The organism is Psychroflexus planctonicus, assembly GCF_014640195.1.
Classification (GTDB): Bacteria; Bacteroidota; Bacteroidia; order Flavobacteriales; family Flavobacteriaceae; genus Psychroflexus; species Psychroflexus planctonicus.
Genome location: NZ_BMGM01000002.1, coordinates 57,672 through 288,357, shown reverse-complemented (window position 1 = coordinate 288,357; position 230,686 = coordinate 57,672). Strand labels below are relative to the sequence as shown.

The following is a 230,686-nucleotide window of genomic DNA, read 5'->3' as shown; positions in this document are numbered from 1 at the left end:
TAGTAACTTGGCAACTAAAAAGAACTAACTATAATCTGGGTTTAATAAGTTTTCCCTGGTTATAATTTCTTTTAAGGTTGCGCGTTTTAAAATTTCAACCGATTTGTTTCGCACTTCAAAAAATACATCTCTTATGCCGCAAATAGACTCGTTATTGCATTCTTCGCAAGATTCATAGTAATTGTGTGTAACACACGGAATAAAAGCAATTGGTCCATCAAATAAACGCATGACGTCTGCCAAATTTATTTCTTCAGCACTTTTGAGCATGTAGTAGCCACCACCTTTTCCACGCTTGCTGGCTAAAATTCCACTTTTCTTTAAATCTAATAAAATAGCCTCTAAAAACTTTTGAGGTATATTTTGTTTTTCAGCTATTTCAGAAATTAAAGTCGGCACTTTATCTTTTTGTTTAGCTAAATACACCAAAGCATTAATGGCATATTTCGTCTTTTTAGATAACATAAATTCAAAATGTTTAGAATGCTGTAAAATTAATTTTAATTTACAGTAATTCCTTAAAAATACAGAATTCTTCTTTATAATTGTTGAAAAGTTTGTTGCTAATGAAAAATCTTCGACATCTACTCTGCGCTATTCCTTTCCTTTTTGCTTCATTTGTTCATGCTCAACATGAAATTAGTGGTAAAATAATAGATGCTCTAACAAATGAAGCCCTAGCTTTTGCAAACATCACTTTCAATTCCAATAGCAAACGTGGAGTTATTACAGACATCGATGGTCATTTTTATTACCAAAGCAAAGACAGCATAACCCAATTAAACATTACCTATCTCGGTTACAAAAACAAACAAATTAAGCCTAGAAAATATCAAAACTTAATTATCAAATTAGAACCTTCTGAAGAAAGTTTGGATGAAGTAATTATCACAGATGGAGAAAACCCCGCATTGCGCATCATCAGAAAAGTAATGGCTAATCGTGAACAAAATAATCCATTAAAAAAAGGTGGTTTTGAATACATTACCTACAACCGAAGTGTTTTTGATCGGGAAGGAAGACAACAAAAAGCAGATTCACTTCGTACCGCTTTTTTAAATCAAATTGAAAAAGGTGAATTAGACCCAGAAAGCGATTCGCTTAGTGGTTATGATAAGGCTTTAATTCGAGAAGGAAATTTCAACATAATGTTATTTGAATCGGTAACAGAACGCAAGTTTTTACCACCAGATTTAAGCGAAGAAAATGTAATCGGTACGCGCGTATCAGGTTTTAAAAATCCATATTTTGCAATGCTAGCAACAGAATTGCAGCCTTTTGGGTTTTATGAAGACAATATAGATATGTTGGATATGCATTTTTTAAATCCAATAGCCAACGGGAGTTTAAAACGATACGATTACGTATTAGAAGATCAAATTTACAGAGAAAACGATACTATTTTCAACATTTCTTTTCAACCCAAAAAAAATGCAAATATAGATGGGCTAAAAGGTTTTATGTACATCAATTCTAAAGCTTATGCCATCCAAAATATTGTAGCTGAACCCGCTGATGAAATGATGATTCATTTAAAAATTCAACAGAAATATCAGTTTTTAGAAGATCAACATTGGTTTCCTGAACAACTTAATTTTGAAATCATGTTAAATGAAGGCATCTTCATCAACGGAAAAACCTATATAAAAGACATTCAATTTAAAGATGATTTGAGTAAACGCGATTTCAGCGAAGTAGAACTTAAATACGAAGAAGATGCTCCGCAAAAAGATGAAGTATTTTGGAACAAATACCGTATTGATAGCTTAAGCCAACAAGATAAAATAACCTACAAAGTAGTTGATAGCATTGGCGAAAGCATGAAATTAGACAAAATGCTAGACGTAGCTACAAAGTTAGGCGATGGCTACATTCCTTGGGGAAAAGTCAATATTCCTATAAATCGTTTTTTTGGATATAATCGTTATGAAGGTTTTAGACTAGGCGCAGGCTTAGAAACCAACGAAAAGCTATTTAAAAAAGTGAGTTTTGGTGGATATACCGCCTATGGATTTCGCGATAAAAACTGGAAGTTGGGTGGGAAAATTCGGTATGACATTAACCGAAGTCAAGACATGTTTCTACAATTCAATTACCAAAATGATGTTCGTGAAATCGGTAGTTCTTCGATGAGCAGAAACAACGGATTTTCATTAAATGGAGATTTACGAGCCTTTATAGCTTCCAGAATGGATTTTGTTGAACGTTTTCAAGTTGAATTTGGTCGTAGGGACTTTAAGTATTTAAAATGGAGTGCAAAACTACGCACCGAAAGAGTTCGTCCACAATACAATTACTTCTTTTTAGAGAATCAAAATTTAATTACCAATTACCGAAATACAGAAGCTGTTTTACATTTGCGTTATGCACACCGCGAACGCATTGTAGAAACTCCTTTAAAACGAGTAAGTTTAGGTACAAATTATCCCGTTTTCAATTTGCGATATGCCCGCGGATTCGATTCATTTTTAGACGGAAATTACCAATACAACAAACTTGAAGTGAGTATGCATCAAAGTTTTTTCAGTAGAAATATAGGAAAAACACGCTATAAACTTCAAGGTGGTTACCTAGACGGGAATCTTCCTTTAGGCTTGTTATTTACTGGCGAAGGAAGTAATGATGAAGATATTCCAATTGTGATGTATGATACTTTTCAAACCATGTTGCCGTATGAATTTTTATCAGATCAATATCTTCATTTATTTCTTACCCACGACATTGGCAGTTTATTGTTTAAATCTGAAAACTTTAAGCCTGGTTTAATTTTTCATCACAATATGGGTTGGGGAAATTTAGCAAACAACTTTTCGCATGCTTGGACATTTCAAACCAAAGAAAATTTGTTTGTAGAATCTGGTCTGGAAGTCACCAAAATCATTCAACTTAATTATGTAGATACAGCTTATTTAAACTTTGGTATTGGCGGATTTTACCGCTATGGAAACTACAGTTTCGATAAAAATAGCGACAATTTTGTACTCAAAATAAACACTACTTTTAGTTTTAATTAATTCAATATAAAGTTTTAATAGAAGCCAAGAACCCGCTTTACACTTCAAGTCCTCCCAATGCAAGCATATTTTCTAAGTCAAACACAAGAGCTTCCTGCCGGTCGCTTTGGTTTGTCAAGAAAATTTAAGCTTTCATTAGTCCGGGCTTTTCGTTACAATCGGGGCTAACAAAAAGTTGATAGTTAGAAATATATTCTTAGGGTAAAATTGCTTCAACTTGGTAGCCGAGTTTTCTCAATAAGAGAATTACTCCCTTCTCACCTATTAAATGCATCGCGCCAAAACCAAAGAAACTTGGTTTTTCGTGCATCATTTTTTCAATTATCGCAATCCACTTTACATTTCTGTTATCCAGTAATTCTTGCACGTAATTATTAAAGATGCTTTCACTTTCTAAGGATAATTCACCTAAATTTTCTAATTGTTCTGCTTCATATACATCAAGCAATTCAAAAAATTCATCTTGATCAGATTGCATATTGTCTTTTGCTGTCTTCAATAATTCTTGCACTTGTTCATCTACAGGAATTTGATCAAGTACACTCATTTGATCATCAATACTTTCTAAACCAAAAATAGGCTTGTCTTCCGCTTGTGCTTTTTCAAAGAGTAGATCATCATAAGCTTTTGGTGTTTCACAAGGAAGCGCATTTTGCAACAAAATCATGGAAATAAAAATAGGCTTTATTTGTCTCAGTATAGCAAAATTCATTGTTGGGATGTGTTCATTCAAAAAGTCTCTGAGCAGTATGGTTTCATCTTCATTTAAAAAATCTGTCATGCTTTTTCCATCAGTAATGTACATGTGTTTTACCATGGCGAGTTCCAAGCTTGGATCAGACAAATCAATTTCTAGTGCAAGTTGTTCGGTTTGGTTAAAGGCTTCTATTATTCTTGGTTTTATGCTGGTGTTACATGTTGCATGTAAAGTACCAAATAAGTAAGAGTCTGATGTTAATCCATTTCCTGAAACTTTCCATAATAAGCTATTTTCAAGATCTTGAGCTTGTACACTTAAAAAGCAACATACCAAAACCAGTAAAAATGAAATTTTTATACGCATCTTTCTTTATTGTTTTTAAGTCGGTGTTTATAAATCTAAAGTTTGGAGTTGCTTGTAATTTTTATATAATTTTCGAGTCAAAAATCCATAAACCAGACGGTAGAATAACCAAATAAGACCAATAAAAATTAGCATAATGCCAAACATAATGGCCATGAAAATCCAGATATTTACATTCTGAAATTCTTCCATATTTTGAATTACCAAGAAATTCATTAGCATGAAAGTTATTGCAAAATAAATAATATTGAACCACACATAACATTTTACCGTTTTGCGGGTAATTAAAATCTTTTTCATTAAACGCTTTGCATTATCGGTAATTCTAATTTGCTGATAGTTGTAAAAAAATATAGCAATAAAGCCTAAAATAACAGCATAATTAATAATCATGATGGTGTTGTAAAGCACATCTATGTCCATGTCAACTATTATATCGTTGTATCCTTGCACGCTGGTAAACACTTCTAGACCAATCCAGAATACAAATTCTAAAATACTGACTATAAAAATCCATTTTACTATAGAAGAAGACTTCTTCTTAAGCATTGCATAAATTTCTTTAGCTTCAAACTTAGGAAGATGCTCTTCCTGTTTTTTCCAATCTTTTTTTAAAATATCTAATCCATCCATTTAATCAATACTTAGTAATTCTTTGAGTTTCTTTTTCACTCGGTTCATTTTCACTCTTGCATTTACTTCAGAAATACCCAAAGTTGTTGAAATTTCAGTATAATTTTTATCTTCTAAGTACAAAAACACCAAGGCTTTATCTATATCATTTAACTCCTTAATTGCTTGGTACATGAGTTTTAAATTTTGCTCTGTAGTATCATCGTATTCTTCTGCTTTAATTTTAAAAGCATACTGATCCCAATCTTGCGTTTGTACTTTTTTCTTTTGTTTTCTATATAAAGTAATAGCCGTATTTAAGGCAACTCGATACATCCAAGTGCTAAACTTAGCATCTCCTCTAAATTTTGGATAAGCCTTCCACAATTGTATGGTAATTTCCTGAAACAAATCTTTGTGAGCTGCTTCACCAGTAGCATAAATCCTGCATATTTTATGCACAATATTCTGGTTGGTCTCCAGCTTTTTAACAAATTCTTTTTCAAGTTTTTTGTTCACACTAATTTGGTTTCAATTGATTAGACGTACTTTGTATTATTGTGTTACACTTTAGATTTAAGTTCATGACAAATATTCAATAATTATCAACATTATTGGTATTCTTTTAAAAAAAACTAGGTCTTAGATAATATTTTATGAATTCTTAAAAAGTACAACTTACTATCCAATATTTAGCTAAATAATAGGGAGTAGATTTCAAAAAAATTATCTTTACGCAAATTAAAAAGAAAATTGACTTCAAATATGAAAAAACACAATTTTAGCGCAGGACCGTGTATTTTGCCACAAGAAGTATTTCAAAAGGCATCTCAAGCGGTTTTAAATTTAGACGATTCGGGTTTATCTATCCTAGAAATTTCACACCGAAGCAAAGCTTTTGTAGAAATCATGGAAAAAGCCCAAGATTTAGCTTTAGAACACTTAAAATTACCAAAAGAAGAATATCAAATTTTGTTTTTACAGGGTGGAGCCAGCATGCAATTCATCATGTCTGCCTTTAATTTAATGCAAACTAAAGCAGCTTATTTAGATACAGGTTCTTGGTCTGCTAAAGCCATTAAAGAAGCAAAATTACTTGGTGAAGTAAATGTTTTAGCTTCATCTAAAGATAAAAATTACAATTACATTCCTAAAAATTTCCAAGTTCCTACCGATGTCGATTATTTTCATTGCACCAGTAACAACACCATTTTTGGAACCCAAATAAAAGATTTTCCAAAAGCAAATGTACCTGTAGTTTGCGATATGAGTAGCGATATTTTTTCACGGGAAATAGATTTCTCTTATTTTGATGTAATTTACGCAGGAGCACAAAAAAACATGGGTCCAGCGGGAGCCACTTTAGTAGCCGTAAAAAAATCATGTTTAGGGAAAGTTGATCGAAAAATTCCTTCGATGTTAGATTATCAAGTTCATTGTGGCAAAGACAGTATGTTTAACACACCACCTGTTTTTCCAGTTTACGTTTCCATGCTTACCTTAGAATGGTTAAAAGAGCAAGGCGGTGTAAAAGCTATTGAAGCTAAAAACAAAATGAAAGCAGATGCCATGTATCTTGAAATTGATAGAAATCCGCTTTTTACAGGTTTTGCTGAAAAAGAAGATCGATCAGACATGAATGCTACTTTTAATTTGAAAGATGAAGCCTTAAAATCGAAATTTGAATCCCTTTTAGTTGAAGCTGGAGTAAATGGATTAAACGGACATAGAAGTGTTGGTGGTTATCGCGCATCTATGTACAATGCACTTCCCTTTGAAAGTGTACAAGTAGTCATTGAAGCCATGCAAGAATTAGAAAAAAACGCATAAAATATATACAAATGAAAATATTAGCTAACGACGGAGTTTCTCAAAGCGGAGTTGATTTATTAGAAAAAAATGGTCACGAAGTAATTCTGACTACAGTTGCGCAAGAACAACTTGAAAACTATATCAATACAAATGCAATTGATGCTATTTTGGTACGCAGTGCCACCAAAGTAAGAAAAGACTTAATTGAAGCTTGCCCAAGTTTAAAACTCATTGGTCGCGGTGGAGTTGGTTTAGACAATATTGATGTAGATTTTGCTAAAACCAAAGGCGTAAAAGTGATCAACACGCCTGCTGCTTCATCAGAAAGTGTAGCAGAATTGGTCATTGCCCATTTGTTAAGTGGTGCAAGACAACTCAACAAATCCAATAGAGAAATGCCACTAGAAGGCGACTCTAAGTTTAAAGAACTAAAAAAAGCTTACGCAAAAGGTATTGAATTATCTGGCAAAACCCTAGGAATTGTTGGAATTGGCAGAATTGGTCAAGCTTTGGCTAAAAAAGCAATTGGTTTAGGAATGAACGTAGTTGTTTACGATCAATTTATTGAAGCGGTAGATGTACAACTTAACTTTTTTGATGGGCAAAGCCTTAGTTTTAATTTAAAAAGCATTAGCTTAGATGCATTATTAGCACAATCAGATTTTATTAGTTTTCATGTGCCAGCACAAAAAGACTACATATTAGGAGCTAAAGAAATTGAAAAAATGAAAGATACAGCAGCTATTGTAAATACAGCTCGTGGTGGCGTTGTAGACGAAAAAGCATTATTAGAAGCATTGGAAAATAAAAAATTGAGTTTTGCTGCTTTAGATGTTTTTGAAGACGAACCTACTCCACCCGTAAAATTGCTTATGAATCCTTCACTTTCGCTGAGCCCACATATCGGTGGTGCTACCTTGGAAGCGCAAGACCGAATTGGAACAGAATTAGCAGAACAAATTATTGAATTTTCAAAAAAATAATATGAAACCACTATTTAGCTTTTTCTGCCTTTGTTTTCTTGTTGTATTTAGTAGTAACGGACAAATACAACAAGGAGAAGCTTCTTTTTATAAAGATGTTTTTGAAGGCAGAAAAACGGCAAGTGGAGAATTATTTCAGCAAGCTTTACCCACAGCTGCGCATCGTTCTTTAGCATTTGGCACAAAGCTTAAAATAACCAATAAAACCAACGGAAAAACTGCAGAAGTTACTGTAAACGACCGTGGACCTTACATTCGGAATCGGATTATTGATGTTTCAAAATCGGTTGCAGAACAGCTTGGCTTTGTGGAAGATGGCACCACTCAAGTTGAAATTGAAGTCTTAGAATTTCCTTCGGAAACAGATGAAACTTATTTAGGTGAAGTTAATTCAACTCCAAAAAACGAGACAAAAGAAAAGTTAGAAGAAGAATTATTAACTGCAGATATTGAACAAAAATTAATTGCACAAATACAAAAACAAGCTACTCAGGAGCAATTTTTTAATTTAAAAGCAGAACGGGTAAAGCCAAGTTTCTATGCTGTGCAGTTAGCCAGTTTCTCAGAAGCATCAAACGCACTTAGTTTAGGAAAAGAACTAGAAAAAAGCTACAAAGAACAAGTTACCTTGCGATACAAACTTCTTGATAAAAAAGCCTTGTACACCTTGATATTAGGAAAACTGGAGAACCGTAATCAAGCAGAAAAATTACTTAGCGAAGTAAAAGACCGTTATCCAGACGCATTTATTGCTAATCTAAAAATTTAGGACTATGAAACTTAAGCATTTTATATACTTCGTATTTGCAATAGTTTCACTTAGTTTTTTGGTCAATTGTGGTAATCAAAAAAAGGTGGCTTCAACTGAAAAAAGTGCACAAGAAGTAGATACCATTGTAATAGAAAATGATAGTTTAGAGTACAAATTAATTGTTTTAGAAGTTGGCTTTTACTCTTGGCTTCAAACCCAAAAACCACGTGGTTATCACTCTCAGCGGTATATGGAACTTAAAAATAGAAATTACGTTAATGAGTACAATTTGAGAGCTAGAAATGCGGAATACTACGATCCAGAGCTTTATCCATTTCAAATTAAATACTCATCAGATATTGATTATGGCTATGAAGTAAATTACCTGCTATTTCATTACTTTTTGTTTTTCGAAGAAAAATACAACCAAAAATTACAGTAAGTATTGTAATTTTGCAGCATGAAAAAATTGAAGGAACACTGGGGAATTGATTCCAATTTCCAAATTATTATCATTTTAATTGTTTTTAGCATTACTGGATCAGCATCATTATTTGTTGGAAAACCCATATTGGCTTTTTTTGAACTAGCCCGAGAAAATTTTCAAGACAATTTCTGGGGTGGATTTTTGTATTACAGTTTACGTATTTTAATCATTTTCCCTATTTATCAAGTATTACTGGTGCTTATCGGTTTAATTTTTGGACAATTTAAGTTCTTTTGGAATTTCGAAAAAAAGATGCTTTCCAGACTTGGCTTAGGTTTTTTATTTTCCGATAAATCTTAAAATGAACATAAAAAACAACGAAAAAATAAATTTCATCAGATTTAAACTAGCTTTGCAAAAATTATCGAGTTGAAATTGATTAAAATTTTATCTTTCTTTTGCGCATTCCTTGCCCTACTGAACACAGTTGATGTTCACGCGCTTGGTCATTTGCTAGATGGAGATAATCACAATCAAATTGAAAACTGTGATACCTGTGAAGAATTTGTTTTTTCAACTTACAATGAAGTTTCCACAACACCAGAAACTATAATTACAAACTCTTTTATCGACTTCAATTTTATTGAAAAACCGCTTTTATTTTCAAGTAGAAGTATCTTCATCAACCAAGAAAAACACCTTGGTAAATTTCACAACAAACCTCCCCCATTTACAATTTAACAAACGTCCTTTTATTTAGTAAGACAAAAGTTAATTTGTAATTATCATGAAATACATTTTTTTAGTGAGCCTTTTCTGGCTTTCTATACTTCATATCAACGCGCAGGAATGCACTTTAAGTTTATCAGGTAAGGTAATCGACATACACGATAATTCACCTTTAACCTTTGCTATTGTTGAGATTAAAGAAACGGGGCAATTTGCTGAAGCAGATAGTAATGGTGAATATCAGATCAGTAAAATATGTCCTGGGAATTACACCATAAAAGTTTCGCATGTTTCTTGTGAAAAACTTGTAGAAGAAATTCAAATGAATTCATCTCAAGAAATAGATTTTAAATTAGAGCATCACATCGATGAGTTAAGCGAAGTATTGTTAACTGGAAGAATTTACCAAAACACCAACAATACAAGCATCAGCAAAGAACTAGACAAAGCAAGAATAGATCGATACAGCAATTTGAGCTTTGGTGAAGCACTTGCAGAAATCAATGGGGTTTCTTCTTTAAACACGGGCGCAAGTATAAACAAACCTATTATTCAAGGAATGCATAGTTCGCGTATCATTATGATTAACAATAACGTGCGTATGTTTGACCAACAATGGGGTGTTGATCATGCTCCAAATATAGATGTAAATTCGGCTGCCAATATAGAAGTTATAAAAGGTGCATCCGCTCTTCGTTATGGTGGCGATGCCGTTGGCGGAATTATTGTTAGTACTCCACAAAAAGCACCATTAAAAGACACGCTTTTCGGTAAAAGCATTGCTAACTTTAATAGCAATGGCCTTGGTGGTGGCATTACTGCATCTTTGTTAAAAGCCAACAAAAATGGTTGGTATATAAAAACACAAGCTAGTGCAAAACGGCGTGGAGATTTAGAAGCACCCAACTACAATTTATCCAACACAGGTGTACAAGAGAATAACTTTTCCATTGGTTTTGGACTTAATAAAATAGAGTCTGGATTTAATGTATACTACAGCCTTTTTTCAACAGAAATTGGAATTCTAAGAGCTTCACACATTGGAAACGTTCGCGATTTAGTCAATTCAATCAATAACTCTACTCCAAGTTTTATTGAAGATTTCAGTTATCAGATTAATTCGCCTAAACAAGAAGTTAAGCATCAACTGGCTAAGTTCGATTATTTCAAAAAAATAGATAATCTTGGTAAATTAGAATTTCAATATGCGTTTCAATTTAACCAAAGGCAAGAGTTTGATGTTCGTCGCGGCTCAAATAGAAACAAAGCAGCTTTAGATTTAGAACTTGCTACACATCATTTTTTATCGCAATTAAAAATAGATAAATTTAAAAATTTCAATTTGAATGTAGGAATTGAAAGTACTTACCAAGATCATTTTGCAAACCCAGAAACAGGAGTAAGAAGATTAATTCCAGATTACGAAATGTTTGCATTGGGTAGTTTTATAACCGCAAACCATCAATTGAATGAACAGATTTTACTGGATGCAGGATTACGCTACGATTATACTTATGTAGATGCTTTGAAATTTTACCGTACCAGCCGTTGGGAAGAACGCAACTATCAAAACGATTTTTCAGATATAATTATTGAAGATTTTGGAACGCAGCTACTTACCAATCCAAAATTCCATTACCATAATTTTTCAAGCAGTTTAGGACTTCAATACCAAGTTAACAAGGCTTCAAAACTAATAGGCAATTTAAGTTTAGCAACTCGGAATCCTAATCCGTCTGAATTGTTTAGCGACGGATTACACCACAGCATTGCCAGCATAGAACTTGGCGATTTAAGACTTCAGCAAGAACAATCTTATAAATTGAATGTTTCGTATGAACAAGAAATCCAAAATTTTAGTTTTGAAATCAATCCGTATTTCAATTTAATTGAAAATTTCATGACGCTAGAACCCAACGAAATTGAAACTACAATTCGGGGTGCATTTCCTGTTTTTGCTTACAGACAGACTCGAGCAAGATTTATGGGTGTAGATGTAGAAGCAACTTATCAATTTAATTCCAATTCAACACTTGTGGGTCAATTGGCGTATGTACAAGCAGATGATTTAAGTTTAAATCGTCCAATTATTGATATGCCGCCATTCAATACAAGATTACAATTGAACCAGCAGATTGAAAGTTGGAATCAGTTAAACCTTCAATTTACGCATGAATTTGTTGCAAAACAAAATCGATTTCCCAACTTAGATTTCACTACACCCGTATTGGATCCTGAAATAGGAGAATTAGTGGCTACTGAAGTTGGAATCAGTGCGCCGCCATCAGCTTACCAGCTATTTCATTTTGGAGCAGAAATGCCATTTCAATTTAAACATTTAGATCTGCGGGTAGCTTTTAACGTGCATAACATATTCAATACTTCCTACCGAAACTATTTAAATCGTCAGCGGTATTATGCAGACGAGATAGGAAGAAATTTTCAATTACAAATTCAATTTAATTTTTAACCCAAATATTAACCTTAATTATTTAACTATGAAATCATTAAAAATTGTAAGTCTGTTTAGTTTGTTAGCTGTATTTTCATCTTGTTCAGATGATGATGACAACATTCAAATTATCAATGAAGAAGAAGTAATTACAACCTTAACTGTTACTTTGGTAGACCAAAACACCAACGAAGTAAAAACTTTGCAATATCGTGACTTAGATGGCGATGGACCCGAAAGTCCAATTGTAACTGCAGATAATTTAGATGCCAATACCACCTATCAAGGCAGTATTGAATTTTTAAATGAATTAGAAGATCCTGCTGAAGATATTACAGAAGAAGTTGTTGAAGAAGGTGAAGAACATCAAGTCTTTTTTGTTAATTCTACTGCTCTAGAAACCAACTTTGACTATTTAGATGCAGATGCAAACAACAATCCTATTGGTGTTGAGTTTAGCCTAACTACCGGAAATGCAAGCAATGGAAATTTATCTATTATCTTGATTCATGACGGAGATAAATTTGCAGAAGGAGCTGCAGATGGTGAAATTAATAATGTAGGTGGTGAAACCGACATTGAAGCAAATTTTGACGTAGTTATTGAATAAAATTTGTTTTTGTCTATTAAAAAAGCGGTTGCTGTAAAGCACCGCTTTTTTTATTGACTTATCTCAAATAAGTAAGCATGTCTTTATAGTTACACCGACCTAGTTTTATATTATATTATCTTAATGAATTTAAGAGAACACATTTATCCGTGTTAAATCTATACTAAAGCAAACCAATCAGGTAGGAAAGATCGAGATGAATTTGTCTTATAGGCAAACAAAAACATTTTAACCTATGAGAAATTTAAGTAAATTATTGATGTTATGCTTTTTGAGTTTTGGAATATTTTCCTGCTCAAGTGATGATGACAACCCAAGCCAAATTCCCGATCCACAAACTCCTAATTTAGTAGAAGCAGCAGAAGCTGGTGGTTTAACTACTTTACTAGATGCAGTTGGTGCTGTGGAAGGTTTAGACCAACAACTTTTGGATGCTGAAGCCATTACCGTATTTGCTCCAACAAACCAAGCTTTTACCAATGCAATGAATGCTTATGAAGTTGAAACACTATCAGAATTAGTTGAAGCCATCGGTGGAGTTGGAAATTTAGAAACCGTATTAGGCTTTCATGTAGTTCCAGCCGTTGCTTTTTCAAGCGATTTAGAAGCAGGAACTCAGACTTTCCTTACATTGGCCGATCAAGAAATTTCGGTAACAGTAGCCAACGATATAGTTAGCATTGAAGATGCTTTAGGTAATATTTCAACGGTTGTTGAAGCTGATATTGAAATTGAAAATGGTGTAGTACACGTAATTGATGAAGTTTTACTCCCTATTTTACCTGATGCGCCACTACCTAATTTAGTAGAAGCTGCTCAAGCTGCTGAATTAAATGTATTATTAGATGCAGTTGGTGCCATTGAAGGTTTAGACCAACAATTATTAGATGCAGAAGCAATTACTGTATTTGCTCCAACAGATGAAGCCTTCGGAGATTTATTAAATGAATTTAATGTAGAAACCTTAGATGAGTTAATAGCCGAAATAGGTTTAGAAAATTTAGAAACCGTACTTGGATTTCACGTTGTACCTGCTGTAGCCTTTGCTGAAGACTTACCAGAAGGAGAAAACACATTTACAACTTTAGCCGATCAGGACATAACGGTAACACGTTCAGGTGATGCAGTTAGTGTAACCGATGTAGAAGGAAACACATACCAAGTTACTACACCAAACGTAGCTATAGAAAATGGAGTTGTACACGTTATTGATGGTGTTGTTTTACCAGAACTAGCTTCAAATGCACCAGATTTAGTAACTGCAGCAAATGATGCTGGACTAACTACATTATTAGCTGCAATTGATGCAGTAGACGGATTAGAGCAACAACTGTTAGATGCAGAAGCCATAACAGTTTTTGCTCCAACCAATGATGCTTTTCAAGCTGCCTTAGATGCTTTTCAAGTAGAAACATTAGAAGAATTGGTAGCTGAAATTGGTGGTGTAGATAATTTAGCAACTGTGTTAGGTTTCCACGTTATTCCAGCTGTAGCTTTTGCGGAAGACATACCAGAAGGAGAAAACACTTTTCCAACATTAGCTGAACAGGATATTACCGTAACACGAAATGGCAACGAAGTAACTGTAACCGATACTACAGGAGCAACTTATGCTGTTGTAACAGCTGATGTAGAAATTGAAAATGGAGTTGTTCATGTAATTGATGATGGTGTTTTACTTCCTGCTTTAGAAACTCAAGATTCAGTAGCCATGACAGTTGAAAATGATGGAGCTTCTGCCTATTTTGTTTCGGCTATTGAAGGCGATGAAAATGTAACAACACTAAACGAAAATAATAGCACTTGGAATTTAAGTGAAGGCACGCGTTATTTATTAAATGTAACTGGTGCATCTACTCACCCACTTGCACTGCGTAATTCAGCTGGAGACTTGTTAATAACTCAAAATGGAGCTAGTGCAATTTTTCAGGATGATGCAGATGTAGATGTACAAATCGATGGAAACATCATTAGTTTTACTTTAACACCAGACTTAGCGAATGCAGTAGATAATTATGTTTGTAATGTACACGGAAGCATGTCTGGAAGCATCACAGTGAATTAATACCCTAATGAGTTGTTTTGATGTGATGTTGGAAAAAGCTGTGCATTTGCACAGCTTTTTCTTTTTTAAACAAGTACATACAAACATTTACTTACATACATTTTGTAAATTTGCAGCATGTTAAATCAAGATACTATTGTTGCCTTAGCCACGCCATCTGGAAGCGGTGCTATTGGAATTATTCGTGTGAGTGGAAAAGATGCTATTGAAATCTGCGCTCCCCTATTTCAATCTAAAAAAGGACTTTCTCTGCTTCAACAAAAAAGCCATACCTTACAGTTGGGAAATATGGTAGATGAAAACCGAATTTTAGATGAAGTCCTAGTAAGTGTTTTCCGCGGAAGCAAATCCTATACAGGCGAACCTACGGTTGAAATCTCCTGCCACGGAAGCAGTTTTATTCAAAAAGAAATTATTCAATTATTAATGAATAAGGGTTGCCGAGCAGCTAACGCAGGCGAATTTACTTTGCGCGCATTTTTAAACGGAAAAATGGATTTGAGCCAAGCCGAAGCTGTAGCCGACTTAATTGCAAGCGACAATGCAGCCAGCCATCAATTGGCGATGCAACAAATGCGTGGCGGTTTCACCAATGAACTCATGGCACTTCGAAAAGAACTTTTGGATTTTGCTTCACTTATAGAATTGGAATTGGATTTTGCTGAAGAAGACGTTGAGTTTGCTAATAAAGATGAATTTCAGCGTTTGATAACCAAAATTCAAAAAGTGCTGAGCCGTTTAATCGATTCTTTTGCGGTGGGCAACGTCTTAAAAAACGGAATTCCGGTCGCCATTATCGGTGAACCCAATGTGGGTAAATCTACTTTGCTCAACGCTTTATTGAACGAAGACCGTGCTATTGTAAGCGATATTGCAGGAACTACCCGCGATACTATTGAAGATGAAATTAGCATTGGCGGCATCGGTTTTCGATTTATTGATACCGCAGGAATTCGAGAAACTACCGACCAAATTGAAGGTTTAGGCATCAAAAAAACCTTCGAAAAAATTGAACAAGCCCAAGTGGTTATTCAATTACTGAATTCGCCCGACTTATTCGAAAACAAACAAGGCTTAAACAAAAAACGAGTTCTGTTGATACAGGAAGAAGTTCAAAAATTACAAGAAAAATTTCCTGAGCGTCCGTTTATTTTATTGGCCAATAAAGTAGACCAACTCACCGAAAATCAACAAGAACAGCTTAAACGGGCTTTACCACACCTACAATTTATTTCTGCCAAGGATAAAACCGGCATAGAAGCGTTACAAAATCAACTTCTAGAATTTGTAGACACTGGTGCTTTGCGCAATAACGATAGCATAGTAACCAATTCTCGCCACTACTCTGCTCTATTGCTGGCCTTAGAAGAAATCAATAAAGTGCAAGATGGTTTAAACATGGGCTTAAGTTCAGATTTATTGGCCATAGACATCCGTCAAGCTTTATATCATTTTGGTGAGATTACTGGTCAAGTAACTAACGATGAGTTGCTTGGGAACATATTTGCTAATTTCTGTATCGGGAAATAGAAATAGTCGAAGTTAGATATTGGATATTAGAAGCCTGAGCTTTGAGCTTTGAGCTTTGAGCTTTGAGCTTTGAACTTCCCTAAATAGCGTTGACCGTTTTGGTTAGTATTCTAGGTGAACTTGTATTTCTTATTTTGCATGTCATATATTCCACTTCGAATTAAGAGAAGCCTACATTCACCAGATTATTTAGATGGCATTTAAGCAAGTTGAGAAATGCTAAATATTAAAAGCCTTTGACATTAGATTAATTTCTTGATTTGAAATGCCGATATGCTTGGCTACTGCTTTCCAATGGCTAACAGCTTCTATTACTTCGTGAAGAATTAAGTTCATGTCTTTTTCGCCTAAACGAAAGTACTCACCTACATTTTTAGCTAATTCGTAATCTAAAGCATTATTATCCATATCGATATTCAAAGCCAATCCATCTTTATCAATAGAAGGATTTATATCGTAAGCAGGCGATAATTCCCAAGCATTATCTTTAATTATAAAACCGTGATTTCGCAAATGATCGTCTGTATTAGAAACAGCAATATTAAAAACAATTCGTCTCCAGAGTTGCGCTAAATTGGCTTCTACATTTTTGCAATGTGTTTGTATAAATTCAGCTATATCTAAATAGGATGCAGGATTTTCTTTAATGGTACTTTCATTATTCCCTGTCATGGTCATTGCAGATACAAAGTGAATTCGCTCTTTTTGCTCTCGGTCAAATCGTTTGGTGAAAAATGTATGGTAATTTCCCATCACCTTTTCAATCTTAGACTTAGCCATTTCTACTCCAGCATTTGTGGCTAATTTATAAGCTAAAAATTCCCATGCTGCTTTATCAATGGTATCATTTTTAGCTGGAAACTTTGCAATCCAAAGGTTCTCTTCATTATCCAATATATTGGCTTTTGGTCGTGCTCCGCCAAGTGAAGATCCAGGTGCCATTAAAATAGTTAACCATTGCTTTACTAGATTATTATCCGTATCGTTTTCAAAATGTTGAGCTGCTGATTGAAGTTCTCGTACAGAAGACCAAGGTGGTGTTGGTGACAGGTCGTTATCGTCTAGAAATGCTCCATCACGTTCTAGTTTGTAACGTAATGCTCCCATCCTACTCTCATCAAAAACGCCTAGTAAATAATCAACTTCATATAGTGTTTTTGCTTTTTCATTATTTTCAGATGCTTTTTGAGCTGCTCTTCTTTTCATTAGTGTCCTGCCCCATGTATCAGGCATACTATCTAAAAACATTCCAAAATTCGCTTTATTATCAGGAAACTGTGGACCCGAATAAAACTGAATATCAGGATCTAATAAAATCTGATAATCAGATTTCAACCATTCTTTGTTATACTCAAATTTAAAAGCCTTTTTTCCTTTTGCTTGCAATGCAGAAAGTATTCCTACTAATATAGGTTCGCTCATAGGTTTCCAATGAGCAAAAACGTATATGTCTAGTTTGTTTTTATTCAATGCATGCTATTTTTAAAATTCTTGATTATATAAACAATTGATTAATAATTTAAAGCAGTTCCATATCTTGTAGTTTTCTTCCAAATTCGTCATCAGCTGCTAATTTTAAAAAATCATCTTGTAAACCCATAACACGTAAAACATTAAAGTAAGAACCCATTGCTACTTTAGGGTTGCCTTTTTCAATTTGATATAGTGTTGTTCTATTTAATCCTGCACGCTCTGAAACTTGAATTGTGGTCAATTTACGTCGTTTACGAGCTAATTTAATCTGCTCACCAACACGTCCCAACATTTCCTTATGCTTTGGAAAGACAACACTCTTCTTAGACTTCATTTGTTTATTATTTTATACGAATATAAGCTTTATGTTGATATTATACAACATTTATATTATATTGTTGGTTATTTTTATAGCATCTTTATACATAGCCTTATATTCAATTTCTGACCAAATTATTTTTAAAGAATACGTATACGCGTCCTACTTATTACATTACAATTCTTTTAAGCTAACTGTCTAATCAGCTATATAAAACTTAATAGGAAACTTGCAATAGCTTGTACCTATTTGTTTCTCAATATCCTGAGATACTATGTATACTGGTATTTTATATTTCTGTATTAAATAAATGAAAGCGTAAATCTATGATATGCGTTGTAGAATTTATCTCGATGTTTCAGGGTTATATTCAATCTTATAACTACACTTCATTTTAACCTGTCACCCCGCACTTGATGCGGAGTCTCAAAACTAAAGTTCACCTTTTCCTGTCACTCCGCACTTGATGCGGGGTAGATTAACTATGGAAAACTTAACCGTAGAACTAACGACCAACAGATTCCGCATCGCGGCTATCGCCTTGTGCGGAATGACAGGTTTGTGGGATGATTTGTTTGTATTCCGCATCGCGGCTATCGCCTTGTGCGGAATGACAGTTAGTGGGATGTTTTGTTTATACCAATGCTTTTAACGAATGCCGCATTAAAAATTGGATATACAGAATAAAATAGTTTTTTAGTATTATATTCATTAGTTGGGCAACATTAGGAAAAACGAGTAATTTTTTGGATATTTATAATTTAAATTTAAATAGAATGGCAACAGTAGATAATATACGAAACGGATTGATAGACAAAATACTATCCATCAGAAATAAAGATTTTTTAGTCGCTCTTGACAAATTAATCACATCAAGTTCTTCAGAATCTGACATCATTAATTTGACTAAAGAGCAAAAAATCATGTTGGAAATGAGTGAGCATGATATTAAAAATGGAAAACTGATTTCTCAAGAAGCTATGGACAAAAGAAATTTGGAATGGCTAAACGCAATGTAATTTGGACTCGAACAGCCGACATTCAATTCGTGGGAATTTTAGAATATTGGTTGAATAGAAACAAGTCAAATACCTACTCAAAAAAACTTGTGAAATTAGTTTCGGAAAGAACTAAACAAATAGCCGAACAACCATTAATTTTCAAGGCTACTGATTTCAAAGACACCAGAGTTGCTTCATTAGGAAATTTCAGCATTTACTATAAATATGATGACAAAGAAATTATAATCACAGCTTTTTGGGATAACAGACAAAACTCTAAAAAACTGTTAACAATATTGGAAAACAAAAAATAACGTTGCCCAACAGTGTATAACAAAAATGGCGAGATTTGTGATTGAAACGAAAATTTTGGTATTTTTAGAGACTTAAAGTTTAACATACCTTTGCCGCAGGTAGGACGAAAACCCGTCCCGATAGACTTCCGGATCGGGAGCGCATTTTAAGTCGCCACTTATGTTATGCGCGATATCTTGTATGTAATGTAAAAAGTCACAAATGAAAAATATAAACTTTACAAAAATTTTGTTTTTTATATTAATACTTTCGACAGATTTTTTGATTGCTCAAGAAACTTCAAACTTCAATAACTTAATCTTGACACGAGTTGGACACCTTAATAAAGATAAAGTACTTGATTCTATTGTTGTCAAACAAGATACAGTTAATAAATTTAGACCTTACAGACTCGAAATCTATCTGAGTAAAAAAAAAGTCGGTAAGATTTTATGGGTATCAACGGACAAAGCAATTAGTCCAGAATATTTTCAGGATAAAAATGCTTTGCAAAAAGAAAAAAGTTTTTCAGACATTGAAATTAGAAATCATGTTTTAACCATAAAACATGATTACGAAAATGAACATAGGGAACATACATTTCAACTTCGGGGAAATAAGTTCAAGCTGATTGAATACTATTCTATTAAAACGAATAATGATGGAAAAATTTATTTTGAAACCATTAATTTTGATAAACTTATAAGAAAAACTAAAGCTGTCAGTAAGTTTGACCATCATGTATTTGATGAAAATGAATACAAATTAAGAATGAATCCCAGATACTTAGAAGATTTGAATTCGGTATCTGAAATACATCAATAAATACTACATACACCCACAGATTTATCCACGCTTCTAAAACGCTATTTTATAATTTCATACTCAACAGTTTATTTTGGCTTTATGGTAACTTGCGCCAGCACCAAGCATGTATGTTATTTTATTTCGTTTTTTCATAATTCAAAATTTATAAACTCCTCCTCACTCATCCCAAAGCCTTCATCCACCACCAACACTTCTTCATAACTCAAACCATACAACTTGTACACCAACACATCTATCTCCGCTTCTAAGGCGCTGGTATCAGCTTTTGGTTTGGTCTTTTTTTGGGAAAGAAAATGAAAAAAACCTAGAGCGCAATATCAAGGTTTGATAAACTTTTTTAAAGTGCAACACTAAAACTCAATATTTAGCTATGGATTTTTATAAATATAAAATTTTTTGTGTGTGAAATCAATTTTAGGATGAAATGTACCGATAATCATAAATGGATTATGCGAAACGTAGTGATGCAGTTGTGATGTTCCTAAGAACAAATACAAATCCTTAGTTAAAGCAAAATCATCAAAATATTTTTTCCTTACATCAGTAACTGCTTTAGCCTCGTTACCTTCATATTTTCTAAACACTGCTGAAAAGATGTGGTAAAATTAGAAACCGAAGTGCGATTGGGTTTTACTTTTCGGTAAGCTGGATTAAGCGCTTGCTGCGGTTTGAGTTGAAGCATAGGATTAGTTAATATTATGGATGCACTAAAGTAAGAAAAAAATTAGATGTAATTTGATTTTTAATCTGATCCTGTCACCCCGCACTTGATGCAGGGTCTCAAAACTAAATTACACCTTTTCCTGTCACCCCGCACTTGATGCGGGGTCGCTTTACTATGGAAAACTTAAGCGTTGAACTAACGACCAACAGATTCCGCATCTCACTCAGGCTCGTGCGGAATGACAGTTAGTGGGATGTTTTGTTTTTATTCCGCATCATGGATATCGCCTTGTGCGGAATGACAGGTTTGTTGGATGTTTTTTTATACAAATACAAGCTTGTTGTTGATATAATACAACGTTTGCTATGAATAACCTAGTTGTTCTTATACCTATTTTATAACCAATTAAATTATTTTTCCAATTGAATGAAACGCTGTTCTATCAATTCCAAATAGGCTGTTTTCATTTCTTTTGATAAGAAAGATTGATGTATCCATTCTTCCGCTTTAGATTTGTTTTTAGTCAATCGCTTAAAAGCAGATTTGATTTGCTTGGATGTCAAGGCTAGTTTTTCGCCTAATTGTTCAAAATGTACTCGTTTCAACTTTTTTTTCTTTCCTGATAAGCTTAAGGCCAATTCTTCTGAATCTTCTGGAAAAACAATAGCTACATTCAGCAGATCGTAAGCAGGAGATAAAGTCCAACCTATTGGGCTTTCTATCATGGAGAAGTTTTTTAGATGCATATCATTATTGCCCGTAATTAAAGAAAAAAGCGTTAAATCGAAAAAGTAGGTTTTATCTAATAAGGTATTGCTGGCGTATTCATCAATTGCTTTTCCTACTCTTTCCATTGAACTCCTGTATTTATCAAATGCTTCGGTAATTTGAAACATGTCCAACATGTGGATTTTTTTGCCCGATTCGCTGCGGTCAATTCGTTTGGTAATGTAGGATAACTCTCCTGATTTCAATCGTATCAAAGAAGATGGGACGACCCGAATTCCAAATGCTTCCGCTATGCGCATGGTCACATGTTCATTTTCAGGCATTTCAGGAAATTGATTTGATGGTGGTTTAAAAATATAGTTTCCACCTAGAGCTCCAACTACGGTTAAGCGAGCATCTTTATTTTCTTTAGTCTGCTGAATTAAAGACATGGAAAGTTTAGGTTGTACACCTGGTACTGCAACACTTCGTTCTACTATATTTTTGGCCAGCTCATTCATTTGTTCCAGTCCATATTCAATTTTTGGTGGTTTTGGCATACCAAAAAATTCTTTAGCGCATTTTTCATGATAATCATTACCGCTCTGCAAAGGCTTATAGCAATACAAACATTTAGTTTTCATTTTGATTATTTAATGGTTCTACATGAACTGCGCCAATACAATTTTGACAACATGCTAACAACAAACCCATGCGGTCGTTTTTGTTGATTTTCCAATTTTTAGAAGCAATATCTAGCAACCAACCTTCAGGAATTAAACCTTCAAAAAAAGGAAATAGTCGTTTATCAATAAACGGCTTATTTGATACTGGCATGGTAAAGGTGATAAAATCATTTGGATGATGTTCAACGTAATTATCATCATACTGAAATATATATTCACCTTCGTCAGTTTCTGTTATTAGACCAGCTAAGCGATTTTTATAAAAAACTTTTCCTTGTCTCATTCTTTAGATTCTTTTAAACTTACAGGAGCTAATTCATGACCAAACATGCGCAGAACAAGATTTACTTTATCCATATTTAGATTGGTTTTTCCTTGTTCAATTTTTCGAATAACGGTTAATGCAACTCCTGTGCGTTCAGCAAATTCTTCTTGCGTAAGATTTACTTCTTTTCTACGCTGTTTGACAAACTCTGCTAATTGTTTCATTATATGCTATAGAATATAAAATTAGTCAAATATACAATATTATATGCAAATAAGTATAATTTTACATAAATAGACTAAAATATATGTATTTACATATAAATTAAAAAAAGGTAATTTTAATTTGATTTGTTTTAAAAAAATCTTTGATTTTTCCTTTAATTTTAACTTTTCACACGAACTTGTTGCGGGGTCTTATAAATAAATTACACCTAGTCCTGTCACCCCGCACCTGATGTGGGGTCTCAAAACTAAACTTCACCTTTTCTTGTCACCCCCGCACTTTGATGCGGGGTCGCTTAACTATGGAAAACTTAACCGTTGAACTAACTACCGACAGATTCCGCATCGCGGCTATCGCCTTGTGCGGAATGACAGGTTTATGGAATATTTTGTTTTATTCTGCATCGCGGCTATCGCCTTGTGAGAAATTACAGGTTTTTAAGGTGTTTTTCTTTTTAGTTAATTGCTGAAAAAAAATGGATGGGATGTCTCTCTGCCTTCGACATGACAGCAGCGTATTCTGGATTTTAAGAGCAATTTGCTAAATCAATCAATAGCCTTTAAAATTAAAATTCAGCATTTTTTTTACATAGGAATACATTTCTGGAAACTGATTTTTCAGTTCTTGAGGAGTTTCAAAAAAAGACTCTATCAGTACAGCAATAAACTCAAAATTGTTTGTAAATGCATAATTTCTTAGGTATTTTGATGATACTAGATTTTGTCTGTAAGTGGGATTGTTTTGCAACAACTGTTTTATCTTTTTGTAATAACGCTCAAAAAGTATTGCACTTATAGAATCGTTATTTGGTTTTAAAAAATCAAAATGCATGGCATGCACCATTTCATGAATACCAAGATTGAAATTATCATTATCAATATTATAACCTTCTAAAAAATCTTTCCAAGAAAGAACCACAGCTTTATAAGCAGGATTAAATTCGCCTTTGTGATATGCCTTATTAATTTTAGATTTAAAAACATCTAGATAAATTATAAAACGCTCTAGAGATTTTATGGTGTAATTCCTGTAGCCAAAAGTTAACATAATTGCTGTTGCAGCGATTAAGACTTTTTGTTGGTCACTAACATATAAACCTGATCTACCTTTAAATTTATGCAGCTTAATGAATCTGGATACTCGGTGATCGAAATATATTTTTTGCTTTAGATTAAGTTTCTGGTAAAAGCTAAATTGCGTGTTAAGTATATAAACCTGATCTTTTGAAAGTTTAAGCTTCCTAAAGTAAAAATGCCGGTAAAAGGGTTTTGGTGAAATATATTTTACCCATACGAACTCAACAAAGAAAAATAGTTGGTAAAAAACAATTACTAAAATCATCAAGACTAAAACTGCTGTCAACACTTGAATAAAAAAAGAATCCGTTTTTTCTTCAGTTAAGATATAGATGAATTTCATTGATGAGTAGAAAAGTATAAAGTTTGCTTTTAAAATTTTGGTCAATATAACCTATATTTTATGAAAAATACAAAGCAATTATTTAGCAACATTTCATAAAACAAAAAACAGATCAAGCGACTCGCTCTGGCTTGTATGTAATCTGATTATAGGTTATTTTCTTTCCAGCAAAGATGAGAGATGTGTTTTTAAATGTAAGTGAATCCTTGGTGGTTTATTGATATATTCTTATAAAATGATTATCAGATTAAGATTTGTATTTAAAAGTTATTTGAATGAAATACTACCGTAAGCTGTTCTAAAACAGAATATGAGTTGAAACAAACTACTTATTTATTTTTAATAATACAGAGTGAATAAACAATTTGAAAAGAGTATAGGTTAAAAATGAAACTTATATAAATTTATTTTATGTTTTTCATGAAAAGTATTAATATAAATTAAAGTAATAATTATCTAATATTTGCGGCCTAAAATTGGCTATATGAATTTACAGTTGTTAATTGACAATCTAACCAATCCTGCCCTACTATTTTTCTGTCTTGGTATATTTGCTTCCTTAATAAAAAGTGATTTATCTATACCTGAAAATTCATCTAAATTTATATCGCTTTACCTTATGTTTTCAATTGGTTTTAAAGGTGGCCAAGAGTTAGCACATAGTACTATTGGCAGCGAAATAATCTGGGCATTTACTTTAGGCTTATTGAGTTCATTAATTATACCTATTTATACTTTTTGGATAGCCAAAAAAAGTTTTGGAAAACATAATGCTGCAGCACTTGCTGCCGCTTATGGTTCTATTAGTGCAGTTACTTTTTTAACAAGCGTTTCTTTTTTAGATTTACAAGAAATTGAATATGATGGTTTTATGGTTGCTGTTATGGCCTCTATGGAAGCACCTGCAATTGTAATGGGGGTTTTGTTGTTAAGTGTATTTGGAAAATCAAAAAATAAACAAAGTAAAGTAAAGATTGGATCAATAATGAGACATTCATTAAGCAATGGGAGTGTAATATTATTGGTTGGTAGCTTGTGTATTGGTATGATTGCAAGCGATGAACAAGCCGCTGGAATAGCACCTTTTACTACCGATATTTTTAAGGGATTTTTAGCTGTTTTTTTATTAGATATGGGTTTATCTAGCGGAAAACATTTAAAAACATTCAAAAACAACGGTTGGTCTGCATTGGCTTTTGCAACTATCATTCCAATCATAAACGGATGTGTTACTGCCTGTATATCAGTTTATTTTTTAGAAAGTATAGGAAATTGTCTATTAATTTCAATATTAGTAGCAAGTGCATCATATATTGCTGTACCTGCAGCAATGCGATTATCAATACCAAAAGCAAATCCCGGATTATATCTACCAATGGCTCTTGCTATTACGTTTCCTTTCAATATTACACTAGGGATTCCCATATATTTAGCTATTATCAATTTTTTAAACTAAAGACTTAATTTAAAAAAACAAAAAATGACTATTCCTATTTTAATAAAAGATGCAAAAATTATTAATGAGCGTGAAATAAAACAAGCAGACATATTAATAGAAAATGGAAAGTTTGTTGAAATAGGTCAAATTAAAGCCAAATCTCATTATAATATTATCAATGCTAAAGGAAAATTAGCATTGCCCGGTGTTATTGATGCACAAGTTCATTTTAGAGATCCAGGATTTACATATAAAGCAGATATTTACACCGAAAGTAAAGCAGCAGTAACTGGTGGAGTTACATCCTTTATAGACATGCCTAATACATATCCAAATGTGTTAAGTATATCCATTTTAAATGAAAAATATAAGATAGCTGCTCATAAATCATTGGCTAATTTTGGGTTTTTCCTAGGAATAAATACCGAGAATTTAGATGAAGTATTACAAATGGATACTTCTCATTTATTGGCTATTTCAGACGATGGGTTGTATTTTACTAAAAAAGGAAATTTACTAGCGGACCGTCCAGACATTCTTGAAAAAATATTTGAGGAAAAGAAAGATTGTATTGTGGCAATACATGCTGAAAAAGAAGCAATTGTTGAAGAAAATGAAAGGAAATTTAACACCAAATATGGTGAGCATGTTCCCGTGGAACTTCATCCTAAGATAAGAAGTGTAAAAGCCTGCTATAGTGCTAGCAAACAAGCCATTGACCTAGCCAAAAAACACCAAGCTAGATTACATATATTGCATTTAACAACCGGTAAAGAAACCGAATTATTCAGTAATCAAATAGCCTTGAAAGACAAAAAAATAACAACAGAAGTATGCGTACAAAATCTATGGTTTTCTGATAAGGATTATAAACAATTAGGAACCAGAATAAAATGGAATCCCGCCATAAAAACTGAAGAAGACAGACAAAGTCTTTTGAAAGCTTTGATAAATGACAAAATTGATATAATTACAACCGATCATGCTCCCCATACTTTAGAAGAAAAGGAAAAAACATATTTTAAATCAATGTCGGGGGCACCTATGGTCCAGCATGGTTTAAACATCATGCTTGAATTGTATAAAAAAAATCAAATTAGTCTTGAAAAAATAGTAGAAAAAATGTGCCATAACCCTGCTATATTATATAAAATAGACAAGCGTGGTTTTATTAAAAAGGGATTTTTTGCTGACTTGGTTTTAGTAGACCCAACTAAACATTGGACAGTACATACCAACAACCTAAAATACAAATGTGGATGGTCTCCGTTAGAAGGCACTGAATTTACTACTCAACTAACCCATACTATTGTTAATGGCAATATAGTCTATCAAAATGGTAGTTACTATGAAGGAATAAAAGGTAAAGCACTAATTAAGGCATAAATTAAAGCTAAATGATTACAAAAAATTTAAATGAAGCTATTCGCGTATTAAATAATAATCAACTAATTGCAATTCCTACAGAGACTGTTTATGGTTTAGCAGGTAACGCATTACGTGAAAAAGTGGTAGAGAAAATATTCACTTTAAAAAATAGGCCTTTCTACAATCCTTTAATTGTACATATTTCTTCTAAAGATGAGTTAACCAATATAGCTAAAAACATACCGAACAAAGCTAACATACTTGCTGAAAAATTTTGGCCAGGCCCATTAACCCTAGTATTACCCAAATTAGATATTGTTCCTAATAAAGTAACCGCAAATAAAAATACAGTTGCTGTTCGTGTGCCCAATCATTCACTTAGTTTACAATTGCTAAAAGAAATTGATTTTCCTTTAGCTGCTCCAAGCGCTAATCCTTTTGCTAGTATTAGCCCAACTACACCTCAACATGTAGAAAACTATTTTAAAGACAAGCTAAGACTTATTTTAGATGGCGGCATTTGTAAACGCGGAATTGAATCTACCATAATTGGTTTTGATGATGATGAACCTGTACTTTACCGGCTTGGTTCTTTATCCATAGAGCAAATAGAATTAGCCGTAGGCAAAATTAAAAAGTTAACAAAAATAGATGAAAATAAACCACAAGCTCCGGGCATGCTTTCTAAACATTACGCACCTAAAACTCCTTTTTACCTAATTGAAAATATAGATTTAAATTCATTTTTAGCTTGTGATAAAAATTCTAAGCTTGGTATCTTACGTTTTCAAGATTTCGATAAGCGTTTTCCAACTCAATTTCAAGAAATTCTGTCTACCACTGCCAACTTAAATGAAGCTGCTAAAAATTTATATGCGGCCATGCATCGATTAGATGCACAACAATTAGATTTAATTCTTGCCGAAAAACTTCCAGAAGTTGGAATTGGATTAACCTTAAATGATAAATTACGTAGAGCTGCCCAAGATTAATTTAAATGGCTAACCAAAAATAAATAACATTATTTAAAGATTAAGAATGTTTAAAGGAAGAAAGTTAGTTATCGCAACAATGCATGGAAAAGAAAAAGTAATTGCGCCCATAATTGAAAAATCAATTGGTGTACATTGCTTTGTTAATAAAACATTAAATACCGATGTCTTTGGCACTTTTACTGGTGAAATTGACAGAAAACATGATCCACTTTCAACAGCAAGAAAAAAATGTTTACATGCTATGGCATTAAGTGAATGCCAATTAGGTATTGCTAGCGAAGGTTCATTTGGCAATCATCCAGAACTGTTTTTTGCTAAAGCTAATGAAGAATTTTTAATTTTTATAGACCTTAAAAATCAAATTGAAATAGTTACTAAGATTTTAAGCACCAAAACTAATTTTAATGGTAAATATGTAAATTCTGAAAATGAGCTTTGGACTTTTGCAAAACAAATTGGTTTTCCAGAACATGGACTTATTCTTCGAAGCGAAGAAAATTCTAAAGAATGTTACAAAGGTATCACGAAAAGGGAACAACTAAATAACTACTTTCGAAAGTTGGCTAAAGAAAAGCCTTCGGTTTATGCCGAAACTGATATGAGAGCTTTTTACAACCCAACTCGAATGAAGCGTATTAAAGAAGCAAGCATTCAATTGATAAAAAAAATACAAACTACATGCCCAAAATGTAATTGTCCTGGCTTTGATGTTTCCAAAATTAAATCAGGTTTACGCTGTAAGCAATGTGGCTTACCTACAAAATCTACATTAAGCCATATTATGGTTTGTAAAAAATGTGGATTCGAAAAGGAAAATATATTTCCCTTTCAAAAGAAGAACGAAGACCCTATGTATTGCGATTTTTGCAATCCTTAAACATATTATAAAGACAAACCCCCTTTAAAAAGTTTACAATTAAAAATTGCTGTTAAGCTAGAAAAAGTAAAGATCTATTCTTCAGTTGATAAACTATTCTTCACTCAGTTTAATCAAGTAATTTCAATTCATGATTTTACAAAAGGAAGTTATTTTCAGAAGTAATAACTGATAAAGGAATTGTTACCAACAATCTTTGTTTTTAACTAGTAAGAATCTTTGTTACTAGTTAAATTTAAAAATTCTATCTATTCTGGTAAGTTTTGTAAAAATATCATTAACAGAAGCTCTGATTTTGTAGTTTGGATTAAATTGTTTAAAAACAATAATTCCTTTGGTATCGATGATAAAAGTAGCAGGAACAGGGAGTTTTGATTCTTTGTGGCATTGGTTTCACAAATTGATGCATTGAGATTTTGTTAATCACTTCAATAAAGAAATACATTCTTCTTTTTTAACACCGGGAAGTATTTGGATAGCGTACCAAGATTTCTGCGCAATTTCTGCACTATTTATGTGTATTTGTTTTCCAAATCGGGCTGCATCGTTAATACTTGCTCCATACACAACTTGACCGATTCCCGTCCAAACAATGGCACTCATGCACATTGGGCAAGGTTCTACGGTAGTGTAAAGGATTAAACTTTTAGGTTCATCGAAATTTAATGTTTTCAATTTTAAAATTGCATTCAATTCTGCATGAGCCGTTGGTCCGTTATGTTTTGTAGTGTTATAGGCTGAAATGTAATCTTCATTTTTATTTACAATTACAGCCCCAAAAGGTGTTTTGCCCAACTTAGCCTGTTCTATTGCTTTTTGCATCCAAAACTCATGCTTTTTCAAAATCATTTTCTTTTATCTTGTTTACTATTCGATAAGCAGATGCTACAGCCGAATCCATATATCCTGGGAATTTTTCTGAAGTTTCGGTTCCTCCAAAAAATAATTTACCATTATAATAAGCTTTTTTCAATAAAGCATCTCCGTTGTTCAAATGTGCTTGCGGGACTAAAGGTAAGTTGCCCACTAAAGTAGGTGCGTTCCAAATTTTATCTTCGTAAGAAACAAAGGAATTGATGTTTTTACCAAAAAATTGGTTCAAATAATAGATGACTTCCTTTTTACGTTGGTCTTTACTGAGTTGGGAAGCATTGGGATGTAAAAAGCCTGTAAAACCAAATTTGTTTTCTTCTATATCGGTATGGTCATACATTTCGGTTACTATTCCAACATGGCTAAATAACATTCCTGAATGCTTATTTTCTCTCCAAAAAGCTTCATTAAACTCCAATACAAATTTTATGGAGCCAGCCATCCAAGTTTGTACATCAGGAAGTAAATTCAAAAGTGAATCTGGCAAACTAGGTACAAAATTTAAACTGGAATAAATCAACTGTGGCGGCATGCAAATAACTGCATAGTCTGCTTCAAAAACCATGTTTTCACTGGATGTTATGTGTAGTTGATTTCCCTTTTCTTCCATCTTTTCTGCTTTACAGTTTAAATGAATTGAATTAGGGTCTAATTGTTTGTATATAGCTTCAATTAAACGCTCCGTTCCACCTGCAATTCGATAAGTTACCGGTTCGTTTGGATGTACTTCAAACTCTTGGGGCTTTTGATTAATTTCTGTATGAAAAAATGAAGTTCCTTTACGATACTGCTTGAATTTTTCAATTCCTAATTCATTTAGTAATCTGTTAAGGTGAAGATGCTCTTTAGCAAACCATGTGGCACCCAATTCCATAGGCGTATTCAATTTTCCGTTGATGGTTTGTATTCTACCACCTACTCGATTTGAAGCTTCAAGTATTTGAAATGAAATTTGTTGTTTCTTCAGAAAATAGCCTAAACTCAATCCGCTTAAACCAGCGCCTACAATTAAAACAGAAGTATTTGTATTCATCTATTAATCAGTTTAATGCGTAGGTAATTTAACTATGTTATTTAAGAACATCCGCAATTATCTTGTCCACAAATCTTTTTCGATTTCTTTTTGAAGAAGAATTTTTTCAACAGAAAACCCAAAGCAATTATAAAAATGAACCAAACTACTATTTCTTGAAAATACATGAACATTATTTTAATAATTGATAAGCGATTAATGATACAATATAAGCAAACGAAGTCATAAAAACAAGTTGAAAAGTTGGCCATTTCCACGAATTGGTTTCTCGTTTTACCACCGCTAAGGTACTCATGCATTGCATAGCGAAAGCATAAAACAAAAGCAAACTAATTCCACTTGCTAAGTTAAAAAGCTTCCCACCAATTACAGGATTTACTTCTTTACTCATGCGTTGTTTAATGGTTTCTTCATTTTCGCTTCCTACGCTGTAAATGGTGGCTAAAGTTCCTACAAAAACTTCTCTTGCAGCAAAAGAAGTAATCACTGCAATACCAATTTTCCAATCGTATCCCAAGGGTTGCACAACCGGCTCAATTGCTTTTCCCATATAACCAATGTAGGAATGCCTTAGTTTGTAGGACGCAACTTTGGTTTCCATTTCTTCTTCATCTAAAACCAAATTTTCTTGTTCTACTTGTTGTTGAACTATTTTTTCTGCTTCGTTAAAATTAGCATTGGGTCCATAACTGGCCAACACCCATAAAATAATTGAAATGGCCAAAATAATCTTTCCAGCTCCAAACACAAACGACTTGGTTTTATCGACCACAGTAATGAGTACATTTTTAGGAATAGGTAGTTTATAATCGGGCATTTCAATTACAAAGTAGGTTTTTTTAGCATTTTTCATAACCAAATGAAGCAACCAAGCGGAGAAAATAGCCACTCCAAATCCTAAGAAATACAGTCCAAAAAGCACCAATCCTTGATAATTAAAAACCCCAAGAAAATACGCGTCAGGAATTACAAGTGCAATGATGATTAAATACACCGGAAGTCTTGCAGAACAAGTGGTAAATGGAATAACCAAAATGGTAATTAATCGTTCTTTCCAATTTTCGATATTCCTTGAAGCCATTACAGCTGGAATGGCACAGGCAGTTCCCGAAACCAATGGTACGATACTTTTGCCGCTTAGCCCAAATTTTTTCATGATGCGGTCGGTTAAAAACACCACACGACTCATGTAACCACTTTCTTCTAAAATACTGATAAACAAAAAAAGTAAAGCAATCTGCGGAACAAAAATGACAATTCCACCAATTCCTGGTATAACTCCTTCGGTTATGAGTCGGGTTAACTTTCCGTCGGGTAGTTGCGCTTTTGTAAATTCACTTAAGTTAGCAAAACCGAGATCAATTAAGTCCATTGGGTAAGAAGCCCAGCTGTAAATTCCTTGAAAAATCAATAATAAAATCAAGGCGAAAATAAGATAACCCCAAAACTTATGAATTAAAATACGGTCTATATTAGCTCTCAGTCCAGTTGCTGCATTAATGTCTTTTGTTAAGCTAGTTTTTAAGGCTTTATTGATAAACAAATAACGCGCAATTACTTCTTTTTGCTGCAAGCGTTTTAACTCAGAAATGGGTTTAGGGGTAAATCCGTTGGTTGGATTTTTTATGGTATTTCTTTCTAAATCTCCAAAGTTAACGTCGTTGTTAATTATCAACCAAAGTTTATACACATTTTGGTTTGGATATGCTTTTTTAAGACTTTCGAAATATTCCGAATCGATTTGAGAAACTTCGCAACAGGATTCAGTTGGTATTTGCTTGTAGTTTTCAATCAGGCTTTTTAAGTAATCAAAGCCTTCATTTTTTCTAGCACTTACTAAAGCTATTTTTGTTTTTAATTGTTTTTCTAGTTGCTTGGTGTCAATACTTATTCCTTTTTTTTCCATTCTATCCGCCATGTTGATGGCCAAGATAGTTGGTAAACCCAAATCTTTAATTTGTGTAAAAAGCAATAAATTTCGCTTTAAATTTTCAATATCACTAACCACTACCACCACATCTGGGTAATTTTTGTCGTTTTTGTTCAGTAATATTTGAACTGCTACATTTTCGTCTAAGGAAGAAGCATTTAAGCTGTAAGTGCCAGGTAAATCTAAAATATGGGCTTTAAGTAATCGAGAGATTTTAGAAACTCCTTCTTTTTTTTCAACAGTAATTCCAGGATAATTGCCTACTTTTTGATTTAAACCCGTTAACGAATTAAATACGGAAGTTTTACCCGTATTGGGATTTCCAACAAGAGCTACATTAATTTGTCTCATATTCTTTTTCTAAAATATCAACTCCAATTTCTCTTGCAGTTTCTAAACGAATGGCTAAAAAAGTATCGTTTATGTTGAGGTACAACGGATCTTTAATTTTATTAATTTTAATCACTTCTACTTCGCTTCCGGGTAAACAACCCATTTCTAGAAGTTTTAAGGGAATTAATTGCGAAGATGTATCGGTTATAATAGCCTTTTCTCCACTTTTTAAATCAGCTATGCTCATCGTTTTATTTAGATTAAATTTAAGTAGTGCAAACCTAATAAAATCCTGTTTAGCTTGGTATTTTTTAAGTTTATTTTCAATAAAAAAGCTGGAAAAATATAGCGATTAATGATTTAAGTCTGTTTTTGAAAGGATGTAAGTTTATCTAGATTTTTCAAAATTAGAAGCAAATATTTAAATTATACCTTAGATAGCAAATAAAATTCAAACCCAACTCCTACCACTCCAACAACACCCGTTGTGCTGAAAAACCAGGACCAAAACTCAGCATAATTCCTTTCTCGCCTTTCTTGGGGTTTTGCTTCAGAATGCGCTCTAATACAAACAATACTGTGGCACTACTCATGTTTCCAAACAATTGTAAAACCGCTTTGGTATCATTTATATTTTTCCCTAAATCTGAAAATAAAGCTTCGACGGTTTGAATAATTTTTTTACCACCTGGATGAAATATAAGATGATTTATTTCTTCAATTTTGGTGTTGTGTTTTGCTAAAAAAGGATGAATTATTTCGGGAAAATGAGCGGCAATGGTGTTTGGAACTTCTACATCTAAAATCATTTTTAAACCAGAATTGGTCAAATCGAAACCCATCATGTGTGTAGCATCAAAAAAATGATACATTCCTTCTCCGATAATACTTGGTCCTTTGTCAGTTTCTTTAGATGATAACAAAACACAAGCTGCTCCATCGCCAAAAATAGCTGCACTTACCATATTGGCCATGCTCATATCGTTTAACTGAAAAGTAGCTGTCGGCGCTTCAAAAGCAATAACCGCAGCACGTTTATCGGGATTGGCTGCTAAAAATTGTTTGGCATAAATAATTCCTGAAATTCCAGCTGCGCAACCCATTTCGGTTACAGGCAAACGAATTACATCTTGGCGTAAACCTAAGGCATTGATTAAATACGCATCTAAAGAAGGAATCATAATTCCGGTGCAACTAACCGTAATAATGTAATCTAAACTATCTGCTTCCCAATTGGCATCTTTTAATGCTTTTTGTAGCACTTTTTTGCCCAAGGATTTAGCTTCGCGTTCGTAGATTTTGTTTTTATCTTCAAAAGATGTGGCTGTAAAAACTTCTTCAGGATTCATGATAGAATAGCGCTGGTCTACTCCTGCCCCTTCAAAAATTTTCACAACTTTCCTTCTAAAACGTTCATCTTCATTAGCTAACCAAGTTTCTACAAACGGAATAACTTCTGCTGTAGTTTTAGAATATTCGGGCAATTGACTCACCGCACTTGTAATTTTCACACTCATTTGTTTTGTATTATCCATTGATACCGAAAGGCCCAAAACCATTTTATTTGATGATTTTGAACATTCATTTTTTCAGCATAATTATTAAAATCTGTTTTTTTGAATCCGCGTAAAATAGAAATCAATCCATCGTGTTTGGCAATTTTACTTCTAATGAAAAACAATCCATACAATTTAAATAAATAATAGGCTGTTTTACTGCGTTGTAAGTCGTTAATTACCATTCCTATTTTAGCTTGCTGTTGTAGCCTTTTCATTAATTGAAGAAGCTCTTTGTCCTTAAAATGATGCATGGTTAAAGTGGAAATAAACACATCTACTTGTATTTTTTCGAATGCCGTTGAAAATACATTCATGCACTCAAAATTTAAATTCTCTATTTCTTTTGAAGCTTTTTGAGCAATCCTAATGCATTCTGGATTGGCGTCTATTCCTATAAATTGAAATTGCTGTGGTTGGTTTTTTGCCCATTTAGCTAATTTTCTCAAGCTTGCTCCGCTTCCACAACCTACATCTACAATGGTATACTCTTCTTGTGGATGTTGGCGAATAAATTGTTGAATTCCATCAATCGTTACGCGGTTGCCACCTAAAGCTACATTAATTTGATCGATGTTTTTCAAAACCTTTTCCAATTCTTTTCCATCAAAATCAAATTCATCCATAATTTCAGGAAGCAAACTTCTATGTCTGGTAGAAACTAACTGCATTCTATTGGTTTTCCATGGGTTTTCTGAATCATTTTCTCTACTAAAAAAGGCATTTTACTACCGATAGCCATACCAAAATTGGTTAATTTTTGATGCATAAATAACTTTTGAAAATAGTTGCCAAACTTCATTCTGCTCTCAAAATTCATTTTCCACTTTTGGGTATAGTTTTCAAATAAAATAGGCTTGGATTGATGCTTTTGGAAAGCCAAAACTTCTTCAGAAGCTAACTTTGCAGAATGAATAGCCATCGCCATTCCGTTACCACATAAAGGATGAATTAATCCCGCAGTATCGCCGAGCATCAACATGTCATTTTCAACCCTTTCTTTCTTTTCAAATGAAACTTGAGCAATAGCCAAATGCTTGTCAAATGCCAATTCGGCTTCATTAAAAAAACGATTCAAGTGTTTGTTTTTTCGCAGCACATTTTCATTAAAATCTTCTATATTTTTATATTGTTTAAAGCTTTTGTATTTAGCAAGATAACAAACATTTACATAATTGGTTTCCGTTAAGGACAAACCGCAATAGCCGCCATCAAAATTATGTAATTCTACTTTATTAACAGGGAAGTTTGGATGTTTGTAATGTGCTTTTATACCAACCCAATGCGCTGGTTTATTAATGAAATTTCGGTTAAAATGTTGATCTAAGTTAGAGCGTTTTCCGAAGCATCCTAAAACTAACTTGGCTGTAAAGGAATCATTTCGAGTAGAAACGCTGTACATTTCTTCCATTACTACAACATCTTTCACTTTTTCAAAAATGAAATCTACTTTTAATTCCTTTGCTTTTTGATAAAGTAATTCATCGAATGCATACCTAGAAATTCCAAAACCGCCTAAGGGCAAATCTTGATTGATTTCTTTTCCTGTTGAAGTAGTAATAAGCAATTGATTGATTTGTGGAAGTGGAAGTTGATTTAAATTTACGCCTAAGGAATTTAAATACGGAATAACTTCGTTGGAAACATATTCGCCACAGACTTTGTGCTTCGGGTAAGCATGACGCTCAAACACCAAAACAGAAAGTCCATTTTTTGCTAAATGAATAGCTGCAGTTAAACCAGCTAAGCCTCCACCGATTACAATTACGTCTCTTTGTTTCACAGTTGAAAAATAAGACAAAAAAATCCCGATGCAGCACATCGGGATTGAATAAGTAAATCTTTAACAAATATTAGTTAGCTTGTTCTTTCGCTTCTTCTTTTAATTCTTCATTAGCAACAATAGCCAACTCTACTCTTCGGTTTTTAGCTCTTCCTTCAGCTGTTTCATTGGTGTGTTTTGGTTGTTCTTCACCAAACCATTTAGTAATTAATCGGCTACTATCAATTCCGTTTTTCATCAAAAAATCGGTAACCGACATCGATCTTCTTTTAGATAAATCCATATTGTAGGTTTCATTTCCTGTGCTGTCGGTATGTCCTTCTACTACAATGTTGGTTTTAGGATATTGCTTTAAGATTTCAGCTAATTTTGATAATGAAGATTTAGAATCTGCATTGATTTGAGCTTGGTTGGTTGCAAAATACACGCCTGAATTTTCATCAAAGGTAACAGCGATTCCTTCTCCAACTCGAACCACTTCAGCGCCTGGAATTTCTTCTTGTATTTGTTTAGCTTGTTCATCCATTCTATTTCCGATATATGCACCTGATGCACCACCAACTACAGCACCAACAATAGCACCTAAAGCAGAATTCCCGCCATCTCCAATATTATTGCCTAATATTCCACCAATAACTGCTCCACCAGCAACACCTATAGCTGTCCCTCGTTCCGTATTATTTGTATTTTTCATGGCATCGCAAGCAATTAAGCTTATGCTCAACATGCTTATCAATAAAACATTAACCAGTTTAGATTTTTTCATTTTATGCTGTTTTAATTTTTAATAAAGTTTAATCTAACCACCATGGGCTTCGATTGAAATTGTACATTTAAATCCCAAACCATTTTGCGTTCGGATATTTCTTTGATTTGTAAACGCGAGCCTTTGTTTTCTTTACTGGCTTTTTCATTTTCAGCCATTTTTAAAACCACATTGTAAAGGTAATTTGGTTTTGTACTTTCTTCAACAGACCAAACTAGATTTTGCTGCTCTGTTGTACAAGATTGATCGTATAGATCTACTGTGCCACGATTGTTGTTGGCAACAAATTTCCAAACGGAAGATTCAAAACAACTTGCATCTGCGGTTTGAAATAGCGTAACATCAAAAAAACCAGAAGAATCTGGATACGTAATTTCAGTTAAGGTCCATTCTCCATTAAAAGACTTTTCTGTTTCTTTAACAAGTTTGGAAGCACCACAACTTAATAATGTTATGCTTATAAAAAGGAGTAGTATATTTTTCATTGTATAAAAGTAATTTATGAATTAGGTTACACCAAAAATACAGATTTTAACAGAAAGAAGTTCACAATAGTTTAATAACTTAATGATAATTATTCTTTTGATTTTTATCATTGTTTATGCCTTTTAAAGGCTTTATATTTGAAAAAAATATAGGTTAAAATGAAAATTAATAAATATATAGATCATACGCTTTTAAAAGCAGGTGCAACAATAGAAGAAATAAAAAAGCTTTGTGATGAAGCTATACAATACAAGTTTGCGAGTGTTTGTATTCCTTCCTATTACGTAAAAGATGCTTACGAAATACTTAGAAAAACCGATGTGAAAGTTTGTACCGTAGTCGGATTTCCTTTGGGGAATTCTTCAACAGAAACCAAAGTACGTGAAGCACAAATTGCTATTGAAGAAGGTGCAAAGGAAATTGATATGGTAATTAATCAAGCAGCCATCAAATCGAATAGATGGGACGATGTGCAAAGCGACATTAGCCAAGTAAAAGTAGCTACTGGAAATTATATTTTAAAAGTGATTTTAGAAACCTGTAATCTTACCGATGAAGAAATAGCAAGAGCTTGTCAAGAAGCAGATAAAGCTGGAGTTGATTTTGTAAAAACATCTACTGGTTTTGCTTCTGGTGGAGCCACAACAGAAGCTGTTCAAATTATGAAAGACAACATTAGCAAAAATGTAAAAATTAAAGCTTCAGGTGGAATTCGTGATTTACAAAGTGTAAAACAATATATAGAACTTGGTGTGAGTAGAATTGGTGCATCGTCTGGTGTGGCTATTATGGAAGGAACAAAAACAGATTCAACCTATTAAAAATTAAGCTTATGAGTATTCACATCAACGCTAAAAAAGGCGACATAGCTGAAACTGTTTTACTTCCTGGCGATCCGCTTCGCGCGAAATGGATAGCCGAAACCTTTCTTGAAAATCCAGTTTGTTTTAACGAAGTTCGTGGGATGTTAGGTTTTACAGGGACGTATAATGGAAATCGCGTTTCGGTAATGGGAAGCGGAATGGGAATTCCGTCCATCAATATTTACGCACACGAATTAATAACCGAATTTGGCGTGAAAAATTTAATTCGTGTTGGCAGCGCTGGTTCCATGCAAATTGATATTAAAATTCGTGATGTTGTTGTGGCCATGTCGGCTTCTACCAATAGCGGATTAAACAAAACTCGTTTTCTAAGTGGTGATTTTGCTCCGACTGCTAGTTTTCAATTGTTCAATAAAGCTATTGAAATTGCAAAAGAAAAAAATATTGATGTAAAAGCGGGAAATATTCTATCTTCTGATACATTTTATACAGACGATCCAGAAGAATGGAAACATTGGGCTAAATTTGGTGTACTTTGTGTAGAAATGGAAGCCGCTGGTTTGTATACTACATGTGCTAAATACAATGTAAATGCACTTTGTTTACTTACCATTTCAGATAGTTTAGTAACCGGTGAAGTTACTACCTCTAAAGAAAGAGAAACCACATTTAGCGAAATGATTAAAATTGGCTTAGGTTTAGCTTAAACAAAATTATTTTGAACTTAGATGTATACTTTATTTAAATTTTAAATCGAAGAGTTTTTATATCCAAAAGACTTAATGCAAAACAGTGAAGATTTTCAACATCGAATTTGGCAACAGTACATCGGATTTTTGTCTACGCCAGATTTGCTGTTGGATAGGGTTTTAATTCCATATCCTAATCTTGATCTAGGAAAGCCTATAAATTCATCCGAATTATCTTTATCTGAAGTTAATTTAGTAGAATTAAACAAGCAAAATTACTTAGGAAAACGCGTTGAATTATTTTTCAAAGAGTGGCTAGAAAATATAATTGAAGCTGAACTACTCGCCTTTAGTTTACAAGTAATCGAAGATAAACTTACCCTTGGTGAATTCGATTTTTTATGGAAAAATAATAATCAATATTTCCATACAGAATTGGTTTACAAACAATATATTTTTGATCGGGATTTATCTAAAAAAGAAGTTGAGTGCTGGGTTGGACCTAATAAAAAAGACTTTTTACATTTTAAATTGAAAAAGCTTAACGAGAATCAGTTTCCTTTACTTTACAAAGCTTCAACTGAAAATATTTTGCAAGAAAAACTGGGTTTAGAAGCTGAAAATTTTCAACAAAATTTGTGTTTTAAGGCACAGTTATTTGTTCACTTTCAAGAAAATCAATTTCATTTTAAAGGAATATATCCAAAAGCCATTGTAGGAAAATGGTATTATTTTGAAGAGTTTAATCAGCAAGCTTTTAATCCGTTTCAATTTAGCATTATTGAAAAACAAGATTGGCCTATTCTGCCGCAGCTTACATCAAAAATGGACTGGTTTTCTTTTGAAGAAATCATTCAAAAAGCAGAAGAATTTATCAATGAAAAACGATCGGTGAAATTATGGATGAAAACACCTGAACAAGTTTTTCAATTATTTGTGATTTGGTAGTTTCCTTAAAACTTCATCAACAATTGAAAGTATAATTTGAATTTTATTCACGTGCTTTTCTTATTCAATGCCACGAATGCACGAATTCAGTTTACATTCTCTTCAACAAACATTCGTGAATTAGTGACAAAAATAAACGGTAATAAATAAACTATGGATGAAAACACCAGAACAAGTTTTTCAATTATTTGTGATTTGGTAGTTTCCTTAAAACTTCATCAACAATTGAAAGTATAATTTGAATTTTATTCACGTGCTTTTCTTATTCAATGCCACGAATGCACGAATTCAGTTTACATTCTCTTCAACAAACATTCGTGAATTAGTGACAAAAATAAACGGTAATAAATAAACTATGGATGAAAACACCAGAACAAGTTTTTCAATTATTTGTGATTTGGTAACTTCCTTAAAACTTCATCAACAATTCAAAGCATAATTTGAATTTTATTCACGTGCTTTTCTTATTCAATGCCACGAATGCACGAATTCAGTTTACATTCTCTTCAACAAACATTCGTGAATTAGTGGCAAAAATAAACGGTAATAAATAAACTAAAGATTATTAGTTAGTTATGATGCATTTGAAACATACTCCAAAACGGCTTCATCAAAAGCTTGCGCATGATTGAGAATTTTCATTTCAATAGGAATGTAAAATAATTTATGATTGGGTAGTTGAGTTTTTAATCGCGTGAAATCTTTTTCCGTTGTTAAAATCAATTCTTCTTGATGTAAAGCTTTAATTTCTTCGGCCGTAAAATTATGGTGATCTTTAAATGCCAAGTGTTTTTCAGGTGGATTTACAGTTTTTAAAAACTTCAATAAGGGTTTTGGATTGGCAATACCCGTAACTAAAGTATAACTTTTTAGTTCGGATAGTTTTTTCTTTTTTTCAGTTGAAATAAGGTTTTCTTTATAAGCGATATAAGCAAAAAACAATTTTTGATGCTTTTGAAGCTTCAATTTTTTTTGAATTCGCTCTTGCTCTTCAACAGAAAGGTCTTCGGGACATTTGGTTATAATAATGATATCTGCTCGTTGAGCACCCGAAACAGGTTCGCGTAAATTTCCAGCTGGTAAAACAAAATCGTTGATGTACAAATCGCCATAAACGCTCAGTAAAATATGAAAACCTGCTTTTACTTTTCGATGTTGAAAAGCATCATCCAGCAAGATTACATCGGTATCTTTATTATTCAATAAATGTTGAATTCCGCGTACGCGTTTTTCATCAACGGCAACTTCAACTTCAGGATATTTATTTTTAAATTGTAGTGGCTCATCACCTACTTCAAGTGCTAAATTATTTTTTTCAACTTTTAGAAAACCTGTTGTTTTTCTTCCATATCCACGACTTAAGGTAGCTATTTTGTAATTTTCACCGAGCAGACGAATTAAATATTCAATAGCGGGAGACTTGCCTGTGCCGCCTAAACTCAAATTCCCTACACAAATAATAGGAAATTGAAACGAAGTTGAAGGCAACCAATTTTGGTCGTATGCAAAATTTCGTAAACGAAGAATCAGTGCATACAACACAGAAAAAGGAAGCAGTATTTTTCTGAGTATTTTCATCTGTACGAAAGTATAATTTTTATATTTATGATTTCAAAAATTAATTCATGATTCTACAAGAAGTTATTGCTCAATTAGAAGATTTTGCTCCAACGCATTACGCAGAAGATTTTGACAATGTGGGTTTATTAGTGGGAAGTCCACAGCAAAATGTCAGTGGTATTTTAGTTACATTAGATTGTTTAGAAAGTACAATTGATGAAGCTATCCAACACAATTGCAACTGTATTGTGGCTTTTCATCCTATTATTTTCAAAGGATTAAAGAAATTAACAGGCAAAACTTACGTAGAACGAACCGTGATTAAAGCTATACAAAACAACATAGCTATTTATGCCATTCACACCGCTTTAGACAATCATTATAAAGGAGTAAATTACCAAATCTGCAAACAATTAGGTTTAAAGAATACTGAAATTTTAGTTCCTAAAAAGGAAAGTATTCAAAAACTAACCACTTATGTTCCAACAAAAAATGCAACCGATTTACGAAAAGCTTTGTTTGATGCTGGAGCTGGAAACATTGGCAACTATTCCAATTGCAGCTTTTCTTTAATAGGCGAAGGTAGTTTTTTAGGTAATGCAGAATCCAATCCGCAAGTTGGTGAAAAAGGAAAAATACACTTTGAAAAGGAAACTCAAATTAATATAACATTTGATGCACACTTGAAAAGTAAAGTTTTAAAAGCGCTACGCCAGCATCATCCTTATGAAGAAGTAGCTTACGAAGTTGAAACCTTAGACAATTACAATCAGCAACGCGGCATAGGCATGAGCGGTTTTTTTGATCAACCCATGCAGGAAATTGAATTTATTAGTCATTTAAAAGAAACTTTTGGAACACCCGTAATTCGCCATTCTACTTTTTTAGGAAAATCCATTCAAAAAGTGGCAGTCTTGGGCGGAAGCGGTGCTTTTGCAATTTCCAATGCAAAAAACTGTAAAGCAGATGCTTATGTAACTGCAGATTTAAAATATCATGATTTTTACCAAGCTGAAAACACCATCTTTTTAGCAGATGTGGGACATTATGAAAGTGAGCAATATACAAAAGCACTTTTGCATGCTTTTCTTAGAGAAAAATTCACTAATTTTGCAATCGTTTTATCAGAAATAAATACCAACCCAATTCAATATAGTTGATTATGGCAAAGAAAAAAGAGGTTAGCATAGAAGAAAAATTAAGAGCATTGTATGATTTACAACTTGTAGATTCACGCATTGACGAAATCAGAAACATGCGCGGTGAATTACCTCTAGAAGTAGAAGATTTAGATGCAGAAGTTGAAGGTCTAAGCAAAAGAGTTGATAAACTTCATAATGAAGTAGAAGATGCTGAAAATGCTATTAAAGACAAAAAAATCTTTATAGACGAAGCAAATGCACGGATCAAAAAATATAAGGATCAACAAGACAACGTTAGAAACAATCGCGAGTTTGATTCTTTAAGCAAGGAAATTGAATACCAAGAATTAGAAATTGAACTTGCCGAAAAACACATTCGTGAATTTGGTGCTAAAATTGAGCACAAAAAACAAGTGATTGAAGAAACACAAAGCAAGTTAGAAGAACGTAGAAATCACTTAGAGCACAAAAAATCTGAATTGGATGGCATTTTAAAAGACACCCAAAAAGAAGAAGATGCCTTAGCTAAAAAAGCTGAAGAATTGAAAAAAGACATCGAAGAACGTTTGGTGAAAGCTTATGATCGTATTCGTAAAAATGTAAAAAACGGCTTAGCAGTTGTTACTATAGAACGTGGAGCTGCAGGCGGATCTTTTTTCACTATTCCACCTCAAGTGCAAATGGAAATTGGCTCAAGACGTAAAATTATGACGGATGAGCACAGTGGTAGAATTTTAGTAGACCAAGAATTAGCAAAAGAAGAAGAAGATAAAATGCATAATTTATTTGCCAATATCTAATTTCTTAACTATATATTTTAAAAAAGCCTGCTCGATTGAGCAGGCTTTTTTTTATATGACTAATGCAATAGAAAAATCGCTAATCAAATTATTCATCTTCATTTAAACCACTCAAAATCTTATCTACATCTGCTTCCGTTTTAGACAAAGTATCTTTACAAGCTTGAATTAATTTTGAAGCTCGTTCTACTTTTTCAGCTAAATCGTCAACTGAAATTTCTTCGTTTTCAATTTCCGCTACAATTTGCTCTAATTCTTCTAAAGCCTTATTATATTTAATCTTTTTCATTGGGTTCTATGCTTTTAATATTGCTTTTTATCTTTCCTTGAGAAGTGACATTTTCAATTACATCTCCTTTTTTAAGAGATGTAAAATCAGTGACAATTTTTCCATTTTTCAAAATTAAGGAATATCCACGTTGTAAAATACGTTCTGGCGAAAAGGAATTTATTCTATGTTCTTGATTTTTTAAAAGTAAGTGTTTATTTGCTAAACTTTTTTTCGATAATATATGTAGCAAATGCTGTTGATGCTTTATGTGCTGCTGAGCAGCATGAAGCGTAAATACTGGTTGTCTTTTAATACCACTTTGTATTTGTTTCAAATTCAATTTAGCTTTTTTAATCAGTTTGGGAGATTCAGAATACATACGTTTATTAAACTGTAGCAATAATTGACTTTGAAAACGCACTAAGCTTTTAACTTGCTTTTTAAAATTTGTACTCAATTGAAGTAATTCTTCTTCTTCAGTAACAAAAATGGAAGAAATACATGCTTTTAATTGATCTTGTGCAGTTTCAATTCGAAAAGCATAATCTTTAAATTTCTGAATTACTTCATAAGCAAAATCGGTTGGTGTAATACAGTTTTGGTGTGCTATCATTTCGCAAACCGTTTCATTGGTAGAGTGACCAATTCCGGTATAAACTGGCAAACTCATTTCAGCTACAGTTTTGGAAACTTGATAACTATTGTAACAATTCATACCTACTTCTCCACCGCCACCACGTAAAATACAAACTGCATCAAACGCGTCTTTTCGTTTTTCAATAAGCTGCAATTGTTCAATTAGTTGCTGTTCTGCTTTATCGCCTTGTAAAAGCGAAGGAAAAAGTTGATAATGTAAATTGTATTTTTCTTTATACTGATTTATAATGCTCAAAAAATCGGCATACCCTTTACTGGTATTATAAGAGATGATAGCCAAACGTTTAATCAACACAGGCGATGTTAACTTCTTATTTTTATGAAATAAGTCTTCTTGTTGAAGTTGTTGAATGCATTTATCTTTTTCAACAGCCAATTCACCTAAAGTAAACTGCGGATCGATACGTAAAATTTGGAGCGAAAAACCATAGGTTTGATGAAAACTGAGCTTGGCTCGGAACAAAATATTCATTCCATCTTCTAAAGGAGTCTTCGCAATTTTCAAGAAGTTTTTATTGATTTTCTGATAATGCGTAGACCAGATAATCGAACGCATCTGCGCTTTAATTTTACCGTCTTTTCGTTCGACTAAGTCGGGAAAACAATGACCGGTTTTGGGGTAAAAATTCAGTTTTGAAATTTCAGCTTTAATCCAAAATCCTGATTGGTAATGCGTCTCAATCATATTTTGGAGACTTTTACCAATATCAGAAAGTTGATATACTTTTATATCAGACAAATTACAAGTTTACATTCTTCCTTTTAAGGCGTTAAAAACCCAAGCAATTGCAAAAAAACCAATGCCTACCGACGCAAAACCCCAACCCGCAATTTCGCTATATTTAGTTGCTCCTAAAATAATTAAACCAATTCCAACAATGATCATTATTAAGGTAGCATACCCTAGAACTGTATTTTTATTCATCATTCCCATGCATCCATTTTTTTTGAATCCGCAAATATAGTAAATCTTTATAATCGCATTTGTATTGAATTTAGGCTATTCTTCACTTAAGCGTTGAATTAAATTGTTTATTTCATTAGAATTCCAACTCGCTGCTCCGGTTTTTTTAATCCAAATATTTCCTTTTTTATCTATTACATATGTGGTTGGCAGCTGATTACTTTGAAGCAAATCTGGGGGATTTTGTTTTTCGAAATAGATTGGTAAGTTATAGTCTTCCTTAGCTAAAAAATTAAATACGGCATCTTTTTCATCCCTGGCTATAAAGTAAAAATCAACTTCTCCTTTATGTGTATTATATAATTCTTGTAAATCAGGCATTTCAGCTACACAAGGTCCACACCATGTAGCCCAAAAATTTATTAAGACTACTTTCCCTTCAGAAGAACTAAGGTTTGCATTTTGTTTGTTTTGATCTAGAAGCAGCCAATTGTAATCTTCGAGTTGGTTTAACTTTTCTTCATTTTCAATAGAAGGACTAAATGAAAAAGTTCTCTTGATGAAAACTTGCAACTGAAAGCGCGTTGATGGTATTAAAAATAAAATTACCAAAATCACAAACAAAACATTGCTCCAATTCTTAACAATCCAAGATTTTTTTGAATCTGAATTTTTATCTTTTTTCATTATTTTTTTCTAGGTAAGTACACCAATTTTTTTGTCTCAAAAAAGGAATCACTGAATAATTCTTCTAAATTAAAAATTTCTGCATTGCTATATGGCGCGAGTTCTTCAGTTAAGTCGCCTCCTTTTAGATATAAAATTCCATTTCGACGTTCGTGTCTAGAATTGCTAGACATTTTTCCTTTTACCCAATGTGTAAATGTTGGCATGGCAGCAACTGCTCTACTTACAATGAACTCATATTGACCTGTAATGTTTTCTACACGATCGTTTACCGTTTTGACATTTTGAAGTTGTAAACCTTCAATTACTTCATTCACCACCTTAATTTTTTTTCCGATGCTATCTACCAAAGTAAAATGGCATTCAGGATATAAAATGGCCAATGGAATTCCAGGGAAACCACCACCAGTTCCAACATCAAGAATTGTAGTTTCTGGTAAAAAAGGATTCAATTTTGCAATTGCTAATGAATGCAGGACGTGTCTTGTATAAATTTCGTCTATATCTTTACGCGAAACCACATTTATTTTTTGATTCCAATCTTTATACAAATCGGCTATTTGTATAAATTGTTCAATTTGGCGGTCTGATAAGTCAGGAAAGTGTTTTTGTATTTCTACCAAAGTAATTTTTTGGGCAAAAATACGAAAGTCCATACTTGTATAAACTTTATGCTTAAAAAATATGTTATATCAAGCTAATGACCTATTTTTGAATTGATACAAATTATATTATATGGCAAGTCCTATTCGCTTCTCGAGAGCAGAATCTAAAGAGTTCATTCGTACGCTAAACAAACGTGTAAATGCTTATTTCAAAGACAATCAAATCTCAAAAACAGGAAACTGGAAGTTACATTTAAAAAGTGTAATCATGTTTTCTTTATTTTTAGCTCCTTACCTAATCATTCTTTTTACTCCTTTTGCTCCTTGGGTTAAATTGCTTATGGCAATTACTATGGGAGTTGGAATGGCTGGCGTTGGTATGAATATCATGCATGATGGAAATCACGGCACCTATTCTAAAAAGAAATGGGTAAATAAATTAATGGGCGGAAGTATTTACATTCTTGCAGGTAACGTATACAACTGGCAAGTACAACACAATGTCTTGCACCACACCTATACCAATGTACACGGACATGATGAAGATATTAGCGTAGGACAAATTGTTCGCTTTACTCCTGAAGTTAAATGGAGAAAGTTCCATAAATTTCAACATATTTATTCTTTTTTCTTATATGGTTTATTGACTATTAATTGGGCAATAACTACTGATTTTAGACAATCTAGAAAATATTTAAAGCAAAAACTTTCTTATGGTAAATTACCGAATCCGTTCAAGCAATGGAGCACGGTAGCCATTAGTAAAATTGCTTATATTTTGTTGTGGATTGTAACACCTATTGTGTTTACAGAATTAACATGGTGGATGGTAATTATTGGCTTTTTAGCTATGCATTTTACTGCAGGCTTAATTTTAAGTGTTGTTTTTCAGTTGGCTCACGTTACCGAAAACACCTTAATGCCAATTCCAACAAAAGATTTAAAATTCGAGCACGCTTGGGTTACGCATCAATTGTTTACTACGGCAAATTTTTCAGTTAAAAACAAATTAGTAGGTTGGTTTACAGGTGGATTAAACCATCAAGTAGAGCATCATATTTTTCCGAATATTAGTCACATTCATTATAGTAAGATTAGAAGTATTGTAAAAGAAACTGCACAAGAATATAATTTACCTTATTTTGAATATAAAAGCACTAGAGAAGCCATAATTTCTCACTACAAATATTTAAAAGAATTAGGAACTCAACCACAAATAGCATAAGTAGAATACAAATGAATACACTTTCTGATAAAGTAAATGGATTGCAAACTTCTGCAACCTTAGCTATGGCAGCGAAAGCTAGAGAATTAAAAAGTCAAGGAAAAGACATTATTGGTTTAAGCTTAGGGGAACCCGACTTTAACACCCCAGATTTCATTAAAGAAGCAGCTAAAAAAGCAATAGATGAAAATTACCACTCCTACACTCCAGTAGATGGATACCAAGAATTAAAAGAAAGTATACAAGGTAAATTCAAAAGAGACAATAACTTAGAATACAAATTAAGTCAAATTGTAGTTTCTACAGGAGCTAAACAATCTTTGTACAATATAGCAAACGCAATTTTAAATCCTGGAGATGAAGTTATTTTGCCTTGTCCTTATTGGGTGAGTTATCGTGATATAGTTCAACTTACTGGAGCAACAGCGGTTGAAGTTCCAACTGTTTTGGAAACCGATTTTAAAATGACTCCTGAGCAATTGGAAAAGGCAATTACACCAAAAACAAAAATGATTTGGTATAGTTCCCCTTGTAATCCTTCTGGTTCAGTATACAGCGAAAATGAATTGCGTGCTTTAGCTGAAATCTTAAAGAATTATCCACAAATTGTAGTGGTAAGTGATGAAATTTACGAGCACATTAATTTTTCAGATGAAAAATTCTCCATGGCGCAAATCGATTTTATGAAAGATCGAACAGTAACCGTTAATGGAGTTTCTAAAGCCTATTCAATGACAGGTTGGCGTATTGGTTACATCGGCGCTCCAGAATACATTGCTAAAGCCTGCACCAAATTACAAGGTCAAGTTACAAGTGGCGCCAATTGTATTGCTCAACGAGCAGTTATCGCTGCTTTAGATGCACCGATTTCTGAAATTCAGTTCATGATTGATAAATTCAAAGAAAGAAGAAAATTAGTATTGGATTTAGTTGAAGACTTAGATGGTTTCTCTTCAAATGTACCCGAAGGTGCTTTTTATGTATTTCCAAATGTGAGTAGTTTTTTTGGAAAACAACTAGGTAAGCATCAAATTAATAATGCATCAGATTTTAGTTTATTCTTGTTAGAAGAAGCCAATGTTGCAACAGTAACTGGCGAAGCTTTTGGAAATCCAAACTGCATTAGAATATCTTATGCTGCTAGTGAAAATGACATCAAAGAAGCATTTAAACGAATCAAGTCTGTTTTAGCATAACTTTTGTTTAGCAAAGCAACTTTTTTCATAGACTTATATACTTAGGTTTTTTTAAAAATATGTATAGCATCAGTGTTTTCAAGAAGTTTTCTTGGAAACACTTTTTTTTTAACCTTGTCTTTTCTTTGCCATAAAAATACATGGCTCGTAACATTTAGGTAACTTTTATATAACATTAAATCAGCAAATTACGGCTCAATGTAAATTTAATGTTAACTGAATGTATATTTAATGTAAATTAATTCGTATATTAGCTACAAATATGAGAGATATGAAAAATGTTGTAGCTTTTATGGTTTTCTTTTTAATGGGTGTTGTCCTTTACGCTCAAGAAAACAACGAACGAGCAAAATTTGAAAAAAAAGGAGATTTAGTTGAAGCAACTTATTATCATGAAAATGGTAATGTAAGTCAAACTGGTTTTATCAAGAATAAAAAACCTCACGGTGTTTGGAAAGCATATGATATGCAAGGCAAAAAAATTGCTCAAGCGCAGTATGTTGAAGGTAGAAAAGACGGAAAATGGTTCTTTTGGAAAGAAGACAAATTAACTGAAGTTGAATATAAACAAAATGATATTGTTGTTGTCAATGATTATAAAATGACGGACTCTTACGCAATCAATTAAATATATTCAAGCATAATAAAATCATTAACCACTTAATTAATATTAGGTGGTTTTTTTTGATTTTGTATAAACTACTACTTTAAGAAATTAACTTATAACGATAGTAATAACTTAAAAACCCAAACAACATATTGGCACTACAAATCAAAAGTAATATCATCAAATTTACTTTTACTTATACAATATCATTTCAAAAGCAAAATTGATACATAAAAAAATCCGTCTCTAGATAGAGACGGATTTTTTAGTATATTAAGATTTTAATGTTAGGCTAAAACCTTTTGTACTTTATCTGCAGCTTCTTGGAAAATTACAGCTGACTCTACATTTAAGCCGCTATTGTCTATAATTTCCTTAGCTTCTTCAGCATTGGTTCCTTGCAAACGAACAATAATTGGAACTTTAATTTGGTCGCCTAAATTTTTGTAGGCTTCCACTACTCCATTGGCAACACGGTCGCAACGAACAATTCCACCAAAAATATTGATCAAGATTGCTTCTACTTTTTCGTCTTCTAAAATAATACGGAAAGCTTCTTCCACACGTTTTGCATCTGCAGTACCACCTACGTCTAAGAAGTTTGCAGGCTCGCCACCAGCAAATTTAATTAAATCCATAGTTGCCATTGCTAAACCAGCACCATTTACCATACAGCCCACATTTCCATCTAGGTTTACAAAACTCAATCCAACTTCTTTAGCTCTTACTTCAGTAGGATCTTCTTCGCGTTTATCTCTTAATTCTGCATAATCCTTATGTCTAAATAAAGCAGAATCATCAATAGTAACTTTAGCATCAACAGCTAAAATATTATCATCAGATGTTTTTAATACAGGATTAATTTCAAATAAAGAAGAATCTGAACCATCGTAAGCTTGGTATAAAGCAGTTACAAACTTGGTCATTTCTTTAAAAGCCTTTCCGCTTAATCCTAGATTAAATGCAACTTTTCTCGCTTGGAACGGAAGAATACCTGTTGCAGGATTAATTTCTTCTGTAAAAATACGTTCAGGAGTTTTTTCTGCAACCGTTTCAATATCAACTCCACCATCTGGAGAATACATAATCATGTTTCTGCCAGTTGCTCGGTTTAGTAAAACAGACATATAGTATTCTTCTGGTTCGTTATCACCAGGATAATATACATCTTCAGCAATTAAAACTTGGTGAACTTTTTTACCATCTTTAGAAGTTTGTGGAGTTACCAGATTCATTCCAATAATTTCTCCAGCAATTTTTTCAACTTCTTTTAAGTTTTTAGCCAATTTAACTCCGCCACCTTTTCCGCGTCCACCTGCATGAACTTGGGCTTTTATTACGTGCCATCCCGTTCCGGTTTCTTCGGTAAGTTTTTTAGCAGCTTCTACAGCTTCTTCTGGAGTGGTAGCTACAATGCCGCGTTGAATATTAACGCCAAAGCTATTTAGTATTTCTTTTCCTTGATATTCGTGTAAATTCATATTCAGGTTGTGCTTAAAATTAAGTCCTACAAAAGTAACAATTTAAGCGCTTAAGGCAAGTTATTTGAAGTCTATTTCATTAAAGAAATGCTAAATTATAGCTGAGCAAGTATATTTTAAAGCCATTTTCTTTCTGTATGCTATCAAATGTTTTTACTTAGCTTTGCCAGACAATTGAAGCAATATCTATGAAAGGAAACAACATTAAAATAAAAAACAAAAAAGCGAAGTTTAATTACGAATTTCTAGATAAATACATCGCGGGAATCGTGTTACGTGGTACCGAAATAAAAGCCATTCGGGAAGGGAAAGCCAGCATTGCAGAAAGTTTTTGTGAGTTTAATGACAAAGGTGAACTTTTTGTTATAAACATGAACATTCAGGAATATTCGCATGCTTCACATTTTAATCATAACCCAAAAAGTGAACGGAAATTACTGTTGAATAAAAACGAACTAAAAAAACTACATAAAGAAGTTAAAAATTCAGGTCTCACCATAGTTCCATTATTGATGTTTATTAACGATCGTGGATTTGCCAAACTGCAAATTGCTCTAGCCAAAGGTAAAAAAGTACACGATAAGCGTGAGACCATCAAAGAACGAGAAACCAAACGTAAACTAGATCGAATCAAAAAATCCTTTTAATGAAAAACTCATTTTTTATCTTCATCCTAATTCTAAGTGGTTTGCATGGTTATGCCCAAAGCATCTCTGGAAAAGTTACCAATACAGATGGCGAAGCGCTATCTGATGTAAATATTTATATTGAAGGTTCTTTTACTGGAACAACCAGCAACGCTGAAGGAAAATACCAGCTTAAACTGAAGCAATCGCAGAATAACTTTACTTTAGTTTTTCAATACTTGGGTTTTAAAACTGAAAAAATTGAAATTGAAAATTTAAATAAGAGTCAACAAAAAAATGTTGCTTTAACTGAAGAAGTAACTAGTTTAGATGATGTTGTTGTAAAAGCTGATGAGAATCCAGCCTTAAAAATCATACAACAAGCCATACAGCACCGAAAGAAAAACAAAAACAAAATTGAAGCTTTCGCGGCAGACTTTTATTCCCGAAGTTTATGGAAAGCTGAAAATATTCCTGAAAAAATATTAGGAATGGAAGTAGGCGACATGGACGGAACTTTAGATTCTACCCGAAGCGGAATCATATATTTAAGTGAAACGGTTTCCAAAATATATTATCAATCGCCAGACCGGTTTCGGGAAGAAATTACAGCTTCAAAAGTAAGTGGCAACGACAATGGTTTCAGTTGGAACAATGCAGAAGATTTTAATGTTTCCTTTTACAACAACACCATCAGTTTCAACATCGAGATGATTTCACCCATTGCCGATTATGCTTTCAATTATTACAATTACCAATTGGAAGGTGTATTTTACGACAGTAATGGATTTTTAATCAATAAAGTAGAAGTAATTCCGAAGCGAAAAAAAGATAAAGTTTTTTCAGGGTACATATATATTGTAGAAGATTCTTGGGAAATTTTTGGAGTTGACTTAAGTACTACTGGTGAAGCTACGCAAATTCCACCTTTAGAAAATGTTCAATTTCAACAAGAATTTGCTTACAATTCAGAAAATGAAATTTGGTTAAGCCTTTCCAAAGGATTCAATTTTACGTGGAAGATTCTTGGCATGTCTGGAAGCGGAAAGTTTTTAGGTTTTTACAAAAATTATAATTTAGAACCTACCGCAGAAGAACTTCGGTTCACGAATGAAATTGTCTATTATGAAAAAGATGCCAACAAAAGAGATTCTATTTTTTGGGAAAGCACTCGCCCTATTCCACTTACCGAAATAGAACAAAATGACTACATACGAAAAGACAGCATTCAAACCTTACGGAAGTCTAAAACCTACTTAGATTCAGTTGACCAGGTTGGCAATAAGTTTAAAATTTTGAGTCCTATAACAGGTTATACATGGGATAATTCTTATAAAAATCGTTCGTTTTCTTATGAAGGTTTTTCCTTTAGAAATTTAAGCTATAACAATGTACAAGGATGGAATTTGAACACTTCATTTACCTACAGACAAAAAGATGAAGACAATTCCTTTAAAAAATTCTGGGATCTTAGTGCAACTGCCAATTATGGATTTTCAGAAGAAAAGTTACGTGGAAAATTAGCGTTTAGGAAAAAATTCAATAACACAAAAGACACCTATTTAGGTGTTTCAGCGGGAAGCGAAGCAATTCAAATTAACAGCACCAATCCCATTAGCCCATTAATTAATACCATTGCTGCTACCTTTTTTGAACGAAGCTTTTTAAAAATGTACGAGCGTAATTTTGCAGAAGTTTTGTTTGCTGATGAAGTTACCAACGGAATTCGTGCTTATGCAAACTTTGCTTTTGAAGATAGAAATGCTTTAAACAACTCAACCAACTCAAGAATTTGGATAAATAACCCGGAAGGATTCACCAGTAATCATCCTTTGTTTCCCAATCAGACAGGAGAAAATTTATTTCAAAACCACCACATATTTATTGCTAAAGTAGGTGCAAATTTGAGATTTGGACAAAAATACATCAATCGGCCAGATGGAAAATACAACATCCCGAACAACGATTATCCTAGAATTGACTTAGTATACGAAAAGGGTTTTGGAAGTTCATTTAGTAACTACAATTTCGATATGTTGCGCACTAGCGTTCAGCAAAATCTAAATCTAGCCAACTTAGGAGTTTTTAATTATCAAATCAACACGGGTTGGATCAATAATAACAACGAGCAGATTTCATTTCTAGACTTTAAACACTTCAACGGAAATCAGACTTTTGTAGAAACTTCAGATTCCTATCTCGGTAAATTTTTGATGATGGATTATTATGCGTTTTCAACTCAACACAGTTATGCAGAAATGCATGTTGAACATGAATTTAAAGGACTGATCTTAAATCGAATACCTGTTTTAAATCAACTTAATTACAACTTAGTAGCTGGTGCAAAAAGCTTGTTTACCCAAGAACGAAAGCCTTATTATGAAGTTCATGCTGGTTTAGAAAATTTAGGTTTTGGAAAATTTAGATTTCTACGCCTAGATTATGTACAATCTTTTTATGGTGGAAAAACACAAAGTGGAATCATGCTCGGACTCCAGTTTTTGAATTTCCTGTAGCCTAAAACAGATCATATTAATTTAAGTAGCTAATATTCTGCATTATTTATTTAGGTATGATGCCAATCTATATTTTAAAGCGTATTTACATGACATTTAAAATAGTAATCGGTATAAAAATGTATTTTTGTCTAAAATTTATGACATGCTCATTATAGGAATTGCGGGTGGAACGGGAAGCGGAAAAACAACCGTTGTCAACCAAATTATAAACGAATTACAGCACGACGAAGTAGATGTGATTTACCAAGATTCGTATTATATGGACACTAGCCATTTAAGTTTTGAAGAGCGTAAAAAAATCAATTTTGATCATCCTAAGTCTATTGATTTTGAATTGCTTCATGAACATTTATCCAGTTTAAAAGCGGGTGTTCCCATCGAACAACCGGTTTATTCTTTTAAAGAACACAACCGAACTGGCGAAACCGTTACTACACTTCCCAAAAAAGTTATGATTGTTGAAGGAATTTTAATTTTAGCACATAAGGAAGTTCGTGATATGTTCGACATTAAAATGTTTGTTCATGCAGATAGTGACGAACGTTTAATTAGAAGATTGAAACGCGATATTCAAGAACGTGGTCGCGATTTAGATGAAGTTTTAAATCGTTACCAAACCACGTTGAAGCCTATGCATCAACAATTTATAGAACCCACCAAAGAATTTGCAGACATTATTATTCCTTACAATAAATACAACAACGTGGCGATAGATATTGTGCAATCTGTAATTAAAGAGCGTATTTTAGGCTAAATATTTAATAGCTCAAACAGTTTTAGTTGCCAATATTCAACTCAGGTTCATAACTTTCTAAAAATAAAACCTTGAATAATTCAAAATAAATTTGAACTATTCAAGGTGAAAATTTAAGCGCTAAAGCTGTATTCGTTTAATTGAAGTAAAACCCATTTGGACCTAAGCCTACTTCAGTTTCTAAAAGAATTTCTCCCGTTTCACTATATACATGTATATTCCCATTAGAAGCAAAATCGCCTGCATCGGAAATGTAAATTTGGTTGTCTTTTACTGCAAATCCGTAAAACACACCTGATTCAGAATTGGTTTCATAAGAAAACATCTGCTCTTCTGTAAAATCTAATTCATTTACTGAATTGGAATACACTGAATTCCCCAAAGTATAGTATACTTGATTTTGATCAATTCGTAAATTATTTACACCTTCTGCTTCTTCAGGAATAGTGATTGTTTCAGTTACATTGAAACTCCCTAAATCAACTTTAGAAAGTTGATTTCCACTTAAGGTAAACAATTGATTATTGGCTAAAACCATAGAATTTAAGCCATCGCCCACTTGTACTACTTGTTCTATTGCTGCTGTAGCAGGATTGATTAAACTCACCGAATTTCCATCTGAAAAGGCAGAATTTTGAACAACCAATTTCCCGTTGTAAGCTTCAATTTTATCCGCAATATTATTTACCGCAATATTGCTTTCCACTTCATAAGTTTCTAAATTAACAACCACAATAAAATCGTCTATAGTAGAATCAAACCCAGCTAAATTGGTCACGTAGGCTTTGTTATCCAACACCACACCGTAGCGTGGAACTTCAAAACCGGCATCAATAACTTCAATAAATTCCAAGGTAAAACGATTAACGACATTTATTAAATTACTTCCGTTTGAAATGATAAACATGCGCTCTTCATCAAAAAATACTGACTGAACAAAACTACCGATATCTGCATTGGGATTTTCAACTGAAAATACATTCTGAGTCACTTCAGAAAAATCGTTTTTTACAAAACTAAGCGAACCACTTCCGCCAAAAGGACCTTCGTTTACTATAAAAAATCCATCTACATAATCACCTGTGGGTAAAGGTTCTTGCGGATTAATATTATCGTCATCACTGCTACAGGATGCAAACAAAAAACTGGCAATTGCTACAAAACTAACATACTTAAAATACTTCATAATTTGGTTTTAAAAAATTAAATTAAATGTAAATTGATAATATCTTCCCGGCATAGGGCGGTTTTCAACTCCTTGAAATTCAGAATCCCAAATATTAAAAACACGCATTCCTACATCGATTTCTGGCGAATTGGCAAACAATTGATAGCGCAAACCAAGATGGTGTAAGCCATAATCTTGTACAATTGCATTCGGTTGGTTGTTCGATCGAGTGAACACTTCTCCCACACAAATAAATTGCGTATCGGCAGACCATTTTTTGTAATGATAAGCTAAAGATGAAGTAGCCTTATGAAACGGCACATACCGCAATTGAAACCCGGTGTCCCTGTTTTCTGAAACCGTGTACGCATAATTGGCATTCCATTGCAATTGATGCGAATTCCATTTTTTGGAATAATTGGCTTCAAATTCTGCTCCGTATGTGCGTACTTTATCGGTGTTTTCGGGTTGCCATATTCCATTTTCATTGGGAATCCAACGAATCATGTCATCGATGTGATTGTAAAATCCAGTCGCTGAAATTTGAAATTGATTCCGTTCAAAATGATGTCCCCATTCTACTTGGTAAGCACTTTCTGGCAATAAGTTGGTAGTTCCGCTGCTTCCCCAAAACAAATCGTTAAAGGTGGGAATTCGGAAGTTTCTCGATGTGTGCAACTTCATACTGTAGTATTTTGAAAACCGATAATCACTTCCCAAACTATATAAAATCGGACTGTTGTATAAATTGGAAATTTCCTGCCGAAGACTGGCTTCAACAATCCATTTTGAATTGACTCTACGTTTGGCCAACAAGGCAAAAGCAGCTACATCTCGCCGGTCTTCCAGCAAATCATCTCCACTTGCTTTGGCCGTATTGGCATCGATTAAAACAGAAAATACCCAAGCTTTATTTTCAAATTGAAGGTTGTATTGGTTAAGAAAGGTTTCCGCTACATTAGCCGTAAATTCATTTTCCTGACTGATGTTTTGTATGTACTTAAAATCTTCATTCAAATAACCTACCTTCCAAGTAGAACGCCAGTTTTCGTGTTCGTATTCCCATTCTAACAAACTCCGTAAATCCTGATTTTTATAAGCCGATTTGGTATCGCTAGGGCGAATAACAGATAAATTTCGATCGCCTAAAAACAACCAAGAATAGAATTTTAGTTGGTGCTTTTCATTGATTTGATGAGCGATATCCAAACCTATCGCATTGTTATTAAATTTCCCATTGATATTGTTTCGATTGCTGTTATGAATCGGAAAATCATTGTCGGATGAATTGTGCTGAAACCCAAAATTGAAACTCCATTGCTCGGTAGCATGTTGCAATTGGTAACGGGAATCAAGCGTATTGAAGCTTCCGTAGTTGGTTTGAAAGAAGTGTTTGGTTTGTTTGTTAAACTTCAATTTGCTTTCTAAATGGATGCTACCGCCAATGGCAGAAGTTCCATAAATCACGCTTCCACCACCCGGCTGAATATTGATTTGCTGCATTGTTGGATTCAACATGGTATTGAAATCGGCTTGCCCATTGAACTGCGAGTTGATGTTGATGCCGTTCCAAACTACCGCGGTTTGTTGTGCCGTTGTCCCACGAAAAGCAGGCGAAGACACCATTCCATACCCGTTTTGGTTGAAATAAATTCCTGTATTAAAATTGAGTAAATCCGTTAAGTTAACTGGATTTTGTTGCAATACAGAATCCTTCAACTTGAGCATTTTTTGCCCCGTTGAAAAATCAGATAGCAGTTTGTTGGTAACGACAACTTCATCCAGTCTTTGAATTGAATCCAAATGAATTTGTGCAAAAGTTGCAGCACACCAACACAACGCCAATAGCGTAATGCAGAAATAGTTCTGTTTCATAACCAACTCGATCCTTATCCCGAGAATCTTCGTTTTAAAATTTAGAATAAGGCAGGTCTCCTGACTTGCGTCTTTGTTTTAACCTTCCCATCAGCCGAAGGCGAACAGTGGTATATTGAAGTGAGAAAAACAAAGCGTACACCTAAGGCGCACTAAGCTTACAGTTGCGGGAACAGCTTCCGATTTCAACGGAATTCCCTTTTAATGAAAACGCTCGTAAAAGTCGTTTTCAACCAAATTCAAGGCAAATATAGAATTATTTTTGAAACATTTGTTAAAAAATACTATTGAAGCTAAGCGCGGACTCCTGTAAGATTTTTGTATTTTTGATAAATGAAATGGAATGAGCTTAAAAAGAAAACTTGGTTTAGAATAATTAGTAATAAGTACTTTTTAGTTTCACTCGTTTTTGTTATTTGGATGCTTTTTTTAGACACGAATTCGTGGTTGATCCAGCGTGAATTAAATCAAGAAAAAGAAGAATTACTGGACAACAGAGCTTATTATTTAAAGGAAATTGAAGAAGACAGTCGCACTTTAGAACGCTTAAATGATTCCATTGAAATTGAAAAATTTGCTCGTGAAAACTACTTTATGAAGCGACCCAACGAAGAAATTTTTATCATAGAATATCAAGATAGTTTAAAACAACATCAGCATGAATAAATCCCTTTTTAGCGAATTTGAAGAAGTATCTGCAAAGGCATGGAAACAACAAATTCAAGTAGAATTAAAAGGCGCCGATTTTAATGAAAAATTAGTTACCCATACCGAAAATAGCATTGATATAAAACCTTTTTATCATTCTGAAGATGTAGAAGAATTTTCTTCAGTAGCTTCATCTGAATGGAAAATATGCCAAGGTTTTTTATTCGATGAAAAAACGGAAATCAACAATATAATAGACGCTGTAAACCGTGGAGCTGAACAGGTTTTGCTTAGAGTTGCCTCAACTTCTACTCCATTACATTCAATTATTACAGCTTTAAACGAAAAAGAAGTCAAACCCATTATCGAATTTAAAAAAGTTCATTTTTCGGAATTACAAAAGCTAATTTCAGATTTTACAGGGAAAGCCGTTTTTGTTATTGACCCACTTGCAAAATTGGGAAAAACAGGCAATTGGTATGCTAATCAAAAAACCGATTTTCAATTTTTGAAAGAAATTTCAGCTCAGGAAAACTACAACATTACGCTTCAGTTGAAGCATTATCAACAAGCTGGCGCAACCCACGTTCAGCAGTTGGCTTATGCTATGGCGCATCTCAACGAATATTTGAATGTAGCTGATAATCAAAGTTATCTTCAACAAATCAAATCCCTGCATTTACAGGTTGCTATTGGAGGAAATTACTTTTTCGAAATTGCTAAGCTAAGAGCCTTACGCATTTTAATGTTTAGTTTGTTGAGCGAATACCAATTGGAAATTCCTATTAAAATTACCGCAGAGCCAAGTCAACGCAACAAAACTCTATACGATTATAATGTGAACATGTTACGCACCACAACAGAATGTATGAGTGCAATTTTAGGTGGAGCTGATGTGGTTTGTAACTTAAATTACGATACCATTTACCAAAATGAAAATGAATTTGCTGATCGAATTAGCAGAAATCAATTATTGATTCTCAAAAATGAAAGTTACTTCGATAAGGTTCAAAATCCAGCAGATGGCAGTTATTATATTGAAAAAATTAAACAGCAATTGCAAGAGCAAGCACTTGAAATTTTCAAGGATTTAGAACAAGGCGGTGGATTAATTCAACAGCTTTTTGAAGGAAAAATTCAAAAGAAAATCAAAGAGCAAGATGCCAAAGAGCGAGAAGAAATTTCTGCAGGAAAGAAAAAATTAGTCGGCACTAACGCCTATGAAAACAAAGATGAAAGACTCAACTTAGCATTTGAAAAAAATCCTTTCTTAGAAAAACAACCTAGAAAAACCTTAATCGAACCCATTTTAGAATGCCGAGTTGCCGAAGATGTTGAAAAAGAGCGGATGACTAAAACACAGCAAGATTAAGTAAAAAGTAATTTTTAAAGTAGTTACAAAGCACAATACCATGGCAAGAAGAGATATAAGTCAACTTAAAATACAAACACCTAAAGCCAACAAAAATGCAGATTCCAAAGCATTTCCAACGGCGGAGAAGATAAAGCTTCAACCTTTTTACCATTATGAAGATGTAAAAGAATTAGAGCATTTGAATTTTGTTGCAGGAAAGCCACCTTATCTTCGTGGTCCTTATTCTACCATGTATGTAACCCGACCGTGGACCATTCGCCAATATGCAGGATTTTCAACAGCAGAAGAAAGCAACGCGTTTTACCGCAGAAACTTGGCTGCGGGACAAAAAGGATTGTCTGTAGCTTTCGATTTACCCACGCATCGTGGTTACGATTCTGACCACGAACGCGTAGAAGGCGATGTTGGAAAAGCCGGTGTGGCCATCGATTCAGTAGAAGATATGAAAGTTTTATTCGATCAAATTCCGTTGGATAAAATGTCGGTTTCTATGACTATGAACGGAGCCGTTTTACCCATTTTGGCTTTTTACATTGTAGCAGCAGAAGAAACAGGAGTGAAACCAGAATTGCTTTCAGGAACCATTCAAAATGACATTTTGAAGGAGTTTATGGTAAGAAACACCTACATCTATCCGCCAACTCCTTCCATGAAAATCATTTCTGATATTTTTGAATTTACGTCTAAAAACATGCCTAAATTTAATAGCATCAGTATTTCGGGCTACCATATGCAAGAAGCTGGAGCCACCGCAGATATTGAGTTGGCGTATACTTTGGCAGATGGTTTGGAGTACATCAAAAAAGGAATGGAAGCCGGTATGGATATCGACACCTTCGCACCGAGATTGTCTTTTTTCTGGGGAATTGGGATGAATCACTTTATGGAAATTGCCAAAATGCGTGCCGCCCGAATGCTTTGGGCGAAGTTGGTCAAGCAATTTAATCCCAAAAATCCAAAATCACTTTCTTTACGTACACACTGCCAGACCAGTGGTTATAGTTTAACTGAACAAGACCCGTTTAACAACGTGGCCAGAACTTGTATTGAAGCAGCAGCGGCGGCTTTTGGTGGTACGCAATCTTTACACACCAACGCTCTAGATGAAGCCATTGCTTTACCCACAGACTTTTCAGCAAGAATTGCTAGAAATACGCAATTGTATTTACAAGATGAAACCTATATCACCAAAACTGTAGATCCGTGGGCTGGAAGCTATTATGTTGAAAAATTGACCCAAGAAATCGCTGAAAAGGCTTGGGAACATTTGCAGGAAGTAGAAGAATTAGGCGGAATGACCAAAGCCATTGAAGAAGGCATCCCGAAACTGAGAATAGAACAAGCTGCCGCCAAAAAACAAGCTAGAATTGATAGTGAAATGGACACTATTGTTGGCGTGAACAAATACCGATTACAACAAGAAGACCCGATTGTTACTTTAGAAGTCGATAACCAAACGGTTAGAAAACAACAATTGGAAAAATTGGATAAAATAAAAGCAAGTCGCAATACCGAAAAGGTGCAAGCTAAACTGAAGGCTTTAACCGAATCGGCTAAAACAGGTAAGGAAAATTTATTAGCACTTGCTGTTGAAGCAGCCCGAGAGCGAGCCACTTTAGGTGAAATTAGCCAAGCTTTAGAAGAAGTTTTTGGAAGACACAAAGCAAAAATACAATCCTTTAGTGGAGTTTACAGTAACGAAATGAAAGCAGACCAATCCTTTATAAAAGCCAAAGAATTAGCCGATAAATTCGCTGAATTGGAAGGCAGAAGACCACGAATCATGATTGCTAAAATGGGACAAGACGGACACGACCGTGGTGCAAAAGTAGTAGCTACCGGATATGCCGATGTAGGATTTGACGTAGATATCGGACCCTTGTTTCAAACACCAAAGGAAGCCGCCAAACAAGCGGTGGAAAATGACGTACATATTTTAGGCGTTTCATCTTTAGCAGCAGGCCATAAAACCTTAGTTCCGCAAGTAATTGAAGAGTTGAGAAAACTAGGAAGAGAAGACATCATGGTCATCGTTGGCGGTGTAATTCCTTCAGCAGATTATGAATTTTTATTCAATGCCGGAGCGGTTGCCGTTTTCGGTCCAGGCACCAAAGTTAGTCAAGCCGCAATTGAGTTGTTGGATATTTTGATTGATGAGTAAAAGGATGGTTTTTAGAAGTGAGAAATGAGAAGTGAGAGATGAGAAGTGAGAAATTAGAAAATACATTTCTTACTAATAGTTTTAATTTACACGCCAACACTCTTAAACTTCAATACATACAAACCTTCCTGCTTTAGCTCTTATCGAGTATTTCTTGATATTGTAAAATAAACACAAAGCCCATATCTAAATTGATTTGTGTCATTACATTTGCAATCCATTTCAATATAAACATTTGTTTAAGAAGGCATACATAATCACGTTTTGGACAGCCATTATTTTGCTGTCTTCTTGCCATACCCGAAAAGGCTTGGATGCCTTTTTTGAAATTCCTTTTCAAAAAACACTCAACGTTTCAAAAGCCAATGTACAGCAAAATTCATGTGCAGAATTGGAGTGGAATCAAATTACTGAATATGATGAATCTAATCTTGATGCTAAGCATTTTGATGATGATACAAGCCTAAGCCATTTGACAAAATTTGAGAATCTACAATTTTTCAAATGCTATACATCTTTTTCAATTCCAATAGAAAAGGATTCTCCTTCATCCAAACTTCCTTTGTACTTGCTTTATCAGCATTTTAAAGTAAATTTAGTTTAAACGCCATTACCTGCCTGCTTACTCCTTGCCAGGCAGGTTCACTAATATTCATAATTCTTTTGTTCTTGGCGGTTAACCCCGATTTAGAAAAACTCAAATTTGAGATACGAAAATTCTAGTTTTTCTTAGTCGCTACAAGACGCAAATGCTTTTTGAATGAATATTACGGGTTAAAAATTCACTTTCTTATTTTTTTCATGTTTTCAATTACCCTAGTTGAAAACCCAAATTTTTATTTTCTATTTTAAACTATTTCAAATGAATTCAGATATCAATAAACAAAATTCAAGCTACAGTTTAGCTGGACTTTTTACATTATCATTGCGCCTTGTGGCAGGTTGGACGTACTTTTCAGCCTTATGGCGAAGAGTGGTTTTAACCAACAAGCTCGATCCAGAATTGCCGGGATACATCGGCGAAAAATTCAATCATTTTCTTCCAAATGCTTTAGGCATCGGACCGCTTATTGAGTACATGTTGGAAAATCCAGATGTACTCTATTTCAATATGGTTTCCTTCACCATTATTGAAGGTGTCGTAGGTTTGTTTTTCATGTTCGGATTTTTTACGCGATTAAGTAGCATTGGTGTTATTGGACTTGCACTTGGTATTTTGCTGGGTGCAGGTTGGATTGGCACTACGTGTCTAGACGAATGGCAAATTGGTGTACTTGGAATTGCTGCTGGTTTTACCATCTTTTTCTCTGGTGGTGGGCATTTTTCACTTGACCATTATTTAGCGAATAAAAAAGGCTGGTTTTCTAGTAAAAAAGCTGCCTTTTTAACTTCAGGAACACTTCCTTTTACGGATGCTAAGTTGAAGCAAATTAGCATTGTAGGTGCTATCGGTATTTTAGGTTTGACCTTATTCACTAACCAAGTTTTTCATGGTGGTTTATGGGGCGATTTGCACAACAAATCAGTGAGCCCAAAATTAGAAATCAGCAATGTAATATTAAAAAACCAAAAGTTAAGCTTTCAAGTTTATCGAGTAGAAGGTGTAGATGTTTACGGCTCTTTTTTAATTAAAATGGAAGTTTTAAATCAACGAAAAGAAGCCATCTTTAGCTTAGATGCTGATGACTTGGCAAATTTTAATTCATCTAAAATTGAAAACAAGTACATCGCAAAAGTGAAACCTGGAAAACACGCTTTGATAATTCCTTTGGGTGCAAAAGCTAATTTGAATCTTGAATTAAGTCCAATTCAAAAGGAAAAAGCTAAATTTCTAAAACTTACAGATGTAAGCGGTAAATCGTGGATAGCTAAGGTGCAGTAAGATTTCATTTATAAATCTTAAAAATAAAAAAATCGGAGATCACAAGATCTCCGATTTTTTTGTTTAAACTTTTGAAAATTTCATTTATTCTTCGCCTAACATTGCAAAAAACTTATCTAAGTTGGGCATAATCACGATTTGTGTTCTTCGGTTTTTAGCCATATTTTCCTTGGTATCGTTGGCAACAACCGGGTCGAAGCTGGCTCTTCCTGCAACGATTAATTGTTCAGAAGGTACACCAAATTTACTTTCTAAACGTCTAACTATGGCAGCGCTTCTTCTTGCGCTCAAATCCCAATTGTCGATGATATAACTATCTTTTTTAATGGTTCTACTATCCGTGTGGCCTTCCACTAAAATATCTAAGGAAGGTTCAGATTTGGCAACTTCAGCAATTTTAGAAAGGATATCGTCTGCATTACTTCCTACTCTAAAGCTACTATCGCCAAATAAAAGATTATCATCTATATTGATGCGCACCATGGTTTCTTCTATAGAAACATTTAGGTCTTCTGCATCACCACCCATATTTTTAGAAATATTATGTGAAATAGCAATGTTTAGCGAATCTTTCAAAGTTTTGGCTTCTGCTAATTTTGCAGCGGGTACTTCTTTTAAGGTTTTTCGCATGGCCTTTTTATTTTTTTCAGAAAGCACCATGTTTTCGTTGGGTACACTGACCATCATACCGTCTTTTTCGGTCTGTAACGAAGCAATTTTAGAATTGTAGCGTTCAACACGCATTTCAATTTGGTTCATTTGCTGTTCCAATTTTTCCTTTTCCGTACGGGTTTGCATCAATTCAGACCTAGTGTCATCTAAATTGCTTTCCAATTCGGTATATTTCTTTTTTGAAACACAACCGAAGAGTATACTTACAGCGCCAATAGCTAACATTATTTTTTGTATTCTCATAATTATAATTTTTTAATATTCGTAAATAACGTGATTTTGTTGTGAAATGGGATGGGTATTGACATAGTATTATGTTTATAAACAAACTAATTTAGATTGAATTATGAAAATTCATCTGAAAAAACTAAGACTATAACAATATGTGAATGAAATTCAATCGGAAACTGAAGCATTCTTTTGAACCTAACGATTTCATAACCATAATAAAATTATTGATTTAGGTTCTTAGCCAATACTTTTAATGTTTTGATTCATAATGTTTTATATGTTTATTTGTTGTAAGATCATAAATCTTTGCGTTCATTGCGTCACTGCGGTGAAAATAAATAACCGCAAACCTGCCTGACCGGCCGGCAGGGGCGCCAAGTTCGCAGAGGAAATGAATACTAATATTAAGCAAGGGCCTAAGTCAATAAAATTAAAATGAACAAGTTTAAATATGCCATAAAACAGCTTCCATAAAACTGAAATTTCCTATTTTTATAAAAATTTGAAACTATGAGTTATACCGATAAAATGTTGCGCGATGACGCATTAAAAGGAAAAACAATAATTGTAACTGGAGGCGGAAGCGGACTAGGAAAATCCATGACCAAGTATTTTATGGAATTGGGTGCCAATGCCGTAATTACTTCCCGAAACTTAGAAAAACTCCAAAAAGCTGCTGATGAATTAGAACAGGAAACAGGCAGTAAATGTTTGGCATTGCAATGCGATGTTAGGCATTATGACCAAGTTGAAAGCATGCTCGAAAAAGCACACGAAACTTACGGTGAAATTGATGTGTTGCTAAACAACGCGGCAGGTAATTTTATTTCTCCCACAGAACGCTTATCTGCTAATGCATTCGATACCATCATTGATATTGTTTTAAAAGGAAGTAAAAATTGCACTTTGGCTTTAGGAAAATATTGGATAGACAAAAAACAAACCAACAAAACCGTTTTAAACATTGTTACTACCTATGCTTGGACGGGTTCAGCTTATGTGGTTCCGAGTGCGACCGCAAAAGCTGGAGTTTTAGCTATGACGCGTTCCTTGGCTGTGGAATGGGCAAAATATGGTATCCGATTCAACGCAATTGCTCCTGGACCATTTCCAACCAAAGGCGCTTGGGATCGATTATTGCCAGGCGATTTAAAAGATAAATTTGATTTGGCTAAAAAAGTACCATTAAAACGTGTCGGTGAACACCAAGAATTAGCCAATTTAGCTGCTTATTTGGTTTCGGATTTTTCGCATTACTTAAACGGAGAAGTAGTAACCATCGATGGTGGCGAATGGTTAAAAGGCGCGGGACAATTTAATTTATTAGATCAAATTCCTGAAGAAATGTGGGATATGCTCGAAGCCATGATCAAACAGAAAAAGCAGTCTTAAGTTTGATTTAGACTTTAGACGGCTTCGTTTGTAGTAGTTGGTTTTTATATATTTATGGTTATTCACATTTACTGAATAAAAATTGTGACCACGAAGTTTCCAGTTTAACTCGTAGTCTTATCTGATAAAAACACAAAGCAAGTTCTAAGCGATATTTCCATGTACAACAAACAATAAGATTCCGCATCTCGCTTCAACTCGTGTGGAATGACAGGTTTGTAAGGTGTTTCAGCTTGAAGGTTGAAGTGAGTAATAGAAGATGAGATGTCTCACTTCATTCGACATGACAACCAGTTTGTTTTTTGTCATTTCGATCCCGAATGTTTGAAGAGAGAAATCCGATTGAAGTAATCAAGTAAAACTTTTCTTTGAAAATTAAAGCGAGAAAAACAACATCATTTTTTATCAAAGCAACAATAAGTGTTGATAATTCGAGTTTTTTAATGGGAGAATAAATTGTACTTTTACAAACTGAATTTTATACATATTCATGGGAAAAATTATTGCAATTGCCAACCAAAAAGGTGGCGTTGGAAAAACAACCACGGCTGTCAACTTATCGGCTGCTCTAGGTGTGTTGGAGAAAAAAGTACTTTTGATAGATGCCGACCCGCAGGCCAATGCTACTTCAGGTTTGGGTATTGATGTAGAAAAAGTAGAAATTGGTACTTACCAAATTCTTGAACACAGCAATAAAGCAGAAGAAGCCATTTTAGAAACGGACTCTCCTAACCTTTCCATTTTACCTGCACACATCGATTTGGTGGCCATTGAACTGGAATTGGTAAACCAAGAACGCCGGGAATACATGCTGAAAGAAGCTTTAGAAAACATAAAAGACAACTACGATTACATTATAATAGATTGCGCACCTTCTTTGGGATTATTAACTCTCAATGCGTTAACGGCCGCTAATTCGGTTATTATTCCTATACAATGCGAATATTTTGCTTTAGAAGGTTTGGGTAAATTATTGAATACTATTAAAAGCATACAAAAATTACACAATCCTGAATTGGATTTTGAAGGTTTGTTACTCACCATGTTCGATTCGCGTTTACGCTTGTCTAACCAAGTAGTTGAAGAAGTAGAAAATCATTTTGAAGACATGGTATTTAAAACGGTAATTCAACGGAACGTTCGTTTAAGTGAAGCGCCGAGTTATGGAGAAAGTATTATTAAATATGATGCCAGTAGCCGAGGCGCTAATAATTATTTAAGTTTGGCTGAAGAAATTATAAAGAAAAACGCATAATGGCAAAAGCCTCTAAGAAAAAAGCTTTGGGTCGTGGTCTATCGGCTTTGTTGAAAGATCCAGAAAACGATATCCAATCGGCTAACGATAAAAATGCTGACAAAGTGGTTGGCAATATTGTAGAGTTGGACTTAGAAAGTATAGAAGTTAATCCGCACCAACCGCGAACTAGTTTTAATGAAGATGCCTTGACCGAATTGGCTTCATCAATAAAAGAATTGGGTGTAATACAACCCATAACCGTTCGGAAATTAGGATTTAACCAATTTCAATTGGTTTCTGGTGAGCGTCGTTATCGAGCTTCAAAAATGGTGGGTTTACCCAGTATTCCAGCTTATATTAGAATAGCAAACGATCAGGAGTCTTTAGAAATGGCTTTGGTTGAAAACATTCAACGCCAAGACTTAGACCCGATAGAAATTGCGCTTTCATATCAGCGTTTAATTGAAGAAGTAGATTTAACGCAAGAAGAAATGAGCGACCGAATTGGTAAAAACCGTTCAACTATTGCCAATTATTTGCGTTTATTGAAATTAGACCCAATTATACAAACCGGAATGCGCGATGGTTTTTTGAGTATGGGTCATGGTAGAGCGCTTATTGCTTTAAGTGAAACAGACGAACAACTAGAAGTTTATGAGCGCATTATAAAAGATAAACTTTCGGTAAGAGAAACCGAGCGATTAGTAAAATCGCTTACCACCCAACAAAAACCTACTACCAGTCCTAAGTTAGATGAAGCTAAGCAAAAAGCTGTAAAGGAAATTTCGAATTACTTTGGAGCAAAAGTAGATGTAAAGTTGAATAAAAAAGGAAATGGAAAATTGATTATTCCGTTTTCTTCAGAAGAAGATTTTAAGCGCATTAAAAAATTAATCAATGAATCTAAAGACGCTTAGCATTTTCATTTTAGCTGTTTTGTTTTTTGGGCTTCACATAAGTTTTGCTCAAATTGATAGCATCCCTAAAAAGGAAGGTATCAGTATGAAAATAGAACAAACCGGTGTGGAAAAAGAACGTGATTTCGGACTTGATTTATACGATCCGCTAGGTCCATCTAAAGCTGCATTTTTTTCAGCTGTAATTCCTGGTTTAGGGCAAGCTTACAATCGTAAATATTGGAAAATTCCCTTGGTTTACGCGGCATTAGGAACCACTTTGTATTTCTATATAGATAACAACAATCAATATCAGGCTTATAGAGATGCCTTTAAACAACGTTTAACGGGTCAAGAAGATGAATTTTTTGGTATTTTAACTGATCAAAATTTAATCGATGCTCAAAAGTTATTTAGAAAAAACAGAGATTTATCTTTACTATTTGTCATTGGTGCTTACATCTTAAATATTGTAGATGCCAATGTAGATGCACATTTACAGCAGTTTAACGTCAGTGAAAATCTATCTTTAAAACCACAAGCAGAACAAGACTTTCTAACAGGTAATTTAAGTTATGGCTTGTCTGTAAATTTTAAATTTAATTAAAATGAAAATTGCCTTACTCGGATACGGTAAAATGGGAAAAACCATTGAGAAAATTGCGTTAGAACGGCAGCATGAAATTGTTCTAAAACAAAGCTCCACTCCTATTGATAAAGATGCTCTACAAGAAGCTGATGTGGCTATTGATTTTAGTATTCCTGAAGCGGCTTTTACCAATATTACTACTTGCTTTCAATTGGGAGTTCCCGTTATCTCAGGTACAACAGGATGGTTGGATCAATATGAAAAAGCTTGTGAAATTGCCCAAAAAGAAAATGGAAAATTTATCTATGCTTCTAATTTTAGCTTAGGAGTTAATTTATTTTTTCAACTGAATGCACATTTAGCTGAGTTAATGGCTAATTTTAGCGATTATAAAATTAACCTTGAAGAAATTCACCATACCGAAAAAAAAGATGCACCTAGCGGAACAGCTATAACATTAGCTGAAGGAATTATTGATAAAAATGAAAATTATTCTGCTTGGAAATATCCAGCTAACAAAGCAAATAATAGCGAATTACCAATTGAAGCTAAACGTATTGAAGACGTGAAAGGAACACATAAAATAGCCTATAGCAGTACAATTGACGATATAGAAATTAAACACACCGCACATACACGGGATGGTTTTGCTCTAGGAGCGGTAATTGCAGCGGAGTGGCTTCAGAAAAAAACAAAAACAGGAATTTATAGCATGAAGGACGTATTGCATGCATTTACAGCTCAATAAATAAAATAATTATGACATTTACACAACTAATAATCTTCATACTTGTTGTTCAAGTTATTCATTTTTTAGGCACTTGGAAACTTTATAAAAGAGCTGGTAGAAGTGCTTGGCAAGCAGCAATTCCAATATATAATGCAATAGTTTTAATGCGGATTATTCAACGGCCTACTTGGTGGACTATTTTGCTATTTATCCCTATTATTAATCTCATTATGTTTCCTGTAATCTGGGTAGAAACAGCCAGAAGTTTTAAAAAAGATTCTGCTTTAGATACTTGGCTTTGTATCCTAACTTTAGGTTTATATCTGTATTATATCAATTACTTTACAACTGAAGAATACCAAGGAAAACGGGAGCTAAATGCGAAAACAAAAGGAGGAGAAACTCTAAGTTCTATTTTGTTTGCTGTAGTTGCCGCAACAATTGTGCATACTTACGTAATGCAGCCTTTTACCATACCAACACCATCTTTAGAAAAATCCTTGTTAGTAGGAGATTTCTTATTTGTGAGTAAGTTTCATTATGGTGCAAAAACTCCGCAAACTCCTTTAGCGCTTCCAATGGTGCATGATAGTATTCCGTTGGTAGGAGTAAAATCTTATGTAAGCGATGTCCAACTTCCTTATTTTAGATTTCCTGGTTTTCAAGAAATTCAACGAAATGATATTGTTGTTTTTAATTGGCCGGTAGATACGGTTAGAAAGTTTTTTGATACTTCTGGAAAACACTATTATAAACCAATTGATAAAAAATCGAATTATGTGAAAAGAGCTGTTGCCATTGCGGGCGATTCTGTTGCCGTAAAAGATGGTTATGTTCATGTAAATGGAGAGAAAATTGATTTACCTGAACGTGCAAGACCCCAATTTTCCTATATGGTACAAGGAAAAGGAAAAGGTTTTAATCCTGATTTCTTGAGATCTCGGTATGACATTACAGATGGAATTAGCTATTTTGATAAAGATCTAGATCAGTATTACATAAAAGCCATGACGGAAGAAAGCATGGAAAGTTTCAAAAATCACCCAAATGTTGAGCGAGCTAAACGATTAATTTCACCTACCGATTATCTGGATAAAAAGATTTTTCCCAACAACCAAAAATATACTTGGAATGGGGATCAAATGGGTTCAATTTATGTTCCAGAAAAAGGAGCGACAGTTGAATTAAATGCAGAAAGTTTTGGCTTTTACCAAAGAACTATTGAAGTCTATGAAGGCGAAGAAATGGGCGTGCAACAAAAAATGTCACTGAAAGACGACCAAGTTTACATCAATGATGAGCCTGTAGATTCATATACGTTTAAACAAAATTATTACTGGATGATGGGAGACAATCGCCATAATTCTGAAGATAGCAGATATTGGGGTTTTGTACCCGAAACACACATTGTAGGAAAACCCGTTTTTATTTGGTTAAGTATAGATCCACATGCTAGCGGATTAAATAAAATTAGATGGGATAGAATGTTTACTACCGTTAGCGGCGAAGGTGAACGTACTTCTTACTTGCCCTACTTTTTAATTTTAGTATTGTTAGGCATTGGTTACAGAACATTTAAAAAACGAAAAAACAATTCCTAAATGATGCAGGAAGCCCTTATTCAACCTTTGTATTTTGGACCAATAGATCTTTTTGTGCCCTTGGCTAAATCGACATCTTTGCGTTTTGAAATCAATGACAATTACCAAAAACAAAGTTACCGAACACGGCAATATATTTATGGAGCAAACGGGAAGTTATTATTGAATATTCCCATAAAACACCGTGGTGATGGAAAGCATCAATTGTTGAAAGATGTAAAAATTGAAAACGATTTTAAATGGCAAATCTTGCATTGGAAGTCTTTAGAATCAGCCTACCGAACTTCGCCTTATTTTGAATTTTTTGAAGATGACTTCCATCCTATTTATCATCAGAAATTTGAATATTTAATCGATTTTACCCAAGCTGCTTGGAACGTACTACTAGAAAGTTTAGGCTTAGAACTACCAATAGAACACACTTCTACTTTTCAGGAAGATTATGCTGAAAGTAAAGATGTAAAAGATTTTCGGTATTTAGCCAAAGCCAAACGTAAACCAAGTCAAGAATTAGATTCTTATGTTCAAGTTTTTGAAAGTAAAAAAGGTTATTTGAATAATTTAAGCATTTTAGACTTGCTCTTTAACGAAGGAACAAACGCACTTACCTATCTAGAAAAACACTAATCTTCGTTGTTAAGGAAGCTTAAATTCGAGCATTATCGGATAATGATCTGATAGTTGAACTTCGTAATTTTTAAAATCTAAAACTTCTATATCTTGATCTACTAAAGCATGATCAATACGAATTGGAATAAAATCGAAATCGAAGGTTTTCCCAAAGCCTCTGCCCTTTTCCTTAAAAGCATCTTTAAGATTGTTTCCTTTTAATTTTCGATATACATAAGAAAAAGCCGTATTGTTATAATCGCCAATAATGATATTTTTATAAGGAGAATTTTCAATATATGGCTGAATCAAATCAATTTGTTCAGCTTGTTTTTTGAAAGATTGCCCTACTCGATTTACCAATTTCTTTCGGTCTTCGTTTTGTAATTCCTTTACGTCAGGTTGAATTTTTAAAGACTCCAAGTGAATATTAAAAATCCGAATCGTATCTTTTGGTAACTGTACATCGACAAAATGAGCCCCATTTCCTGTTTTAGGAAACACTATGTTTTGTTTGTTTATAATGGGATATTTAGAGTAAAATACCGTGCTGGTGTTTTGGTTTTCTCTTTTAAAGAAAACAAAATGATATGGGAAATCCACATCGATATTAAAATCTGTATCTGACCTAAAATCCTGAAAAGCAATTAAATCTGGACTTTCTTCTTCAATAAAGTCTTCAATTTCTTGAACCACATCTGTATCAGGAATCCATTGATGCAAATTGAAATGCCTTACATTATAACTCATGAGTTTGATTCCTTCCGCTTCATCATTTTGCTTGTCTGAAAAAACATATAAAGAAGTAATGTGGGATAAACCTACAAGTAAAATAATACCCGATAATAAAAATTGCTTTTTCAGCTTGAGCATCCAATACAGCAGAAAGATTAAATTTAGCAGGATTAAAATAGGAATCCCAAAATTTAAAATGGATATAAAAGGAAGATATTTTGGAGATATGTAGGGAAGCAAGTAAGAAATTAAAAGTAAAAAGGCTGAAATAACATTCAAAAAGTAGATGAAACGATCAAAAAAATGAAGTTTTTTCTTTGCCATGATTACATGTCTTTACCCGCATCAAATAGGAAATCTTTTTCTTCTTTTGAAAGACTTTCGTAACCACTTTTGCTAATTTTATCTAAAATTTGATCTACGCGTTTTTGCTTCTCCGTTTTGGAAACATTTGTTTTAGCAGCTTTCTTTTTAGCTGATTTATGAACGGTTTTCATATTTCGTTTTGAACGTGCTGAAGCATCAAACAAAGATTGAAAATAGTGCATAGTTGAAGCCACAAAGCTTCCTAAATCGTTTCTTTCATCCAATTGTTTAGAATAGTAGTAACCGATAAAAGCACCACCTAAATGCGCTAAATGTCCGCCAGGGTTTCCAAAAGGAATTCGGATAAAATCTAGTATAACAAATACAACAGCAATATGCCACAACTTTACATTCCCAAATAAAAATAAACGAACTCCGTAATTGGGCACTTTAGTAGCAACACCTATTAAAATAGCCATGACTGCAGCAGAAGCTCCAAGTAGTTTACTGCTTCCCAATTGACTAAAAACAGGAAATAAATTGAAACTCAACATGAAAATTAAAGCGCCAAAAATAGCACCTAACACATAAAAGTTAATCATTCGCTGTGGCGAGTAAAATTGAAGAAAAATTCTACCAGAGAAATAAAGAACAATCATGTTAAATAAAATGTGAATAAAGCCATTGTGCAAAAAAGCATACGTAATAATACTCCAAGGTTGGACTATATATGCAAATGGATCTGCTGGAAAAATAAGCCATTCAACAAAATAATTAGCTTGTGCTTCAAAAAAGAAACCGATAGTTTGAAAAGCAAATGTCAATACAAATAAAAGCAGGTTTAAGCCAATTAATCGTTCTACAACGGTTGAAGTTGCATATTTATATCGAAAATTTTGTTGCCAGTCGCTCATAAGTTAGTTCCATCTGTTTTGATTAAACGAATTTTTTTTCCAATACCACATTATAAAAAATCCAACAACTGCTCCACCAATATGTGCCCAATGCGCCACATTAGATGGCCCTAAAATACTAGAGTCGGTAATAGCAGAATACAAATCGATTAAAAAATAACCACCGATTAAATATTTGGCTTTAATTGGAATAGGCACAAAAATAAAATACAAGGGCATGTTTGGGTACATTAATGCAAAAGCAGCCAAAACACCAAAAATGGCTCCTGATGCACCTACCATTGGAACACTAAAATTTGAAATTAATGAATTTGCTGCTCCAATGTTTGAAGAATTGATGTAATTTGGGAAACGACCTGTTTCTATAGCGCTAGAAATCATCTCTGAAATTTGATTGCTGGATAAACCTGACTCTATTAAAGCATCGTAGTTTTCCCAATACCCTAAATAACTGAACAAAATCTGTAGCCCGGCTGCTCCCAAACCCGAAGAAATGTAAATAAAAATAAATTTAGATTGACCAATACTGCGTTCTAACACGCTACCAAAAATAAACAAAGCAAACATATTAAAGAAAATATGGGCTTCGTTACCATGCATAAACATGTGAGTGATGATTTGCCAAACCCCAAAATTTGGGTTTTCTGGAAACCACAAAGCAAAAAGTGTGAAAGCATAATCGCCTAAAGAAAGTGTACCCACAAAAAATATAATGTTGGCAATTAATAAGGTTTTTACAGTATCGGTTAAGCTTCCCATTTACAATAATTTGTTTTCTAAATCACTTTGTGCAAAATTGATAAAAATATTTTGGTTAGTTGGTGTTTTTGTAGGTTCCTTACAAGTAAATAATTGATTGATTAAATCTACTTGTTCCGTGGTATTTAAAAGCCTTCCCGACTTTATAGCCATATTTCTTGCAAGAGATTTGGCAAGAATATCGTTTTGTTCAAAATTATTCTTCGGAATTCCCATTTGCATATCGGCAATTAGCTGGTCCAACATGTTGCTGATATCACTTTCTTTAACATGACTAGGAATACCCGAAATAACAGCTTCATTGTTTTCCCATTTTTCAAATCCAAAACCAACTAAGATCAAGGCTTCTTGTACTTCACTTAAAATTTGAAAATCGGCTGAAGAAAATTCCATTTCTAATGGAAATAAGAGTTGCTGACTCGGTGCAGCGTCCATTGTGATGCTTTTCATTAACTCTTCATACAAAATTCGTGTATGCGCACGATGTTGGTCTATGACCAATAATTTAGATCGATATTCAGTAACTAAAAACTTAGCATTCATTTGAAAACAAGTTCGCTGTTCAGTGATGTTTTCGGTTGAAAACAAATTATTCTTAGCTTCCGTTTCAATGTGCATGAAATCTTCATCATTGTCATCTTCATCAGGCTGAATATCGGCATATAAACTTTCCCAAGATGAAGTGTTTTTGGAAGTTGAATGTTGATAATTGGAAACCGATTTAGGCTTCGAATCCGACTCAAAAGGATTGAAATTTCGATTTACTTCAATAGTTGGATTACTGATGGGTTTTTTGTGCTGATGATAAGAAGTATCAAATTCTGAATCCTTATTAAAATCGAGTGCTGGCGTAATTTGAAACTGTCCTAAACTATGTTTGATGGCACTTTTTAAAATGGCATAAATAGAATGCTCATCTTCAAATTTAATTTCTGTTTTGGTGGGGTGAATATTGATATCCACTGTTTTGGGATCTACATCTAAATACAAAAAATACGAAGGAATAGATTTGTCCCGAAGCAAACCTTCAAAAGCAGAACTTACTGCGTGATGCAAATACGAGCTCTTAATGAATCGGTTATTGACAAAAAAGAATTGTTCGCCACGTGTTTTTTTGGCATATTCGGGTTTTGCAATAAATCCTTTTAAGTGAATAAAATCCGTTTGTTCTTCAACAGGAACGAGCTTTTCGTTGGTTTTTGCTCCCATAATTCCAACTATGCGTTGTCTTGCTTTTGTAGCTGGCAGTTGAAATAATTCGTTTGCGTTGTGTACATAACTGAAACCTATGTTGGGATGCGCTAAAGCAACGCGTTGAAATTCATCTATAATATGTCGTTGTTCAACTGCATTCGATTTCAGAAAGTTTCGCCTTGCGGGAATATTGTAAAATAAATTTTTAACCGCTATAGAAGTTCCTTTTTTGGTAACGCATGGAGTTTGGCTTTTTACTTCGCTTCCTTCAATGCACAATTCGGTTCCTACTTCTGCGCTTTCTGTTTTGGTTTTCACTTGAACTTGTGCTACCGCAGCAATTGAAGCCAAAGCTTCTCCACGAAAACCTTTGGTATGTAAATCAAATAAATCTTCTGCCGATTTAATTTTGGATGTTGCGTGGCGTTCGAAAGCTAAACGCGCGTCTGTCATAGACATTCCAAGTCCGTTATCTACTACTTGCACTAGACTTTTACCTGCATCTTTTACCACTAAATTTACTTGAGTGGCACCCGCATCTACTGCATTTTCCAGCAACTCTTTTACAACAGAAGCTGGTCTTTGCACCACTTCTCCTGCAGCAATTTGGTTAGCAACATGATCAGGTAATAATTGAATTATATCACTCATTAATAAGGTTGACTAAAAATGGATAAATCGAAGTCGATGATGTATAAAAAGATAAAAATTAATATCGCTGCAATAAGCAAAACTCTTCCGTTGAACGAGCGATTGGCTCGTGTTCGGCTTTGTGCACGCGCTTCAGCCCAATGTGAACCAAAATCGTTTTTATTGGTGGTATCTTTATATTTTTGAAACTTAGATTCAAAATCATAAATATTACCTTCAGATTTTCCTTTATAATACCTAGGCGTATAGTTATAACGCTGATTTTTATTTAGTTTAAAGGAATTGAATTTTAGCATCAAAAATGATTTTAAACAAATTTAATCATTTCCAATCAAAAGAAGGAAATCACTAGAAAAATTAAGAAAACAAAAACGTAATCTCGGAATTAATCTTGGAAACCGTAAAATTTGGCATCTTTACGTAATTGAGCCATTTTAATAGCCGCAATTGCAGCTTCTGTTCCTTTGTTGCCATGTCTTCCGCCTGAACGATCTATGCTTTGTTGAATATGATTATCAGTGAGTACACAAAAAATAATAGGTGTATCTCCTTTCACATTCAAATCTATCACTCCTTGAGTTACACCTTGGCAAACAAAATCGAAATGTTTGGTTTCTCCTTGAATAACAACACCAACTACAATAATGGCATCAAGCATTTCAAAACTTTCGATCATTTTCTTTGCGCCATAAACCAATTCAAAACTACCGGGAACATTCCATCTTACAATGTTTTCTTTAATGGCTCCATTTTCAAGAAAGGCATCAAAAGCACCTTGAAATAAGTTTTGTGTTATTTTTGGATTCCACTCAGAAACAACAATGCCAAATTTAAAATCTTTGGCATTGGGTATTTCTTCTTTGTTGTATGTAGATAAATTTTTGTTAGCTGTTGCCATTCAAAAAAATTATAGAAGTCCTTGCGCTCTTCCTGTTAAAGCTTTAGCTCTTTTAGCTTCACTAGCATCTGGAAATTCTTGATTAATTCGCTCTAAATACGCTAAAGCTTTCTTAGGTTCGTTAATATCTAAAGCAGTTATAGCAGCTTTCATTAAAAATTTAGGCGTAGTAAAACTGTTGTTACTTAACTTGATAGCTTGCTCAAAGTAGCCTAAAGCTTCATCTGGTTGATTAATTTGTAAAAAAGCATCACCTATAGAAGCTTTTGCCATTGGTGCAATTACTTCATCATCTAAATCAAATTTGTCTAAATAATTAATTGCTTCTTGGTATTCTCCAATATTCAAGTACGAAATACCAGCGTAGTAATTGGCTAAAGCAGCTGTTTTGGTTCCGCTATAATTAGATGCAATATCAGCAAAACCTAATTTAGCATTTCCACCATTAATGGCTAATTTAAAAATTGAATCTTGTGCTTTGCCAGTAGAATTTATAGCATTGTCGAAAAACAATTGCGCTTGGTGCATTTCTTCTGAAGCTTCTTTTTCCTTAGGTTCTAAAATAAAATTCTGATAACCTAAATAACCTAAAACAGAAACCGCAATAATTGCAATTAAACCAATAATTATATTTTGGTTTTTACTAACAAATTCTTCGGTCTTCGAAGCTTTTTCATCTAACGTATCAAATACTTCTGCAGTAGTTGACTCTTCGTGAATTTGTTCTTCCTGTTCTTTTTTATTTTTAGGCTTGTAGCCACGTTTTTTGTATGATGCCATAATGCTATTTAATTCAATTGGCAAAAATATAATTTTAATTGAATATTCAACTTTAAGCACTTGTTTTTTTATTCTCTTTTTAGCGACACATATTTTTGCAGATTCACCTGTAAAGTAAAATAAATTTTAAGCATTGTAATGCATTAATCAAAAACAAAGTACTAAATTCGTTATCTACCTTTTTCAATTTATAAAAGCATCTATTTAAATGATTTTAAACGATTTATCTATTATTAATTTTAAAAACATCAATCATCAAAACTTTAGTTTTAACGCTAAAATCAATTGTTTTGTAGGCAGAAATGGTGTTGGAAAAACCAATATTTTAGATAGCATTTATTTATTGGCTTTTGGAAAAAGTTATTTTAATCCTATAACCAAGCAAAATATTCAGCATGGTGAAGACTTTTTTGTGGTGGATGGCAGTTTTGAGAAGAATGGCAGCAAACAACAAATAGTAGTATCTGTAAAAAAAGGACAAAAAAAAATAATTAAGAAAAACGCAAAGGTATACGATAAAATATCTGACCATATTGGCGAGATTCCCTTGGTTATTATTTCACCAGCCGATCGAGATTTAATTATTGAAGGAAGCGAAACCCGAAGAAGATTTGTAGACTCGGTTATTTCGCAAGGAGATAAATCCTACTTAACCGCGCTTATTAATTACCAAAAGGTAGTTTCTCAGCGAAATGCATTATTAAAATACTTTGCCGCTAATTATCAATTTGATGCTTCTACCCTACAAGTTTACAATCAGCAAATGGCTGATTATGGTGAAGAATTATTCACTAAACGGCTTCGTTTTATAGAAGAATTTCAACCTATTTTACAACAGCGATACCAAGATATTAGCAATGCAAGAGAAAAAGTTAGCTTCACATATAAAAGTCAATTACAGGATGAAAATTTTGAAGTTGGACTGCAAAATGCATTAGAAAAAGACAAACGATTGCAGTATTCTAATTTCGGAATTCATAAAGACGATTTTCAATTTGAAATTGAAAATTACCCGATTAAAAAGTTTGGATCTCAAGGACAACAAAAATCCTATTTAATAGCATTAAAATTTGCCCAATATGATTTTATGAAAGCCCAAAAAGGCACCAAACCACTTTTACTATTAGACGATATTTTTGATAAATTAGATGAAGAACGCGTTCAGAAAATAATTGAAATGGTAATGAAAGACGATCTCGGACAGTTGTTTATTTCGGACACTCATGCACAACGAACAGAAAATGTAGTGAAAGAAAATACAACTGATTATCAAATATTTGAACTAACATAACTAAACTTATACTTTAATGAAAAAGCTATTTACTATTTTATCTTTGTTTATTTTATTTGGCTGTGAACAGCATCATATAGACATAGCACAATTAGAAGGTTATTGGGAAATAAGTAAAGCTGAAAACGAAGAAGGAAAATCAAAAGTCTTTCAAATGAATGAAAACATTGATTATATTGTGTTGGAAGATTCAACTGGAATTCGGAAGAAAGTAAAACCACAATTTTCTGGTAAATTTCAAGGCAGTAAAGATGTTGAAGAATTTCAGCTTATAGAAGGAAAAGAAGGAAATTTAATTTTGAAATACCAAACCCCTTACGATTCTTGGAATGAAGAAATTATTGAACTAACGGAAGAAAAACTTGTTGTAAAAAACAACAACGGAATAACGTACACCTATCAGCGCTACAAAGGCTTAATGGAATTTGATGATGAAAAACAAAACTAGATTTAGCGAAGAAAAAAGCCTGAAGGATATTTTGGAAGATTTCAAAAACAAGAAAACACTTTCAAAAGGCTTTACACAAATGGCAATTGAAGAAGCTTGGCATAGCGAACTAGGACCAGCTATAAAAAGCTATACGGTAAGTTTACAATTGAACCGAGGAAAGCTCTTTGTCAAACTTTCATCTTCTACTCTACGCGAAGAATTGAGCTACGGAAAACAAAAAATTATTGATATGCTCAATGAAAAAGTAGGTGAAGATGTAGTTAAAGAATTGATATTGGTTTAATTCTACGCTGCCCTCTTCTTTATTTTTAAGCATTTCACCTTTAAATAGTTATAGCAATTAACATATAAAGTGTAATCATATTTAATGTAGTTGGCTATGTAAATTCTCAAGCTAATGCGAATATTATAGGTCTGAGATGAGATATTATTAATGATTTTATTTTTACAATAGAAAGAGTTGAATTCATAATGTAAGATGAAAGATTTATGAAAATACAACTGATTAAGATTTAACTTGTTTCAAAAAAAGGCATGCCAAACCTGAATATAAGTAACTGCTTTTTCTCGGCTACTTCTGAAAATTCTCACGAATGCATTTACTAAATTAATCGCTTATTCACTTAACGACTCATAGCCGAGTTTTATTTATTTCAATTAAAGGTAAAATTGGTATACTATCGCTATGAATTAGCGCCAAAAAAAAAATGCTGTCTTATAAAAAACAGCATTTTTGTAAGGATGTTAAGCTAAACACTAGTTACAAGAACCAAGTTGTTCAAAAGCTGAAATAAACTGATGAAAAGTAGCACCTTCCAAGTCAACAACTTCTTCTTCACCTTCGGCGGTTACAGTTACTGTACCATCACCATTGTCACAATAATCAGTTGTGTTGACAGTTCCAAATAATTCGATTTCACAAGTAACACAATTGTTGTTTTTACTTCCAGAATCATCATCACTTGAGCATGATGCAATAAATAAACCTAATGTTAAAGTTAATAATAGACTTAATTTTTTCATTTTTTGTTGTTTTTATTAAAAAAAATTGAATTTAACTCTTAAATTCGTCACAAACATAATAAAACGATTTATTTGATTAAATTTTTATTAACTTTTATTTAGTATTTACTGCTAAAAACAGATTAATTCTAAATTAGATGTTAAAACACTCAAAGTTATACTAAAATAAATTTAATTTTTTATGCGAAAAAAATAAATTTAATTTTACATTCATCAAAAATATTATTTCTTGTGGATTATATCTTCAAAGGAAAATCACTATAATTTAAGTTTAAAACTAAAATACAATCTTAAACAGAGAAGTTAAGTAAATTCTACACCTTAATTATTTTCAGAGCATTTTCTTAAATGTGTTGCTTCCTTTTAGATAATTGTGGCAAAAATTAAGCTACACAATCAAACAATTATTTTACGCATACAAATGTATTTCGCATAAAATATAAAAGCGATTTAAACTCTAGTCGTTTTTTTTAAAACTACTAGAAATCCATAACCAACGGGAGTAAGTTCTTAAAAAAGATAAACGAGTTAAAAAATTTCAAAAAAGTAGAATTAATCTTTGTACTCTAGCGTAGACCATAACAAGTTAATAAGTTGTTTGCCCATGGTATCTGGATTGTTATCCATAGCAATGGTCATAACCATTATACCTTGGTCGTTACCACCAATGGTAGCTACTTCGTAAATATTCACTTCATCTTTATACGTTAAAGTAGCATTTTGAACAGTTAGTGTTTGACCGCTTTTCAATGTTTTTTGGTATTCATCACGCTTTAAGTCGAAACCATAATTTAAACTTTCTTTGGTAACTTCATTGAGCATCATTTCATTCAAAAAAATGGGATTAATACTTAAATATTTTTGAACAATAACGCCAGTTCCTTCTGCTGTCATCATCATAATTTGGTCAATGGTTTCATCTAATTCCACTTTAGAAATCGGGTTTAAACGCAAGTAAGCAAATCTCATCAATTCGTCTTCATAATACAGCGTATCTTTAGCTTTCAGCTGAAATTCAATTTCTTCCTTACCTATCTTCTTGGTGTAATTTTCATTGAGTTCAATTTCGTGAGCTTCGCCATTAAGATAAAGTGTGTAAGTTTCTTGAGCAGTTACAGAATAAAGATTAGCTACAAAAATTAAGCTTAGTAAAAGTGTGTTTTTCATTTTATCGGATTTTGTTTCGTTGAATAATAGATTTTAACTGAGTCTTGATGTCGTCACTTGCATCGATTAGCATTCGCTCGTTTGTTGGAAACGGGACAGGTCTGTTTTTAAGCATTCTTTTCTCGTCGTCATTCAATACGCGAGCATCTCCTTGAAATTGTGCATAGCTATTTTCAAAAACAAATTCACTCATTAAAGGAATTGTATTTATTTTTTGATTGGCTTTAAGATCGTTAAAAATAACGCGTGCTTCAACAGCAACCGATTTTCGTTGGATAGATTGCAGTAAAACGCCTTCTACATCAACATAAACATCTTCCTTAATGCGGTTGCCTTCATCATCTTTAACAAAGTTACCACGAGCATCGGTTTTGTATCTCCAACCGTCTACTACTTCATCTTTAAGTTGTATTTCTTTTTCTCTGAGTTGGTCTGGAGAAAAGCCAAAATTGATAAAGTCGATTAGCATTTCAAAATCATAATCTAAATCAGGTTCAAGATTGGTGTGATATTGCGTCCACTTATCGTCTAAGCCATAAGTATTAAAATCGGTTAAAGCTTCTTGCACTTGTTTTGGAATCACAAATCCAGTTTGGTTTTGGATATTCACCATAACAAAATCAGTTCCTAGAAAATAGGCTTCATCAATTAAGTTTCTAGTGTCCTTATGGTTTGGTCTGATGCTTTCTAATTTCTGCAAATCTTCATAAGCTTGGCGAGCGCTAAACTTTTCACGGGTGTTTAATAAATTAATTGCTTCGTTGTAATAAAAATCTACCAATTGATCCTGTGCATTTAAAATAGCTGTTGAATAATCGGTGAATTCAAATTCTACATTTTTTCCGAGTTCTTCGTGATATAAAGGAAGCAAGGGCTGAATTCGATTTTGAATACGATCTAATTTTTGGTAGGTGTTATAAATTTCAATGCTATTGGAAGCATTCTTTTCTCGCTCTAAAAATCGAATTCTTTTTTTATCTCTGAGCTTTATTTTATTGAATGCCTCTTGTAAAATTAAAATTTGCTCTTGACCTCGATTTCGAGTTTGGTCACGTTGTAAATGATCTATAGCTATATCAATGGCTTGCTCGTAATTTCCCATAGCTATATTTTTTTGAGCTCTTTTGGCTGAATTACAAGCAGATAATACAACAAGCAATACCAATAAATAAGTAATTTTTTTCATGTTCTGTAAATCTGTGTTCAAACATAGCATTTTTCTGTGAATAGACTTTAACCTATTAATTTGAAATTTTAGATATTTTTTAAGATTTGAAGAATGGAATAGGGAAATAACTATAGCTTCCTTAAAATATTGAAGCTGTTGTATGTTCCTGAAATATATTTTTTAAATAAGTCTTTAGAAATCATCATTTATTTGTTGTTTTTATCAGCATCAACGGGGTGATTGATTACAATCCTGGATTTAGGTAAACTCTCTGGGTAATTATTCTGTAAAAATTCAATTAGTTTCTCTCGGATAAATACACGCAAATCCCAAGCGGTAGGCGAATTTTTAGCACTCACTAAAATTCTTATTTCCACGGTAGATTCTTTAGCATCGGTTACTTGGAGCACTTTGGCTTTTTTATCCCATAATTCAGTTTGTTCTAATAATCTATCCAACTCTTTTCTTAATGCAACAAAAGGAACCGTATAATCGGTATAAATAAAAACTGAACCAACAATATCTGCTGAAGTTCGTGTCCAATTTTGAAATGGTTTTTCTAGAAAATAAGTTGATGGTAAAACCAATCTTCTTTTGTCCCAAATTCGAACTACTACATAGGTAAGGTTGATTTCTTCAATCCAACCCCATTCATTTTCTACCAAAACTGCATCATCTATTCTAAATGGCTGTGTAATGGCTATTTGAATTCCAGCCAACAAAGCACCTACTACTTTTTGTGCAGATAAACCTATAATAATTCCAGCAACACCAGCTGAAGCAAAGAGACCAACACCAATTTGTCGTATACTTTCAAAAGAGAGTAAAATCATTCCTACACCAAAAAGTACAATTACAAAAACAACTACTTTTTCTAGCAAGTTAATTTGTGTATATACTTTTCTTGATGCTAAATTATCTTCTTGCGTAATATCAAATCTTCTTAAAAATCGATATTTTAAAAACTTGATCAAGTTGATAAGAAACCAGGTAAAAGATATAATGATGGTGATAAAACTATATTCTGCCAGATACATCAAAAATCCAGTTGGATGATCATCAAAAAATAAAATAGCTGGTTGAATAAACGAACATAAAATGGTAACGAATAATGAAAAAAATAATTTTGTGTAATTCATATTAAAAATAATTATTCTTTAAAATATAAACAACTTTATTGTTAATTTATAGGTTTAATTCTAATTCTACATATTTTACCCTTTGTGTATTTTGACAAATTTCAGTCAATTCGAGTGAATTTCACGATTGAAATCAGTAATCCCGATGTCTCCGAAGTATCGAGAATAAGAATTTTTAGATATAAATTGGTTATCGACATGATTTTATTCAAAAAATCACTAGTAATAACATTTTTATATAATTTGTCTGTTTTTAGCAACTTTCAAAAAGCTTTACTGGTTTTATCTTTATTTAATAAGTTTGATTGAATTTTTTCCCTGAAGGGAAATGCCGAAAGGCAAAGGGTGTTTTTGTATTTTAGTTTACACCCATCCCTAACCCTTCCCATCAATGGAAGGGAAGCAGCTGATGGATAGTTTAAATGAAAATTTTATTTTTAATTGTCACTTGCCATTAAATGAATTTACAAAATTTCCTGAGGCTCGCATCTGTCTGATTGAACAGGCAGGCAGGCTGGCATTATGCTATCTATTTTAACTTAAATTGCACAACGGGTATACTTTGAATATTAGTTATCTTTTATACTCATTGTAACAATTGCCAAGCTCAATAATATTTCAAGCTCACTTTTAACTAGTAGCAATATTTGCTAATCGCGTTGAGTAGCATTCTACTATCATCACCCAAGTCTTTTGCTTTTTGTAAATCTTGACAAATTTTCTGTATATCTTCATCTGGAATTTCTACATTTTTTGTCCCAAAAACCTGCATTCCTTCTGTTGAAGATTGTTTTTTTGCTGCTTTAAACTCCTGTTGTCTAATTAGCACAAAAGCTCTGTTGGTATAGGCATAAGCGTCTAAAGGTTCAATTTCTATGGCTTTATTAAAATCAGATAAAGCTTTTTCAAATTCATTATCATTCAAATATGCAGTTCCACGACCAAAATACGCATCGTTCCAATCCGATTTTAATTTGATACATTTGGTAAAAAGCTCTTCAGCTTCCTTGAAGTTACCCAACTCAAAACTTCTTTTCGCGGTGTCGTAAGCTTCATTTAATTTTCTTGTTTTTCGATCATTAATTAATTTTCCATCCTTAAATTTACTTTCCCCTTTTAGTTCACCTGTTGAATAATAGGTAAGCACTTCACCATCAAGTTTTCCATTTTCATTAAAACTGGAAACTTGTTTTAGCTCTCCATTAATGTGAAATTTTTTCCACTCACCTACTTCAAAACCTTTATTATAATAACCAACCTGCTTAATTTTTCCATTGGGATAATAACGAATTTCTTTGCCATCTGGAAAGCCGTTTTTGTAATGTAATTCTTCAGAAATACTTCCATCTTTAAAATACAACCAACGTTTACCTTCTAATTTGCCTTTTTGTAAATTTCCTTTTCCTTGTAGATTTCCATTCAAATAGTAATCTCTAAAAGGACCAGTATACACTTGCGGATTATCTTTTAGATGCCATTTTCCTAAAATCCTATCCATTTCTCTAGTCGATGGAATACGTTTTAAACTATCAGGCCTGCTTACATAAGCTTTTGTTTCAATTTGTATTAAACGCTCTGCGTTAGAATAGCCCAAAGCATTAATCTTAATCTCATCTTCTATTACTTTAAAGCGATCAACAATTTCATCATTAAGGTCGTTTAGTTCTTCATAAAAAACGGGATCAACTCGAATTCCATCTACCTCATAAATCACTTCTTTTTTTTGCGAAAAGACAGTCAAAATACTAAACAAAAACAAGCTTAATAGTGTATATTTCATACGTAGAAAAAGATTAAAAATTCAATTTACAAATTTCAAGTTGTAAATATAGAATTCAAATATTTCATATTTTTGAAAAAAACAACAAATGAAAACATTCGCCTATATTTCGTCCTTTTTTTTTCTTTTGCAAATGCAAGCTCAAGTAAAAAATGAACAAGAAAGAAGAATTAAAAAGAAAGACGTGCCAACTGAAGTCATGTCTTGGTTTAAAGATGCTTACGAAAAACAGCGCAAAGTAAAATGGTTTTACCAAACCGATGGCGAAAAAAAGGTCTACGAAGCCAAACTAACTTACCAAAACAAAAAACACAGCGTTGAAATTTCACCTAACGGAATACTTGTTAATATTGAAGTATTAATCGATTTTGATGAAATTGAAACGATGACCAAAAAAAGCATCACAACTTACTTTGAAACGGAGTACGACAAATACAAAATCAAAAAAGTGCAAATTCAATATGTAGGCAGCATTGATGATTTAGAAGATTTAATTGATGAAGATGAATTAGATGACGACATAAAAATTAATTACGAAATTGAATTTTATGGTAAAAATAAAACCAAGGATGAGCTATGGGAAGCTTTATTTGATGCTGTAGGAAATTTGCTTCAAATTAGAGAAATCAAATTAAAAGCAACGGATAATTTAGATTATTAATGATGAAGAACAGTCTTAACATTATACTTAGTTTTTTTTGTATTTTCCTTTACCATGTTTATGCTCAAGCACAAAACACACGATTTTCTTCAGGTGTTTTTCCTGAAGCTTCTTTATCTTATAAATTAAATGAAACCTATTCTATTACACATAAAATTGAATCGCAACACGGTTTATTTGATAAGACATCTCAATTAAATAAAGAATTGGAGTACAACCACGTTTTAACCGATTTACAAAGTTTTATCAGCAGAAAAATAAGCCCTTACGTAAAAATAAATTTGGGATATCAATACCGCATTGAAGATGGTGAAAATACCCACCGACCCATTCAGCAGCTTTCCATTTTACAACGCGAATCTAGATTTAGAATTGGACATCGCGTAAGAACAGATCAAACTTTTTTTAAAGAAGCCGAAATTTTATGGAGATTCCGTTACCGATTAAAAGGACAAATTCCATTACAAGGTTTTGAACTGGATCCAGGCGAAAAGTACCTCAGTATTAGTAATGAAGTCATCTACATGAATCAAAACGGTGAAGATGATATTGAAAACCGATTTACTACCAGTTTAGGTTTTTACTTTAACGACAAAAACAAACTTGAAATAGGTTTTGATTACAGAACAGACGACTACTTGGTGGAAGACCGATTTCGACATCGACTATGGTTAAAAATTGGTTATTACAAGTCTATTTAATAACATTAAATATTTTTAATCCGTTTAGTTGAAAAATGATACATTTGGGAGACAGCAAATCCAAAACTATGTTAGATTCTAAAATTCCTTCCGGGCATTTATCAGAAAAGTGGAATAATTATAAGAATAATGCCAAATTAGTAAGTCCTAACAACCGGAATAAGTTAAAGATTATTGTGGTAGGCACGGGATTAGCAGGTAGTTCTATTGCTGCTTCACTTGCTGAAATGGGTTACAATGTAGAATCTTTTTGTTTTCAAGATACCGCCAGAAGAGCGCATTCTGTGGCAGCCCAAGGTGGAGTAAATGCTTCCAAAAATTATAAAAACGATGGCGATAGCGTGTATAGAATGTTTCGTGACACCTTAAAAGGGGGAGATTTTAGAGCACGTGAAGCCAATGTATATCGTTTAGCAGAATGTTCAATGAGTTTAATAGATCAAGCCGTTGCACAAGGCGTTCCCTTCGGAAGAGAATACAGCGGCTATTTAAACAATCGTTCGTTTGGTGGTGTGCAAGTTAGTAGAACTTTTTATTCCCGAGGTCAAACTGGCCAACAGCTCTTATTGGGTGCTTATCAAGCACTTTTGCGTCAAGTAAATCGTGGAAAAATAAAACTACATACCAGTCATGAAATGTTGGATTTGGTAACCATAAATGGAAAAGCCAAAGGCATTATTTCTAGAAATTTAGAAACAGGAGAAATAAAAAGGCATGTTGCCAATGCGGTAGTTTTAGCCACTGGCGGTTTCGGAAAAATTTTCTATTTATCTACTTTAGCCATGGGTTGCAATGGTTCAGCTATTTGGCGAGCCCATAAAAAAGGAGCTTTTGTAGCCAACCCGAGTTGGACGCAAATTCATCCTACTTCTCTACCCCAATCAGGAAATCATCAATCTAAATTGACATTAATGTCTGAGTCACTCCGAAATGATGGACGGATTTGGGTACCCAAAAACAAAGATGAACAACGTAAACCCAATGAAATTCCCGAGGAAGAACGCGATTATTATTTGGAAAGACGCTATCCCGCTTTTGGTAACTTAGCACCAAGAGACATTGCTTCAAGAGCAGCAAAAGAAAGAATAGACAAAGGTTTTGGTGTCGGCGCTATGAAAAATGCAGTATACCTTGATTTTAGAAGAGCTATACAAAATCATGGCAAAGATATGATCAAAGAACGCTACGGAAATTTATTTTCGATGTATGAAAAAATCACCGGAATAAATGCCTATGAAGAACCCATGAAAATTTCTCCAGCAGCACATTTTTCAATGGGTGGACTTTGGGTAGATTACGAATTGATGACCAATATTCCAGGTCTTTTTGCTTTAGGTGAAGCTAATTTTGGCGATCACGGAGCTAACCGATTAGGTGCTAATTCACTATTACAAGCTTGTGTTGATGGCTATTTTGTTGCGCCATATACCATTGGAAATTATTTAGCAGATGAACTGAAAAATCCTTTGCCAGAAACAATAGATAAAGCTTTTGAAGAAGCTGAAAACAAAGTAAAAACACAGTTGGAGTTTTTCATCAACAACAAAGGAAACAAAACAGTAGACCACTACCACAAACAATTAGGAAAACTGCTTTACGATTACTGCGGCCTTTCTCGAAGTAAAGATGGTTTACAAAAAGCCATTGAACAAATTACTGATTTAAGAGAAGATTTTCTTCAACATGTCTTGGTTCCAGGCACAACAAAAGAAGTAAATGCAGAACTAGAAAAAGCCGGACGAGTGTATGATTATTTTGAAATTGCATTACTCATGTGTGAAGATGCTTTACAACGCGATGAATCTTGTGGAGCACATTTTAGAGAAGAATTTCAAACCGAAGACGGCGAAGCTTTACGAGACGATGATAACTTTCAATACAGTTCTGCATGGGAATGGAAAGGTGAAAATAAAAAACACCAACTTCATAAAGAGAAATTGGTGTTTGAATATGAACAACCTAGTGTAAGAAGCTACAAATAAGTAGCAATTACAAATTGGTTATTAAATTATTTTGAAGCGTTTTCTGTCCGTTTCCTTCAAATAGATTTTACGAATACGTAAGAAATTAGGGGTAACTTCTACATATTCATCTTTTTGAATATACTCCAAGGCTTCTTCTAAAGAAAACTTTTTAGCAGGAACAATTTTCGCTTTGTCGTCTGCTCCAGAAGAACGTACGTTAGATAATTTCTTGGTTTTGGTGATGTTCACCGTCATATCATCCTGACGAGAGTTTTCACCGATTACCTGACCTTCGTAAATATCTTCACCTGGATCAACAAAAAACTTTCCACGATCTTGTAATTTATCAATTGAATACGGAATTGCTTTTCCTTTTTCCATCGAAACTAAAGATCCATTCATACGTTGTGGAATGTCTCCTTTTAATGGTTGAAATTCTTTAAAACGATGTGCCATAATCGCTTCACCAGCAGTGGCAGTCATCAACTGATTTCTTAAGCCAATAATTCCACGCGAAGGAATCAAAAATTGAATGGTCATTCGTTCTCCTTTGCCTTCCATGCTCAGCATTTCACCCTTACGCATAGTTACCATTTCAACAGATTTACCCGAAATATTCTCTGGTAAGTCAATGGTCAATTCTTCAACGGGTTCGCACTTTACACCATCAATTTCTTTGATAATTACCTGCGGTTGACCAATTTGCAATTCGTAACCTTCTCTTCGCATGGTTTCAATCAAAACCGACAAATGCATCACTCCACGACCAAAAACATTAAATTTATCAGCAGAATCGGTTGTTTCTACACGTAAAGCTAAGTTTTTTTCCAATTCTTTCATCAAACGATCTTTGATGTGTCTAGAAGTTACAAATTTTCCATCTTTACCAAAGAAAGGAGAATCGTTAATAGTGAACAACATACTCATGGTTGGTTCATCTATTGCAATGGATTTTAGTGCTTCAGGATTTTCAATGTCTGCCACTGTATCTCCAATTTCAAAACCTTCAAGCCCTACAATTGCACAGATATCGCCAGGTTGAATTTCTTCAACTCTACGTCTTCCAACACCTTCAAAAGTATACAGTTCTTTTATTCTTGTTTTGGAAATTGTACCATCGCGTTTCACCAATGAAACGGGCATATTTTCTTTTAAAACTCCTCGGTGTAAACGACCGATAGCAATCCTACCTGTGTAAGAAGAAAAATCTAAAGAAGTAATCAGCATTTGCGTATTTCCTTCTTTAACTTCGGGAGAATCAATATGCTCTATAACCATGTCTAGCAGTGGTTCTATATTTTCAGTTTTTACATCTGGACTATCACTCATCCAATTGTTCAATGCAGATCCGTATACCGATGGAAAATCCAACTGCCATTCTTCTGCACCCAATTCAAACATTAAATCGAAAACTTTTTCATGTACTTCATCAGGCGTACAATTCGGTTTATCAACTTTATTGATTACCACACATGGTTTTAAGCCAAGATCTAAAGCTTTTTGTAAAACAAAACGAGTTTGAGGCATTGGTCCTTCAAAAGCATCAACTAAAAGAAGAACTCCGTCAGCCATATTCAAAACACGCTCCACTTCACCGCCAAAATCGGCGTGACCAGGAGTGTCAATAATATTAATTTTAGTATCCTTGTAAACAACAGAAACGTTTTTGGATACAATTGTTATCCCTCTTTCTCTTTCCAGGTCGTTATTATCTAAAATAAGGTCTCCAGTAGATTCGTTTTCACGAAACAATTTACAGTGGTGCATGATTTTGTCCACCAAGGTTGTTTTTCCGTGGTCAACGTGAGCGATAATCGCAATGTTCTTGATATTCATAAAAAGCGTAATTTTAAGTCGGCAAAGGTACGTTTTATTTCTTTTGAATGAACACCTTCTACTGTTATGCTATAATTAATAAAAATAAGTTTTACTGAATTGATTTTCTGAAACTTATCGAACTAAAACAAACTTTATTTAGTAAACCTATTTTGAGCGAATTGAAGGTTTAACAGAATTAAGCGAAAAAAAACAATCAAAAATGTGGTTTTTAATATTCAAGCTGTACTATTTTTGCCTGCTATTTTTTTGAAGATTGTTTGTAACCTTTTTCAATTAATTGCGTATAAACTATAAAATTGAATAGTTATCCATGAGACAACTTAAAATTACCAAACAAGTAACCAATCGTGAAACTGCTTCTTTAGATAAGTATTTACAAGAGATTGGAAAAGTAGACCTAATTACTGCTGAAGAAGAAGTAGAATTAGCACAACGTATTAAAGCTGGCGACGACCGTGCTTTAGAAAAGCTTACCAAAGCCAATTTACGATTTGTAGTTTCGGTATCTAAACAATACCAAAACCAAGGTTTAACCCTACCCGATTTAATTAATGAAGGAAATTTAGGTTTGATTAAAGCTGCAAAACGTTTTGATGAAACTCGTGGATTCAAGTTTATTTCTTACGCCGTTTGGTGGATTAGACAATCTATTTTACAAGCTTTAGCAGAACAATCTCGTGTTGTTAGGTTACCGCTCAATAAAATTGGTTCGATAAACAAAATAAACAAAACCTACGCATTTTTAGAGCAAACCAATCAGCGTCCACCAAGTCCTGATGAAATTGCAAAAGAGTTGGATATGTCTATAAATGACGTAAAAGAGTCTTTAAAAAACTCTGGAAGACATTTATCTATGGATGCTCCGCTTCGCGAAGGAGAAGATTCTAGTTTGTATGACGTGTTGAATTTTGACGAATCGCCAAATCCAGATAAAGAGTTAATGCATGAGTCGCTTCAAACGGAAATTGAACGCGCATTAGATACCTTAGCCCCAAGAGATGCAGATGTAATTCGTTTATACTTTGGTTTGAATGGAAACCAACCTATGACACTGGAAGAAATTGGTGAAACATTTGGATTGACACGTGAACGCGTTAGACAAATTAAAGAAAAAGGTGTTCGTAAATTGAAGCACAATTCTAGAAGTAAAATATTAAAGACTTACTTAGGCTAGTTTTTTTAAGATGAATACAAAACAAAGCGTTACTCTAAAAGGTAGCGCTTTTTTTATGCATTGAATATTATAAAATAGGTAAAAAATCAGACAACTTATTGGTTTTTTTCATTGTCATTTTGTCTTTCTCTCCATTTTTTTATAGCATATTTCTGCATATCGTCTACTTTGTCTTTTTCGTCTACAATTTCAAAACCCAATAAAGATTCAATAATATCTTCTAAGGTGGTTATTCCGTCCATACCACCATATTCATCTATTATCAAAGAAAGATGTTCTCTTTTGGAGAGCATTTCTTCCCATGCTTGAAATAGGGTTACTGTTTCAGGAAAAGTTAAAATATTACGCTTGATGTCTTTCAGTTTAACTTCAAACTGATCTTCTGCTAATTTTTCAAAAACCATAGAGCGTAATATGTAACCCGTAATATTGTCTTTATTTTCCTTAAAAATGGGAATTCTTGAAAAGTGTAAAAATTCTTTATTATCCATAAATTCTTGAAGCGTCATATCTTCGCTAGCCGTAATAACAACAACTCTTGGCGTCATTACTTCAGAAACCTTTATGTCTTTTAATCTGATTAAATTTTGAATAATTTTATTTTCATTGTCTTCAAAAATACCTTCATCGGTACCGATATTTGCTAAAGCTGAAACTTCTTCCCGACTGGTGGTGGGTTCATTGTCTTTTCTTGATAGCACTTTGGTAAGAAAAGAAGATGTTAATACAATAGGATAAGTTATAAAAATCATAGCATTAATAATGGATGCAGAAATTCCCATTAATTCCTTAGCGTAATTTGCTCCTAGTGTTTTAGGAATTATTTCTGTTACCACTAAAATTAATATGGTAAGTATAGCTGAAACCAAACCAAAATATACATCGCCAAATAATATGGTAGCTTGCGCTCCAACTCCCGCAGCTCCTACTGTATGTGCAATTGTATTTAACGAAAGTATGGCTGAAAGTGGTTTATCTATGTTTTCTTTTTGTATCAACATAAGTTCCGCACTTTTAATTCCATTTTCAAGTTGAGATGTTAAGTAGGATGCTGGCAAAGAAAGTAAAACCGATTCCATTATGGAGCAGATAAATGAAACTATTAAAACAAGCGATAAATACAATATAAGTAATCCCATAATCTTAAATAGTTTTAATAATCAATTTATACAATCTTAATAAATTGCTTAATATGAAATGTATTCGGTGATTTCTAAACCATATCCTATCATTCCTACTCTTTTCTTCTTTTTAGAATTAGACAGTAACTTAATTTTATGAATGCCTAAGTCATGAAGAATTTGAGCCCCTATTCCAAAATCTTTTGCATCCATGCTTACATTTGGAGCTTTAATTATACCTTGATTTTGTTGCTCTTTTAGCACATTCAATCTATTCAACAAATTTAAACCTTGGGTAGATTGATTAATAAACACAATGGCTCCTTTGCCTTCTTTGTTAATAGCTTGAAACATGTCATCTAATTTTTTATCTGCATTATTTGTCAATGTTCCAAGGATATCATTATTCACTAAAGTTGAATTTACCCTTACCATTACTGGTTCGTTAGGTTTCCAAGCGCCTTTAGTTAAAGCTAAATGAACATGTTGGTTTGTGGTTTGTTGATAAGCTCTTAAACGAAACGAACCAAATCGAGTTTGTATATCGAAATCTTCTTTTTTATTAATTAAAGAATCATGCTGCATTCGGTAAGCAACCAAATCTTCAATGCTTACCAATTTTAAATCGAATTTCTCAGCAACTTTTACCAGTTGTGGCAATCTGGCCATTGTTCCATCTTCATTCATTATTTCTACAATTACGCCAGCTGGTTTTAACCCTGCTAGTCTTGCAAAATCGATAGCTGCTTCTGTATGTCCTGTACGGCGTAAAACTCCACCTTCTTTCGCTTTTAGCGGAAAAATATGCCCAGGACGATTTAAATCCTGTGGTTTGGTTTCATCATTAGCTAGCGCCTTGATGGTTTTCGCTCGATCTGATGCAGAAATTCCAGTAGTTACACCACTTCCTCGTAAGTCTACAGATATTGTAAATGCGGTCTCCATAGGATCGGTATTATTACCAACCATCATATCTAACTTCAATCTTTTACATCGATTTTCGGTGAGTGGTGTACAAATTAAGCCACGGCCGTGTGTAGCCATAAAATTGATCATTTCTGGAGTAACTTTTTCAGCAGCTGCTAAAAAATCTCCTTCATTTTCACGGTCTTCATCGTCTACAACTATTATTACTTTGCCATCTCTAATATCTGCAATGGCTTCTTCTATGCTAGATAGTTGTATAGAATCGTTTGTCTTTGTCATATGGTAAATGTAATTACTCTCTGGTTTTGTACTTGTTCAGTTTCAGTTTAATTAACAATTTACGAATAGGAACCGCAATAAAATCAATGTTAACAAAACCTTGGTCTGTTGTTGCTTTATAGGTAAAATAAAATCCTACGGGGAAAAATATAAAAGTGGAAATCCAAGAACCTAAGAAAGGACTAATTTTTCCAGTTTCAGCAGAATTTTGAGCAAATATGCCTAAAAAGTGGTAGATTAAAAAAATCAAAATTGCAAATACTAAAGGAAGCCCTATTCCTCCTTTTCGAATAATTGCTCCTAAAGGTGCTCCCACAAAAAATAAAATAACACAAGCAACTCCCAATGCATATTTATTGTGTAAATGGGTTTCCGTTTTATTGAGTACAATGTATCTATTTTTATAAGAATTTTGCTGGTTCTGTACTTGTGGAATCACACTATTAACGGTGCTGATTGCTCGACTAAAAATTTGACCCCATTCGCGGTCAGGATATTCAGCTAAAATTGTTTGCATATCAGATTCACCAGATAAATCTTTATAAGTTGGTTTCTTTTTTTCTTTGCGTTTCTTTTGGTCGATTAATTTAGAATTTTCTGGAGTTGAGTCGCTAAGGTTCGAATTTGGAATTTGACTAGTGTTTAATTGAAGCTTAGGACTTTTAGAAATATTGCTATCTATTTTCTTATTTAACTTTTTCTCCGAAGTGTCTTTTGTTGAAGATTTTTTAGCAGCATCTTTAGTGTTTGTTTTGTTATAATTTTTAACAATACGTTCTCTTTTAGAAACACTGTAAAAGCCATTACGCTGCTTTATTAAGTTTTGGTAACGTGCTTGTGATTTATTTACACCTTGAGAAGCAGAATCTATCTGTATAATTAATTCTGATGCATTGAGCATTTTATAAGGATGGCTTACGCTTTCGTCTCCTAAATCAACATTATTTAATTGAGACAAGTCTATATTTATAACATGTTCTCCGAAAGAAGATTTTACGAATGGTAGTTTTTGGCGTTGTTCAAATGTTTTTGGGTAAATTTCATCGTAATAGTGACCATCATACAAGATTAATTTCAAGTAATTTGAGTTTTCTTCTGATGCTAATTCGCCACTTTTAGATTTAATTACGGTATAATTTCCCGGTCTACCCTTAATTTTTTGATGAATAATTACATCATCTAAGTATTGGCCATTATCGCCAGACTTTTTTGTAACTTTAATATTGTACTCCCCAATTTGCGTAAAAACTCCTTCAACAATAGCCATCGCTGGTTTTACTTTAGCTATATTATTTTTTAAATTAATGGCTTTAAATTCTGCCCAAGGAATTACCGTATTTGAAAAATAAAAAGTAGCAAAACCCAATAATACTATAAAAACGATTAAACTTTTCATGGCTCGTTGAAGTGAAATCCCAGCCGATTTCATGGCGGCAAATTCATAGTTTTCAGCAAAGTCACCAAAAGTCATAATGGAAGCTACTAAAATAGTTAAGGGTAATAATAGCGGGACTTGATAAGGTAAATAGTAAAAAAGGAACTTGGCAATTACAATTAACTCGATGTCTTTACCTGCAAAGTCTGAAATGAACGTCCAAATAGCTTGTAATACAAAGATGAGCATCAGAATTACAAATACAGAGAAAAAAGTTTTCAGAAAAGAAAACAGGATATATCGGTCAAGTATTTTCAAATTAATCTAATCTATTGATGTAATAATTACTGTATTTTTCTTCATTAAATTGAAAAAGAATTTCAGACAAAGGCTGATTTACTTTAAAACTCGATACTTTAATTTCGGTTTTGGTACCGTTATCTTGCACTTGTATAAGATTGTGAATATGGTAAGTTTGCTCATCTATTCCTAAATATATTTCTTTTACTTCTGCATCAGAATCCATAGGTATAAGTTTTACAAACTGAATTTTTCTTCCTTTATCATTTTGCACAATATCCATTTTAAAGTTGTACCCATCTTCAAAAAAAGTAAGCATTTTAGAAGGAGTAATTTCGCTTTCATCGGCTTCATTGTATTTTGAAATAATAACTTCTTCATCTTCTGGAATAATGGTGTAAATATATTCGCCATCAAATATACGTTTGGTACCCATCAAATTTAAAAGGTATTTTTCATCTTCAATGGTAACATCGCCACGTGTTTCTTGTTTGATGTCTTCTGAAGTATTCTCCAATACATACCTAAATGAAATAACAACATTTTCATACGAATTTACCTTTTGCAATACTTTGTTTACAAGTGTTTCTGCCTTCGGGTCAGATTGAGCTTTTACGGAAGTTATGCTGCTAAGAATAAGTAAAAAACTTGAAAAAAGAATGATTTTAATTTTCATATAATTTGTATTAATTTTCTAACATTTGGTCTAAAGCCGTTAAATCTGTAACTAGAACTTGTCTGGCTTTGCTTCCTTCAAAAGGACCAACAATTCCGGCTGCTTCTAGTTGGTCTATAATTCTGCCAGCTCTGTTGTATCCGAGTTTCATTTTACGTTGTAAAAGGGATGCTGAACCTTGTTGGGCAGTAACAATAATTTCTGCGGCTTCTCTAAATCGCTTATCGCGCTCATCTACATTATCATCAAGACTTGTGCCACTTTCCTCGCCTACATATTCAGGTAACATATGTGCATCTGGATAGGCTTTTTGCGAACCAATAAAGTCTGTAATTCGTTCCACTTCAGGCGTATCTACAAATGCACATTGCAAACGGACTAAATCGTTTCCTTGCGTAAATAGCATGTCACCACGACCGATTAGCTGGTCTGCTCCACCTGCATCTAAAATGGTTCTAGAATCTATTTTAGAAGTTACTCTAAAAGCCAATCGTGCTGGGAAATTGGCTTTAATCATTCCGGTTATTACGTTTACCGAAGGTCTTTGCGTGGCTATAATTAAATGAATTCCAATAGCTCGAGCTAATTGTGCTAAACGGGCAATTGGAGTTTCTACTTCTTTACCTGCTGTCATGATTAAATCTGCAAATTCATCTACCACTAAAACAATGTAAGGTAAAAACTTATGGCCATTTTCTGGGTTGAGTTTTCTAGCTTTGAATTTTTCGTTGTATTCTGCTATGTTCCTAACCATGGCATCTTTTAGCAAATCGTAACGCGCATCCATTTCTACACAAAGTGAATTTAGCGTATTAATTACCTTAGAATTGTCTGTAATTATGGCTTCTTCTACATCGGGCATTTTTGCTAAGTAGTGTCTTTCAATTTTATTGAAAAGCGTCAATTCTACTTTTTTAGGATCTACTAAAATAAATTTTACTTCTGCTGGATGCTTTTGGTACAATAATGAAGTTAAAATAACATTTAATCCAACCGATTTACCTTGTCCAGTTGCACCTGCCATTAGTAAATGCGGCATTTTAGCCAAATCTACCACAAAAGTTTCGTTAGAAATGGTTTTACCAAAAGCAATAGGCAAAGCCATTTTTGTTTCTTGAAATTTACTAGAAGCAATTACCGTTCGCATGGGAACGATTGATGGGTTTTGATTAGGGACTTCTATACCAATGGTTCCTTTGCCTGGAATTGGCGCGATAATACGTATACCTAAAGCCGAAAGTGATAAAGCAATATCATCTTCTAAATTTTTAATTTTAGAAATTCGGATTCCTGCTTCTGGAATAATCTCGTATAAAGTTACCGTAGGTCCTACCGTGGCTTTAATTTCAGCGATACCAATTTTATAGTTTTTAAGCGTATCTACAATTTTATTTTTGTTGCTTTCTAATTCAGATTGGTCAATGGTTATGCTTTTTCCTTTGTTGTAATCTTTCAATAAATCGATGCCTGGAAATTGATAATTTGCCAGTTCTAAAGTCGGATCAAATTCGCCAAAATCTTCAACAAGTTTTTTGCTTGTGGTGTCCACTTCATCTTCTTCTTCGGCGGTTTCTACTTCCATTGCTACATCATCTTGATTTTGAGATTCAATAACAATTTTTTCTTTTGGTTTAGGTTCTTCTTTTTCTGAAGAAGTTGAAGTTGGTGAATCCTGAAAATCTACAGTAGTTGGTTGTTCATCTTCTTTTGGTAAATCTTCATCTTCTCTACTTTTTTGTTCGGGTATTTCATTTGAAGCTTGATTTTCTTTTCCACCTGCATTACTTTCAACAGAAGAGAAATCTTCATCAATTGATTTTTTAGTAGATTTAAGTTTTCCAATTAATACATCTGGAGTAAAATTTAATCGGGTTACAGCATATAAAATAAATAGAAAAGCTAATAAAATCCCTACGCCAATTTTACCGATGTAGGCTTGCAAATAATCGTTTATTTCGAAACCTATAACCCCACCTAATATGGCGTAAGATGGTAAAATATAGCCAAGTAAAAGCGATAGCCAAAGCATAGATAACAAACCCCAAAGCCAGAATTTCTGTAATTTTTTTACTGCAATGTTTAAAAATAAATACAAGCCTGTAATGCTTACTAAAACAGCAATGTAAAAACTAGCCAAGCCAAATCCTTCATAAATGAAAAAATGACTGACTTTAGCTCCAAATTTACTGAGCCAATTTTGAGCAACAACATCTCTTTGGGCAACTTCAGATAAAATACTTTGGTCGGTTTTCCATGTAAACAAAAACGAAACAAAAGCTATAATTAAGGAAATACCAAAGAACAACAAGAAACTACCAAGAATAACTTTGTTCTTTTTATTGAAATTAAGCTTAGGGAAACTTAATTTGCTTTTTTTAGAAGAAGCATTTTTCTTGCTTTTTTTGGTCATTTGGTGCTTACTTGAATAATTTTCAAAAATACAAATATTAAACGAATACTTATAAATCTTACTTGTTTAAAAAGTTGAAGAGCTAATTAAATACATACGAATAAGTTAAATTGTGTTATCTATAATTATATTGTAGTTTTAAATATCTTGATTTTTAATTCCTTAAAAATACCTTACTTTTGTTAAGATTATTAAAACGAAACAGCAATGAACAAGACTTTTTATATTAGCTCTGAAATTTTAACTCTATCTGAAATTTACTGTATTTTAAGAGACCAACAAGATTTAAAACTCAGCGAAGAAGCAGTTGCTAATATTAAAAAATCCAGAGCTTATTTAGACGCCAAACAAGACTTAAGTAACCAAGCTGTGTATGGAATAAACACCGGTTTTGGTTCGCTTTGCAACATCAAAATTTCTGATCATCAACTTTCCAAATTACAAGAAAATTTAGTGCTTTCGCATGCTTGTGGAACAGGCAACATAATTAATTTTGATATTGTTAAACTCATGCTGCTACTAAAAATACAATCGCTAAGTTATGGACATTCCGGTGTTAGTTTAGAAGTTGTGAATAGACTTGTAGATTTTTATAACCACGGCGTATTACCTGTAATTTACGAACAAGGTTCACTTGGTGCTTCTGGAGATTTAGCACCACTCGCCCATTTGGCATTACCACTTTTAGGAAAAGGAAAAGTTTACTATAAAGGTAAAATACAATCTTCTGAAATTGTTTTGAAAGAATTGGGTTGGGAACCTATTGTACTGCAATCTAAAGAAGGTTTAGCCTTATTGAATGGAACCCAATTTATGAGTGCTCACGGAGTTCATGCATTACTAAAAGCGCATCATTTAACTTATTTTGCAGATGTAATTGCAGCAATTTCAATCGATGCTTTTGATTGTAATATGTCTCCGTTTGATCCATTAGTACATGATGTAAGACCGCATGCCGGGCAAATTAAAACTGCAAAAAGAATTCGTGAACTTTTGGCCGATAGTGAGTTGGGAAAAATAGAAAAACAAAACGTCCAAGATCCCTATTCGTTTAGATGTGTGCCGCAAGTTCATGGAGCTACAAAAGATACAATAGATTTTGTAACCAAAGCCATAAAAACGGAAATAAACAGCGTAACTGATAATCCAAATATTTTTGTAAACGAAGACAAAATAATTTCAGGTGGAAATTTCCACGGACAACCTATAGCTTTACCTTTAGATTATTTAGCTATTGCCCTATCAGAATTAGGGAATATTTCAGAAAGAAGAGTTTATCAGTTGGTTTCTGGTTTGCGTAATTTACCTAATTTTCTTGTACACAATTCTGGCGTAAATAGCGGGTTTATGATTCCGCAATACACCGCTGCAAGCATTGTAAGCCAGAACAAACAATTGTGTACACCTGCAACTGTAGATTCAATTGTTTCTTCAAATGGGCAGGAAGATCATGTTAGTATGGGCGCAAATGCTGCAACCAAGTTGATTAAAGTTACTGAAAACCTTAGCACTATTCTAGCAATTGAATTGTTTAATGCATCTCAAGCCTTGAGTTTTAGAACACAGAAAAGCTCCAGTTTTGTTGAAAAACTAATTGAAGATTACAGAAAAGTTGTTCACGTTGTAAAAGAAGATTGCTTAATGCACGATGAAATTGAAAAAAGCATCAACTTTATAAAAAACTATGATGTTGATTTGGAAGCATTTTTGAATGATTGATGTAAGTGAATTTAATTGATGATTGTTTTTCTGAAATAAACCGAAAATGTGCTGCCTTCATTTAAAATACTATCTACTTCAATTTTTCCGCGCATGGCTTCAATTTGATTTTTTAGAATAAATAAACCAATTCCTTTTGCTTCCGGATGCTTATGAAAAGTTTGATACATTTTGAAAAGTCTATTCTTGTACTTTTTCAAATCAATGCCTAAACCATTATCTATTATTGAAACTTTAATAAAGTCTTTGTATTCTTCATTTTCAATTTTAATGAAGCTTTTGCGGTCCGGAGAAGCATATTTTATGGCATTGGTAATTAAATTCATCAAAATACTTTCTACATAGCTTGAAGTTCCAGTAATGTAGTATAAATCAGATTTATTTATTATTTCTACTTTTGCTTTACTAGCAAGACTTGAAGTACTTTCTAAAACTTTAGCTAGAGTTGTCTTCAGATTGATAGACTCGTCTGCTTTTTGATTTTTGATACTTAATAAAGCAACTTCAGACAGATGTTCAATGGTTTCCATTAAGTTTTCAGAAGCACTCTGTAGCATTTTAAACATTTCATTATTCTGAAAATCTTTAAACTCAATTTTCAATAAATCGATTAAAGACAATATGTTGGCCGAATGTGAACGTAAATTATGAGAAACAATGTATGCGAAATTCATTAATCTATCATTCTGATTCTGCGTAATTTCTAAAACTTCATTTAGTTCTAAATCAATATTCTTACGAGCTGTTATATCCGTGATGAAACCATCTAATCTTATTCCATTTCCAAATTCATCATAGATAATTTTGGCTCTTTTTCTAATCCACTTCGTATTGTTATTTGCATCTAAAATTCTGTACTCAATATCATAACTTCCGTGCTTTTTAAGAAGTTCTTGCGTTTGGTCTATAACAGCGTTATCTTGAGGATGTACAAATTTCATCCATTTTCTGCTATCTTCTTCCCATTCAGAAAGTGGTATTCCAAATACTTTTTCAGCCGAAGGTGTAATAAAAAGTAATTCATGTGAAGGCAATTTTACAGACCACACCACACTTTCAATTTCATTAAAGATACTTTGTAATTTTTGTTGAGCAGATATCAATGCATATTCCCGACTTTTTTCTTCTGTAATATCTTGTATGGTTCCGTATAAACGAACAACTTCTTCGTCTTTTTTATCTATTGCTCCTATGCATCTCACCCATTTTTTATTTCCTTTAGCAGTTATCAATTCAAGTTCTTCATCATAACCACTTCCTTTGCTTACTGCAATTTCTACAAGTTGGTTAATTCTATTTCTGTTGTAGCCTTCTTTAAAGAAAGAAATAGCTTTTTCTGTGTAGGCTTCAAAATCTTCTTCTACTTCATGAATCTTTTTAGTCGTATCTGACCAACGTGTTGTGTTCTTTTTTAAATCAATCTCCCAAGCTCCTACTTTTGCCATTTTACCAGATTGTTCTAAAAAATCCTTTGTGTGGCGAAGCTCTTGCTCCATGATTTTTCTTTCGGTAATTTCTGTTGAAACACCTAAGACACCTAATTGTTCTGAGCCTGGATGTTGGTATGGAATTTTAACGGTTTGAAACCAACCCAAAGTGCCATCATTTTTTAAAACAAGTTCTTCTGGTATAAACAAGGATTTTTGTGTTTCTAACACTTTTCTATCGGTTTCTAAATAAGACTCTCTAAGCTCTAAAGGAGTGAGTTCAACATCAACTTCCTTTCCTCTAACTTGTTCTGCATTTAACTTAAATACGTCTGCAGCAGCCTTATTTACCATTAGAAATTTACCATCTTCATCTTTTGCATAAATGTAAGATGGCACCATGTCCATTATTTTTTGAAGTTGATCGCGTACTTGTTTATTTTCTTCTTCTATATTTTTGCGCCTAGTAATATCCGTAGTAAAACCTGTAATGTTTGTAACATTCCCCGTTTCATCCTTAATTCCTGAACCACGTGCTGAAAACCATCTGTAATTTCCATTTTTATGACGAATTCTAAAATCTATAGAAGCTCTTGACTCTTGACCTTTAGATAAACTTTGAACTAGATTTTCGAGAATCACTCTATCTTCAGGATGAATTAAATGAAAAAAGTTATCAATATGTTCTTTTAAATCAGACCGATCATAGCCAAGGTTTTTAATCCAAGTTTTAGAATAAAATGTTTTTCCTGTAGTCAACTCCCATTCCCAGATACCATCTTTACTAGAATCTACTGCAAGCTGGTAGCGTTTATTTAGTTGCTTTAATTCGTTTTGAGCTTTTACATGTTCTGTTATGTCTTCAGCAAGACCTTCAATAATTAAATTCCCTTCTAAACTTAATATGTTGGTACTTTTATCATGAATCCATTTTACATCTCCAGATTTGGTGTACATCCGGTAAATTACATTAACTGACTCGCCGTTTTTAGAAGCTGCAATTGCATTCCTAACCTTACCAATATCATCTTTATGAATCAGTTTGGTCCAAAGCGAAACATCATTTGCAAATACATCTGGACTGTAACCCAAAATATCTTCTACTCGATTGTTATGATACATATCAAAACCATCTTCAGAATAGCGATAAATTATTAAATGAGATAATTCGGTAAAACGTTCAAATTGGTCTTTCTCATTTTTCAGTAACTGTTTAGACATTCTAAGCTCTAACAATTGCATTACTTGATTGGCTAGAGAATGCAAAGCATCTTTTTGCTTCACATTTAATTTCTTTGGTCGCGTGTCTAAAACACAAAGCGTACCTAAGCACAAACCATTTTCAGTTTTAAGTGAAACACCTGCGTAATATATTAAATTAGGATTTCCGGTTACATAAGGAAAGTCATTGAACCTATTGTCTGTTCTTGCGTCTTCAACTTCAAAAAAATCTTTGTTTTCTTTAATGGCATGTGCACAAAAAGATAGTTGAACAGGAGTTTCTTTTTCATTAAAACCCACACTGGATTTAAACCATTGTCTGTCGTTTTCTACTAAGCTAATTAAAGCCACAGGAGATTCTGTCACCAAACAGGCTAAATTGGTAATTTGGTCGTATTCTTTTTCATCGACACTATCGACAATTGAATAAGAATATAGAGCTTTAAGTCTCTGAAATTCTGAATGTTGATTTTTAGACACAGATGTAGCAAATATTCTACAAAGGTAATATAGTTATTTAGAAACTAAAGTGTAGTTAATAAAAATTAGGCTAAAATCTAACAAATGTCAATTTTTAAACCTGTTTCTGCAATGCTCACCTTACTAAAGACTTCTTCCGCTTCGGTTTTAAAGCGTTCTAAGTTTTTGTACCGAACTGAGAAATGACCTAAAACTAAATACTTCACCTTTGCTTTTTGTGCAATAATTCCTGCTTGTTTGGCAGTAGAATGTTTGGTTTTGAAGCACAAATCTTCATGTTCTTCTAAAAAGGTAGATTCGTGGTAAAGCAAATTCACCCCTTTTATTTGTTCAACTATATCAGGTTTAAATGCAGTATCTGAACAAAAGGCATAACTTTTTGGTGGATCGGGTGCTTGAGTGATTTTTTCATTTTCTATCGGAATTCCATCTAAGTTAATAACATCATTTCCTTGTTTAGCTAAATTGAAATATTCATGTCCCACTCGATGCTGTTTCGCCGCTTCAAAATCCAGTTTGCGTTCGCCTAATTTCTCTTTGAATAGAAATCCGTTGGTATAGATTCTGTGATTTAACGGAATGGTTTCCACTGAAAGTTTTTCATCTTCAAAAATAATTTCAGCATTTTTACTTTCCAACTCGTGAAAATGAAGCTGATAACTGGTGAAGGATTTACTCAGCTTTAATTGAAGCTGTATAATTTCTTTGATGCCTTTAGGTCCGTACACATGCAAATCCTGGGTTCGATTCATCAAACCAAAAGTAGAAATCAGTCCGATAAGACCAAAAAAGTGGTCGCCATGCAAGTGTGAAATAAAAATATGATTAATTCTAGAAAACTTCGCTTTGAGTTTTCGCATTCTAATTTGTGTGCCTTCACCACAATCTATCAAAAACAAATGCCCTTTCATTTCTAACAATTGGGCAGTAGGATGTGCATTAGCTTTGGGACTTGCTGAAAAACAACCTAATATGCTAAGTTGTGGATTCTGCATTAAAAACCGAGTTGTCTTTCAATTTCTTCCATTTGAACCATGTCTTCTGCTTCTTGTAAAGTAGGTACCACATTTAATTCATCAGGTACATCGTCAATATTGATGGTATCGCTGATTAAAACAAAAGACTTCTTATTTGAGCGATGATGGTTCGAAATATCCAAAAAGCTCAATAATTGCTTCAACGTAAGCATTTTATAAGGTTGTAAATTAATTACAATATTGTTTTTTTCAAATTGGTGATGAATGCTTCCTATAAATGAAGCAAAATCAACAGGATCGTCTTTTTCATCTTCTAATAAAATGAAATTATCGTATGCTTTACTTTTCATATTGTTTAATTTTTGAAGCCAATAAATAAATGACTGCCATTCTAATCGCCACTCCGTTTTCTACTTGATTCAAAATAATAGCATATTCTGAATCGGCTACTTCACTACTTACTTCCACTCCGCGATTAATCGGTCCGGGATGCATGATGGTAATGGGTTTATTAAGTTTTGAAAGCACTTCGGTAGTTACTCCATATTGCTGCACATATTCTCGTGTTGAAGGAAAATAGGTAATTTCCATTCGTTCATTTTGTATGCGCAGCATATTGGCAACATCGCACCAATTTAAAGCTTTAGCTAAGTTGGTTTCTACTTGTACACCTAAGCTTTCAATGTGTTTCGGCATTAAGGTCAATGGACCACAAACTTTCACTTCTGCTCCTAATTTCTGGAGTGCGTAAATGTTACTCAAAGCCACTCTGCTGTGCAAAATATCTCCAACAATTACCACACGTTTTCCTGCTACATCACCTAACTTTTCTCTAATGGAATACGCATCTAACAAAGCTTGTGTAGGATGCTCATGAGCTCCATCGCCTGCATTAATAATGGATGCGTTGATGTGTTTAGAAAGAAAAACTCCTGCACCGGGATTGGGATGACGCATTACTACCATGTCTACTTTCATGGCTAGAATATTGTTGACGGTATCTTCTAAAGTTTCTCCCTTTTTCACCGAAGATGAAGCAGCTGAAAAATTAATTACATCTGCGCTTAAACGTTTTTCGGCTAATTCAAAAGAAAGTTTGGTTCGCGTGCTGTTTTCAAAAAACAAATTGGCAATGGTAATATCGCGTAAAGAAGGAACTTTTTTAATCGGGCGGTTAATCACTTCTTTAAAATGATCAGCCGTTTCAAAAATAAGCTGAATGTCTGCTTCGCTTATGTATTTGATTCCCAAAAGGTGCTTAACACTTAAATCATTCATCGTTTAAACGTATTATTTCAACAACATCTTCGCCGTCGTTTTCTTTCCATTTTACTACTACTCGCTCATGGTTAATGGCATCTACTTGCTTCCCGTTGTAATCAGGTTGAATAGGCAAATGCCGGCTAAATCTTCTATCGATTAAAGTTAGTAATTCTACCGTTTTTGGTCGCCCAAAAGATTGTATTGCTGTTAAAGCCGAACGAATACTTCTCCCCGTGTACAAAACATCATCTACAAAAATGACATGTTTATTTTCAACTATAAAATTGATTTCGGTTTGGTTGGCTTGCAATATTTTATCGCCTCTTCTAAAATCATCTCGGTAAAAAGTAATGTCTAGCTTTCCAAAAGCGGGTGCATTTTCTTTTAATTCGGCTTCTAAAATAGCTTGAATTCGGTTGGCTAAAAAAACGCCACGTGGCTGAAGGCCAATGATTACTGTATTTTTAAAATCGCTGTGATTTTCAATAAGCTGGCATGCTAAACGTTGAAGAATAACTTGTATTTCTTGACCATTTAATAAGGTTCGTTTACTCATTTATAAACCGAATTATTTATTTTCAAATGTAGTTATTTAAAATCGAATTTGTAAAATAGAATGCCGAAGATTAGCGCATAAAAAAAGCCCGCATAAAGCGGGCTTTTTTAAATTGAGAATAATCTTAGTTATTTCCTAAGATGATTGGCATTCCTTCATCTCCAGAACCAATAACAATTACTTTTGAATTATTAGATTTAGACAATTCTACGGTTGCTTGAATTCCCTTTTCTTTCAAAATGTTTTTAGTAAGCGATGCATTCAAAATTTCGTTTGCACGAGCTTTACCTTCTGCATCAATACGTTGACGTTCTGCTTCTTGTACCGCTTTAGTCAATCTAAATTCGTACTCTAAAGCTTCTTGCTCTTGTCTGAGCTTACGCTCAATAGCTTCTTTAATGGTAGATGGTAAGGATACATCACGAACTAAAATTCTTTCTACTTTTACATATTGGTCTTCTAGTTCTAAACTTGTTTCTTCAAAAATTTCTTTTTGAATAGCTTCTCGCTTACTTGCATACAATTGCTCTGGTGTGTATCTACCTACAACATTACGTGCTGCAGAACGAACAGCCGGTTGTAATACACGCTGTACATAATTATCACCGATCTCTTTGTGCAAAAGACCTAAAGTTCCAACTTTTGGTTGAAACCAGACCGTAGCATCTAAACTAATATCTAATCCATTAGAAGATAAAACTTTCATTCTTTCTTCTAAAGATTGTTGTCTTACTTCGTAAACAAATACATCGTTCCATGGTGCAACAATGTGAAAACCTTCACCCATAGCGGGCTCATCGGTAACAACACCACCGCCAAAACGCTCAAATAAAACTCCGGCTTGTCCTGAACTAATATTCACTGCCGATTTTGAAATAATAATAATTGCTATAATTGCTACAATAACTATTGGCAATGCAATTTTTGGTAACTTATCCATAAACTTATTTTAATTAAATTAATCCTTTATATTTTCTTATAAACCATTCAAAAAACAAAGTTAGGGCTAAAAAGCCTAACAGAAATGGCCAGTCGATTAAAGATTGATTCTTTTTTACTTTTTTCTGAATAGGTTGTAACTTGTTAGCTTCCAAAAGCTGATTTTTCAATTGATCAGGTGTACTTAAATTGAAAATTTCTTCACTCTCACCAATTGCTTTTAAAGCTGACAAATTGGGATTGATAAATTGATTTTCGACATTGTAAGCTACTATTTTAAATTGTCCTTCTTTTGAAGTTTGGGTTTCTTTTTCGGTTATTTTGAAACTGTAATTTCCTGCTGAAAGACTAGCAGTGTTAAACACAAATTTATTATTTACAAATAACATAGGAAATCGTTGCGTTTCTTTTGAAGCTTCATCGGTAATTTGAATACTCAGGTCTGCATCGGGCAACAAATTGTAATTGGCATCGTAAAATTTAGCAGAGAGTTGTGTTTTTTCACCTTCATTGTAAAAATTAGAAGCATTTACCAACAAACGTTGTTTGTAATCGCTAGAACTCAGGTATTGAATCAAGCTGGAAACAAAAGCATCAAAATCTTCAAAACTTTCGTTACTTGCATAAAACTGACTTCTCCATCGCCAAGAGTTTTCTCCCAATAAAACAGCATGGTTTGTTGAATTCTCCGAATAGGTAAACAACAAAGGTGTTTCGGTTGTTATGTTTTGCACATTTTGAAAAAGTAGCGTTTTGTATTCATCTTCAAAAAAAACTTCTCCAAACACATCTTGTAATGGTGGAAATTCTGAAAAGCCAATGTCTTCAAATTGAAAACTACTGAAATTTGAATGGTAACTGGAATAATATTCTTCTGTTGAAGACGTAACTTCTTTATTGAAGTAATCCTGGGTTTTATTCAGCAATGCGTAATCGGTTTGGGTTCCTGTAATGGTAAAACTGCCCAATCCTTTTTCCGAAGTTTGATCCAGAAGCGATTTAAAATTGGATTTAGGTTGGTAAAAAATCACCATTTGGTAATCGTCTATATCTACTTCATCTTTACCGATGAACTTCACTTCTACTTCACGCTGTTTCTTGGTTTCGATACTGCGTTTCCACATGCCTACATCGGGATGCAAGATGGAAGTAGCTAGTAAAATTTTTGCTCGCTCGTCAATCACTTCAACACCAAATTGGTATTGGTTGTTGTCGGTAAATTTTTCTCCTTCCAAGGTTTCCAAAACAACGTCGTACAATTGCAAACCAATTTGATTGGCTTCTACTTGAAATTGAATTTGTTGACTTGCTTTATCGGTTTCAAAAGTTATTTTTTTTGAAGCGATTTCTTGCTGGTTTTGCAACAACTTGATTTTCGTTTCTTCTGAATCAATTCCGTTGTAACTTACAAAGACTTCTACAGGAAATTGATTGTTCAAAAACGAATAATTGTTTGCGTTTACCAAATCGATTTTTGCATCGAAAGCAGGAATAGTGTCGCCTACCAACACCGGAAAAATAGATAGATTTTTTTGTTTGGAATACAAACTGTAATCTGCACCCATGCTTTGGTTTCCATCTGAAATGAGCACCACAGCATCTTTTTCGGTATCGTAAATTTTATGAACAGAGCTTAATGCATCAGTTATTTTGGTTTGTTTTTCAGAAAAATCAAGCGAGTCTAATTCAGTAAAAGCTTCACCGAATTTGTATTTTTCGATATTGAATTTTTCCTGAATGGCTTCATCTGTTGAAACTGATTTTAAATAATCTTCAACTTGATTACTATCACCAATCTGATTGATTGAAGACGAATTGTCTACCAAAAAAATCAAATTTCGTTTAATTACTTGGGTGGTTGTATTTTCAATTTTAGGATTCAGAAGCAAAATCCCTAAAGTCAAATACGTAAAAAAACGAAGTGCAAAAAACAACAAACTGCTCTGACTTCGTTTTTTTGTTGAAAATAAATATTGAAAATAAGACAAACCCAAAGAAAGGCAAACAATCAGTATCAGCAGCAATATGCTTTGGTTTGTCATACAATTAAATTCTGATTAAGTTAGCATTCCGCCATCCACATTAAGTGTTTGTCCCGTAACGTAAGTACTTAAATCACTCGCTAAGAAAACACACGCGTTGGCCACATCTTCTGGTTGTCCGCCGCGTTTTAATGGAATGGCTTGTCTCCAACCATCAACTGTTTTTTCATCTAATTTAGCGGTCATTTCAGTTTCGATGAAACCAGGAGCAACCACGTTACAACGGATGTTTCTTGAACCCAATTCCAATGCGGTAGATTTTGAAAATCCGATTACACCTGCTTTTGATGCGGCATAATTGGCTTGCCCCGCATTTCCTTTTACACCTACAACCGAGCTGATGTTAATGATGCTACCACTTCGTTGTTTCAACATCGGGCGTAAAACCGCTTTGGTCAAATTGAAAACCGAGTTTAAGTTGACGCGAATGACTTCGTTAAAATCGTCTTCAGACATGCGCATCATCAAATTGTCTTTGGTGATTCCTGCGTTGTTGATAACGGCATCTATGCTTCCAAAATCTTTTAAAACTTCAGTTACAAAATCTTGCGCTTGATTAAAATCGGATGCATCCGATTTATAGGCTTTGGCTTTTACTCCCATTTGGGTAAGTTCATTTTCAAGATCTTGTGCTGGCTGCACCGAAGAATGATAAGTAAATGCAATATTTGCTCCGTGTTGAGCAAACACTTGCGCAATGCCTTTTCCTATCCCACGGCTAGCGCCGGTGACAATAACATTTTTATTCGCTAATAACTTCATAGGTTGAGATTTATTTCAAATGTAAAAAACCCTTTAATACTTGTATTGAAAAGTAGAAAAGGGTTTTGTATGATTATAGTTTAGCCTAAAACTTCGGCTACTTTTTTACCAATTTCAGCAGGAGAATCTACAACGTGAATTCCACATTCGCGCATGATTGCTTTTTTAGCTTGTGCTGTGTCTTCGCTTCCGCCAACAATTGCACCTGCGTGCCCCATTGTTCTTCCGGCTGGAGCAGTTTCACCTGCAATAAAGCCAACAACTGGTTTTTTGCTTCCGCTTTCTTTATACCAATTGGCTGCATCGGCTTCCAATTGTCCTCCAATTTCGCCAATCATCACCACACATTCTGTTTCTGGGTCGTTTACTAACAATTCTACTGCTTCTTTGGTTGTTGTTCCAATGATTGGGTCACCACCAATTCCGATCGCTGTTGTAATTCCAAGACCTTGTTTTACCACTTGGTCAGCCGCTTCGTAAGTTAAAGTTCCTGATTTTGAAACGATACCCACCTTTCCTTTTTTGAAAACAAAACCGGGCATGATACCTACTTTTGCTTCACCTGGTGTAATTACACCGGGACAGTTTGGGCCGATTAGTCTACAATCTCTGTTTTTGATGTAATTTGAAGCTTTGATCATATCCTTTACAGGAATTCCTTCAGTAATGGTTATAATTACTTTAATTCCAGCATCGGCAGCTTCCATTATGGCGTCTGCAGCAAAAGCTGGTGGAACAAAAATAATAGATGTATCTGCTTTGGCTTCCTTTACAGCTTCAGCTACGGTATTGAAAACTGGTTTATCCAAATGGGTTGTACCACCTTTTCCCGGGGTAACTCCACCTACTACGTTTGTACCGTATTCGATCATTTGTTGGGCGTGAAAAGTTCCTTCACTACCTGTAAAACCTTGAACAATTATGCTTGAATTCTTATTGACTAAAACGCTCATTTATTTTTAATTTTATGTGAAACAAAAGTAAATTTTTATAAAGACTATTGAAAGCTTTTAACTGTATATTATAGGGTTGATTTAGTTTGGAAAAAATGAATATAAATTATCTACATTAGCATCAGAAGGTTGGCTTACAAAGAATCCTTTGTACAACAAATTGTCCTTGATTTCCCAGATACAAATAAAATCGGCTAAGGGAACCATTTCTTCTTCTTCAACCATTTCAACGTGATAAGAAAAACGAATAGCAACTTGATTGTCTTCTTCTATAATATGTGAAATTTCTGCTTCCATACTCATAAAAGATTTTCCCATCTCTATTACCAAATCTCGAAAAGATTGATAGTTCAATTTTAAAAAACCTGTGCTACCATTCCATTTTACTTCTACTTCGGGATGTATATATTTCTTGAAATCATTTTCATCCTTGTAAAATTCAGAATTAAAGAAGCTTTTTACTATTTCTTTGTTGCTAGGCATTATTTTTCAATTTTTGAATAAGTTTTGGCAACTGTGTTATTGCCGCAACTTCTTTAAACTTTTCTCTCATTTTTCCAGCTGGCGAACCAAAGTAAGTTTCATTTGGTTCTGTATTTTTATTGATACCACTTTGCGCCAAAAGTGTTGTTCCTTTTGCTAAAGTAATTCCGCTTGTAACACCAACTTGTCCCCAAAGCGTAACTTCATCTTCAAGGATGGTACATCCCGCAATACCTACATGAGAAGCAATCAAGCAACATTCACCAATTACACAATCATGGCCTATCTGAACTTGGTTGTCTATTTTAGTTCCTTTTTTTATTCGTGTAATTCCAGTAACACCTTTGTCTATAGAACATAAAGCCCCAATTTCTACATCGTCTTCAATAGCTATGCTTCCACAAGATTCTAAACGTTCAAAATGGGTTTCTCGTTTTTTATAATAAAAAGCATTGGCTCCGAGTACCGTTCCTGAATGTAAAGTAACATTGTTTCCGATGCTAACTCCATCATAAATGGAAACATTGCTGTGAATCAAGCAATTATTACCAATTTGAACATTATTCCCAACAAAAACATTGGGTTGAATAATCGTTCCTTCACCTATTTTAGCTGAAGCTGAAATACTTTGTGTAGCAGGTTGAAACGAATTGAAATGAGTTGAAATTTTGTTGAAATCCGAAAATGGATTATCAGAAATCAACAGAGCTTTTCCTTCAGGGCAATCTACTTTTTTATTGATTAATACAACAGTTGCTTTAGATTGAAGCGCTTTATCATAGTATTTAGGATGGTCTACAAAAACAATATCGCCTTCTTCAACTACATGAATTTCATTCATTCCTAAAACAGGAAAATCAGCATCACCAACAAATTCAACATCGATTAATTTAGCAATTTCTTGTAAGGCGTAAGTTCTTGGAAACTTCATAAATTATTCTTTAACGCGCTCTTTGTAAGTACCTTTTTCGGTCTCAATTTTAATTTTATCGCCTTCGTTTATGAATAACGGAACATTTACTTCTGCTCCTGTTTCAACTGTTGCAGGCTTTGTGGCGTTCGTTGCTGTGTTTCCTTTTACGCCTGGCTCAGTGTGTGTAACTTCCAAAACCACACTCGCTGGCATGTCAACAGACAAAGGACTGTTGTCTTCTGTATTGATTAAAACCGTTACCACTTCGCCTTCTTTCATTAATTGTGGTGCATCCAAAGCAGCTTCTAATAAGCGGATTTGCGTGTAATCTTCCGTATTCATGAAATGATAAAACTCTCCTTCTTGGTACAAAAACTGAAATTTATGTGTTTCCACACGTACTTCTTCAATTTTATGTCCTGCAGAAAAAGTATTATCTATCACTTTTCCTGTAGTAACACTTTTCATCTTGGTTCTTACAAAAGCTGGACCTTTTCCAGGCTTTACATGAAGAAATTCAGTAATTTTGAAAATATCGTGGTTATAGCGTATGCATAATCCGTTTCTAATATCGCTTGTATTTGCCATAGTGTTTTAGTTTGTAAAATATCCTTTCATGATTCCGCGTTGAGAATCTTTAATAAATTGTAAAATTTCGTCTCGTTCTGGAGTTGCTTCCATCTCGGCTTCAATAATGGAAACCGCCTGAGAATTGTTGTAATTTTTCTGATATAGAATGCGATAAATGTTCTGAATCTCTCTAATTTTTTCGGTATCGAATCCTCTTCGGCGTAAACCAACAGAGTTAATACCCACATAAGAAAGTGGCTCACGACCTGCTTTTACAAATGGCGGAACATCTTTTCGAACCAACGAACCGCCAGTAATAAAAGCATGATTTCCTATACTACAAAACTGCTGAACAGCGGCCATTCCTGCCAAAACAACGTGATCTCCAACAGTAATGTGTCCTGCTAAAGTTGAATTGTTTGAGAAAACACAGTTGTTGCCCACAATACAATCATGTGCAATATGACTATAAGCCATGATCCAACAATTTTGACCAATTTTGGTTTTCATTCGGTCTGAAGTTCCACGATTAATGGTTACACATTCTCTAATGGTGGTGTTGTCTCCAATTTCGGTTATGGTATCTTCGTCTTCGAATTTTTTATCTTGTGGAATGGCTGAAATTACCGCACCTGGAAAAATACTAACGTTTTTTCCAATGCGAGCGCCTTCCATAATAGTTACGTTTGATCCTATCCAAGAACCTTCTCCTATAACAACATTATTATGTATGGTTGTAAAAGGTTCAATCACCACATTTTTTGCAATTTTTGCACCGGGATGGACATATGCTAATGGTTGATTCATTAATTTTCGTGTTTTTGTTTAACAATTTGTGCCATTAGTTCGGCTTCACAAGCCAACTTACCATTTGCGTATGCGTAACCTTGCATGTGGCATATTCCTCTCCGAATTGGAGAAATGAGTTCTAATTTAAAAATAAGCGTATCTCCTGGAACCACCTGACGTTTAAATTTCACATTGTCAATCTTCATGAAAAATGTTAAATAGTTTTCTGGATCTGGAACTGTGCTTAAGGCTAAAATTCCACCGGTTTGTGCCATGGCTTCAATTTGAAGAACACCTGGCATTACAGGTTTTCCAGGAAAATGACCAACAAAGAAAGGTTCATTCATGGTCACATTTTTCATTCCGATTACATGCTTGTCTGACAATTCGAATATTTTGTCTACCAATAAAAATGGACTACGGTGTGGTAGTCTATCCATAATTTGGTTTACATCGTAAAGTGGTTCTGCATTCAAATCGATTTGAGGTACTTTATTGCGCTTTTCCAATTTAATAATTTTTGCCATTTTTTTGGCAAACTGCGTATTGATGGTGTGTCCGGGTTTGTTAGCAATTACCTTTCCACGGATTCGTGTTCCAATGAGTGCCAAATCGCCAATAACATCTAGTAATTTATGTCTGGCCGCTTCATTAGGATAATGTAAATCTAAATTATCTAGAATTCCGTTAGACTTTACCGCAATGTTATCTTTGTTAAATGCCTTTTTTAAACGCTCCATGTTGGTTTCAGATAATTCTTTATCTACATAAACAATAGCGTTATTTAAATCGCCACCTTTTATTAAACCATGTTCTAAAAGCGCTTCTAGCTCATGTAAAAAGCTAAAAGTTCTAGCATCAGAAATTTCATCTTTAAATTGATGAATTGAAGTTATTGAAGCATTTTGTGTACCTAAAACCTTAGTACCAAAATCCACCATAGTAGTAACTTGGTAATTGTCTGCAGGCATGACAATAATTTCTGAACCGGATTCTTCATCTGAAAAAGAAATCACATCTTTTACAATGTATTCTTCTCGGTCTGCGTCTAATTCAGTTATTCCAGCTTTTTCTAATGCTTCTACAAAAAACTTTGAAGAACCATCCATAATTGGTGGTTCTGAAGCATTGAGTTCTATGGTTACATTATCGATATCTAAGCCTACACAAGCTGCTAAAACATGTTCTGATGTATTGATGGAAACTCCATTTTTTTCTAATGAAGTGCCGCGATCAGTACTAGTCACTAAATTTGCATCGGCTGGAATAATTGGGCTACCTTCTAAATCTGTTCTTACAAAAGCATAACCATTATTGGCTTCTGCGGGTTTAAATGTTAAAGTTACTTGTTGGCCTGTATGCAGCCCAACACCTTCTAAAGTTACAGCTTTAGAAATGGTAGTTTGTTTGTTTGACTGGTCACTCATTATGTTGAAGTTTGATATCTAAACCATCAATTCGCTTGACAATTTCCGGTAAGTTTTTAAAATGTACGTAAGATTTATTGTATTCTGAATAGCCCAAAGCCGGCGAACCTTGTAAAGCTTCATTGTCTTTTACACTTCTACCGATACCTGATTGCGCTTGAATTTTTACATTGTTTCCAATTTGAATGTGCCCAACAATTCCAACTTGACCACCAATAATGCAGTGTTCGCCGATTTTAGTTGAACCCGCAATTCCAGTTTGGGCAGCAATAACAGTATGTCTGCCAATTTCTACGTTGTGGGCAATTTGTATTTGGTTGTCTAGTTTTACGCCTTCTCGGATTATGGTTGAACCCAAAGTAGCGCGGTCTATAGTTGTTCCTGCTCCAACATCTACATTGTTTTCAATAATCACATTTCCGATTTGGGGAACTTTCTTATAGGTTCCATTTTCGCTGGGTGCAAAACCAAAACCATCAGCACCAATAATGGCTCCACCGTGAATTACTACGTTGTTTCCTAAAATACTTTCAGAATAAATTTTACTGCCTGCAAAAATAACCACATCATCACCTAAAGTAACATTATCACCTATGTATGCATTGGGGTAAATCTTCACCCGATCACCCATTTTTACATTGTGGCCGATGTACGCAAATGCCCCGATGTATACATCTTCGCCATATTGAACAGATTTATCGATATAGGAAGGTTGCTCAATTCCTGATTTACGTAATTTTACTTGATTATAAAATTCAAGTAATTCTGAAAAAGCTTCGTAAGGCTCATCTACTTTTATTAAAGTAGAATGTAGTTCTTGAGTAGGCTGAAAATCTTTTGAAACAATGCAAATGCTAGCATTGGTTTTGTAAATATAGGAAGTGTATTTTGGATTAGCCAAAAAAGTAAGCGAACCCGGTTGAGCTTCTTCAATTTTAGACAACTTATCTACTTCAACATCGGGATTCCCCTGAATGTCTCCGTTTAAAATTTCGGCTATTTGAGTTGCTTTGAATTTCATTTTGACAAAAATAGAAAAAAAAGTCAATTATTAGATTTTGGATAGCACATATAATATTTAACAACGGGCTTGGCAAGTGCTTTTAAGTTCAATTGGTCTGATGCTTTTGAAACATCTTTGATTTTCCCGTTCTTATATAATATGTTGATGGGCGTGGTCATAGTCTGGTATGCCAAATTTGAAGTACTTCCTGAAAACACAAAATAACTAGCTTCTTCATCATTATATTGATGCTTTTCTTTTACTGCATTAAAATGCTTATTGAATTTTTCTTCTGAAATGGGTTTATTCTTCAACTTGATTTTTAATAAATTTCGATGAAGAATCATTTTACACAAACTTTCCAAAATTTCGTCACCGCAATCTACCCATTCTTTAATGGCAGAAACAATATCATAATCGTCTAAACTAGCAAAGCGATCAATTACCTCATCCGAAAGCGTTTCAATTGCACCTTGTTGTTTCATAAAAAAAGTAAGGTTTTTACTGGCGTTTAATTCAAATTCGTTTTGTACTAAGTACTTTGCTCTTTTCAGCATTTTAATCAGTAGTTGCTCGGCTACCAAACCTGTTTTGTGTAAATAGACTTGCCAATACATGAGCCTTCTAGCTACTAAAAACTTTTCAACAGAGTAAATGCCTTTTTCTTCGACTACTAGATGATTATTCTTGACATTCAGCATGGTAATTAAACGTTCAGAATTGATGTTTCCTTCTGCCACGCCGGTGTAAAAACTGTCTCGCTTCAAATAATCTAAACGGTCGATATCCAACTGACTAGCTAATAATTGTCCTAAAAATTCTTTGTGGTATTGATTGGTAAAAAGTTGAATGGCAAGCGAGAGTTTTCCTTCGAATTCTTCATTTAACTTCTGCATGAACTTGAGCGACAATTGCTCGTGACTTACACCTTCAATTATACTGTGTTCCATGGCATGCGAAAACGGACCGTGGCCGATGTCGTGCAACAAAATGGCGATGTACAAAGCTTCTTCTTCGGTTTCATCAATTTCAACACTTTTAAAACGCAATACCTGAACCGCTTTTCGCATTAAATGCAAACAACCTAAGGCGTGATGAAAACGCGTATGTTGTGCCCCAGGATATACCAAATGCGAAAGTCCCATTTGCGAAATTCTTCGTAATCGCTGAAAATAAGGATGTTCAATTAAATCGAAAATCAATTCGTTGGGTATGGTAATAAAACCATAAATTGGATCGTTTATAATTTTAAGTTTGTTTCTTTGAGACAAGTCGAAATATTTTAAACAAAGATACATATATATGTCAAACATAAGCTTACTCTGGGTTGATGATGAAATAGATTTACTAAAACCCCATATTTTATTTTTAGAAAAGAAAGGATACGAGGTAACTACTTGCCAAAGTGGTACCGAAGCTTTAGAAGTAATTGAAAACCAAAACTTCGATATTATTTTTTTAGATGAAAACATGCCAGGTTTAACGGGATTGGAAACTTTAACTGAAATTAAAGCGATAAAAGATCATATTCCTGTGGTGATGATTACCAAAAGTGAAGAAGAGTACATCATGGAAGAAGCCATTGGTTCTAAAATTGCAGATTATTTAATCAAACCTGTGAATCCGAATCAAATTTTACTGAGCTTAAAGAAAAATTTAGATCACAACCGGTTAGTAACCAACAAAACCACATCCAACTACCAACAAGAATTTAGAAAAATTGCCATGGATTTGTCTTCGGTTGATTCCTATGAAGATTGGGTAGATTTATACAAGAAATTGATTTATTGGGAATTACAGCTTGAAAATATTGAAAACACGGGAATGTTGGAAATATTTGAACAACAAAAAGTAGAGGCCAATAATGAATTTTTTAAATTTATTGAAAACAACTATGAAAGTTGGTTTACGCCTGAAAGTGAAGCTCCTATCCTATCGCATACCGCTTTTAAACAATACGTTTTACCTGAAATCACCAAAGAGCAACCCACTTTATTGGTAGTGGTAGATAATTTGCGTTACGACCAGTTTAAGACTTTTGAAAACATTATTCAAAATTATTATAAAACCAAGGAAGACCATACCTATTACAGTATTTTACCTACTGCAACTCAATATGCCCGAAATGCGTTTTTCTCTGGATTAATGCCATCTGAAATGGAAAAACTTTTCCCACAATATTGGCTAAATGATACCGAAGAAGGTGGTAAAAATCAATATGAAAATGAGTTCCTTGAAGCTCAATTGAAGCGCTTAGGAAAAGATATTAATTACGAATACCATAAAATTACCAGCTTACAAAAAGGAAAACGACTGGCGGATAATTTCAGGTCTCAAAAAAACTTAGATTTATCAGTAGTAGTATATAATTTTGTAGATATGCTTTCGCATGCTAAAACCGAAATGGAAGTAATTAAAGAATTGGCAGGAGACGATAAATCTTACCGTTCTTTGACTTTAAGTTGGTTTAAAAATTCAGCTTTGTTAGATATCATTCAACAAGCCAAGCAAATGAATTTCAAACTGATACTGACCACAGACCATGGAACCATCAACGTAAAAACACCAACCAAAGTTATTGGGGATAAAAACACCAGTTTAAATTTACGCTACAAAACAGGTAAGAGCTTAACCTACAACAATAAAGATGTATATGCGGTTAAAGATCCAAAGAAAATTCATTTACCTTCTATCAACATGAGTAGTTCTTATATTTTCGCCAAAAGCGATTACTTTTTAGCTTACCCAAACAATTTTAACTACTACGCAAATTATTACAAAAACTCATTTCAACATGGTGGAATATCGCTTGAAGAAATGATCATTCCGTTGGCTATTTATGATCCTAAATAATATTGTTTTATTTAGTTCATTTTAAAAACAGGATAATACACTAAAAAAATTAAGAATGCTTTTAGTGATTTATCCTGTTATCTTATTTAGCACAAACTATATTCTATTTCTATAATTTCATCATATACAAACAATTAGTGTGTTTTTTATTAAAAAATATATATATTTGATTACTGTTTTTATTAAAAGTATTTTGTTTGATTGTTAATATTTTAATTGAAATTATAATTAGTTGATGTCTTAATAGAAGTAGTAAAATTATTTATTTGAAGACGCCTATTTTAAAAATAGAATAATGCATTTATTTAAAAAACACACTCTACTTTTTTTCTGTTTCTGGATATCTTTAGGCTTTTCACAAGAAATAAATATAGATAGCTTAAAACAAGTAATTAACACTGATCAAGATACAGAAAAAGCAAAAGCCTTATTTCAATTAACAAATTTCTATAGAAGACAAGATTCAATATTATATAAAAAATATTTAGAAGAAGGCCTAAGTTTGGCCACAAAGACTGGTAATAAGGAAAATGCACTAAAATTAGCCTATTTAGAGTGTAAGTGGCTATACTTTATCAAGCGAGATTACAAAGAAGTTATAAAGAAAACTGATTCACTTGTCCCATTAGCCAAAGAACTCGGAATGAAAGAACTTCAAGCTGAACTTCATAACTATAGCGGAAGTGCTTATGGTGCAATTTCTGAATACCCAAAAGCTGTAGTAGAATTCTTAGAATTTCTTAAAGTTGCCAATACACTTGAAGATGATCCTTCTTTAATTGCCGATGCTGGAAATAACGTAGGTATGGCTTTTTTAAATATGAAACTTCATGACCAAGCTATCAGCTACTTAAATAACTCATTAGAATATCAGAAAAAATATGACTCTAGAATAAAAGCACATACGTATTGGAATTTGGGAATTTGCTACATGGCAAAAAAAGATTATGACCTTGCTCTGGAAATTTTTAAAAAAGGTGTTAATGAAGCTCAACGAGTAGATGACCAATATGCAGCGGCAGGAAACCAATTGTGTATTGGAGCTATAAACTTAAGAAAAGAAGATTTTGAAGCTGCAATTGTTGAATACACTAAAGCTTACGAAATGAGCATAAAGGCTTCTCTTGAGCCTTTTAAACTCATCGAAGCACTCAATGGATTAATTTACGCACACAATCAAATAAATCAGCCTGAAAAAGGCTATGATTTTGTAAAAATTGCAGACAGTATTACTTCACATCATGAACTAACTGATTTACGGAATAGGGAGTTTTTATTTTATAAAGCATCCAATTTAATGCAATTAGGTAAACCACGTGAAGCTGATCAAATTCTTAAACGTTACAATATTGCTAGAGACAGCTTACAAAGTGCAAAAAATATTGAGATTATACAGGCAAAAGAAACCGAATTTAGAACACAGGAAAAAGAACAACAACTTAAATTACAAGAAGCTAAACTTGATTTTCAGAAAATACTAATCACTTTATTAGCAACTGGAGTCTTTTTAATTATGCTAATAGCTTTTATGGTTTACAGACAACAGAGACTTAAAATAAAGCAACAAGCTCAAGAGCGTGAACTTAAAGAAGCGCTTGTCACAATGGAAACCAATAAAAAACTTGAAGAACAACGCATGAGAATTTCTAGAGAATTACATGATAATATTGGATCTCAATTAACTTACTTAGTAAGTGCTGTACAAAATATAGGGTATAATATGGAAAAAGCTTCTAAATCTGAAACTTGGGGAAAATTGCAAAAACTATCTGAATTTAGTCAGCATGCTATTTCAGACTTAAGAGATACCATCTGGGTTATGAACCACAACTTAATTAACCTAGATCATCTTTCTGAACGACTAAACAATCTTGCTCATAAAGTTTCTAATCTAACACAAATAGAAGTAAGTGTTAAGCTTACTGGACACAATGAGCTTCATCTTGATCCTGTTCAAACTTTAAGTTTATATCGTATTATTCAAGAAGCCGTAAACAATGCGGTTAAACATTCGCAAGCTAAACACATTTACATTCATTTAGATATAAGTGATTCAATAAGCGTTGAAATTAGAGATGATGGTCAGGGATATAATCCTGAAATGCTAACGTCCGATGGCAATGGTTTACTCAATATGAAATCTAGAGCTAATGCACTTGGTACTGAACTGCAAATAACTAGTAATTCTGCAGGCACTTCAGTGAAATTAGAATTTCAAGTTAAAAGAAATGTTGCTTAAATGAGTCAAGTTAATTCAGTTTTTTTAAAAACAAAACTATGTTTGAATACAATCGTTTATTTTAAATAAGGTCAAACAGGCTCTAATATTATTTTAGTAATATTTATTAAAATTAATGTAAACCATTTTAAGAGCCTTTAGTTTTACGAAAAAAAATATCATTTCGAAAACTTTCAGACTAATTTTTTAAAGTGCAAAAAGAGATCATTTAGTTGTCTTTCACTACTCTATTTTTTACATATTTTTCTAACCATTGGTCTTGCTCCCAAAGCATGTGCATGATGCTCTCTCTGGCAGCATAACCGTGACTTTCTTTGGGTAACATCACTAATCTAGCCGGTGCGCCGAGTCCTTTTAAAGCGTTAAAATATCGCTCGCTTTGCATAGGATAAGTTCCTGAATTATTGTCTTCTTCTCCGTGAATTAACAACAAAGGCGTTTTCATTTTATGCGCATTCATAAATGGTGACATGGTGTTGTATACTTCGGGAGCTTCCCAGTAATTTCGCTCTTCCGACTGAAATCCAAATGGTGTTAAAGTACGATTATAGGCTCCACTTCTAGCTATTCCGGCAGCAAACAAATCGGAATGCGACAATAAATTAGCGGTCATGAATGCACCGTAACTGTGTCCGCCAACTGCAACTTTGTTTCGGTCGATGTAACCCATTTCTTCTACCGCATCAATCGCTGCTTTGGCATTGGCAACCAATTGTTTTTTGAAAGTGTCGTTGGGTTCATCTTCCTCTTCTCCTATAATTGGGAAAGCAGCATCATCCAACACTACATAACCCCGATTTACCCAATAAATGGGCGAACCGTAATACGGATACGTAAATTCCTTACTGCTGGAAGTTACCTGAGATGCACTTTGCTTGTCTTTGTATTCCCGTGGATACGCCCACATAATCATCGGCATTTTTTCTTTTTTGTCTAAGTCGTAACCCACAGGTAAGTATAAAGTGGCAGACAACTCTAAACCGTCATCTCTTTTGTATGTAATTACTTCTTTATGAACATCTTGTATGGCTTTAAACGGATTCTGGAAATCAGAGACCTGCTTCAATTCATCTTTGTAAAAGTTACGCATGTAATAATTAGGATAGTCGTTACTGCTTTCTCTTCTTACCAACAATTCGCCTTTTTCAGCATCGATCATGCTTACAAAAGATTCTAAATAATCGCTTTCTGGAACTTGAAAAACACGATTGGTTTCTTTTGAAGCTAAGCTATATTCATCTATAAACGGAAATTTCCCTTCCGGTGAATACCCATCGCCCATCAACAAAAGCTTTCCGTTAATTTTTTGTAAAACCGATTTATTGAATTCATTTCGGTGTGTTACAAAACTTCCTGGATCTTCGTATTGATTTTGGTAGTTACGTTCATTGAAAACCACGGCTTCTTCACCGGGATTACTCGGATTAAAAATACTGGTTTTTACTGTTCTGTCGTTCCACCAATATTCATAAACCACGGCGGTTTGTTGATCGCCCCAAGTGATGTTTGAAAAACGTAATTTCGTTTTCAATAGGGCTTGCTTTTCTCCAGTGAACGGAGATCTCAATTGAAAAGCTTCATCTCTAAAATCGGCTTCTTCATTGGCATCGCCACCATCTAAAGCTTCTACCCAAACCAAAGTGGAAGCTTCATCGCTTCGCCAAGAAATATTTCTTCTACCTTCGCGAGTAGACATAAATCCTTTGGGCATTTCTTCAATTAAAGGAATTTCAGCAAGCGTGTAACTTAATTCTCCAGCTTTGGTATAAACCGTATAATTGGTCGGAAATCTTCCATAGGTCACCAAATACGAAAAGGGTTTTTCAATTTCTGAAATCATAACATATTCGCCATCTGGAGAAAATGAAATACCACGATACATTCCTGCAGGCTTCCATTCCGTAGCATTTCCTTTTAAATCTACATGATGAATACTCGCTGTGGCAAGCACTTCAAAATTGAATTCGTCATCCTTGTTTTTCAATAAATCTTGATAAGTTCGGTTTTGCGCTTCTACACCCGCTTCGTTTACAGAAACTGTAGGTCCAGTAGGCACTTTATTGCTGGTATCAATCAATTTTGGTCGGTCTTTAGGAAGCATTTTTACTAGCATTCCCGATTCGTCAGGTAGCCATGTAAAAGTTGTACCTAAATTGGCATTTACTACAGCATCGGTCAATTGTCGGGCTTGTCGCTTTTTATAATCGATGAGCCAAAGTTGATTTCCTTCAAAGGTAGTATGTGTAAATGCGATGAAATTTTGCTCTGGCGACCAGCTGATGTTCGCGATTTTTAAAGAATCTGGAAGCCCTTTTATAGGCATTTCCTTTTGTTTTTTGGGATTGAAGAGTTTGATATTTTCGTAAAAACGAGTTCTGCTGGAGATATTGGTTTTCGGATTGATGCGCAATCCTGCCAAGCGCAATTCATCTTCGGCTAAATCGCTTATGCTTTGGTACGGACTTCGAGATAACAAAACCGCTTTGGTTCCATCGGAGTTGACGCTCATTCCTGGCGGCATCTGTACGTCTGCTAATTCTAAAATGTCTTTGTGTGGTTCTTGATAATCTAAATCTATTTGTGCAAAGGTAAGCATAGGAAAAATGAAGATTAAAATGAATTTGATTTGTTTTTTTAGTTTCATAATGGCATTTTTTAAAAGGAAATAAATAACAGTTTAAAGTTATTGTTCAATAAAATATTTCGAAAATGAACTGCAATTGAATAATAGATTTTTGAAGAAATTTTTTATTCTCGAGCAATATACTTCTTTTTGAAAGTACTAGAAAATAAATTGAGTTGTAAACTTTTGTAAAAAAGCGAATGGTGAACACTATCTTAGCAAAAACAAAAAATAATTTTAATTCCATGTCAACACCAACTGAAACAGGTTTTATACGCGCTTCTCATCTAGATTTTTCTAAATTGATTGAAAAAGCGAAAGCATCTGAACGCAAAAGGCATTTATTGCGACTGCACCCCAATCATGAAGCGGAATTGCATACCATGATCAATGTGTTTTGCAAGGGAAGTTACGTACAACCACACAGGCATTTGGTTACGGATGAAGCTGGAAAACTCACCACTAAAGGCGAATCTTTTGTGGCTTTACAAGGCAAAGGAAGAATTATTCAATTTGATGATGACGGAAAAATTCTTGACGTAGCCGATTTGGATGCGGAGCAACAAAGCATGCTCTGGATTCCGTACCATTGCTGGCATACGGTTTTAGCATTGAGCCCAATCTTTATTGTATATGAAAATAAAACCGGTCCTTGGGAAGCAGAAACGGATAAGGCTTTTCATGCAGCTTTTCCAGCTGAAGGCGAACGTGAAGTTGAAGCTTATTTGGAAACTTGGGAAGGTTTAGCGGGAGCTTAAAACATCAAGGTAAAATACAAACCGATTCCGCATCGCGGCTATTGCCTTTGTTTAGAATGACAGGTTTATTGGATGTTTTTTTCCGCATCCCGGCTATCGCCTTCTGCGGAATAACAGAAGGAAATTTTACATCTCCCCTTCCAACAAATCGGGTCTTCTGTTTTTGGTATGTGCTAGGGCTTTTTCTTCTCGCCATGCATCTATTTTACCAAAATTTCCAGAAGTAAGGATTTCTGGTACTTTCCAGCCTTTGTATTCTGCTGGTCGGGTGTAAATTGGGGGAGCTAATAAATTGTCTTGGAATGAATCGGTTAAAGCTGAAGTTTCGTTTCCGAGCACGCCTGGAATCAATCTGATTACCGAATCGCAGAAAACCAAAGCGCCCATTTCACCTCCCGAAAGCACATAATCTCCTATGGAAATTTCCCGAGTAATAAAATGGTCACGAACCCGTTGATCGACTCCTTTGTAATGACCACACAAAATAATGACGTTTTCTTTTAAGGAAAATTCGTTGGCAATAGATTGGTTTAAAGTTTCGCCGTCTGGCGACATGTAGATAATTTCATCGTAAGTGCGCTCTGCTTTTAGTTTGCTAATGCATTTATCGATGGGTTCAATCATCATGACCATTCCTGCTCCACCACCGTATTGATAATCGTCGACTTTTTTGTACTTGTTGCTGGTGTAGTCTCTTAGATTGTGCACATGAACTTCTACTAAACCTTTTTCAATGGATCGTTTTAAGATGGATGCTTCAAAAGGACTTTTTAGTAAATCTGGAACTACAGTAATAATGTCAATGCGCATGAAGTCTATTCTTATTTTTTACCGCCCGTTTTCAATTTACTCACTTTATTTTTTTCATCTTGAAGTTGTCTTCCTAATTTTTGTTGTTTTTCTAAAGCATTGCGTTTGTAGTCTTCAAAATCTTTTTCTGTTCTACTCAATATTTCTTTAGCATCTTTAGTTGCAGATGCATTGCTCTTAAATTTAACTAACAATACAACAAGTATTAAAATGAGTACTCCAATAATTCCAAAAACAATAGTTTGATATAAAGCTTTGTTCAAATTATTTCCAAAAAACTGCATGCTATCTTTTTCTTCTTCTACTTTAGCAAGACTATTTTGGGTAGTTTCTAGTTGCTGTTTTAACTCTTTAATTTCCTTAGCTTGGTTTGTAATTTCATTTTCTAAAGATGAAATTTCACTTTCAAAAGCATTTTTTCGCTCTGTAAGTTGTATTCTGAAATCTGCTAATTCAGTTTTTTTAATGACTTTATATTCTTGGTAACTTCCGCTTTTGTCAATAATTTCATTGTAATTATCAACAATGGTTAGCGTTTTAGTAGAAGTGCTATCGGCTTCAACTTCTTGACTGAAGCCAGTTAAAACAAAGCTTAAAAGTGCGAAATAAAAAAAATAAAATTTCATTTTAGTTAGGTTTAAAAACATCTTCAAAAGTAGTTTTTAGAAATTAAAAACAATGTACTAAATTGAAAAATATATGTTAACGATTTCGCCAAAAATAAGGAGAAAAAATAATCAGGACAGTAAATAATTCTAATCTCCCTAAAAGCATCAAAAAGGAACACCAGAGTTTTCCAAAATTAGTAAGTCCGCTAAAGTTATCTACTGGACTGAGCTTACCAAATGCAGGACCAACATTTCCTAAAGATGAAGCTGCTCCACCAATTGCTGTTTCAAAATCTAAACCTGTTGATGCTAAAACTACAGCTCCAATAATGAAAGACAAGGCATACAAAATGAAGAATCCTTGGATGGTAAATACAATTTTCTGATCTACAGATTTGCCTTTGTATCTTACGGGTAAAATGGCATTGGGATGTAAAACACGTCTGAATTCTTGAAATCCGTTTTTAATTAAAATAACGTGTCTTACTACTTTTATACCACCAGAAGTTGAACCTGCAGAGCCACCGAGAAAAAACAAACCAAAAAATAAAATAGTTAAGAAAGGAGTCCATAAAGTAAAATCTGATGTAACAAAACCGGTGGTAGTAACCACGGCTAAAACTTGAAAAAATGAGTGTCTGATGGAACTTTCAAATTCTCCAATAACACGCGGATGCGGAATAGAATTTAAATCTAAGTCTGCTTTGAAGAAAATTACTAAAGTAGTTAAGCTTGAAAAAACAAGTATAAATGAAAGAAACCATCTAAATTCTTCGTTTTGCCATATTTTTTTAAAATCGAATTTAAAAGCGAAGTAACTCATTACAAAATTGGTTCCTGCTAAAAACATGAACAATATAATGATGTATTGAATCATAGGTGAATCATTCCAAAAAGCTACACTATCGTTTTTTGTTGAAAACCCACCTGTTGACAATGTACTTAAAGCGTGATTTACCGCATCAAAATAACCCATTCCTGCAATTTTGAGAAGAATGGCTTCAATTACTGTGTAAATAAAATAAATAAGCCATAATCGTTTAGCGGTGTCGGCTATTCTTGGTTTCAATTTATCAGCTCCTGGACCTGGTGCTTCCGCATTAAACAATTGCATCCCACCGATGCCAAATAAAGGTAATATGGCAACCGTTAACACAATAATTCCCATACCGCCAATCCAGTGGGTTAAACTTCTCCATAACAAAATACTATTCGGCATGACTTCAATATCATTCAAAATACTGGCGCCAGTTGTTGTGTAACCTGACATGGTTTCGAAAAAAGCATTGCTAAATTCAGGGATCATTTTGGTAAATACGTAGGGTAGCATTCCTGTTAAAACCATGAATAACCAGCCTAAAGTAACAATGAGATAACCTTCTCTTTGGGCTATATTTTTGTCATGTTTTCGAGTAGAAAACATCATAAAAAGTCCTGAAAAGACAGTAACAATTAAGGAAAAGGTTAGTTCTAAGGTTATGCTTTCGTTGTAGTAATAACTGGCAACAACAGGAAAAATCATGAATGCTCCATTAAAGAGCAATAGCATTCCTAATGTATGAAGAACAATTTTAAAATTGATGGTTGACATTAGCTAAACAATTTTTCAACTTTCTTAATGGACTTTGGAATACAGCAAATTACAACACGGTCGCCTTTTTTTACCAAAAAATCGCCCATAGCAATTATTCCTTTTTGTTCCCGAATAACTCCACCGATAATGGCACCTATTGGAAAGTCTAAATCTGCTATGCGTTTATCACAAATATTAGAATCTGCTTTTACAATGAATTCTAATAATTCAGCATTCATATTATTTAGCTTTGTCATAGCTACAATGTCTCCTTTTCTGATGTATCTAAAAATATTATTCGCCGCAATTAATTTTTTGTTTACCAAACTATGGATTCCTATGGAATGCGAAAGTTGAAAATAATCCATATTTTCTACTAAGGCTATGGTTTTTTTGACGCCTTTGCTGTTGGCCACCAAACAAGACATAATGTTGGTTTCAGAATTTTCAGTAACCGCGATAAAAGCATCCATTTGGGTAATGTTTTCTTCTTCTAATAATTCAACATTGGTACCATCTCCGCGAATTACCAAGGTATCAGGAATTAAATCTGCAATATCTAAGGCTTTTTCGTAATCGCGTTCCAATAACTTAACACGGTATTTTTGTTCACATAAATCTTCTGCTAAATTCCTACCGATATTGCTTCCGCCAAGAATCATAATATTTTTGATCTGCTTTTTCTTTGTTCCAGCTAATTTGTATAATTCTTCAACGCCTTCTTTGTCGGTTATAAAATAAGCTCTGTCAGATTCTTTAAAACATGTGCTTCCATTTGGTATGATGGTATATTGTGTGGCATACCTTCTAATGGCAATGGTAACAAAATGTAAACCAGGAAAGAAATCTGCAGCTTCTTGAACAGATTTTCCAACAAATGGCGCTTCTGGAGAAAGTGTTAAGCCAATCATAGTTAATGCTCCTTCATCAAATTCAAATGTATCTGTAAAAGCAGATTGACTCAACAATAAATTTACTTCTTCGGCTGCGAGTGCTTCAGGCGAAATCAATTCATCTACACCCATATCTGCAAAATTTACTTTTGCATTCTGCTCGATGTATTCTTGATTAGAGACTCTGGCGATGGTACGTTTAGCCCCAAGTTGCTTTCCTAAACTACAAACCGTAATATTAATGGATTGTAAAGAAGTTACTGAAATAAGCAGGTCTGTTTCTAAAATATTTGCAGATTCTAAAATAGAGATGGATGTAGCATCACCTTCAACAGTTCTTATATCCAAGTGTTTATCTGCGTAAGAAAGTCGTTCTTTATCGGTATCCAGTAAAGAAATGTCGTGAGATTCGTAAGACAACAATTTGGCTAAGTGAAAACCAACTTCTCCCGCTCCAGCGATAATTATCTTCATAATATAAAAATGAGCTACAAAAGTATATTAAAAGTAGGGAATACAATTCAAATTATTAATCTTAACAATTCTAAGAAAACATATTGCATTTACACAGAATTGGCTTTTGCTCAATTTTATAAGTGCTTTAGTTAATGTACATTTGCAAAAAAAATTGATTTTGGAAAAAAAAGTAACTCCATATAAAGATTCTGAGCTTGCTAAAAAGAAGCAAGTAGAACAAATGTTCGATAATATTTCTGAAAATTACGATAGTTTAAACAGAGTTATTTCGCTTGGTACAGACCAATCTTGGAGAAGGAAACTTATTGAAATTATAAAATCTACTCAACCTGAAACCATTCTAGATGTAGCTACAGGAACAGGAGATTTAGCGATTGCACTGGCCGATTCTTCTGTAAAAAAAATTATTGGTTTAGATATTTCTGCTGGCATGTTGAGTGTTGGACAAAAGAAAATAAACGCTAAAAATTTAGACCAAAAAATTGAAATGGTACAAGCAGATTCTGAAGATTTGCCTTACGACGATGATTATTTTGATGCTATAACTGTGGCATTTGGAGTTCGAAATTTCGAAAATCTAGATAAAGGTTTACAGGAAATTAATCGGGTTTTAAAACCCGGTGGAATATTTGTAGTCTTAGAAACTTCTGTGCCTACTAAATTTCCGTTTAAGCAAGGCTACAAAATATATTCTAATGCTATTTTACCCACTATTGGAAAGTTATTTTCAAAAGACAAAAGTGCATACGCTTACCTATCAGAAAGTGCTTCTCAATTTCCATTTGGTGAAGCTTTCAACAATATTTTGAAAAAAAATGGGTTTAGTAATGTAAAAGACTTACCACAAACCTTTGGTGTGGCTACCATATATGTGGCAAGTAAATCTTAAGTTTGCGCTTTATTAAATTGCATTTATGAAAAAAATCTGTTTTCTGCTTATTCTAAGCATAAGCTGTACAACATCTAAAGCACAAGGTTTTTTTAATCTTTTAAGTAAAGATAAAGTTATAAACCTTGAAAACTTCGACAAAAAAACATGGTCTTGGGGTTATTTTCTAGGAATGAATTCTTACGATTTCCGCTTCGATTACGAATTGGAACGCGGTGACATATTGGTTCAAAAAAATATGGGCTTCAATATTGGGTTAATCGGAAATTTAAGATTGAACGATTATATAGATTTACGCCTTGAGCCTGGGGTAATCTTTACCAATAGAATTTTAGAATTTCCCCAATTTGAAGAAAATAGAGACCGACTCCGCGAAGTAGAATCTAATTATGTTCATGTTCCTTTACTGGTTAAATTTTCTACTAAACGAATCAATAATTTTAAGCCTTTTATTGTAGCTGGTGGTTCTATAGCTCATAATTTATCTTCTAATCAAGATAACCCGAGCGATAATACAGCAGGACAATTTCGATCAAAAGATTGGACAACTTATGTTGAAGTAGGTTTTGGAATAGACTTTTATACTGAATATTTTAAATTTAGTCCATCTATTCGTGGAGTTTTTGGCCAATCTGACGAATTGGTTCAGGACACAGACCCAAGTAGTCCTTGGACAAGGAATTTAAATAAAATGACAACCCGTGGAGTATTTCTTAACTTTACTTTTCAGTAAACAAGAAATTTAGAGTTCACGTCTTCTTAATTCGCTCAGCAAAATAGCTCCAGCCATAGCTACATTTAAGCTTTCGGTTTCGCGTAATTCGCCAAATCGTGGAATTGTTACTTTTTTAGTAACCCATTCTTCAACTTCAGGACTAATTCCATTGGCTTCATTTCCAAGAACTAAAAAACAATTTTTGGTGAAATTTTTCTGTGTATACACATTTTCGCCACCTAAAAAAGCGCCTAAAATTTCAACATTTTGTTGTTTTAAAAATTCAACTACATCTAAATAATGCACCTTAACTCTGGCTAGAGAACCCATAGATGCTTGTACTACTTTTGGATTGTAGCAATCTACTGTGTCTGCAGAACAAATTATGTTTTTAATTCCAAACCAATCGCATTCTCTAATTATGGTTCCCATATTGCCAGGATCGCGAACTCCATCTAAAACTAAATTTATTCCTTTGCTTTTTATTTTAGTGTAATTAGGGATAGAAAACAAGGCAATTGCAACTTGTGGCGTAGTTAGAAAACTAATTTTTTTTAACTCCGCAGGTGTTATAAAGGCAGGAGTTACATCTTGCTTAGAAAACTGATTCGTGAAAATATCTGCAGTTGTGTATAAAGCTTCTAGCTTGTACTTACTTTTTAGAAATTCTTTGATTACTTTTACACCCTCAGCAACAAAAAAACCGTGCTTTTGTCTGAATTTTTTTTGACTTAAACTCGTTATTAATTTTTGTTGCGCTTTACTTAGCATAAAAATACATTTTAATTAAATAAATTTTATTGAAAACAGTTTCGGCAAAAATATCATTAATTATTTTAATGAGCGCTCTCCTTTTTTCATGTAATGCTTTAAAACACCTAGAAGAAGACGAACAGCTTTTAGTTGAAAATACCGTTATTGAAAATGATGCGAATACCCGAAAAAGAAATTTAAAAAATTTGTTGAAGCAAGAACCTAACTCTACTTTGTTAGGTGTTCCTTTGAAACTTCATATTTTAAACTTAGCCAAAAAAGATCCTGATTCAACTTTTAATAAATGGTTGTACAAAAAACCAAATCGAGTTAACAGGTTAGTAGGCATTTTCTCTAAAAAACAAGTGGTTAATATTCGTTCATCCTATGTTGGTATTCAAAATCAAATTAAAAAAATTGGCGAAAAACCTACTATTTATGATGAGCAACTAACCAAACTTTCAAAAAATAGATTGAAATCTTGGTTTTGGAATCACGGATGGTTCAATGCGGAAGTAGACTATGAAAAAATAGATACTGAAAACCCTCAAAAAACCAAGCTTAAGTATAGCATTCAAACGGGCGAGCCTTACGTAATTGGCCAAATTGAAAAAAACATAAGCTCGCCTGCAATAGACTCTATTTATCAAGCCCATGTTAAGGAGTCTCACCTAAAAAAAAACAAACAATACAATACAGAAGATTTTAATTCTGAGCGAGAGCGACTTACGCGATTAATGAGAAACAACGGCGTTTACTATTTTGAACGTGAAAAAATTGAATTTGAAGCAGATACGTTAAACACCAACCAAAAAGTGAATGTTGGATTAAAAATAGCCAATAGAATTATAAGAAATAAGGATCAAGATTCTGTTCAAACAGAAACTTATAAAGTTCATAAAATTAGTGAAGTTAATATTTTTACCAATTATAATGCTTTTGATAAAAATGCCATTGTAACCGATAGTTTGCATTACAAAGATTTGAAGGTTTTTTCGTTTGGAAAACTCAGGTACAAACCCAAGGTGTTAGCAGATGCTATTTTTATAGAAGGTGGAAAACCTTTTAGGGAAATTGACCGAAATCGAACCTTTAATCGCTTTTCAGATTTACGGGTTTTTAAATACCCAAATATTCAATATCAGCCTGATCCTCGCGACCCCGATGGCGAAGATTTAATTGCAAACATATTTTTAACTCCTAGAGAAAAATTTGGTTATTCAATTAGTTCAGATGTTTCACAAAGCAACATCATGGATATTGGTATTGGTTTTAACACTTCCCTCCTAGTCAGAAATGTTTTTCGTGGTGCAGAAGTTTTAGAAATTTCTGGTCGTGGTATTATTGGGTCTTCAAAAGATGCAGCAAGTGCAAGCGATCGTTTTTTTAACATCAATGAAATTGGTAGCAATATTAGATTAAGCTGGCCAAAAATTGCATTTCCATTAAAAACAGAATCCATCATTAACAAAAGTATGTCGCCTTTTACATCTTTGGGTGTTGGTTTTAGTTCGCAACAAAACATTGGCTTAGACAGAAGAAACTTCACTGGTTCGTTTAGTTATCGCTGGAAACCTAGAAGACAAGTTTCTAATCAGTTAGATTTAATAAATGTTCAATTTGTGAACAACTTAAATGTTCAAAACTACTTCAATGTATTTGGAAATTCGTTTGTACAACTAAATGAACTCGCTATCCGGAATCGAAATCAAGTAAACAGTGCTTTTTTTGAAACCACAGCATCTGGCAACGAACAATTAATTATTCCAGAAGGAACAGATGGCTTTATAAATCAAATTGAAAACGATTCAAATTTAAATTTAAACGAAGAAGAATTTCAACAAGCCTCTTCAATTATAGAACGAAAAAACAGACTTACTGAAAACAATTTGATTATTGCTTCAAATTTTTCATTTGACTATTCCAATAGATCAGATATTAAAGATCACGATTTCTATCAAATTAGAACCCGTTTGGAATTAGCTGGTAATCTAGTTAATGCATTATCTAAACCTTTAAATTTAGAACAAAATGCAAATGACACTTATAATTTGTTTGGTGTTCAATTTTCGCAGTACGTTAAAACAGAAGTTAATTATATTAAACACTGGGATTTAGGCAAAAAACGAATCATTGCAACTCGAGCTTATACAGGTGCTGCCATTCCGTATGGAAACGCTAATTCAATTCCTTTTATTCGAAGTTTTTTTGCTGGTGGGCCAAACGATAACCGCGGTTGGCAACCTTACGATTTAGGACCAGGAAGAACAGGCGGAGTAAACGATTTTAATGAAGCTAATTTTAAACTCGCCTTTAATGCAGAGTACCGTTTTAATTTGTTTGGCTCGTTAAACTCTGCCATTTTTGTAGATGCAGGTAACATTTGGAATCTTTGGGACAATGTTTCAGATGAAGACGCAACCTTTAACGGTCTTGAAAGTTTAAAAGATTTGTCAATCGGTTCAGGTTTTGGACTTCGATACGATTTAAGTTTTTTTGTAATTCGTGTAGATTTTGGATTTAAAACCTACGAACCTGGATTAAATAATGGAGAGTGGATGCAAAACTTTAATTTTGCCAATGTGGTTTATAACTTCGGTATTAACTATCCTTTTTAGACAATCTAATTACGCATAAAATTTATTACTTTTACCGCCTAAACTAAAAAAACTATCAAATGAGTCACACAATCAAACCCGGAGTTGCTACTGGAAAGGAAGTTCAAGATATTTTCAACCACGCTAAAAAACACGGTTACGCATTACCAGCGGTAAACGTTGTGGGAAGCAATACTATAAATACAGTTTTAGAAGCAGCAGCAGAATTAAATTCACCAGTAATTTTACAGTTTTCAAATGGTGGAGCACAATTTAATGCAGGAAAAGGATTACCTAACGAAGATCAAAAAGCTGCCATTGCTGGTGCGGTTGCAGGTGCAAAACATGTTCATGAATTAGCAGAACTATATGGTGCAACTGTTATTTTACATACTGACCACTGTGCAAAAAAATTATTACCTTGGATTGATGGTATGTTAGATGCAGGAGAAGCTTTTTATAAAGAACACGGAAAGTCTTTGTATAGTTCACATATGATTGATTTATCTGAAGAATCTATAGAAGAAAACATAGAAGTTTGTAAGCAATATCTAGCCAGAATGGCAAAAATGGATATGACTTTAGAAATTGAACTTGGTGTTACTGGTGGAGAAGAAGATGGTGTAGATAATACAGATGTAGATGTTTCTAAACTATACACACAACCTGAAGAAGTTGCTTATGCTTATGAAGAATTGAGCAAAGTAAGCGATAGATTTACTATTGCAGCTGCTTTTGGAAATGTACACGGAGTTTACAAACCAGGAAATGTAAAATTAACGCCCACTATTCTTAAAGATTCTCAAGAATACATTTCAAAAAAATATGGAGTTGAGCACAATCACATTGACTTTGTATTTCACGGTGGTAGCGGTTCTAGTTTAGAACAAATTAGAGAAGCTATTGGTTATGGCGTAATTAAAATGAATATAGATACCGACTTGCAATTTGCTTTTACAGAAGGAATTAGAGATTATATGACTAGCAAAATTGATTATGTATCTACTCAAATCGGAAATCCAGAAGGAGACGATGTTCCAAACAAAAAACATTACGATCCAAGAAAGTGGTTGCGCGAAGGAGAAGTTACATTCAAAAATCGTTTAATAAAGGCTTTTGAAGATTTAAATAATGTAAATACCTTATAAATAAGAACCTATTATGGCTTGGTTTAAGAGAAAGCAAAAAGGAATACAAACTACAACAGAAGAAAAAAAAGATACTCCAAAAGGTCTTTGGTATAAATCTCCTACCGGGAAAATTATAGATTCTGAACAGTTAGCAAAAAACTATTACGTGAGTCCTGAAGATGGATATCATGTAAGAATTGGAAGTAAAGAATATTTTGAAATTTTATTTGACGATAATAAGTTTAAAGAATTAGATAAAGATCTTACTTCTAAAGATCCACTTAAATTTGAAGATACCAAAAAGTATAAAGATCGGTTAAAAGAAGTTCAGAAAAAAACAAATTTAAAAGATGCCATTAGAGTTGGTGTTGGAAAATCTAAAGGTGAAGATCTTGTAATTGCCGCAATGGATTTTGCTTTTATTGGTGGTTCTATGGGTGCTGTTGTAGGAGAGAAAATTGTCCGTGCAGTAGACCATTGTTTAATACATAAATTACCATTGGTAATTATTTCTAAATCTGGCGGAGCTAGAATGATGGAAGCAGCTTTATCTTTAATGCAGTTAGCCAAAACATCGGCCAAATTAGAGCAATTAGCCAAAGCAAAACTTCCTTACATTTCTTTATGTACAGACCCAACAACAGGTGGAACTACTGCTTCTTTTGCCATGTTAGGAGACATTAACATAGCCGAACCTGGAGCTTTAATCGGTTTTGCAGGACCTCGCGTAGTTAAAGACACTACAGGAAAAGATTTGCCTGATGGATTTCAATCTTCTGAATTTTTAAAAGAACATGGTTTCCTTGATTTTATTTCGCACCGAAAGGAATTGAAAGACAACATCAATAAGTATTTAGATTTAGTGCTAAATAGACCTTTACGTGCGTAAGAATGCTCAATAAATTAAAGTAGATTTTTTTTAATAATAAAGTTTGAATTATAAGTTTTTATTGTAATTTCGCGAGCTGATAGAAAATCTATCTGTACATAATAATCATTGAACCAATATTGGCATGTATTTATCAAAAGAAGTAAAAAAAGAGCTTTTTGCTAAGCACGGCAAAAGCGAGCAGGACACAGGTTCTGCAGAGGGACAAATCGCATTAATGACAAAGCGAATTGAGCACATCTCTCAACACATGAAAAACAACAAGAAAGATTTTAATTCAAAAAAATCGCTTGTAGGTTTAGTAGGAAAAAGAAGAAACCTATTAAATTACCTCATGAAAAAAGACATTATGCGCTACAGAGCGATAATAAAAGAATTAGGATTAAGAAAATAATCAAACTAAAGGGGCTTTTGCCCCTTTTTTTATATCTTTACTTAAATATTGAAAGCCTAAGTTTCTCAAAGGTCGGTACAACTTCAACAACAACACAACTCGGACAGACCGAAAATTCTGAGATTAGATTTTTTAATTTATTTTTTATTTATGATTCCAAAAACATTTAAGGAAACCATCACACTAGCTGATGGTCGCGAAATTTCCATTGAAACAGGAAAATTAGCAAAACAAGCACACGGTTCAGTTGTTGTAAGAATGGGTGACACCATGTTACTTTGTACTGTTGTTTCTTCACACAAACCAAGTACAATGGGCTTTTTCCCATTAACTTTAGATTATCGTGAAAAGTTCGCAGCCGCAGGAAGATATCCAGGTGGTTTTATGAAAAGAGAAGCAAGACCAAGCAACGAAGAAATATTGGTAATGCGTTTAGTAGATCGTGTACTAAGACCACTTTTCCCAAAAGATTACATGTATGAAACACAAGTTATGATTCAATTAATGTCTCATGACGATACGGTTATTCCAGACGCGCTAGCAGGTTTTGCAGCTTCAACAGCAATACAATTATCAGACATTCCTTTCGAATGTCCTATTTCAGAAGTTCGTGTTGCCCGCGTAAATGGAGAATTTGTTATCAATCCTAGCTATGCTCAATTAGAAGAAGCAGACATGGATATGATGGTTGGTGCCTCAGAAGACAGCGTTTCTATGGTTGAAGGTGAAATGGACGAATGTTCTGAAGAAGAAATGGCAGAAGCCATTAAATTTGCTCATGAAGCCATTAAAGAACAATGTCAAGCACAACGTAGACTTGTAAAGCAAGTTGGTAAAAAAGAAACACGTGAGTACGAAGTAGCTGAAGAAAATGAAGAGTTAAAGCAACTCGTTCACGATAAAGCCTACCAAAAATGTTATGATATAGCGAAACAAGGCTTAGGCAAAAAAGAACGCGGTGAAGCATTTTCTCAAGTAAAAGAAGATATTTTAGCTGAATTTACGGAAGAAGAACAAGAAGAAGTAAAAGGCTTTATTTCTAAATATTTTGCTGAAACCCATAAAGAAGCAGTAAGAACCTTAACCTTAGATGAAAAAGTAAGGTTAGACGGACGTAAGTTAGACGAAATTAGACCGATTTGGTGTGAAGTAGACTATTTGCCTTCTACGCATGGTTCGGCTGTATTTACACGTGGTGAAACACAAGCTTTGGCTACGGTAACTTTAGGAACTTCTAGAGAAGCAAATATGGTAGATAATCCTACGCTACAAGGCGAAGAAACTTTCTACTTACACTATAACTTCCCTCCTTTTTGTACGGGTGAAGCTTATCCTATTCGCGGAACTTCTCGTAGAGAAATTGGCCACGGAAACTTAGCCCAACGTGCATTAAAAGGAATGATTCCAGCAGATTGCCCGTATACAGTTCGTGTTGTTTCGGAAGTACTAGAATCGAATGGTTCTTCTTCTATGGCAACCGTTTGTGCTGGAACAATGTCTTTGATGGATGCTGGTGTTCAACTTAAAAAGCCTGTCTCTGGTATTGCTATGGGATTGATTTCTGAAGGCGATAAATATGCTGTTCTTTCTGATATTTTAGGAGACGAAGATCACTTAGGTGACATGGACTTTAAAGTAACTGGTACAGAAGATGGTATTACAGCTTGCCAAATGGACATTAAAGTGAAAGGTCTTTCTTATGAAATTTTAGTGAAAGCTTTAAAACAAGCGAGAGAAGGAAGATTGCACATTTTAAGTAAACTTACAGAAACCATTCCTGCTCCAAATGAAAATGTAAAAGCACACGCTCCAAAAATTATTACCAGAACCATTCCTGGAGATTATATTGGTGCATTTATTGGACCAGGAGGTAAAAATATTCAGGAACTTCAAAAAACTACAGAAACTACTATAGTTATCAATGAAGTAGATGAAAAAGGTGTTGTGGAAATTTTAGGCACTAGCCAAAAAGGAATAGACCAAGTTTTAGCGCGCATAGAATCTATGTTATTTAAGCCAGAAGTTGGAAATGTGTATAAAGTTAAAGTAATTAAATTACTTGATTTTGGTGCAGTTGTAGAATACATTGAAGCTCCAGGTAACGAAGTTTTACTTCATATTTCTGAATTGGCTTGGGAACGCACAGACAACGTAAGCGATGTATTAAGCCTTGGCGATGTAATTGATGTAAAATACTTTGGTATTGACTCAAGAACTCGTAAGGAAAAAGTATCTAGAAAAGCGCTTCTTGAAAAGCCTGAAGGTTACCAAGAAAGTTCTAAACCTAGTAACAATCGTAGAAACGATAGAAACGATAGAAATGACAGAAATGACTCAAGAAGAGATTCTAGAGATAAAAGAAATTAATTAGAAAGATTAATTTACTTTAATGCCGTTATGTTTAAGACATAACGGCATTTTTTTTAAAATTGAATTCTTAGACTAAAATTAGGAGTAAAACCCAATCCTTGTTGAAAAGATTGCGACATCATGCTATGGTTTGGATTGGAATAAAACGAATTATATACATTATTTCTTCCTAAAACATTCCAAATAGACATTCCCATATACATTTTCACATCATCTTTAAGTGTAAACTCATAATTTGCAGAAAAATCAACTCTAAAGAAATTTCTTAATCTGTTTGTATTTGGATTTCCAAAGGTAAAGGACAAATCTTCAGTATTTGTATTTTGAATTACAGGTGTTGTTGGAAGTCCTGAATGCCAATGTAATCCTGTAGCTATATTGAAATTTTCATAGGAATAATTGATTCCTAAATCAATTACGTGTGTAATGTCTAAATTATTAGCAAACTCTTGAGGTTCAAAGTCTTCAAAATAATACTTATTATCAGACAAAGAATAACTTAACCATGTTGAAAATTGATTCCATTTTTTATTAATTAGAAATTCCGCCCCAAAAACTTCATAATTACCTTGAGTAGTTTCAAATTGAAACTGATTTTGAAATCCTTGACTTTGCGATGTAATGTCCAATATACGCTTGTAATAAAAATCTGATGTTATTAACCAATTATTCTTTTGGTAACTCAAACCAAATGAAAGCTGCTCACTAGTAATTACAGGTATTTCATCTGGATTAGCTAGTACCCATCTTCTACTCTCAACTCCTAAAAAATCGGATTGTTGATCTATGATTTGAGAAGTAATTTGACTTTTCTGTTCGGCTTTAAATTCAAAAATAAAATGTTTAAAAAAGCGATGGCTAAAATTTATTCTAGGTTCAAATAACAAACTATTAAATTTTGATATGTGGTTTAAACGAGAACCTATATTTAAATTGGTTTGTTTAGTGGGTTGATAATTTACACCCAAAAACAAACTGTTGGTAATGATAGCTTCTCTTTCACTCCGTCTAAAAAAAGGATTACTGATGCTTTCAAAATTTAAAATTCCAGTTTCATTGAATTGATAACCACCAACAAAAGATATTTCAGAATTCAATTGGTATGTATTTTTCAATTTAAAACCCCATTCTTCAACTTGGTTTTCTTCAATTAAAGTTTGCGCTTGTAGTACATCTGTATTTATTGCTCGAAACTGATAATTGCTGGTATAAAACTGAAATGAAGAAGTGAATTGTTTGTTCCAATCTCTTTGATAAAAAGCACCAAAAGCTGAATTCTGTTGGTCTAAATTACTTTCTCGAGAAGAAATTAAATCAGTTCCAAACTCTTGTCTATTTAAGGAAAATTCATCATTTGCAAATAAGCCATTTATGCGAATAAGGTCTTTTTTTGACAATTGGTACAACCATCTAAAAGAAAAATCATTAAATGAAAAATCATCATCTTGTGCGATTTCATTATTATTAATTGGAGCGATAACCGATGTATTCTGAAAAACTTTGTTGAAAAATTCATCATAAGTTGGTGTTTTAATTAATTGATTTATAGATTGTCTACCTGAAATTTGTAATGACGAATTTTCTTGTATTGGCGTATCTACAAAAAAATCGGCATGAATTAAATTTACACCTGCTTCAGCTTTTAATTTCTGATTTATTTTTGGATTTGTTTTCATATTAATAACACTGGAAACACCATCACCAAATTCAGAATTCGAAGCATTTTTAATAATATCTGTAGTTTGTGTCATGTAAGGATTTAAAGCGGTAATCATTCCAAAAAAATGAGAAGTTTGGTAGAGTTTTATGCCATCCCACAAAAATAGGTTTTGATCGTGAGTTCCACCGCGTACGTTTAAGTACGAAACACTTTCTTCAGTACTCATTACTCCAGGAAGAGCCTGAATACTTTGTAGTACATCTGGTTCTATTAATCCAGGTAGAGCTCCAAAATAAGATGCCATAAACCTGATTTGTCCAGATTTCATCTTATTGATTCCTTTGGTTAAATAATTTGTTATAATTACTTCATCTAAATTAATAGACTCGGATAAAAAATATAATTCGTAACATTCTTTTTCCATTACAGATTTAGAGTCGATGATCTTTTTTTCGAAGCCTTTTGCTTTAGCATAAATCTCGGTATTTTTATTTTTTGAAATGGGAAGCCATATTTTATCATCATCAAGATTGCTGATTTTATAGTTATCTATAAAATATTCAACTTGATTTAAAGCTATTTGCTTTTCAAAGTGAATTGCTTTCAAACAGAATAATTCGAATTCTGGTTTGAGAACAACAGCAATAATTTGATTGGGCAACTGCTCAAAGTTAAAGGAACAAACTGCTTGTAAATGTTCAATAGTTGGCTTTAAACCTATGGATAAATCAAATTTTTCAATCGAAATGCCATCTATTTCTTGATTGGAATAAGAAAAATCTACTTGATATTCATTATTCAATTTTTCAAAAACATCAGTTAAAGAGACGTAATCTGAATAGGATTTTTGAGCAAAAATTGGATTTCCTAATTGAATAAGAAAAAAGCAAGTAAAAACAAGAAGTCTCAAGTCTAATCTTTTTGTAAAGTTACTTGATTTTCTTGAATAGTGTAGTTTAATTGTAATGGAAGCGTTATAGATTGTAATGCATTTTCTAGATTTTCATGCTCAAAACTACCAGAATAAATAACAGATGTATCTATGCTTTCTGTGTGAAGATCAATTTGGTGTTGCGTTGCCAATTCTTCAAGTACAAAATATAGAGGCGTTTTGTAAAAACTGGATTTGCCTTGACCTATCCAATTAGGCGCTTTTTTGGAAAAGGTAGTTGTTTGAGACTTACCATCATAATTAGCAAAACGTTGCAAGGAAGTTAATATAGCTTCATTTTTTTGTACATCGGTTACTTTTACTTTTCCAGAATAGCAATCTACTTCAGAAAAATTTGATCTTGATTTTATATTAAAAGTAGTTCCTAATACTTCTACGCTTGTCATAGGCGTATTTACAATAAAAGTGCTTCCCCTTTCAACCATAAAAAAAGCTTCTCCTTCTAAGCTTAGCGTTCTATTGTCTGTAAAATCTTGTTCTGAATAACTTAAAGTAGAATTTGAATTTAAGTACACCTTAGATTTATCGGGTAAGCTTACAATTTCTTGTTGATTGGCAGCCGTAGTAATGATTGTATTTGAAACTGAAAACCATTGAAATGCAATGAATACACCTAAAATAAGAATGGCAGCAATAGCAGACCATTTGTAAAAAATAGTTCTATTGCTGCTCTTGTTATGATTTAACTTTGTCAATTTAATTGAAGCTTGAGAAGCATCAGCATCAAATTCTGGTGCTTTAAATAGTTGAGCTGCATCGTTTATCTTTTGAAGCTTTTTAAATTCTTCAGAAGCTTTAAATTGAATAAGCTCGTCTTCTTTCAAGCTTCCGTTTAACCAACCTTTAATCTGTTTTTCTTTATTCATAACAATTTCATTCCCATCTATATAACAACTCAACTATTATTTGTCCTACTTCAAATTTGTTAAAATTCACCTAGTTCTTCTTTCAATTGTTTCAAGGCTGTGTAAATACGCTTTTCAACCGCTTTTTTTGAGATTCCTTCTAAATCTGCAATTTCCTGATGCGACTTCCCTTCTACTCTATTCATCATAAATGTAACCCGTTTTTCTGGGGTTAATCTAGCTAAGGCATTTTGAAATTTTTGTAAATATTCTTTTTCTTCTAAAACATGTTGCGGATCGATTTGCGTTGAAGTTTTTTGGGGTTGCTTTTGATATTTGAGCACCACTTTTTTATGTTTCATCACATTTAAAGTAGCATTGTTAGCAACAGAAAACAAAAAACTTTTGGCTTTATCTAGACTTACTTTTTTACAGTTTTCCCAAAGTTTCAAAAAAGCATGTTGCACTTTGTCGTTAGCATCAGCTTCGTTACCAAATTTATAATAAATAAAATCATGCAAGTCTTTTGCATATTTTTGATGTATTTTTCCAAAAATATGTTCTTCGCATACATCTTTGTGTAATGGTTTATCCATGAAATAGAATTGATGTAAAAGTAAAAAAATATTTAATTATGGGTAGGAATAATTAATTTTGAATTGTTTTATATATGTAAATTAATGATGATGCAGTTAGATAGAATTATAAAATTAACTTTAGTATTTAGCCTTTTGGTATGTTTTTCATCTTGTTATGAAAATGAAACCATTGTTGTAGAAGAAAATGAAGAAGCCAATTTAAGGTTTGATGATGACTTAACCAACTTAATGAAGTCTGTTACTTCGCACGATGCCAGTTATGATGATTTTATTGATGACTCGCATTGTTTTAGCATCAACTATCCTTACAAAATTCAAGTTGGTAATGAAATCAGAAACATTGAAAACGAAGAAGATTTAGAACACTTGAACAATTATGATGTTGAAATTGAAATTATCTTTCCTATATCTATCAGCCTAATAAATTTTGAAAAACACAGTATTTCTTCTGAAGATGAGCTTGAAAGTGTTAAGCAAATGTGCAACGATGGTATGTTTTATGAAGAGCATATTAATTGTGCAGATTTTATTTTTCCTTTGACATTAGCCATTTACAACACCAATAGCAGAAGGTTTAATCAAGTAGTTTTAAGTTCTAACAAAGAAACTTTTACTTTTCTAGATAGTTTAGATCAAGATTCAGTTTTTAAAGTGGTTTATCCTGCAAATATTTTAATGTATGAACAAGAGTATTTTAGTATAGAAGATAATTTTAGTTTAAATACTCATTTTAAAATAGCACACAGTACGTGTGCAAATCCAGAATAAGTGTGATAAAATTTTAATTTTAAGCTAAAAAAAGCCTGAAGAATAATCCTTCAGGCTTTTTTGTATTTTGTGATAATGTATATTTAAGGACTAACAAAGTTTAATCCTACATTAAAAAATAAAGGATTTTCTAAAGTATTGATCATACCGAATTCTTGATTTCCAAAAAAGCCTCTAAAAAAGTCTCTACTACTGTCAAGCTCATCTGCATCATAAGACCAATCCCATCTGTAACCAGCTTGAACACTTGCCCAAATATAACCTGTAATTTTAGCTTGAAATTCTAATTTAGGTCTTACTTCTCCTCTTCTAATTTCATAGGAGTTTCCATTTACTGAATATTCGTCTATGTGGTAACTTTGACCTTCTAAATCAAATCCTGCAAGCAGTAAAGCATTTTTACTAAAGTTATATCTTAAATAGGCTCTTGCTGGAAATAAAATTTCTGTTCCCCATTTTCTGTTTTCAGACGTCCAGTCGAACATAATAACTGGAACATAATTTAGGTTTCCTACTCGATAAGTTCTTGCAACACCAACTCCCCAACGGTAATAATCATTCACTCTTCTACCATATACCGCCGCAGCACTATACCTAATTGTGTTTAAAGGCTGAAAATCTTCAAATCCATAATTTCCACTTAAATCCATTTGTCCTTGAAAAACTATGAATTCTGTTTCGTTCATCGGAAAAAATAAAGTGTTTGTCCAGTTTAGGTTTCTCAGTCCATCTTCATTTAATATTCTTCCTAAAGTTCTTGCTTCGGTACCATCTGGCAAAATAACAGGTTGGTCTTTTGGATTGTTAGGAGCTTCTGAAATAGTGTACCTTGTATCCATAAAGTTGATGCCTGATTGCCAAACAAAACTACTTTTAGAAATAATTGGAATATTGGTATTAAAACGAAAACCGCCTGTAAATTTAGCTGTTCCTGTTTCGTTTATTGTGGGGTTTTCTTCATCAACATCAAAGCCATTTCCTGAAGATTCTGGAAATGTAACATTAGAAAATTCGTAACGGTAAGGCATTTGAGCATCAAAACTAATTCCGATAAATTTCTGCGGACTCATTCCTGATATAGTTGGCTTTGCATATCTTTTTATGGGTGCATCATCTTCTAGTTCGAAGTTGTCATACATACTATAGTCTTCTTCATCTTCTTGTGCATTTGCTACAAAAAAACTTAAACAAAAAAAAGACAGTAAAAAAAATCTTGGGTATTTATGCTTCATCTTTATTGGATTTAAAATAAAAAAACTGTTGAGAACAAATTATCCCAACAGTTTCTTTTTTGTGTTAACCTATTATTTTTTCTTCATTTTAAGTCTTCTCCAAGTATCAGAGCGACCAAATGTTTTTACACCAACGTAACCACGTATTTCTAATGCGTTTTCGTCTTTCATGGTAATTACACAGCTGTAAGTGGTTCCATTTTCTGGATCGTAAATGGTTCCTTCTTCCCAAACGCCATCTCCTTGGTATTCAAAATCTTTTAAAATTCTGTAGCCGCGTAAAGGAACGTTTTGCATACTTTCATCCGGATTGTTTTTATCTAATTTTGGTTCGCCTGTTTGCGGGTCGTTAGGCTCTTTTAACCAAACAATTTTACCATAATATTTGTTGTCAATTTTGTCAATTTTTACTTTGGCTTTACCGTGTCCTGGCTCCCAAACACCAACTATATCGTCTGCATCTTGAGCAAAAGCAAGCGAACCAATTAAACAAAAGGCAATTAAAAAAATCTTATTTTTCATAGTATTCATATTAAATTTATTTTCTAGTTTCAATTTCAAAGGTAACTTGTAAGTCAAAAATAACATCATCATAATAATCTTCTTGAAGCATATCAAAATCACCTACAAACGTAATGCGTTCGTCTGTTATAGCTACTTCAATTTCTTCCTGACTCTTGGCTACTTGCAAATCGTAGCTTTTATCGGTTTGAATATTCGTTTCTAATAATCCAATTCTGGTCATGCTAGTGTATTTCGATTTCATTTCCATGACCATTTTACCGATTTTTGGATAATCTGTACCCGATTTAGGCTTGATATTAATGTTTGTGATTTTTGCTTTTTCTATAATTAAATCGCCTTCTACTTCTGGAAATAAATCTTCTAAATTAAATTCCCAAGTTGCTGTAGACGTATTAGAACCTTCAAACAAAGGGCCAACAGCTTTTAAATCTAGAACAGGTGTTGTTATTTCATGTTTTTCTGTTTCAACTGAACATGAATAAGTTATTGCTAACAAAAGAAACAAACAACCTAAAAATTTGATTTTATAATTCATTGTATATTCGTTTTTAACAAATCTATATAAAAAAATGCTAAGTTTCATAATTATGAAAAAAATTGATAGTTTTTTTTAGAAAGTCTTAATTGAACGCCATTCGCATTTCAGTTTGTTTATTGATCGTAGACTTTTTCGCCATTAATAAATGTTTCAATAACTTCTAAATCAGGCACTTTTTTTAAGTCAACTTGCATTAAGTCTTCATTTAAAACAATAAAGTCTGCAAATTTTCCGCTTTCTAAACTGCCTTTTTCATCTTCTTCAAAATTAGAATATGCTGCCCAAATGGTCATTCCGCGTAAAGCTTCTTCCCTACTTAAGGCATTTTGTGGTTGGAAACCACCTTTTGGATATGCATTTGTGTCTTGCCTGCTTACTGCTGCATAAAAGGTAAGCATCGGACTTACTTTTTCTACTGGAAAATCAGTGCCTAAAGGTAAAATTCCTACTTGATCAAGTAATTTTTTGTATGCGTACGCATTTTTAATTCGCTCGCTTCCTAATCTGTCTTCTGCCCAATACATATCGCTTGTTGCATGAGTAGGTTGAACAGAAGGAAGAATATTTTTACTGAAATATGAAAAATCGTCATTACCTAATACCTGTGCGTGCTCAACTCTCCAACGTCTATTTTCTTGGTTACCAATTAGTTTTTGATAGGTTTTTAAAACGCTTATATTGGCTGAGTCTCCAATGGCATGCGTATTCATTTGAAATTCTGTTTTGGCTATTCGTTTTGCTAATTTTGAAAACTCATCATGACCAATTACCATACTTCCAAAATGACCTTCGTGGTCAGAATAAGGTTCTTTTAATGCTGCACCACGCGAACCTAAAGCACCATCCGCATATACTTTAACAGAGCGCACATTTAAGCGTTCGGTTTTGTATGGTGGCTTAGATAAGTAATAATCTAAATCTGCTGCATTGTTACTCACCATTGCATACAGCCTAATTTTCATTTTGTCTTCTTGTTGTAAACGATCGATGGTTTCAATTACATTTCTGGATAAACCTGCATCAGAAATTGTGGTCAAACCATAAGATAAAGCAACTTTTTCTGCTTCAGTTAAAGCTTTTTCAATTACTTGTGAAGTTACTTCTGGAAAGCTTTCAAAAACCATTTGCATCGGGTTATCTATTAAAACTCCCGTTAATTCTCCTTTTTCATTTTTAAAAATTGCTCCACCAGAAACTTCTGTTTCTTCATCAATATTAGCCAATTCTAGTGCTTTAGTATTACACAACATAGCATGACCATCTATTCTTGATAAAGCTATTGGTGTGTCTGGAAAAAGCACATCTAAAGTATCTTTAGTAGGAAAATCTTGAGAAGGCCATTTGGTTTGATCCCAACCCCGACCAATGATGTATTTTTTGTTATTTTTCTGTTGAAAAGCTTGAATACGTTGTATAACTTCATCAAAACTTTTGAATCCTGTCAAATTTACTTGCTGCATTTGCATTCCTAAATTGTACAAATGTGCGTGTGCATCAATTAAACCAGGATATATAAATTGTCCTTTTTTTTGTTGATGATTTGATGATGAATACTGCGCTAAAATATCTTCATTGCTTCCTATTGCAAGAATTTTACCCTGATGTATCGCCATGGCTTCTTGAGTTGAAAAAGCTTGGTCTACACTATAAATTTGAGCTTGAGAAATAATAAGGTCTACTTCTTGTTTAGATGTACAAGAAATTAAAATGAATATAAAGGCTAATAATATTGATTTCAGGGAAATTCTTTTAAATGTCATTTGAAAATTTTGGTTTAAAGATATATTGTTTTAGGCGTATTGTGAATGATTACAGGAAAACTCATCAAGATCTTTGTAAATGTGATTCTAAAATAATGAAGAAAACAGAAAATTAATTTGTATTGAAACAAAAAAGCCAAATCAATTATGAGATGGCTTTTATGTAATAATGCTGAAATTATAAAAAACTAATTAATTTTTTCATAAGTAAGTGTTCTACCTGAAGATTTAACTACATCAAATTCAGTTTTATTGTTTCTAAATGTGATGGCAAAACTTTCGGTACTTTCTGAACCTGCCCGTCTTAGAGTTAAAACCATATCTTCTTCAATATTTTCCCACTCACCATTAAAAGTAGCGGCTAGAGAACAGTTATCAGGATCAGAACCTGCATATGTATCTTCTGAATACGAAAAATCTTGGTTAAATCTAAACTCTCTTCTTTGGTTACAAGGAATATCAGCTATTGGGGCATTATTTTCAATAATTTGAGTTAACTCCCAATTACCGCGTAAATCTCTTGATGCTTGCGAAATACTAACCCCATCATCATCGCTTGAACAAGAAAAGAATAATGAAATTAGTAAAATCGTGCTAAGTGTGTAAATTTTGTTTTTCATTGTAATTATTTTTATATGTTTAAAATGATAATCTAAAACGAACAGAAAGATATTGTTTTCTAATATATTTTCGGTATAAATCTACAAAAAACCCTTCCATTAAACAAATTAACAGAAGAACCTATTAACAAATTAAATTTTTCGTTGACTTCTCCTTCAACATGTAAAATTTAAACAACAGTTCCCACATTAGCCGCTCCATCGTCACTTTTTATTAAAACTTTTCTTGTTGAAGCTGCATCTCCTAGTTCAGTAGAATTTGTATTTGTATCCGTATCAGTTTTGTCTAGTTCTACTTCTTGGGTTTTTACATCCTTAGATTCGTCTTCATTAGCATTATCATTTGAAGTGTCCGTTTTGTGTTTTGCTTTACTGAGTTTTAATTTTCTTTATTTTCTGAATCAGTTTTGTTTTCTTCTTCCGTACTTTTTTCTTTAACTGGCTCTTTTTCATCTTTCTGCGCTTCTTTGTCAGCAGCTTCTTTATCTCTCGCTTTTTGTTGCTCTTCTAATTTTTTATTGAAAGTTTCAATGCGTTGGTCAAGCTCTTTCATGCGCTGATCCATTTCTTCCTGTTGTTTGTTGTTTTTTTCTAAGATTAATTCCAACTCTTTTTCTGCTTTTTCATTGGCGTTTGATGAGTCGGTTTCTTTAGATTTAGCTTCACTCACTTCATCTTGCTTTTTTGCATTTTCTTCTTTAGCTATCTGATTTTGCTTTTCAATTTCTTTACGCAATTCAAGAATTTGCTTAGTTAGTGCACCATTTTCAACATTATTGTTTGTTTTTTTTACTTGCTGCGTTGTTTCTTCATTGTACTTTTGATCAATTCCTTTTAGTATACGATCGATTAATTTCTCAAATTCTTCTGGAGTCATTTTTAAGTATTCTCCTTGATTTTCGAAACCTTTTTTGTTATACATACGCTCTAATTTTTCTACTTCTCGTAGTTCTTTAGAAACACGCTTTTTCTCTTCCAACAAATCAATTGCTTTTTCTGTATTGTTTTGCTCGTATGCTTTTTCAATTTCTTGGTTGAGTTCATTTAGCTCTTCCTGATATTCTTTAATCAAAGTACGAATTCGCTGATAATTTTTTTCATCTTCATCAGTCATTTCTTTATCTAAAGTATCTAGCTCAGTGGTTTGCTTTTCTGAAACTTCTTCTGGATTATCTGGTTTTTTACCAATTTGAATTTTAACTCCAAAATTATACATTACGTGCGTTTGTAATACATCTGGTCCAGTTGGGTTAGATACTTCTGCAGTAGATGTTGCCATTGCGCGAGCGCCGCCGGTAATTAAAAAGTTTCTTCCTAACGGAATATCTAATCCCAATCCTGCATTTGCAAAACCAGTACTCTGAGCTCCTAGACCGCCAACTCTTCCAACATAATCAGATTGTGCAGTTAAGTATCCTCCACCAAGAATTAGGTAAGGATTTACGCCACGACCATCGTTTAGTTTTGCTCTAAATTCTAAACCATACGTGCTTAATCGGTCTAAATCTGCTGTAATTTTTTCATCTTCTAAAGCTTGAAAATAATAAGCGCGAACACCTACAAAATCAGTAAAATCTACACCAAAATAACCACCAGCCATCCAAGCTTCGCGGTAAAATGAATTGGAATCGAAATCTACATAGGCTAAACTTGGCTCAAACACCCAGCTCCAGCCTTGAAAACCACCACTATATTTTTTTAAGTAAGCTTTGTCTAATTCAGATAGTTCTCCAGGCTTTCTACCGCCTAAATAAATTTGTAAGGCAGCCGAAGCGCCTAAATTTAAAGTTTCTTCTTTAGAATAATTAGTAGGGTTTACATCATAATCATTTTGATTTGCATCAGAAAGCAAATTATTGGCCGCATCTATATTAAAGCCCGTTGTTCTTCCTTCAAATAGCAAATTTATTCTATCGGAAAGTGCTAGACGTAAGCCTAAGCCAGCTCCGGCATAAATTTGTTCAAAATTAGTGTTGTTTAATTCAATATTTTGAATTCCCGTACCTAAAGTCATATACGGACTAAAAACACCATTAGAAAAATTAATTTTTAATTCTCCACCATATCTAGTAAGTGTTAGGTTTTGAGCTTCGAAGGTATTATTTGAAAAGTTAGAAAAACCAAATGAAGATAAATCGGTTTCCAAGTTATTAGAAGTTTGAAAAATACCGCTTAATTCAAGGTATTCTCCAAATCCAAAACCTACTTTTCCACCATATAGAAAGTCATTTGCCAGTCCAGATTGGTCATCCCACCAAACATATTCAGCTGTTGGCGTTAATGTAAAACTGATATCCTCTACTTGAGCAGATAAGGTTTGAAATAATAAAAATGGGAAAACTAGTAAAAGTCGTTTCATATGATTAAAATTGTTTTGAAGATTATTACACAATATGCAAATTTAAGTTCAATCTAGATTTAATTTTTGAATAAAATTGTGATAATATACTTTTTATTTGTGTAATTTATTAGAAATTTACAAAATGAAATTGGAAAAAATTATTTGGTTAAGTTTTTGTCTTTTGCTCTTTGCAAGTAATTACGGACAAACATCAGAAGGTGAAATTGTTATTTCTGAAGAAAAAATACAACAACTCGCTAACAAGCTTTACGAGCTTAAATTGAAGCGAAATCCAATAGAAAACACCATCACGAAAATTAATGATGAAGAATTAATAATCAGACGTTTAAACAATATTATTAAAACTGACACTTTAGATGTTAAAACACTCACCTATTTGATTGAAAATATATTGACTTCAACTGAAAAAGAAGAAGTTTCTTCTATAACAATCGATAGTTTAAACACAAGTCAATCTGATGTAAAAACAAAAACTACTAGAAGTATTAACAATGAAAAAACTTCCGAAACCAATCAAATTTTAGAAAGGTTGAGTTTTATTGAGAATCAATTGAAAGAGCTTAAATTTCAAAATAGCGAGCCAGTAATTGTTGAACAAAGCAGCGATAACACAACAAATGAAGAAGTTGTTGTTAAGAAATGGAAAGACAGAAATACCTCTAAAATATTAGCCCTACAAATTTTACAACAAAATGCATTAAGTAAAACCAATTCAAAATTAGACAGCTTATTGCAACTAAATGGAGCTTCGAGAAAAGACAGTTTAACCAAAAGGCAAACAGAAGTAACAAAAACAAATGCACCACAAAATAACAAAGAAATTGAATCGCTTAAAAACCAAATTTATTTATTGCATGCTAAACTAGATCGGGTTTTAGACGATAAAATAGAAAAAGATGCGGTTGAAAAAGTTGAAACTGCTTCCACCCTATCTGATACCGTTTATGCTGATAAAACCAAAGAAATAGATTCCGCTCAAGAAGCCTACGAAGCTAGAAAACGCAAATACGGTAGCTATTTTGAACAGATTTTCTTTGAAAACAACAGTACCAAAGTTAAAGAAGAATACCAAAATTTGATTTCCAATTTAGTTCAGCAATTGAATAATGAAACTAAAATTGATGTGCTGATTGCTGGATACGCTAGTAAAACAGGCAATGAAGATTATAATCAGCAAATATCTATGCAGCGAGCTTTGGCTTTAAAAATGAAATTAATGCAAGAAGGCATTGCTCCTGAACGAATACTTACCGATTATCGCGGCATAGACTACGATGCACAAAATTTAGCTGAAGCCAGAAGATTGGATATTAAATATGTAGTTAGAAAATAGATTTAAACCTTTACACTAGCTTTCATTTTCTCTACAATTTCAAAGGCTGCTGGGCAAATTGCCACATTTTTTAAGGTTAAATGCGATATTTGATGAAACTTTTTTCGATCTGTATGCGGGAATTCAGCACAGGCTTTAGGTCTTACTTCGTAAATTAAACATTTGTTGTCTTCTGCAAGAAATGAACAAGGTAAACTTTTTAAAACTAAATCATTTTCTTCATCTACTTGTAGATATTTATTTTCGAAATCTTTGGGTTTCATCTTCAAGAATTTGGCAATTCTATCTACATCTTTTCCAGTAAAAAGCGGACCTGTTGTTTTACAGCAATTGGCACATTCTAAGCAGTTTATTTCATTAAACGTCTCTTCATGCAAATCTTGCATAATCAAGTCTAAATTTTTAGGTGATTTCTTTCGTAACTTCGCGAAAAATTTTTTGTTGGCTTTGCGTTCTTTACTAGCTTTATCCGGTAAATTGTTCAATATATCTTGCATGTTGCAAAGATACAACAAGGCTTTAATTGTGAAACATGAATATTAAAAATGATGTTTTTGGAAATGCCATTGCAGATTATTTTGCTGCTCCAAATTCAGCTAAAATAACCGTACATTCTCCCGACTTTGAAGATGATGAAATTCCTGTTTCTTATCTTTTTAGACATTTTTCTGAAATGCCTAAAATAGAACAAAAAGCGCTTCAATTATGCAAAGGAAAAACACTTGATGTAGGTTGTGGAGCAGGTTCGCATAGCTTGTATTTACAAAAACAAGACTTGAATATCACTTCAATAGATACTTCATCTAAAGCCATACAAACCTGCTTAAAACGTGGAATTAAGCAAGCAAATATTATTGATTTTTTTAAATTAGAATTACAAAAATTTGACACTTTGCTTTTTTTAATGAATGGAATTGGCATTGTTGGAAAATTAGAAAATATGAATTCGTTTTTCGAAAAAATCAAAGAAGTTTTGAATCCCAATGGACAAGTTTTATTAGATTCTTCAGACTTGATGTATTTATATGAAGATGCAGAAGAAAATGTAAAAGATAGTCCGATTTATTATGGCGAAATGGAATACCAAACCAGTTACTTATCCTTTAAATCGAAACCCTTTAATTGGTTGTACATCGATTTTGAATCTTTAGCATTTTTAGCCGATTTACATGGTTTTAAAGCTGAAAAAATAATGAATGGTCCACATTACGATTATCTAGCAAGGATAACTTTTAATACAGATTAATATGAAAGATTTTAACATAACCTACACTTTAGAGAATTTACAAGAAGTAGCCCAAAAATGCATAGCAAATGCAGAATTTAAAAGCATGCTTTTCTATGGTGAAATGGGAGTTGGCAAAACTACATTAATCAAAGAAATAGTGAAACTACTTGGCAGTAAAGACGATGTGAGCAGCCCAACTTTTTCAATTGTAAACCAATACGAAACCGAAAACAATTCAATTTATCACTTTGATTTTTACCGCATTAACCACGAAGAAGAAGTCTATGATATTGGTTTCGAAGATTACTTTCAAAATACAAATGATTGGCAATTGATGGAATGGCCAGAGTTAATTCCGAATCTGTTACCCGAGCAATACACAAAAATTGTAATCAGTTTAGTATCAGCAGAAAAAAGAGCTTTGCAGCTAACAAATTGCAAATAAAGTTTGCCATGCTTAAAAATTCTTCTAAATTTAGCTTCGTTTATAACTATTCAAAATGAATAAACCCACAACTCCTTTTAGTAAAAGTGAATTATTACCACAGGAAGAAACCTTAGAAATTGAACGAATAAAAGGAGAATTGTTTATCGGTTTACCTAAAGAAACGGCGTATCAAGAAAAACGAGTTTGTTTAACGCCCGATGCCGTAAGCGCGTTAACTGCCAACGGACATCGTGTTTTAATTGAAAGTGGTGCCGGAAATCACGCTAATTTTACAGATCAAGAATACAGCGAAGCAGGTGCAGAAATTACAAAAGAAACGGCCAAAGTTTTTTCCTGCCCTATGATTTTAAAAGTTTCGCCACCAACGGTAGATGAAGTTAAGATGATTAATCCAAGATCGGTTTTAATTTCAACTTTACAATTAAAAACCCGTTCCAAAAGTTATTTTCAACAATTGGGTGAAAAACGCATTACAGCACTTGCATTTGAATTTATAAAAGATCCGTTTGGAAGTTATCCCGCAGTAGAAGCTTTAAGTGAAATTGCAGGACAATCTGCTGTTTTAATTGCATCAGAACTCATGGCAAATACTTCAAACGGGAATGGTTTAATGTTTGGAAACATCAGCGGTGTTCCGCCAACTGAAGTTGTAATTATAGGTGCCGGAACCGTTGGTTTTTATGCCGCTAAATCAGCAATTGGTTTAGGTGCTAATGTAAAGGTTTTTGATAGTTCAATTACCAAATTGAGAAAAATCCAAAAAGAATTACAGTCCAGTTTATACACTTCTACCCTACAGCCTAAAAATTTAATAAAAGCTTTAAAAAGAGCAGACGTCCTAATTGGTGCTGTTCGCGGAAAAAATAGATCGCCGATTATTATCACCGAAAATATGGTAGAAAAAATGAAACGCAATTCGGTTATTATTGATGTGAGCATAGATATGGGTGGTTGTGTTGAAACTTCAGAAATTACTACACACGACCAGCCAACGCAAACCAAACATGGCGTTATTCATTATGGAGTGCCAAATATTCCATCCCGATACGCAAGATCGGCTTCCATATCAATAAGTAATATTTTTACGCCTTATTTACTGCATATTGGTGAAGAAGGTGGTTTGGAAAATACGCTTCGTTTTGATTCTGGCTTACGAAATGGTTTGTATTGCTATCATGGCGTAACTACCAACAAATCTGTGGCAGATTGGTTTGATTTGTCTTACCGGGATCCAAACTTATTGATATTTTAAGCCAGATTCAATTTTAATTCTTCTTGAATAAGTATTTTTGCCCACTTACGGAAAATCTCCAGAAATTTAATTCATTAAAATGAAATTTGTACATCGTCTTGCCTATTATTCCTTTGGATTGGTTATTGGTATTGTTTTTTTACTTTTTTTCTTATCCGGGAAAAAAACTTCTTGCAACTACGGTTTAGATGCTAGAGTGAAGAAAAATATCAGAATTAAGGAACGTCAAATTTCAGAAGAAGCACTTCGCCAATTTCAAGATACGCAAATTGATACAGCTAGTATTTCTGCGCTACTAAGCAATGGAAATGTGGATTTTAAGAAAAGTAATACCAAGCTGGATTCTTGTAAAGTCTATTACATTGAAGGCAGCTATAAAAAGGAGAACCTAGCCATGTTGTTTGAAAATTGTGACTCTATTGCACGCGTTCAAAAGCTAACTGTAATTGATGAATAGATAGTTAAAGTGAACCGAATAACTTAAGTGTTTCATATCGAGTTGTACTTTTTTTGTATATTGAAATCCAAATTCAATATATGAGGTATTATTACTTAATTATTATCGGAATTTTATTCAGTTGTTCTCCATCACCAACTTCAGAAACAAATGAAGCCAATCTTGCAGAAAATCAATATAAATCTATAACATTAGATTTAGAAGGAATAAAAAAACGCGGCAAATTAAGAGCCCTAACTACCTATAGCGGAACTTCTTACTTTCTATACAAAGGCAAAGCAATGGGCTTTGAATACGAATTATTGGAGCGACTTTGTAAAAAATTAGACGTTGGATTAGAAATGGTTATTGCCCAAGATGAAAATGAATTGATTGAAATGTTAGATCGTGGTGAAGGAGATTTAATTGCCTACGGTTACACTATTTTAAACGAAAGAAAAAATAAAATAAACTTTACAGAACCTTTGTATTTGGCTAATCAGGTTCTTGTACAAAGAAAGCCAGCAAATTGGAGAAGAATGAAATTGCATCAGATTAAAGAGCAAATGATAACTGATCCAATTCAACTTATAGATGATACGGTTTCAGTAAAAAAGAACTCTTCTTATGCCGCCCGACTTGAAAATTTGAATCAAGAATTAGGTGGAAATATTGTTATAGATACCATTGCAGGAACTTTAACCACAGAAGAAATTATTAAAAAAGTAGCAGATGGCGAATTAAAATACACGGTAGTAGATCAAAATATAGGATACATCAATGCTAGCTTCTACCCTATTTTAGATGTGTCTACTAAAATCAGTTTTTCTCAACAAATTGCTTGGGGAGTTAGAAAAAGTTCTCCAGAATTACTTGCTGAAGTAAATGAATGGATTAGAGATTTCACCAAAACCGTAGATTATCATGTTATTTACAACAAATACTATAAAAACAAGAGACGTTATAAGGCAAGAGTAAAAAGTGAATTTTATAGCATAAGCGATAATAAAATTAGTCCTTATGATGATTTGATTAAAAAATATGCTGAAGAAATTGGATGGGATTGGCGTTTAGTAGCATCCATTGCTTATCAAGAATCTCAATTTAAACCCCAATCTGAATCTTGGGCTGGTGCACAAGGACTCATGCAAATTATGCCAGCTACAGCAGAAGCTTTAAATATTGTAGATCCAAGTGACCCTAATGAAAGCTTGCGTGGTGGTTCAGCTTACTTACAAGAAGTTTGGGGAAAACATGAAGATATTACCGATTCTATACAACGCATTAAATTTACCTTAGCTTCATATAATTGTGGTTATGCTCATTTAAAAGATGCTCAACGTATTGCAAAACGTAAAAATTTAAGTCCAAATATTTGGGATGATAATGTAGAGCTTGCCATTTTAGATTTAGCAAGTCCAGAATATTACAATAGTAAAGGAATTAGATATGGCTATGTGCGCGGAACAGAACCTTACAATTATGTAAGACAAATTTTTGACCGCTATGACCATTACAAGACCTTTATTAAAAGATAATTTAACCTATTATTTGATAATGCGTACCTAACTTTTTTAAAAACCTTCATCTTAAAAGCTAATTTATTAGTTTTACAATTAATTTACATATAGAAGTGAGCCACTCAATAAATTACCTTATGAAACAATCTTTTTCTTTCTTACTATTAATTTTTCTTTTCTCCTTCACCATACAGACAAAGGCACAACAACTAGAAAAAGTATTGCCTAAAGGAACTAGCGATGAAGAAAAAAGTTTAATTTCAGATTTTCAGTTTAAAAGCAATACGGCGAGTTCTGCACCAAGTTCACCAGTTAGAACTGCTGCTGAATGGGAAGAAATTGAATATTTAGTTATACGTTGGACTAATTCATTTCAAAATATTCTTTTGCAAATTGTTGAAGCTGCTGTTCAAGAATGCAAAGTATTGATTACTACACAAAATCAGAGTTTGGTTTCATCTTATCTATCTTCAAATGGTATAGATATGTCTCAAGTTGAATTTTTAGATACCCCAAGCAATTCAATTTGGATTAGAGATTATGCTGGAAATACAGTATATACTAACGATGTAGGAGATTTAGCATTGGTAGATTGGATTTACAACCGCCCAAGACCAGATGACAACGAAATGCCTGTAGCTCATGCTAATTTTACCAACGTACCGCTTTTTAGGACCAATTCGGGTACAGATGATTTGGTAAATACTGGAGGTAATTTTATGTCTGATGGCATGGGTACTGCTTTTGCATCTAAATTAATATTAGAAGAAAATCAAGTTGGTAATCCGTATGGTGTTACTTCGAAAACAGCATCTGAGATTGATGACATTATGTTTGAATATCAAGGAATTACCAATTATATTAAATTTGACCAAACACCTTTCGATCCGATTGATCATATTGATATGCACATGAAACTATTGGATGAACAAACCATTTTGGTGAGTAAATATCCAGACGGAATTGCTGATGGTCCGCAAATTGAAGCGAATATTAATTACCTTACTTCCAATTTTCAAACTCCCTTTGGTACAGATTACAAAATTGAGTGGATTGATGCCCCACCAAGTACTTCAGGATTATATCCAGATACGGGCGGATATTATAGAACTTATACCAATTCTGTTTTTGTAAATGAAACAGTGATTGTTCCTACTTACAGACCAGAAGTAGATGTAGATGCACTTGCACTTTATGAAGAATTATTACCAGGATATAATATTGTAGGTATTGATGTAGATAATTCAGAAGAGCTTTTAATTGCACTAAGTGGAGCAATACATTGTATAACGCACAGCATCGGAGTTTCTGATCCACTTTTAATCATTCACGAACCTGTTGAAGAAGCGAATACCAATTTAGCTATTCCAGTAAATGCTTCTATTAAACACAATTCAGACATTAGCGAAGCAAAAGTGTTTTGGAGAGAAACGGGTGATACCGATTTTGAAGAAACACCTATGAGTTTTAATACAGATGATAATTGGGCTACTACTTTATCTGTGCCTTCAAGTGCTTCGACTATAGAATATTATATTTGGGCTGAAGCCAATTCGGGCAAAACCATGACTAGACCCATGGTAGCTCCAGAGGGATTTTGGACATTTGATATCGCCAATCTATCTCTTGAAGATTGGGCTGAAAAAAATATAATTGGCCCTTATCCTAATCCTGCTAAAAACAAAGTTTCGTTTAAGCTGAAAGCCATTTCTGGTGAAGTAGATATTGAAGTACACAATTTGCAAGGTCAAAAGCTATTTGAAAATACAATTCAAAATGCTGATGGAAAAATCACGCTAAACCTAAAGCCTGAATGGTCGGGGACTTTGCTTGTTTCTTTTTCTGGTGAATTTGGTAGAATAATTAAAAAAGTAATAAAAATTTAGTTCAGATACCTAAACCTTATTTTCATTATTTATATTCGGTTTAATTTCATTTTGTCATTTCATAAAGACTGATTCCTAAAGCTTGAGCAACATTTATACTTGAGTTTTTACCAAATTGATTGATGTGTATTGCTTGCTGGCAAATAGACAATGCATCTTCGGGTATTCCAGTATTTTCGTTGCCTAAAATGAGTAGTGTTTTTTCAAAATGCTTCATGCTTTGTAAAGAAACACTGTTCTTTGTTAGTTCTAATGCTAGTATATGAAAATTCATTTCCTTCAAATTTTGTATTTCATCTTCAAGAGAATCAATCACTTTAAATTGAATATTTTCATTTGAATTTCTAGCAGTTCTTTTAAAACGATTGCTCTCTAGAAAAGAAGCATTATTTTTTGAAAGTAAAATTTGTTTTACTCCAAATGCTTCAGCATTTCTAGAAATCATTCCTAAATTGGCAGGACTGGAAATAAAGGTACAAGAAACTATAATTTGTTTTTTGTGTTTTGCTAGCGGAGTATTATTGTGTTCAAGTTGTTGCATTGTTATTTAGTAAATCTAAAACTCTCTAGAAATCGCTCTGCTTGCCTATCAATTTTGCCGAAATAATACATGTAATATACACGGTTATTCCTTATAACTGCTTTGCCTTCTGCTTTGGCAGTTGGTATCTGTTTAGCTAATTTGGGATTTGGTTGATAAGAAAAAAACAAAGCCTTGGAACCTTGCAATTTTGTTTGATTGATAAATCCAGGAACAAAATCAGCTTCATATAAAAAGTTATCAATATCAGATTTTACAATCTCTAGAAGTTCTTCAGTAGTATATTCAGAAACTATTTTTTCATCCAATTCAAAATATTCAACAGAAAAAACCTTGTAATCTCCAAATGTTGATCTTATTAAATGAAACTCTTGAATTAAATCACTTTCTTCATCTATTTTTCGATTAGAAATATGATGAAAAGGTTTGCTTGGATATGCAGCAACAAATTTGCCCATTCTTGAAGCATATTCACCATCGGTAGTTTTAAATAAATCCTTAGAGGCTTGATCGTTGCACCCAAGCAGCAAAAAAACAAATATGTATATTGGTATGAATGTCTTCATTACTGTGACTATAAAAAATTACATGAATCGATAACTGAAAATTAAAGCTAAACTACGATAGTCTGAATTTCTTGAAACGTATTTGGTGAGTAAGTCTCTGTTAATTTGATACCGCAATTCTAAACTCATTGTCTCATTAAACTTGAAGCCTGCTCCTACTAATGGATTAAGAGCTGACTTGATATCTAGAATAGCTTCTATATTTCCAGTTATTTCAGAATTAAAATCAATATCTTGAGACAGGCCTAAGTTGATAAAAATGGGCTGACTTTTGTTTAAAAACATATAATACCTCACTCCAAAATTAAGTTCTATAGACTGGTAATCTACTTCTCGGTAGGAATCTAAAAAATCTGGTTCCACACTTACTCTTGATGAGTAATACTGGTATGCCGGTTCAAAAATCAGAGACCATTTTTTATTGTTGAAGGGCAAAATATATTCAACTTCAAGACCTAGTCTAAAAGTGTATTCAGCATCGAATTCGGTTTTACTTTTTACATTTCTACCCGATTCAGTGCTTAGACTTGCCATTTGTACACCTGGATTTATTGAAACAAAAAACGCCTTTTTAGCTTTCTTTGCAACATAATTTTTATTTGAAACTTCAAAACATGAATTGTAATTGCTTACCAGTTTAACCAAAGTTTTTTGTCTGTATTTTATATTTTTTAAAGAATACTTTTTTAGATTTTCACAATCTAATTTTAGTAACAGTTGTTGCCTAAATCTGTTGTTTTCTAAAATTTCACTGTTGTTATTTACATATTTTTTATAAACCAATTGTTCGATACCACTTTCGCTAGTTTCAATAAAGTATCTAATAAGTTTATCGCTAGAAAATTTATATAAATTAGCTTCACCTTCAACTAAGGTTTTTAAGAATAGATGTTTGCTTTCGAAATTAGCTGGTTTTTCTTTGCTTAATTTTTCAATTCGATGCTCTGAAACATCAATTTGAACCAGACTTGATTTGTATTTTGAAGCATTAAATATTTCAAAAAGAAGTACACTTTCGGGAAATATTTTTTGTTCTACACTATTTTCATCTTTTTTGAAAATGAAGTAGTTTGGATTAAAATTCCAATCATAATCCTTTATTAATCCATGTATTGTGTCCTGTTTTTTGTTTACAAAATAGGCTTCTTTAAATAAGTTTTGACCAAAAATACTTGGTGCTGAAAAAACAAAAAGTAAAAAAATGATAAGTTTTTGCATACAGATAAATTGGCTAGTAAAAATAATATTTTACCCTGAAATGAAACGTTTAGCAATTAAAAATATATAAATGATTTTGAGTGATTATTATTCCTTTTTCTTGTTAGAATTTTTATGTAGCTGAAAATATTTACTATCATTAGCAATTTACATATCAAATTAATGAAGCAAAAAAAATTATCTATTATTGAAAGAGCCTTTGAAATTAAAGGATTCGAAGATATTTACAACTTATTAAATCAAGATTTTACAATTTCAGGAAAAGCCAGAAGTACTTTTAAAAATTATATTAATTGTGTAGCACAAGTTGCATTATTTTTTGAAGTTTCCCCAGAAAAACTGAGTCAGAAACAGATAAATGATTTTCTATTTTATTGCAAAAACGCACATGCATCGCCTTCAGAAAGTTTTTTTAAGCATGTAATATATGGTTTAAGAGCCATGTATAAATTAATTGATGAGAATTCTATTTCAATTCATCTCCCCATAATAAAGCAAAATAGAAGTCTGCCAGTGGTATTAAATCATCAAGAAGTAAAGCAACTTATAGCTTCACCTAAGTGTCTTCGAAAACGTTTAATTATAGCTTGCTTATATGGTTGTGGCTTACGAAGCTACGAGTTGTGTAACTTAAAATTAGCTCATGTAGACTTTATGCGAAAATGCGTTTTAATTACCAAACAAAAAGGAAAACTTGACCGCTATGTTCCTTTAGGTGAAATGCTTTCTCGTGGTTTACAAAAATACATACAGCTTTATGAACCTGAAGAATTTTTATTTAATAGTGGGGAAATTAATACAGAAGTAGCAAAACCAATAACTACGGGAGCTATACATCGTATTATTTTTAAAAGCAAGAATAATGTAAAAACTTCTAAAAAAATAACCGCTCATGTTCTCAGGCATACTTACGCTACACATTTATTGGAGTCTGGTTTAAATATCATTGCGTTAAAAGAGCTTTTGGGTCACGCTAGAATAGAGTCCACGTTAATATATTTACACGTAACTGATTCTGGAAGTTCTAAAAAAATTAGTCCTTTAGATAAACTTTATAGTGCAATTTAATCTAAGTTCTTCTTAAGCCATTAGTTCTTAGTTATTCGCTTTTAGGTTCGCTTTTAGATTCATAATACCACACGAAAGGATTCGTGCGGTAGCAGGGTATATTCGTTCATTGTTTTTATGAGTTCGGTGACAATGAACAGCCTATTGTTGTGAACAGTGATACAATTTATTTAGATGTAAATTGCTCATAGAGTTTTGTTTAAATAGGTTTGCTTTGCAAAAAACAACATTGATTTACGAAGTAGATAAAAATTAGGGATAATCATAACTTATCAAATGAAGAGAAAACTTTATTCAAATAGAAGCATAATTTTAATTGTTTTCATTTGCTTTTGGGCCAGCATCAGCATTGCCCAAATTAAACTTAGTAGCTGGAATATACAACATATGGGCAAATCCAAAAATGATGAACGCATTGCTTATATGGCCGATTTACTAAAGGATTTTGATGTTGTTGCTTTACAAGAAGTAGTCGCTGGGCCTGGTGGATCAAAAGCTGTTGCTCGATTAGCAGATAAACTAAATAGAAAAGGAGCGAAGTGGGATTATACAATTAGTAATCCTACACAAAGTTCACCTTACGGTAGCGAGCGCTATGCCTATTTGTGGAAAACGAGTACAATTCAAATTATAGGTAAGGCCTGGTTAGATCAAAACTTTGTGAATGAAATTGAACGAGAACCCTTTTTGATGCGCATTCAATATAAAGGTGAAGTGGTTACCTTGGTTAGTTTTCATGCGGTGCCTAAGGGTAAACAGCCAGAAACAGAAATTAAGTATTTTAAACAATACCCTAAATTATATCCTGATGACCAATTGATTTTCCTTGGTGATTTTAATGTTCCTACTTCGCATAGTGTTTTTAATCCTTTGAAAAAGATGAATTATCTCCCTGTAATGGCTCAGCAAAAAACGTCTTTAAGAACCAAATGCATACAAAATGATTGCTTGGCTTCATCTTATGATCACATCTTCTTGAATCCTGAAATAATTCAAGTTTTAGATTGTGGAGTACTTCATTTTTACTTGGATTTTAATGATTTAAAAGAAGCTAGGCGTATTTCAGACCATATTCCTGTTTGGTTTGAAGTTGATTTTTAGAAATGGGGTTTTAGCTATTAGCTTTTAGATTTATATTACCGAAAGGATTCGTGCGGTAGCGATGGGATTAACTCTAAGGTATGTGCGAAGTTCATCAATTTCTTTAAACGCTCCATGTGTTTCATTAAACCGTTATTATTTAGTCCTGGCTGTTTTCGGAGGTAGGATTCGAACTCAATGCACATTTTATAGTCTAATTCTTTTACATAAATATTAGAGCGCTTTTTAAGTCTTAAAAAATCCTTGAAATATTTCTTGGTTGTTTTGTAATTTTTGAGTGTTCCATATGCTAAAACATCTTCCATTTTCGCATCATGGTAATCGAATAAACCTAACATGGTTTCTTCAATTGCTTCTTCGTTGGTGAACTCGTTTTTAAAATTCTCGAGTGAAAAAAATCTATTGGTTCGTTCAAATTCGAGTAGAATTTGCTCAATCTTATCTATTGCTTCGTAAATTTTCTGATTGATGTGTTTAGCTTCAGGCGATCTGCCCAAAGCTCTAAAAGATTCGTTGCACCATAAATCTATAGGTACTCTTGTGTTTAAACTGATTTCTTTTCGTCTAGATCCGAGTTTAGCTCTGAGGTACAAAGGAGCTGTGTTGTCGATTGTTTTAGAAAGTCTAATCCAAAATAAGTAAGAAAAATTGCTAGTTTTCATCGTGATTGCAATTAAATGAGACAAACATTTAAAAACAATCTGCATTAAAATAGGTAACCAAACCGAAGTCCAAATATAAGTAATTATTGTCAAAGATACTAGCCTGCAATGGATTAGCCTTTTTTTAGGGTAACCGAAAAGGTAACCAGCGGTAGGTAAAATATGGTTTTATTTGGTTTTCCTAGAAACAAAAAAGCCTTGAAAATCAACTATTTAGTAAAATTTAGTTGTATTTGCAAGGCTAAAAGTCGGGGTGGCAGGATTCGAACCTGCGACCTCCTGCTCCCAAAGCAGAAGAAATACCCATTGTTTACTACATTTTATTATCTGTTTATATCATATAGTTTTGAATATGTGATGATTATAGAATGTTTGTTACCATGTACTATTAGTTTACTTCCTTATTTATTCACAAATAATTCACAAAAAATTTTAAGCAGTTTATTTCTAAACTTTTTGAAATTCTGTGATATAAATAAAAAAATCATTTAAAAATATGAATTCAATTACTCTAAACTTAGAACTTAACAAAAGTCATAAAAACAAACGTGGACTTCATAGTATCCGACTTTTTATTTATAACTCATTCACAAAAGAAAGATATTATTTTAGAACGCCATTCAAGTTGTCAAAAGCGGATTTTGAAAACTCTTGGATAAAAAATAAGTCTGCTGCTAAACATAGAAATATGAACTTAGAAATGTCAAAATTCTTAGACAAAGTAGATAATTGTATTCTCAAAATGAAAAACTTTGATAAAGATGAGTTTAAAGAACTTTTCTATGGCTCTGGTGGTAAAAAAAATCTCAAATATTACTACAATAAGAAAATTAATGATTTTAAGGATATTGGCAGCTACGGAACAGCTCAAACATATTTAAATTCACAAAAATTTTTAAAAAAATATAATAATGATAAAGAATTAGATTTTAATCAGATTAATTCAAAGTGGCTATTTAAATTTGATAAGTATTGTACTGAAAATGGATTACTTTCAGTTAGTTCTCTTGGCATATATCTAAGACCTTTAAGAACTATATTTAATCTTGCTATTCATGAAGGGGTTATTCCAAAAGAAAAGTATCCTTTTGGAAGATTTGGCTATACGATACCTCAAGCAGAAAACAAAAAAAAAGCATTGACTAAGAGTCAAGTACAACAGCTCTTCGATATTAGACCTAAAAGTACTGCACAGAAAATGGCAAAGGACTTCTGGTTCTTTTCATACCTCACAAATGGACTTAATTTAAAAGATATAATAATGATAAAAAATAGAGACTTAAAAGATGATTATTTTTTATATGAAAGAAAAAAAACACAATATAATGTAAAGAAAAGATTTACATCAAAAATATACCTCACAGATTTTACTAAATCAGTACTTAACCAATATGGAAATCCTGACCCAAACAAGCCTGACGATTTTGTTTTTAATATTTTAAATCGGAACATGAGTAATGAAGAACAGTACAAGAAAAAAAAGGATTTTAATCGAAGAATTAATCGACATTTTTCCAAATTAGTTGAGATGTCTGATATAGATGAAAAGGTTTCATTTTACTGGGCTAGACATTCTTTTGCAACCATTTCAATTCTAAATGGTGTTCGTTTAGAAGCAGTAAGTAAAAAACTTAATCACACTTCGCTCGAAACAACAATGCTATATTTTAAAGGTTTTGAAGAAGAAACTTACCAAAAAATTAATAGTAAAATTTTAGAGTTTTCAAATCAGGAAGATGATGATAAACTAAGTAATTTACAAAGTAGTCTATCTATTAAGTAGTAAGTGACGCCTAAAAAGACTTAGTAAAACTTTTATTTTTAAAATATTAAATGAAAAATATGAAAAAAAATAAAACTTTTTTAAAAAAAATCATATAACTATAAAAGAGATAGTTATGGAAAATATAAGTTTTAATGATTTACCCGAAAAAATAGGAGAAATACTTAATTATGTACAAAAGTTAGAAGAAAAAATAGACAGACTAGGAACTGTGAAAGATGTTAAGCATCATTTTGATGCACAGGAAGCTGCAGACTTTCTAGGTATAAAAATAAAAACTTTATACAACTTAAAAGATAAAAATGAAATTGCATACTGCAAGCCAGCAAAAAAACTTTACTTTTTAAAAGAAGACTTAATGGATTATTTGAAAAATTCACGTTGTCAGAGTAGATAGGATAGTCAATTTCTTAATGTTGTATTGTATGTAAGAAAACTAAAATTTCATTTATAAGCAGATAATTCATACTACACTTTTAGTAAACCTTTTAATTTTTGTAACTGTATTATAATGAATTCCAACAATTTTTGCAACTTCAACATTCTTATAGCCTTTTTCGATTAGGCCTAAAGCCTTTTTGTTTTTGGGTTTATTCAGAAATTGTTGCAGATTTTCTTTACTTCCTTTCAATCTTCCTTTATAAACCCCTTTTGCTTTAGCAATGGCTATTCCTTCAAGCTGACGCTCTCGAATCAGCTTTCTTTCCATTTCAGCAACAACGCCTAAGATTGAAATTACCATTTTGGAAATATCATTTATACTTCCATCTTCATTTAATGTTTGCAATCCTTGTTTGAAAAAATTAATATTTACTCTTTTATTATTAAAGTAAGCTATAGTGTTTAAAATATCAATTAGGTTTCGTCCTAACCTATCAATTTGGTGAACTGTAAGACTAAGCGAATTGTCTTTTTCAACTAAGTCTTTGATTCTTTTTCCTCCAACACGGTCAAAAAATGGGATTGCACCTGAGCACTTATCTTCAATTAATAAATCATAATTTTCGGAATCAATTGATTGTCTCTCGGAATTTTGTTCAACTGTACTTATTCTGACATATAATATTTTCATTTTATCATGTTTTTAGATTTATAGTACCTCTACCCTATTTTTGTGAGTTATCGGGCATAGAATTATAATTTTTCATCATCTTTTTAAATTTTAAGATTCACAATTTTAAGTGTACTCTAAAATTGTGATTTTAGAGTGTTCTTGTATCTTCTTATCTACCTGCTTGATGTATACATTTATTTACAAGCATATTTTTTATTTCACTAGAAATAGAAAATACAAAAGGATGTTGGTTTTGCTTGTACAAAAAATAGCGAAGATTTTTGTAGATTCATTAAAATTACTACTCATCTATTTCAATTAGTTGTTTTTTCACTAAATCAATTTCAACCTTGATATCTTTTCTCAATCCTTCATCATCATTTTCAGAGTCAAATACGATGGGTCTTATAAATTTCATGACCAAAGCATGCGATATCACTAGTCCAATCGCTGCCTTAGAATCATAATTTACGTAAGTCCAAATGAAGTAGTATATAACAGCTATAAAAAGCCCAAAGAAGAAATTGCTTATCAAAAATTGAACGATTTTTAACATCACTAAAACTATTTGCAAAACTGTTTTATCTTCTTTTTCTTCCATGCTCATTTAAGTTTATATTTCATTACTTGTTTTATTTTTTACAAGAATTCAGCAACTAAATTTCTGAATTTGACCGATTCTTTATAGACATTTTTAAAATCAGAATTTTTAAAAATACTCTCATCTAATTTTTCTCCTAAATCATTGTAAGAACAAGCAAAATTTAAATCTTGATGGAATTTGATAAACTTTTCAAATTCAGTACTTGGCCAAATTGAGTAATAATAAAAGTAACTTTCATTAATTTCATTCGTTCCAAAATATAACTCATCAAAGTTTTCAAAATCAGAGTTATTTTTGATATCAATTAAGAATTTCTCGAGTTTGACATCATAATTATTTGCATCAACACTTCTCAGTTTATTAGTTGCTTCTACTTTTACGTATTTTAATGTGTTCATGTAATTGGATTTTAGCATTCACTGTTTCTAAAATCAAAGCCTAACCACGCTCGGTTATTTAATTCATTTACAGTCATATCAATAAATTTACGAGTTCCTCTCACGCAGAATGTTACATTTTCAGGTTCTTCGACGTCATCCCCTTTTAAGTATAATAGTACTTCGTGGAATTTTTGTTTAGCAATATCAAATTCCCTTTGGTTTGGGACTCGGTAGATGAATATATCGCTCTGAAAATCAGGAATATGAATGTTGTACCGTTGAGTATATATCTCGCACAGACTAACGATTTTTTTCAAACCATAGATATTAAACTTTTCCTTTCTTCTTTCATCACCTCTTTCTATATCCTCAAATTCTCGATAAACAAATCGTTTAATATCTTCATATTCAGCATGCTTAAATTCTACATCTTTGAGCACATCAATAGTTTTTGAACAAAATAAAGAAAGCTTTTCACTGTCTAAAATGGTTTTTTCGATAATTTTTTTCGCTAATGAGATATTGACGTTTACATTTTTTTCTTGCTCGTTTAGTAAACTTAAAACAGTTTCTAAATCATTTCGAGTGTATATTTTTTTTGTCATATCCTACTTTTTTGTGATAAATTATCTTATTTTTAGTACTATTATTACATTTTTTGCATAAATAAGAGAAAAATATCAGTATTCATTAAAATTTTAATTTTATTTAGGTCCTTTACTTTAATTTTTATAAAATGGAAGTAGTATGAACAAAGAAATTAAGCAAAATACAATCATATAGCTACATTTATTTAATGTAAACAGCTAAGTGATTTTTAAAAACTACTAAAAGTGTGTAAAGGTCTAGTGAAACGTAGGCTTTAAATATTTTGCTAGGGGATAGTATTTTATAGTGGTACTTTAAAGGTATAATCTGAATTGAAAAAAAATAACATAAATCTACTTAAAAGTAAAAATTCATTTAAGAGAATGTTTAAAATAGTACTAAATTGTTTTAAATACCCGTTGTGCATTATAATTTAGATAAGAAAGTTGTTCATTGACTTACAAATAAGTCGTATATTTATTTGAATATCAAACAATTAAATACTATGAACAACTTTGAAACAAATTACAATAAAATTTTAAAAGTTTTAAAGGGAATTACAAATAAAGAGCAGTTTCTAAGACAAAACAGACAACCAAAACTAAAAGATATTGAGTTAATCGCTATAAACTTAACTTCTGAATATTTAAGTTTTGATAGTGAATGTCAGTTATTTAGAATACTTCCAGAATTTTTAAAACACAAAATAAAACGCTCGGTTTACAATAGGAGAAAACGAAAATTATTTTTTGCTATTGATTTTTTAAGAAACGAGATTTGTGAAAAACTTATTGAATTTGAAAATTATTTTGTAGTAGATAGTATGCCTTTAGAGGTTGTTAAATTATCAAGAAGCAACAGCAGTAAAATCTGCAAAGAAGATTTTTTCAGTGCTCCAAACAGAGGTTTTTGTGCAAGTCAAAACATGCATTTCTACGGCTATAAAATCCATGCTGTATGTTCCGTTGAAGGTGTTTTTAAAAGTTTTGATATTAGCAAAGCTTCTGTGCATGATATCCATTATTTAAAGGATTTAAAAAACCAATTTAGTGATTGTGTTATTTTGGGTGATAAAGGATATTTAAGTGCTGATTATCAATTAGATTTGTTTGAGAGCAAACGAATTAAACTAGAAGTTCCAATGCGAAAAAATCAAGATAATTATAAGAAACAAGCTTACATTTTTAAAAAGAAAAGAAAGCGAATTGAAACCTTATTTTCTCAACTATGTGACCAGTTCATGATACGTAGAAATTATGCAAAAACTTTTGATGGATTTAAAACTAGAATACTTTCAAAATTAACAGCTTTAACTCTCATTCAATACATCAATAAATTTATCTTTAATAGAAATATTAACAATTTAAAAATTAACATTGTTTAAATGCACAACGGGTTTTAAATATTTAAATTATTGTTTAATGATTTAATCTATGTTCCATTCATTAGATTCATCGTTATCAAAAGCTTGGCGGTAAAAATCATCATTCATGCTACCATAATATGAATCTTTTTGTTGTTGAAGTCTAAAATTGTTATCTCTTTCTGCATCTTTCCACATATTTTTTAAAAAAGCGCCTACTGACGTATTTTCTAATATACCTAATGTTTTTTTTATAGTAAATATTTCTTGATAAGGTTCAACATTACCACCAATATAAATTGTATTAGATTCAAGGTCATTTAAGTACACAACTTCTTTTAAACCGAATGGCTCTAATAGACTGATTATTGATTTTAAGTCTTTAGTGTCCACATTTTCACCAATTTTTATATTAAGCTTTTCTGGTATATCTTCAAATGATATTTCGCCTAAATCGAAAATTGAAATAGTTTTTGCTACACTATCTAAATCTTCACCACTTAAAACTGTAACAGGTATATCAAAAAGTAAAAAAATTCTGTGTAAAAAATCAAAGTTTTTACATTTATCGTAAATAATAATATTTGACTTTGGTTTAAAGGTTTTAAAACGTTCTATTAACGATAATTTTATATTTTCCATTATTAGTACAATTTTTACAAAATTTTTTTTAACTTTTGCAATGTACAATATTTTAAAGTATAACAAGAATATGCTTTATAAGACCATACATATAGAGTATTGCAAATTTAACTTTTAAATTATACAAAACCCTAGTATATATGCAACGCATATACCTATATAGATTTTTACCTTTTAGAATCTTTATATATAGTTAAAGAAAAATCTATCATTAGTATGCGATTTAAGAATGTTTAATCATAATAATTAAAAATAAGCTTAATTATACTATTTTGTGACTTTAACAATAAATTTATTTTTAAAATCATAATGATAGTTGATGATATCCCCAGAAATGATTAAACCTATTGCTCTTTCAATTATATCATAATGAACAACAAACCATTCTCTTGGGGTTATTCTGTTATTATTTTTATCATAAATGTCAATTTGTAATTGAGCTGGTTTAAAGAATCGATGTATTAAGTTTTCAAATTTTTGGGTATTTACATTTACACATTTAAAGCTTGATATAAGCTCTACATCTGCGTTTAAATAGGTTGCTTCTTTACTAGCGTTTATTAGTCTTTTTTGAACTGGAACGGTTGAAAAACCTATTTTATAAAGGTTCTTGATTTTACTTATTTCTGGGTGGTTTGACTTTGATTTTAATACATAAATCCAACCTGTTTCTTGGTCTTCGGTATCTAACTGTTCTGCGTTTGTAAATAATTCTTTTTCACTGTCTTTTTCTAAATCGGTTACGATACGACCACCTTTGTATAATTGCTTGCCTAATGAGCGATAAAACATATTGCTATATGTACCATTGTCGAAAACTGTTCTTGTACGTACGTCTTTTCTGGTTCTTTCGCCAAATTCTCTAACGGCTTCTGAAATATCTCCTACTTCCAAATAAAGCATTACCCCGTCTAATATGTAGAATTTACCTTCAATTAAATTCTTTTCTACATTTTTAAAAGGTTTTAAACTTCTTAAACCTAGCTTTAATTCTTTATGCACTTTTTTGAATAGCTTATCGTATTTCTCAAATTCACTATCTGACATCGGTTTTCGTTGCGCTACAAAATCTGCTTCCTTTTTTTCTTTTGGTGTATGTTTAAAATCAAAGATGCTTTCATCTACATCGTCTTCATCAAGTATTCCTAAATCATCATTTAGGATATCGTCTATTGATTCAGGTTTTTTAGGTTCAAATAGTAGGTTATGTCGGTCTGCATCTTTTAATTGAAACTTCTTTTTATCATTTTCTCTAAACCCTTTTAAACGCATGTATAAACGCATTTCTGTTATGCCATTACCTTGTTCCGGTTCACGGTTGTGTTCATCTATAAATGCATTGACTTCTTCAAAGGATTCTAACAAACGTGTATCTGCTGTTTTTACTTGTGATGATGTGTTATTTTCATCTAGAATACCTAAATCATCATCTTCAAAAATATCGTCTATGCTTAATTTCTTTTTAGGCATTTTTGTTTCGTTTGCGTTTTAATTCTTTGATAAAAATAACAGCTTCTGCCATTCTTTTTTCTTTTGGGTCTAATGATTTTATGTCTGGATTTTTACCTGTTTTTTGTACCCAAGCTTTAATTTTAGGCCATAAAACTATTGCTTCATCTTCCGTCATTTGAATTCTAGATGCATCAATGGTTTCCTGAATGGTTCTCAGTACTTTTGTGGTTACTGATTTTGATAGAATTTCGAAAGCTTTTTGAAATGGATTGATGCTATCTATTAAATCGATATGAATATCGTCTATATTGACAAAGGTATCTGCCATTTTGATGAATTTACGATTGCCTTGTTCTTCAATAGTACCGTTTTTTATAACTGAATCTGTAACGATGTGTTGCCTTACTTCTTCTATTTCATCATCTGATAAATCAGGATAAGTTTCTTTAATGATTTTTGGAATTAAAACCTGATTGATGACTTCTGGCTCGATGTTTTCGCTTGGCATTGCCTTTAGCATATCATTATCTTGCAAAATCTTTGCTTTCAAATCGTTTAAATCAGATTCAATTATCTGACTTACCTTAGCGGTTGATGGTTCTTTAAAGCCCCTTATTTTAATGGTGCTTTCATCTTCATTTACTTGATGTCCACTTGCATTTCCTTCTTCATATTCGTTTTCATCATCTTCACTATATTTTGCTTTGAACTTAAAATTAGGTGCTAATACTTGTTCCATTAACAACGAAGCGGTTATGGCCTTCAACATATTATTTACAGAGATTTTTACTTCATCATCTTGTGCATCGGGTTGAGCGATTAGGTTGGTGAATTGTGCATGTGTTTTATTTTCACTATCTCTTGTTGCTCTACCAATTATCTGAATGATTTCAGTTAATGAACCCCTGTAACCCACCGTTAAAGCTTGCTCGCAATAAGGCCAATCAAAGCCTTCTTTTGCCATACCTAAAGCAATAATCATATCAATATCTTCTGCTGATTTGATATTACGTAAATAGTTTTGAATTTTATCTCTTGCTTTTTGGTCGTCATTTACTAAGTCTGCTATTTTAATGAGCTTTCCTGTCTTGCTTGACTTTACATACAGAACTCCTGTTACAGGGTCTTGGTATTCTAATTCTCCAATAGTTTCAAGGATTCTGTTTACTTCTTCAAATTTATCTTTGGTCGATTCTCCTGAATTGACACTAGGAATATGAATGATGGTTTTTTTGTTTTCATCTAATATTTCATGAATAGCCGATGTGTATTTACGTTGGTAAAAATGATAACCTATCCCTAATGATTTTAGGTATTCATATCCATTTAATTGTTCGTAGTAATCGTATTTTACTTTGATGAATTTAGCTTCTGTTTCGGGCAATAAAATCGGTACGCTGTCTCCCCTAAAATATGAACCTGTCATAGCTACAATATGAGCAGTTGACTTTGCCATTATGGTATTTAAAACGCTTCCTAAGCGATTAGTGCCTTCGGCAGATACGTGATGAAATTCATCTATGGCAATTACGGTATTATTGAATTCTTTTTCTTCTATGGCATCAAATGCAAAACGAAGTGTGGCATGGGTGCAAATTAGAATTTCTTCATTGCTGTTCATAAAATTAATGAAGGCATCTACTTTTGATTTTTCACTACCTGGTGTACATAAGTTGTATTTAGGATTGGGATTCCAATCTTCGAAAAAACCAAACTTTTTCAGCTCAGTAGGTGCAAATGAACTGCCTATAGAACGTTCAGGAACGGCTACAATTACTTTTTTTAAGCCTTGTTCCCTTAGTTTGTCTAAACCTATAAACATCAATGCTCTTGACTTACCCGATGCTGGTGGCGCTTTTATTAATAGGTATTGCGCTGACCTAGCTTCATAAGCTCGCTCCTGCATTTCACGCATACCCATTGCGTTGGTTTTCTTACTTTTTCCTGTTTGTTTGTAGGTTACGTTTACTAAGTCTGGCATGGTGTGTTTTTGAAAAGTTTATCTAATTATATATGTAGTATATCTAATCTTTTTATTCGTTAATTACTGTATATCATAACTTTAAATAAAAGTTTGTCTAAAAGTTTAACTAATAAAAATTGCTAATGTCTATTTTAGTTAAACCATAATTATGTTGTTTTTATTTTCATCTGTTTATATTTATTGTTTTTCAGTTGTCAGATGCGACACGTATAATCATTCTCTTGTGTGTAGAAAATTTGTACATGCGTGTTTCATTTATTCTTGAATCCAGCATTTTATTTATCAAACTTTTAAAAATAAACAAAAACAATTATATTTCTGAAAATGAATGGTTTATGATTTTTATTTTTCATTTTATTTTTCGTTTATTTTTTTTTGAACATAAATCCCGTCTAAGTCTCGACTATAGTTTAATAAAATATATAAACTAAATCGCATACCCATCGATATACTCATCTGGGTAAACGATTTTATAATTTCTAAAGTTTATGTTGTTAAACTTTAATATACAGAGTTGTATTTCTGGTTTGTATGGTAAGTATTGGAATGGTCTGTTTGGTTCAAAAATAATTCTGTAATTTGGTTGATAATCTTTTGACTTTGAGTTTATGCCGTATGCTCTTATCACACTATAATTTGGTAGTATTCGATTAGATTGCATAAAATGTATCACTCTACTTACAGTAGTTTTACTAGTAAGCATACCTTTTTCTTTCATAAAATCTATACTATCACCAAAATCCATCAAATGCTTAGTATTACCCACTAAATCAAAACAATTATTATCGTCTAAATCTACAACTGCTTCGCATATTATGTATGAACGATTACAGTGTGACACGCCCCACCAATGTGCATTTTCTATAAAGGAATCCCAAAAGTAATAACCATCACCAAGCCATGAATTTCTCCAATTGCAATGGAAAGGACCATCGTTTTCCACTTCATCTGGATTTTCTTTATTTTCTAGTGTTTGATAAATCTTTGTGTTTTCCAAACTTTTACTCTTTGATTACTTGCGTATTATCTTTAAGTGGCTTCTCTAATGCTGATAGATTTAAAGTAGGTAACATGATTTGGGGTATGTTAGCTTGATTTGTAACCATGCTTACATATGCACGCATATAAGGGAATAAAATAGCGATGCTGTTTCGGTAGAAAAAATCGGGCACATCATCGATACTGTTTACATCATCAAATTTAAAAACACCTACACACTTAACTTGTACAAAAGGTGCTGTGTCTTTTTCTTTTGAAGAAAAAGCTGAAAAAATAAAAGATAAAATATATTTTTTTTCATTTACTATAAACTTACCACTAGGATTAAAATCTACAAATAAATTTTCACTAGTTCGTTGATTCATAACGATATGAACTTCATTGAAATAATATTTTTCTATTGAGAAACTTGCTCTTTTTGTGTTTTCCATGCTTTACATTTTAGATAAAAAAAATCCGAACTAAAGTTCGGATTTTCAAAGTTATTAATCAAGTTTTCTGGAGGTAAATTATTCTGAAATTTACCAACATCTATTAATTGCTTAGATACTTCAATAAAGGTTTCTACGCTTGGGCTTTCAACTTTATCGTATTTTTTAGTTTTTTCCCAATCTTCCTTTACTTGTTCTGGTGATGTATTTTCGAAATACATCTTCAATCTTTCAAGTATAGTTTCCATTTTATTTTGTTTATTGAGCCTAACTCAGGATGCAAATGTAGTATATAAAGCTTGTTTAACAAAAGATTTAAATATTATTTAATAGACTTGACTCTGTCTTGCTTATTTCTACACAAATCTTGCTTAATTCATATAAACAACTGTAAAACAATATTTTACGTTCTTAATTATTACCTTGCTTATTTTAAAATACATCTTGCTTAATCTATTTTAATTCATTTTCACAGAGGAACATTAGTGTCCCCCTGTGCTATTTCACTTTCTTTTTCCTGGTCTTTTTCTGCTTCCCACCACGGCGGGCAGGTTGAAACAAGGTGTCTTTAGCTATCATCTTTTCGTACTCCTTAAACAAATACTCTAAACGCTCGGTGTCGTTTTGGAAGGGTTGTAGGCGGTAGCAACGCTCTACGGCTTCGTCTAGGTCTTTGTGGGCTTGGCGTAAGCCTTTGGGCATTTTATCGGGGTCGTACAGCTCTGCCATGGTTTTTTCGGGATGCTTTTCTCGTTCTTCCAAAACCGCATATACATTTTCTTCGATATTGGCTTTTTTGACTTTACTTATTTCGGGGAATGGGAAGGTGTTATAGCAAAGCTGAGAAGAATATCTTAGTCTTGACTCTAACCTTCCCGCTACTGCTTTCACCCAAACCATATGCATATTCGATGATATTATGCCAAAAAGCCAAGGTTCTGCATCATATATAACAAAAGCAGAATTTGAAACTATCCAGTTTTTATCTAAGAAACCAATAGGAATATAATTTCTACGTTCAGATGAAACACTTGGTATAATTACTGACGAACTTTTTTTATATCTAATTTCACCAAATTTGTGAGGAATACTTGCTAGTTTTTGAGTTTGTTTTTTCTTGCTATTTAATCTCATTTTTTTGCAACTATCCAATCTCATAGCTATTTCATTAATCTCCCCAGCTTCTTTAATATCATCATCCGTTAACCATAAACAATATCTATAATTCCCCTTAATGAACTCATTTGCACCAATATATTTTTTTATGTATTTTAATATTTGATTATTATTTTTATATTCTTCAAACTCTGTATCGCTTATTATTAAAGCACCTCCATCTTTTGGTGCATTCCCTAAGCAGATTTCAGGAATATTTGATAAAGGACTATATCTGTTTGTTATCACTAAATCTTTAGAATCAGTTAAATATGGACTAATGTTTTGTACATACTTATAACCTATATCTGAATATAAAACTTTTGAGCCATTAAAAGAATTGCTTAAGCCTATTATAACTACAGAAACACCTGCATTTCCCTTTGCATTATTATTCCACTTAAATGATTGATGCGCAAAAAATATAGCCAATTTTTTCTCTAGTAAATGAGGCCATAATAAGCTTACCTGAGTGCCTTGACAAATTGAGTTGGTAGATACGAAAGCTAACTTAGAGTTGGAATCCTTTAAAAAGTTAGAACCTTTAATAAACCAGCAAGTTATATAATCTAAATCTTTATAATTTTTTTTCCCTTGAAATACAAAATCCATATCTTCTTGTTGTTTGGTATCTCTTAAACTTCTACCCAAATAAGGTGGATTCCCTAACAAATAAATTTCATCATCTTTATGTTTAGGGCAAACGTCTTCCCAATCGACACGAGTGGCGTTGGCGTGTGTTATGTTTCCTGAAGCTTTTAAAGGTAAAATGGGGTTGGATTTACCGAGTTCGAGTTGGTTTTCAAAATATTTGTTCATTTGGTGTTCTGCCAGCCATAGTGATAATTTGGCAATTTCATGGGCAAAGTCATCTATCTCTATGCCATAGAATTGGGTGAGCTGTATGTTGGAATAAATAAAGCTTTGTTGGGGTTCGGTCTCTAATAAGGCTTGCCAGATTTCAATTTCTAGTTTGCGTAATTCTTTATAAGCAATAATCAGGAAATTACCACTCCCACAAGCGGGGTCGAATATTTTAAGCTTGCTGATGCGGTCTAGTAGTTTCCTTAGCTTTTTAGAGTTGCCTTTGGCTTTTTCTAATTCTTCGTATAAGTCGTCTAGAAACAAAGGTTTTATCACCTTCATAATATTGGGTACAGAGGTGTAGTGCATCCCTAAATTTCCCCGTTGGTCTGGATTCACAACTGCCTGAATCATGGACCCAAAAATATCGGGGTTGATGTGACTCCAATCTAACTCACCACTTTCTTCGAGTATATTTCTAGCTTCTTTATTGAATTTTGGAATGCTAATCACATCTTGAAACAATCCCCCATTGACATAAGGAAATTGGCTGATATAGCTCGCTTGCTTGCTATTGTCTTTGGTGTTTAAGGCTTTGAATAGTTTGTCTAAATACAAGTGTACATCGCTCCCGTCTTTTTGGGTGTGTTGCATTAGTGTATTGGTAAACATGCCTTCTATGGGGAAGATATCGGTATCTTCTGCAAAAAAGCAAAATAGCAAACGTGAGAAAAATAGGTTGAGTTCTCTTACTCCGTTTTCTAGTATTTCAGGATTTTCTTCAATTAAAATATCATACAACTTTGCCATACGGTAGGAAGCTTTTCTATCGGCTTCGTTTTCGTTACTGGCGGTATAGACTTCTTGTCCTGCCCAAGGCAAGAAAAATGTATGATTTTTAGGTAAGTCTTTTATGCTGACCTGCAAGTTTTTATTGGTGCGTGTATCTTTAGCGGCAATCTCTTTATAGTTGGTAATGATAATAAAGCGTGGGTTATGCTTTAGGTTTTCATCCTTGCTATAATCGTCCACCAATGCCATTAGGTTATCGCTTTCTACTTCTTTAAAAAAGAGTTTCTTTTTGTAGAGGATTTCATCTTTATTTTTGGCTAGGTTGAAATCTCCTTTTTGAAGCCTGGTAATGGAAGTTTTGGAAATGCCGTAGGCACGTAATAAGTCGTATATAAAACGTTCTGTATTGAAGTTGTTAACGAGTTCTTGTACTTTATCGTGAATTTCGGTTGATGTCATAATCTGTAATGGCTTGTTGCTTCAAATTTAGGATTTTTAGCTTTATACAATCGTTTTGTTAATTTACATCTGTTTTTAAAATTCTAAATTAAATTATTTCTGTAAAACCCAAAAGCTGCATCTATTAGTAATGCTCTATCCAAATAACTATTAAATTCTTCACATGATGTTTCTGGAAGAAGACCACACGAATAACAAGACGCAAGGTTTAGTCCGCCTACACCTTGACCTTCGGAATGATAACAGATTGGGTCAGAAGCACAATCTTTAGCTCGTGCTAAAGAAGAATATAATATTTTAGAAAACCTTTCAGGTTTTGCCTGAGAGACTAAGCCACCAAAACTTCCTTCTGCTCCAGCCATGGTATAAATCAATACACCTTGCATATCGTTTTCATTTACATAAAGCCTTTCTGCGAGAGATGTTGCTGGATAACCAGTTAAAAATTCTAACTCTTTAATCAAAATATGAGAAAATGTATGTATAAATAGAAAAGTAGTTAAATATTCTAAATTGTTTAGCATTTTAAGCTTTTCTTCGGAAGGTGTGAAAGTGGAAATTTCTATATTATTTTTTAATGCATCAATTCTTTTTTTGAAAGATTCATGTTTCGAACAACTTTTAAACCAATTACTAATCTTTTCCTTATCAAAATCAATAAATATTCCCTCTCCAAAGCTTTCTATTCCAGGTAATAATTTGGTATTTTTTCCTTTTGAAGTTGTGTATTTAGCTTTAACAGCGTGTTGGCTTACAGGAATGTAATCTTCCATCGTTTTGTTAGCAAACAGGTCTTTGTCAATTGGGTCTTGACGACTATAACCTGTTTGAACTGATGTTAACTTTAACCTATTAACTTTTAGTAATTTGCTGATACCAAAATTGACTAACTCATTTGAATTTACTTGCTCAAAAACAAGGTTTTTATCGTCAGGACTTTCGTTAGTTACTAAATACTGATATTCTCTTAGTCTGTAATCAACTTCTTTAATGAAATTCTGATTATCAGGAAACATAACTTCTTCAATCTGACTTATTGTAAGTTGAAGCTGTTCATTATTTATCTTTGCTTGGATTTTTTCAGATGAAAATTCAGCATCTTCATAAAGAGTTTTGATTTTATCCTTAATATTTTTTTTGATTTCGAGAGTAGGTAAGTACAAACTGTTAGTTATTAAAGGGTAGTAAACGCTATTACTTGTGCGAATAACAGCTTTAAACATTACTTTTTGTACTTTTCCCTTAACATCTAAAACTGGATTTCCTTCAGCATCAACAATGGTTTTAATTTCTCCGTTTTGGTTGAAATCTGGAACACGTAATCCCATTAAACCAATCAAAGATTGCTGTTTAGCATTCGTTTTGCAGTCAGGATTTTTACACTGTATTCTAACTCCTGTAAAGTCTGGATTCCGTCCATCTTTGATATATTTTAAATCTTGTTTATTACAACACTTTCCGTTAAAAACAATTTTCTTCTGACCATTTTCATCTTTTTCTCTGGTTAAATTTGTCCAATTGTGCCACGGAATGTCCTTAATATTTCCATTAGGTGCTGTCATAATAAACCTAACTTGCTCTAAAACATAGTATCTTCTCTTTTCTTTATTCTTTTTTGCTTTTTGATAACATTTATAACATTTTGGAGGCGTAAAAGCGTCATCTAATTTATTTCTATCCTTACTGTGAAAACCGATTTTCCAACCTTTGTACCAATCATCAATATGCTTAATACTATTACATTTATTACAATACATCCATTTAGGGAAATATTCAGCATCAACTATATGGTTTTTTAGTTTTGGTAAAGAAGTATTATAAAACGCAGAATAATTCGCAGGAACTTTAACTATTTGATTTAAGTCTGGAAAATAGAATTTTAATCGTTTTAATAAACGGTCATCATTAATACTTTCGTTTTCCTGAACTTCAATTTTCTCTTTTTCAATTAGGAAGAAATATTTCCATTTATCAAAATCCTTTATCATTAAAGCTCCATCAATTGTTTCAATTATTGAACCAACTCCCCCATATGAACTAATTAATTTTCTTGTTTGTAATTCTGTGTATTTAGCCATTTTTTCTAATGTTTGGTAGTCCAACTCTAATAAAGGAATTTGTATCTATTTCTCTCATTGATTGCATAACAGACCATAAATCATCATTGTCAAAACTTTTTTCTGCTGGTTTTACAAGTAAACCAATTTCTGTGTTTGTAGCTTCATAATTTTTTAAATCATGATTTTCTATCTGCTCTAACCAATCATCAGAAAGCACCTTTAGCTTATTTTCAAATAATTGATAAACTTTAGAATCAGTTGAATATCGTTTCTTGATATCAGTTTTTAAACCATCTAACATTTCAGGTTGAAAATATTGAGCAGAATTATTTGATGCCATTCCTATAACTTTATGCCTAACATAAGTTATCATTATACTTGCCAGCATTTTTTCAAGTGTGTTTTCTGTAAAAGGTGTTAAGCTAACCGGTTCTACACTTTTGTAAAATGCTTGATGAAAAGGAATAAAATGTTCAAAATGAGATTTATCTCTTGCTCTATTTGCATCCAACAAATCAATAACTAAACCTTTATATTTTCTACCAACTCTACTTGAAGCCTGAATATATTCTGCCACATTTTTAGGTTGGCTATTTATAAGCATTACGTTAAATCTTTCAATGTCAATTCCTACGGAAATCATATTAGTCGCTAAAACTAAATCAATTATTCCTGATTTTACATAGGTATTTCCATTTGGATATTTTTGTATGGTCTCTTTATTAAAAGTGTTTTCTTCTAATCGTTTTAAAGTTTGTTTGATTTTTGTACTATCAATTCTACTTGTCAACTCTTCATCACGATTGTATAAATATTCGTAATTAAAGCGATTATTTGGATTGTCTCCATATAACTTCTTTTGTAAAGCAGAAGTAAAAGTTGAAATTTCATCTCCAACCTTATTATGAATCTTACCTACATCTTTTAAGCTATTATAATATGAAATAAGCGTCCAATACTTGTCAAATATTTCATAGTCATTTACCCCATTTAAAATCAATTCTTTATAAACTTCTAATCGAGCCACAAACAAATTGGCAAACATTTGAAGTTGCGTGTCAATTGATGATTTTCCTGTTGGAATAAAACCAATATATCTTCTTGTACTCTTTGTTGTTGATACTTTTGCAAAAAAGCTATCTGAAGAACTCAAACCTGAAGGTGGAAAAACATTTACAATTTTATCATTGCCATACAATGCTTTTATTTGTTCATTTGTATTTCGAGTTGTTGCAGTTGATGAAATTATTTTTGGTTTTCTGCCATTTTTAGAGCATAGTATTTCAATAACACTCTCAAAAATTCCTGTAATTGTGCCTAAAGGACCAGTTAGAAGGTGTAATTCATCTTGAATAATTAAATCTGGTGGTAAACTTTCGTTTAGTGAGTTGAAAAAACTGTTTCCTCTTGCTTTCCATGCTAACATTGCAAATTTATCTACTGTTCCAAAAAGTAGAGTCGGCGGTTTTTCATATAGCATTTCATCAACTACCTGAATAGGAAGTTTATTATGGAAATGACATTTTTTGTTTACGCACCTTATTTTAAACTTTGTGTCCTTTTTCTTTCCTTCAATTTTAAAACCAAATATCCAATTATTGAGTTCGTTTTTAGTTATGAGCTTTGTGCCACACCAAGAACAAGAGCTAACCTGAAACACGTTTTTGTTATCAGGAATTCCATCTTTTTTATTGCACTCTTCATTAATGTCTTCAACTTTTTCCTCTGCTTCTTTTAAAGAATTTGGGGTAGAAGACATACCTACCCACATTCCTATTGTTATTGGTTCTTCTCTTAATTCTTGTTCAAATTGCGTTCTTAAAAACTCTAAGGAAACAATTAATCTTGAAGCTCTTTCAAATTGCTGGGCTGTAAGTAATCTCAGCGTGTAACGCATTATTACTGAAGTTCCTTCATACCCTGTTTTATTCATTAACCTGCGATAAATTATTGTAAAAGCACCAACAGCTAAATACGCTTCGGTTTTTCCACCACCTGTTGGAAACCATATTAAGTCAACAATTTTATTTCTTGCATCAGATTTTAAGTCTGTAATGCTATCAATATTTAAAAGTAGAAAGGCTAATTGAAACGGTCTATATTTAGGTTTTCCAAAAGATAGTTTATCGAAATTATAGTTTTTGAAATAGTCAATACTATTGTAATCAATAGTTGTATCTAATTCTTTTAAATCTTTTTCTTTACCAGAAAAATTATCATCATTTGATATTATAATTTGAATTAGCATAGCTGAATTTGCTAATTGAAAAGCTCTGAAAATTTTATCGTATTTTAGTAACTCAATGTTTAATTTTAACCTGTTAAGATTGAAATCTAAGTTTTTGAAAATATGGTTTTCAATTTCTTTATTTGATGAGCTGATTTTCTTTTGCTCTGAAATCCAATTTCTATATAGATTGACAAAAGTTTTTAATCTTTCGATTATTTCAGTTTTGTTTTCATTTGAGAAATGTGAAAGACTATAAATGTCTAAGCTTTTATTAAGTAAATGAAAATCATTTAGATTGTCTTTAAAATCTTCTTCCGAAAAACTGTTTTTCGTGTTTTTTACATCATATTGTGGTAAGAATGAAGTTTGGATAGTTTCCTTGGTTTTTTCCCAAACAACAGAGCAGTTGTGACCAATCCCATAACTTAATTTGTCCTTGTACAAGTAATTTAATACTTCTGCTTCTTTATCTAAAGGATTCAGTTCAATGTAAGATTTATAAGGGCTTAATTTTTTGAGGATAACTTTAATTTTGGTTTGGAAAATACATTTTTGGTTTAAAAGTTCTTTTGCATTTGAAAATTGATTCGATGGATGTTTATCTGATGTGTTTGCCAATTGTATTTTAACATATGTACAATTTGGATTTTGTTTTATATGGTATGTCTTTAAAGTGTAAGAAGCTTTTAAATAATTGCTTGTTTTCTTTTTTAGATTTCGCTCAAAAATTGTTTTAGGTTTAAAAATGTCTGAAATAGATATTTTCTCGTTTATAACAATGTTTTCTCGTTTCCAAGTTCTACCAATTAGCTTTTCAAAGATGTGGAATATCGGTGGAAGTGAGCTGTCTTTAAAACTATCTGACTTTTTGAAATCATCAAATTGGACAAATTCTTCTGTTCTAGGTGACCGACTTTTACCTTGTAACTTTCGTTTTAAAATCATATAACCATCTTCGTAGTTTATAATTTTTTTGAAAGGAAATGAAGGATGATTGTTAAACTCATCAAAATCCCTTTTAGATACTTTTATTTTTATATCACTTGCTACTTGAGAATATAGACCAAAACTAAATTCAACATCAAGTTCTTTAACTCCATTTTCAATACAAAAAGTTAAACCAATATTAGATGGGAAAAATGTATTTTGAGATATTTTCAACTCATCATCTTTATTGTCGCCTTTATTGCTGGTTGTAAAGCTTTTATCTGTTGGTTCTTTTTCTTCAATTTCAACTTTTAAAGCATCTTCATTATCAGATTCCGTTTCGTTTGCGACTTCACTTTCAGCAGTATCTTTTTTTATTTGTTCTGGAAATAAAACACCTGTATAATATCTTTGTAAAGGATAATCTGATATTATTTCTTCACTTTTATCTTTTTCGGTTACGAAAATATCTGAACCAGGTCCCAAAAGGCCTTTTTTAATTCTTTCTTGAAAAATATCTCGTGCTATATTATCGTGATTATTGCTCATAATCAATTGCTTTTATTACTTTAATGGTTCTTTCTTTTGCGTTTTGGTCAACAAATTTTTGAATTTGTTTTGTTGTAAACTGCTTTAACAGTTTCCCTTTTCTTTTATGTTTGATGTAATCTGATATTTCTGAACTGAACTTCCTACCTAATGATTTCATTATACGATTGTAACCTATTCTGTGTTTAAAAATATCATTATAATTGTGGTTCAATTTATCAGAGTTTATTGTTTTTTTAATTACAGATAAATCTTTTTTCCTTTGAGGAAATTTCACGTCACTTTCTGGTCTAATCCAGTTATTAAGAGTTAGTGCGTTTTTAATTGATAGACCGTTTTTTAAAAGAAGTTCATGTAATTCATTCAATGAATTATGCTCTTTGTAAAATAATTCCAGTTCTGACTTCCATAATTTGGAAAACTCTTCTATTTTAGTGAATTCTCCATTAATATCGAATTCTAAAGCTACTTGGTATAGTTCTTCTTTAGAAGAATTATCGTAAACTCTAATTTTGTCTCCCGTTTTAAGGTTTTTAACTTTCTCAAAACGTTCTTTTTGGTTTATTTTTAATAACACAGTTTTATTTTCGTCTAATTCTAATTTTTCTATGTCATTTTCAAAAGTTAATTCTCTTATAATATTTGTTGTAAAATTTTCGCAATAGTCAGGGCTTATTTTAGCTTCTTCATCTTGACTAAAAAGTCTTTTTATTAGTTCATCAATGTTTTCTTTTTGTTCTATTTCTTTAAATGAAACATCAGATATTGCCTTTCTGTCAGTACTTTTTAGTTCGTGAAATGTTTCCCTGTTCAACTTAGTGTCACAATTATTGAAATGTGTTTCTTCTTGTGGATATAGGATAACATTAATTTTATTAGAATTATACATCATTGACTTTAAGTGATTATATCCAAAAAAACCTAAAAAGACTATTGTTTTGTTTTTAACAGTTAAAGAATTGAACTCTTTAAAAGAAATAACATTTTTTACTTTATGAGAATTAATTTCTTCTTTCCAAATTTCCAAATATTCTTTAGGCACAATTAAATAGTCTATTTTCTGATATTCTTCAATCTTTTTAAATTTATAATGTGCTGTTTTTTTAGAGTTAATTAATACTAAAAATTTATCTAATATTTCATTCCAAACATCATCATAGTCATATTCTCCAATATCTGATAATATAGTTTCTACAATGTCTTCGCCTTCTTTTTCAAAGTAAATTAAAGCATTATCAAGTTGTGTGAGTAGTCTACTGTTAGGTGAAGGAATTATTATTGGTAATATGTTCCGCACATATTTGTACAGCTCATTTAAGCTAATTCCATAGTCTTTTTCAATTTTTTGAATTAAGATATTGAATTCATTTAAAGCGATTGTAAACGCTTCATTATTAACTATTACTTTGTTGATTGGGTAAGTAGTAAAGTAATTGAAGTAGTCTAATTCAGATAATGTCCATTTCCATTTTTTTAAGTTTGGAATTACATTAGTATTTAAGTCTGTACTTCCAATTAACAAGCAATTCACTATTCTTCCATTGTTTAAATCTTCCGTAATCTCAAGATAACTTTCTCTGTATTTGTTTTCTCCAATGAAAGTTATATTTCGTATCATGATTTCTTGAGTTAAAATGTGTTTTCGAACAGTCTCATAATCATTGACTATATAAATCATTGGGTCAATTGGAATGTTATCTGACTGAATGCCAGATTTTGTTATATATTGAAAAGGAAAGGCCTTGTGAATTGGTTTTTTTTCTAATTTATATTCTTTCAGTTCCTTTACAATACTTTTATCAGTTACAATAATAGATTTATATTTAAATTGTGACGGTACTTCTTTATTAACACCAACTACATATTTTTTGAAAAAAGTTCGATACGAGCTAAATGTTTTATGAATCTTCGTAGAACTTGCACTAGCATAGGTCTTTATATAATTTTTTAAGTTGCTTACAGGCACATTTGGGTATCTCGTATTGGCTTTATCTTTCTTTATTAATACTGCTTTTCTTTCATTTATTCTTTCTATTACAAACCTATTCTTTCCTCTTTGCAAAGTATCACCTTTATTAAACACAGTTGAATCATCGATGAAATTGTCTATAAAGTTATAAAAAGCAATAATAAAAATTGCTGGAATGTAAAATTGAGATTTGGTTTCTTTATCTGGGATATAGATTAATGTGTTGTTATTTTCATCTCTAATCGTTTGATAAATTAAATAAGAATTTATCATTTCAAATTTATCAAATCCTAAATCTGTAATATTAAAGTTTCTCTTTAATTTTCTTTCGGAAAATTCAATAAGAACTTCTAAATATTTATAAATACCATCCATGATGTTTAAATAAATCTTAAAATTAAGACTTTAGGTTTAGATATAATAATCCATAGCATTGTTTTATTCTATTTGTAAGTTTTTAGTCCATATATTATTGCTACGAATTTGCGTATATTTTTATAAGTCAGATAATTTTGTGTTCTTGTCTATTAATAACCATTCAGTCCATTGCCAATATGGAAAATGCGGATTTAAATCAAGTCCATTCTCTAATATTATTTTTTTTCTCAAACCGCTGAATGAATAAGTTTCTCCAGTATCATCCATTTTTAAACATTTACTGCCTTTTCTGTAAATAGTAGCAATTTTTTCCATTCCTTTAATTTCGCTTAATGGTATGTACTTTACCTTTTGACCAACTTTAATTTTTTCTTCCTGGAATAGTTTTGTTATGTATCTACCTTTTCTTTTTTTACCTGTGTCTTTTAGCGAATCAAATTCATTTACAAGAAAGTTTCTTGCAATAAATTCATTTTCATCGTCTTGAAAATAATCAAATGTTAAAACATTAATCTGAAGCCCATTACCAGCAAGATACTTACATATTCTTTCGGTAATTAAGTCAATAGAAGAACCAACAATATAGATTTTTTGGTTTTCATTGATTTCAATATCTTCTTCGTAGTCATCAAATTTTTCAGACATTAATTCCGAAACACTTTTTTCAATTCCGTTTTTAGTTAGAATATCATTTATTCCATCTTCATCAAGCGTATTTATCCAAGAAGCATAATCTAAAACTTGAGCTGTAACTTCTCTTGTTGTTAAACCTCGTTTAAGTTCTAAAACAATTAAATCTCCATTTTCGTCAATTGCTAATAAGTCAATTTCTTTTCCATGGTCCGTTAAAATTTTAGAGCCGATAAGAATCGCATCAGGTAGAACGATAGAAATATCTTCTTCTATCCATTTATGAATTCGGTCTTCGTAGTCTAGGTTATTTGAGTTGATTTCGACTAATTTATTACTTTCAACTTTCCAAAGTTTTGTTTTATCCATTTAATTTTCAAAATTATGTCCAACGTTTAATATAAAGGTAAATATATTTATAAACCATAATTTGAGGACAGGACAATTTAATTAATATCATAAAAACAGTTATTTAATAATTTAGTTATTCTGGTGTTAATAAAGGATATTTTTTACGATGCTAATGCTTTCGAAACTATATAATACTTGGTGAGAAGTATTGTTCGTTTTCTTCTTCCTGGCATGTATCGATTTCGTCATAGAATTTAAAAGCTAGTTTTTCTGCTCTCTGTAAATAGTCATTTCAATCTATTTTGATAGGTTTTTAATTTTTATAGTACGTAAAAATGACTTTTTAAGCTTAATTCCCATTAATTGGTGTTTATGGATGATAATATTAGATTTTAAATGTATGAAATTAATGTAAAATGTGGAAATTTAATTTGGGGTTAGGTATTAGCCATTAGCTTTTAAATTGCTATAATGATTAACAAATGGCTCCAATATGACTAACGGATATTACGACCGTTAAAGTGCTAGTTCTAACCTTTTCATGTAGCTAATAATCTATTTATTGTATTAAGACCACCAACCCAAATTCACTGATTCAGGGTCTTCGGTAACTTGCTCAATAAATTTAGCATCAGTATACTTAAATATAATGCCTTCCCTTTCATTATTTGATAAATATGGTGTGGGACTAATTTTGCAAATAGCATAATTATAAGAGCCAATGTCAATTTTATCTAAAAGTTTTATTTCTGATATTCTTGTTATCCCAACTAATTCTGTGTATTGCTGTTTAGTTGGTTTTGTAGCTCCTTTTTGAACAAAGATGTATTGCCCACTTTGTTTTTCTTTTTTTATATAATAGTTTACACATTCTGATATTTCTATTTTATTATTTTAAAACTATAATTAGCTTAATATAATTCCGTTAATTATCATTTTATAAATTAAAATTTAATTAAACAGATTTTTGACGATACTTGTGAAGTCAATTTTCTCTTTTTTTGAATAACTTTTATTGGATGCCTTATTTGTTGCCGAAAAATCACCTTCTTCTGATGAATGCAAACAATCACTACATTTTATTGAAAAACGTATTGTATTAATATTGCTGGTTTTCATTTTTTTTAATTCTTCTTTAGTTAAGTAATAAACTGTTGTGGCAATAAAATCTACGTTGTCAAAAATATTTCTGTCTAAACAAGTAATTACCGAACCATCATCTAGATAAATTAATAATTTATCTTTAATTCTTACACTTCCATCTCTAGATTGCGTACTTAATACTAAAAACCCTTTTTCATTATCTTTTGCAAATACAATATCCAAATATATACTTTTGTCAGTTCTATTAGAATATAAAGTTACTGCTTCAGTGCAAGGGTAGGAATTATCACCAATAAAAAATAAATTCTGTCCAAAACAGATGGTTGTAATCAATGTAAATGATATAAATAATAATGTTTTTTTCATTTTAATATAGTTTTAAATTTTAACGTCTCGCACATAACGAAAGTAGCGACTTAAAATGCGTAAGTTTTTCGGTTAAACTTATAATATCTAAAAATACACAAAACTCTCGTTTCAGCACAAATCTCGCCATTTTTGTTATACGCTGTTATAGCCCGTTTTTTTATTATTCGTCAAATATTTGGTTTGGAAATAAAGTCATTAAGTCTGTAACAACTTTATAATCTATATTTAAATTTAGGTCTGGCACGTTAACAATTTCCTTGTTTTTTAATTTTCTGACAATAATTGAGTTTTCATTTTCAGCAATCCAATTCTTTACTCGTTCAACTACTTCAGGTTTTGGTTTTTTATTATTGTCAAGATTCCATTTTATTCTTCTATACTGGTCAAACGCCAATAATTCTTCAGGATTTAGTGATACAGACTCTATGTCTTCAAATCCCCTAAAGTCAATTTGAAAACCTTTATTTCTGACCAATGCTGACCCATAGCCAACGCATCTTAAGCCGACTCCTGCAAATAAAACTTTGGCATTGTGGGGATTTGCACTATTAAAAATCTGCATTGCTAAATCTCTATCATAAGTTAAATGAGTTCCATCGGCTGGACCCGTTTTAATCATTACGAAATAAAGCTGGCCGTTTTTTTTAAGGACAAGTTGAGGATTTTGATTGAGGTCTGTCGTTCCGTCAACCACTTCAAATCCTTCTTGTTGAGCATATTTATAAATAATGTCTATTCCAAATTCGTGTATCTCTTGTTTAGTCAACAAGTCTTTTGGGTCAACATTTTTTCCTGCTCTTTTTTCCGCTTCTGCGAATTTTTTAAATATATCGTCTTGGTCACTCATTTTATTAATCTTTTAGTTCTCTAAGTCCAATTATTGGATTGGGATAATCTGTTCCTTTAGGTGTAAATGCAATTGATTCTCTAAAATATTCCCTTGCTTTGTCATTATCACCCTTTTCGGCATATGCCACTCCAATGTTGTTTAAATAGGTCGAATAAATTTTGTTCCAAGTCAAACAGTCGGCAAATGTGTGAATCAAGTTTGGTAAGACATATCTTATATTTTCTTGGTCAAAGAAAAGAAGTCCACCATAAGTTATTTGGTCGGAAAACTTGATTGCTGTTTGTCCGTTTGGGAATCTAATATTTGAAACTCCATCCGCCTTAGAATATGCTGTAATGCAGTCTATTACTCTGTCCAACCAAAACTTATGATTTGCTTTATCCCCTAAACTTTCAACCCCAAAAAATTCATTGTCTTTTGAATTTTTCAGTTGTAGATAAATGCTTTGAAAAATTGCATTTACGCCATTCAAATATGAAATGATTGCGTCTTTTTGTCGTCCTTGTTTTTTATACTCAATACCAAGGTCGTTCCAATACCCATAGTCAAGTGGATTTTCTTTTGTCAGTCGCTCAAGTGTTGAAATATTTGTCATACTGTGTTTTTTTAAATGGGCTATAACAATTAATAATAGCATAAATATATTCATAAACCACAAAATAAAACAGGATAACCCAATAAATCTATATTACCACACGAAAGGATTCGTCCGTAAGCGTGAATTTAATTTAGGTTAGGTGATTTTAATCTTGGACAATTTTATTTAAAAAGCAGCACCCCTTGAAAGTGCTGCTTTTTGTTTTAGATTAGTTTAAACCCTTACTAATTATTCTTTAGCCTTTTAATTCCAAGATAAGCTCATGTAAAAAAAGCTAATGGTACTAAATAATGAATTGGTGCTTCGGGTACATCTTCTACTGTTTCCGTAAAACTTAGCGCATCCCTAAACATGTTTTACCTATCTGTTACATTTAAAATATCCCAATTGTTTAGAGATTGGTCAGAAAGATTTGTACTAGAAAGCATTCTAGCCATATTTGTCACATTTGATACTAACCAACTGTTTAATGAAGTTGCAGGAATTAAAGTTATTTTAAAAGTTAAAGTCTTATCTGTTAAAAAATTTATACTTTTAATTTTATAAATAAATGAATTTTCCTATTCAATTTATTAAAAGATTATAAAAAAAACATTTTCAAAATTAGAATTTTTTAATCTTAATATTAATCTATGCTAGGCTATATTGTATTAGGCACTATTATTCTAACATCTATTTTGGTTTTAATTCATTCATATGCCAAAAAGCAAAAAAGGCTTGAAGATGAAAAGAGACAACGTAGAGCAGAGTATTTACTAAAATGTGAAAAACGTAAAAAAAGCCTTCAAAAACAATTAACCGAAATCAAACAATTCAATCTTTCTTTTACTAAATTATGTAATAAAAGTAAGTATCTATCAAATTACGATGCTTATAATTTTACTTCTAATTATTCAGCTTTATTTAATAAGTTAAAAATCACTGACTATGCTGACTTACCAGCCTTTCAAGAAGAAATAAGACTTATTGATACTTTTATTTCAGAATACTCAAATTTTAAGGATTTAATAAAGGTTAGAAATAATATTTTTATTAGAAAGGAACTTGAAAAAGTAGATGGTTTATTAAGTGATGTTGAAGGTAAATCATTAGATGCACAACAAAGACATGCAATTGTAGTAAACGAAGATAATAATTTGATTATTGCAGGTGCGGGTTCTGGTAAAACCTTAACAATAGCAGGGAAGGTTCAATATTTGACCAAAAGGTTAAGAGTGAATCCAAAAGAAATATTGCTTATTTCTTTTACTCGGAAATCTGCTGATGAAATGACTGAAAGAATCCAAAATAAAATGGATATTTCGTTACCAGTAAAAACATTTCATAAATTAGGATTAGATATTATTGCAGAATCCACAAATGAGAAACCATCTATTTTTGGTTTATCACAAAAGGAAATATTACAACTTCTTTCATCTTTTATTTCAGATGCCAAATCAAATGATCCTTACTTTAATAATCTAATAGACTTTTTAGCATATTATTTAAAACCATATAAAGACATTCACGATTTTAAGTCAGATTCAGAACATCAAAATTATCTTAAAGAGCAAAAACTTGAAGGATATAAAATGATAAGAAGAAAAACTAAAGATGGTGTAGAAATAAAATACCGTGAAAGGTTTAAAAGTCAGGAAGAAGTATTTATTGCAAATTTTTTATTTAGAAATAATATTGAATACAAATACGAAGAAAGTTACCAATACAAAACAGCAAGTAAAAAGTTCGGACAATATAAACCTGATTTCTATTTGCCTGAATACAATATTTATATAGAACATTTTGGTATTGATGAAAATAATAATGTTCCAGATTGGTTTAAGGGTAAGGAAGGAATATCTGCAAAACAAGTTTATAATTATGGTATTGCTTGGAAAAGAAATGAACATCAATATAATGGCACTACACTTATTGAAACGTATTCCTGGGAACAGAAAAAAGGAATTTTATTATCTAATCTACAGGATAAATTAGAAAATGAAGGTGTAGAATTTAACCCAATGTCAGATAATGAAATTTGGGATTATATACAAGAAAATACACCTGAAGATATAGATAAATTCACACAGTTACTCAACACCTTTTTAGTGTTGTTTAAATCTAATAATGAATCTATTAGTAATCTTTTATTTAGAGCTAAACAGGAAGATAATCAGAGGGCAACGTTATTTTTGAACTTATTTGAACCTATTTTAAAGAATTATGAAAACTATTTAAAAGAACATAATGAAATTGATTTTAGCGATATGATTAATAAGGCTACTACTTTAATTTCAAACAGTCAATTTTCGTCATCATACAAATACATTATTATTGATGAATTTCAAGATATATCTCAATCAAGATACCAATTAATTAAAGCATTATTAGACCAAAAACCTAATACTAAATTATTTTGTGTTGGTGATGATTGGCAGTCTATTTATCGTTTTGCAGGTAGTGATATAGGGGTCTTTACAGGTTTTTCAGAATATTTTGAAACTTCTACAATAAAAGATTTTAAAAGGAAAACAAACAAATCTTATATAGAGCATACTTATAGGTTTGATAATAAACTAATAGACCTTTCAAGTAACTTTATTTTAAAGAACCCAAATCAAATTGAAAAATCCTTAAAAAGTAATAAACAATCAAAATTAAATCCATTAACCATTCACAAATACAACGATGCTGAAAGAAATGGTAATGAAGCATTTAAAGTATTAAACAAAGCTCTTGATGTAATTAATAAGAAGGAAAAAGACAATAAAGTTTCAATATTACTTTTAGGGCGTTATGATTTTGAAAAACGTATTATAGATGATTCTCAAAATATCTCAAAACAATACAATAAGCTAAACAATAAATATGACTACATATTTAAAGACAATCATAATCATCAAATAAACTTTCTTACAGTTCATACATCAAAAGGTTTAGAAGCAGATTATATCATTATCCTAAATGGTAATTCAGGAACTTATGGTTTTCCTTCTGAAATATCAGATGATTCTTTGTTGAACTTCTTATTATCGAAAGCTGACCAATTTCCAAATGGTGAAGAAAGACGTTTGTTTTATGTAGCAATGACAAGAGCTAAAAAGCATGTACATATACTAACAAGCTATGAATACCCTTCAAAATTTGTAACAGAAATAGAAGCAGATGAACCAATCACTTCTTTAAAATGTGGTTGGTGTGATAATGGTAAATTGATTGAAAGAAAAGGGCCTTATGGATATTTTTATGCATGTAATAACTTCCACTATTGTAACTATGCTAAAAAAATTGAAGCTGAAGATTTAACAACAGTTGCTAATGAATTATCAGATAAAAAAGATTATGAAAATGCAATTAAATACTATTTAAAGTCATTAGAAATTGAAAGTGACAATGCTAAAGTTCAATATAATTTAGCAAGAGCATATCAGCAAAATGAACAATTTGGCGAAGCCAAGGAACACTTTTCTCTTTCTATTAATTTAGACAATTCAAATGCGATTGCATTTTTTTGGCAGGGTATTGTTTTATTAAAACTTAACCTTGAAAATGAAGCAATTGATTCTTGGCTTATTTATAATGAACTAAAACCTAATCAAAATCATATCAATTATTTTTTGTCCGTTGCACATTTCAAAAAGAAAAAAATAGGGTTATCTTTTGAATACATAAATAAAGAGTTGAGTGTAAATTCAGATAATGATACTGCTATTACATTCAAGAATAAACTGATAGATTATGCATCCAAAACTTTAAACACTTCAGAGAAGGTTATTAATTCAACAAAAATTAGTGTTATTGAAGAATATATCAAAATTGCTATTAGTTCAAATTTAGATATTAAGTTCTCTTATCATAAATCGATACAATTTGATGGTGGTGTAAAAAGTTTAAGAACAATTAAACCATCAGGTTTTAAAACTGTAGGTGATTCTTTATGTGTTATTGGATATTGTTATATGCGTGAAGATGACAGAATATTCAATATTGAAAGAATGTCTGAATTTATTATAAACCCAGACAAAATTGAATATTGGTCAGATAATTTATAAAATAATAATTGGTAGTATCTATATTCATTATCAGTTTTTTGAGTTTTTACAAAATCGTCAGTCTTAGTAATTAGCTCTCCATTTTCATTGTACTTTCTTTTATAAGACAATGTAAGCTAATCTAATCTAGGTGCTTGACCTTTCTTAGCTTCTTTGGTTTCTTTTACTGCAATACCTTTATCATCTTTTTTTACAGCTTTAGGATTTACTTTTTCAATATTATCCTTATTAGCTTCTTGGTCTAGTTTAACTTGGTCTGACTTCTTAGTTTTATTGCCTACATTTTCTTGTGTAGGGTCAATAGTAGCTGTACTTTCTTTAATACCTTCAATTCTTCTTTTTTCTAAAGCTTCTTGAACACTATTACTATTTTGCATTAGAGTTTTAAACTTATCTTGTATGGATTGAATTTCTCCTTTTTCAAAAACAGGGGTTCCTTTTTTACCATATTTTTTGTTTAGATTTTTCCAAGCTTCTATCATATAAGATAGCCCTTTTCCAGTAGTCATTTTTACTGGAATAGATTCATAGGCTAAAAACTCATTTAATACATCTGTAAAAGTTCCATCTGTTTTTCCTACTGTATTTAAAAGTCTGACAATAGCAGAAATACTTTGTTCCACTTCTTTAATTTTGTTGGCATCTAATTCATTTGCAGGAACATCACTAAAATTTAAAGAAAAGTCTCCGTCAGGTAAGTCTTTTAAGTTTGATGGGGAAATTACATCTTCTTTTTTAGGACTTTTTGAATTAGAATTATCTTGTTTTTCTATTTTTTTTAGTTCTGGTGGTTGTTCTAGCAGTTTATTTAATGCATCTTCAGAAATGCCAAGATTGATTATAATTTCTTCCTTATTGAAGCCAGAAGCTTGAAGGCTTTTAATCATCATTTTTATATCTTGTAACATATATAAGGGCTTTTAATCAGGAAACATAACATCTCTAATATCTTCATCAGTAATAGGTTCATTTAAGTCTATATCCCATTGATATTTTTCGCTATAAAATTCTTCTACCTTCTTTTCATACTCTGTATTTAATTGGTTAAAATACATGTCAATATTAATTTCATTATTATTTAATTCATCTGCAAAGCTTTGAATGTCATCACCTATGGTTCTTATAATCCAAGTTCCTTTTTCATCCATTAAGAAATCAGCATAAAAAAAAGGTATTTCTTTTTTAGATAAATCCATATAAATATTCCCTGCATTTAACCAGTTTTCATTAAAAAATTCTTTTTCGACAGGGTCTTTAAATCGCTCTACTAAATATAACCAATCAGCATATAGTTTCTCAACTTCGCTAATATTTAAGTTTTTTTTTAAACCCAGCCGATAAGACATATTACCATGTTTAGTTATACTATTCAAACAACGAGTAATTAGTTTTAGTTTTTCACCATGATTTTGAATTAGTTTTATAGTGTTTTGACTTTGCATAATTTTTGATATTGTTTTTTAAAAAGCCTAATAAAATAGTTTGTTGTTATTTAGATTTAACTTTTTAAAAATTTAGTTTTTGATTTTAGGATTAATATAAACATAATTTAAAAGCATTCTCAAAATTAACCATATTAGATGTATTCAATACTTTTATCATAAAATTAATTACAATAAAAAACAAGAAATAATACTTGATAATATTTTTATAATTTTTCCCGAAAGACTTGTTTATGATAAACAAAACAACAAATATTAAACCTATGTAAGTTAAAAATCCTAAAGTTTCATGTGTGTCTTTCATTTCAAAAGCATGATGATATTTATATTGAGAAATATCATCAAGTAGCACTGTGTTTATTGGTTTTATCATCTGTGCTTCTAATGAGTTCAAATCATCATTTTTACATTTTTCAGCTATATGAATACCATATTTAATTTGTTTGCTCCTTAAAACACTAAAAAATGTTATTTCTTTAATTAAATAATCTTTAAAAAAATATGCACTACTATTTTCCTTACTGATAAATATTTCATGATATTCTATGGATTCATCAATAATACTTGAAGCAACTTCTAACCTTTCTTCACTATCATTAAAATCAGTATTTAAAAAAAACCCTACAATAATTAAAATTAATGTAGATGGTAAAATGTAAATTAAAATTGTAGAGTATTTATTCATAAAAATTTATTGATGTTAAAATATTGTGCATTAATTGCTTATCATTTTTATTTTTAAAGGATAATATTATGGCCAGAGAAAAATTGTTTCTAATAGTAGAATAAACTTCTTGATTTACAATTAAACCATTGTAATTAAACGTTGCATCAAGTTTATAAAAAACTTGATTTCCTATTATTATTTTTTCGAATTCTTTACTCAAATAAATAATTTTGATTCCTGAATCTTCAATTTTAGAATCTTGTAAAAAAGAAACTGTTTGATTTAAATCATCATTAATATTTGTTATATCTGGATAGTATTCTAGATTTTTGGCGGTAATAAGAATGTTAGGATTCAAATCAATGCTTAAATTTTCTTTGTTTTTAAATAAACCAATTAAGTTAACTGTATTGATTTCATCTTTATCTAAAATTCTATTCTTAACCCTGTCATCTCCTGCAAGAACTTCTTTAACAACTTCATTATTTTTTCGATAGAAATCATCTGTTTTAGGAATCCATTCCTTTGGTAAATCTATTTTAAATTTAAAAAAGTTATTTACGTAAACATTGTTATTAATATACCCTAAATCAAATTCTTTATTTTCTTTTTTACAACTATAAACCGATATTATCACAATGAAAATAAATAGTTTAATGTGAAATAATCGATTTATAATTTTCAAATTCATTTTCAAATATTTTAATATTGTTCTTTAAAATGAAACACCTAGAAAAAAACTAAAATTATAAAAAATACTCTTACCGTTAATTTTCTTTTCTTCTTGTTTCAGAGCATCTAAATTAGTGTTTAATTTCTTTAATTAGATATACTATTACTTCTTTAAGCAAGATGGATTTCGCTTGTAAGTTATCTTTTGTTTATATTAATTATCACCATCCAAATCGTCTTTACCATACAGGAATGAAACATTGCTTATGAGGTTGTCATAAAAACTAGGGTTTTCATCATAAAACATAGTTGGCACATCAAAACCAAATGTATATATGAAATTATTATTTGAAGTTTGATAAACTATTGATGTGTTATAATATTCTAAATCTAATTCACGTACTAAATATTTAAATTTTCTTTTTAGCGTAATTTTGTTCTTTATGTATGTTTTACTTGCTTTAAAATCTTCTACTTCAGTGTTGAATTGTTTTGGAATTAAAACTTTATATGCATAATCCATTTTTTCTTTTTGAATTTGGTACATCTCCCATACGTCTTGTTTTTTTTCATTTTCAACCACTTTTAGTTCAATCACGTTAATTACAAAACTTATTGCTGAATCAGTTTGAAAAGCCCTAAATATCGCATGTTCAGATACTCCTGAATCAGAATCCCAATGATTAGGTGCGTTGAATGCTACTTTATATTTATAGTTTGAATATAAATTATTTATCGAATCAAAATGTTCAGTGTGTTTTTCAGATAACATACCAGAACTTTTCTGTTCCTTATACGATTTTTCAAAATCGTCTGTAACATTAGCTTTATTTTTATTCTTTTGGCAAGATGCTATTGTTATGGTAAATATTAATAACAGAGTGATTTTTTTCATAGCTTGGTTTTAGAAGTAGCTTAAAATTTTAATTGTTGCTATCAGTTATTAGACACGTAAATATATTCATAAAACTTAAAATAAAAAAAAATCACAGAATTAAAAACTCTAAACCAGTTAGTTAAAAACAAATCATAGACTCATCTTAACTCACTTAAAGCCAATAATTCTGTTCTTTTCTTTTCATTATTTTATACTCAATTTTATAGTCCCACCTCCTTTCTAAATTCACTTTCAGTGTAATAAACGTCATTTAACCACCACTCAGATGGATAAACATTGGATTCAATCGCTGGCCCATTTTCTCTGTGTAATTTACCGAGTTTGTACCATTTTTTTTCGTATTTATTTACGACCGCTGGCCCACCTTCACGATGCAAAGCACCATACAAGTACCATTTTTCTATACCATTATCGACATAAGCAGGACCATCTTCTCGGTGTAATAATCCACTTTTGAGCTTCCACAATTTTGCACCATATTCTTTAATCATTTTACTTTCTAAAATCATAATTTTTAATTTTGTTTATATATGTTATATTCAAAAATTTCAAAAAGTTTAGTTTTTCTTGAATATTTTTTTAATTTTTTGGACATTTATTAGATGAGATTCTTTGTAAACCTTTTGTTTATCCATCTTGAACTTCCTGTTTTTCTCGTTTTTGTTTTCATATCATAATAGCTTTTTTAATTATATGAAATAAATCATGGTTTGTTTTACTTTATTTTAAAAAAAATGGTAAAACAATATATTTATTAGTACTTAAAAGGTTATTCGTTAGTTATTAAAAACTGAAAACGCCGGGGGCTTGATGCCCCGGCTACGAGTGACTGAATTAAACAGTATTCAATATCTAAAAAAATAAATTAAATGTTTATCCAATTAAACAAGCTTCAGTATCAAACAAGTTACATTAAAAGTTTGTCCAATTAAACAGGTTTCAGTTCAGGTAGTTTCAGATAAAAAAATTAATAAGGTTTAATTAAATAAGTTATTAATTAAAATAAATAATTTAAAATAATTAATAATAATATATTCATATGTCAAGCAACTTTTCGAAAAAGCCTATTTAGACTAGTATTATAGTACTTACAAATCCTTCAATTTTCTTTTCATTCAAAAAAAATTCAATCTTTTTTTTAAACTTTTTTAAAGTTCAACCATATAATATATAGAATTATTGATTAAAAGTAGAACTGAATCTACTAATCTCTAAACACGTTTATAAAAGAACGTGTGCCTAAAAAAAAGTATAATGAAAGTTGAAAGTTTATATGCCACTTAAAGTTGAAAAGATAATAAGAGAGTCCTTGTCTAAAGAAAATGATTTTTTAAGAAACACAGAATCAGAAAATAAAAAAGTATACAAATTATTGATAAGTCTATGGTTTTATATTTATAACAATCAAATCACAGACGAGAGTGTTATAAATCTTAACTGCTATACATCAATTAATAATAAAAGACTAGACAAATTCAAAGTTACTATTAAACAAAAAATATATAGGTATAAGTACTTTCTTGGTATGCTCGAAAAAGCAGATTTAATTGATGTAAACAAAAAATATTCATCAGGCAGATTTTGTAAAAGCTACAGGATTTTGACATCAGTATTGAATGGAAACTTTGAAGAAGCAGAAATAGATTATAAAAAGGTTTTCCATAATTTAAAAAATCAAAAATATTGGCTACAAAAATATCCAAATCATAATAAGCAAATCAAAGATAGCTATAAAGTAAGTATTGATTTAACCAAGTATTATAGGTGGCTTAAAAAAAATATAGGGATTGAATTAAAACCAATAATAAAAAATGGAATGGTAATAAAAAGAGAATTAAATGAAGAGCGAATATTTGAATATCTTAACTCAGTATTAAAAATAAATTATAAAAATTTATGGTTTAAAATAAGCGATGAAGGTCGATTTTATAGTAGTCTGACAAACATGAGCTATACAACTCTGCAATTCACAAAATTGGGTGGTAAAGAAATAAGAGAAGTTGATGTTAAAAACTGTCAACCTCTTTTTTTATCGAGCCTAATAGACAACCCCTCATATCGAAAAGATGTTGAAGATGGTGTTTTTTACGATGTTATGGCGAGGGAATTGGGGAAAACTAGAAATCAATTTAAAGTATTGAGCTACCAATTTATATTTTTTTCGAACCGAAATTTGAGCAGTGGTAAAATTTATGATTCCTTAAATAAATTGTACCCAAATTTTGTTAATCAAATTAATGAATTGAGGAAAGAAATTCATATTTCAAAAAAATTACAGCAATTAGAATCAAAAATATTGGTTGATAAAATAGGAACATTAGATTTTGAAATGATGCTCAGGCATGATGCTGTTTTTGTTCATGATGAAGATTATGAAATTGTATGTAATCATGTTCGGGAAGAGTTTGCAAAACTGGACCTGAAAGTGCAGATTAAATAGAAGATTAATCTTCTTTTTGTTTCAATCCTAGTTTATAATGGATAGGCCTTAAATTAATTAAATAAGGGTATAATTCACACTATAATGGTGTGTTTCAATCCTAGTTTATAATGGATAGGTCTTAAATTTCATCTATATGAAAAAGACAATTTGTAATTACATGTTTCAATCCTAGTTTATAATGGATAGGTCTTAAATATTTTAGCGATTATACCAACATTTTTTGTATCTTTGGTTTCAATCCTAGTTTATAATGGATAGGTCTTAAATTACTGAAATTGGATTGTTTTCTTGGTGCTGTCTTGGTTTCAATCCTAGTTTATAATGGATAGGTCTTAAATGCGATAATTGCCCTAAAGCCTTAATTGACAATAAATAAGATAGTCTTCCCGACTTTTAAAAAATGTTTTTTCAGAATATAATAGAACATCATATATTAAAATTATAATATTTTCCGTATTCGTAAAACACTATAAACATTATGCTTTGCATTAACATCTAAGCATCTTATTTATAATTTTATACTCGGAATAAATAATTTTGTATAAATATACAGTTTTGTGATGAAAATATTTAAAAAATGATTTTTTTTAATACAAGATTCGTAATTAGTTATTTTTAATAGTTCCAAATCCTCGTGAAACTGATTTTCCAAGTCCAATTTCATTTGGGAGATAGGCGTTTACTATGAAGCCACCACTAAAAGCAAACATTTTATTTTCTTTAAAATTTGTTTTTTTTTCAATTACACTCACTTTCATCAGTAAACGTTCATTTATTTTTAATTCTAATCCAACATTCTTGAAAAAACTTAAAATATGACCAACTAAAACAGCATTTAGCATATCTTGTTTTTCAGCTTCGCTTTCTAATTTTATATATTTCTTATAATTAGTCTGATTTAGTCCCATCCAAAGAGTAACAAATTGATAATTGTGCAAACTATGACTATAACCTGTAGTTTCATTTTTAACTTCAATATTTTTAGTGCTTATTTTATAGCTTTGGTTATTAATTTTAAGTTCTTTCATTTTTAGAAATAGTTCGGGAAGCAATTTTGCACCTTCATTAACTCCAATTAGTGTCGGAACTTGGTCAATAATTTTATATTGTATTGTTGGGTATTTATATCTAAAACTTCCATCATCATAATGATTGTGTAAAATAGAAGAATGCTTTTTAAACAAATTTCCAAAGTACCCCCTAAGCTTATGAGCATCTCTTGTTTGCAATTTGATTTCTGGAAATTTAATTCGGCAAATTTGAATTTCTTTTGTTGTGGTTTTTGTTTTCATGTGTATTATTTCAATTCGCCTTATAATCAGTTAATGGTTTGTTATTTAAATACATGAATATCAATTTCTTGAATCTAGATTTTATCATGAAATTCACTCTAATTCATTAAAATCATAAAAACTGAACATTTCCTTCATCTATAATCGAAAATGATTTATCGTTAGGGACTGCTTTTACATTAAATCCATTCATTTCTGTAAGTACTTCCCCATAACGTGAAATAGTTCTGTCTACATTCATCTCCAATGGAAAAGTTTCTAATTGAAACACTCTACTTTTCATATAATCTATATCAATAGGATTATCAGAATCAATTTCAGATAGGTTTATCGCTGAACAAAAATCAACATAATCTTCTTTAATGATTTTATTTAGCTTTTTTTCACCTATGTAATCAATATTAGCAGTCATTTGAGCTAAACCTAAATAAGGATTAAAATAAAAGTTTTTATCTTCTAGTCGCTCTATCAAATTATTTCTAAGCAAATGATTCCAACATAAGTAAATCCTAAATCTAGGATTTTTTAAAAGTTCAAACTCAATTTGACTACGTCCGCTTGGTTTAATATTGTAGAATGTGTTAGGACTACTGCTTGTAATTAATAAATTGAAGGCCATATTTACTTTTTTGATACGAGAAATTGGTCTTATTGCTATATACGCATTTTCTGCAGAAAAAACCTTTCTAAGATGATTTTCATCTTCGTTTACAGTGTTTTGGCTATCTTCTCTTTCTATTCCTAAAATGGCACCTAACATACCAAAAACAGCTGATGGTGTAGGTAAACTAAAGGTAAGGGGCGAAGTAGTAGTGTTAAACTTTCTAAAGTGACCAAATTCCCCATAAATATCGAAAATGATGGCTTTTTTAAAGTTCATTAACTTGATATGTTTTGTTTTCTAAATTATAATCTTCACCACTTTTTAGAAAATTTAAGCTATTATCACATCTTACTTCAATTGAATCAATTTTATCTCTTTGGTTAGAAATCTCGTGAAGCATATCAGTTAAGTCTATTTTATAGTCCTTAGTGCTTCTTAACTTAAATTCACTTTTTTCTGATACAATATTTAAGCGTTGTCTTAGACTTCCTATATAATAGGGTTTTTTGTAGTTTATTGTAAAAATCAGTAAAGGTCGTTGACCAAATTTTGAACGGCTAATCAAATTTTTTGTACCATCCCATATACCACGTAATAGCAATTCTTTATCATTTTCGGTCATTTTAGAATACTGTGCAGCTTTTTCATTAATTATTCCATTAAATCCAATAAGTGCATAAGGTACTTTATATTCAGTTCTAAATGTATTTTGCTTCTTTCCATCAGAAGATGCAAAAGCACCTGTACCTGCCTCTGTTATTATTTCTGCCTGATGTAAAGATTTTCCCATTTGAAATTGGACAGGGCCAATAAAAGTAAATTTGTTTTTTTTGATTGGTAAGATACCACCAAAAACCCGAACATCAATACAGGTTTCTAAAACCTTATCTTTACTTTCTTTAAATATTTCTGCTCTTCGTTTACCTGTATTGATAAACTGTTCACCATTTTTTTCATATTTTGTTTCCCTAACAAAAATATCTTTACCATCAGACCCATTATAATTTTCATATTCAAACCAATAATCTCGGATAGTTCTTTTTAAACGAACATCAGAAACTAATATAGTGTTATCTTCTGCGTCAAGCCTAGGACGATTTTCATTTAATGGGTCTCCATTTGGGTTTGCGTTTTCTATATCATATAGAAATAAAAATTCAGAACGTTTTTTTATTATCATAATATTATTTTTAATTTTTATGATTTAAATTTTTTCCCTAATTCAATTCCACACACAAAATTGAAAGTTATTTCATCGTCAGTCATTTTTTTTAAATAATCGTAATTAGTTAGTAAACTTTCAGAAATATACTCACGTAACTCTTTGTAAGTGGTTTGATATGCATACTGGTTTACTTTTTCAATAGCCTCATTAAAAATCCGTTTAACATCTTTTGGAGTCAGATGAAGTCCTTTTAATTTCTTTTCAAAAGGAGTATTATTTAAATTAGCTAATTGCATTGAATAAACTAAATGGACTAAGACTCCAAGACTGAAAATACCTTTGGTAGCTTCCTTATTTTCAAAAACTGAGTTATTTTCTATGAAGCTTGAAAGCTTTTCAAAATCAAACTTGACTTTCTTAATAGTTTGTTTTTTGTCATCTTCTGTTATCATGATTTTTACTTTATTTATTGTAATTAATTAAATCAAGTTCTTGAAAATAACTCTGCAGCAAGTATGTTTTGGCTATCAACAAATTCCCTTTTTTAAAGAAAAAGTTGTTACTTTCATTATAGCTTGCACGAATAACTTTCATAAAATTTTTGTAAATCAATTTTTGACTTATTTTTCTACCCATGAAAATATTATAGGTTATTTCATAAAAATCATCTTCAAAAAAATCTTTGATTAATTTATAACTAAATTCTAATTTATCTTTTTCAGCATGATTATTAATCAAGTCTGTAAAAAAAGAATCTTCACTAATTTTTTTTGGTACATCAACAAATAATTTTTTAAATCTTGACGGTGGAACTTCTTCAATCATTGCCTTAATTTTTATTGATTTATTTTTTTTATTCTCTTCAAAAAAAAGGATGTTTATTGTGAAAATACCATCATCAGCATCACCTATCTTCTTAAGAAAATAATCTTCCTTGGCGATATTAATATCATTATTTTCAATATTGTAGTCAATATCTTTTAGTATATCTAAAGCTTTTTTTAAAGATTCAGTATTCTTACTGTTTACAGATTTAGGGACGAAGTAAAATTCTTTTTCAAAAAAACACTTTGTAAGGTGTTTTACAATATAATTTTTCCCAAGTTCCATTTTAATAGAGCATCTTTCGCAAATTGGATAATTTATCCAATTGTTTTCTTGCTTGAAGAAACCACTTACAAAACCAGGTTTATTCACAGTTGTATATTTCAACGGAGAGCCAAAACCATACACTTCTGCTTTTATTTCATTACAAATACTGCATTTTGAATTTTCGCCTTTTGAAGAAACGCCATGTTTTTTAAAATTTCCATCAATTTTGTCTTTTACAATTAACTTTTTGAAAATATCAAAATCAGAAAGGTATTTTCTTTGTCCATCTAAATCAATAACTAGAGTGAAAGCACTAGTGAATTTATCATGTTGTTCTAGTTTTTCGTAGAAATCGTGCAGACTGTTTTTTATATCATTCAAGCTTTCTTCGAAAGATTTTTTCCATTCCTTAAAAAAATCAATATTGTCAGATTTTTCTTCATCTAAAAGTTTAATGAGCTTTGGGAATTGAATATTGACTAGTGTGTTAAGTTTTTTAGAGAAATCACCACATTTGGTAGTGAATGTAACATCGCCCCCAGAAGCACTTCCTTTTCTATATGCATATTTAGTATAATTGTTTTCATCAACATTATCTCTGTCTATACTTTTAAATTCTATTTTTCCATTGTTTTCTTCAAACACAATTAATAGCATCTTACATATTCTATTCGGATAGGGTTCTTGAGTTAAAAGTTCAAAAGAACTTAAGCTATTTTTCCCAAGTATTTCTAAATTACCAATATCAGCTATTGCCCTGTCTTGCATTAAGCATTTAAATTTATGTGAACAATTTACTAATTTCTCATAAAATGAGCAATTCTAATTTTAAAACTTACATGTTGCACTTATAACTTGAACTTAGACTTGTTCTTAAATCCTAAAAATTTTGTCAGTTTTTTTGTGAAATAGACTCAAAAAACTACTTAATCTTTTTGGCCCATGACTCATCATAATCATCAACGATACCAACCCAAAATTTTTAAAATTACGTTTGTATTGCAGTGTTGAATACTCGTATCAATTCTAAAATAGGTCAACCTAAATTTAATAGCTTGCCATTTCACCATCTGGATAAACCCATAAACCTTCTGCCATATAAACACCATTTTTGTGATTTAGTGCCATAGGTGAAAAATAAAAAGTTAAAAATACATCATCACAGTCTTTTTCATAATACGATTTACTCTTATAAGTAAGAGGGAATAATTGGTTTTGTTCATTTTGATTGTTCATTTTCATTTCTTTCATTATTTTAATATTTACTATAGCTATATGGTTGAAGAATGAAAAAGTTTAGATTAACAAGCAAAAAAAATGGATATTTTTATTTTTATATGAAAATATTTGAGTAAACAATATAAAATCACCTTCAATATAAATAACCTAAATGCTTTAGAAATAGCTTGGTAAGTACAAAATAACTAAGCTTTTTAATATCTCATTTTAAAAAAAGGCGAGTTAGATTTCTTACTCTTAATCTTTTAAACTTTACTTTGTACGTAAATAACCTGAAAAGACATCAGAAAATCCAAAACCCTGATGCTGATTTAATCTATTTATTGGAAGCAACTATTAATGAAGAAGTCTAATATAATTAGAGTTCACCTTCTATAATTAAGGATGCATTTGCTGGTAAGTTTTTAATAGAATAAAAGTACTTCAGTGTATTTAACTATCTTTGATTAAGAATTACTAATTGAAGTAACACAGTATAAGTGGAATCTATTCACAAATTATTCACAAAAAAAAAGAGAGCCACTAGCAAAATGCTTGTAACTCTCTGGTTTTCAAGTCGGGGTGGCAGGATTCGAACCTGCGACCTCCTGCTCCCAAAGCAGGCGCGATGACCGGGCTACGCTACACCCCGAGTGGTGTAATTAATCAAAATTTCAAAACAAAACTAAACTCAATTTTAACTTATAAACATCCGAGCGTAGTTTATGCCGCACTTGTTGCGGTACTATACCCCGAGTGGTGTAATTAATCAAAAAATATTAACTAAATTTAGTTAAGAACTTTAAATTGAAGAGACTAAAAACGGTCTCAACAAACTTGCTTTTCAAAGCAAACTTTGCGGAGAGACAGGGACTCGAACCCTGGCGACACTTTCGCGTCGACAGATTAGCAATCTGCTGCATTACCACTCTGCCACCTCTCCAATATTGTAAAGAACTTGTTCTTTTTGCGGTTGCAAATATAGATATAGACTTAGATTCTGCCAAATTAAAATATGCTTTTTTACAAAGTATTTTTAGAATGTTTTTTTTCAACTTTAATCCTTTGGCAATATAGGATTTAGCATGCATTGCAATTCACTTAAAAAATATAATTCAGGGTAAATCATCATTTCATTTACCTCATCATAAATTTCAGATTTAAAAACGAAGTCCAAATTGTAGTTATTAGAATTTATACTTCCTAAATAAGTCTCAGAAGTTAATAACTTATTTGCTGCATTTTCGGAGATTAAAAAATACCCTAAATTGGTAATGTTGTAATACGGAGATTCATCATCTGCAATGTTTACATATCCACATCGTTTGGGACCAAATTGGGGCAAGGTTACTTTCTTACCATTACTTAATTCAAAGGTGATTTTGGTTTTGCTACCAAAGCAAATTGGTTGTAATACTTCCTGAGCATCTTCGTGAATTTCAACTAGTAAAATTAAATTATCATCGGCTTTTAATAGGGTGAAATCTATTATTCTTCCTCTTAAAGGAGTTGTCCATTCTTCAACCATAACGGCTTCCGTCTGCAAAGTTTCAATTTCTCCATTTGTATTTAAACTGTAAGATGTATAATAACAAGGTTCAGTTTCAAGTGGTTGTGGATAGTAAACTTCTTCAGAAAGAATCTGGGAATTTAATTGAAACATACAACCCAATAAGAATGTTGTCTGTAGAAGTTTTTTCATCATTTTTGGTTTTACTCTTGTACTATAATGGTAGGATTAACCACACAATCTAAATTTCTTTTAAAATAGGTACTTGGAGAAATTACTTCATCATTTACATCATCATACAAATCCGACTTAAAAACAAAATACATTTCAAAATCTTGAGATGTCAAACTTCCAGAAATTAATTCTGTATTTTGTAATGCTTCAAACTTATCTTCTGTGATTAAAAATGAACCACGATTTTTAATGTTGTAAAATCCTTCCTGAGCAGATTCTAACTCAAGACCACATAAACGTGTACCTACTTGGGGCAAAACAACACTTTCACCGTTTTGAAGCTTTAAAGAAAAACTTGCTCCGCTTCCAATACAAATTGGCGAAAGTGGTTTTTTAGCATCTTCGTAAATTTCAATATTTAAAACAATAACACCCCGAGAATTTACCATACTAAAATCTATGACTCTTCCTTTAGATAAGGTGGTAAATGAATCTACCATTTCGGTTTCTGTCCTTACCAAGGCAATGTGTTTTTCTTTACCTAATTCAACTTGTGTATAGGTGCAGTCTTCTGTATCTTGATCCTGTGCATTTACTTGTGCATTGAATATATTGATTAAAAAAAATAATATGAATAGAATTACATTGCTTTTATGCATGATATTACAATTTTTTGTTGATTGAAATCTGTTGTGAAAAATACGTAATTTTCTCCACCATCTTTCGTTTTAAACAACTTAATCAAATCCTTTGCCATAAGTGGAAAATTACGGGTAGAAATGTTCATTTTTTTTCCTTTCAATTGTTTTTTAAGTTGTTTGGGCTTGTATTCTTCAACTTTTTTAACAAAAAACACTCTTCCTGGAAATTCTTTTTCAAGTGTTGCTGAAATGAATAAATGCGAGTTAGGGTGTAATTTTTGAAGTTGAAACGACTCTGCAAGTTGATTGAACTTTCCAACTTTCATTAAGGCTGCATTGGGTTCGTATAGATATTGAAGCGGTTTTGCATAAGTAACTTCAGTTGAAGCTTCATCCTTTGTTATTTCAAATTCAATTTGCTTTCCTTTTTTAAATTGAATGCATTTAAAACTTGGTAAAATTTCTTCATTTGAAAAATCCAATTCCCAGAGCAACTCTTTCACTTCGTTTTCAACGGCTACAATATGTATTTTTCTAACGTATTTTAATTCTTTAATTCCGTAACTCAAGTCTATTAACGGACTTGTTTTCATCAACAAAAAGTCGCATTTTGTTTGTAAAATAGGCAAAAGCGAAAGTATATTAGGCTGACAATCTTCAAATAGAAAGACTCTTTTTTTAGCTTCATCTCTTCGGGAAGGATCCAAATAAATCCAATCTAACTTGCTTTTAGTATTTTTCAAAAATGTTTCAGCAGTTGTCTGAATCATTTCAAAATTCTTCAATTCAAAAACAGTAGAATTGTAATGTACTAAATTAAAAAGGCTATCGTCTTTTTCTGTATAAATTACATGTTTGTTGGTTTTGGCTAGAGCAAAAGCATCAATACCAAATCCACCCGTTAAGTCGGCTACTTCTGAACCGTTGATTATTTTTGCTTTATAATTAGCCGTTTCTTCTGAAGAACTTTGAGCCAAATTCAACTTCGGTGGAAAAACTACATCATCCTTGGCTATCCAGGATGGTAATTTCTTTTTCATTCGTTGTCTTGCAGAAATTTGTTGAGCTAAAAAGGAAGCGTCTACATCTTCAAATGGAAACCCTTTTAAAACCAATTCTGTAAGTTGGCTATCTATGTTTTCTTTTATAAATTGAATATGCGCTTTACTTAACATTTGTTTTAAATTGATTCAAAAATAAGGCTTCGTGCAATCATTTACTAAAGTGAAGCTAAATAATTATGATAAAAGCTAATCTTTGTGTTGGCTTGCTTTTCTTTGAAAAAAAAATTATATGTTCGGATTATTTAAAAAGAAAAGCGAAATTGATAAACTTCGCGACCAATACAAAAAACTTCAAAAGGAATCTTTCGATTTATCTAAATCTAATCGAAGTGCAGCAGATAAAAAATTAGCTGAAGCCGAAGAAGTTTATAAACAAATTGAAGCTTTAAAAGCTAAGCAAAACTAAAACCCACTTTCTTGTGTTTGTGCGTTTGTATTGTTTTGAAAATGGGTTTCTAAGTATTCTACAGGAAAAATATAAATTACTGGGATATAGCTTCCTTTGTTTTTGTAGGTATACAAATTAACATAGTTTAAGTTGTTTGGTCCTTTTAATACCAAGCCGTAAGCAAAGCTTTGATCTACAAAACTTTGTGGTCTATACCACCATTTGTTTTCGTGTGTAATTGTATAGCCCAGACTAAGCAAAAAATCTTTTGAACTTTTTAAATGCGTTACCGTTTTAATATAATTAAAACCATTCCCCATTCCTGAAGGCACTAAGCTTACTACTTTTAATTTGTTGTTATCGTATTTAAAACGCTCCAAATCAATATCCCAAGCTACACTTTCAGCAAATAATATATTTTTTAATTCGGTTCGATTAGCCGCGTAAGCTTGTCTAACTTCTTCTTTGGTCATTTCATCTTTAAATACCTTGTAAATAGTATTTTGACCAAAAGTGAAGGAAGTGCTTATCAGGAATGCTAAAAAAAGTAATTTTTTCAAGTTGTTTTTCATTTACATCAAAAATACAATAACTTCTTTATAAAAACTATCCTATGAGTTTTAAAATACAAAAAGCTCCTTGGTTTAGGAGCTTTTTGATGTTTGTACTAAAAGATTATTTTTCAAAATGAATTTCAGAAAAATCTTTAGACACTTTTAAGGTCATTTTCTTTTTATCAAAATAAACATCGTCTAAACTAACGTACACATTGTCTACTTGAATTTTCTTTGGAACGAATGGTAAACCTATTAATTCTATTTTAAAGCTATCGTACTCTGTAATAAAGTTTCCAGATTTAAATTGCTGTAAAACCATATCGTTTTCTTTTCCTGTCAACTTAAAATTACGCAGACTAAAGCGCCCTTTCTTATAATCATATCCATCTTGGGCATCTTCAAAAACGGTAGATTTTTCTACTCCATTTTTGTAATATACTTGCAATTTCAATTCTTCAATTTGCTTCTCTCCTACATATTGCTGAACAGGATAACGCGGAATAATTCCACCGGACTTAACAAAAATCGGCATGCTATCTAAATCGGCATCCACCCAAATTTCTTTTCCACCGCTTAACAATTCGTTTGTCCAGAAATTATACCACAAACCACGTGGCAAGTACATTCTTCTTCCTTTGGAATTGGGTTCTAAAATAGGACACACCAAAATGTGCTGACCAAACACAAACTCGTCTGTTCGGTAATGCGTTTGTTCATCTTCTTGGTCTACATAAAAAATAGGTTTCAGAATTGGAATTCCTTCTTCTGCATATTCATAAAAAGCAGTATATAAATAAGGAAGTAGTGTGTAACGCAATTCAATAAATTTACGGCTGATGTCTAAAACTTCTTCGCCAAAAGTCCAAGGTTCTTGGTCGCCATGATGTCCAGAAGAATGCGTTCTACAAAACGGATGAAAAACACCTAACTGAATCCAGCGCGCATACAACTCGCCTGTTGGTTGTTCAGCAAATCCACCAATATCTGTTCCTGTAAAAGACATTCCAGAAATGCACATGCGCTGTACTTGAATGTTGGCTACCCATAAATGTTCCCACGAAGCTACATTGTCTCCCGTCCATGAACTTCCGTAACGTTGTGCGCCACTGTAAGCAGAACGTGTAATTACAAAAGGTCGTTTTGGGTAAATGTATTTTTTTACGCCGTTATAAGTGGCTCTCGCCATTTGTGTTCCATAAACATTGTGCGCTTTTCGGTGACTACATGGATGTCCATCATAATCATGGCGAACATCGTTGGGGAAAGTCTTATTAGGAACTTCCATAACAGCAGGTTCGTTCATATCGTTCCAAACGCCCTTCACTCCTACTTCACCAATTAATTCTTTAAACAATCCTGACCACCACGTTCTCACTTCTGGTTTGGTGAAATCTGGAAAATTACATTCTCCTGGCCAAACTTTACCAATCATATAAGGTCCATCAGCTCGTTTACAGAAATAATCTTTTTCCAAAGCTTCGCTATAAACCGAATAATCCTTATCTATTTTAATCCCTGGGTCAATGATAACAACGGTTTTAAAACCGTCTTTATCTAAATCGCTTACCATTTTCTTGGGATCAGGAAAATATTCTTTATTCCAAGTGAAACAACGGAAACCATCCATATAATCTATGTCCAAGTAAATTCCATCGCAAGGAATTTGAAGCGCTCTAAATTGAGAAGCCACTTCACGAACGCGAGATTCTGGATAATAACTCCATTTGCATTGGTGGTAACCTAAAGCCCACATGGGTGGCAATTCTGCTTTACCGGTTAAGTTAGTATACGATTTTACCACTTGCGGCATGTCTGGTCCGTAGATAAAGTAGTAATTCATTTCGCCACCTTGAGCCCAAAAACTGGTTACGGCGTGGCGTTCTTGGCAAAAATCGAAGAAAGAACGGAAGGAATTATCAAAAAACACTCCGTAGGCTTGATTGTTGTTTAAGCCAATGTAAAAAGGAATACTTTTGTAAATCGGGTCTTTGTCTTTGCCAAAAGCATATTCATCAGTCACCCAATTTTGAACGCGTTTTCCTTTTAAATTAGAATGCATGGGTTTATCTCCCAATCCATAAAAACTTTCTTTGGCTTGGGCTTTTTTACTCATTTTTACAACATTGCCACCAAATTCGTAGCTTTCTTCGTAATGAAAACCCAATTCGTCTTCATTGATTAGGTTTCCTTTTTTGTCGTAAATTTTATGTTGTAAGCTGGCTTTTTCAATTTTGCAAACCAATTTAGATGTGCTTATTATATAAAAGTCTTTTTCTTCTGTAATTTCTAAATGATTGTAGCCACGCAATCCATCTTCATCTATGGCATACGAAAAATCAGGTTCTAATTTTCCGCGCGTTCCGTAACGAAAACGCAATACACTGTCTCGTAATACTTGCATTTCCATTATTACATCGTTCTCTGTGGTAAAACGGAATGTATCTACATCTTGTTCAAACTTAACTATTTGATTAGGAAACTGGTTCCCTAACTCTTTAAGTTCTGTATTTGTAATCATTCTATATCTTCATTTATTTTCAGCTGGCTAAAATACAACCTAATAAGGTTTTTAAAGCTGAGGTGAGTACTATTTCAATTCGAAAATCTGACAAGCTAAAGGAGCTAAAACGATTGATGTTGAAAACTTTTTACCTTGAAATTCTTCTTTTTTAAACTCAGTAACTTCATTTGAAAAATTACCCGTTCCCCAGAATTTTTTATCATCGCTACTTAATTGTTCGGTTAAAGTTCCACCTTGGTTGCTTCCTATGAAATAATGATCATGTGGAGTTGGTGTGAAATTACAGGTGACGATTATTTCAGATTCTTCATATTTGCGCTTGTACACCAAAACCGAATTTTCATGGTCGTCTAAACTCAACCATTCAAAACTTTCGTGACTAAATTGATTTTTATATAAGGCTTCTGTTTTTCTATACAATTCGTTTAAAGCTGTAACCCATTTCTGGATTCCTTGATGTGGTTTGTACTCTAATAAGTGCCAATCTAGACTTTCTTGGAAATTCCATTCTTGGTATTGTCCAAATTCTCCACCTTGAAAGAGTAATTTTGTTCCCGGATGCGTAAACATGAACCCGTATAAACTCCTAAGATTAGCAAACTTTTGCCATTCGTCTCCAGGCATTTTATCCAACATGGATTTTTTACCATACACTACTTCATCATGAGAAAGCGGTAACATGAAATTTTCAGTAAAGGCATAATTTAAGCTGAAGCTAATGTCGTTTTGATGGTGTTTTCTGTATACCGGATCTTTTGAAAAATAGGTTAAGGTATCGTGCATCCAACCCATCATCCACTTCATTCCAAATCCTAAACCACCAATAGAAGTAGGTTTTGATACCATGGAATAACTGGTAGATTCTTCAGCAATGGTTTGTACATCTGGATAATTTTTGTACACTTCTTCATTTAATTCCTTAATGAAATCAATGGCTTCTAGATATTCATTTCCACCAAATTGATTGGGATCCCATTCGCCTTCATCTCTGGAATAATCTAAATACAACATTGAAGCTACTGCATCAACACGAAGTCCGTCAACATGATAATAATCCAACCAAAACAAAGCATTACTGATTAAAAATGCACGCACTTCATTTCTGCCATAATTGAAAATTAAGGATTTCCAATCGGGGTGATAACCTTTTTTTCGGTCGGGATGTTCGTACAAATGGGTTCCATCAAAATTACCTAAACCATGTGCATCTTCAGGAAAATGAGAAGGTACCCAATCTAAAATTACACCGATATTATTTTGGTGAAAAACATCTACCAATTCCATAAATTCTTCGGGATAACCAAATCTTGAAGTGGGTGCAAAATATCCAGTTAATTGATATCCCCAACTCGGATCGTATGGATATTCCATAATGGGCATGAACTCGATGTGAGTGAATTTCATTTCCTTTACATACTTTACCAAATCTTCGGCTAGTTCTAAATAACTTAGGCTTCGGTTTTCTTCGGTTTTCTTTTTCCAAGAGCCCAAATGCACTTCGTAAACCGAATATGGCGCATCTAAAGCATTGTGTTTTTTCCGCTTTTTCATCCAAGCAGAATCCTTCCATTTTTTATTCAAATTCCAAACTACAGATGCGGTATTAGGCGGATGCTCGCAGCGTTTAGCAAACGGATCCGCCTTTTCGGTTTTTTGGTCGTTGTTATTTGAATGTATTCTGTATTTGTACACACTTCCATGGCCAACTTCTGGAATAAATCCTTCCCAAATTCCACTTTCGTCCCAACGTACATTGAGTAAATGCTCTCCTTCTATCCAGTAATTAAAATCGCCAATAACCGAAACTTGTTTGGCTGATGGCGCCCAAACAGCAAAATAAGTTCCCTTTACGCCATTGACTTCCATGGGATGGGATCCTAATTTTTCGTATAATCTAAAATGTTTTCCTGCTTTAAATAACTGAATATCAAATTCAGAAAAAAGACTATAAACTTGTACTTGACTCATGTTGTTCTGGGTTTAAAATGCTTGAAATTCCTTTTAATGGAATAATTGCCCAACGTGGGCGAGAGTTCAATTCGTATCCTAATTCGTAAATGGCTTTTTCTAATAAGCAATAATGCAATAGGAATTCTATTTCTTTTCGGTAACCGATGTTTAAATTATGTGATTGTACATAATCTATATACGTATATAAAAATACACCGACCATTTGGTCATAAAGTAATTCTGCTAGTTCAAAATGTTCTTCAATGCTTTTGTTGTGTTCGTCTTGATGATTGAAAATACTGGCATAAATGGCATAATTAAAAGACCTAAACATGCCGGCTACATCTTTTAAAGGGGGTTGCTTTACTTTTCGGTCTCGAATGGTACTTTCGGGTTCGCCTTCAAAATCAATGATGTAAAAATCGCGTTCGTTTACCAAAACTTGACCTAAATGATAATCTCCATGAACACGAATGCGTTCGCCTTTTAAGCGATTTTCATCAAAATCTAGGAAGCGTTTTTTTACTTCTTTTTTGTTGCTCAGTAAGGCTTGTGCTAAGTCTAATGCCAAACCATCTAATTTATGCAGGTTGTTTTCTAATAAATTAATCCGGTTATCCAACATGTAGACCAATCTGTTTTTTAACCAAACCGTATAATCATAAGAATATCCCGAAGGTGTAAATTCAGTATTAATGCGTTCCATCCCTAATGAAACATGCATTTCTGCAGTGCGATGTGCCAAAGTTTCAATGTCTTCAAAAAAAGATTTACCGAATAATTCTGTAAGTTGAGCATCTACTTCATTTTCATTGATCTGTTGAAGCGGACTCAGTTTTTGAATTTTAGCTAGGTCTCTTTTTGAAGCATTAAATGCTTGGATTCCTTTTCTAATGTTTTTTGAAAAATAATCCCAAGCATCACCTTCATTGGGAATCATTTCTTGCATTAATGCAATGGTCATTACATTTTTATCACTGAATTTTAAGGTGATGCTTCCTGCATAACCTGGAGTATTTTCAAATTGACCTTTGTTGGTCAAATATTTGCTCAATTCGTAATCTGGATTGTGGTTTACATATAGTCTTCTGAAGAATTTTAAAATGTATTTTTCGTTATACACTACAGAAGTATTGCTTTGTTCCACTCCTAAAAATCGGGAAGACGTATAATCATCGTCCAAGCATTTTCTACCGCGTCTGTATTCTAAATGTTGGTGTTTGGTTTTGTTGCCTTCGGTAATTTTTTCAAAAATCATTTTTCGAAAAGATTCTAACAAACTGGCATCGACCAACCAAAATTCTTCTTCATTTAATTTAATGTGTGCAATAATGTTTCCATCAACCGCATCGGGATGCTTCACCAAACCTAAAGGTAAAAAATAATCTTGCACAAAAGCTTCCACATAATTGGCTTCTATGACTAAACCGTAGTATAAATCAGATTCATTTTGAACGCTGAAATAATCCAATACATCAATATATTTTAACTTGCTTGCTTTACCACCGTACCAACGTTGCTGTAAAATATAATCTTGTAAAACATCTCCGCAGAGTTGTTTTTGAAACTCTACAGATTTCATCAATTCTTCCCAAGTTAATGGAAATTCAAGTGAATGTTTTGGTTTTGGTGGAGTTTTGCTAGCCATTAGTATTTCATTTTAAAGATATGAAAGCCCAAACTTGGGTGAAGTTCTACATAATTCCATTCGTTTTGCCATTGGTATTCTGCTTCGGTAATTAAATCTTTCATTTGTACCGCGGTACCTTGATGAATGTTTAATTCTTCAAAAGGCAAACGCAATGTTCCTTGCTGGCTGTAATGATGGTCTAAGTTAATTACCACCAAAATTTGATCGGTTCGGTCGTCATTCCATTTATAAAAACCGATTAAGTGCTCATTTTCTATCGGGCAAAATTGAATATTGTTGGTTTGTTGAAGCGCCGGATGATTTTTTCTAAGTTGATTGATTTTTGAAATTAAATGGGTGACTTTGTTTTTATGCGTCCAATCCCATTTACGGATTTGGTATTTTTCTGAATCTAAATATTCTTCTTTACCTGGCATGGCATCTGAAGCCATAAATTCAAAAACTGGTCCGTAAATCCCAATATTACTCGACAAAGTAGCCGCCAACGTATAGCGAATTATGTGCATAGCTTCATTAGCACCTTGCAAGTGATATGGATTAATATCGGGTGTGTTTGGCCAAAAATTAGGTCGGAAATATTCCCGCATATTGCTTTTAGTCAATTCGTTTACATATTCAATTATTTCATGCTTGTGCGTTCTCCAAGTAAAATAAGTATAACCTTGATTGAAGCCTTGTTTAGCTAGTTGCTGCATTATTTTTGGTCTGGAAAAAGCTTCGGATAAGAAAATAGTATCTGGATATTCTTCTTTGATGGAACGAATAAAAAAGTTCCAAAAACGGAAAGATTTGGTATGTGGATTGTCTACTCTAAATACTTTTACTCCGCGTTTAGCCCAATATTTTCCAACACTTAATAATTCATTCCACAATTCTACAGCGGCATCGCACTCGAAGTTGAAATTAACAATATCTTGGTATTTCTTCGGTGGATTTTCAGCATATTGAATGCTTCCGTCAGGTCTAAATTTAAACCACTCCGGATTATTTTTTAAATACGGATGGTCAGGAGCGGCCTGAAAAGCAATGTCCATCGCAATTTCAATTCCGTGTTGTTCTGCTTGGTGAATTAGATGAATAAAATCTTCTTCAGAACCCAATTCAGGATGAATACTTTTGTGTCCGCCGTGTTTTGAACCAATTGCCCAAGGCACACCAGTATCGCCTTTTTCGGCTTGGGTGGTGTTGTTTTTTCCTTTTCGGTTTACTTCTCCAATGGGATGAATGGGTGGGAAATACAAGGTATCAAATCCCATTTCTGCTACGCGAGCCAAACGTTCTTCGCAATCTTTAAAGCTAGCGTGTCGTTCTTCATTTTGAGCAGCAGAACGTGGAAAAAATTCGTACCAAGTACTAAATCTCGCTTTTTTCCGATCTACATCAATTTCAAATTTATCAGATTTTGTGGCATTTTTTCGCGTAGGAAAATGATAAAACAAATCGTACAAACATTGTGACTTGGCTTCATTACAAGCTTCATCATAATGACTTTCTTTCGGAAATATTTCAATTAAATGATTTAGGAAAGCCGTGTCATTTTTATCTTTATTCAGTTTTTTTAAAGCTTTAAGATGGTCTACTCCTTCAAGCAATTCACTTTTTACGTTTATTTGATTATCAATTTTTGCGGTAATTCCTTTGTGCCAAGTAAGTGGATGGTCTATCCAAGCTTGTAAAAAATAAGTATGATAACCTTGTTGATTCACTTGAAAATGTCCAGCAAAACGATCATTGTCTTTTAAATGCAATCGGTAGTATTGTTTTTCTTTCGCTTTAGGCGAAGTATGCACTATTTCTGCTTGAAGAACATCATGTCCATCTGCTAAAATATCAGCTTCTATATGAACTTGTTCTTCAACAACTCGTTTTATGGGGAATTCGCCGTTATTTACTAACGGACTAATGTTTTCTATAATTAATCTTCTTTTTTCCTTTTTCATGAAATTAGGGAGTGTTTTGGAAATAAAATTCTTTTCTTATTTGTTCTGTTTCTTCTTGGTTTTTAAAAACCGAAAATGTTTTACCTTGTGTACGCAATCCACCAAAAATATTGGCATATTCGGCTGCTGCTTTTGCATCATTGAGTTTTGCAAAACCGTAAGCTAGGCCACCAGCAAAAGAGTCGCCACAACCTGTGGTATCAATTACTTCATCTACTTGAATTGAAGGTGTAAAATGCTTCACCACATTTCCATTTTCTAAATGGTATTCCATACAACCTTCTGCATCGAGTGTGACGTATAAAAAGGTTACTCCTTTGTGTAAAACGTATTCTGCTAATTCATCTAAATGATCGATTTCTCCTTCTTGATAAGCAACTAATTCTTCTTGTTTGTATTCGCTTTGAAGCAAGCAGGATTGAGATTCTTCTAAATTCATTTTTAACACATCGATATGCGGAAGCCATAAATCTATATCTACCCAAAACTTTCGGTGGCGATTACCATGCACACTTACGCAGGTTGTTGGACCATGCGCATCGAAAATGATTTTTGCTTTAGAATTTGCCTTGATGTATTTTAAAGTATCTAAGGCAATTTCAAAATCGGTTATGGGTACAAAAACAAAGGCATCTACATCTAAAAAGTTTTCAACGTCTTTTGCTGTGATGGGCGGCATGAAAGCCGTTTGCTTTTCTATTCGGTTATTTTGGTCTTTAAATTTCAAATGAATAACCGTACCCCGATTGGCTTCATCTGAAAGACCGCTAACATCTATTGAAGGGTAATCTTGAAATAAAGCATGAATGGCTTTTTTGTCTTTTTGATGAATATGAGCAATGGGATAAACTTTCCCCTTGTTTTCTAACAATTTTGCTAAAGCAATACTCGGGTGAGAAATGCATCCGTATTTCTGAATAACATCTCCTTTAAAGGTTTCGATGGTATCTCTAGGAATCGGACCCGCCACAGCAATTTTGATCTGCATAAAATTCAGAATTGATTAGTTTAAAAGCATTTTCATTTGAAAGCACAAATTAAATATTATTTAAGACATTCGGATATTTTTCGGATATTTTTCGGATATTTTTTAATGACTAAATAGCTTTTTAAGATACTATATCGTTGTCGCTAAGATTATAGAAATTATTCAAAGATATGTTTATCAACTAAATTATTGTTGTGGATTCAATCTAATCAATATAAAGTTAACTCACTAAACAGGTTTTATACTGAGCAATAAAAGCAAAAAATTAAACCAAAAGCTATTGCTGAGCATTAAACTTAATCCTATTTTTGCAAGCTTAAATTTTTGAAAAAATGACAGAATATATCACTTTTGGAATTTTGTGTTTTACCACTTTTTTTACCATTATAAACCCTTTGGGAGTGATGCCTATTTTTATGACCATGACTAAGGAAATGGATAAAAGCGATCGAAATGCAACGGCTAAAAAAGCAATTTTAGCATCTTTTGTAACACTGGTTGTCTTTGCTTTTTCAGGTCAAGTTTTATTTAGTTTTTTTGGAATTTCTGTCAACAGTTTTCGTGTTGTGGGTGGTATTATTTTCTTTTTAATGGGAATGGATATGTTACAAGCTAGATTAGGGACTGTGAAAGTAAAGCCTGAAGAAGTTAAAACCTATGTTTCTGATATTTCTATTACTCCACTTGCCATACCTATGATTACTGGTCCTGGTGCCATAACTAATGCCATTGTTTTGATGGAAGATGCTGGAGGCGTAGACTTTAAATTAGTTTTACTTGGTGCAATCCTGGTTGTTTTTGCAATTACACTTGCCATTTTATTGAGTGCTACTAAAATTATTAAATTACTGGGTACCACTGGAAATAATGTTTTAATGAGATTAATGGGATTAATTATTATGGTAATTGCTATTGAGTTCTTTTTGAGTGGTTTTAAACCTATCTTTCAGGATATTATCGCAAAATAGGTATTCATTTAAAAAATTGCTTCTAGGACCATTTCAATTTTTTGTGAATTTTTAACTTAAACGAACTTTTAAAGTGAATTAAGATTAATACTTTCACTTTATGGAAAATAGAGAAAAAAGCTTATTAGAATTAAGGCCTGTTATTCGCAATGCTAAAGTAAATAGTGATACTTTAAGTGCAGAAGCATTTCAAAACAAAACGTTAAGACCAATTGCAAAGTTTCAAAATGATTTGCTCATTGAAATGTTTAAAGTATACATTAATTATAGAAAGAATAAATTTTACGAATTAAGCTTAGAGAATAAACTAAAGTATATTGAAGAAGCTGTTAAAAAAGATGCTAAATTAAGAAGACAAGTTCAAGGTGTATTTATAGGTTTATTTTCTATTGAAGAATATATGGAATATTCTAAAGATTATAAATCCTTCAATAAAAGGATAAACAACCTTTGTATTGAACGATTGAAAAGCAATATTCAACTTTTTGAAAAGGTATAAAAAAAGCCGTCTCAAGATTGAGACGGCTTTTTAATTCAGTATTTAATATACTTAAAGAATATTACAATTCTTCAAGTGCATTTTTCATTTTTTCAGCTTCATCATCATTGCCCAACTGGTAGTGAATATTCATCAAAGTTTGAATAACACCTTTGTTGGTTGAATCTACCTTATAAGCTTTTTCTAAATAAGGCAATGCTTCTTCATACAACTCTTTCTTTTGCTTATTAAGTTGCTCATAACGTTTATTGTCTGCTGCAGACATCCCTAATTCATTCATTTCTTCTACTAATTTTGTTTCTTCAGACAAAATTAATCTGGCTAAATTAAGATAGGTATAAACGTATTCCGGATCTAGCTCAATTGACTTTTCATAGAATTGTTTAGCTGCTTCTTCATCTTCTAATTGTTCAGCAGAAACACCTAAGTTATAATACACCATTGCATCATCAGGAGCTTTATCTTTAATATTATTCATCAATTCTTGATACTTTTCAACATCTCCTAATTGATAATATAAATCTGCTTCAGCTTGAAGTAAAGTAATATCGTCTGGATCCATTTCTTTTGCAACTTCAATGGCTTCCATTGCCTTTTCTGGCTGCTCTAATTGAATATAAAGTCTAGATGTATTTTTAGCAATTTCAGCTTTAACAGAAGGCGACTTTACATCTTCAGGTTTGGAATAATTATCAGATCTTACCATCAAATCTCTGTAATCTTTATCTCCAAACTTCTCTCTCTCCCCTGTTTCATTATTTACTGCAAAATATTCCATCTTAGAACCATCAAAACCTAACTCCAAAAGTTCTTCGTAATAACTTACTGCGTCATCTAATTCTTGAGCACTTATTGCACTACCGGCTGCGTAGTATAAATAAATGGTATCATTTTTATCTAATTGATAAGATTTATATAGTTTCTCTTTAGCCGTAGAAAAATCTTTTTTGTTTTGATCTTCTACTGCAGAATTCACCAATTGGTTTTTAACCATAAAGAGTCCATCTGTTGCATCTGTTTCAGAATCGTCTTTTTCAAGCGCTTTTTTATAGGCTTCAGCTGATTTTTCTAATTTCTCAATATCGTTAGTACCATTTTCTTTAGGACCAAATAAGGCATCACCTAAAGCCACATAATAACGTACAACCCACTTATCCTTTTCATCTAAAATTCCAGCAGATTTAGCAGCATCAAGTTCTTTAATGGCTTCTTCGTAATTGTTATCTTTCATTGCCTTCTCAGCACTTTTCACTTCTTTTTTTTGAGCCGTCATATTGAAACCCAAAAACAAGGCAAGACCAAGTGTTATAAGTTTAGTATTCATTTGTTTAAATTTTGTGTTTAATAAATTATTCATTTGAATTTGTTTCGTCTGTATTTGGTGAAGTTTCTTCACCTTCATTAATATCTTCAATTTCTTCATCTTCAATTGCAATTTTAGCAACTGCTGCAATGGAATCTCCATCTTTTAAATTGATTAATCTCACACCTTGGGTTGCTCTACCCATGGTTCTTAATTCTTGCATAGACATGCGTATAGCTACACCTGATTTTTTAATAATCATTAAGTCGTCTGCATCAGTAACATTTTTAATAGTTACTAAGCTACCTGTTTTCTCCGTTATTGATATGGTTTTAACTCCTTTACCACCACGGTTGGTTGTTCTGTATATTGGCTCTCCAGATTCTGGGTCGTCTATAAATGTACGTTTACCATATCCGTTTTCAGAAACTACTAAAACGGTTTCTTCTTTAGGATTGTTAACTGTAATCATTCCAACAACTTCATCCTTGTCATTTCCTAATCTAATTCCGCGAACACCAGAAGCGCTTCTTCCCATTGGTCTAGTTTTGCTTTCTTCAAATCGAATGGCTTTACCCGATTTTAAAGCAAGCATTACTTCAGACTCACCATTGGTTAATACTGCCGAAAGCAATTCGTCTCCATCTTTAATAGTAATGGCATTAATTCCGTTGGTACGTGGTCTTGAATATTGTTCTAATGAAGTTTTCTTAACCTGGCCTTTTTTGGTAGCCATTAACACATAATTTGAATTTACGTATTCTTCATCTTTCAAATCTTGTGTACAAATAAAGGCGTTGATTTTATCGTTGGGATCAATATTAATCAAGTTTTGAATAGCTCTTCCTTTTGAAGCTTTTGTACCTTCGGGTATTTCAAAAACACGCATCCAGAAACATTTTCCGTTTTGCGTAAAGAAAATCATGTATTGGTGATTGGTTCCTACAAAAAGATATTCTGAAAAATCTTCATCTCTTGTCGTGGTTGCTTTTTGACCTACTCCACCTCTACTTTGTGTTTTGTATTCTGTTAGGGAAGTTCGTTTTACATAACCTGCATGAGAAATTGTAATCACAACTTGTTCATTAGGAATCATGTCTTCCATACTTAAATCTCCACCAGCATATTCAATATTAGAACGGCGCTCATCTCCATACTTTTCCTTAATTTCTAGTAGCTCGTCTTTAATAATTTGCATACGGCGTTCTTCGCTACCCAAAATATCTTTTAAGTCTTCAATGGTTTTCATCAATTCTTCATATTCAGAACGTAGTTTATCTTGCTCAAGACCGGTTAATTGTCTTAAACGCATTTCTACGATTGCTTTGGCCTGAATTTCAGTTAACTCAAATCGTTCAATTAAGCTTGCTCTTGCTTCTTCTGCGTTAGAAGAACCACGAATAATTTTAATTACTTCGTCTATATTATCTGAAGCAATAATCAATCCTTCTAAAATGTGTGCTCTTTCTTCTGCTTTGCGAAGTAAATATTTGGTTCTTCGAGTAACTACATCATGTCTGTGTTCAACAAAATAATGAATCAAATCTTTTAGATTCAACATTTGTGGTCTACCTTTTACCAGGGCAATATTGTTTACACTAAAAGAAGATTGTAATGCTGTATGCTTATATAATGTGTTTAAAACCACATTGGGAACGGCATCTTTTTTCAAGATGTAAACTATCCGCATTCCATTACGGTCAGATTCGTCACGAATTAAAGAAATTCCTTCAATTTTCTTATCGTTTACCATGTCTGCTGTTTTCTTAATCATATCAGCTTTATTGACTTGGTAAGGAATTTCAGTAACTATAATGCATTCTTTCCCTTTTACTTCTTCAAAAGTGGCTTTTGCACGCATAACCACGCGGCCACGACCCGTTTTATAGGCTTCTCTAACACCATCATAGCCATAAATTGTACCTCCTGTTGGAAAATCTGGAGCTTTAATGTACTCCATTAATCCTTCAATTTCTATATCATTGTCATCTATGTAAGCAATGGTACCATCTATAACTTCAGTTAAGTTATGCGGAGCCATGTTGGTAGCCATACCAACAGCAATACCACTTGCTCCATTCACCAACAAATTAGGAACTCGAGTTGGCATTACAGTAGGTTCTTCTAGCGTGTCATCAAAATTTAACGAATAATCTACAGTTTCTTTATCGATGTCCGATAACATCTCTTCGCTAAACTTTCGCATTCTGGCTTCTGTATAACGCATAGCTGCTGGACTGTCTCCATCAACCGAACCAAAGTTACCTTGCCCATCTACAAGCTGATAACGCATACTCCATTCCTGGGCCATACGCACCATTGCATCATAAACAGAAGTATCTCCATGTGGGTGATATTTACCTAATACCTCACCTACAATTCTTGCTGATTTTTTATGCGGTCTATTGGAAAGTACACCTAATTCATTCATTCCAAACAAAACCCTTCTATGTACAGGTTTTAAGCCATCCCTTACATCGGGTAAAGCTCTTGAAACAATAACAGACATTGAGTAATCAATGTAAGCTGTTTTCATTTCGTCTTCTATATTAATCGGAATCAACTGTTCGCCGTCTGCCATAAATTAAATTTTAATTAATTTGTTTAAGCTGCTAATTTACATAAAAAAATCACTATTTTGGCACTACTAAAGGCTAAAAACAGCGTTTTTTGTTAACAAAAATTTATTAGCAACAATATGCCATATTGGCATCGTTTTCTACCTTGTTTATTTATTTTTTTGTTATTTAGTGTATTATAATATTGGTATTGTTTTTGAACAATTCAGAATAAATGAAGATTGAAATATGGACGATAATTTTTCACCAAAAGTAAAAGATGTAATTTCGTTTAGCAAAGAAGAAGCTTTACGCTTAGGGCATGATTTTATAGGTACAGAACATTTAATGTTAGGCTTGCTTAGAGACGATACAAGCAAAGCCGTAGAAATATTAAATACATTTGAAGTAGACTTAAATAGATTGAGAAAAAAAGTTGAGATTTTAAATCCAACAGACTTCTCTGCTTCAAAAATTAATACAAATCAGAATTTGCATTTAACACGACAAGCAGAACGTGCTCTAAAGGCTTCTTTTTTGGAAGCTAAGTTGTTTCAAAGTTCTTCAATTAACACAGCGCATTTGCTATTGTGTATTTTAAGAAACAACGAAGACCCAATCACTAAACTTTTATCCAAATTTGATATTGATTACGACAATGTTAAAGAAGAATTCAAATCTATGATTTCACAAGACGGAAGCACTTTCGAAGAACCCACTGCAGAATCCTACCCAGAAGACAATCCTACTGGTGGCAGAAAATCTCCTTTTGAAGGAAGTAGAGATACTGGAAAATCTTCTAAAACCAATAAAAAATCTAAAACTCCAGTTTTAGATAATTTTGGAAGAGACCTTACAGCCATGGCAGAAGATGGTAAATTGGATCCCGTTGTTGGAAGAGAAAAAGAAATTGAACGCGTCTCTCAAATTTTAAGTAGAAGAAAGAAAAACAACCCGCTTTTAATTGGGGAGCCAGGTGTTGGTAAAAGTGCAATTGCAGAAGGTTTAGCTTTACGCATTATTCAACGTAAAGTTTCTCGTATTTTATATGATAAACGACTGATAACATTAGATTTAGCTAGTTTAGTTGCAGGCACAAAATATCGTGGACAGTTTGAAGAACGCATGAAAGCAGTAATGAATGAGTTAGAAAAAAACGAAGATATTATCTTGTTTATAGACGAAATTCATACCATAGTTGGAGCTGGTGGCGCAACTGGAAGTTTAGACGCTAGCAATATGTTTAAACCTGCTTTAGCCCGCGGTGAAATACAATGTATAGGTGCCACAACTTTAGATGAATATAGACAAAACATAGAAAAAGATGGTGCTTTAGAGCGTAGATTTCAAAAAATTATTGTTGAACCTACATCTATTCCTGAAACTATAGAAATACTTCACAACATTAAAGGAAAATATGAAGATCACCATAATGTGAATTTTACAGATGAAGCTATTCAAGCCTGCGTAAAACTAACAACTCGTTATATGAATGATCGCTTCTTACCAGATAAAGCCATAGACGCTTTAGATGAAGCAGGTTCACGAGTTCATATTATAAATATAAATGTACCACAGCGCATTCTAGATTTAGAAAAGAAACTTGAAGAAATTCGAGATATTAAAAATACAGTTGTAAAAAAACAAAAATACGAAGAAGCTGCGAAGCTACGTGATGACGAAAAACATGTAGAAAAAGAATTAGAGGTTGCTCAAGAAGAATGGGAAGCTGAAGCAAAAGAAAATAAAATTACGGTTACTGAAAATGACATTGCAGATGTTGTTTCTATGATGACCGGCATTCCTGTTAACCGAATTGCCAAAACTGAAGGCAATAAATTAGCCGAACTACCCAAAACTATAAAAGGCAAAGTAGTTGGACAGGATGAAGCTGTTGTAAACATTGTAAAAGCTATTCAGCGAAATAGAGCTGGATTAAAAGATCCTAACAAACCTATTGGTTCATTTATTTTCTTAGGTCAAACTGGTGTTGGAAAAACACAACTTGCAAAAGTTTTAGCTACTGAATTGTTTGATAATGAAGATGCATTAGTAAGATTAGACATGAGTGAATATATGGAAAAGTTTGCTGTGTCTAGATTAATTGGTGCACCTCCTGGCTATGTTGGTTACGAAGAAGGCGGACAGTTAACCGAAAAAATTAGACGTAAACCTTATGCGGTTATCTTGCTAGATGAAATTGAAAAGGCACATCCTGATGTATTTAATATGTTATTGCAAGTATTAGATGATGGCCATTTAACAGACAGTTTAGGTAGAAAGGTAGATTTTAGAAATACCATTATTATCATGACTTCAAATATTGGTGCCCGAAAATTGAAAGATTTTGGAACAGGAGTTGGATTTGGTACAAAATCTCAAAAAGACCAAGAAAAAGAGAATAGCCGAAAAGTAATTGAAGGTGCACTTAAAAAAGCATTTGCACCAGAATTCTTAAATCGAGTAGATGATGTTGTTATATTTAATGCTTTAGAAAAAAGTCATATTCATAAAATTATTGATATTGAATTGGCTAAACTTTACTTGCGTATCGAAGAAATGGGTTATCAATTTTCTTTAACGGTTGCTGCTAAAGATTTTATTGCTGAAAAAGGTTTCGATTCTAAATATGGAGCTAGACCATTAAATAGAGCTATTCAAAAGTACATTGAAGATGCCTTAGCAGAAAAAATCATCAATACAGAAATCAATGAAGGAGATGAAATTAATATGGACTTCGACACTGATAAAGAAGAATTGATACTAAAGATTAAGAATAAAAAAGAAGAAAAACCTAATAAACATGAATAAGATTTTTTACCTATTTGCTATTGCTTTTGTACTAACTGCATGTAAAAATGAGAAAGAACAAGACAAAACCAAAGCAATTGATGAACAACCTAATGATGTAGAATTAGAAATTACAGAACCTGAGTTAGAAGATATCCCTTCTTTAAAAAAGTGCTACACTTATAAAGACGAGAATACAGACGCTCAATTGAATCTTATTTTAGAAGATGATATAGTAACGGGCAACCTAATTTACAATGGAGAAAATTCAAAAAGTGGTTCTTTAACGGGTGAATTTTCTGGAGATACATTGTATTTATCATATAAATATAGACAAGGTGATGTTACTTCGGTAAAAGAAATTGTTTTCTTAGAAGACAAAAAGAATTTCACATTGCAACAAGGCTCAGCTAAGTTGGTTGAAAAAAATGAGTTTAAAACCATTCAAGATAGAAGTAAAATAAAATTTGATGGTTGGGTTTACAAAAAACTGGATTGCGAACAAGAAAAAATCTAAAAATTCAATTCAATATTTACTTAAAAAAGCCGCTTAATTGCGGCTTTTTTTTATTCACTTATACTGTGCTTTGCATAGGTTCTCCACTTGCTCAAACAGTTTTCAATATCATCTGGAATTGGAGTATCAAACTGCATCCATTTTTTTGTAGTTGGATGTTCAAAACCTAAAGTTTTTGCATGCAGGGCTTGCCGAGGTAAAACTTTAAAACAATTTTCTACAAATTGTTTGTATTTTGAAAAAGCAGTACCCTTTAAAATCTTATCGCCGCCGTAGCGCTCATCGTTAAATAAAGTATGACCTATGTATTTTAGGTGAACGCGAATTTGATGTGTTCTACCTGTTTCTAATTTACAACTCACTAAAGTAACATAGGTAAATCTTTCTAAAACTTTGTAATGTGTTACTGCAGGTTTACCCCATTCTTCATTTTCGCCTTTAAATACAATATTTTGCATTCTATTTTTAGGGCTTCTACCAATGTTTCCTTCTATAGTTCCTTCTTCATCATTTACATTACCCCAAACCAATGCAATATATTCTCGTTGACTGGTTTTGTGGAAAAATTGTTTTGCTAAATGATTCATTGCTTCTTCAGTTTTAGCAACTACTAACAAACCACTGGTTTCTTTGTCTATTCTATGAACCAATCCTGGACGATTACTAGAGTTATTAGGGAGGTTTTCAAAATGATAAACTAAAGCATTAATTAATGTACCAGAGTAGTTTCCGTGACCTGGATGCACAACCATTCCAGCAGGTTTATTTACAACTAAAACCGCTTCATCTTCGTAAACAATATCTAAAGGAATGTTTTCCGGAATAAGTTGAGATTCATAAGGCGGATACGAAAGCAAAACCTTTACATCATCAAAAGCTTTTACTTTGTAGTTTTGTTTTACAGCCGTTCCATTTACATAAATATTACCATCTTTTGCTGCCTGCTGAATTTTAGAACGGGTTGCATTTTCAATAAAATTCATTAAAAATTTATCAATCCGCAAAGGCTCCTGCCCTTTTGATGCAATAAAATGATGGTGTTCGTACAAATCATCTTGATCCATGTTTTCTTCTTCCTTACTACTCATAATTAATTGTTTTCTGAACTTGTGTTGATTTGCAATACATCTTTAACTTCTGGAAGAGAATCTTTCGGAATGCTTTGTCCATATTTTAATTTTCCATCACCTACTATTAAGTCAATTGTAGAGGTTTTCTTAAGTACATCACCTTCTTTAATGGTATCATTTTCATGAATCATATACATAACAACATCTGCTATATTGGGTTCTTCTTTAATTTCACCAATTTTAAAACCTAATGATAACAAGGTTGGTTTTACTTGCCTCAAAGATTTTCCAGTAACATTTTTTGGGATTTCTATCTTGGGAAAACTCGAAGGATTTAAACTCAAGTAAATTTTCCGATTATTTTTTACATAAGTTCCTTGATTAGGAATTTGTTCTATGACAGAAAATGCAGGGTAATCTGGATTATATGAAGATGAATCTATTATTTCGTAACGTAAATTCATCTCATCTAATTTTTTTTTAGCAATATCTAATTCTAATTTTTCTAAATTAGGAACTGTAATATATTCGCCATGATTCGTTGAGAATTTTAACCAATACAGTGCTGCAAAAACGAGAATAATAATTAAAACAACAGCAATTAAAAGCTGTTTCAGAAAAATCTTGCTAAAAATAAAACGGAAAAATTGCATTTGGTGGTTTTACCAGCAAAGATATTAAATGGAAAGACTTAACTAGCATTTTAAAAAAAGAAAATCAACTTTGATAAAGACTTCAAAA

The 230,686-nt window shown here is 32.5% G+C and carries 207 protein-coding genes, 2 tRNA genes, 1 CRISPR repeat array and 1 riboswitch; of the genes, 79 read left to right on the top strand and 130 right to left on the bottom strand.

Annotated elements, in window-relative coordinates; all coding sequences use genetic code 11:
- Positions 1 to 24: 24 nt before the first annotated feature.
- Positions 25 to 465 carry an RrF2 family transcriptional regulator gene (locus tag IEV72_RS03445; protein WP_188457688.1) on the bottom strand — a complete coding sequence of 147 codons (441 nt, stop codon included), beginning with the start codon at positions 463 to 465 and terminating at the stop codon, positions 25 to 27.
- Positions 466 to 566: 101 nt separating this feature from the next.
- Between IEV72_RS03445 and IEV72_RS03440 the strand changes: the two genes are divergently transcribed.
- On the top strand, positions 567 to 3,014 hold the full coding sequence (locus IEV72_RS03440; protein ID WP_188457687.1) for a DUF5686 and carboxypeptidase-like regulatory domain-containing protein: 2,448 nt from the start codon (positions 567 to 569) through the stop codon (positions 3,012 to 3,014).
- A 196-nt stretch (positions 3,015 to 3,210) separates the two neighbouring features.
- Here IEV72_RS03440 and IEV72_RS03435 read toward each other — a convergent pair whose 3' ends face one another.
- Genes IEV72_RS03435 through IEV72_RS03425 form a run of 3 tightly spaced genes read right to left on the bottom strand, consistent with a single transcriptional unit; the run spans position 3,211 to position 5,208 of the window.
- Positions 3,211 to 4,077 carry a TraB/GumN family protein gene (locus IEV72_RS03435; protein ID WP_188457686.1) on the bottom strand — a complete coding sequence of 289 codons (867 nt, stop codon included), beginning with the start codon at positions 4,075 to 4,077 and terminating at the stop codon, positions 3,211 to 3,213.
- A gap of 27 nt (positions 4,078 to 4,104) precedes the next feature.
- Positions 4,105 to 4,710, bottom strand: coding sequence for a DUF8845 family protein (locus tag IEV72_RS03430; protein ID WP_188457685.1), 606 nt, complete (start codon positions 4,708 to 4,710; stop codon positions 4,105 to 4,107).
- The gene (locus IEV72_RS03425; RefSeq protein WP_188457684.1) at positions 4,711 to 5,208 is read right to left on the bottom strand and encodes an RNA polymerase sigma factor; all 498 of its coding nucleotides are present in this window, start codon (positions 5,206 to 5,208) and stop codon (positions 4,711 to 4,713) included.
- Positions 5,209 to 5,454: 246 nt separating this feature from the next.
- Between IEV72_RS03425 and serC the strand changes: the two genes are divergently transcribed.
- The 10 genes from serC (at position 5,455) to mnmE (ending at position 16,048) form a co-directional block, all read left to right on the top strand.
- Entirely contained in the window at positions 5,455 to 6,519 is a 1,065-nt protein-coding gene (serC, locus tag IEV72_RS03420; RefSeq protein WP_188457683.1) for a 3-phosphoserine/phosphohydroxythreonine transaminase, read from the top strand.
- Positions 6,520 to 6,530: 11 nt separating this feature from the next.
- A complete protein-coding gene (locus tag IEV72_RS03415; protein ID WP_188457682.1) occupies positions 6,531 to 7,484 on the top strand; it encodes a D-2-hydroxyacid dehydrogenase in 954 nt (317 codons plus the stop codon).
- 1 nt (position 7,485) lies between these two features.
- Entirely contained in the window at positions 7,486 to 8,253 is a 768-nt protein-coding gene (locus IEV72_RS03410) for a septal ring lytic transglycosylase RlpA family protein (protein ID WP_188457681.1), read from the top strand.
- A gap of 4 nt (positions 8,254 to 8,257) precedes the next feature.
- Entirely contained in the window at positions 8,258 to 8,677 is a 420-nt protein-coding gene (locus tag IEV72_RS03405) for a DUF6146 family protein (protein WP_188457680.1), read from the top strand.
- Between the two features lie 18 nt (positions 8,678 to 8,695).
- Entirely contained in the window at positions 8,696 to 9,022 is a 327-nt protein-coding gene (locus tag IEV72_RS03400; protein ID WP_188457679.1) for a DUF6787 family protein, read from the top strand.
- A 69-nt stretch (positions 9,023 to 9,091) separates the two neighbouring features.
- Positions 9,092 to 9,403, top strand: a complete 312-nt coding sequence (locus IEV72_RS03395) for a hypothetical protein (RefSeq protein ID WP_188457678.1) — start codon at positions 9,092 to 9,094, stop codon at positions 9,401 to 9,403.
- Between the two features lie 46 nt (positions 9,404 to 9,449).
- Positions 9,450 to 11,861 (top strand): TonB-dependent receptor, encoded by a 2,412-nt coding sequence (locus tag IEV72_RS03390; RefSeq protein WP_188457677.1) that lies wholly within the window; start codon positions 9,450 to 9,452, stop codon positions 11,859 to 11,861.
- Between the two features lie 28 nt (positions 11,862 to 11,889).
- Positions 11,890 to 12,453, top strand: coding sequence for a type 1 periplasmic binding fold superfamily protein (locus tag IEV72_RS03385; protein ID WP_188457676.1), 564 nt, complete (start codon positions 11,890 to 11,892; stop codon positions 12,451 to 12,453).
- 235 nt (positions 12,454 to 12,688) lie between these two features.
- A complete protein-coding gene (locus tag IEV72_RS03380) occupies positions 12,689 to 14,518 on the top strand; it encodes a fasciclin domain-containing protein (protein WP_188457675.1) in 1,830 nt (609 codons plus the stop codon).
- A gap of 117 nt (positions 14,519 to 14,635) precedes the next feature.
- The gene (gene mnmE / locus IEV72_RS03375; protein ID WP_188457674.1) at positions 14,636 to 16,048 is read left to right on the top strand and encodes a tRNA uridine-5-carboxymethylaminomethyl(34) synthesis GTPase MnmE; all 1,413 of its coding nucleotides are present in this window, start codon (positions 14,636 to 14,638) and stop codon (positions 16,046 to 16,048) included.
- 219 nt (positions 16,049 to 16,267) lie between these two features.
- Here the strand turns inward: mnmE and IEV72_RS03370 are convergent, their stop codons facing one another.
- Complete coding sequence (locus IEV72_RS03370; protein WP_188457673.1) at positions 16,268 to 17,518, bottom strand: type II toxin-antitoxin system HipA family toxin; 1,251 nt, start codon at positions 17,516 to 17,518, stop codon at positions 16,268 to 16,270.
- 49 nt (positions 17,519 to 17,567) lie between these two features.
- Positions 17,568 to 17,855, bottom strand: a complete 288-nt coding sequence (locus tag IEV72_RS03365) for a helix-turn-helix domain-containing protein (protein WP_188457672.1) — start codon at positions 17,853 to 17,855, stop codon at positions 17,568 to 17,570.
- A gap of 761 nt (positions 17,856 to 18,616) precedes the next feature.
- Between IEV72_RS03365 and IEV72_RS03360 the strand changes: the two genes are divergently transcribed.
- From IEV72_RS03360 to IEV72_RS03350, 3 genes are all read left to right on the top strand, one after another.
- Complete coding sequence (locus tag IEV72_RS03360) at positions 18,617 to 18,859, top strand: hypothetical protein (protein WP_188457671.1); 243 nt, start codon at positions 18,617 to 18,619, stop codon at positions 18,857 to 18,859.
- Positions 18,841 to 19,155 carry a type II toxin-antitoxin system RelE/ParE family toxin gene (locus tag IEV72_RS03355; protein ID WP_188457670.1) on the top strand — a complete coding sequence of 105 codons (315 nt, stop codon included), beginning with the start codon at positions 18,841 to 18,843 and terminating at the stop codon, positions 19,153 to 19,155. Before IEV72_RS03360 ends, IEV72_RS03355 begins: the two co-directional genes overlap by 19 nt.
- 202 nt (positions 19,156 to 19,357) lie before the next feature.
- Positions 19,358 to 19,960: a hypothetical protein gene (locus tag IEV72_RS03350; protein ID WP_188457669.1), complete on the top strand. Its 603-nt coding sequence runs from the start codon at positions 19,358 to 19,360 to the stop codon at positions 19,958 to 19,960.
- 371 nt (positions 19,961 to 20,331) lie between these two features.
- On the opposite strand, the gene IEV72_RS03345 is transcribed toward IEV72_RS03350, so the two are convergent.
- The 5 genes from IEV72_RS03345 to IEV72_RS03325 all read right to left on the bottom strand — a co-directional run bounded on the left by IEV72_RS03345 (position 20,332) and on the right by IEV72_RS03325 (position 23,930).
- On the bottom strand, positions 20,332 to 20,547 hold the full coding sequence (locus IEV72_RS03345; protein WP_188457668.1) for a DUF8757 domain-containing protein: 216 nt from the start codon (positions 20,545 to 20,547) through the stop codon (positions 20,332 to 20,334).
- Positions 20,548 to 21,037: 490 nt separating this feature from the next.
- Positions 21,038 to 21,979: a HipA domain-containing protein gene (locus IEV72_RS03340; protein WP_188457667.1), complete on the bottom strand. Its 942-nt coding sequence runs from the start codon at positions 21,977 to 21,979 to the stop codon at positions 21,038 to 21,040.
- Entirely contained in the window at positions 21,969 to 22,304 is a 336-nt protein-coding gene (locus IEV72_RS03335; protein WP_188457666.1) for a HipA N-terminal domain-containing protein, read from the bottom strand. The genes IEV72_RS03340 and IEV72_RS03335 overlap by 11 nt, the downstream gene beginning before the upstream one ends.
- Entirely contained in the window at positions 22,301 to 22,510 is a 210-nt protein-coding gene (locus tag IEV72_RS03330) for a type II toxin-antitoxin system Y4mF family antitoxin (protein ID WP_188457665.1), read from the bottom strand. The genes IEV72_RS03335 and IEV72_RS03330 overlap by 4 nt, the downstream gene beginning before the upstream one ends.
- A gap of 550 nt (positions 22,511 to 23,060) precedes the next feature.
- Positions 23,061 to 23,930, bottom strand: coding sequence for a zinc-dependent peptidase (locus IEV72_RS03325; RefSeq protein ID WP_188457664.1), 870 nt, complete (start codon positions 23,928 to 23,930; stop codon positions 23,061 to 23,063).
- Positions 23,931 to 24,414: 484 nt separating this feature from the next.
- Between IEV72_RS03325 and IEV72_RS03320 the strand changes: the two genes are divergently transcribed.
- The 4 genes from IEV72_RS03320 to IEV72_RS03305 are packed head-to-tail and all read left to right on the top strand — an operon-like array spanning position 24,415 to position 28,608.
- A complete protein-coding gene (locus IEV72_RS03320; RefSeq protein ID WP_188457663.1) occupies positions 24,415 to 25,386 on the top strand; it encodes a sodium-dependent bicarbonate transport family permease in 972 nt (323 codons plus the stop codon).
- A gap of 24 nt (positions 25,387 to 25,410) precedes the next feature.
- On the top strand, positions 25,411 to 26,754 hold the full coding sequence (locus tag IEV72_RS03315) for a dihydroorotase (RefSeq protein WP_188457662.1): 1,344 nt from the start codon (positions 25,411 to 25,413) through the stop codon (positions 26,752 to 26,754).
- Positions 26,755 to 26,765: 11 nt separating this feature from the next.
- Positions 26,766 to 27,728, top strand: coding sequence for an L-threonylcarbamoyladenylate synthase (locus tag IEV72_RS03310; protein ID WP_188457661.1), 963 nt, complete (start codon positions 26,766 to 26,768; stop codon positions 27,726 to 27,728).
- A 46-nt stretch (positions 27,729 to 27,774) separates the two neighbouring features.
- Positions 27,775 to 28,608, top strand: a complete 834-nt coding sequence (locus tag IEV72_RS03305) for a DUF6671 family protein (RefSeq protein ID WP_188457660.1) — start codon at positions 27,775 to 27,777, stop codon at positions 28,606 to 28,608.
- A gap of 423 nt (positions 28,609 to 29,031) precedes the next feature.
- Here IEV72_RS03305 and IEV72_RS03300 read toward each other — a convergent pair whose 3' ends face one another.
- The 9 genes from IEV72_RS03300 to IEV72_RS03260 all read right to left on the bottom strand — a co-directional run bounded on the left by IEV72_RS03300 (position 29,032) and on the right by IEV72_RS03260 (position 37,367).
- Complete coding sequence (locus IEV72_RS03300; protein ID WP_229731786.1) at positions 29,032 to 29,430, bottom strand: nucleoside deaminase; 399 nt, start codon at positions 29,428 to 29,430, stop codon at positions 29,032 to 29,034.
- 7 nt (positions 29,431 to 29,437) lie between these two features.
- Positions 29,438 to 30,514, bottom strand: a complete 1,077-nt coding sequence (locus IEV72_RS03295; protein WP_188457658.1) for a flavin monoamine oxidase family protein — start codon at positions 30,512 to 30,514, stop codon at positions 29,438 to 29,440.
- Positions 30,515 to 30,686: 172 nt separating this feature from the next.
- The gene (gene feoB / locus IEV72_RS03290) at positions 30,687 to 32,795 is read right to left on the bottom strand and encodes a ferrous iron transport protein B (RefSeq protein ID WP_188457657.1); all 2,109 of its coding nucleotides are present in this window, start codon (positions 32,793 to 32,795) and stop codon (positions 30,687 to 30,689) included.
- Entirely contained in the window at positions 32,782 to 33,024 is a 243-nt protein-coding gene (locus tag IEV72_RS03285; protein WP_188457656.1) for a FeoA family protein, read from the bottom strand. The genes feoB and IEV72_RS03285 overlap by 14 nt, the downstream gene beginning before the upstream one ends.
- Before the next feature lie 217 nt (positions 33,025 to 33,241).
- Positions 33,242 to 34,294: a type III polyketide synthase gene (locus tag IEV72_RS03280; protein ID WP_188457655.1), complete on the bottom strand. Its 1,053-nt coding sequence runs from the start codon at positions 34,292 to 34,294 to the stop codon at positions 33,242 to 33,244.
- Positions 34,291 to 35,004: a methyltransferase domain-containing protein gene (locus IEV72_RS03275; RefSeq protein WP_188457654.1), complete on the bottom strand. Its 714-nt coding sequence runs from the start codon at positions 35,002 to 35,004 to the stop codon at positions 34,291 to 34,293. Before IEV72_RS03275 ends, IEV72_RS03280 begins: the two co-directional genes overlap by 4 nt.
- The gene (locus tag IEV72_RS03270) at positions 34,995 to 36,116 is read right to left on the bottom strand and encodes an NAD(P)/FAD-dependent oxidoreductase (RefSeq protein ID WP_188457653.1); all 1,122 of its coding nucleotides are present in this window, start codon (positions 36,114 to 36,116) and stop codon (positions 34,995 to 34,997) included. Before IEV72_RS03270 ends, IEV72_RS03275 begins: the two co-directional genes overlap by 10 nt.
- Before the next feature lie 70 nt (positions 36,117 to 36,186).
- On the bottom strand, positions 36,187 to 36,882 hold the full coding sequence (locus IEV72_RS03265; protein WP_188457652.1) for a YiaD family glycine zipper/OmpA-like lipoprotein: 696 nt from the start codon (positions 36,880 to 36,882) through the stop codon (positions 36,187 to 36,189).
- Between the two features lie 11 nt (positions 36,883 to 36,893).
- On the bottom strand, positions 36,894 to 37,367 hold the full coding sequence (locus IEV72_RS03260) for a lipocalin family protein (RefSeq protein WP_188457651.1): 474 nt from the start codon (positions 37,365 to 37,367) through the stop codon (positions 36,894 to 36,896).
- 159 nt (positions 37,368 to 37,526) lie between these two features.
- Here IEV72_RS03260 and deoC point away from each other — a divergent pair, with 159 nt between their 5' ends.
- From deoC to IEV72_RS03245, 3 genes are all read left to right on the top strand, one after another.
- Entirely contained in the window at positions 37,527 to 38,189 is a 663-nt protein-coding gene (deoC, locus tag IEV72_RS03255; RefSeq protein WP_188457650.1) for a deoxyribose-phosphate aldolase, read from the top strand.
- Positions 38,190 to 38,200: 11 nt separating this feature from the next.
- The gene (gene deoD, locus IEV72_RS03250; RefSeq protein WP_188457649.1) at positions 38,201 to 38,899 is read left to right on the top strand and encodes a purine-nucleoside phosphorylase; all 699 of its coding nucleotides are present in this window, start codon (positions 38,201 to 38,203) and stop codon (positions 38,897 to 38,899) included.
- Between the two features lie 75 nt (positions 38,900 to 38,974).
- Positions 38,975 to 39,829, top strand: a complete 855-nt coding sequence (locus tag IEV72_RS03245; RefSeq protein WP_188457648.1) for a DUF1853 family protein — start codon at positions 38,975 to 38,977, stop codon at positions 39,827 to 39,829.
- A 573-nt stretch (positions 39,830 to 40,402) separates the two neighbouring features.
- On the opposite strand, the gene lpxK is transcribed toward IEV72_RS03245, so the two are convergent.
- Positions 40,403 to 41,407, bottom strand: coding sequence for a tetraacyldisaccharide 4'-kinase (lpxK, locus tag IEV72_RS03240; protein WP_188457647.1), 1,005 nt, complete (start codon positions 41,405 to 41,407; stop codon positions 40,403 to 40,405).
- A 47-nt stretch (positions 41,408 to 41,454) separates the two neighbouring features.
- Between lpxK and IEV72_RS03235 the strand changes: the two genes are divergently transcribed.
- Together IEV72_RS03235 and IEV72_RS03230 are read left to right on the top strand one after the other, a co-directional pair.
- The gene (locus IEV72_RS03235; RefSeq protein WP_188457646.1) at positions 41,455 to 42,549 is read left to right on the top strand and encodes a Nif3-like dinuclear metal center hexameric protein; all 1,095 of its coding nucleotides are present in this window, start codon (positions 41,455 to 41,457) and stop codon (positions 42,547 to 42,549) included.
- 2 nt (positions 42,550 to 42,551) lie between these two features.
- Positions 42,552 to 43,331: a zinc ribbon domain-containing protein gene (locus tag IEV72_RS03230; RefSeq protein ID WP_188457645.1), complete on the top strand. Its 780-nt coding sequence runs from the start codon at positions 42,552 to 42,554 to the stop codon at positions 43,329 to 43,331.
- 88 nt (positions 43,332 to 43,419) lie between these two features.
- Here IEV72_RS03230 and xseB read toward each other — a convergent pair whose 3' ends face one another.
- From xseB to rsmG, 5 genes are all read right to left on the bottom strand, one after another.
- Complete coding sequence (gene xseB, locus IEV72_RS03225; protein ID WP_188457644.1) at positions 43,420 to 43,620, bottom strand: exodeoxyribonuclease VII small subunit; 201 nt, start codon at positions 43,618 to 43,620, stop codon at positions 43,420 to 43,422.
- Positions 43,607 to 44,998: an exodeoxyribonuclease VII large subunit gene (xseA, locus tag IEV72_RS03220; RefSeq protein ID WP_188457643.1), complete on the bottom strand. Its 1,392-nt coding sequence runs from the start codon at positions 44,996 to 44,998 to the stop codon at positions 43,607 to 43,609. The genes xseB and xseA overlap by 14 nt, the downstream gene beginning before the upstream one ends.
- A 9-nt stretch (positions 44,999 to 45,007) precedes the next feature.
- Positions 45,008 to 45,184: a CAL67264 family membrane protein gene (locus IEV72_RS03215; protein WP_229731791.1), complete on the bottom strand. Its 177-nt coding sequence runs from the start codon at positions 45,182 to 45,184 to the stop codon at positions 45,008 to 45,010.
- Positions 45,185 to 45,259: 75 nt separating this feature from the next.
- Positions 45,260 to 45,850: a TlpA family protein disulfide reductase gene (locus IEV72_RS03210; RefSeq protein WP_188457642.1), complete on the bottom strand. Its 591-nt coding sequence runs from the start codon at positions 45,848 to 45,850 to the stop codon at positions 45,260 to 45,262.
- Positions 45,850 to 46,506, bottom strand: a complete 657-nt coding sequence (gene rsmG / locus IEV72_RS03205) for a 16S rRNA (guanine(527)-N(7))-methyltransferase RsmG (protein WP_373283983.1) — start codon at positions 46,504 to 46,506, stop codon at positions 45,850 to 45,852. The genes IEV72_RS03210 and rsmG overlap by 1 nt, the downstream gene beginning before the upstream one ends.
- A 79-nt stretch (positions 46,507 to 46,585) precedes the next feature.
- On the opposite strand from rsmG, the gene IEV72_RS03200 reads away from it, so the two are divergent.
- The 3 genes from IEV72_RS03200 to IEV72_RS03190 all read left to right on the top strand — a co-directional run bounded on the left by IEV72_RS03200 (position 46,586) and on the right by IEV72_RS03190 (position 49,504).
- Complete coding sequence (locus IEV72_RS03200) at positions 46,586 to 47,680, top strand: fatty acid desaturase family protein (protein ID WP_188457641.1); 1,095 nt, start codon at positions 46,586 to 46,588, stop codon at positions 47,678 to 47,680.
- Positions 47,681 to 47,691: 11 nt separating this feature from the next.
- A complete protein-coding gene (locus tag IEV72_RS03195; RefSeq protein ID WP_188457640.1) occupies positions 47,692 to 48,876 on the top strand; it encodes a pyridoxal phosphate-dependent aminotransferase in 1,185 nt (394 codons plus the stop codon).
- Positions 48,877 to 49,147: 271 nt separating this feature from the next.
- On the top strand, positions 49,148 to 49,504 hold the full coding sequence (locus IEV72_RS03190) for a toxin-antitoxin system YwqK family antitoxin (protein ID WP_229731783.1): 357 nt from the start codon (positions 49,148 to 49,150) through the stop codon (positions 49,502 to 49,504).
- 266 nt (positions 49,505 to 49,770) lie between these two features.
- Here IEV72_RS03190 and sucC read toward each other — a convergent pair whose 3' ends face one another.
- The gene (gene sucC, locus IEV72_RS03185; protein ID WP_188457639.1) at positions 49,771 to 50,964 is read right to left on the bottom strand and encodes an ADP-forming succinate--CoA ligase subunit beta; all 1,194 of its coding nucleotides are present in this window, start codon (positions 50,962 to 50,964) and stop codon (positions 49,771 to 49,773) included.
- Positions 50,965 to 51,152: 188 nt separating this feature from the next.
- On the opposite strand from sucC, the gene smpB reads away from it, so the two are divergent.
- From smpB to udk, 3 genes are all read left to right on the top strand, one after another.
- A complete protein-coding gene (smpB, locus tag IEV72_RS03180) occupies positions 51,153 to 51,611 on the top strand; it encodes an SsrA-binding protein SmpB (RefSeq protein WP_188457638.1) in 459 nt (152 codons plus the stop codon).
- The gene (locus IEV72_RS03175; RefSeq protein WP_188457637.1) at positions 51,611 to 54,106 is read left to right on the top strand and encodes a DUF5686 and carboxypeptidase regulatory-like domain-containing protein; all 2,496 of its coding nucleotides are present in this window, start codon (positions 51,611 to 51,613) and stop codon (positions 54,104 to 54,106) included. The genes smpB and IEV72_RS03175 overlap by 1 nt, the downstream gene beginning before the upstream one ends.
- A gap of 145 nt (positions 54,107 to 54,251) precedes the next feature.
- Entirely contained in the window at positions 54,252 to 54,863 is a 612-nt protein-coding gene (gene udk / locus IEV72_RS03170) for a uridine kinase (protein WP_188457727.1), read from the top strand.
- 136 nt (positions 54,864 to 54,999) lie between these two features.
- Here udk and IEV72_RS03165 read toward each other — a convergent pair whose 3' ends face one another.
- Complete coding sequence (locus tag IEV72_RS03165) at positions 55,000 to 56,049, bottom strand: YncE family protein (RefSeq protein WP_188457636.1); 1,050 nt, start codon at positions 56,047 to 56,049, stop codon at positions 55,000 to 55,002.
- Between the two features lie 9 nt (positions 56,050 to 56,058).
- Positions 56,059 to 57,906 carry a TonB-dependent receptor plug domain-containing protein gene (locus tag IEV72_RS03160; RefSeq protein ID WP_188457635.1) on the bottom strand — a complete coding sequence of 616 codons (1,848 nt, stop codon included), beginning with the start codon at positions 57,904 to 57,906 and terminating at the stop codon, positions 56,059 to 56,061.
- A gap of 33 nt (positions 57,907 to 57,939) precedes the next feature.
- Positions 57,940 to 58,159, bottom strand: a riboswitch (cobalamin riboswitch).
- An 80-nt stretch (positions 58,160 to 58,239) separates the two neighbouring features.
- Here IEV72_RS03160 and IEV72_RS03155 point away from each other — a divergent pair.
- The 5 genes from IEV72_RS03155 (at position 58,240) to IEV72_RS03135 (ending at position 63,972) form a co-directional block, all read left to right on the top strand.
- Positions 58,240 to 58,572, top strand: coding sequence for an FtsB family cell division protein (locus IEV72_RS03155; protein ID WP_188457634.1), 333 nt, complete (start codon positions 58,240 to 58,242; stop codon positions 58,570 to 58,572).
- Positions 58,565 to 59,926, top strand: a complete 1,362-nt coding sequence (locus IEV72_RS03150) for a methylmalonyl-CoA mutase family protein (RefSeq protein WP_188457633.1) — start codon at positions 58,565 to 58,567, stop codon at positions 59,924 to 59,926. Before IEV72_RS03155 ends, IEV72_RS03150 begins: the two co-directional genes overlap by 8 nt.
- Positions 59,927 to 59,966: 40 nt before the next feature.
- On the top strand, positions 59,967 to 62,090 hold the full coding sequence (gene scpA, locus IEV72_RS03145; RefSeq protein WP_188457632.1) for a methylmalonyl-CoA mutase: 2,124 nt from the start codon (positions 59,967 to 59,969) through the stop codon (positions 62,088 to 62,090).
- A 235-nt stretch (positions 62,091 to 62,325) separates the two neighbouring features.
- Complete coding sequence (locus IEV72_RS03140; RefSeq protein WP_188457631.1) at positions 62,326 to 62,694, top strand: hypothetical protein; 369 nt, start codon at positions 62,326 to 62,328, stop codon at positions 62,692 to 62,694.
- A gap of 258 nt (positions 62,695 to 62,952) precedes the next feature.
- Positions 62,953 to 63,972, top strand: coding sequence for a TQO small subunit DoxD (locus tag IEV72_RS03135; protein ID WP_188457630.1), 1,020 nt, complete (start codon positions 62,953 to 62,955; stop codon positions 63,970 to 63,972).
- Positions 63,973 to 64,056: 84 nt separating this feature from the next.
- On the opposite strand, the gene IEV72_RS03130 is transcribed toward IEV72_RS03135, so the two are convergent.
- Positions 64,057 to 64,887, bottom strand: coding sequence for an OmpA/MotB family protein (locus tag IEV72_RS03130; protein WP_188457629.1), 831 nt, complete (start codon positions 64,885 to 64,887; stop codon positions 64,057 to 64,059).
- 498 nt (positions 64,888 to 65,385) lie between these two features.
- Between IEV72_RS03130 and IEV72_RS03125 the strand changes: the two genes are divergently transcribed.
- The 7 genes from IEV72_RS03125 (at position 65,386) to IEV72_RS03095 (ending at position 71,947) form a co-directional block, all read left to right on the top strand.
- Complete coding sequence (locus IEV72_RS03125) at positions 65,386 to 66,267, top strand: SDR family oxidoreductase (protein WP_188457628.1); 882 nt, start codon at positions 65,386 to 65,388, stop codon at positions 66,265 to 66,267.
- 490 nt (positions 66,268 to 66,757) lie between these two features.
- A complete protein-coding gene (locus IEV72_RS03120) occupies positions 66,758 to 67,522 on the top strand; it encodes a ParA family protein (protein WP_188457627.1) in 765 nt (254 codons plus the stop codon).
- Positions 67,522 to 68,421 (top strand): ParB/RepB/Spo0J family partition protein, encoded by a 900-nt coding sequence (locus IEV72_RS03115; RefSeq protein WP_188457626.1) that lies wholly within the window; start codon positions 67,522 to 67,524, stop codon positions 68,419 to 68,421. The genes IEV72_RS03120 and IEV72_RS03115 overlap by 1 nt, the downstream gene beginning before the upstream one ends.
- Positions 68,402 to 69,007: a DUF5683 domain-containing protein gene (locus tag IEV72_RS03110; protein ID WP_188457625.1), complete on the top strand. Its 606-nt coding sequence runs from the start codon at positions 68,402 to 68,404 to the stop codon at positions 69,005 to 69,007. The genes IEV72_RS03115 and IEV72_RS03110 overlap by 20 nt, the downstream gene beginning before the upstream one ends.
- A 1-nt stretch (position 69,008) precedes the next feature.
- Positions 69,009 to 69,737 carry a 4-hydroxy-tetrahydrodipicolinate reductase gene (gene dapB, locus IEV72_RS03105; RefSeq protein WP_188457624.1) on the top strand — a complete coding sequence of 243 codons (729 nt, stop codon included), beginning with the start codon at positions 69,009 to 69,011 and terminating at the stop codon, positions 69,735 to 69,737.
- A gap of 11 nt (positions 69,738 to 69,748) precedes the next feature.
- On the top strand, positions 69,749 to 71,320 hold the full coding sequence (gene lepB / locus IEV72_RS03100) for a signal peptidase I (protein ID WP_188457623.1): 1,572 nt from the start codon (positions 69,749 to 69,751) through the stop codon (positions 71,318 to 71,320).
- Positions 71,321 to 71,947, top strand: a complete 627-nt coding sequence (locus IEV72_RS03095) for a WbqC family protein (RefSeq protein WP_308420152.1) — start codon at positions 71,321 to 71,323, stop codon at positions 71,945 to 71,947.
- A 9-nt stretch (positions 71,948 to 71,956) separates the two neighbouring features.
- Here IEV72_RS03095 and IEV72_RS03090 read toward each other — a convergent pair whose 3' ends face one another.
- The 7 genes from IEV72_RS03090 to IEV72_RS03060 all read right to left on the bottom strand — a co-directional run bounded on the left by IEV72_RS03090 (position 71,957) and on the right by IEV72_RS03060 (position 78,166).
- The gene (locus tag IEV72_RS03090) at positions 71,957 to 72,988 is read right to left on the bottom strand and encodes an endonuclease/exonuclease/phosphatase family protein (RefSeq protein ID WP_188457622.1); all 1,032 of its coding nucleotides are present in this window, start codon (positions 72,986 to 72,988) and stop codon (positions 71,957 to 71,959) included.
- Positions 72,989 to 72,990: 2 nt separating this feature from the next.
- The gene (locus IEV72_RS03085) at positions 72,991 to 73,884 is read right to left on the bottom strand and encodes a rhomboid family intramembrane serine protease (RefSeq protein WP_188457621.1); all 894 of its coding nucleotides are present in this window, start codon (positions 73,882 to 73,884) and stop codon (positions 72,991 to 72,993) included.
- A 3-nt stretch (positions 73,885 to 73,887) separates the two neighbouring features.
- Positions 73,888 to 74,643, bottom strand: coding sequence for a rhomboid family intramembrane serine protease (locus tag IEV72_RS03080; RefSeq protein WP_188457620.1), 756 nt, complete (start codon positions 74,641 to 74,643; stop codon positions 73,888 to 73,890).
- On the bottom strand, positions 74,644 to 76,488 hold the full coding sequence (gene mutL / locus IEV72_RS03075; RefSeq protein WP_188457619.1) for a DNA mismatch repair endonuclease MutL: 1,845 nt from the start codon (positions 76,486 to 76,488) through the stop codon (positions 74,644 to 74,646).
- Positions 76,488 to 76,784 (bottom strand): hypothetical protein, encoded by a 297-nt coding sequence (locus IEV72_RS03070; RefSeq protein WP_188457618.1) that lies wholly within the window; start codon positions 76,782 to 76,784, stop codon positions 76,488 to 76,490. The genes mutL and IEV72_RS03070 overlap by 1 nt, the downstream gene beginning before the upstream one ends.
- An 89-nt stretch (positions 76,785 to 76,873) precedes the next feature.
- The gene (ribH, locus tag IEV72_RS03065) at positions 76,874 to 77,386 is read right to left on the bottom strand and encodes a 6,7-dimethyl-8-ribityllumazine synthase (RefSeq protein ID WP_188457617.1); all 513 of its coding nucleotides are present in this window, start codon (positions 77,384 to 77,386) and stop codon (positions 76,874 to 76,876) included.
- Between the two features lie 9 nt (positions 77,387 to 77,395).
- Entirely contained in the window at positions 77,396 to 78,166 is a 771-nt protein-coding gene (locus IEV72_RS03060; protein WP_188457616.1) for a tetratricopeptide repeat protein, read from the bottom strand.
- A 208-nt stretch (positions 78,167 to 78,374) separates the two neighbouring features.
- Between IEV72_RS03060 and recF the strand changes: the two genes are divergently transcribed.
- The 3 genes from recF to IEV72_RS03045 are packed head-to-tail and all read left to right on the top strand — an operon-like array spanning position 78,375 to position 80,191.
- Entirely contained in the window at positions 78,375 to 79,457 is a 1,083-nt protein-coding gene (recF, locus tag IEV72_RS03055; RefSeq protein WP_188457615.1) for a DNA replication/repair protein RecF, read from the top strand.
- A 16-nt stretch (positions 79,458 to 79,473) separates the two neighbouring features.
- Positions 79,474 to 79,905 carry a lipocalin family protein gene (locus tag IEV72_RS03050; RefSeq protein ID WP_188457614.1) on the top strand — a complete coding sequence of 144 codons (432 nt, stop codon included), beginning with the start codon at positions 79,474 to 79,476 and terminating at the stop codon, positions 79,903 to 79,905.
- Positions 79,886 to 80,191: a DciA family protein gene (locus IEV72_RS03045; protein ID WP_229731782.1), complete on the top strand. Its 306-nt coding sequence runs from the start codon at positions 79,886 to 79,888 to the stop codon at positions 80,189 to 80,191. Before IEV72_RS03050 ends, IEV72_RS03045 begins: the two co-directional genes overlap by 20 nt.
- Positions 80,192 to 80,664: 473 nt before the next feature.
- On the opposite strand, the gene IEV72_RS03040 is transcribed toward IEV72_RS03045, so the two are convergent.
- The 5 genes from IEV72_RS03040 to IEV72_RS03020 form a co-directional block, all read right to left on the bottom strand.
- Complete coding sequence (locus IEV72_RS03040) at positions 80,665 to 80,931, bottom strand: hypothetical protein (RefSeq protein ID WP_188457613.1); 267 nt, start codon at positions 80,929 to 80,931, stop codon at positions 80,665 to 80,667.
- A 552-nt stretch (positions 80,932 to 81,483) separates the two neighbouring features.
- Complete coding sequence (locus tag IEV72_RS03035) at positions 81,484 to 82,098, bottom strand: hypothetical protein (protein ID WP_188457612.1); 615 nt, start codon at positions 82,096 to 82,098, stop codon at positions 81,484 to 81,486.
- A gap of 1 nt (position 82,099) precedes the next feature.
- Positions 82,100 to 83,284, bottom strand: coding sequence for a lipoprotein (locus IEV72_RS03030; protein WP_188457611.1), 1,185 nt, complete (start codon positions 83,282 to 83,284; stop codon positions 82,100 to 82,102).
- A 188-nt stretch (positions 83,285 to 83,472) separates the two neighbouring features.
- Positions 83,473 to 84,405 (bottom strand): mechanosensitive ion channel family protein, encoded by a 933-nt coding sequence (locus IEV72_RS03025; protein WP_188457610.1) that lies wholly within the window; start codon positions 84,403 to 84,405, stop codon positions 83,473 to 83,475.
- A 634-nt stretch (positions 84,406 to 85,039) separates the two neighbouring features.
- A complete protein-coding gene (locus IEV72_RS03020; protein ID WP_188457609.1) occupies positions 85,040 to 86,185 on the bottom strand; it encodes a toxin-antitoxin system YwqK family antitoxin in 1,146 nt (381 codons plus the stop codon).
- Positions 86,186 to 86,273: 88 nt separating this feature from the next.
- Here IEV72_RS03020 and IEV72_RS03015 point away from each other — a divergent pair, with 88 nt between their 5' ends.
- The 3 genes from IEV72_RS03015 (at position 86,274) to IEV72_RS03005 (ending at position 89,529) form a co-directional block, all read left to right on the top strand.
- Positions 86,274 to 86,846: a hypothetical protein gene (locus IEV72_RS03015; RefSeq protein ID WP_188457608.1), complete on the top strand. Its 573-nt coding sequence runs from the start codon at positions 86,274 to 86,276 to the stop codon at positions 86,844 to 86,846.
- Positions 86,846 to 87,547 carry a DUF2490 domain-containing protein gene (locus IEV72_RS03010; RefSeq protein ID WP_229731780.1) on the top strand — a complete coding sequence of 234 codons (702 nt, stop codon included), beginning with the start codon at positions 86,846 to 86,848 and terminating at the stop codon, positions 87,545 to 87,547. Before IEV72_RS03015 ends, IEV72_RS03010 begins: the two co-directional genes overlap by 1 nt.
- 68 nt (positions 87,548 to 87,615) lie before the next feature.
- Positions 87,616 to 89,529 carry a fumarate reductase/succinate dehydrogenase flavoprotein subunit gene (locus tag IEV72_RS03005; RefSeq protein WP_188457607.1) on the top strand — a complete coding sequence of 638 codons (1,914 nt, stop codon included), beginning with the start codon at positions 87,616 to 87,618 and terminating at the stop codon, positions 89,527 to 89,529.
- A 21-nt stretch (positions 89,530 to 89,550) separates the two neighbouring features.
- On the opposite strand, the gene typA is transcribed toward IEV72_RS03005, so the two are convergent.
- A complete protein-coding gene (typA, locus tag IEV72_RS03000; RefSeq protein WP_188457606.1) occupies positions 89,551 to 91,347 on the bottom strand; it encodes a translational GTPase TypA in 1,797 nt (598 codons plus the stop codon).
- 313 nt (positions 91,348 to 91,660) lie between these two features.
- On the opposite strand from typA, the gene IEV72_RS02995 reads away from it, so the two are divergent.
- Positions 91,661 to 92,524 carry a sigma-70 family RNA polymerase sigma factor gene (locus tag IEV72_RS02995; RefSeq protein ID WP_188457605.1) on the top strand — a complete coding sequence of 288 codons (864 nt, stop codon included), beginning with the start codon at positions 91,661 to 91,663 and terminating at the stop codon, positions 92,522 to 92,524.
- A 95-nt stretch (positions 92,525 to 92,619) separates the two neighbouring features.
- Here the strand turns inward: IEV72_RS02995 and IEV72_RS02990 are convergent, their stop codons facing one another.
- From IEV72_RS02990 to IEV72_RS02970, 5 genes are read right to left on the bottom strand one after another with little or no spacing between them, the layout of a single operon-like run.
- The gene (locus tag IEV72_RS02990; protein ID WP_188457604.1) at positions 92,620 to 93,663 is read right to left on the bottom strand and encodes a CNNM domain-containing protein; all 1,044 of its coding nucleotides are present in this window, start codon (positions 93,661 to 93,663) and stop codon (positions 92,620 to 92,622) included.
- A gap of 48 nt (positions 93,664 to 93,711) precedes the next feature.
- Positions 93,712 to 94,851, bottom strand: coding sequence for a 3,4-dihydroxy-2-butanone-4-phosphate synthase (gene ribB / locus IEV72_RS02985; protein ID WP_188457603.1), 1,140 nt, complete (start codon positions 94,849 to 94,851; stop codon positions 93,712 to 93,714).
- 13 nt (positions 94,852 to 94,864) lie between these two features.
- Positions 94,865 to 96,544, bottom strand: a complete 1,680-nt coding sequence (locus IEV72_RS02980) for an LptF/LptG family permease (RefSeq protein ID WP_188457602.1) — start codon at positions 96,542 to 96,544, stop codon at positions 94,865 to 94,867.
- Between the two features lies 1 nt (position 96,545).
- Positions 96,546 to 97,202 carry an outer membrane lipoprotein periplasmic chaperone LolA1 gene (lolA1, locus tag IEV72_RS02975; protein WP_188457601.1) on the bottom strand — a complete coding sequence of 219 codons (657 nt, stop codon included), beginning with the start codon at positions 97,200 to 97,202 and terminating at the stop codon, positions 96,546 to 96,548.
- A gap of 10 nt (positions 97,203 to 97,212) precedes the next feature.
- Positions 97,213 to 99,612, bottom strand: a complete 2,400-nt coding sequence (locus IEV72_RS02970) for an FtsK/SpoIIIE family DNA translocase (RefSeq protein ID WP_188457600.1) — start codon at positions 99,610 to 99,612, stop codon at positions 97,213 to 97,215.
- Positions 99,613 to 99,819: 207 nt separating this feature from the next.
- Between IEV72_RS02970 and hutH the strand changes: the two genes are divergently transcribed.
- The gene (gene hutH / locus IEV72_RS02965) at positions 99,820 to 101,331 is read left to right on the top strand and encodes a histidine ammonia-lyase (protein WP_188457599.1); all 1,512 of its coding nucleotides are present in this window, start codon (positions 99,820 to 99,822) and stop codon (positions 101,329 to 101,331) included.
- A gap of 11 nt (positions 101,332 to 101,342) precedes the next feature.
- Here the strand turns inward: hutH and IEV72_RS02960 are convergent, their stop codons facing one another.
- From IEV72_RS02960 to IEV72_RS02885, 16 genes are all read right to left on the bottom strand, one after another.
- The gene (locus IEV72_RS02960; RefSeq protein ID WP_188457598.1) at positions 101,343 to 104,459 is read right to left on the bottom strand and encodes a PAS domain-containing protein; all 3,117 of its coding nucleotides are present in this window, start codon (positions 104,457 to 104,459) and stop codon (positions 101,343 to 101,345) included.
- A gap of 77 nt (positions 104,460 to 104,536) precedes the next feature.
- The gene (locus IEV72_RS02955; protein WP_188457597.1) at positions 104,537 to 105,454 is read right to left on the bottom strand and encodes a ribonuclease Z; all 918 of its coding nucleotides are present in this window, start codon (positions 105,452 to 105,454) and stop codon (positions 104,537 to 104,539) included.
- The gene (locus IEV72_RS02950; RefSeq protein ID WP_188457596.1) at positions 105,454 to 105,786 is read right to left on the bottom strand and encodes a ribonuclease Z; all 333 of its coding nucleotides are present in this window, start codon (positions 105,784 to 105,786) and stop codon (positions 105,454 to 105,456) included. Before IEV72_RS02950 ends, IEV72_RS02955 begins: the two co-directional genes overlap by 1 nt.
- Positions 105,776 to 106,714 (bottom strand): aspartate carbamoyltransferase catalytic subunit, encoded by a 939-nt coding sequence (locus tag IEV72_RS02945; protein WP_188457595.1) that lies wholly within the window; start codon positions 106,712 to 106,714, stop codon positions 105,776 to 105,778. The genes IEV72_RS02950 and IEV72_RS02945 overlap by 11 nt, the downstream gene beginning before the upstream one ends.
- The gene (pyrR, locus tag IEV72_RS02940; RefSeq protein ID WP_188457594.1) at positions 106,707 to 107,255 is read right to left on the bottom strand and encodes a bifunctional pyr operon transcriptional regulator/uracil phosphoribosyltransferase PyrR; all 549 of its coding nucleotides are present in this window, start codon (positions 107,253 to 107,255) and stop codon (positions 106,707 to 106,709) included. Before pyrR ends, IEV72_RS02945 begins: the two co-directional genes overlap by 8 nt.
- Positions 107,256 to 107,379: 124 nt before the next feature.
- Entirely contained in the window at positions 107,380 to 108,195 is an 816-nt protein-coding gene (locus tag IEV72_RS02935; RefSeq protein ID WP_188457593.1) for a prohibitin family protein, read from the bottom strand.
- Positions 108,196 to 108,208: 13 nt separating this feature from the next.
- A complete protein-coding gene (locus tag IEV72_RS02930) occupies positions 108,209 to 110,236 on the bottom strand; it encodes a vWA domain-containing protein (RefSeq protein ID WP_188457592.1) in 2,028 nt (675 codons plus the stop codon).
- Positions 110,237 to 110,251: 15 nt separating this feature from the next.
- A complete protein-coding gene (fabG, locus tag IEV72_RS02925) occupies positions 110,252 to 110,998 on the bottom strand; it encodes a 3-oxoacyl-[acyl-carrier-protein] reductase (protein WP_188457591.1) in 747 nt (248 codons plus the stop codon).
- An 80-nt stretch (positions 110,999 to 111,078) separates the two neighbouring features.
- Entirely contained in the window at positions 111,079 to 111,951 is an 873-nt protein-coding gene (gene sucD, locus IEV72_RS02920) for a succinate--CoA ligase subunit alpha (protein WP_188457590.1), read from the bottom strand.
- Between the two features lie 81 nt (positions 111,952 to 112,032).
- On the bottom strand, positions 112,033 to 112,434 hold the full coding sequence (locus tag IEV72_RS02915) for a hypothetical protein (protein WP_229731776.1): 402 nt from the start codon (positions 112,432 to 112,434) through the stop codon (positions 112,033 to 112,035).
- Positions 112,427 to 113,365, bottom strand: a complete 939-nt coding sequence (locus tag IEV72_RS02910; RefSeq protein ID WP_188457589.1) for a UDP-3-O-(3-hydroxymyristoyl)glucosamine N-acyltransferase — start codon at positions 113,363 to 113,365, stop codon at positions 112,427 to 112,429. Before IEV72_RS02910 ends, IEV72_RS02915 begins: the two co-directional genes overlap by 8 nt.
- 3 nt (positions 113,366 to 113,368) lie before the next feature.
- On the bottom strand, positions 113,369 to 113,935 hold the full coding sequence (efp, locus tag IEV72_RS02905) for an elongation factor P (protein WP_188457588.1): 567 nt from the start codon (positions 113,933 to 113,935) through the stop codon (positions 113,369 to 113,371).
- Between the two features lie 6 nt (positions 113,936 to 113,941).
- Positions 113,942 to 114,724 (bottom strand): acyl-ACP--UDP-N-acetylglucosamine O-acyltransferase, encoded by a 783-nt coding sequence (gene lpxA / locus IEV72_RS02900; protein ID WP_188457587.1) that lies wholly within the window; start codon positions 114,722 to 114,724, stop codon positions 113,942 to 113,944.
- Positions 114,724 to 116,133, bottom strand: coding sequence for a bifunctional UDP-3-O-[3-hydroxymyristoyl] N-acetylglucosamine deacetylase/3-hydroxyacyl-ACP dehydratase (locus IEV72_RS02895; protein WP_188457586.1), 1,410 nt, complete (start codon positions 116,131 to 116,133; stop codon positions 114,724 to 114,726). Before IEV72_RS02895 ends, lpxA begins: the two co-directional genes overlap by 1 nt.
- Complete coding sequence (gene lpxD / locus IEV72_RS02890) at positions 116,126 to 117,154, bottom strand: UDP-3-O-(3-hydroxymyristoyl)glucosamine N-acyltransferase (protein ID WP_188457585.1); 1,029 nt, start codon at positions 117,152 to 117,154, stop codon at positions 116,126 to 116,128. Before lpxD ends, IEV72_RS02895 begins: the two co-directional genes overlap by 8 nt.
- 23 nt (positions 117,155 to 117,177) lie before the next feature.
- The gene (locus IEV72_RS02885; RefSeq protein WP_188457584.1) at positions 117,178 to 118,407 is read right to left on the bottom strand and encodes an HD domain-containing protein; all 1,230 of its coding nucleotides are present in this window, start codon (positions 118,405 to 118,407) and stop codon (positions 117,178 to 117,180) included.
- A gap of 31 nt (positions 118,408 to 118,438) precedes the next feature.
- Here IEV72_RS02885 and porX point away from each other — a divergent pair, with 31 nt between their 5' ends.
- Together porX and IEV72_RS02875 are read left to right on the top strand one after the other, a co-directional pair.
- Positions 118,439 to 119,989 carry a T9SS response regulator signal transducer PorX gene (gene porX, locus IEV72_RS02880; RefSeq protein WP_188457583.1) on the top strand — a complete coding sequence of 517 codons (1,551 nt, stop codon included), beginning with the start codon at positions 118,439 to 118,441 and terminating at the stop codon, positions 119,987 to 119,989.
- A 295-nt stretch (positions 119,990 to 120,284) separates the two neighbouring features.
- Positions 120,285 to 122,228, top strand: coding sequence for a tetratricopeptide repeat-containing sensor histidine kinase (locus IEV72_RS02875; protein ID WP_188457582.1), 1,944 nt, complete (start codon positions 120,285 to 120,287; stop codon positions 122,226 to 122,228).
- Between the two features lie 208 nt (positions 122,229 to 122,436).
- On the opposite strand, the gene IEV72_RS02870 is transcribed toward IEV72_RS02875, so the two are convergent.
- On the bottom strand, positions 122,437 to 124,872 hold the full coding sequence (locus IEV72_RS02870; protein ID WP_188457581.1) for a S9 family peptidase: 2,436 nt from the start codon (positions 124,870 to 124,872) through the stop codon (positions 122,437 to 122,439).
- A gap of 224 nt (positions 124,873 to 125,096) precedes the next feature.
- Here IEV72_RS02870 and IEV72_RS02865 point away from each other — a divergent pair, with 224 nt between their 5' ends.
- Positions 125,097 to 125,609: a WbuC family cupin fold metalloprotein gene (locus tag IEV72_RS02865; protein ID WP_188457580.1), complete on the top strand. Its 513-nt coding sequence runs from the start codon at positions 125,097 to 125,099 to the stop codon at positions 125,607 to 125,609.
- 126 nt (positions 125,610 to 125,735) lie between these two features.
- Here IEV72_RS02865 and trmD read toward each other — a convergent pair whose 3' ends face one another.
- The 4 genes from trmD to trkA form a co-directional block, all read right to left on the bottom strand.
- Positions 125,736 to 126,419: a tRNA (guanosine(37)-N1)-methyltransferase TrmD gene (gene trmD, locus IEV72_RS02860; protein ID WP_188457579.1), complete on the bottom strand. Its 684-nt coding sequence runs from the start codon at positions 126,417 to 126,419 to the stop codon at positions 125,736 to 125,738.
- Between the two features lie 11 nt (positions 126,420 to 126,430).
- Entirely contained in the window at positions 126,431 to 127,045 is a 615-nt protein-coding gene (locus tag IEV72_RS02855) for a hypothetical protein (protein WP_188457578.1), read from the bottom strand.
- 76 nt (positions 127,046 to 127,121) lie between these two features.
- A complete protein-coding gene (locus IEV72_RS02850) occupies positions 127,122 to 128,618 on the bottom strand; it encodes a TrkH family potassium uptake protein (RefSeq protein ID WP_188457577.1) in 1,497 nt (498 codons plus the stop codon).
- Entirely contained in the window at positions 128,618 to 129,967 is a 1,350-nt protein-coding gene (gene trkA, locus IEV72_RS02845; protein WP_188457576.1) for a Trk system potassium transporter TrkA, read from the bottom strand. The genes IEV72_RS02850 and trkA overlap by 1 nt, the downstream gene beginning before the upstream one ends.
- A 160-nt stretch (positions 129,968 to 130,127) precedes the next feature.
- On the opposite strand from trkA, the gene ubiE reads away from it, so the two are divergent.
- Entirely contained in the window at positions 130,128 to 130,859 is a 732-nt protein-coding gene (ubiE, locus tag IEV72_RS02840) for a bifunctional demethylmenaquinone methyltransferase/2-methoxy-6-polyprenyl-1,4-benzoquinol methylase UbiE (protein WP_188457575.1), read from the top strand.
- Positions 130,860 to 130,884: 25 nt separating this feature from the next.
- Positions 130,885 to 131,592: a type IX secretion/gliding motility protein PorT/SprT gene (gene porT, locus IEV72_RS02835; RefSeq protein ID WP_188457574.1), complete on the top strand. Its 708-nt coding sequence runs from the start codon at positions 130,885 to 130,887 to the stop codon at positions 131,590 to 131,592.
- Between the two features lie 9 nt (positions 131,593 to 131,601).
- Here porT and IEV72_RS02830 read toward each other — a convergent pair whose 3' ends face one another.
- Positions 131,602 to 132,345: a TrmH family RNA methyltransferase gene (locus IEV72_RS02830; RefSeq protein WP_188457573.1), complete on the bottom strand. Its 744-nt coding sequence runs from the start codon at positions 132,343 to 132,345 to the stop codon at positions 131,602 to 131,604.
- 68 nt (positions 132,346 to 132,413) lie between these two features.
- Between IEV72_RS02830 and tamL the strand changes: the two genes are divergently transcribed.
- The 5 genes from tamL to IEV72_RS02805 all read left to right on the top strand — a co-directional run bounded on the left by tamL (position 132,414) and on the right by IEV72_RS02805 (position 139,704).
- A complete protein-coding gene (gene tamL / locus IEV72_RS02825; protein WP_188457572.1) occupies positions 132,414 to 134,945 on the top strand; it encodes a translocation and assembly module lipoprotein TamL in 2,532 nt (843 codons plus the stop codon).
- Positions 134,946 to 135,004: 59 nt separating this feature from the next.
- Complete coding sequence (gene fbaA, locus IEV72_RS02820) at positions 135,005 to 136,072, top strand: class II fructose-bisphosphate aldolase (protein WP_188457571.1); 1,068 nt, start codon at positions 135,005 to 135,007, stop codon at positions 136,070 to 136,072.
- 13 nt (positions 136,073 to 136,085) lie between these two features.
- Positions 136,086 to 136,943 carry an acetyl-CoA carboxylase, carboxyltransferase subunit beta gene (gene accD, locus IEV72_RS02815; RefSeq protein ID WP_188457570.1) on the top strand — a complete coding sequence of 286 codons (858 nt, stop codon included), beginning with the start codon at positions 136,086 to 136,088 and terminating at the stop codon, positions 136,941 to 136,943.
- Between the two features lie 124 nt (positions 136,944 to 137,067).
- The gene (gene rpsO, locus IEV72_RS02810) at positions 137,068 to 137,337 is read left to right on the top strand and encodes a 30S ribosomal protein S15 (RefSeq protein WP_188457569.1); all 270 of its coding nucleotides are present in this window, start codon (positions 137,068 to 137,070) and stop codon (positions 137,335 to 137,337) included.
- 150 nt (positions 137,338 to 137,487) lie between these two features.
- Positions 137,488 to 139,704, top strand: coding sequence for a polyribonucleotide nucleotidyltransferase (locus IEV72_RS02805; protein WP_188457568.1), 2,217 nt, complete (start codon positions 137,488 to 137,490; stop codon positions 139,702 to 139,704).
- A gap of 56 nt (positions 139,705 to 139,760) precedes the next feature.
- On the opposite strand, the gene IEV72_RS02800 is transcribed toward IEV72_RS02805, so the two are convergent.
- The 3 genes from IEV72_RS02800 to IEV72_RS02790 are packed head-to-tail and all read right to left on the bottom strand — an operon-like array spanning position 139,761 to position 143,760.
- Positions 139,761 to 142,277: a TonB-dependent receptor plug domain-containing protein gene (locus tag IEV72_RS02800; RefSeq protein ID WP_188457567.1), complete on the bottom strand. Its 2,517-nt coding sequence runs from the start codon at positions 142,275 to 142,277 to the stop codon at positions 139,761 to 139,763.
- A 2-nt stretch (positions 142,278 to 142,279) separates the two neighbouring features.
- Positions 142,280 to 143,185: a FecR family protein gene (locus tag IEV72_RS02795; protein ID WP_188457566.1), complete on the bottom strand. Its 906-nt coding sequence runs from the start codon at positions 143,183 to 143,185 to the stop codon at positions 142,280 to 142,282.
- Between the two features lie 59 nt (positions 143,186 to 143,244).
- Positions 143,245 to 143,760, bottom strand: coding sequence for an RNA polymerase sigma factor (locus IEV72_RS02790; protein WP_188457565.1), 516 nt, complete (start codon positions 143,758 to 143,760; stop codon positions 143,245 to 143,247).
- A gap of 90 nt (positions 143,761 to 143,850) precedes the next feature.
- On the opposite strand from IEV72_RS02790, the gene IEV72_RS02785 reads away from it, so the two are divergent.
- Positions 143,851 to 144,531 (top strand): hypothetical protein, encoded by a 681-nt coding sequence (locus IEV72_RS02785; RefSeq protein ID WP_188457564.1) that lies wholly within the window; start codon positions 143,851 to 143,853, stop codon positions 144,529 to 144,531.
- Between the two features lie 83 nt (positions 144,532 to 144,614).
- Here the strand turns inward: IEV72_RS02785 and IEV72_RS02780 are convergent, their stop codons facing one another.
- The 6 genes from IEV72_RS02780 to IEV72_RS02755 all read right to left on the bottom strand — a co-directional run bounded on the left by IEV72_RS02780 (position 144,615) and on the right by IEV72_RS02755 (position 151,565).
- Entirely contained in the window at positions 144,615 to 145,763 is a 1,149-nt protein-coding gene (locus IEV72_RS02780; protein ID WP_188457563.1) for a DUF6268 family outer membrane beta-barrel protein, read from the bottom strand.
- 72 nt (positions 145,764 to 145,835) lie between these two features.
- Positions 145,836 to 146,285, bottom strand: a complete 450-nt coding sequence (locus tag IEV72_RS02775) for a DUF2147 domain-containing protein (protein WP_188457562.1) — start codon at positions 146,283 to 146,285, stop codon at positions 145,836 to 145,838.
- Between the two features lie 16 nt (positions 146,286 to 146,301).
- On the bottom strand, positions 146,302 to 146,823 hold the full coding sequence (locus IEV72_RS02770) for a hypothetical protein (protein ID WP_188457561.1): 522 nt from the start codon (positions 146,821 to 146,823) through the stop codon (positions 146,302 to 146,304).
- Positions 146,824 to 146,939: 116 nt separating this feature from the next.
- Positions 146,940 to 148,586, bottom strand: coding sequence for an amidohydrolase (locus IEV72_RS02765; RefSeq protein WP_188457560.1), 1,647 nt, complete (start codon positions 148,584 to 148,586; stop codon positions 146,940 to 146,942).
- A 188-nt stretch (positions 148,587 to 148,774) separates the two neighbouring features.
- Positions 148,775 to 149,206 carry a lipocalin-like domain-containing protein gene (locus IEV72_RS02760; protein ID WP_188457559.1) on the bottom strand — a complete coding sequence of 144 codons (432 nt, stop codon included), beginning with the start codon at positions 149,204 to 149,206 and terminating at the stop codon, positions 148,775 to 148,777.
- Between the two features lie 379 nt (positions 149,207 to 149,585).
- Positions 149,586 to 151,565 carry a putative outer membrane beta-barrel protein gene (locus IEV72_RS02755; protein ID WP_188457558.1) on the bottom strand — a complete coding sequence of 660 codons (1,980 nt, stop codon included), beginning with the start codon at positions 151,563 to 151,565 and terminating at the stop codon, positions 149,586 to 149,588.
- Between the two features lie 124 nt (positions 151,566 to 151,689).
- On the opposite strand from IEV72_RS02755, the gene IEV72_RS02750 reads away from it, so the two are divergent.
- Positions 151,690 to 152,901, top strand: coding sequence for an OmpA family protein (locus IEV72_RS02750; RefSeq protein WP_188457557.1), 1,212 nt, complete (start codon positions 151,690 to 151,692; stop codon positions 152,899 to 152,901).
- Positions 152,902 to 152,903: 2 nt separating this feature from the next.
- On the opposite strand, the gene IEV72_RS02745 is transcribed toward IEV72_RS02750, so the two are convergent.
- Positions 152,904 to 153,398 carry a YkgJ family cysteine cluster protein gene (locus tag IEV72_RS02745; RefSeq protein WP_188457556.1) on the bottom strand — a complete coding sequence of 165 codons (495 nt, stop codon included), beginning with the start codon at positions 153,396 to 153,398 and terminating at the stop codon, positions 152,904 to 152,906.
- A gap of 35 nt (positions 153,399 to 153,433) precedes the next feature.
- Here IEV72_RS02745 and IEV72_RS02740 point away from each other — a divergent pair, with 35 nt between their 5' ends.
- The 6 genes from IEV72_RS02740 (at position 153,434) to IEV72_RS02715 (ending at position 159,671) form a co-directional block, all read left to right on the top strand.
- A complete protein-coding gene (locus IEV72_RS02740; RefSeq protein WP_188457555.1) occupies positions 153,434 to 154,147 on the top strand; it encodes a class I SAM-dependent methyltransferase in 714 nt (237 codons plus the stop codon).
- 1 nt (position 154,148) lies between these two features.
- Positions 154,149 to 154,574 carry a tRNA (adenosine(37)-N6)-threonylcarbamoyltransferase complex ATPase subunit type 1 TsaE gene (tsaE, locus tag IEV72_RS02735; protein ID WP_188457554.1) on the top strand — a complete coding sequence of 142 codons (426 nt, stop codon included), beginning with the start codon at positions 154,149 to 154,151 and terminating at the stop codon, positions 154,572 to 154,574.
- 55 nt (positions 154,575 to 154,629) lie between these two features.
- Complete coding sequence (locus IEV72_RS02730) at positions 154,630 to 155,829, top strand: alanine dehydrogenase (RefSeq protein WP_188457553.1); 1,200 nt, start codon at positions 154,630 to 154,632, stop codon at positions 155,827 to 155,829.
- 79 nt (positions 155,830 to 155,908) lie between these two features.
- Positions 155,909 to 156,286: a DUF4258 domain-containing protein gene (locus IEV72_RS02725; RefSeq protein ID WP_188457552.1), complete on the top strand. Its 378-nt coding sequence runs from the start codon at positions 155,909 to 155,911 to the stop codon at positions 156,284 to 156,286.
- Positions 156,287 to 156,366: 80 nt separating this feature from the next.
- Positions 156,367 to 157,803: an MltF family protein gene (locus tag IEV72_RS02720; RefSeq protein WP_188457551.1), complete on the top strand. Its 1,437-nt coding sequence runs from the start codon at positions 156,367 to 156,369 to the stop codon at positions 157,801 to 157,803.
- A gap of 119 nt (positions 157,804 to 157,922) precedes the next feature.
- A complete protein-coding gene (locus IEV72_RS02715; protein WP_188457550.1) occupies positions 157,923 to 159,671 on the top strand; it encodes an agmatine deiminase family protein in 1,749 nt (582 codons plus the stop codon).
- 46 nt (positions 159,672 to 159,717) lie between these two features.
- Here the strand turns inward: IEV72_RS02715 and IEV72_RS02710 are convergent, their stop codons facing one another.
- The 3 genes from IEV72_RS02710 to IEV72_RS02700 are packed head-to-tail and all read right to left on the bottom strand — an operon-like array spanning position 159,718 to position 161,996.
- Complete coding sequence (locus IEV72_RS02710) at positions 159,718 to 160,212, bottom strand: TrmH family RNA methyltransferase (RefSeq protein ID WP_188457549.1); 495 nt, start codon at positions 160,210 to 160,212, stop codon at positions 159,718 to 159,720.
- A 2-nt stretch (positions 160,213 to 160,214) separates the two neighbouring features.
- Positions 160,215 to 160,778 carry a hypothetical protein gene (locus tag IEV72_RS02705; protein ID WP_188457548.1) on the bottom strand — a complete coding sequence of 188 codons (564 nt, stop codon included), beginning with the start codon at positions 160,776 to 160,778 and terminating at the stop codon, positions 160,215 to 160,217.
- An 18-nt stretch (positions 160,779 to 160,796) separates the two neighbouring features.
- The gene (locus tag IEV72_RS02700) at positions 160,797 to 161,996 is read right to left on the bottom strand and encodes a putative outer membrane beta-barrel protein (protein ID WP_188457547.1); all 1,200 of its coding nucleotides are present in this window, start codon (positions 161,994 to 161,996) and stop codon (positions 160,797 to 160,799) included.
- Between the two features lie 162 nt (positions 161,997 to 162,158).
- On the opposite strand from IEV72_RS02700, the gene IEV72_RS02695 reads away from it, so the two are divergent.
- Together IEV72_RS02695 and IEV72_RS02690 are read left to right on the top strand one after the other, a co-directional pair.
- Positions 162,159 to 163,064: a tyrosine-type recombinase/integrase gene (locus IEV72_RS02695; RefSeq protein ID WP_188457546.1), complete on the top strand. Its 906-nt coding sequence runs from the start codon at positions 162,159 to 162,161 to the stop codon at positions 163,062 to 163,064.
- Positions 163,065 to 163,340: 276 nt separating this feature from the next.
- Positions 163,341 to 164,165 (top strand): endonuclease/exonuclease/phosphatase family protein, encoded by an 825-nt coding sequence (locus IEV72_RS02690; RefSeq protein WP_188457545.1) that lies wholly within the window; start codon positions 163,341 to 163,343, stop codon positions 164,163 to 164,165.
- Positions 164,166 to 164,200: 35 nt separating this feature from the next.
- Here IEV72_RS02690 and IEV72_RS02685 read toward each other — a convergent pair whose 3' ends face one another.
- Positions 164,201 to 164,827 carry a phage integrase SAM-like domain and Arm DNA-binding domain-containing protein gene (locus IEV72_RS02685; protein WP_188457544.1) on the bottom strand — a complete coding sequence of 209 codons (627 nt, stop codon included), beginning with the start codon at positions 164,825 to 164,827 and terminating at the stop codon, positions 164,201 to 164,203.
- Between the two features lie 496 nt (positions 164,828 to 165,323).
- Between IEV72_RS02685 and IEV72_RS02680 the strand changes: the two genes are divergently transcribed.
- Positions 165,324 to 166,610, top strand: a complete 1,287-nt coding sequence (locus IEV72_RS02680; protein WP_188457543.1) for a tyrosine-type recombinase/integrase — start codon at positions 165,324 to 165,326, stop codon at positions 166,608 to 166,610.
- Between the two features lie 115 nt (positions 166,611 to 166,725).
- Positions 166,726 to 167,007, top strand: a complete 282-nt coding sequence (locus IEV72_RS02675; protein ID WP_188457542.1) for a helix-turn-helix domain-containing protein — start codon at positions 166,726 to 166,728, stop codon at positions 167,005 to 167,007.
- A gap of 66 nt (positions 167,008 to 167,073) precedes the next feature.
- Here IEV72_RS02675 and IEV72_RS02670 read toward each other — a convergent pair whose 3' ends face one another.
- The 4 genes from IEV72_RS02670 to IEV72_RS02655 all read right to left on the bottom strand — a co-directional run bounded on the left by IEV72_RS02670 (position 167,074) and on the right by IEV72_RS02655 (position 169,253).
- Positions 167,074 to 167,682 (bottom strand): recombinase family protein, encoded by a 609-nt coding sequence (locus tag IEV72_RS02670; RefSeq protein ID WP_188457541.1) that lies wholly within the window; start codon positions 167,680 to 167,682, stop codon positions 167,074 to 167,076.
- A 283-nt stretch (positions 167,683 to 167,965) separates the two neighbouring features.
- Positions 167,966 to 168,265 (bottom strand): hypothetical protein, encoded by a 300-nt coding sequence (locus IEV72_RS02665; protein WP_188457540.1) that lies wholly within the window; start codon positions 168,263 to 168,265, stop codon positions 167,966 to 167,968.
- Positions 168,266 to 168,303: 38 nt separating this feature from the next.
- Positions 168,304 to 168,666 (bottom strand): hypothetical protein, encoded by a 363-nt coding sequence (locus tag IEV72_RS02660; RefSeq protein ID WP_188457539.1) that lies wholly within the window; start codon positions 168,664 to 168,666, stop codon positions 168,304 to 168,306.
- 11 nt (positions 168,667 to 168,677) lie between these two features.
- A complete protein-coding gene (locus IEV72_RS02655) occupies positions 168,678 to 169,253 on the bottom strand; it encodes a hypothetical protein (RefSeq protein ID WP_188457538.1) in 576 nt (191 codons plus the stop codon).
- A 488-nt stretch (positions 169,254 to 169,741) separates the two neighbouring features.
- Here IEV72_RS02655 and IEV72_RS02650 point away from each other — a divergent pair, with 488 nt between their 5' ends.
- A complete protein-coding gene (locus IEV72_RS02650; protein WP_188457537.1) occupies positions 169,742 to 170,620 on the top strand; it encodes an IS982 family transposase in 879 nt (292 codons plus the stop codon).
- Positions 170,621 to 170,662: 42 nt separating this feature from the next.
- Here the strand turns inward: IEV72_RS02650 and IEV72_RS02645 are convergent, their stop codons facing one another.
- The 15 genes from IEV72_RS02645 to IEV72_RS13735 all read right to left on the bottom strand — a co-directional run bounded on the left by IEV72_RS02645 (position 170,663) and on the right by IEV72_RS13735 (position 191,817).
- Positions 170,663 to 171,241: a hypothetical protein gene (locus tag IEV72_RS02645; RefSeq protein ID WP_188457536.1), complete on the bottom strand. Its 579-nt coding sequence runs from the start codon at positions 171,239 to 171,241 to the stop codon at positions 170,663 to 170,665.
- Between the two features lie 267 nt (positions 171,242 to 171,508).
- Positions 171,509 to 172,711, bottom strand: coding sequence for a GIY-YIG nuclease family protein (locus IEV72_RS02640; RefSeq protein WP_188457535.1), 1,203 nt, complete (start codon positions 172,709 to 172,711; stop codon positions 171,509 to 171,511).
- Positions 172,704 to 174,674: a DEAD/DEAH box helicase gene (locus IEV72_RS02635; protein ID WP_188457534.1), complete on the bottom strand. Its 1,971-nt coding sequence runs from the start codon at positions 174,672 to 174,674 to the stop codon at positions 172,704 to 172,706. The genes IEV72_RS02640 and IEV72_RS02635 overlap by 8 nt, the downstream gene beginning before the upstream one ends.
- 430 nt (positions 174,675 to 175,104) lie before the next feature.
- Entirely contained in the window at positions 175,105 to 175,674 is a 570-nt protein-coding gene (locus tag IEV72_RS02630) for a hypothetical protein (RefSeq protein WP_188457533.1), read from the bottom strand.
- 4 nt (positions 175,675 to 175,678) lie between these two features.
- Positions 175,679 to 176,107: a protein-export chaperone SecB gene (locus tag IEV72_RS02625; protein ID WP_188457532.1), complete on the bottom strand. Its 429-nt coding sequence runs from the start codon at positions 176,105 to 176,107 to the stop codon at positions 175,679 to 175,681.
- Positions 176,074 to 176,355, bottom strand: a complete 282-nt coding sequence (locus IEV72_RS02620) for a hypothetical protein (RefSeq protein WP_188457531.1) — start codon at positions 176,353 to 176,355, stop codon at positions 176,074 to 176,076. The genes IEV72_RS02625 and IEV72_RS02620 overlap by 34 nt, the downstream gene beginning before the upstream one ends.
- Before the next feature lie 250 nt (positions 176,356 to 176,605).
- The gene (locus IEV72_RS02615) at positions 176,606 to 179,317 is read right to left on the bottom strand and encodes a class I SAM-dependent DNA methyltransferase (protein ID WP_188457530.1); all 2,712 of its coding nucleotides are present in this window, start codon (positions 179,315 to 179,317) and stop codon (positions 176,606 to 176,608) included.
- 83 nt (positions 179,318 to 179,400) lie between these two features.
- Positions 179,401 to 181,395 carry a DrmB family protein gene (gene drmB, locus IEV72_RS02610; protein ID WP_188457529.1) on the bottom strand — a complete coding sequence of 665 codons (1,995 nt, stop codon included), beginning with the start codon at positions 181,393 to 181,395 and terminating at the stop codon, positions 179,401 to 179,403.
- Positions 181,388 to 185,083 (bottom strand): helicase-related protein, encoded by a 3,696-nt coding sequence (locus IEV72_RS02605; RefSeq protein ID WP_188457528.1) that lies wholly within the window; start codon positions 185,081 to 185,083, stop codon positions 181,388 to 181,390. The genes drmB and IEV72_RS02605 overlap by 8 nt, the downstream gene beginning before the upstream one ends.
- Entirely contained in the window at positions 185,073 to 187,427 is a 2,355-nt protein-coding gene (locus IEV72_RS02600; RefSeq protein WP_188457527.1) for a DrmE family protein, read from the bottom strand. Before IEV72_RS02600 ends, IEV72_RS02605 begins: the two co-directional genes overlap by 11 nt.
- Positions 187,428 to 187,547: 120 nt before the next feature.
- Positions 187,548 to 188,429, bottom strand: a complete 882-nt coding sequence (locus IEV72_RS02595) for a PDDEXK family nuclease (protein ID WP_188457526.1) — start codon at positions 188,427 to 188,429, stop codon at positions 187,548 to 187,550.
- Between the two features lie 933 nt (positions 188,430 to 189,362).
- Positions 189,363 to 189,881, bottom strand: a complete 519-nt coding sequence (locus IEV72_RS02590; RefSeq protein ID WP_188457525.1) for a hypothetical protein — start codon at positions 189,879 to 189,881, stop codon at positions 189,363 to 189,365.
- 163 nt (positions 189,882 to 190,044) lie between these two features.
- The gene (locus tag IEV72_RS02585; RefSeq protein ID WP_188457524.1) at positions 190,045 to 190,731 is read right to left on the bottom strand and encodes a DUF8840 domain-containing protein; all 687 of its coding nucleotides are present in this window, start codon (positions 190,729 to 190,731) and stop codon (positions 190,045 to 190,047) included.
- Positions 190,732 to 190,735: 4 nt separating this feature from the next.
- Positions 190,736 to 191,329, bottom strand: a complete 594-nt coding sequence (locus IEV72_RS02580) for a tetratricopeptide repeat protein (protein WP_188457523.1) — start codon at positions 191,327 to 191,329, stop codon at positions 190,736 to 190,738.
- A 359-nt stretch (positions 191,330 to 191,688) separates the two neighbouring features.
- Complete coding sequence (locus IEV72_RS13735; RefSeq protein WP_373283985.1) at positions 191,689 to 191,817, bottom strand: BspA family leucine-rich repeat surface protein; 129 nt, start codon at positions 191,815 to 191,817, stop codon at positions 191,689 to 191,691.
- A gap of 147 nt (positions 191,818 to 191,964) precedes the next feature.
- Between IEV72_RS13735 and IEV72_RS02570 the strand changes: the two genes are divergently transcribed.
- Positions 191,965 to 195,363 (top strand): UvrD-helicase domain-containing protein, encoded by a 3,399-nt coding sequence (locus IEV72_RS02570; protein ID WP_188457521.1) that lies wholly within the window; start codon positions 191,965 to 191,967, stop codon positions 195,361 to 195,363.
- Between the two features lie 116 nt (positions 195,364 to 195,479).
- On the opposite strand, the gene IEV72_RS02565 is transcribed toward IEV72_RS02570, so the two are convergent.
- From IEV72_RS02565 to IEV72_RS02540, 6 genes are all read right to left on the bottom strand, one after another.
- Positions 195,480 to 196,271: a hypothetical protein gene (locus tag IEV72_RS02565; protein ID WP_188457520.1), complete on the bottom strand. Its 792-nt coding sequence runs from the start codon at positions 196,269 to 196,271 to the stop codon at positions 195,480 to 195,482.
- Positions 196,272 to 196,283: 12 nt separating this feature from the next.
- Complete coding sequence (locus IEV72_RS02560) at positions 196,284 to 196,805, bottom strand: hypothetical protein (protein ID WP_188457519.1); 522 nt, start codon at positions 196,803 to 196,805, stop codon at positions 196,284 to 196,286.
- A gap of 91 nt (positions 196,806 to 196,896) precedes the next feature.
- Positions 196,897 to 197,490: a hypothetical protein gene (locus IEV72_RS02555; RefSeq protein ID WP_188457518.1), complete on the bottom strand. Its 594-nt coding sequence runs from the start codon at positions 197,488 to 197,490 to the stop codon at positions 196,897 to 196,899.
- Complete coding sequence (locus tag IEV72_RS02550; protein WP_188457517.1) at positions 197,483 to 198,163, bottom strand: hypothetical protein; 681 nt, start codon at positions 198,161 to 198,163, stop codon at positions 197,483 to 197,485. The genes IEV72_RS02555 and IEV72_RS02550 overlap by 8 nt, the downstream gene beginning before the upstream one ends.
- Before the next feature lie 195 nt (positions 198,164 to 198,358).
- Positions 198,359 to 199,039 carry a hypothetical protein gene (locus IEV72_RS02545; RefSeq protein WP_188457516.1) on the bottom strand — a complete coding sequence of 227 codons (681 nt, stop codon included), beginning with the start codon at positions 199,037 to 199,039 and terminating at the stop codon, positions 198,359 to 198,361.
- Between the two features lie 203 nt (positions 199,040 to 199,242).
- Positions 199,243 to 199,551 carry a hypothetical protein gene (locus IEV72_RS02540; protein WP_188457515.1) on the bottom strand — a complete coding sequence of 103 codons (309 nt, stop codon included), beginning with the start codon at positions 199,549 to 199,551 and terminating at the stop codon, positions 199,243 to 199,245.
- A 764-nt stretch (positions 199,552 to 200,315) separates the two neighbouring features.
- Here IEV72_RS02540 and IEV72_RS02535 point away from each other — a divergent pair.
- Positions 200,316 to 201,482, top strand: a complete 1,167-nt coding sequence (locus tag IEV72_RS02535; protein ID WP_188457514.1) for a hypothetical protein — start codon at positions 200,316 to 200,318, stop codon at positions 201,480 to 201,482.
- 18 nt (positions 201,483 to 201,500) lie between these two features.
- Positions 201,501 to 201,823: a CRISPR direct-repeat array (repeat unit 36 nt; unit sequence GTTTCAATCCTAGTTTATAATGGATAGGTCTTAAAT).
- Between the two features lie 267 nt (positions 201,824 to 202,090).
- On the opposite strand, the gene IEV72_RS02530 is transcribed toward IEV72_RS02535, so the two are convergent.
- The 11 genes from IEV72_RS02530 to IEV72_RS02480 form a co-directional block, all read right to left on the bottom strand.
- Positions 202,091 to 202,777, bottom strand: coding sequence for a CRISPR-associated endonuclease Cas6 (locus IEV72_RS02530; RefSeq protein ID WP_188457513.1), 687 nt, complete (start codon positions 202,775 to 202,777; stop codon positions 202,091 to 202,093).
- A 112-nt stretch (positions 202,778 to 202,889) separates the two neighbouring features.
- Positions 202,890 to 203,657: a type I-B CRISPR-associated protein Cas5b gene (gene cas5b / locus IEV72_RS02525; RefSeq protein WP_188457512.1), complete on the bottom strand. Its 768-nt coding sequence runs from the start codon at positions 203,655 to 203,657 to the stop codon at positions 202,890 to 202,892.
- Positions 203,647 to 204,561 carry a type I-B CRISPR-associated protein Cas7/Csh2 gene (gene cas7b / locus IEV72_RS02520; RefSeq protein ID WP_188457511.1) on the bottom strand — a complete coding sequence of 305 codons (915 nt, stop codon included), beginning with the start codon at positions 204,559 to 204,561 and terminating at the stop codon, positions 203,647 to 203,649. The genes cas5b and cas7b overlap by 11 nt, the downstream gene beginning before the upstream one ends.
- Positions 204,562 to 204,578: 17 nt before the next feature.
- Positions 204,579 to 204,998, bottom strand: coding sequence for a TM1802 family CRISPR-associated protein (locus tag IEV72_RS13690; protein WP_188457510.1), 420 nt, complete (start codon positions 204,996 to 204,998; stop codon positions 204,579 to 204,581).
- A gap of 10 nt (positions 204,999 to 205,008) precedes the next feature.
- The gene (locus IEV72_RS02510) at positions 205,009 to 206,406 is read right to left on the bottom strand and encodes a TM1802 family CRISPR-associated protein (protein ID WP_188457509.1); all 1,398 of its coding nucleotides are present in this window, start codon (positions 206,404 to 206,406) and stop codon (positions 205,009 to 205,011) included.
- Positions 206,407 to 206,685: 279 nt separating this feature from the next.
- Entirely contained in the window at positions 206,686 to 206,889 is a 204-nt protein-coding gene (locus IEV72_RS02505; protein WP_188457508.1) for a hypothetical protein, read from the bottom strand.
- Positions 206,890 to 207,433: 544 nt separating this feature from the next.
- Positions 207,434 to 207,508 (bottom strand) — tRNA-Pro (locus IEV72_RS02500).
- A gap of 207 nt (positions 207,509 to 207,715) precedes the next feature.
- Positions 207,716 to 207,799, bottom strand: a tRNA-Ser gene (locus tag IEV72_RS02495).
- Between the two features lie 114 nt (positions 207,800 to 207,913).
- The gene (locus IEV72_RS02490) at positions 207,914 to 208,558 is read right to left on the bottom strand and encodes a hypothetical protein (protein WP_188457507.1); all 645 of its coding nucleotides are present in this window, start codon (positions 208,556 to 208,558) and stop codon (positions 207,914 to 207,916) included.
- A gap of 11 nt (positions 208,559 to 208,569) precedes the next feature.
- Positions 208,570 to 209,199 (bottom strand): hypothetical protein, encoded by a 630-nt coding sequence (locus tag IEV72_RS02485; RefSeq protein ID WP_188457506.1) that lies wholly within the window; start codon positions 209,197 to 209,199, stop codon positions 208,570 to 208,572.
- Positions 209,181 to 210,356, bottom strand: a complete 1,176-nt coding sequence (locus IEV72_RS02480; protein WP_188457505.1) for a THUMP-like domain-containing protein — start codon at positions 210,354 to 210,356, stop codon at positions 209,181 to 209,183. Before IEV72_RS02480 ends, IEV72_RS02485 begins: the two co-directional genes overlap by 19 nt.
- Positions 210,357 to 210,474: 118 nt before the next feature.
- Here IEV72_RS02480 and IEV72_RS02475 point away from each other — a divergent pair, with 118 nt between their 5' ends.
- On the top strand, positions 210,475 to 210,651 hold the full coding sequence (locus IEV72_RS02475) for a Lacal_2735 family protein (RefSeq protein WP_188457504.1): 177 nt from the start codon (positions 210,475 to 210,477) through the stop codon (positions 210,649 to 210,651).
- On the opposite strand, the gene IEV72_RS02470 is transcribed toward IEV72_RS02475, so the two are convergent.
- The 6 genes from IEV72_RS02470 to IEV72_RS02445 all read right to left on the bottom strand — a co-directional run bounded on the left by IEV72_RS02470 (position 210,648) and on the right by IEV72_RS02445 (position 220,240).
- Positions 210,648 to 211,193, bottom strand: a complete 546-nt coding sequence (locus tag IEV72_RS02470; protein WP_188457503.1) for a hypothetical protein — start codon at positions 211,191 to 211,193, stop codon at positions 210,648 to 210,650. The genes IEV72_RS02475 and IEV72_RS02470 overlap by 4 nt on opposite strands.
- A 115-nt stretch (positions 211,194 to 211,308) precedes the next feature.
- Positions 211,309 to 213,708 carry a glycoside hydrolase family 31 protein gene (locus IEV72_RS02465; protein ID WP_188457502.1) on the bottom strand — a complete coding sequence of 800 codons (2,400 nt, stop codon included), beginning with the start codon at positions 213,706 to 213,708 and terminating at the stop codon, positions 211,309 to 211,311.
- A gap of 69 nt (positions 213,709 to 213,777) precedes the next feature.
- Positions 213,778 to 215,679 (bottom strand): 1,4-alpha-glucan branching protein GlgB, encoded by a 1,902-nt coding sequence (glgB, locus tag IEV72_RS02460; RefSeq protein ID WP_188457501.1) that lies wholly within the window; start codon positions 215,677 to 215,679, stop codon positions 213,778 to 213,780.
- Positions 215,657 to 217,309 (bottom strand): maltokinase N-terminal cap-like domain-containing protein, encoded by a 1,653-nt coding sequence (locus IEV72_RS02455; RefSeq protein ID WP_188457500.1) that lies wholly within the window; start codon positions 217,307 to 217,309, stop codon positions 215,657 to 215,659. The genes glgB and IEV72_RS02455 overlap by 23 nt, the downstream gene beginning before the upstream one ends.
- Entirely contained in the window at positions 217,309 to 219,252 is a 1,944-nt protein-coding gene (locus tag IEV72_RS02450; protein WP_188457499.1) for an alpha-1,4-glucan--maltose-1-phosphate maltosyltransferase, read from the bottom strand. Before IEV72_RS02450 ends, IEV72_RS02455 begins: the two co-directional genes overlap by 1 nt.
- 4 nt (positions 219,253 to 219,256) lie before the next feature.
- A complete protein-coding gene (locus tag IEV72_RS02445; RefSeq protein ID WP_188457498.1) occupies positions 219,257 to 220,240 on the bottom strand; it encodes a carbohydrate kinase family protein in 984 nt (327 codons plus the stop codon).
- 332 nt (positions 220,241 to 220,572) lie between these two features.
- On the opposite strand from IEV72_RS02445, the gene IEV72_RS02440 reads away from it, so the two are divergent.
- Together IEV72_RS02440 and IEV72_RS02435 are read left to right on the top strand one after the other, a co-directional pair.
- Complete coding sequence (locus IEV72_RS02440) at positions 220,573 to 221,208, top strand: MarC family protein (protein WP_188457497.1); 636 nt, start codon at positions 220,573 to 220,575, stop codon at positions 221,206 to 221,208.
- Positions 221,209 to 221,308: 100 nt separating this feature from the next.
- Entirely contained in the window at positions 221,309 to 221,707 is a 399-nt protein-coding gene (locus IEV72_RS02435) for a glyoxalase (RefSeq protein WP_188457496.1), read from the top strand.
- A gap of 61 nt (positions 221,708 to 221,768) precedes the next feature.
- On the opposite strand, the gene IEV72_RS02430 is transcribed toward IEV72_RS02435, so the two are convergent.
- Both IEV72_RS02430 and gyrA read right to left on the bottom strand, forming a co-directional pair.
- Positions 221,769 to 223,031 (bottom strand): tetratricopeptide repeat protein, encoded by a 1,263-nt coding sequence (locus tag IEV72_RS02430; RefSeq protein WP_188457495.1) that lies wholly within the window; start codon positions 223,029 to 223,031, stop codon positions 221,769 to 221,771.
- Positions 223,032 to 223,056: 25 nt separating this feature from the next.
- Positions 223,057 to 225,591, bottom strand: coding sequence for a DNA gyrase subunit A (gyrA, locus tag IEV72_RS02425; RefSeq protein WP_188457494.1), 2,535 nt, complete (start codon positions 225,589 to 225,591; stop codon positions 223,057 to 223,059).
- Positions 225,592 to 225,817: 226 nt separating this feature from the next.
- Between gyrA and IEV72_RS02420 the strand changes: the two genes are divergently transcribed.
- Both IEV72_RS02420 and IEV72_RS02415 read left to right on the top strand, forming a co-directional pair.
- The gene (locus IEV72_RS02420) at positions 225,818 to 228,379 is read left to right on the top strand and encodes an ATP-dependent Clp protease ATP-binding subunit (protein WP_188457493.1); all 2,562 of its coding nucleotides are present in this window, start codon (positions 225,818 to 225,820) and stop codon (positions 228,377 to 228,379) included.
- Positions 228,372 to 228,875 (top strand): hypothetical protein, encoded by a 504-nt coding sequence (locus IEV72_RS02415; protein ID WP_188457492.1) that lies wholly within the window; start codon positions 228,372 to 228,374, stop codon positions 228,873 to 228,875. Before IEV72_RS02420 ends, IEV72_RS02415 begins: the two co-directional genes overlap by 8 nt.
- A gap of 50 nt (positions 228,876 to 228,925) precedes the next feature.
- On the opposite strand, the gene IEV72_RS02410 is transcribed toward IEV72_RS02415, so the two are convergent.
- The gene (locus tag IEV72_RS02410; RefSeq protein WP_188457491.1) at positions 228,926 to 229,963 is read right to left on the bottom strand and encodes an RluA family pseudouridine synthase; all 1,038 of its coding nucleotides are present in this window, start codon (positions 229,961 to 229,963) and stop codon (positions 228,926 to 228,928) included.
- Positions 229,964 to 229,965: 2 nt separating this feature from the next.
- A complete protein-coding gene (locus IEV72_RS02405; RefSeq protein ID WP_188457490.1) occupies positions 229,966 to 230,598 on the bottom strand; it encodes a PASTA domain-containing protein in 633 nt (210 codons plus the stop codon).
- Between the last annotated feature and the right edge of the window lie 88 nt (positions 230,599 to 230,686).

Excerpts from the sequence above, each read along its gene's own strand:
- IEV72_RS03445 (WP_188457688.1), bottom strand. The coding sequence starts at position 465 with ATGTTATCTAAAAAGACGAAATATGCCATTAATGCTTTGGTGTATTTA.
- IEV72_RS03440 (WP_188457687.1), top strand. The coding sequence starts at position 567 with ATGAAAAATCTTCGACATCTACTCTGCGCTATTCCTTTCCTTTTTGCT.
- IEV72_RS03435 (WP_188457686.1), bottom strand. The coding sequence starts at position 4,077 with ATGCGTATAAAAATTTCATTTTTACTGGTTTTGGTATGTTGCTTTTTA.
- IEV72_RS03430 (WP_188457685.1), bottom strand. The coding sequence starts at position 4,710 with ATGGATGGATTAGATATTTTAAAAAAAGATTGGAAAAAACAGGAAGAG.
- serC (WP_188457683.1), top strand. The coding sequence starts at position 5,455 with ATGAAAAAACACAATTTTAGCGCAGGACCGTGTATTTTGCCACAAGAA.
- IEV72_RS03415 (WP_188457682.1), top strand. The coding sequence starts at position 6,531 with ATGAAAATATTAGCTAACGACGGAGTTTCTCAAAGCGGAGTTGATTTA.
- IEV72_RS03410 (WP_188457681.1), top strand. The coding sequence starts at position 7,486 with ATGAAACCACTATTTAGCTTTTTCTGCCTTTGTTTTCTTGTTGTATTT.
- IEV72_RS03405 (WP_188457680.1), top strand. The coding sequence starts at position 8,258 with ATGAAACTTAAGCATTTTATATACTTCGTATTTGCAATAGTTTCACTT.
- IEV72_RS03400 (WP_188457679.1), top strand. The coding sequence starts at position 8,696 with ATGAAAAAATTGAAGGAACACTGGGGAATTGATTCCAATTTCCAAATT.
- IEV72_RS03390 (WP_188457677.1), top strand. The coding sequence starts at position 9,450 with ATGAAATACATTTTTTTAGTGAGCCTTTTCTGGCTTTCTATACTTCAT.
- IEV72_RS03385 (WP_188457676.1), top strand. The coding sequence starts at position 11,890 with ATGAAATCATTAAAAATTGTAAGTCTGTTTAGTTTGTTAGCTGTATTT.
- IEV72_RS03380 (WP_188457675.1), top strand. The coding sequence starts at position 12,689 with ATGAGAAATTTAAGTAAATTATTGATGTTATGCTTTTTGAGTTTTGGA.
- mnmE (WP_188457674.1), top strand. The coding sequence starts at position 14,636 with ATGTTAAATCAAGATACTATTGTTGCCTTAGCCACGCCATCTGGAAGC.
- IEV72_RS03365 (WP_188457672.1), bottom strand. The coding sequence starts at position 17,855 with ATGAAGTCTAAGAAGAGTGTTGTCTTTCCAAAGCATAAGGAAATGTTG.
- IEV72_RS03360 (WP_188457671.1), top strand. The coding sequence starts at position 18,617 with ATGGCAACAGTAGATAATATACGAAACGGATTGATAGACAAAATACTA.
- IEV72_RS03355 (WP_188457670.1), top strand. The coding sequence starts at position 18,841 with ATGGCTAAACGCAATGTAATTTGGACTCGAACAGCCGACATTCAATTC.
- IEV72_RS03350 (WP_188457669.1), top strand. The coding sequence starts at position 19,358 with ATGAAAAATATAAACTTTACAAAAATTTTGTTTTTTATATTAATACTT.
- IEV72_RS03340 (WP_188457667.1), bottom strand. The coding sequence starts at position 21,979 with ATGAAAACTAAATGTTTGTATTGCTATAAGCCTTTGCAGAGCGGTAAT.
- IEV72_RS03335 (WP_188457666.1), bottom strand. The coding sequence starts at position 22,304 with ATGAGACAAGGAAAAGTTTTTTATAAAAATCGCTTAGCTGGTCTAATA.
- IEV72_RS03330 (WP_188457665.1), bottom strand. The coding sequence starts at position 22,510 with ATGAAACAATTAGCAGAGTTTGTCAAACAGCGTAGAAAAGAAGTAAAT.
- IEV72_RS03325 (WP_188457664.1), bottom strand. The coding sequence starts at position 23,930 with ATGAAATTCATCTATATCTTAACTGAAGAAAAAACGGATTCTTTTTTT.
- IEV72_RS03320 (WP_188457663.1), top strand. The coding sequence starts at position 24,415 with ATGAATTTACAGTTGTTAATTGACAATCTAACCAATCCTGCCCTACTA.
- IEV72_RS03315 (WP_188457662.1), top strand. The coding sequence starts at position 25,411 with ATGACTATTCCTATTTTAATAAAAGATGCAAAAATTATTAATGAGCGT.
- IEV72_RS03310 (WP_188457661.1), top strand. The coding sequence starts at position 26,766 with ATGATTACAAAAAATTTAAATGAAGCTATTCGCGTATTAAATAATAAT.
- IEV72_RS03305 (WP_188457660.1), top strand. The coding sequence starts at position 27,775 with ATGTTTAAAGGAAGAAAGTTAGTTATCGCAACAATGCATGGAAAAGAA.
- IEV72_RS03300 (WP_229731786.1), bottom strand. The coding sequence starts at position 29,430 with ATGCAAAAAGCAATAGAACAGGCTAAGTTGGGCAAAACACCTTTTGGG.
- IEV72_RS03295 (WP_188457658.1), bottom strand. The coding sequence starts at position 30,514 with ATGAATACAAATACTTCTGTTTTAATTGTAGGCGCTGGTTTAAGCGGA.
- feoB (WP_188457657.1), bottom strand. The coding sequence starts at position 32,795 with ATGAGACAAATTAATGTAGCTCTTGTTGGAAATCCCAATACGGGTAAA.
- IEV72_RS03285 (WP_188457656.1), bottom strand. The coding sequence starts at position 33,024 with ATGAGCATAGCTGATTTAAAAAGTGGAGAAAAGGCTATTATAACCGAT.
- IEV72_RS03280 (WP_188457655.1), bottom strand. The coding sequence starts at position 34,294 with ATGAGTGTGAAAATTACAAGTGCGGTGAGTCAATTGCCCGAATATTCT.
- IEV72_RS03275 (WP_188457654.1), bottom strand. The coding sequence starts at position 35,004 with ATGCAGTTAGTTTCTACCAGACATAGAAGTTTGCTTCCTGAAATTATG.
- IEV72_RS03265 (WP_188457652.1), bottom strand. The coding sequence starts at position 36,882 with ATGAAAAAATCTAAACTGGTTAATGTTTTATTGATAAGCATGTTGAGC.
- IEV72_RS03260 (WP_188457651.1), bottom strand. The coding sequence starts at position 37,367 with ATGAAAAATATACTACTCCTTTTTATAAGCATAACATTATTAAGTTGT.
- deoC (WP_188457650.1), top strand. The coding sequence starts at position 37,527 with ATGAAAATTAATAAATATATAGATCATACGCTTTTAAAAGCAGGTGCA.
- deoD (WP_188457649.1), top strand. The coding sequence starts at position 38,201 with ATGAGTATTCACATCAACGCTAAAAAAGGCGACATAGCTGAAACTGTT.
- IEV72_RS03245 (WP_188457648.1), top strand. The coding sequence starts at position 38,975 with ATGCAAAACAGTGAAGATTTTCAACATCGAATTTGGCAACAGTACATC.
- lpxK (WP_188457647.1), bottom strand. The coding sequence starts at position 41,407 with ATGAAAATACTCAGAAAAATACTGCTTCCTTTTTCTGTGTTGTATGCA.
- IEV72_RS03235 (WP_188457646.1), top strand. The coding sequence starts at position 41,455 with ATGATTCTACAAGAAGTTATTGCTCAATTAGAAGATTTTGCTCCAACG.
- IEV72_RS03230 (WP_188457645.1), top strand. The coding sequence starts at position 42,552 with ATGGCAAAGAAAAAAGAGGTTAGCATAGAAGAAAAATTAAGAGCATTG.
- xseB (WP_188457644.1), bottom strand. The coding sequence starts at position 43,620 with ATGAAAAAGATTAAATATAATAAGGCTTTAGAAGAATTAGAGCAAATT.
- IEV72_RS03215 (WP_229731791.1), bottom strand. The coding sequence starts at position 45,184 with ATGAATAAAAATACAGTTCTAGGGTATGCTACCTTAATAATGATCATT.
- IEV72_RS03210 (WP_188457642.1), bottom strand. The coding sequence starts at position 45,850 with ATGAAAAAAGATAAAAATTCAGATTCAAAAAAATCTTGGATTGTTAAG.
- rsmG (WP_373283983.1), bottom strand. The coding sequence starts at position 46,506 with ATGGACTTTCGTATTTTTGCCCAAAAAATTACTTTGGTAGAAATACAA.
- IEV72_RS03200 (WP_188457641.1), top strand. The coding sequence starts at position 46,586 with ATGGCAAGTCCTATTCGCTTCTCGAGAGCAGAATCTAAAGAGTTCATT.
- IEV72_RS03195 (WP_188457640.1), top strand. The coding sequence starts at position 47,692 with ATGAATACACTTTCTGATAAAGTAAATGGATTGCAAACTTCTGCAACC.
- IEV72_RS03190 (WP_229731783.1), top strand. The coding sequence starts at position 49,148 with ATGAAAAATGTTGTAGCTTTTATGGTTTTCTTTTTAATGGGTGTTGTC.
- sucC (WP_188457639.1), bottom strand. The coding sequence starts at position 50,964 with ATGAATTTACACGAATATCAAGGAAAAGAAATACTAAATAGCTTTGGC.
- smpB (WP_188457638.1), top strand. The coding sequence starts at position 51,153 with ATGAAAGGAAACAACATTAAAATAAAAAACAAAAAAGCGAAGTTTAAT.
- IEV72_RS03175 (WP_188457637.1), top strand. The coding sequence starts at position 51,611 with ATGAAAAACTCATTTTTTATCTTCATCCTAATTCTAAGTGGTTTGCAT.
- udk (WP_188457727.1), top strand. The coding sequence starts at position 54,252 with ATGCTCATTATAGGAATTGCGGGTGGAACGGGAAGCGGAAAAACAACC.
- IEV72_RS03165 (WP_188457636.1), bottom strand. The coding sequence starts at position 56,049 with ATGAAGTATTTTAAGTATGTTAGTTTTGTAGCAATTGCCAGTTTTTTG.
- IEV72_RS03160 (WP_188457635.1), bottom strand. The coding sequence starts at position 57,906 with ATGAAACAGAACTATTTCTGCATTACGCTATTGGCGTTGTGTTGGTGT.
- IEV72_RS03155 (WP_188457634.1), top strand. The coding sequence starts at position 58,240 with ATGAAATGGAATGAGCTTAAAAAGAAAACTTGGTTTAGAATAATTAGT.
- IEV72_RS03150 (WP_188457633.1), top strand. The coding sequence starts at position 58,565 with ATGAATAAATCCCTTTTTAGCGAATTTGAAGAAGTATCTGCAAAGGCA.
- scpA (WP_188457632.1), top strand. The coding sequence starts at position 59,967 with ATGGCAAGAAGAGATATAAGTCAACTTAAAATACAAACACCTAAAGCC.
- IEV72_RS03135 (WP_188457630.1), top strand. The coding sequence starts at position 62,953 with ATGAATTCAGATATCAATAAACAAAATTCAAGCTACAGTTTAGCTGGA.
- IEV72_RS03130 (WP_188457629.1), bottom strand. The coding sequence starts at position 64,887 with ATGAGAATACAAAAAATAATGTTAGCTATTGGCGCTGTAAGTATACTC.
- IEV72_RS03125 (WP_188457628.1), top strand. The coding sequence starts at position 65,386 with ATGAGTTATACCGATAAAATGTTGCGCGATGACGCATTAAAAGGAAAA.
- IEV72_RS03120 (WP_188457627.1), top strand. The coding sequence starts at position 66,758 with ATGGGAAAAATTATTGCAATTGCCAACCAAAAAGGTGGCGTTGGAAAA.
- IEV72_RS03115 (WP_188457626.1), top strand. The coding sequence starts at position 67,522 with ATGGCAAAAGCCTCTAAGAAAAAAGCTTTGGGTCGTGGTCTATCGGCT.
- IEV72_RS03110 (WP_188457625.1), top strand. The coding sequence starts at position 68,402 with ATGAATCTAAAGACGCTTAGCATTTTCATTTTAGCTGTTTTGTTTTTT.
- dapB (WP_188457624.1), top strand. The coding sequence starts at position 69,009 with ATGAAAATTGCCTTACTCGGATACGGTAAAATGGGAAAAACCATTGAG.
- lepB (WP_188457623.1), top strand. The coding sequence starts at position 69,749 with ATGACATTTACACAACTAATAATCTTCATACTTGTTGTTCAAGTTATT.
- IEV72_RS03095 (WP_308420152.1), top strand. The coding sequence starts at position 71,321 with ATGATGCAGGAAGCCCTTATTCAACCTTTGTATTTTGGACCAATAGAT.
- IEV72_RS03090 (WP_188457622.1), bottom strand. The coding sequence starts at position 72,988 with ATGGCAAAGAAAAAACTTCATTTTTTTGATCGTTTCATCTACTTTTTG.
- IEV72_RS03085 (WP_188457621.1), bottom strand. The coding sequence starts at position 73,884 with ATGAGCGACTGGCAACAAAATTTTCGATATAAATATGCAACTTCAACC.
- IEV72_RS03080 (WP_188457620.1), bottom strand. The coding sequence starts at position 74,643 with ATGGGAAGCTTAACCGATACTGTAAAAACCTTATTAATTGCCAACATT.
- mutL (WP_188457619.1), bottom strand. The coding sequence starts at position 76,488 with ATGAGTGATATAATTCAATTATTACCTGATCATGTTGCTAACCAAATT.
- IEV72_RS03070 (WP_188457618.1), bottom strand. The coding sequence starts at position 76,784 with ATGCTAAAATTCAATTCCTTTAAACTAAATAAAAATCAGCGTTATAAC.
- ribH (WP_188457617.1), bottom strand. The coding sequence starts at position 77,386 with ATGGCAACAGCTAACAAAAATTTATCTACATACAACAAAGAAGAAATA.
- IEV72_RS03060 (WP_188457616.1), bottom strand. The coding sequence starts at position 78,166 with ATGGCATCATACAAAAAACGTGGCTACAAGCCTAAAAATAAAAAAGAA.
- recF (WP_188457615.1), top strand. The coding sequence starts at position 78,375 with ATGATTTTAAACGATTTATCTATTATTAATTTTAAAAACATCAATCAT.
- IEV72_RS03050 (WP_188457614.1), top strand. The coding sequence starts at position 79,474 with ATGAAAAAGCTATTTACTATTTTATCTTTGTTTATTTTATTTGGCTGT.
- IEV72_RS03045 (WP_229731782.1), top strand. The coding sequence starts at position 79,886 with ATGATGAAAAACAAAACTAGATTTAGCGAAGAAAAAAGCCTGAAGGAT.
- IEV72_RS03040 (WP_188457613.1), bottom strand. The coding sequence starts at position 80,931 with ATGAAAAAATTAAGTCTATTATTAACTTTAACATTAGGTTTATTTATT.
- IEV72_RS03035 (WP_188457612.1), bottom strand. The coding sequence starts at position 82,098 with ATGAAAAACACACTTTTACTAAGCTTAATTTTTGTAGCTAATCTTTAT.
- IEV72_RS03030 (WP_188457611.1), bottom strand. The coding sequence starts at position 83,284 with ATGAAAAAAATTACTTATTTATTGGTATTGCTTGTTGTATTATCTGCT.
- IEV72_RS03025 (WP_188457610.1), bottom strand. The coding sequence starts at position 84,405 with ATGAATTACACAAAATTATTTTTTTCATTATTCGTTACCATTTTATGT.
- IEV72_RS03020 (WP_188457609.1), bottom strand. The coding sequence starts at position 86,185 with ATGAAATATACACTATTAAGCTTGTTTTTGTTTAGTATTTTGACTGTC.
- IEV72_RS03015 (WP_188457608.1), top strand. The coding sequence starts at position 86,274 with ATGAAAACATTCGCCTATATTTCGTCCTTTTTTTTTCTTTTGCAAATG.
- IEV72_RS03010 (WP_229731780.1), top strand. The coding sequence starts at position 86,846 with ATGATGAAGAACAGTCTTAACATTATACTTAGTTTTTTTTGTATTTTC.
- IEV72_RS03005 (WP_188457607.1), top strand. The coding sequence starts at position 87,616 with ATGTTAGATTCTAAAATTCCTTCCGGGCATTTATCAGAAAAGTGGAAT.
- typA (WP_188457606.1), bottom strand. The coding sequence starts at position 91,347 with ATGAATATCAAGAACATTGCGATTATCGCTCACGTTGACCACGGAAAA.
- IEV72_RS02995 (WP_188457605.1), top strand. The coding sequence starts at position 91,661 with ATGAGACAACTTAAAATTACCAAACAAGTAACCAATCGTGAAACTGCT.
- IEV72_RS02990 (WP_188457604.1), bottom strand. The coding sequence starts at position 93,663 with ATGGGATTACTTATATTGTATTTATCGCTTGTTTTAATAGTTTCATTT.
- ribB (WP_188457603.1), bottom strand. The coding sequence starts at position 94,851 with ATGACAAAGACAAACGATTCTATACAACTATCTAGCATAGAAGAAGCC.
- lolA1 (WP_188457601.1), bottom strand. The coding sequence starts at position 97,202 with ATGAAAATTAAAATCATTCTTTTTTCAAGTTTTTTACTTATTCTTAGC.
- IEV72_RS02970 (WP_188457600.1), bottom strand. The coding sequence starts at position 99,612 with ATGACCAAAAAAAGCAAGAAAAATGCTTCTTCTAAAAAAAGCAAATTA.
- hutH (WP_188457599.1), top strand. The coding sequence starts at position 99,820 with ATGAACAAGACTTTTTATATTAGCTCTGAAATTTTAACTCTATCTGAA.
- IEV72_RS02955 (WP_188457597.1), bottom strand. The coding sequence starts at position 105,454 with ATGCAGAATCCACAACTTAGCATATTAGGTTGTTTTTCAGCAAGTCCC.
- IEV72_RS02950 (WP_188457596.1), bottom strand. The coding sequence starts at position 105,786 with ATGAAAAGTAAAGCATACGATAATTTCATTTTATTAGAAGATGAAAAA.
- IEV72_RS02945 (WP_188457595.1), bottom strand. The coding sequence starts at position 106,714 with ATGAATGATTTAAGTGTTAAGCACCTTTTGGGAATCAAATACATAAGC.
- pyrR (WP_188457594.1), bottom strand. The coding sequence starts at position 107,255 with ATGAGTAAACGAACCTTATTAAATGGTCAAGAAATACAAGTTATTCTT.
- IEV72_RS02935 (WP_188457593.1), bottom strand. The coding sequence starts at position 108,195 with ATGGATAAGTTACCAAAAATTGCATTGCCAATAGTTATTGTAGCAATT.
- IEV72_RS02930 (WP_188457592.1), bottom strand. The coding sequence starts at position 110,236 with ATGACAAACCAAAGCATATTGCTGCTGATACTGATTGTTTGCCTTTCT.
- fabG (WP_188457591.1), bottom strand. The coding sequence starts at position 110,998 with ATGAAGTTATTAGCGAATAAAAATGTTATTGTCACCGGCGCTAGCCGT.
- sucD (WP_188457590.1), bottom strand. The coding sequence starts at position 111,951 with ATGAGCGTTTTAGTCAATAAGAATTCAAGCATAATTGTTCAAGGTTTT.
- IEV72_RS02915 (WP_229731776.1), bottom strand. The coding sequence starts at position 112,434 with ATGCCTAGCAACAAAGAAATAGTAAAAAGCTTCTTTAATTCTGAATTT.
- IEV72_RS02910 (WP_188457589.1), bottom strand. The coding sequence starts at position 113,365 with ATGAAGTTTCCAAGAACTTACGCCTTACAAGAAATTGCTAAATTAATC.
- efp (WP_188457588.1), bottom strand. The coding sequence starts at position 113,935 with ATGGCAAATACAAGCGATATTAGAAACGGATTATGCATACGCTATAAC.
- lpxA (WP_188457587.1), bottom strand. The coding sequence starts at position 114,724 with ATGAATCAACCATTAGCATATGTCCATCCCGGTGCAAAAATTGCAAAA.
- IEV72_RS02895 (WP_188457586.1), bottom strand. The coding sequence starts at position 116,133 with ATGAGTGACCAGTCAAACAAACAAACTACCATTTCTAAAGCTGTAACT.
- lpxD (WP_188457585.1), bottom strand. The coding sequence starts at position 117,154 with ATGAAATTCAAAGCAACTCAAATAGCCGAAATTTTAAACGGAGACATT.
- porX (WP_188457583.1), top strand. The coding sequence starts at position 118,439 with ATGTCAAACATAAGCTTACTCTGGGTTGATGATGAAATAGATTTACTA.
- IEV72_RS02875 (WP_188457582.1), top strand. The coding sequence starts at position 120,285 with ATGCATTTATTTAAAAAACACACTCTACTTTTTTTCTGTTTCTGGATA.
- IEV72_RS02870 (WP_188457581.1), bottom strand. The coding sequence starts at position 124,872 with ATGAAACTAAAAAAACAAATCAAATTCATTTTAATCTTCATTTTTCCT.
- IEV72_RS02865 (WP_188457580.1), top strand. The coding sequence starts at position 125,097 with ATGTCAACACCAACTGAAACAGGTTTTATACGCGCTTCTCATCTAGAT.
- trmD (WP_188457579.1), bottom strand. The coding sequence starts at position 126,419 with ATGCGCATTGACATTATTACTGTAGTTCCAGATTTACTAAAAAGTCCT.
- IEV72_RS02855 (WP_188457578.1), bottom strand. The coding sequence starts at position 127,045 with ATGAAATTTTATTTTTTTTATTTCGCACTTTTAAGCTTTGTTTTAACT.
- IEV72_RS02850 (WP_188457577.1), bottom strand. The coding sequence starts at position 128,618 with ATGTCAACCATCAATTTTAAAATTGTTCTTCATACATTAGGAATGCTA.
- trkA (WP_188457576.1), bottom strand. The coding sequence starts at position 129,967 with ATGAAGATAATTATCGCTGGAGCGGGAGAAGTTGGTTTTCACTTAGCC.
- porT (WP_188457574.1), top strand. The coding sequence starts at position 130,885 with ATGAAAAAAATCTGTTTTCTGCTTATTCTAAGCATAAGCTGTACAACA.
- IEV72_RS02830 (WP_188457573.1), bottom strand. The coding sequence starts at position 132,345 with ATGCTAAGTAAAGCGCAACAAAAATTAATAACGAGTTTAAGTCAAAAA.
- tamL (WP_188457572.1), top strand. The coding sequence starts at position 132,414 with ATGAGCGCTCTCCTTTTTTCATGTAATGCTTTAAAACACCTAGAAGAA.
- fbaA (WP_188457571.1), top strand. The coding sequence starts at position 135,005 with ATGAGTCACACAATCAAACCCGGAGTTGCTACTGGAAAGGAAGTTCAA.
- accD (WP_188457570.1), top strand. The coding sequence starts at position 136,086 with ATGGCTTGGTTTAAGAGAAAGCAAAAAGGAATACAAACTACAACAGAA.
- rpsO (WP_188457569.1), top strand. The coding sequence starts at position 137,068 with ATGTATTTATCAAAAGAAGTAAAAAAAGAGCTTTTTGCTAAGCACGGC.
- IEV72_RS02805 (WP_188457568.1), top strand. The coding sequence starts at position 137,488 with ATGATTCCAAAAACATTTAAGGAAACCATCACACTAGCTGATGGTCGC.
- IEV72_RS02795 (WP_188457566.1), bottom strand. The coding sequence starts at position 143,185 with ATGAATAAAGAAAAACAGATTAAAGGTTGGTTAAACGGAAGCTTGAAA.
- IEV72_RS02790 (WP_188457565.1), bottom strand. The coding sequence starts at position 143,760 with ATGGATAAACCATTACACAAAGATGTATGCGAAGAACATATTTTTGGA.
- IEV72_RS02785 (WP_188457564.1), top strand. The coding sequence starts at position 143,851 with ATGCAGTTAGATAGAATTATAAAATTAACTTTAGTATTTAGCCTTTTG.
- IEV72_RS02780 (WP_188457563.1), bottom strand. The coding sequence starts at position 145,763 with ATGAAGCATAAATACCCAAGATTTTTTTTACTGTCTTTTTTTTGTTTA.
- IEV72_RS02775 (WP_188457562.1), bottom strand. The coding sequence starts at position 146,285 with ATGAAAAATAAGATTTTTTTAATTGCCTTTTGTTTAATTGGTTCGCTT.
- IEV72_RS02770 (WP_188457561.1), bottom strand. The coding sequence starts at position 146,823 with ATGAATTATAAAATCAAATTTTTAGGTTGTTTGTTTCTTTTGTTAGCA.
- IEV72_RS02765 (WP_188457560.1), bottom strand. The coding sequence starts at position 148,586 with ATGACATTTAAAAGAATTTCCCTGAAATCAATATTATTAGCCTTTATA.
- IEV72_RS02760 (WP_188457559.1), bottom strand. The coding sequence starts at position 149,206 with ATGAAAAACAAAATTTACACACTTAGCACGATTTTACTAATTTCATTA.
- IEV72_RS02755 (WP_188457558.1), bottom strand. The coding sequence starts at position 151,565 with ATGAAACGACTTTTACTAGTTTTCCCATTTTTATTATTTCAAACCTTA.
- IEV72_RS02750 (WP_188457557.1), top strand. The coding sequence starts at position 151,690 with ATGAAATTGGAAAAAATTATTTGGTTAAGTTTTTGTCTTTTGCTCTTT.
- IEV72_RS02745 (WP_188457556.1), bottom strand. The coding sequence starts at position 153,398 with ATGCAAGATATATTGAACAATTTACCGGATAAAGCTAGTAAAGAACGC.
- IEV72_RS02740 (WP_188457555.1), top strand. The coding sequence starts at position 153,434 with ATGAATATTAAAAATGATGTTTTTGGAAATGCCATTGCAGATTATTTT.
- tsaE (WP_188457554.1), top strand. The coding sequence starts at position 154,149 with ATGAAAGATTTTAACATAACCTACACTTTAGAGAATTTACAAGAAGTA.
- IEV72_RS02730 (WP_188457553.1), top strand. The coding sequence starts at position 154,630 with ATGAATAAACCCACAACTCCTTTTAGTAAAAGTGAATTATTACCACAG.
- IEV72_RS02725 (WP_188457552.1), top strand. The coding sequence starts at position 155,909 with ATGAAATTTGTACATCGTCTTGCCTATTATTCCTTTGGATTGGTTATT.
- IEV72_RS02720 (WP_188457551.1), top strand. The coding sequence starts at position 156,367 with ATGAGGTATTATTACTTAATTATTATCGGAATTTTATTCAGTTGTTCT.
- IEV72_RS02715 (WP_188457550.1), top strand. The coding sequence starts at position 157,923 with ATGAAACAATCTTTTTCTTTCTTACTATTAATTTTTCTTTTCTCCTTC.
- IEV72_RS02710 (WP_188457549.1), bottom strand. The coding sequence starts at position 160,212 with ATGCAACAACTTGAACACAATAATACTCCGCTAGCAAAACACAAAAAA.
- IEV72_RS02705 (WP_188457548.1), bottom strand. The coding sequence starts at position 160,778 with ATGAAGACATTCATACCAATATACATATTTGTTTTTTTGCTGCTTGGG.
- IEV72_RS02700 (WP_188457547.1), bottom strand. The coding sequence starts at position 161,996 with ATGCAAAAACTTATCATTTTTTTACTTTTTGTTTTTTCAGCACCAAGT.
- IEV72_RS02695 (WP_188457546.1), top strand. The coding sequence starts at position 162,159 with ATGAAGCAAAAAAAATTATCTATTATTGAAAGAGCCTTTGAAATTAAA.
- IEV72_RS02690 (WP_188457545.1), top strand. The coding sequence starts at position 163,341 with ATGAAGAGAAAACTTTATTCAAATAGAAGCATAATTTTAATTGTTTTC.
- IEV72_RS02685 (WP_188457544.1), bottom strand. The coding sequence starts at position 164,827 with ATGAAAACTAGCAATTTTTCTTACTTATTTTGGATTAGACTTTCTAAA.
- IEV72_RS02680 (WP_188457543.1), top strand. The coding sequence starts at position 165,324 with ATGAATTCAATTACTCTAAACTTAGAACTTAACAAAAGTCATAAAAAC.
- IEV72_RS02675 (WP_188457542.1), top strand. The coding sequence starts at position 166,726 with ATGGAAAATATAAGTTTTAATGATTTACCCGAAAAAATAGGAGAAATA.
- IEV72_RS02670 (WP_188457541.1), bottom strand. The coding sequence starts at position 167,682 with ATGAAAATATTATATGTCAGAATAAGTACAGTTGAACAAAATTCCGAG.
- IEV72_RS02665 (WP_188457540.1), bottom strand. The coding sequence starts at position 168,265 with ATGGAAGAAAAAGAAGATAAAACAGTTTTGCAAATAGTTTTAGTGATG.
- IEV72_RS02660 (WP_188457539.1), bottom strand. The coding sequence starts at position 168,666 with ATGAACACATTAAAATACGTAAAAGTAGAAGCAACTAATAAACTGAGA.
- IEV72_RS02655 (WP_188457538.1), bottom strand. The coding sequence starts at position 169,253 with ATGACAAAAAAAATATACACTCGAAATGATTTAGAAACTGTTTTAAGT.
- IEV72_RS02650 (WP_188457537.1), top strand. The coding sequence starts at position 169,742 with ATGAACAACTTTGAAACAAATTACAATAAAATTTTAAAAGTTTTAAAG.
- IEV72_RS02645 (WP_188457536.1), bottom strand. The coding sequence starts at position 171,241 with ATGGAAAATATAAAATTATCGTTAATAGAACGTTTTAAAACCTTTAAA.
- IEV72_RS02640 (WP_188457535.1), bottom strand. The coding sequence starts at position 172,711 with ATGCCTAAAAAGAAATTAAGCATAGACGATATTTTTGAAGATGATGAT.
- IEV72_RS02635 (WP_188457534.1), bottom strand. The coding sequence starts at position 174,674 with ATGCCAGACTTAGTAAACGTAACCTACAAACAAACAGGAAAAAGTAAG.
- IEV72_RS02625 (WP_188457532.1), bottom strand. The coding sequence starts at position 176,107 with ATGGAAAACACAAAAAGAGCAAGTTTCTCAATAGAAAAATATTATTTC.
- IEV72_RS02620 (WP_188457531.1), bottom strand. The coding sequence starts at position 176,355 with ATGGAAACTATACTTGAAAGATTGAAGATGTATTTCGAAAATACATCA.
- IEV72_RS02615 (WP_188457530.1), bottom strand. The coding sequence starts at position 179,317 with ATGACATCAACCGAAATTCACGATAAAGTACAAGAACTCGTTAACAAC.
- drmB (WP_188457529.1), bottom strand. The coding sequence starts at position 181,395 with ATGGCTAAATACACAGAATTACAAACAAGAAAATTAATTAGTTCATAT.
- IEV72_RS02605 (WP_188457528.1), bottom strand. The coding sequence starts at position 185,083 with ATGAGCAATAATCACGATAATATAGCACGAGATATTTTTCAAGAAAGA.
- IEV72_RS02600 (WP_188457527.1), bottom strand. The coding sequence starts at position 187,427 with ATGGATGGTATTTATAAATATTTAGAAGTTCTTATTGAATTTTCCGAA.
- IEV72_RS02595 (WP_188457526.1), bottom strand. The coding sequence starts at position 188,429 with ATGGATAAAACAAAACTTTGGAAAGTTGAAAGTAATAAATTAGTCGAA.
- IEV72_RS02590 (WP_188457525.1), bottom strand. The coding sequence starts at position 189,881 with ATGAAAAAAACATTATTATTTATATCATTTACATTGATTACAACCATC.
- IEV72_RS02585 (WP_188457524.1), bottom strand. The coding sequence starts at position 190,731 with ATGAGTGACCAAGACGATATATTTAAAAAATTCGCAGAAGCGGAAAAA.
- IEV72_RS02580 (WP_188457523.1), bottom strand. The coding sequence starts at position 191,329 with ATGACAAATATTTCAACACTTGAGCGACTGACAAAAGAAAATCCACTT.
- IEV72_RS02570 (WP_188457521.1), top strand. The coding sequence starts at position 191,965 with ATGCTAGGCTATATTGTATTAGGCACTATTATTCTAACATCTATTTTG.
- IEV72_RS02565 (WP_188457520.1), bottom strand. The coding sequence starts at position 196,271 with ATGTTACAAGATATAAAAATGATGATTAAAAGCCTTCAAGCTTCTGGC.
- IEV72_RS02560 (WP_188457519.1), bottom strand. The coding sequence starts at position 196,805 with ATGCAAAGTCAAAACACTATAAAACTAATTCAAAATCATGGTGAAAAA.
- IEV72_RS02555 (WP_188457518.1), bottom strand. The coding sequence starts at position 197,490 with ATGAATAAATACTCTACAATTTTAATTTACATTTTACCATCTACATTA.
- IEV72_RS02550 (WP_188457517.1), bottom strand. The coding sequence starts at position 198,163 with ATGAATTTGAAAATTATAAATCGATTATTTCACATTAAACTATTTATT.
- IEV72_RS02545 (WP_188457516.1), bottom strand. The coding sequence starts at position 199,039 with ATGAAAAAAATCACTCTGTTATTAATATTTACCATAACAATAGCATCT.
- IEV72_RS02540 (WP_188457515.1), bottom strand. The coding sequence starts at position 199,551 with ATGATTTTAGAAAGTAAAATGATTAAAGAATATGGTGCAAAATTGTGG.
- IEV72_RS02535 (WP_188457514.1), top strand. The coding sequence starts at position 200,316 with ATGCCACTTAAAGTTGAAAAGATAATAAGAGAGTCCTTGTCTAAAGAA.
- IEV72_RS02530 (WP_188457513.1), bottom strand. The coding sequence starts at position 202,777 with ATGAAAACAAAAACCACAACAAAAGAAATTCAAATTTGCCGAATTAAA.
- cas5b (WP_188457512.1), bottom strand. The coding sequence starts at position 203,657 with ATGAACTTTAAAAAAGCCATCATTTTCGATATTTATGGGGAATTTGGT.
- cas7b (WP_188457511.1), bottom strand. The coding sequence starts at position 204,561 with ATGATAATAAAAAAACGTTCTGAATTTTTATTTCTATATGATATAGAA.
- IEV72_RS13690 (WP_188457510.1), bottom strand. The coding sequence starts at position 204,998 with ATGATAACAGAAGATGACAAAAAACAAACTATTAAGAAAGTCAAGTTT.
- IEV72_RS02510 (WP_188457509.1), bottom strand. The coding sequence starts at position 206,406 with ATGCAAGACAGGGCAATAGCTGATATTGGTAATTTAGAAATACTTGGG.
- IEV72_RS02505 (WP_188457508.1), bottom strand. The coding sequence starts at position 206,889 with ATGAAAGAAATGAAAATGAACAATCAAAATGAACAAAACCAATTATTC.
- IEV72_RS02490 (WP_188457507.1), bottom strand. The coding sequence starts at position 208,558 with ATGAAAAAACTTCTACAGACAACATTCTTATTGGGTTGTATGTTTCAA.
- IEV72_RS02485 (WP_188457506.1), bottom strand. The coding sequence starts at position 209,199 with ATGCATAAAAGCAATGTAATTCTATTCATATTATTTTTTTTAATCAAT.
- IEV72_RS02480 (WP_188457505.1), bottom strand. The coding sequence starts at position 210,356 with ATGTTAAGTAAAGCGCATATTCAATTTATAAAAGAAAACATAGATAGC.
- IEV72_RS02475 (WP_188457504.1), top strand. The coding sequence starts at position 210,475 with ATGTTCGGATTATTTAAAAAGAAAAGCGAAATTGATAAACTTCGCGAC.
- IEV72_RS02465 (WP_188457502.1), bottom strand. The coding sequence starts at position 213,708 with ATGATTACAAATACAGAACTTAAAGAGTTAGGGAACCAGTTTCCTAAT.
- glgB (WP_188457501.1), bottom strand. The coding sequence starts at position 215,679 with ATGAGTCAAGTACAAGTTTATAGTCTTTTTTCTGAATTTGATATTCAG.
- IEV72_RS02455 (WP_188457500.1), bottom strand. The coding sequence starts at position 217,309 with ATGGCTAGCAAAACTCCACCAAAACCAAAACATTCACTTGAATTTCCA.
- IEV72_RS02450 (WP_188457499.1), bottom strand. The coding sequence starts at position 219,252 with ATGAAAAAGGAAAAAAGAAGATTAATTATAGAAAACATTAGTCCGTTA.
- IEV72_RS02445 (WP_188457498.1), bottom strand. The coding sequence starts at position 220,240 with ATGCAGATCAAAATTGCTGTGGCGGGTCCGATTCCTAGAGATACCATC.
- IEV72_RS02440 (WP_188457497.1), top strand. The coding sequence starts at position 220,573 with ATGACAGAATATATCACTTTTGGAATTTTGTGTTTTACCACTTTTTTT.
- IEV72_RS02435 (WP_188457496.1), top strand. The coding sequence starts at position 221,309 with ATGGAAAATAGAGAAAAAAGCTTATTAGAATTAAGGCCTGTTATTCGC.
- IEV72_RS02430 (WP_188457495.1), bottom strand. The coding sequence starts at position 223,031 with ATGAATACTAAACTTATAACACTTGGTCTTGCCTTGTTTTTGGGTTTC.
- gyrA (WP_188457494.1), bottom strand. The coding sequence starts at position 225,591 with ATGGCAGACGGCGAACAGTTGATTCCGATTAATATAGAAGACGAAATG.
- IEV72_RS02420 (WP_188457493.1), top strand. The coding sequence starts at position 225,818 with ATGGACGATAATTTTTCACCAAAAGTAAAAGATGTAATTTCGTTTAGC.
- IEV72_RS02415 (WP_188457492.1), top strand. The coding sequence starts at position 228,372 with ATGAATAAGATTTTTTACCTATTTGCTATTGCTTTTGTACTAACTGCA.
- IEV72_RS02410 (WP_188457491.1), bottom strand. The coding sequence starts at position 229,963 with ATGAGTAGTAAGGAAGAAGAAAACATGGATCAAGATGATTTGTACGAA.
- IEV72_RS02405 (WP_188457490.1), bottom strand. The coding sequence starts at position 230,598 with ATGCAATTTTTCCGTTTTATTTTTAGCAAGATTTTTCTGAAACAGCTT.